This is a genomic window from Ciceribacter sp. L1K22, from assembly GCF_017599385.1.
In the GTDB taxonomy this organism is placed as follows: Bacteria; Pseudomonadota; Alphaproteobacteria; order Rhizobiales; family Rhizobiaceae; genus Allorhizobium.
Window position 1 is genome coordinate 685615 of record NZ_JAGFPK010000002.1, and the last position, 230686, is coordinate 916300.

At 61.4% G+C, this 230686-nt stretch carries 208 protein-coding genes and 2 tRNA genes (2 of these 210 running past the window's edge); 93 read left to right on the forward strand and 117 right to left on the reverse strand.

The features are described from left to right. From J5J09_RS21140 to J5J09_RS21185, 10 genes are all read right to left on the reverse strand, one after another. Positions 1 to 136, reverse strand: partial view of an alpha-hydroxy acid oxidase gene (locus tag J5J09_RS21140; protein ID WP_208554203.1) — the start only. It extends 1010 nt beyond the left edge of the window; 136 of the gene's 1146 nt are visible here — the first part of the coding sequence; its start codon is at positions 134 to 136; its stop codon lies off the left edge, out of view. 1 nt (position 137) lies between these two features. After that, positions 138 to 1430, reverse strand: coding sequence for a hypothetical protein (locus tag J5J09_RS21145; RefSeq protein ID WP_246746031.1), 1293 nt, complete (start codon positions 1428 to 1430; stop codon positions 138 to 140). Positions 1431 to 1473: 43 nt separating this feature from the next. Then, positions 1474 to 2205 carry a histidine utilization repressor gene (gene hutC, locus J5J09_RS21150; protein WP_208554204.1) on the reverse strand — a complete coding sequence of 244 codons (732 nt, stop codon included), beginning with the start codon at positions 2203 to 2205 and terminating at the stop codon, positions 1474 to 1476. A 60-nt stretch (positions 2206 to 2265) separates the two neighbouring features. Next, complete coding sequence (locus tag J5J09_RS21155; RefSeq protein WP_208554205.1) at positions 2266 to 3279, reverse strand: zinc-binding dehydrogenase; 1014 nt, start codon at positions 3277 to 3279, stop codon at positions 2266 to 2268. A gap of 3 nt (positions 3280 to 3282) precedes the next feature. Then, positions 3283 to 4611, reverse strand: coding sequence for a histidinol dehydrogenase (gene hisD, locus J5J09_RS21160; protein WP_208554206.1), 1329 nt, complete (start codon positions 4609 to 4611; stop codon positions 3283 to 3285). A gap of 39 nt (positions 4612 to 4650) precedes the next feature. Continuing rightward, a complete protein-coding gene (locus J5J09_RS21165; protein WP_208554207.1) occupies positions 4651 to 5451 on the reverse strand; it encodes an ABC transporter permease in 801 nt (266 codons plus the stop codon). Beyond that, positions 5448 to 6392, reverse strand: coding sequence for an ABC transporter permease (locus J5J09_RS21170; RefSeq protein WP_208554208.1), 945 nt, complete (start codon positions 6390 to 6392; stop codon positions 5448 to 5450). The genes J5J09_RS21165 and J5J09_RS21170 overlap by 4 nt, the downstream gene beginning before the upstream one ends. 121 nt (positions 6393 to 6513) lie before the next feature. Beyond that, positions 6514 to 7629: a PotD/PotF family extracellular solute-binding protein gene (locus tag J5J09_RS21175; protein WP_208554209.1), complete on the reverse strand. Its 1116-nt coding sequence runs from the start codon at positions 7627 to 7629 to the stop codon at positions 6514 to 6516. A gap of 34 nt (positions 7630 to 7663) precedes the next feature. Then, entirely contained in the window at positions 7664 to 8797 is a 1134-nt protein-coding gene (locus tag J5J09_RS21180; protein WP_208554210.1) for an ABC transporter ATP-binding protein, read from the reverse strand. A gap of 302 nt (positions 8798 to 9099) precedes the next feature. Beyond that, positions 9100 to 9867: a glucose 1-dehydrogenase gene (locus tag J5J09_RS21185; protein ID WP_208554211.1), complete on the reverse strand. Its 768-nt coding sequence runs from the start codon at positions 9865 to 9867 to the stop codon at positions 9100 to 9102. Positions 9868 to 9999: 132 nt separating this feature from the next. Between J5J09_RS21185 and J5J09_RS21190 the strand changes: the two genes are divergently transcribed. Continuing rightward, positions 10000 to 11112 (forward strand): histidinol-phosphate transaminase, encoded by a 1113-nt coding sequence (locus J5J09_RS21190; protein ID WP_208554212.1) that lies wholly within the window; start codon positions 10000 to 10002, stop codon positions 11110 to 11112. Positions 11113 to 11118: 6 nt separating this feature from the next. Here the strand turns inward: J5J09_RS21190 and hutC (J5J09_RS21195) are convergent, their stop codons facing one another. Both hutC (J5J09_RS21195) and J5J09_RS21200 read right to left on the reverse strand, forming a co-directional pair. Beyond that, positions 11119 to 11838 carry a histidine utilization repressor gene (hutC, locus tag J5J09_RS21195; protein WP_208554469.1) on the reverse strand — a complete coding sequence of 240 codons (720 nt, stop codon included), beginning with the start codon at positions 11836 to 11838 and terminating at the stop codon, positions 11119 to 11121. Positions 11839 to 11934: 96 nt separating this feature from the next. Continuing rightward, positions 11935 to 13281 carry a formimidoylglutamate deiminase gene (locus tag J5J09_RS21200; RefSeq protein ID WP_208554213.1) on the reverse strand — a complete coding sequence of 449 codons (1347 nt, stop codon included), beginning with the start codon at positions 13279 to 13281 and terminating at the stop codon, positions 11935 to 11937. Between the two features lie 121 nt (positions 13282 to 13402). Here J5J09_RS21200 and hutI point away from each other — a divergent pair, with 121 nt between their 5' ends. The 5 genes from hutI to J5J09_RS21225 are packed head-to-tail and all read left to right on the forward strand — an operon-like array spanning position 13403 to position 19282. Further along, entirely contained in the window at positions 13403 to 14665 is a 1263-nt protein-coding gene (gene hutI / locus J5J09_RS21205; protein WP_208554214.1) for an imidazolonepropionase, read from the forward strand. After that, entirely contained in the window at positions 14662 to 16197 is a 1536-nt protein-coding gene (hutH, locus tag J5J09_RS21210) for a histidine ammonia-lyase (protein WP_208554215.1), read from the forward strand. The genes hutI and hutH overlap by 4 nt, the downstream gene beginning before the upstream one ends. Position 16198: 1 nt before the next feature. Further along, positions 16199 to 17008 carry an N-formylglutamate deformylase gene (gene hutG / locus J5J09_RS21215; protein ID WP_208554216.1) on the forward strand — a complete coding sequence of 270 codons (810 nt, stop codon included), beginning with the start codon at positions 16199 to 16201 and terminating at the stop codon, positions 17006 to 17008. Position 17009: 1 nt separating this feature from the next. Further along, positions 17010 to 18695: a urocanate hydratase gene (gene hutU, locus J5J09_RS21220; protein WP_208554217.1), complete on the forward strand. Its 1686-nt coding sequence runs from the start codon at positions 17010 to 17012 to the stop codon at positions 18693 to 18695. Between the two features lie 8 nt (positions 18696 to 18703). Next, entirely contained in the window at positions 18704 to 19282 is a 579-nt protein-coding gene (locus tag J5J09_RS21225; RefSeq protein ID WP_208554218.1) for a HutD family protein, read from the forward strand. 52 nt (positions 19283 to 19334) lie between these two features. Here the strand turns inward: J5J09_RS21225 and J5J09_RS21230 are convergent, their stop codons facing one another. From J5J09_RS21230 to J5J09_RS21240, 3 genes are all read right to left on the reverse strand, one after another. Further along, positions 19335 to 20849: an aldehyde dehydrogenase (NADP(+)) gene (locus J5J09_RS21230; protein ID WP_208554219.1), complete on the reverse strand. Its 1515-nt coding sequence runs from the start codon at positions 20847 to 20849 to the stop codon at positions 19335 to 19337. Positions 20850 to 21074: 225 nt separating this feature from the next. Further along, positions 21075 to 22193 carry a mandelate racemase/muconate lactonizing enzyme family protein gene (locus J5J09_RS21235; protein WP_208554220.1) on the reverse strand — a complete coding sequence of 373 codons (1119 nt, stop codon included), beginning with the start codon at positions 22191 to 22193 and terminating at the stop codon, positions 21075 to 21077. A 91-nt stretch (positions 22194 to 22284) separates the two neighbouring features. Next, positions 22285 to 23277, reverse strand: a complete 993-nt coding sequence (locus tag J5J09_RS21240) for a GntR family transcriptional regulator (RefSeq protein WP_208554221.1) — start codon at positions 23275 to 23277, stop codon at positions 22285 to 22287. Between the two features lie 81 nt (positions 23278 to 23358). Between J5J09_RS21240 and J5J09_RS21245 the strand changes: the two genes are divergently transcribed. From J5J09_RS21245 to J5J09_RS21275, 7 genes are all read left to right on the forward strand, one after another. Then, positions 23359 to 24420 carry an Ldh family oxidoreductase gene (locus J5J09_RS21245; RefSeq protein ID WP_208554222.1) on the forward strand — a complete coding sequence of 354 codons (1062 nt, stop codon included), beginning with the start codon at positions 23359 to 23361 and terminating at the stop codon, positions 24418 to 24420. Positions 24421 to 24566: 146 nt separating this feature from the next. Continuing rightward, on the forward strand, positions 24567 to 25274 hold the full coding sequence (locus tag J5J09_RS21250) for a FadR/GntR family transcriptional regulator (protein WP_208554223.1): 708 nt from the start codon (positions 24567 to 24569) through the stop codon (positions 25272 to 25274). Between the two features lie 67 nt (positions 25275 to 25341). Beyond that, positions 25342 to 26316 (forward strand): sialic acid TRAP transporter substrate-binding protein SiaP, encoded by a 975-nt coding sequence (locus J5J09_RS21255; protein ID WP_208554224.1) that lies wholly within the window; start codon positions 25342 to 25344, stop codon positions 26314 to 26316. 66 nt (positions 26317 to 26382) lie between these two features. Next, positions 26383 to 26955, forward strand: coding sequence for a TRAP transporter small permease (locus J5J09_RS21260; protein WP_208554225.1), 573 nt, complete (start codon positions 26383 to 26385; stop codon positions 26953 to 26955). Between the two features lie 3 nt (positions 26956 to 26958). Continuing rightward, complete coding sequence (locus J5J09_RS21265) at positions 26959 to 28365, forward strand: TRAP transporter large permease (protein ID WP_208554226.1); 1407 nt, start codon at positions 26959 to 26961, stop codon at positions 28363 to 28365. 58 nt (positions 28366 to 28423) lie between these two features. Next, on the forward strand, positions 28424 to 29473 hold the full coding sequence (locus J5J09_RS21270) for an L-idonate 5-dehydrogenase (protein WP_208554470.1): 1050 nt from the start codon (positions 28424 to 28426) through the stop codon (positions 29471 to 29473). A gap of 64 nt (positions 29474 to 29537) precedes the next feature. Beyond that, a complete protein-coding gene (locus J5J09_RS21275) occupies positions 29538 to 30548 on the forward strand; it encodes a zinc-binding alcohol dehydrogenase family protein (protein WP_208554227.1) in 1011 nt (336 codons plus the stop codon). Between the two features lie 69 nt (positions 30549 to 30617). Here the strand turns inward: J5J09_RS21275 and J5J09_RS21280 are convergent, their stop codons facing one another. The 3 genes from J5J09_RS21280 to J5J09_RS21290 all read right to left on the reverse strand — a co-directional run bounded on the left by J5J09_RS21280 (position 30618) and on the right by J5J09_RS21290 (position 36016). Continuing rightward, positions 30618 to 33854, reverse strand: a complete 3237-nt coding sequence (locus J5J09_RS21280) for an efflux RND transporter permease subunit (RefSeq protein WP_208554228.1) — start codon at positions 33852 to 33854, stop codon at positions 30618 to 30620. 116 nt (positions 33855 to 33970) lie between these two features. Further along, positions 33971 to 35158, reverse strand: coding sequence for an efflux RND transporter periplasmic adaptor subunit (locus J5J09_RS21285; protein WP_208554229.1), 1188 nt, complete (start codon positions 35156 to 35158; stop codon positions 33971 to 33973). A gap of 60 nt (positions 35159 to 35218) precedes the next feature. Continuing rightward, positions 35219 to 36016 carry an alpha/beta hydrolase gene (locus tag J5J09_RS21290; RefSeq protein WP_208554230.1) on the reverse strand — a complete coding sequence of 266 codons (798 nt, stop codon included), beginning with the start codon at positions 36014 to 36016 and terminating at the stop codon, positions 35219 to 35221. 320 nt (positions 36017 to 36336) lie between these two features. Here J5J09_RS21290 and J5J09_RS21295 point away from each other — a divergent pair, with 320 nt between their 5' ends. Continuing rightward, on the forward strand, positions 36337 to 37245 hold the full coding sequence (locus J5J09_RS21295) for a LysR family transcriptional regulator (protein ID WP_208554231.1): 909 nt from the start codon (positions 36337 to 36339) through the stop codon (positions 37243 to 37245). Positions 37246 to 37282: 37 nt separating this feature from the next. On the opposite strand, the gene J5J09_RS21300 is transcribed toward J5J09_RS21295, so the two are convergent. Together J5J09_RS21300 and J5J09_RS21305 are read right to left on the reverse strand one after the other, a co-directional pair. Next, on the reverse strand, positions 37283 to 38371 hold the full coding sequence (locus J5J09_RS21300; protein WP_208554232.1) for a chemotaxis response regulator protein-glutamate methylesterase: 1089 nt from the start codon (positions 38369 to 38371) through the stop codon (positions 37283 to 37285). Next, complete coding sequence (locus tag J5J09_RS21305; RefSeq protein WP_246746061.1) at positions 38371 to 39162, reverse strand: protein-glutamate O-methyltransferase CheR; 792 nt, start codon at positions 39160 to 39162, stop codon at positions 38371 to 38373. The genes J5J09_RS21300 and J5J09_RS21305 overlap by 1 nt, the downstream gene beginning before the upstream one ends. A 366-nt stretch (positions 39163 to 39528) precedes the next feature. Between J5J09_RS21305 and J5J09_RS21310 the strand changes: the two genes are divergently transcribed. After that, positions 39529 to 41250: a type VII secretion target gene (locus J5J09_RS21310; RefSeq protein WP_246746062.1), complete on the forward strand. Its 1722-nt coding sequence runs from the start codon at positions 39529 to 39531 to the stop codon at positions 41248 to 41250. Positions 41251 to 41264: 14 nt separating this feature from the next. Here J5J09_RS21310 and J5J09_RS21315 read toward each other — a convergent pair whose 3' ends face one another. The 9 genes from J5J09_RS21315 to J5J09_RS21355 form a co-directional block, all read right to left on the reverse strand. Beyond that, positions 41265 to 41969 (reverse strand): ParA family protein, encoded by a 705-nt coding sequence (locus J5J09_RS21315; RefSeq protein WP_208554235.1) that lies wholly within the window; start codon positions 41967 to 41969, stop codon positions 41265 to 41267. Positions 41970 to 42082: 113 nt separating this feature from the next. Continuing rightward, positions 42083 to 42568: a chemotaxis protein CheW gene (locus J5J09_RS21320; protein WP_208554236.1), complete on the reverse strand. Its 486-nt coding sequence runs from the start codon at positions 42566 to 42568 to the stop codon at positions 42083 to 42085. 2 nt (positions 42569 to 42570) lie between these two features. Further along, a complete protein-coding gene (locus J5J09_RS21325; protein WP_208554237.1) occupies positions 42571 to 44376 on the reverse strand; it encodes a methyl-accepting chemotaxis protein in 1806 nt (601 codons plus the stop codon). A 280-nt stretch (positions 44377 to 44656) separates the two neighbouring features. Beyond that, positions 44657 to 46345 carry a methyl-accepting chemotaxis protein gene (locus tag J5J09_RS21330; protein ID WP_208554238.1) on the reverse strand — a complete coding sequence of 563 codons (1689 nt, stop codon included), beginning with the start codon at positions 46343 to 46345 and terminating at the stop codon, positions 44657 to 44659. 18 nt (positions 46346 to 46363) lie between these two features. Next, complete coding sequence (locus J5J09_RS21335; protein WP_208554239.1) at positions 46364 to 46882, reverse strand: chemotaxis protein CheW; 519 nt, start codon at positions 46880 to 46882, stop codon at positions 46364 to 46366. Further along, positions 46879 to 48897, reverse strand: a complete 2019-nt coding sequence (locus J5J09_RS21340) for a chemotaxis protein CheA (protein ID WP_208554240.1) — start codon at positions 48895 to 48897, stop codon at positions 46879 to 46881. Before J5J09_RS21340 ends, J5J09_RS21335 begins: the two co-directional genes overlap by 4 nt. After that, positions 48894 to 49262, reverse strand: coding sequence for a response regulator (locus J5J09_RS21345; protein ID WP_208554241.1), 369 nt, complete (start codon positions 49260 to 49262; stop codon positions 48894 to 48896). The genes J5J09_RS21340 and J5J09_RS21345 overlap by 4 nt, the downstream gene beginning before the upstream one ends. Continuing rightward, positions 49259 to 49594 (reverse strand): hypothetical protein, encoded by a 336-nt coding sequence (locus J5J09_RS21350; protein WP_208554242.1) that lies wholly within the window; start codon positions 49592 to 49594, stop codon positions 49259 to 49261. The genes J5J09_RS21345 and J5J09_RS21350 overlap by 4 nt, the downstream gene beginning before the upstream one ends. 38 nt (positions 49595 to 49632) lie before the next feature. After that, the gene (locus J5J09_RS21355) at positions 49633 to 50709 is read right to left on the reverse strand and encodes an HD domain-containing phosphohydrolase (protein ID WP_208554243.1); all 1077 of its coding nucleotides are present in this window, start codon (positions 50707 to 50709) and stop codon (positions 49633 to 49635) included. Between the two features lie 595 nt (positions 50710 to 51304). On the opposite strand from J5J09_RS21355, the gene J5J09_RS21360 reads away from it, so the two are divergent. From J5J09_RS21360 to J5J09_RS21390, 7 genes are all read left to right on the forward strand, one after another. After that, positions 51305 to 52027 (forward strand): FCD domain-containing protein, encoded by a 723-nt coding sequence (locus tag J5J09_RS21360; RefSeq protein WP_208554244.1) that lies wholly within the window; start codon positions 51305 to 51307, stop codon positions 52025 to 52027. After that, on the forward strand, positions 52024 to 53196 hold the full coding sequence (locus tag J5J09_RS21365) for a PLP-dependent transferase (protein ID WP_208554245.1): 1173 nt from the start codon (positions 52024 to 52026) through the stop codon (positions 53194 to 53196). The genes J5J09_RS21360 and J5J09_RS21365 overlap by 4 nt, the downstream gene beginning before the upstream one ends. 42 nt (positions 53197 to 53238) lie before the next feature. Further along, complete coding sequence (locus tag J5J09_RS21370; RefSeq protein WP_208554246.1) at positions 53239 to 54498, forward strand: sugar ABC transporter substrate-binding protein; 1260 nt, start codon at positions 53239 to 53241, stop codon at positions 54496 to 54498. A 72-nt stretch (positions 54499 to 54570) separates the two neighbouring features. Further along, on the forward strand, positions 54571 to 55494 hold the full coding sequence (locus J5J09_RS21375) for a sugar ABC transporter permease (protein WP_208554247.1): 924 nt from the start codon (positions 54571 to 54573) through the stop codon (positions 55492 to 55494). Between the two features lie 4 nt (positions 55495 to 55498). Then, a complete protein-coding gene (locus tag J5J09_RS21380; protein WP_208554248.1) occupies positions 55499 to 56332 on the forward strand; it encodes a carbohydrate ABC transporter permease in 834 nt (277 codons plus the stop codon). Positions 56333 to 56346: 14 nt separating this feature from the next. Next, complete coding sequence (gene ugpC, locus J5J09_RS21385; protein ID WP_208554249.1) at positions 56347 to 57414, forward strand: sn-glycerol-3-phosphate ABC transporter ATP-binding protein UgpC; 1068 nt, start codon at positions 56347 to 56349, stop codon at positions 57412 to 57414. A gap of 22 nt (positions 57415 to 57436) precedes the next feature. Continuing rightward, a complete protein-coding gene (locus tag J5J09_RS21390) occupies positions 57437 to 59800 on the forward strand; it encodes a transketolase (protein ID WP_208554250.1) in 2364 nt (787 codons plus the stop codon). Between the two features lie 51 nt (positions 59801 to 59851). On the opposite strand, the gene J5J09_RS21395 is transcribed toward J5J09_RS21390, so the two are convergent. Continuing rightward, a complete protein-coding gene (locus tag J5J09_RS21395) occupies positions 59852 to 65155 on the reverse strand; it encodes a hypothetical protein (RefSeq protein WP_208554251.1) in 5304 nt (1767 codons plus the stop codon). Positions 65156 to 65447: 292 nt separating this feature from the next. Between J5J09_RS21395 and J5J09_RS21400 the strand changes: the two genes are divergently transcribed. The 10 genes from J5J09_RS21400 to J5J09_RS21445 all read left to right on the forward strand — a co-directional run bounded on the left by J5J09_RS21400 (position 65448) and on the right by J5J09_RS21445 (position 77679). Further along, a complete protein-coding gene (locus J5J09_RS21400) occupies positions 65448 to 66074 on the forward strand; it encodes a sigma-70 family RNA polymerase sigma factor (RefSeq protein WP_348646502.1) in 627 nt (208 codons plus the stop codon). Positions 66075 to 66193: 119 nt separating this feature from the next. Then, entirely contained in the window at positions 66194 to 67204 is a 1011-nt protein-coding gene (locus tag J5J09_RS21405) for a FecR domain-containing protein (RefSeq protein WP_208554252.1), read from the forward strand. Positions 67205 to 67311: 107 nt separating this feature from the next. Continuing rightward, the gene (locus J5J09_RS21410; RefSeq protein ID WP_246746032.1) at positions 67312 to 69726 is read left to right on the forward strand and encodes a TonB-dependent siderophore receptor; all 2415 of its coding nucleotides are present in this window, start codon (positions 67312 to 67314) and stop codon (positions 69724 to 69726) included. 87 nt (positions 69727 to 69813) lie between these two features. Next, on the forward strand, positions 69814 to 70869 hold the full coding sequence (locus J5J09_RS21415; protein ID WP_208554253.1) for a DUF2218 domain-containing protein: 1056 nt from the start codon (positions 69814 to 69816) through the stop codon (positions 70867 to 70869). 220 nt (positions 70870 to 71089) lie between these two features. Beyond that, positions 71090 to 72277 (forward strand): Xaa-Pro peptidase family protein, encoded by a 1188-nt coding sequence (locus J5J09_RS21420; RefSeq protein ID WP_208554254.1) that lies wholly within the window; start codon positions 71090 to 71092, stop codon positions 72275 to 72277. A 124-nt stretch (positions 72278 to 72401) separates the two neighbouring features. Next, positions 72402 to 74006: an ABC transporter substrate-binding protein gene (locus tag J5J09_RS21425; RefSeq protein WP_208554255.1), complete on the forward strand. Its 1605-nt coding sequence runs from the start codon at positions 72402 to 72404 to the stop codon at positions 74004 to 74006. A gap of 71 nt (positions 74007 to 74077) precedes the next feature. Next, positions 74078 to 75085 (forward strand): ABC transporter permease subunit, encoded by a 1008-nt coding sequence (locus tag J5J09_RS21430; protein ID WP_208554256.1) that lies wholly within the window; start codon positions 74078 to 74080, stop codon positions 75083 to 75085. Continuing rightward, entirely contained in the window at positions 75082 to 75996 is a 915-nt protein-coding gene (locus J5J09_RS21435) for an ABC transporter permease subunit (protein WP_208554257.1), read from the forward strand. Before J5J09_RS21430 ends, J5J09_RS21435 begins: the two co-directional genes overlap by 4 nt. A gap of 4 nt (positions 75997 to 76000) precedes the next feature. Further along, a complete protein-coding gene (locus J5J09_RS21440) occupies positions 76001 to 76840 on the forward strand; it encodes an ABC transporter ATP-binding protein (protein WP_208554258.1) in 840 nt (279 codons plus the stop codon). Next, positions 76837 to 77679, forward strand: coding sequence for an ATP-binding cassette domain-containing protein (locus J5J09_RS21445; RefSeq protein WP_208554259.1), 843 nt, complete (start codon positions 76837 to 76839; stop codon positions 77677 to 77679). Before J5J09_RS21440 ends, J5J09_RS21445 begins: the two co-directional genes overlap by 4 nt. Positions 77680 to 77818: 139 nt before the next feature. Here the strand turns inward: J5J09_RS21445 and J5J09_RS21450 are convergent, their stop codons facing one another. The 9 genes from J5J09_RS21450 to J5J09_RS21490 all read right to left on the reverse strand — a co-directional run bounded on the left by J5J09_RS21450 (position 77819) and on the right by J5J09_RS21490 (position 89202). Continuing rightward, a complete protein-coding gene (locus tag J5J09_RS21450; RefSeq protein WP_208554260.1) occupies positions 77819 to 78130 on the reverse strand; it encodes a type II toxin-antitoxin system RelE/ParE family toxin in 312 nt (103 codons plus the stop codon). Continuing rightward, on the reverse strand, positions 78120 to 78398 hold the full coding sequence (locus J5J09_RS21455; protein WP_208554261.1) for a type II toxin-antitoxin system ParD family antitoxin: 279 nt from the start codon (positions 78396 to 78398) through the stop codon (positions 78120 to 78122). The genes J5J09_RS21450 and J5J09_RS21455 overlap by 11 nt, the downstream gene beginning before the upstream one ends. A 178-nt stretch (positions 78399 to 78576) precedes the next feature. Further along, positions 78577 to 81180, reverse strand: a complete 2604-nt coding sequence (clpB, locus tag J5J09_RS21460; protein WP_208554262.1) for an ATP-dependent chaperone ClpB — start codon at positions 81178 to 81180, stop codon at positions 78577 to 78579. A gap of 255 nt (positions 81181 to 81435) precedes the next feature. Then, positions 81436 to 82221 carry a DUF4167 domain-containing protein gene (locus J5J09_RS21465; RefSeq protein ID WP_208554263.1) on the reverse strand — a complete coding sequence of 262 codons (786 nt, stop codon included), beginning with the start codon at positions 82219 to 82221 and terminating at the stop codon, positions 81436 to 81438. Positions 82222 to 82579: 358 nt separating this feature from the next. Beyond that, entirely contained in the window at positions 82580 to 83446 is an 867-nt protein-coding gene (gene prmC / locus J5J09_RS21470) for a peptide chain release factor N(5)-glutamine methyltransferase (protein WP_208554264.1), read from the reverse strand. After that, positions 83443 to 84522 (reverse strand): peptide chain release factor 1, encoded by a 1080-nt coding sequence (gene prfA / locus J5J09_RS21475; RefSeq protein ID WP_208554265.1) that lies wholly within the window; start codon positions 84520 to 84522, stop codon positions 83443 to 83445. Before prfA ends, prmC begins: the two co-directional genes overlap by 4 nt. Before the next feature lie 22 nt (positions 84523 to 84544). Continuing rightward, positions 84545 to 86812: a phosphoenolpyruvate--protein phosphotransferase gene (gene ptsP, locus J5J09_RS21480; RefSeq protein WP_208554266.1), complete on the reverse strand. Its 2268-nt coding sequence runs from the start codon at positions 86810 to 86812 to the stop codon at positions 84545 to 84547. Positions 86813 to 86896: 84 nt separating this feature from the next. After that, on the reverse strand, positions 86897 to 88171 hold the full coding sequence (locus J5J09_RS21485) for an aspartate kinase (RefSeq protein WP_208554267.1): 1275 nt from the start codon (positions 88169 to 88171) through the stop codon (positions 86897 to 86899). 248 nt (positions 88172 to 88419) lie between these two features. Beyond that, positions 88420 to 89202, reverse strand: a complete 783-nt coding sequence (locus J5J09_RS21490; protein WP_208554268.1) for an SH3 domain-containing protein — start codon at positions 89200 to 89202, stop codon at positions 88420 to 88422. Between the two features lie 524 nt (positions 89203 to 89726). On the opposite strand from J5J09_RS21490, the gene J5J09_RS21495 reads away from it, so the two are divergent. From J5J09_RS21495 to J5J09_RS21515, 5 genes are all read left to right on the forward strand, one after another. Then, positions 89727 to 90203, forward strand: a complete 477-nt coding sequence (locus J5J09_RS21495; RefSeq protein ID WP_208554269.1) for a hypothetical protein — start codon at positions 89727 to 89729, stop codon at positions 90201 to 90203. A gap of 54 nt (positions 90204 to 90257) precedes the next feature. Then, a complete protein-coding gene (gene ubiG / locus J5J09_RS21500) occupies positions 90258 to 91007 on the forward strand; it encodes a bifunctional 2-polyprenyl-6-hydroxyphenol methylase/3-demethylubiquinol 3-O-methyltransferase UbiG (RefSeq protein WP_208554270.1) in 750 nt (249 codons plus the stop codon). A 38-nt stretch (positions 91008 to 91045) separates the two neighbouring features. Continuing rightward, positions 91046 to 91597 carry a DUF924 family protein gene (locus J5J09_RS21505; RefSeq protein WP_208554271.1) on the forward strand — a complete coding sequence of 184 codons (552 nt, stop codon included), beginning with the start codon at positions 91046 to 91048 and terminating at the stop codon, positions 91595 to 91597. An 89-nt stretch (positions 91598 to 91686) separates the two neighbouring features. Continuing rightward, positions 91687 to 91956, forward strand: a complete 270-nt coding sequence (locus J5J09_RS21510) for a type II toxin-antitoxin system ParD family antitoxin (RefSeq protein WP_208554272.1) — start codon at positions 91687 to 91689, stop codon at positions 91954 to 91956. Next, complete coding sequence (locus J5J09_RS21515) at positions 91953 to 92258, forward strand: type II toxin-antitoxin system RelE/ParE family toxin (RefSeq protein WP_208554273.1); 306 nt, start codon at positions 91953 to 91955, stop codon at positions 92256 to 92258. Before J5J09_RS21510 ends, J5J09_RS21515 begins: the two co-directional genes overlap by 4 nt. 30 nt (positions 92259 to 92288) lie before the next feature. Here the strand turns inward: J5J09_RS21515 and J5J09_RS21520 are convergent, their stop codons facing one another. Genes J5J09_RS21520 through J5J09_RS21540 form a run of 5 tightly spaced genes read right to left on the reverse strand, consistent with a single transcriptional unit; the run spans position 92289 to position 95213 of the window. Next, positions 92289 to 92873, reverse strand: a complete 585-nt coding sequence (locus J5J09_RS21520) for a DUF3291 domain-containing protein (protein ID WP_208554274.1) — start codon at positions 92871 to 92873, stop codon at positions 92289 to 92291. After that, entirely contained in the window at positions 92873 to 93310 is a 438-nt protein-coding gene (locus J5J09_RS21525; RefSeq protein WP_208554275.1) for a DUF1178 family protein, read from the reverse strand. The genes J5J09_RS21520 and J5J09_RS21525 overlap by 1 nt, the downstream gene beginning before the upstream one ends. Continuing rightward, a complete protein-coding gene (locus J5J09_RS21530) occupies positions 93307 to 94164 on the reverse strand; it encodes a carbon-nitrogen hydrolase family protein (RefSeq protein ID WP_208554276.1) in 858 nt (285 codons plus the stop codon). The genes J5J09_RS21525 and J5J09_RS21530 overlap by 4 nt, the downstream gene beginning before the upstream one ends. An 11-nt stretch (positions 94165 to 94175) precedes the next feature. Then, on the reverse strand, positions 94176 to 94433 hold the full coding sequence (gene grxC / locus J5J09_RS21535; RefSeq protein WP_208554277.1) for a glutaredoxin 3: 258 nt from the start codon (positions 94431 to 94433) through the stop codon (positions 94176 to 94178). A gap of 51 nt (positions 94434 to 94484) precedes the next feature. After that, positions 94485 to 95213 (reverse strand): ComF family protein, encoded by a 729-nt coding sequence (locus tag J5J09_RS21540; protein ID WP_246746063.1) that lies wholly within the window; start codon positions 95211 to 95213, stop codon positions 94485 to 94487. Positions 95214 to 95320: 107 nt separating this feature from the next. On the opposite strand from J5J09_RS21540, the gene J5J09_RS21545 reads away from it, so the two are divergent. Further along, on the forward strand, positions 95321 to 96205 hold the full coding sequence (locus J5J09_RS21545) for an SAM-dependent methyltransferase (protein ID WP_208554279.1): 885 nt from the start codon (positions 95321 to 95323) through the stop codon (positions 96203 to 96205). A gap of 20 nt (positions 96206 to 96225) precedes the next feature. On the opposite strand, the gene J5J09_RS21550 is transcribed toward J5J09_RS21545, so the two are convergent. From J5J09_RS21550 to J5J09_RS21575, 6 genes are all read right to left on the reverse strand, one after another. Further along, the gene (locus J5J09_RS21550) at positions 96226 to 96402 is read right to left on the reverse strand and encodes a Flp family type IVb pilin (protein ID WP_208554280.1); all 177 of its coding nucleotides are present in this window, start codon (positions 96400 to 96402) and stop codon (positions 96226 to 96228) included. Positions 96403 to 96440: 38 nt separating this feature from the next. Further along, the gene (locus J5J09_RS21555; RefSeq protein ID WP_208554281.1) at positions 96441 to 96761 is read right to left on the reverse strand and encodes a hypothetical protein; all 321 of its coding nucleotides are present in this window, start codon (positions 96759 to 96761) and stop codon (positions 96441 to 96443) included. A gap of 96 nt (positions 96762 to 96857) precedes the next feature. After that, entirely contained in the window at positions 96858 to 97265 is a 408-nt protein-coding gene (mutT, locus tag J5J09_RS21560) for an 8-oxo-dGTP diphosphatase MutT (protein ID WP_208554282.1), read from the reverse strand. Next, the gene (locus J5J09_RS21565; RefSeq protein WP_208554283.1) at positions 97262 to 98050 is read right to left on the reverse strand and encodes a GNAT family N-acetyltransferase; all 789 of its coding nucleotides are present in this window, start codon (positions 98048 to 98050) and stop codon (positions 97262 to 97264) included. Before J5J09_RS21565 ends, mutT begins: the two co-directional genes overlap by 4 nt. After that, complete coding sequence (gene argJ / locus J5J09_RS21570; RefSeq protein WP_208554284.1) at positions 98050 to 99291, reverse strand: bifunctional glutamate N-acetyltransferase/amino-acid acetyltransferase ArgJ; 1242 nt, start codon at positions 99289 to 99291, stop codon at positions 98050 to 98052. Before argJ ends, J5J09_RS21565 begins: the two co-directional genes overlap by 1 nt. Before the next feature lie 70 nt (positions 99292 to 99361). Then, on the reverse strand, positions 99362 to 100213 hold the full coding sequence (locus tag J5J09_RS21575; RefSeq protein ID WP_208554285.1) for a peptidylprolyl isomerase: 852 nt from the start codon (positions 100211 to 100213) through the stop codon (positions 99362 to 99364). Between the two features lie 244 nt (positions 100214 to 100457). On the opposite strand from J5J09_RS21575, the gene secA reads away from it, so the two are divergent. The 4 genes from secA (at position 100458) to J5J09_RS21595 (ending at position 108316) form a co-directional block, all read left to right on the forward strand. After that, the gene (secA, locus tag J5J09_RS21580; RefSeq protein ID WP_208554286.1) at positions 100458 to 103160 is read left to right on the forward strand and encodes a preprotein translocase subunit SecA; all 2703 of its coding nucleotides are present in this window, start codon (positions 100458 to 100460) and stop codon (positions 103158 to 103160) included. 211 nt (positions 103161 to 103371) lie between these two features. Further along, entirely contained in the window at positions 103372 to 105516 is a 2145-nt protein-coding gene (locus J5J09_RS21585; RefSeq protein ID WP_208554287.1) for a tetratricopeptide repeat protein, read from the forward strand. 98 nt (positions 105517 to 105614) lie between these two features. Continuing rightward, positions 105615 to 107036, forward strand: coding sequence for an oligosaccharide flippase family protein (locus J5J09_RS21590; RefSeq protein ID WP_208554288.1), 1422 nt, complete (start codon positions 105615 to 105617; stop codon positions 107034 to 107036). Positions 107037 to 107038: 2 nt separating this feature from the next. After that, positions 107039 to 108316, forward strand: a complete 1278-nt coding sequence (locus tag J5J09_RS21595; protein ID WP_208554473.1) for a GNAT family N-acetyltransferase — start codon at positions 107039 to 107041, stop codon at positions 108314 to 108316. On the opposite strand, the gene J5J09_RS21600 is transcribed toward J5J09_RS21595, so the two are convergent. Further along, the gene (locus tag J5J09_RS21600; protein WP_208554289.1) at positions 108317 to 109954 is read right to left on the reverse strand and encodes an AMP-binding protein; all 1638 of its coding nucleotides are present in this window, start codon (positions 109952 to 109954) and stop codon (positions 108317 to 108319) included. A 194-nt stretch (positions 109955 to 110148) separates the two neighbouring features. On the opposite strand from J5J09_RS21600, the gene J5J09_RS21605 reads away from it, so the two are divergent. Further along, a complete protein-coding gene (locus tag J5J09_RS21605) occupies positions 110149 to 110616 on the forward strand; it encodes a hypothetical protein (RefSeq protein WP_208554290.1) in 468 nt (155 codons plus the stop codon). A gap of 80 nt (positions 110617 to 110696) precedes the next feature. On the opposite strand, the gene J5J09_RS21610 is transcribed toward J5J09_RS21605, so the two are convergent. Continuing rightward, positions 110697 to 110781: transfer RNA gene (locus J5J09_RS21610), tRNA-Leu, on the reverse strand. Positions 110782 to 110971: 190 nt separating this feature from the next. Between J5J09_RS21610 and J5J09_RS21615 the strand changes: the two genes are divergently transcribed. After that, entirely contained in the window at positions 110972 to 111553 is a 582-nt protein-coding gene (locus tag J5J09_RS21615; RefSeq protein WP_208554291.1) for a YqaA family protein, read from the forward strand. Between the two features lie 13 nt (positions 111554 to 111566). After that, complete coding sequence (locus J5J09_RS21620) at positions 111567 to 112070, forward strand: disulfide bond formation protein B (RefSeq protein ID WP_208554292.1); 504 nt, start codon at positions 111567 to 111569, stop codon at positions 112068 to 112070. A gap of 4 nt (positions 112071 to 112074) precedes the next feature. On the opposite strand, the gene J5J09_RS21625 is transcribed toward J5J09_RS21620, so the two are convergent. Together J5J09_RS21625 and J5J09_RS21630 are read right to left on the reverse strand one after the other, a co-directional pair. Next, positions 112075 to 112632, reverse strand: coding sequence for an HNH endonuclease (locus J5J09_RS21625; RefSeq protein ID WP_208554293.1), 558 nt, complete (start codon positions 112630 to 112632; stop codon positions 112075 to 112077). A gap of 102 nt (positions 112633 to 112734) precedes the next feature. Beyond that, positions 112735 to 113382, reverse strand: coding sequence for a DNA-3-methyladenine glycosylase (locus J5J09_RS21630; protein WP_208554294.1), 648 nt, complete (start codon positions 113380 to 113382; stop codon positions 112735 to 112737). A gap of 55 nt (positions 113383 to 113437) precedes the next feature. Here J5J09_RS21630 and gluQRS point away from each other — a divergent pair, with 55 nt between their 5' ends. Continuing rightward, positions 113438 to 114331, forward strand: coding sequence for a tRNA glutamyl-Q(34) synthetase GluQRS (gluQRS, locus tag J5J09_RS21635; protein WP_246746033.1), 894 nt, complete (start codon positions 113438 to 113440; stop codon positions 114329 to 114331). Here the strand turns inward: gluQRS and J5J09_RS21640 are convergent. Further along, entirely contained in the window at positions 114293 to 115177 is an 885-nt protein-coding gene (locus tag J5J09_RS21640; protein WP_208554296.1) for a YihY/virulence factor BrkB family protein, read from the reverse strand. The genes gluQRS and J5J09_RS21640 overlap by 39 nt on opposite strands. An 80-nt stretch (positions 115178 to 115257) precedes the next feature. On the opposite strand from J5J09_RS21640, the gene J5J09_RS21645 reads away from it, so the two are divergent. From J5J09_RS21645 to J5J09_RS21695, 11 genes are all read left to right on the forward strand, one after another. Continuing rightward, the gene (locus J5J09_RS21645; RefSeq protein WP_208554297.1) at positions 115258 to 116091 is read left to right on the forward strand and encodes an SDR family oxidoreductase; all 834 of its coding nucleotides are present in this window, start codon (positions 115258 to 115260) and stop codon (positions 116089 to 116091) included. Between the two features lie 27 nt (positions 116092 to 116118). Next, positions 116119 to 116316 (forward strand): twin transmembrane helix small protein, encoded by a 198-nt coding sequence (locus J5J09_RS21650; protein ID WP_208554298.1) that lies wholly within the window; start codon positions 116119 to 116121, stop codon positions 116314 to 116316. A 10-nt stretch (positions 116317 to 116326) separates the two neighbouring features. Continuing rightward, the gene (locus J5J09_RS21655; RefSeq protein WP_208554299.1) at positions 116327 to 116905 is read left to right on the forward strand and encodes a cob(I)yrinic acid a,c-diamide adenosyltransferase; all 579 of its coding nucleotides are present in this window, start codon (positions 116327 to 116329) and stop codon (positions 116903 to 116905) included. 18 nt (positions 116906 to 116923) lie between these two features. Then, positions 116924 to 117718 (forward strand): rhomboid family intramembrane serine protease, encoded by a 795-nt coding sequence (locus J5J09_RS21660; protein WP_208554300.1) that lies wholly within the window; start codon positions 116924 to 116926, stop codon positions 117716 to 117718. Positions 117719 to 117884: 166 nt separating this feature from the next. After that, positions 117885 to 118634 carry an electron transfer flavoprotein subunit beta/FixA family protein gene (locus J5J09_RS21665; protein ID WP_208554301.1) on the forward strand — a complete coding sequence of 250 codons (750 nt, stop codon included), beginning with the start codon at positions 117885 to 117887 and terminating at the stop codon, positions 118632 to 118634. A gap of 25 nt (positions 118635 to 118659) precedes the next feature. Beyond that, a complete protein-coding gene (locus J5J09_RS21670; protein ID WP_208554302.1) occupies positions 118660 to 119589 on the forward strand; it encodes an electron transfer flavoprotein subunit alpha/FixB family protein in 930 nt (309 codons plus the stop codon). A gap of 128 nt (positions 119590 to 119717) precedes the next feature. Beyond that, positions 119718 to 120599: a 3-hydroxybutyryl-CoA dehydrogenase gene (locus J5J09_RS21675; RefSeq protein WP_208554303.1), complete on the forward strand. Its 882-nt coding sequence runs from the start codon at positions 119718 to 119720 to the stop codon at positions 120597 to 120599. A gap of 149 nt (positions 120600 to 120748) precedes the next feature. Beyond that, a complete protein-coding gene (gene cysP / locus J5J09_RS21680; RefSeq protein WP_208554304.1) occupies positions 120749 to 121732 on the forward strand; it encodes a thiosulfate ABC transporter substrate-binding protein CysP in 984 nt (327 codons plus the stop codon). A gap of 59 nt (positions 121733 to 121791) precedes the next feature. Further along, a complete protein-coding gene (gene cysT, locus J5J09_RS21685; protein ID WP_208554305.1) occupies positions 121792 to 122622 on the forward strand; it encodes a sulfate ABC transporter permease subunit CysT in 831 nt (276 codons plus the stop codon). Between the two features lie 5 nt (positions 122623 to 122627). Next, positions 122628 to 123521 carry a sulfate ABC transporter permease subunit CysW gene (gene cysW, locus J5J09_RS21690; RefSeq protein ID WP_208554306.1) on the forward strand — a complete coding sequence of 298 codons (894 nt, stop codon included), beginning with the start codon at positions 122628 to 122630 and terminating at the stop codon, positions 123519 to 123521. After that, positions 123518 to 124543 (forward strand): sulfate ABC transporter ATP-binding protein, encoded by a 1026-nt coding sequence (locus tag J5J09_RS21695; protein WP_208554307.1) that lies wholly within the window; start codon positions 123518 to 123520, stop codon positions 124541 to 124543. The genes cysW and J5J09_RS21695 overlap by 4 nt, the downstream gene beginning before the upstream one ends. 7 nt (positions 124544 to 124550) lie before the next feature. On the opposite strand, the gene J5J09_RS21700 is transcribed toward J5J09_RS21695, so the two are convergent. Then, positions 124551 to 125225 carry a TlpA disulfide reductase family protein gene (locus J5J09_RS21700; RefSeq protein ID WP_208554308.1) on the reverse strand — a complete coding sequence of 225 codons (675 nt, stop codon included), beginning with the start codon at positions 125223 to 125225 and terminating at the stop codon, positions 124551 to 124553. A 21-nt stretch (positions 125226 to 125246) separates the two neighbouring features. Between J5J09_RS21700 and argH the strand changes: the two genes are divergently transcribed. The 4 genes from argH to J5J09_RS21720 all read left to right on the forward strand — a co-directional run bounded on the left by argH (position 125247) and on the right by J5J09_RS21720 (position 130976). After that, complete coding sequence (gene argH, locus J5J09_RS21705) at positions 125247 to 126650, forward strand: argininosuccinate lyase (protein WP_208554309.1); 1404 nt, start codon at positions 125247 to 125249, stop codon at positions 126648 to 126650. A gap of 94 nt (positions 126651 to 126744) precedes the next feature. Continuing rightward, entirely contained in the window at positions 126745 to 126936 is a 192-nt protein-coding gene (locus J5J09_RS21710) for a lipoprotein (RefSeq protein WP_208554310.1), read from the forward strand. Between the two features lie 12 nt (positions 126937 to 126948). Then, positions 126949 to 128217 carry a diaminopimelate decarboxylase gene (gene lysA / locus J5J09_RS21715; RefSeq protein WP_208554311.1) on the forward strand — a complete coding sequence of 423 codons (1269 nt, stop codon included), beginning with the start codon at positions 126949 to 126951 and terminating at the stop codon, positions 128215 to 128217. A 152-nt stretch (positions 128218 to 128369) separates the two neighbouring features. Continuing rightward, positions 128370 to 130976, forward strand: coding sequence for a TIGR02302 family protein (locus J5J09_RS21720; protein ID WP_208554312.1), 2607 nt, complete (start codon positions 128370 to 128372; stop codon positions 130974 to 130976). 22 nt (positions 130977 to 130998) lie between these two features. Here the strand turns inward: J5J09_RS21720 and J5J09_RS21725 are convergent, their stop codons facing one another. The 3 genes from J5J09_RS21725 to J5J09_RS21735 all read right to left on the reverse strand — a co-directional run bounded on the left by J5J09_RS21725 (position 130999) and on the right by J5J09_RS21735 (position 132750). Beyond that, the gene (locus J5J09_RS21725) at positions 130999 to 131358 is read right to left on the reverse strand and encodes a response regulator (protein WP_208554313.1); all 360 of its coding nucleotides are present in this window, start codon (positions 131356 to 131358) and stop codon (positions 130999 to 131001) included. Between the two features lie 112 nt (positions 131359 to 131470). Continuing rightward, positions 131471 to 132025 (reverse strand): hypoxanthine phosphoribosyltransferase, encoded by a 555-nt coding sequence (hpt, locus tag J5J09_RS21730; protein ID WP_208554314.1) that lies wholly within the window; start codon positions 132023 to 132025, stop codon positions 131471 to 131473. A 65-nt stretch (positions 132026 to 132090) separates the two neighbouring features. Beyond that, the gene (locus J5J09_RS21735) at positions 132091 to 132750 is read right to left on the reverse strand and encodes a hypothetical protein (RefSeq protein ID WP_208554315.1); all 660 of its coding nucleotides are present in this window, start codon (positions 132748 to 132750) and stop codon (positions 132091 to 132093) included. Between the two features lie 198 nt (positions 132751 to 132948). Between J5J09_RS21735 and ftsE the strand changes: the two genes are divergently transcribed. The 4 genes from ftsE (at position 132949) to J5J09_RS21755 (ending at position 136275) form a co-directional block, all read left to right on the forward strand. Beyond that, positions 132949 to 133608, forward strand: coding sequence for a cell division ATP-binding protein FtsE (ftsE, locus tag J5J09_RS21740; protein WP_208554316.1), 660 nt, complete (start codon positions 132949 to 132951; stop codon positions 133606 to 133608). Continuing rightward, positions 133601 to 134614, forward strand: a complete 1014-nt coding sequence (locus tag J5J09_RS21745) for an ABC transporter permease (protein ID WP_208554317.1) — start codon at positions 133601 to 133603, stop codon at positions 134612 to 134614. The genes ftsE and J5J09_RS21745 overlap by 8 nt, the downstream gene beginning before the upstream one ends. Before the next feature lie 55 nt (positions 134615 to 134669). Further along, positions 134670 to 135389, forward strand: coding sequence for a YdcF family protein (locus tag J5J09_RS21750; RefSeq protein ID WP_246746034.1), 720 nt, complete (start codon positions 134670 to 134672; stop codon positions 135387 to 135389). A gap of 88 nt (positions 135390 to 135477) precedes the next feature. Further along, positions 135478 to 136275, forward strand: a complete 798-nt coding sequence (locus J5J09_RS21755) for a 1-acyl-sn-glycerol-3-phosphate acyltransferase (RefSeq protein WP_208554318.1) — start codon at positions 135478 to 135480, stop codon at positions 136273 to 136275. On the opposite strand, the gene J5J09_RS21760 is transcribed toward J5J09_RS21755, so the two are convergent. Next, the gene (locus tag J5J09_RS21760; protein WP_208554319.1) at positions 136262 to 136816 is read right to left on the reverse strand and encodes a gamma-glutamylcyclotransferase; all 555 of its coding nucleotides are present in this window, start codon (positions 136814 to 136816) and stop codon (positions 136262 to 136264) included. The two genes, J5J09_RS21755 and J5J09_RS21760, sit on opposite strands and share 14 nt — an antisense overlap. A gap of 35 nt (positions 136817 to 136851) precedes the next feature. Here J5J09_RS21760 and J5J09_RS21765 point away from each other — a divergent pair, with 35 nt between their 5' ends. Then, entirely contained in the window at positions 136852 to 137856 is a 1005-nt protein-coding gene (locus J5J09_RS21765; RefSeq protein WP_208554320.1) for a DUF2125 domain-containing protein, read from the forward strand. Positions 137857 to 137858: 2 nt separating this feature from the next. Here the strand turns inward: J5J09_RS21765 and J5J09_RS21770 are convergent, their stop codons facing one another. From J5J09_RS21770 to J5J09_RS21780, 3 genes are all read right to left on the reverse strand, one after another. After that, entirely contained in the window at positions 137859 to 138788 is a 930-nt protein-coding gene (locus tag J5J09_RS21770) for a prephenate/arogenate dehydrogenase family protein (protein ID WP_208554321.1), read from the reverse strand. Then, positions 138788 to 139894 (reverse strand): histidinol-phosphate transaminase, encoded by a 1107-nt coding sequence (gene hisC / locus J5J09_RS21775; protein WP_208554322.1) that lies wholly within the window; start codon positions 139892 to 139894, stop codon positions 138788 to 138790. Before hisC ends, J5J09_RS21770 begins: the two co-directional genes overlap by 1 nt. Positions 139895 to 139983: 89 nt before the next feature. Further along, on the reverse strand, positions 139984 to 140742 hold the full coding sequence (locus tag J5J09_RS21780) for a methyltransferase domain-containing protein (RefSeq protein ID WP_208554323.1): 759 nt from the start codon (positions 140740 to 140742) through the stop codon (positions 139984 to 139986). Between the two features lie 84 nt (positions 140743 to 140826). Here J5J09_RS21780 and gloB point away from each other — a divergent pair, with 84 nt between their 5' ends. Both gloB and J5J09_RS21790 read left to right on the forward strand, forming a co-directional pair. Continuing rightward, the gene (gene gloB, locus J5J09_RS21785) at positions 140827 to 141600 is read left to right on the forward strand and encodes a hydroxyacylglutathione hydrolase (RefSeq protein WP_208554324.1); all 774 of its coding nucleotides are present in this window, start codon (positions 140827 to 140829) and stop codon (positions 141598 to 141600) included. Beyond that, complete coding sequence (locus tag J5J09_RS21790; RefSeq protein WP_208554325.1) at positions 141597 to 142031, forward strand: cupin domain-containing protein; 435 nt, start codon at positions 141597 to 141599, stop codon at positions 142029 to 142031. Before gloB ends, J5J09_RS21790 begins: the two co-directional genes overlap by 4 nt. On the opposite strand, the gene J5J09_RS21795 is transcribed toward J5J09_RS21790, so the two are convergent. The 3 genes from J5J09_RS21795 to J5J09_RS21805 are packed head-to-tail and all read right to left on the reverse strand — an operon-like array spanning position 142014 to position 144362. Continuing rightward, positions 142014 to 142658 carry a lysoplasmalogenase gene (locus tag J5J09_RS21795; RefSeq protein WP_208554326.1) on the reverse strand — a complete coding sequence of 215 codons (645 nt, stop codon included), beginning with the start codon at positions 142656 to 142658 and terminating at the stop codon, positions 142014 to 142016. The genes J5J09_RS21790 and J5J09_RS21795 overlap by 18 nt on opposite strands. A gap of 9 nt (positions 142659 to 142667) precedes the next feature. Then, positions 142668 to 143552 carry an EamA family transporter gene (locus J5J09_RS21800; RefSeq protein ID WP_208554327.1) on the reverse strand — a complete coding sequence of 295 codons (885 nt, stop codon included), beginning with the start codon at positions 143550 to 143552 and terminating at the stop codon, positions 142668 to 142670. A 39-nt stretch (positions 143553 to 143591) separates the two neighbouring features. Beyond that, entirely contained in the window at positions 143592 to 144362 is a 771-nt protein-coding gene (locus J5J09_RS21805) for a DUF3108 domain-containing protein (RefSeq protein WP_208554328.1), read from the reverse strand. A gap of 235 nt (positions 144363 to 144597) precedes the next feature. Between J5J09_RS21805 and rpmB the strand changes: the two genes are divergently transcribed. Both rpmB and J5J09_RS21815 read left to right on the forward strand, forming a co-directional pair. Further along, on the forward strand, positions 144598 to 144888 hold the full coding sequence (gene rpmB / locus J5J09_RS21810) for a 50S ribosomal protein L28 (RefSeq protein ID WP_208554329.1): 291 nt from the start codon (positions 144598 to 144600) through the stop codon (positions 144886 to 144888). A gap of 111 nt (positions 144889 to 144999) precedes the next feature. Next, a complete protein-coding gene (locus tag J5J09_RS21815; protein WP_208554330.1) occupies positions 145000 to 145635 on the forward strand; it encodes a VUT family protein in 636 nt (211 codons plus the stop codon). Between the two features lie 51 nt (positions 145636 to 145686). Here the strand turns inward: J5J09_RS21815 and J5J09_RS21820 are convergent, their stop codons facing one another. Next, positions 145687 to 146604 carry an esterase-like activity of phytase family protein gene (locus J5J09_RS21820; RefSeq protein WP_246746064.1) on the reverse strand — a complete coding sequence of 306 codons (918 nt, stop codon included), beginning with the start codon at positions 146602 to 146604 and terminating at the stop codon, positions 145687 to 145689. Positions 146605 to 146833: 229 nt separating this feature from the next. Here J5J09_RS21820 and J5J09_RS21825 point away from each other — a divergent pair, with 229 nt between their 5' ends. Further along, positions 146834 to 147283, forward strand: a complete 450-nt coding sequence (locus J5J09_RS21825; protein ID WP_208554332.1) for a hypothetical protein — start codon at positions 146834 to 146836, stop codon at positions 147281 to 147283. On the opposite strand, the gene cobT is transcribed toward J5J09_RS21825, so the two are convergent. The 3 genes from cobT to J5J09_RS21840 all read right to left on the reverse strand — a co-directional run bounded on the left by cobT (position 147280) and on the right by J5J09_RS21840 (position 150850). Continuing rightward, positions 147280 to 149163, reverse strand: a complete 1884-nt coding sequence (cobT, locus tag J5J09_RS21830; RefSeq protein WP_208554333.1) for a cobaltochelatase subunit CobT — start codon at positions 149161 to 149163, stop codon at positions 147280 to 147282. The genes J5J09_RS21825 and cobT overlap by 4 nt on opposite strands. Positions 149164 to 149171: 8 nt before the next feature. Then, positions 149172 to 150164: a cobaltochelatase subunit CobS gene (gene cobS, locus J5J09_RS21835; protein ID WP_208554334.1), complete on the reverse strand. Its 993-nt coding sequence runs from the start codon at positions 150162 to 150164 to the stop codon at positions 149172 to 149174. Positions 150165 to 150226: 62 nt separating this feature from the next. Next, entirely contained in the window at positions 150227 to 150850 is a 624-nt protein-coding gene (locus tag J5J09_RS21840; RefSeq protein WP_208554335.1) for a J domain-containing protein, read from the reverse strand. A gap of 95 nt (positions 150851 to 150945) precedes the next feature. On the opposite strand from J5J09_RS21840, the gene J5J09_RS21845 reads away from it, so the two are divergent. Further along, on the forward strand, positions 150946 to 151227 hold the full coding sequence (locus J5J09_RS21845; protein ID WP_208554336.1) for a BolA family protein: 282 nt from the start codon (positions 150946 to 150948) through the stop codon (positions 151225 to 151227). Positions 151228 to 151236: 9 nt separating this feature from the next. Here the strand turns inward: J5J09_RS21845 and J5J09_RS21850 are convergent, their stop codons facing one another. The 3 genes from J5J09_RS21850 to J5J09_RS21860 are packed head-to-tail and all read right to left on the reverse strand — an operon-like array spanning position 151237 to position 154255. Next, positions 151237 to 152541, reverse strand: coding sequence for an HlyC/CorC family transporter (locus J5J09_RS21850; RefSeq protein ID WP_208554337.1), 1305 nt, complete (start codon positions 152539 to 152541; stop codon positions 151237 to 151239). Further along, positions 152538 to 153665: a 3-dehydroquinate synthase gene (gene aroB, locus J5J09_RS21855; protein WP_208554338.1), complete on the reverse strand. Its 1128-nt coding sequence runs from the start codon at positions 153663 to 153665 to the stop codon at positions 152538 to 152540. Before aroB ends, J5J09_RS21850 begins: the two co-directional genes overlap by 4 nt. Continuing rightward, on the reverse strand, positions 153662 to 154255 hold the full coding sequence (locus tag J5J09_RS21860; protein ID WP_208554339.1) for a shikimate kinase: 594 nt from the start codon (positions 154253 to 154255) through the stop codon (positions 153662 to 153664). Before J5J09_RS21860 ends, aroB begins: the two co-directional genes overlap by 4 nt. Here J5J09_RS21860 and J5J09_RS21865 point away from each other — a divergent pair. The 5 genes from J5J09_RS21865 (at position 154233) to J5J09_RS21885 (ending at position 158361) form a co-directional block, all read left to right on the forward strand. Further along, entirely contained in the window at positions 154233 to 154547 is a 315-nt protein-coding gene (locus J5J09_RS21865; RefSeq protein ID WP_208554484.1) for a hypothetical protein, read from the forward strand. The genes J5J09_RS21860 and J5J09_RS21865 overlap by 23 nt on opposite strands. A 25-nt stretch (positions 154548 to 154572) precedes the next feature. Next, positions 154573 to 155520, forward strand: a complete 948-nt coding sequence (xerD, locus tag J5J09_RS21870) for a site-specific tyrosine recombinase XerD (protein ID WP_208554340.1) — start codon at positions 154573 to 154575, stop codon at positions 155518 to 155520. 63 nt (positions 155521 to 155583) lie between these two features. Continuing rightward, on the forward strand, positions 155584 to 156537 hold the full coding sequence (locus J5J09_RS21875) for an acetyl-CoA carboxylase carboxyltransferase subunit alpha (protein WP_208554341.1): 954 nt from the start codon (positions 155584 to 155586) through the stop codon (positions 156535 to 156537). A gap of 178 nt (positions 156538 to 156715) precedes the next feature. Beyond that, positions 156716 to 158104 (forward strand): murein L,D-transpeptidase family protein, encoded by a 1389-nt coding sequence (locus J5J09_RS21880; protein WP_246746035.1) that lies wholly within the window; start codon positions 156716 to 156718, stop codon positions 158102 to 158104. Continuing rightward, a complete protein-coding gene (locus J5J09_RS21885) occupies positions 158101 to 158361 on the forward strand; it encodes a sulfurtransferase TusA family protein (RefSeq protein ID WP_208554342.1) in 261 nt (86 codons plus the stop codon). The genes J5J09_RS21880 and J5J09_RS21885 overlap by 4 nt, the downstream gene beginning before the upstream one ends. Here the strand turns inward: J5J09_RS21885 and J5J09_RS21890 are convergent. Together J5J09_RS21890 and J5J09_RS21895 are read right to left on the reverse strand one after the other, a co-directional pair. After that, positions 158351 to 159493, reverse strand: coding sequence for a GTP-binding protein (locus J5J09_RS21890; RefSeq protein WP_208554343.1), 1143 nt, complete (start codon positions 159491 to 159493; stop codon positions 158351 to 158353). The genes J5J09_RS21885 and J5J09_RS21890 overlap by 11 nt on opposite strands. Before the next feature lie 18 nt (positions 159494 to 159511). Further along, positions 159512 to 160591, reverse strand: a complete 1080-nt coding sequence (locus tag J5J09_RS21895; protein WP_348646508.1) for a D-alanyl-D-alanine carboxypeptidase family protein — start codon at positions 160589 to 160591, stop codon at positions 159512 to 159514. 181 nt (positions 160592 to 160772) lie between these two features. On the opposite strand from J5J09_RS21895, the gene J5J09_RS21900 reads away from it, so the two are divergent. The 3 genes from J5J09_RS21900 (at position 160773) to J5J09_RS21910 (ending at position 163244) form a co-directional block, all read left to right on the forward strand. Then, the gene (locus J5J09_RS21900) at positions 160773 to 161936 is read left to right on the forward strand and encodes a M20 aminoacylase family protein (protein WP_208554345.1); all 1164 of its coding nucleotides are present in this window, start codon (positions 160773 to 160775) and stop codon (positions 161934 to 161936) included. A 57-nt stretch (positions 161937 to 161993) separates the two neighbouring features. Beyond that, positions 161994 to 162070 (forward strand) — tRNA-Arg (locus J5J09_RS21905). A 124-nt stretch (positions 162071 to 162194) separates the two neighbouring features. Continuing rightward, positions 162195 to 163244: a DNA topoisomerase IB gene (locus J5J09_RS21910; RefSeq protein WP_208554475.1), complete on the forward strand. Its 1050-nt coding sequence runs from the start codon at positions 162195 to 162197 to the stop codon at positions 163242 to 163244. On the opposite strand, the gene J5J09_RS21915 is transcribed toward J5J09_RS21910, so the two are convergent. Continuing rightward, a complete protein-coding gene (locus tag J5J09_RS21915) occupies positions 163213 to 165075 on the reverse strand; it encodes a heavy metal translocating P-type ATPase (RefSeq protein ID WP_208554346.1) in 1863 nt (620 codons plus the stop codon). The genes J5J09_RS21910 and J5J09_RS21915 overlap by 32 nt on opposite strands. A gap of 142 nt (positions 165076 to 165217) precedes the next feature. On the opposite strand from J5J09_RS21915, the gene dxr reads away from it, so the two are divergent. Continuing rightward, the gene (gene dxr / locus J5J09_RS21920; protein ID WP_208554347.1) at positions 165218 to 166411 is read left to right on the forward strand and encodes a 1-deoxy-D-xylulose-5-phosphate reductoisomerase; all 1194 of its coding nucleotides are present in this window, start codon (positions 165218 to 165220) and stop codon (positions 166409 to 166411) included. A 37-nt stretch (positions 166412 to 166448) separates the two neighbouring features. Here the strand turns inward: dxr and hemA are convergent, their stop codons facing one another. The 4 genes from hemA to J5J09_RS21940 all read right to left on the reverse strand — a co-directional run bounded on the left by hemA (position 166449) and on the right by J5J09_RS21940 (position 171626). Then, positions 166449 to 167663: a 5-aminolevulinate synthase gene (hemA, locus tag J5J09_RS21925; RefSeq protein WP_208554348.1), complete on the reverse strand. Its 1215-nt coding sequence runs from the start codon at positions 167661 to 167663 to the stop codon at positions 166449 to 166451. A 217-nt stretch (positions 167664 to 167880) separates the two neighbouring features. Continuing rightward, positions 167881 to 168675 carry a xanthine dehydrogenase family protein subunit M gene (locus tag J5J09_RS21930; protein WP_208554349.1) on the reverse strand — a complete coding sequence of 265 codons (795 nt, stop codon included), beginning with the start codon at positions 168673 to 168675 and terminating at the stop codon, positions 167881 to 167883. Between the two features lie 15 nt (positions 168676 to 168690). Beyond that, on the reverse strand, positions 168691 to 171039 hold the full coding sequence (locus J5J09_RS21935; protein WP_208554350.1) for a xanthine dehydrogenase family protein molybdopterin-binding subunit: 2349 nt from the start codon (positions 171037 to 171039) through the stop codon (positions 168691 to 168693). Between the two features lie 98 nt (positions 171040 to 171137). Next, positions 171138 to 171626 carry a (2Fe-2S)-binding protein gene (locus J5J09_RS21940; protein WP_208554351.1) on the reverse strand — a complete coding sequence of 163 codons (489 nt, stop codon included), beginning with the start codon at positions 171624 to 171626 and terminating at the stop codon, positions 171138 to 171140. A gap of 295 nt (positions 171627 to 171921) precedes the next feature. Between J5J09_RS21940 and J5J09_RS21945 the strand changes: the two genes are divergently transcribed. The 3 genes from J5J09_RS21945 (at position 171922) to J5J09_RS21955 (ending at position 178434) form a co-directional block, all read left to right on the forward strand. Then, positions 171922 to 172185: a YMGG-like glycine zipper-containing protein gene (locus J5J09_RS21945; RefSeq protein WP_208554352.1), complete on the forward strand. Its 264-nt coding sequence runs from the start codon at positions 171922 to 171924 to the stop codon at positions 172183 to 172185. A gap of 140 nt (positions 172186 to 172325) precedes the next feature. Further along, positions 172326 to 174245, forward strand: a complete 1920-nt coding sequence (locus J5J09_RS21950; protein ID WP_208554353.1) for an autotransporter assembly complex family protein — start codon at positions 172326 to 172328, stop codon at positions 174243 to 174245. A gap of 25 nt (positions 174246 to 174270) precedes the next feature. After that, the gene (locus J5J09_RS21955) at positions 174271 to 178434 is read left to right on the forward strand and encodes a translocation/assembly module TamB domain-containing protein (protein ID WP_208554354.1); all 4164 of its coding nucleotides are present in this window, start codon (positions 174271 to 174273) and stop codon (positions 178432 to 178434) included. Between the two features lie 10 nt (positions 178435 to 178444). Here the strand turns inward: J5J09_RS21955 and J5J09_RS21960 are convergent, their stop codons facing one another. Beyond that, positions 178445 to 178882, reverse strand: coding sequence for an Lrp/AsnC family transcriptional regulator (locus J5J09_RS21960; protein ID WP_208554355.1), 438 nt, complete (start codon positions 178880 to 178882; stop codon positions 178445 to 178447). 118 nt (positions 178883 to 179000) lie between these two features. Here J5J09_RS21960 and rocF point away from each other — a divergent pair, with 118 nt between their 5' ends. From rocF to J5J09_RS21975, 3 genes are all read left to right on the forward strand, one after another. Continuing rightward, positions 179001 to 179936 (forward strand): arginase, encoded by a 936-nt coding sequence (gene rocF / locus J5J09_RS21965; protein ID WP_348646503.1) that lies wholly within the window; start codon positions 179001 to 179003, stop codon positions 179934 to 179936. A gap of 13 nt (positions 179937 to 179949) precedes the next feature. Then, on the forward strand, positions 179950 to 181155 hold the full coding sequence (gene rocD / locus J5J09_RS21970; protein ID WP_208554357.1) for an ornithine--oxo-acid transaminase: 1206 nt from the start codon (positions 179950 to 179952) through the stop codon (positions 181153 to 181155). Positions 181156 to 181356: 201 nt separating this feature from the next. Continuing rightward, positions 181357 to 181836 carry a chemotaxis protein CheW gene (locus J5J09_RS21975; protein ID WP_208554358.1) on the forward strand — a complete coding sequence of 160 codons (480 nt, stop codon included), beginning with the start codon at positions 181357 to 181359 and terminating at the stop codon, positions 181834 to 181836. A 76-nt stretch (positions 181837 to 181912) separates the two neighbouring features. On the opposite strand, the gene J5J09_RS21980 is transcribed toward J5J09_RS21975, so the two are convergent. The 11 genes from J5J09_RS21980 to J5J09_RS22030 form a co-directional block, all read right to left on the reverse strand. Next, entirely contained in the window at positions 181913 to 183565 is a 1653-nt protein-coding gene (locus tag J5J09_RS21980) for an OFA family MFS transporter (RefSeq protein ID WP_208554359.1), read from the reverse strand. Positions 183566 to 183827: 262 nt separating this feature from the next. Further along, positions 183828 to 185846 (reverse strand): cache domain-containing protein, encoded by a 2019-nt coding sequence (locus tag J5J09_RS21985; protein ID WP_208554360.1) that lies wholly within the window; start codon positions 185844 to 185846, stop codon positions 183828 to 183830. Then, positions 185839 to 187227: a sigma-54 dependent transcriptional regulator gene (locus tag J5J09_RS21990; protein WP_348646504.1), complete on the reverse strand. Its 1389-nt coding sequence runs from the start codon at positions 187225 to 187227 to the stop codon at positions 185839 to 185841. The genes J5J09_RS21985 and J5J09_RS21990 overlap by 8 nt, the downstream gene beginning before the upstream one ends. 81 nt (positions 187228 to 187308) lie before the next feature. Then, positions 187309 to 187542 carry a formate dehydrogenase subunit delta gene (locus J5J09_RS21995; protein WP_208554361.1) on the reverse strand — a complete coding sequence of 78 codons (234 nt, stop codon included), beginning with the start codon at positions 187540 to 187542 and terminating at the stop codon, positions 187309 to 187311. After that, complete coding sequence (gene fdhD, locus J5J09_RS22000; RefSeq protein ID WP_208554477.1) at positions 187532 to 188359, reverse strand: formate dehydrogenase accessory sulfurtransferase FdhD; 828 nt, start codon at positions 188357 to 188359, stop codon at positions 187532 to 187534. The genes J5J09_RS21995 and fdhD overlap by 11 nt, the downstream gene beginning before the upstream one ends. A 73-nt stretch (positions 188360 to 188432) precedes the next feature. Next, complete coding sequence (fdhF, locus tag J5J09_RS22005; protein WP_208554362.1) at positions 188433 to 191315, reverse strand: formate dehydrogenase subunit alpha; 2883 nt, start codon at positions 191313 to 191315, stop codon at positions 188433 to 188435. A 4-nt stretch (positions 191316 to 191319) separates the two neighbouring features. After that, a complete protein-coding gene (locus J5J09_RS22010) occupies positions 191320 to 192876 on the reverse strand; it encodes an NADH-quinone oxidoreductase subunit NuoF (protein WP_208554363.1) in 1557 nt (518 codons plus the stop codon). Beyond that, positions 192873 to 193352 (reverse strand): formate dehydrogenase subunit gamma, encoded by a 480-nt coding sequence (locus J5J09_RS22015; RefSeq protein WP_208554364.1) that lies wholly within the window; start codon positions 193350 to 193352, stop codon positions 192873 to 192875. The genes J5J09_RS22010 and J5J09_RS22015 overlap by 4 nt, the downstream gene beginning before the upstream one ends. Before the next feature lie 104 nt (positions 193353 to 193456). Beyond that, complete coding sequence (locus J5J09_RS22020; RefSeq protein ID WP_208554365.1) at positions 193457 to 194350, reverse strand: LysR family transcriptional regulator; 894 nt, start codon at positions 194348 to 194350, stop codon at positions 193457 to 193459. 77 nt (positions 194351 to 194427) lie between these two features. Continuing rightward, positions 194428 to 194781 (reverse strand): metalloregulator ArsR/SmtB family transcription factor, encoded by a 354-nt coding sequence (locus tag J5J09_RS22025; protein WP_208554366.1) that lies wholly within the window; start codon positions 194779 to 194781, stop codon positions 194428 to 194430. A gap of 119 nt (positions 194782 to 194900) precedes the next feature. Further along, positions 194901 to 195833, reverse strand: a complete 933-nt coding sequence (locus J5J09_RS22030) for an L-lactate dehydrogenase (protein WP_208554367.1) — start codon at positions 195831 to 195833, stop codon at positions 194901 to 194903. A gap of 200 nt (positions 195834 to 196033) precedes the next feature. On the opposite strand from J5J09_RS22030, the gene J5J09_RS22035 reads away from it, so the two are divergent. The 3 genes from J5J09_RS22035 to J5J09_RS22045 all read left to right on the forward strand — a co-directional run bounded on the left by J5J09_RS22035 (position 196034) and on the right by J5J09_RS22045 (position 199905). Continuing rightward, on the forward strand, positions 196034 to 196933 hold the full coding sequence (locus J5J09_RS22035) for a LysR substrate-binding domain-containing protein (protein WP_208554368.1): 900 nt from the start codon (positions 196034 to 196036) through the stop codon (positions 196931 to 196933). Positions 196934 to 197061: 128 nt separating this feature from the next. Continuing rightward, the gene (locus J5J09_RS22040; RefSeq protein WP_208554369.1) at positions 197062 to 198279 is read left to right on the forward strand and encodes a mandelate racemase/muconate lactonizing enzyme family protein; all 1218 of its coding nucleotides are present in this window, start codon (positions 197062 to 197064) and stop codon (positions 198277 to 198279) included. A 12-nt stretch (positions 198280 to 198291) separates the two neighbouring features. Beyond that, the gene (locus J5J09_RS22045; RefSeq protein WP_208554370.1) at positions 198292 to 199905 is read left to right on the forward strand and encodes a GMC family oxidoreductase N-terminal domain-containing protein; all 1614 of its coding nucleotides are present in this window, start codon (positions 198292 to 198294) and stop codon (positions 199903 to 199905) included. Positions 199906 to 199960: 55 nt separating this feature from the next. Here J5J09_RS22045 and J5J09_RS22050 read toward each other — a convergent pair whose 3' ends face one another. The 8 genes from J5J09_RS22050 to J5J09_RS22085 form a co-directional block, all read right to left on the reverse strand. After that, positions 199961 to 200368: a F0F1 ATP synthase subunit epsilon gene (locus J5J09_RS22050; RefSeq protein WP_208554371.1), complete on the reverse strand. Its 408-nt coding sequence runs from the start codon at positions 200366 to 200368 to the stop codon at positions 199961 to 199963. A gap of 62 nt (positions 200369 to 200430) precedes the next feature. Next, complete coding sequence (gene atpD, locus J5J09_RS22055; protein ID WP_208554372.1) at positions 200431 to 201894, reverse strand: F0F1 ATP synthase subunit beta; 1464 nt, start codon at positions 201892 to 201894, stop codon at positions 200431 to 200433. A gap of 25 nt (positions 201895 to 201919) precedes the next feature. After that, positions 201920 to 202804: a F0F1 ATP synthase subunit gamma gene (locus J5J09_RS22060; RefSeq protein WP_208554373.1), complete on the reverse strand. Its 885-nt coding sequence runs from the start codon at positions 202802 to 202804 to the stop codon at positions 201920 to 201922. 29 nt (positions 202805 to 202833) lie between these two features. Continuing rightward, on the reverse strand, positions 202834 to 204363 hold the full coding sequence (gene atpA / locus J5J09_RS22065; protein ID WP_208554374.1) for a F0F1 ATP synthase subunit alpha: 1530 nt from the start codon (positions 204361 to 204363) through the stop codon (positions 202834 to 202836). Further along, positions 204363 to 204929, reverse strand: coding sequence for a F0F1 ATP synthase subunit delta (locus J5J09_RS22070; RefSeq protein ID WP_208554375.1), 567 nt, complete (start codon positions 204927 to 204929; stop codon positions 204363 to 204365). The genes atpA and J5J09_RS22070 overlap by 1 nt, the downstream gene beginning before the upstream one ends. Before the next feature lie 262 nt (positions 204930 to 205191). Next, a complete protein-coding gene (locus J5J09_RS22075; protein ID WP_208554478.1) occupies positions 205192 to 205575 on the reverse strand; it encodes a DUF4345 family protein in 384 nt (127 codons plus the stop codon). Positions 205576 to 205673: 98 nt separating this feature from the next. After that, entirely contained in the window at positions 205674 to 207878 is a 2205-nt protein-coding gene (locus tag J5J09_RS22080) for a primosomal protein N' (protein WP_208554376.1), read from the reverse strand. A gap of 72 nt (positions 207879 to 207950) precedes the next feature. After that, positions 207951 to 208862 carry a 1-acyl-sn-glycerol-3-phosphate acyltransferase gene (locus J5J09_RS22085; protein WP_208554377.1) on the reverse strand — a complete coding sequence of 304 codons (912 nt, stop codon included), beginning with the start codon at positions 208860 to 208862 and terminating at the stop codon, positions 207951 to 207953. A 141-nt stretch (positions 208863 to 209003) separates the two neighbouring features. Here J5J09_RS22085 and J5J09_RS22090 point away from each other — a divergent pair, with 141 nt between their 5' ends. Continuing rightward, positions 209004 to 209939, forward strand: coding sequence for a tyrosine recombinase XerC (locus tag J5J09_RS22090; RefSeq protein WP_208554378.1), 936 nt, complete (start codon positions 209004 to 209006; stop codon positions 209937 to 209939). A 75-nt stretch (positions 209940 to 210014) separates the two neighbouring features. Beyond that, positions 210015 to 211097, forward strand: a complete 1083-nt coding sequence (locus J5J09_RS22095; protein ID WP_208554379.1) for a TraB/GumN family protein — start codon at positions 210015 to 210017, stop codon at positions 211095 to 211097. 18 nt (positions 211098 to 211115) lie between these two features. Here J5J09_RS22095 and J5J09_RS22100 read toward each other — a convergent pair whose 3' ends face one another. The 13 genes from J5J09_RS22100 to J5J09_RS22160 form a co-directional block, all read right to left on the reverse strand. Beyond that, positions 211116 to 211616, reverse strand: coding sequence for a cytochrome b/b6 domain-containing protein (locus J5J09_RS22100; protein ID WP_208554380.1), 501 nt, complete (start codon positions 211614 to 211616; stop codon positions 211116 to 211118). A gap of 109 nt (positions 211617 to 211725) precedes the next feature. After that, positions 211726 to 213132 carry a dihydrolipoyl dehydrogenase gene (gene lpdA / locus J5J09_RS22105; RefSeq protein ID WP_208554381.1) on the reverse strand — a complete coding sequence of 469 codons (1407 nt, stop codon included), beginning with the start codon at positions 213130 to 213132 and terminating at the stop codon, positions 211726 to 211728. A 38-nt stretch (positions 213133 to 213170) separates the two neighbouring features. Beyond that, positions 213171 to 213665: a hypothetical protein gene (locus J5J09_RS22110; protein ID WP_208554382.1), complete on the reverse strand. Its 495-nt coding sequence runs from the start codon at positions 213663 to 213665 to the stop codon at positions 213171 to 213173. A gap of 8 nt (positions 213666 to 213673) precedes the next feature. Then, entirely contained in the window at positions 213674 to 214087 is a 414-nt protein-coding gene (locus J5J09_RS22115; protein WP_208554383.1) for an MAPEG family protein, read from the reverse strand. 13 nt (positions 214088 to 214100) lie between these two features. Next, positions 214101 to 215321, reverse strand: a complete 1221-nt coding sequence (gene odhB, locus J5J09_RS22120) for a 2-oxoglutarate dehydrogenase complex dihydrolipoyllysine-residue succinyltransferase (RefSeq protein ID WP_208554384.1) — start codon at positions 215319 to 215321, stop codon at positions 214101 to 214103. A 55-nt stretch (positions 215322 to 215376) separates the two neighbouring features. Next, positions 215377 to 218361, reverse strand: coding sequence for a 2-oxoglutarate dehydrogenase E1 component (locus J5J09_RS22125; RefSeq protein WP_208554385.1), 2985 nt, complete (start codon positions 218359 to 218361; stop codon positions 215377 to 215379). A 159-nt stretch (positions 218362 to 218520) separates the two neighbouring features. Beyond that, a complete protein-coding gene (gene sucD / locus J5J09_RS22130; RefSeq protein ID WP_208554386.1) occupies positions 218521 to 219423 on the reverse strand; it encodes a succinate--CoA ligase subunit alpha in 903 nt (300 codons plus the stop codon). A gap of 17 nt (positions 219424 to 219440) precedes the next feature. Then, positions 219441 to 220634, reverse strand: coding sequence for an ADP-forming succinate--CoA ligase subunit beta (sucC, locus tag J5J09_RS22135; RefSeq protein ID WP_208554387.1), 1194 nt, complete (start codon positions 220632 to 220634; stop codon positions 219441 to 219443). A gap of 30 nt (positions 220635 to 220664) precedes the next feature. Further along, the gene (gene mdh / locus J5J09_RS22140; RefSeq protein WP_208554388.1) at positions 220665 to 221627 is read right to left on the reverse strand and encodes a malate dehydrogenase; all 963 of its coding nucleotides are present in this window, start codon (positions 221625 to 221627) and stop codon (positions 220665 to 220667) included. 171 nt (positions 221628 to 221798) lie between these two features. Then, the gene (zapE, locus tag J5J09_RS22145) at positions 221799 to 222956 is read right to left on the reverse strand and encodes a cell division protein ZapE (protein ID WP_208554389.1); all 1158 of its coding nucleotides are present in this window, start codon (positions 222954 to 222956) and stop codon (positions 221799 to 221801) included. Positions 222957 to 222994: 38 nt separating this feature from the next. Continuing rightward, complete coding sequence (locus J5J09_RS22150) at positions 222995 to 223516, reverse strand: protease inhibitor Inh/omp19 family protein (RefSeq protein ID WP_208554390.1); 522 nt, start codon at positions 223514 to 223516, stop codon at positions 222995 to 222997. Between the two features lie 177 nt (positions 223517 to 223693). After that, positions 223694 to 224473, reverse strand: coding sequence for a succinate dehydrogenase iron-sulfur subunit (locus J5J09_RS22155; protein WP_208554391.1), 780 nt, complete (start codon positions 224471 to 224473; stop codon positions 223694 to 223696). Between the two features lie 83 nt (positions 224474 to 224556). Continuing rightward, a complete protein-coding gene (locus J5J09_RS22160; RefSeq protein WP_208554392.1) occupies positions 224557 to 225726 on the reverse strand; it encodes a polysaccharide pyruvyl transferase family protein in 1170 nt (389 codons plus the stop codon). 53 nt (positions 225727 to 225779) lie between these two features. Here J5J09_RS22160 and J5J09_RS22165 point away from each other — a divergent pair, with 53 nt between their 5' ends. After that, positions 225780 to 226865, forward strand: a complete 1086-nt coding sequence (locus J5J09_RS22165) for an ELM1/GtrOC1 family putative glycosyltransferase (protein WP_208554393.1) — start codon at positions 225780 to 225782, stop codon at positions 226863 to 226865. Positions 226866 to 226931: 66 nt separating this feature from the next. Here the strand turns inward: J5J09_RS22165 and sdhA are convergent, their stop codons facing one another. The 4 genes from sdhA to J5J09_RS22185 form a co-directional block, all read right to left on the reverse strand. Next, positions 226932 to 228773, reverse strand: a complete 1842-nt coding sequence (gene sdhA, locus J5J09_RS22170) for a succinate dehydrogenase flavoprotein subunit (protein WP_208554394.1) — start codon at positions 228771 to 228773, stop codon at positions 226932 to 226934. Between the two features lie 6 nt (positions 228774 to 228779). Then, positions 228780 to 229160 carry a succinate dehydrogenase, hydrophobic membrane anchor protein gene (sdhD, locus tag J5J09_RS22175; protein ID WP_208554395.1) on the reverse strand — a complete coding sequence of 127 codons (381 nt, stop codon included), beginning with the start codon at positions 229158 to 229160 and terminating at the stop codon, positions 228780 to 228782. Positions 229161 to 229175: 15 nt separating this feature from the next. Beyond that, positions 229176 to 229568, reverse strand: coding sequence for a succinate dehydrogenase, cytochrome b556 subunit (gene sdhC / locus J5J09_RS22180; RefSeq protein ID WP_208554396.1), 393 nt, complete (start codon positions 229566 to 229568; stop codon positions 229176 to 229178). 650 nt (positions 229569 to 230218) lie between these two features. Then, positions 230219 to 230686: the 3' portion of a methyltransferase gene (locus J5J09_RS22185; protein WP_208554397.1), read on the reverse strand. It continues 177 nt past the right edge of the window; only the last 468 of its 645 coding nucleotides appear in the window; the start codon falls outside the window, past its right edge — the gene reads right to left on this strand; it ends in the stop codon at positions 230219 to 230221.

Sequence of the window (230686 nt, forward strand, 5' to 3'; positions counted from 1 at the left end):
CCAACGCCGCGAAATCCGCTCGGTTGGCGCGCATCGTCAGTTCGTCGAACGATCCGCCGTCAATATAGTCGAAGAAGATTTTCGGCAGGCGGCGGCGGGCGAGATCGCGGAAGTCGTGAACGTTGACCGGCGTCATGTCAGTCCCTGTCGGGATCGATCAGGTCGAAGAACCGGGACATGGCATCCTCGCCAGCCACCGGTTCGCTGCCGGCCATGACCGCGATCGAAAGACTAAGCAGCGAAGACACCGGGTTATGGCTCGTCACGCCTGCGCGCAGGTTCATCACCAGCGTCGGGCAGAGGAACAGCCCGAGCCGCACGACCGGCCGCCAGTCCACCGGAAGCATGTCCCGCGCCTTCAGTTGCGCAAGCAGCGGACGCCACAAGGCTTCGGCCTTCACGTCGAGAAGGGCTTTACGCACCGGACTTGGCTCGAAGTCAGTGGTGACGCGGAGGAGATCGCCATCACGCACGACACTGGCCTTGTACCGCTCTGCCGCCATAGCCGGGTCATAGAGCCACAACGGGTGGGCGAGAACGTTGTGGAACGTCGTCTTCACCTCGGCGAGCAGCGTCGGAATGTTCTCGCCGGCAAAGGCGGGGTCGAAGAAGGAGAGTTTTGCTGTGCCGTCCCGCTCTTCGTACCAGACATTGGCGTTGTGGGCGTCGCCATGCGCCGTTACCCCTCCGGCATCTGCCAGACGCTGCGGCGCCAGCCGGTCATGCGCTGCGTCGAACAGAACGCTGATGCTGTCGCGGTATTCGATGCCGTTCACCACGAAGCGGCAACGCGACAACGTATCCCAGTCGAGCGTCAGGTCTGGAAAGGCGAAGCTCTTGCCGACATAGAAGCTAGCCATCCGTCCGCCCGGGTATGTGCCGGTGAGCGGATCAATGAGCCGTTGGTGGAACAATCGATGCACCGGCTCTGCAGTCACCTGCTCGGCGGTTACCGGATGCAGCGTGTCGAGATAGACCTTCAGGACCGCCTCGCTCAGCCGGCGTTCCGCCTCTACGGCTCTTTGCCTTGCCGCAGGATCGTCCTCTAGGTCCAGTGCCCTCAGGACGTCGGAGAAACGGGGATCGGTCCGCCGGCGGTAAACAAGGATCTGTTCTCCCGGAAGCACTGACATCAGCAGCGGCTGATCGACCGGAAGACCGGCGCGGGCAAGAATATCGGCCCGGTAATACTCGCCGTTCATCGCTTCCTCACCCTCCTCCTGGTGAAATTTGAAGAAGAAGGCGCCGTCGGCAGTCTCGAAGAAGCCGTTGAGCGAGTTCAAGCTGTACTGGTCGTGGTTGATCGTGACGTTTTCAGGCTCGATCTGGAACAGGTCCCGCAGCAGCTCTGCCAGCAATCGTTCCGCCATGCCATCCCTGGCTTTGGCGATCTTCCTGATTTCCGCTGTGCGGCTCGTGGGCTGGCTCATGACATTCTTTCCGGATGGTCTTTCGATGTGCGGCGACAGGCGATCACTTGCCACCGTGCAGGTAGCGGCTGCCGAGCGAATAGCGGCTGCCGGCATAGGTCAGCGTGTTGACGGTGGCGATGACCGGCCCGGTCCAGGTCTTGCGATGGAGGACAAGGCAGCAGTCTGCGGGGCGGATGTGCAGCAACCGTGCCTGATCCTCCCCGGCCGGCAGGGCGCTGATAAGATGCTCCACTTCGGTCAACGGCGTGGCGTTTTGTAGGTAGTCATAGGTGGCGATGGTCGTAAAATCCTGCTCGACATAGCCGGAGACGAGGTCGGGATTGACGTAGCGCTCCTCGAGCTGAACCGGCAGGTCGTTCTCGAAATGGATGACGACCGAATGATCGACAGGCTTTACCGTCTCGAATTCGAAAGCGAGCAGCAATTCCGGATCGGGCCGTTCGATGCGTTCCAGCACGACCACCTCGGCCCGATGACGGCTGCCGCGCGCCTTTATCTCGGTGATGATGTTGCTGATCTCGATGAGCGTCGATTGCGGCTTCGGCGGCGCGACGAAAGTACCGACGCCCTGAATTCGCCGGAGATGGCCTTCGGAGGTCAACTCGCGGAGCGCCCGGTTGACGGTCATACGCGAAACGCCGAGGGCGGAGACCAGTTCGTTCTCCGACGGCAGCCGGCTGTTGCGGCCCCATTTGCCGCTGCCGATATTGCCGAGGACGAAATCCTTCACCTTCTCGTAGAGCGGCGAGGCGGAATCCGAGAGCGTATTCATGTTCACTGTCTCCACTGCCGCCCCGAAAGGCCGTCTCCGCGATGACGTGACGGACCAGATCTAGCCCGCCACCTCGATGATCGTCTTGAGCGCCTTGCTCTCGCCGCGCAGCAGGCGTTCATAAGCCTTAGGCACGTCGTCGAGCGAAGGAAGCACCTCGATGAAACGTTGCAGCGCGGGTGCGAGATCGGCCAGCAGGCCCACAGCTTCCGGCAATTCGTCTGCGAAGGCATGGCAGCCGACGAGCGAAATCTCGCGCTCGACCAAGACGTTCGGATCGAAGTCGAGCGTGCCGTGACTGATGCCCACCAGTGCCAGTGCTCCCCCGCCCGACAGGAGATCGAGTGCCCGTGCGATCGCCTGAATACTGCCGGTGGCATCCAGCGCATGGCAAAGCCGCCCGCCGGAAAGCGCCGTTTCAATCTCGGATTTCTCAAGACGGACAACCGTGCCGCAAGTCACGCTCGCCACCAGGCCAGCCTTCTCGGCATTGAGATCGGCAAGCAGCACCGGACCGTCATGCAGCCTCGACAGAAGCAGAGCGCTCAACCCACCAATCGTGCCGCAGCCGATGACGAGAACCGGCTCACCGGCAGGAGCGGCAAGTCGGCGGACCGCATGGAGGGCCACCGCCAGCGGCTCGGCCATTGCCGCGATATGCGGCGACAATTCCGGATCGTGACGCAGAACCAGCCGCGCCGGTAACTGCACTTCCTCGGCGAAACCGCCGTCACAAACCTCGCCGACGAATCCGAGCGCCTCGCAGACATTGCTTCGGCCGCTCGTGCAGGCCGGACAGGTGCCGCACCACATGCGCGAGTCGGCGGAAACGACATCTCCTACGACAAGATTGTTGACACCGTCGCCGACCGCTGTCACGCGACCGCAGAACTCATGCCCCGCGGTAGACGGGCGTCGCGAGATCCACTGGCCGGTGCGATAGTTGTGCAGGTCGGAGCCGCAGATGCCGGCGGCCCGGACCTCGATATTGACGAAGCCTGCCGGCGGAGTAGCCGGCGCGGCCACCTCCTCCACCCTCAGGTCCTTCGCATCGAAAAGCCGTACCGCCTTCATGGCTCAGCCACCCTTTTTCAAATAGGCGTCGCGCACCGGCGAGACTGCAAGCGCATGCGACGAGAAGCCTTCGTAGATCGCCAAATTATGCGAGTGTTTGGCGAATTCCGGATAAGCAGGCGCCGTGACATAACCAATCGAACTGCGCTTGACGAAATCCGTCACCGACAGCGGCCCGAAGGTGCGCGCCCAGCGGCTGGTCGGCAGCACCGCATTCGGACCGAGCGAGAAGTTGGCGATGCTGACAGGCGTATGGGTACCCATCAGGATTTCGGAAGCCTCGGTTATGTGACCGAGATGGATGAAAGGCTCTTCCGACAGAAGCTCCAGATGCTCGGGTGCGTAGGCGTTGACGAAGGCGTAGCTCTCGTCGATCGACGACGTGAGAACGATGCCACCGGTCTTGCCGGTCAGGACAGCGGTAGAGAAGGCGACGCGTTGTTCCGTCATCTTCGCCCAATGCTCGGGCAGAGCCGCCAATGCCTCCTCGGCAACCCGACGGCTATGGGTAACGAGATAGGCTGACGAGTCAGGTCCATGCTCCGCCTCGATCAGCAGGTCGAGCGCCGCGAGACCGCCGTGCACCGTATCGTCGGCAAGGATCATCACCTCGGAGGGACCTGCCGGAAGACCGGTGTCGATCACACCCGACAACGAGCGCTTGGCCGCGACCACCCAGGGACTTCCCGGACCGACGATCTTCAGCGCCGGCTTGACGGTTTCGGTACCGTAGGCAACGGCGGCCACAGCCTGCGCGCCACCCACCTTGTAGACGGTCTCGACACCAGCGAGACGAGCGGCGACGAGCGTCGCGGCATCGACCGAACCATCCGGCGCCGGCGGCGTCACGATGGAAAGATTGGGCACGCCGGCGACCACTGCCGGGACAGAAGTCATCATGGTTACCGAGGGGAACGAACCCTTGCCGCGAGGAACGTAAAGCGCGACCGACTGGATCGGCGTGAACCGATCGCCGGCAAAGGCACCGGGACGGATTTCCTTCAGCCACATCGCTTCGGGCTTCTGCTCTTCATGGAAGTGTCGAATATTGTCGATGCCGAACTGGATCGACTCAATGACGCTCTTGTCGACCAGCTTGAAGGCGGCATCGAACTCGGCCTCGGTGACCTTGAGATTGGCTTCGGTCACATCCGCCTTGTCGAGTTCGCGACCGAAACGGGCGAGCGCCTTGTCGCCCTCGGTGCGCACGGCTTCCAGGATAGGCGCGACCTTTTCGATGAAGCTCGAAATATCGGTCTCCGAGCGGCGCAGCAGGGCGACCTTCTCATCGGCACTAAGCTTGGAGTATTCGTAGAAAGACACATGGGTCATCGTCTTGTCCTTGGTATGGGGCCGGCAAGTGCCGAAGGCTCATTTCGATTTGAGGAAGATGTCGAGACCGACGAGGCGGTCAAGCAGCGCGATCGCCAGACCGGCGCAGGCGATGAAGACCACCGAGATAGCGGCGAGATCCGGCGTGATGATCGAGCGGATGGAATTGTAGATCTGCACCGGCAGCGTGACGCTGCGGGCATCCACCAGAAGCAGGCTCACCAGAAACTCGTTGAGCGCCAGGATGAACATCAGCAGCGATCCGGTGATCACGCCCGGCAGGACCGCCGGCAGGGTGATGTAGAGGAAGCGCTGCAGCGGCGGCGCCCCGCAATTGGCGGCCGCCAGTTCAAGGTCGGGCGAAAGGTTGCTGGCGCTCGCCGTCACCGCCCAGATCATGAAGGGCAGGTTGATGACGCAACAGGCGATACCGAGCGGCCACAGCCGGCCGACCACGCCCATCTCGCCGAAGACGAGCATCATCCCGATGCCGGAGCCGATCAGCGGGATGGTGAACGGGAGGAGCAGGTAAACCTGGATCGTATTCGCAAAGCGTACCCGGTATTTCGCCAGCGCGATGCCGGCGAGCGTGCCGACGGGAATGGCGATTGCGGTACATATTGTGGCAACGATGAGGGATCGCACGAAGGCCTGTCGCAGGTCGGCCGCCTGCGCGATCTTGCTGTACCATTGCAATGACAAGCCATCCGGCGGGAAGGTAATGATGTTGCCGGCCGTAAACGATGCTCCGAGCACGACGATGGTCGGCGCCGAGAGCATGACGAGCGCTGTAGCGACGAAGGCCCAAAGCGTGATGGTCTTGCTGCGGCTGCCGGTCATTTGCGCGTCTCCCCTAGAGCGAGCGTCCCGGCACCGAACAGGGTGAACACCACGCCGACCAGGATGGAGCCGACCGCCACAAGCAGCAGCGACAGCGTGGCGCCCAGTCCTTGGTCGGAGGTGCGGAAGAACTGGTCGTAAATCGCGTTGGCGATGAAATCTTGTGTCCCGCCGCCGAGAATGGCGGGAATGGCAAAATCGGTCAGCGACAGCGTCACGACAACGAGACCAGCACCGACCAGCCCAGGACGGGAAAGAGGGAGCACGACATGGCGGAAGGTGCGGACCCAACCGGCGCCAAGCGATGCGGCGGCCGATTCCAGCTCGCTGGGGATCGCCGTCAGCGCCGGCGCCAGCATCAGCACGGCGAATGGCAGCATGTACTGGACGAGACCGAAAAGCACCGCTGGGTAGTTGTAGAGGAGACGCATCGGCGGCACGCCGACAAGGCCAAGCGCTTCGTTGACCATGCCCTGGTTGCCGAGAATGATCAGCCAGCCGTAGGCCCGCACCACCTGGCCGATGAAGAACGGAAGAAACAGTGCAACGAGCAGAAACTTGCGCAGCGCGGAGGATGGTGTGCGCACCATCAGGTAGGCATAGGGAAAGGCGAACAGCAGCGTGATTGCCGTGACGATCACCGATCCCATCAGGCTGCGGCCGGCAACGGTCGCAAAAAAGCTCTCCGTCAACGCCCGTTGGTAATTGGCGATCGTATAGTTCTCCGACATCAGGAAGGTCGTTGTATCGAGCGTCCTCAAACTGGTGTCGCCGATCTGGAAAAGACCGAGCACAAGCAGACCCACCAGCACCACCGCAGGCAGCAGCATGAGGTATGGAAGGCCTCGTTGAAAGCTCGACGGCCAGATCATGGCCGCAAGGCGTTCAAGCACATCCATGACGCGCCACGTCAGGGGATATGCGGCACGGGGAGCGCGCATGTTACCGATCCTCAGGCAGGCCCAGAGAAAGCGCGAAGCGACTTTGCATACGGACCGCGTATCAATTCATCTTGCAAAGGGTGCCCGCCGCCAGAGGGGAAGCGGCGGGCAGGCAGGACCATCAGCCCTGCATGATTTCCTTGAACTTGGCGAACCACTGGCTCTCGTTCTCGACCTGAACCTTGGCGGAGATGCGGATCAGGTGTTTGAAGTCCTCTTCCGTCGTCGGATAGGAGGGGTCGCCAACGAGATCGGCCGGCGGAGTGATGCCGGGTATGACGCCGGGCAGACCAAGGCCGTCAAGCCATATCTGCTGGGCTTCCTTCGTCAGGGCATGATTGATGTATTGCTTGGCCCAGTAGAGTTCGTTTTCCGGCAACCCCTTCGGAATCCACAGACCGTCGGTATCGAACTTGGCGCCCTCCTCCGGGACGACCCAGGCGATGTCGATGCCGTTCTTCTTGGCTTCGCGCGCATTGGTCGAGATGGTGCAGGCGGCATCGATTTCGCCGTTCTGGAACCAGGTCGTGAAATCCGGATCCTCGCCGAGCAGAGGCTGCTGCTCCTTGATTTTCGCGATGAAGTCCCAGGCAGGCTGCATGTTGTCCGGGATATCTTCCAGTTTGCCACCACCGGCGACCTGAGCCGGGAAGTGGAAGCCGATGCCATCATTGTAGAGCGCGATGCGGCCCTTGAGCTTCGGATCGAGCAAATCCTTCCAGGACTTCGGCGGACCGTCCGGGAACGCCGACGGACGATAGGCGAGCACATAGACATAACCGTAAGTGTTGACGATCGGATAGCCGTCGAGGCCGACCGGCTTGGCGAGATCGGTGGCATCCTTGAGGTTCGGCAGGTCCGACAGGTCCTCGGTGACACCGCGCAGCGCCGACTTGGTGGCGTTGGTCGTCGTATCCCAGTTGATATGGATTGGCGGAACGCGACCCTGGGCGACCGCGGCCCAGACCTTCGGCTGGATTTCATTGTCTTCCGTCAGGTCGTGACGAACGGCAATGCCCGTCGCCTTGGTGAAGCTGTCGGAGACGCCGGCCTTCAGCGCGTCGACCCAGCTGCCACCCCAGGCGCGGACGATGATTTCGGCCGGCTTTTCCGGCTCCTGCGCGAACGCGCGGCTGACACCGAGGGTCGACAGGCCCGCCGAAGCACCGGCTGCGGCCATCGACGCCAGCAGCGTGCGGCGACGCATTTGCGCGGACAGGAATTTTTCATGCGACATGACTAGATTCTCCTCTGGCTGGACCTTCTCGGGGTCATTTTTGAAAGACATGCATATCCCTTGCATTCCAGCCGAGACGAACCTCGTCGCCAGGACCGAACTGCAAATGCGATTCCGGATCATGGTCGAAGACGCGCATCAGTGCGTCAGCCAGTCCCGGAACCCGGATTTCGTAAACCACGCGCTCACCCTCGAAGATGCAGTCGACGACCTGCCCGTCGACGACGATCTCGAGACCGTCGAGACGGCCGCCCTTCGGTGCGATACGGATTTGCTCGGCGCGCACCGCTCCGGCACACACGGCGCCGAGCACGAGCGCGGCATCGGCGACGACACCCGAAAGACGCATGCCGTTCGCCTCGAGTGAGACATTACGCTCTGCAAGATCGACAACCTTGCCTTCGATGAAATTGGTCACGCCGATGAAGTTTGCGACGAAGGCATTGCTTGGCGCGCGATAAGCGTCGATCGGCCGCGCCTTCTGCTGGATTTCGCCGCCGCTCATGACGATGATCTCGTCCGACACCACCAGCGCCTCGCGCTGGTCGTGGGTCACATTGATTGTCGTCACGCCGAGCTCCTTCTGGATGCGGCGGAACTCAAGCTGCATTTCCTCTCGCAGCTTGCGGTCGAGTGCCGCGAGCGGCTCGTCAAGGAGCAGCAGGTCCGGCTCGAACACGAGGGCGCGCGCGATCGCGACGCGCTGCTGCTGGCCGCCGGAGAGTTCGTTAATCCGCCGGCCGCCATAGCCGCCGAGGCGCACGAGATCGAGATAGCGCTCGACCTTTGCCGGAATTGTGCGCGCATCGTGGCGGCGCATCTTGAGCGGAAACGCAACGTTTTCGGCCGCCGTCATATGCGGAAAGAGCGCCAGCTTCTGGAACACCATGCCGATCGCCCGCTTGTGCGGCGGCACGGCACTCACCGGCTGGCCATTGATGAAGATCTCGCCCGATGTAGGCCTGTCGAAGCCGGCGATCATGCGCAGAAGCGTTGTCTTGCCCGAACCGGAAGGACCAAGGATCGTCAGGAACTTGCCCTTCGGCAGATCGAACGAGGCGCTGCGAACCGCATGCACGTCACCGAAAACCATGCCGACATTCTGAACAGAAACAGCAATCTGGCTGGCCGGCTGGACCGGATGAAGGCTGGCTGAAACGGCGCCCATGGCATTCCCTTGTCATGCTCCGTCAAACGGACAATGCCGCCGAGAAGCTCCCCTTACCCTGCCCGGCAGCGATTAATCCGCCAGGTCCTGCGTTAACTTGTCTATACATATTCATACAAGTACCGTCAACCGAACCTGCGTATTTTTTGCGCCGCAAACTTTGGTGCCTAATATTTGTGCAGTCGCGAAAAAGATAGACTGCGCCCGATCAGTCTCGCCGGCTGACAGTTGAAAAGCAAGCAAGCTGTGCGGGAGTTCCATGCCATATAAACTGCCGGTAGGGTGCGGGAGACGCCGCCTGATCAGATCGACGCCAGATAACCGCCGTCAACCGGGATACAATGGCCGGTGATGTAGGCCGCGGCGTCGCTGCAGAGGAAGACGGCGACGCCGCCTATGTCACTCTCCGTGCCGAAACGACGCTGGGGAATCTTCTCCAGCATCCGCGACTGCCATTCCTCGTTCTCGTAGAAGACCTCGGTCATCGCTGTCCGGAAATACCCGGGCGCAATGGCATTGACGCGTATATCATGCGCCGCCCATTCGGTCGCCAGCGCACGTGTCACGCCGAGCAATCCGGACTTCGAGGCGCCATAAGGCACCGCGGTCGGAATGCCGACATAGGACGTCAGCGAGCAAAGATTGACGATCGCGCCCCCGCCCGTGTCAGCCATGATGCGACCAGCTGCCTGAGCGCAGAAAAACGCACCCTTCAGATTGGTCGAGAGGATCTGCTCCCAAAGCGCTTCGTCCACGTCAAAGGATGGCCGGACATTCTCGAAGCCGGCGTTGTTGATCAGGATATCGAGGCCGCCCAGCGCCTCCGCCGCCGCCTTCGTAACGCTTGCGCAGGCCTCGACGTCGCGCACGTCCTGGGCAAGCGTCACGGCGCGCCTGCCGGCCTTTTCGATCAGCGTACGGGTCTCGGCCAATCCCTCAACCGTCCGCGCGGTGACCGCCACATCGGCACCGGCCTCGGCAAGGGCGCGCGCGATCGACTGGCCGATACCGCGACTGGCGCCTGTTACGAGGGCACGGCGGCCGGAAAGGTCAAAGATGGGACGGGACATGACGGCTCCTTGTTTCGAGTTCCCCGGCAGAAATCACAGCATTTTCGGAATGTCATGTCTATACATATATACAGAATGACAATCCCGGCCTATGATTACGACCTCGCAAATGCACCTCATGGAGACTGCAAAATGGCAAACCCTTCAAGCCCTGTCCGGGAGGAAATCCGCTCCATCGCCGCCTACAATGCCGGGCTGACGCTGGAAGAGGTGCGGGCAAAGTACAGGGTCGACGACATCGCCAAGCTCGGTTCGAACGAAAACCCGCTCGGTCCGTCGCCAAGGCTGCGCGGGCTCTTTCCCGACATCGGCGAACTGGCCCGGCTCTATCCGGATCCGCAGGGTCGCGCGCTACGGAACCGGCTTGCCACCGATTTCAGCGTCGATGATGGTCAGGTCATCCTGGGCAACGGCTCGGAAGATCTGATCGGCGTCATCTGCCGCTCGGTCGTTCGGCCCGGCGACACCGTGGCGACGCTTTATCCCTCCTTTCCCCTGCATGAAGATTATACGACCCTGATGGGCGGCAAGATCGAGCGGGTCACCGTTACCGAAGACCTCACAATCGACATGGACGCGCTCCTGGATGCCGTTTCCCGCAAGCCTCGGATGCTGATGTTCTCGAATCCGATGAACCCGGTTGGCTGCTGGCTGTCACCCGCGGAACTGTCTAGGGTCATCGCCGCCCTCGATCCGGAAACGCTCATGGTCGTCGACGAGGCCTATGCCGAGTATGCCGCCGGCGAGGACTATCCGGACGCGGTCGCCATGCTGAAGGATTGCGGTCGCAACTGGGTGGTGCTGCGAACCTTCTCAAAGGCTTTCGGGCTGGCCGGCCTACGCATCGGCTACGGCATTGTCAGTGACGCAAGCCTCTGCGACTTCTTCAACCGCGCCCGGACACCCTTCAACACAAATGCCATCGCACAGGCATCCGCCCTTGCCGTGCTCGACGATCACGAACATCTGCGACACTCACTCGAGCTTGCGCTGACGGAACGAGCGCGTGTCCGGGCTGCGGTGACGTCATTAGCTTATCGGATCGCACCGTCGAAATGCAACTTCCTGTTCATCGACATGCGGGCGGACGCTTCCCAGGTGGCAGAGGCCCTGCTCCGGCAAGGCGTCATCGTCAAGCCCTGGAAGCAACCGGGCTTCGAAAGCTTCATCCGGGTCAGCATCGGTTCGCGCAAGGAAAACGACCAGTTCCTCCAAGCATTGGCGGCGCTGGACGACCCGGCCTGAAGCTCGTCAACGCGAGGCGGGCGTGAATCGGGCGACGAGGGCATGCGTGTCGCCCGGATATGTCAGACGGACTTGCGTGATCGGCCCAAGCCCACTCCAGGTGCGCCGCTCGACGACAAGGCAGGCAGCTCCCTTGGTTATGCCGAGCATCGCGCCGATCTCGGTCGAGGCGGCAACGGCACGAATGCGGTGTTCGGCCGTGCTCCAGGGCACTTGTCGGACCAACCATTGTCCGGGGGGATGAGCCGTAAAATCGGCACTTTCCGCCTCGGGCACGTTGGCGAGGTTGATGAGCCGCTCCTCGATGCAGAACTGTCGCGTCCCGGCAAAGTGGATGCAGGTCATCGACAGCACCCGCGTCCCCGGCGAAACCTCCAGAAGCCGGACATCGGCGGCGTCCGCCTTTCGTATCCCGCTCCGTTTCAACACGAACGAATACGGAAGATTCAGCGACTTCACCTCCGCCTCGATATCGTTGATCTCAAGAACGGCGGACTGTGCCTGCGGCTGCGTCACGAAACTGCCGAGTTTCTTGCGACGCTCGATCAGCCCGGCCTTGGCGAGCTGCGTCATCACCTTGTTCACCGTCATCCGGGAACAGCCGTACTGCGCGGCCAGATCGACCTCAAACGGCAAGCGATGCCCCGGCGGCCAGTCGCCGGACACGATCTTGCCCTCGATATCGTTCAGGATGCGCTGATGCAGGGTCGAGTCCCGGCTGATGATGTCCACCACGTTTCGCCGCTTTCGCTTTGAGCCTCACGCTCCTGTAGCGCAGCATCGGCCTCGGCCGAAGGGAAATATTCACGTCACCTGCGGCCGTCAATCGGCGACCAGGTCGGCCATCGCTACACGGAACCGGTCGACGATCTCTTCTCGCCTCACATGCCGTCCGCCCTCGACCTGCTTGCGACCGCCAGCCCAGACGGCGTCCACCGCGATGCCGCCGGCAAAGATCCAGTGATCGAGCAGCCGGTCACCCTCGACATGCGGCGCCCCGGACGCATCGAGCGCAACGATGTCGGCATCGCCGCCGACCTTGAGACCGGTCGCGGACTGCAGCGCCGCATTGCCGCCAATTCGGGCCACATCGAAAAGCTTGCGCCCGGTCGATCCGCCGGGATCGACGATCACGTTACGGGCTCGGCGGGTCAGCCGCTGCGAATACTCCAGAACCCGCAACTCCTCGGGCAACGATATCAGGACATTGGAATCGGACCCGACGCCAAATCGTCCTCCTTCGCTCAGGAAGAGCGGCGCGTTGAACACCCCATCGCCGAGATTGGCTTCGGTGATCGGGCAGAGCCCCGCGACCGCGCCGCTTTGTGCCATCCGCCGCGTCTCGTCATCCGTCATATGGGTCGCATGGATAAGGCACCAGCGATCGTCGATAGGCATGTTGTCCAACAGCCACTGAACCGGTCGTGCACCTGAAAAAGCAAGGCTGTCCTCCACCTCCTTCACCTGTTCGGCCACATGGATATGCACGGGACCGGTTCCGGCAAGCGGCAGGAGTGCACGTAGTTCCTCCGCGGTCACAGCTCTCAGGCTGTGCGGTGCTATGCCGAGCACTCCGCCGGGAAGCTTGCCGATCAGCGCCGAACACCTTTCCATCAGCCGGCCGTAACTCTCCGGCGAATGAATGAAGCGCCGCTGCCCCTCGATCGGCGGCAACCCGCCAAATCCGGAATGGGCGTAGAAGACAGGCAGAAGTGTCAGTGCGATTCCGGTGTCGGCCGACGCTGCCGCGATACGGCCAGCCATTTCGGCGATGTCCGCGTAATGGCCTCCATCCCGGTCATTATGCAGATAATGAAACTCCCCGACCCGCGAATAGCCGGCCTCCAGCATTTCCATGTAGAGCTGGGCCGCCACCGCCTCGACATGATCGGGCGTCATGTTCAAGGCGAAACGATACATGGTGGTGCGCCAGCTCCAGAAGCTGTCGTCTGCCGGCCCCCGCGTTTCGGCAAGACCCGCCATCGCCCGCTGGAACGCATGGCTGTGGAGATTCGACAGGGCTGGCACGACGACCGCCCGGCGATCATCACCCGGCTCGGCATCGACATCCGTCACGATCGCCGCGATCCGCGCGCCATCGATGGCAATCCTTACATTGCCGGCCCAGCCGTCGGTCAAAAGTGCGGACTTCGCATGGATCGTGATCACGGGCATCCTCTCCGTTTCGCCAGCGCCACTATGCCTCGCGCATCACTGGCATCAAATTTCGTCTTGCCAAGTTTTCCGTTATGTATATACATGTTTTCAAGAAATGAAAGGGTCAAGACAAATGACCGGGAACGAATCTGCAATAGGACACGGTGCGCGGCCGGAGCGACAAACGCTCTGGTCCAATGCTCGCATCGCAACGCTGGATCCGTCGAAAGTAGGCCTCGGGATCATCGAGAGCGGAGCGATCCTGGCCCGTGGCGGACGAATTGAATGGGTCGGCGAGATGGCCGATGTCACGCAGGCCATGCAATCCGACTCCGTGTTGAATGATCTTGGCGGCCGCTGGGTCACCCCCGCGCTGATCGACTGCCACACCCACATCGTCCATGGCGGCAACCGCGCCCGCGAATTCGAGATGCGCCTCGCCGGCGCCACCTACGAGGAAATCGCGCGCGCCGGTGGCGGCATCGTTTCGTCCGTGAAGGCCACCAACGCGCTGTCCGTCGACGAACTCGTTTCCGAAAGCCTCCCACGTCTGGACACTCTGCTGGCCGAAGGCGTCTCCACGGTCGAGATCAAGTCAGGTTACGGCCTCAACATCGACGCCGAACTCCGAATGCTGCGCGCCGCGCGCCGCCTGCAGGAGCTTCGCCCCGTCCGCATCGTCACCTCATGGCTCGCCGCCCACGCGACACCGGTCGAGTATCGTGGCCGCAACGGCGACTATATCACGGATGTCGTCCTCCCCGGCCTTGATCTGGCCCACATGGAAGGCTTGGTCGATGCCGTCGACGGCTTCTGCGAGGGCATTGCATTCTCGCCGGAAGAAATCGCCCGCGTCTTCGATCACGCCAGGGCACTCGGCGTGCGCGTCAAGCTGCATGCCGAACAACTTTCCGATCTCGGCGGCGCGAAACTCGCGGCGAGCTATGGCGCGCTCTCCGCCGATCATCTCGAATATCTGGACGCCGACGGCGGCGCCGCCATGGCCGCATCAGGAACCGTCGCCGTCCTTCTGCCCGGCGCCTTCTACGCCATCCGCGAAACCCGCAAACCGCCGGTCGCCGCGCTGCGTCAGGCCGGAACCCGGATCGCTGTCGCCACCGACTGCAATCCCGGCACATCGCCGCTGACCTCACTGCTGCTCGCCATGAACATGGCGGCGACGCTCTTCGGCCTGACCGTCGAGGAATGCCTTGCCGGCACGACCCGCGAGGCTGCCCGTGCCCTCGGCCTCCTTGGCGAAACCGGCACGCTGGAAGTCGGCAAATCCGCGGATCTCGCCATCTGGAACATCGATAGCCCGGCCGAGCTTGTTTACCGCATCGGCTTCAATCCGCTCGCCGGCCGCATCTTCAAGGGAGAAGGCAAAAGCCTATGACGATCACCCTCAAGCCTGGTCAGGTAAGCCTGTCCGAACTCTCCGATATCTACTGGAATGGCACGAACGCCGTCCTCGACCGTTCGTTCGATGCCGGGATCGTCAAGGCTGCCGAACGCATTGCCGCGATCGCGGCCGGCAACGCCCCCGTTTACGGCATCAATACCGGCTTCGGCAAACTTGCCTCGATCAAGATCGATGCCGCCGACACCGCGACACTCCAGCGTAACCTGATCCTTTCTCATTGCTGCGGCGTCGGCGCACCCATGCCGGACAATGTCGTCCGCCTGATCATGGCGCTGAAGCTCGTCTCCCTCGGCCGTGGCGCATCCGGCGTGCGCCTGGAGCTCGTCCGCCTGATCGAAGGCATGCTGGGACGGGGCGTGACCCCGGTGATCCCGGAAAAGGGCTCCGTCGGCGCTTCCGGCGACCTCGCGCCGCTCGCCCACATGGCCGCGGTCATGATGGGCCATGGCGAGGCCTTCTTAGCCGGAGAACGCCTAGATGGTGCCACCGCGCTTAACCGCGCCGGCCTGACGCCCGTCGTGCTGGCCGCCAAGGAGGGACTGGCGCTGATCAACGGTACCCAGGCCTCGACCGCTCTTGCACTCGCCGGCCTGTTCCGTGCCCACCGGGCAGCGCAGGCGGCGCTCATCACCGGGGCCTTGTCGACGGACGCCGCCATGGGCTCGTCCGCTCCCTTCCATCCGGATATCCACACGCTGCGCGGCCACAAGGGCCAGATCGATGCCGGCGCAGCGTTGCGGCAGTTGCTTGAAGGCTCCGAAATCCGCAACAGCCACGTCGAGGGCGACGAGCGCGTGCAGGATCCCTATTGCATCCGCTGCCAGCCGCAGGTCGACGGCGCCTGCCTCGACCTCCTGCGTTCGGTGGCCCGCACGCTGGAAATAGAAGCCAACGCAGTCACCGACAATCCGCTGGTTCTCTCCGATGGTTCCGTTGTCTCGGGCGGCAACTTCCATGCCGAACCCGTCGCTTTCGCCGCAGACCAGACGGCGCTCGCCATATGCGAAATCGGCGCCATCGCCCAGCGGCGCATCGCTCTCCTCGTCGATCCGGCTCTCTCTTACGGTCTCCCGGCTTTCCTTGCGAAGAAGCCGGGCCTGAACTCCGGCCTGATGATCGCCGAGGTTACCTCAGCCGCGCTGATGAGCGAAAACAAGCAGATGTCGCACCCGGCATCGGTCGACTCGACGCCCACCTCCGCCAACCAGGAAGACCATGTCTCGATGGCCTGCCACGGCGCCCGCCGCCTGCTGCAGATGACCGACAACCTGTTTGCCATCATCGGCATCGAGGCGCTCACCGCCGCGCAAGGCGTGGAGTTCCGCGCGCCGCTCGCGACAAGCCCGGAACTCGTGAAGGTCATCGCCACGATCCGCTCCGCCATTCCGTCGCTGGAAGAGGATCGCTACATGGCGCCCGATCTGGTTGCCGCGTCCGAACTCGTCTCATCCGGCGCGCTCACCGCCGCTATCTCTTCCGGCTTGCTGCCGGTTCTGGAGACCTGACATGTCGGTTGTTGAAGTCATCCCCGGTACATCGCCCGTCATCCTCGCCTTCCCGCATACGGGAACGCACGTTCCCGACGCCATCTGGAAGCGCCTGAACGACAACGGCAAAATCCTTGCCGATACCGACTGGCATATCCACGACCTCTACGCAGGCCTCCTACCCGAGGCGACGACGGTCCGCGCCACCTTCCATCGCTACGTGATCGACGCCAACCGCGATCCTGAAGGCGTGAGCCTCTATCCCGGCCAGAACACCACGGGACTGGTCCCGGAAACGGACTTCGACGGACAGCCGATCTGGCGCGAGGGCGAGGAACCGGATCCAGACGACATCGCTGAACGCCTGCGCGATTTCCACGCGCCCTATCATGCGGCCCTGTCGGCCGAGATCGAGCGGATAAGGGCGATCCACGGCCTGGCCTTCCTTTATGACTGCCACTCGATCCGGTCACATATACCCTTCCTGTTCGAGGGCACCTTGCCGGACTTCAATATAGGCAGCAATTCCGGAGCTTCCTGCGCTCTGGAATTCGAGCGAGTCACGGCCGAAGTCGCGGGATATGCGCCCGGCTACACCAGTATCGTCAACGGTCGGTTCAAGGGTGGCTGGACGACGCGGCACTACGGCCGCCCAGGCGATGGCGTCCATGCTCTCCAGATGGAGCTCGCCCAGTCGACCCACCTCGCGACCGAGGAACCACCCTTCGACTACGATCCCGAAAAAGCGGAAAAGCTCCGCGTTCACCTGAAATCCATTCTCGGCCGCATCGAGGCCGTCGCTTACGAACTGAAAGCCATGGGGACCTGACATGACCAACCCGCGCCACAACATCAGGGAAGTCCGCGCACCGCGCGGCAACGAACTCAACGCGAAGAGCTGGATGACCGAAGCGCCTTTGCGCATGCTGATGAACAACCTCGACCCGGATGTCGCCGAAAACCCGCATGAACTCGTAGTCTATGGCGGCATCGGCCGCGCCGCCCGCACCTGGGCCGATTTCGACAAGATCGCGGAAACGCTGAAGACGCTGACGGAAGAAGAAACCCTTCTCGTTCAGTCCGGCAAGCCGGTGGGCGTGTTTCGCACCCACAAGGACGCCCCGCGTGTGCTGATCGCCAATTCCAACCTCGTGCCGCACTGGGCGACCTGGGATCATTTCAACGAGCTGGATAAGAAGGGACTGGCCATGTACGGCCAGATGACCGCCGGCTCATGGATCTATATCGGCACACAGGGCATCGTGCAGGGCACCTACGAAACCTTCGTCGAGGCCGGCCGCCAGCATTACAACGGCAATCTCAAGGGTAAGTGGATCCTGACAGGTGGTCTCGGCGGCATGGGTGGCGCCCAGCCGCTCGCAGCCGTCATGGCCGGCGCCTGCTGCCTTGCTGTCGAGAGCGACGAAACCCGCATCGATTTCCGCCTGCGCACTCGTTATGTCGATGCCAAGGCCAAGACGCTCGACGAAGCACTGGCCATGATCGATGAGTGGACCAAGGCCGGTGAAGCCAAATCCGTCGGCCTGCTTGGGAATGCCGCCGAAGTCTTCCCGGAACTGGTGGCCCGCATGAAGGCCGGCGGCCCGCGCCCCGACATCGTCACCGACCAGACCTCGGCCCATGACCCGCTGAACGGCTACCTGCCGGCCGGCTGGACCGTCGCCGAGCACAAGGCGAAACGCGAGACCGACCCGAAGGCCGTGGAGGCGGCGGCCCGCGCCTCGATGAAACGCCACGTCGAAGCCATGGTCGCCTTCTGGGACGCCGGCGTTCCGACCCTCGACTACGGCAACAACATCCGTCAAGTCGCGAAAGATGAAGGGCTGGAAAACGCCTTCGCCTTCCCCGGCTTCGTGCCGGCCTACATCCGCCCGCTCTTCTGCCGTGGCATCGGCCCGTTCCGCTGGGCGGCGCTGTCGGGCAATCCGGAAGACATCTACAAGACAGACGCCAAGGTGAAGGAACTGCTGCCCGACAACAAGCACCTGCACAACTGGCTGGACATGGCGCGGGAGCGCATCTCCTTCCAGGGCCTGCCGGCACGCATATGCTGGGTGGGTCTCGGCGACCGCCACAAGCTTGGCCTTGCCTTCAACGAGATGGTCAGGAACGGCGAACTCTCCGCCCCGATCGTCATCGGCCGCGACCACCTTGACAGCGGTTCCGTCGCCTCGCCGAACCGCGAGACCGAAGCGATGAAGGACGGCTCCGACGCTGTCTCCGACTGGCCGCTCCTCAACGCCCTGCTCAACACCGCATCCGGCGCCACCTGGGTGTCGCTGCACCACGGTGGCGGCGTCGGCATGGGCTTCTCCCAGCATTCCGGCATGGTCATCTGCTGCGACGGCTCGGAAGATGCCGACCGCCGCCTGGAGCGTGTGCTGTGGAACGATCCGGCCACCGGCGTCATGCGCCATGCGGATGCCGGCTACGACATCGCGCTCGACTGCGCGACGGAAAAAGGCCTCCGCCTGCCAGGCATACTCGGAAACTGAGCCACAGGATGCGCATCCAGCGTTCGGAAGACCACAAGGTCATGCCGTGGAAGAACGGCCTCGGCGTCACCCGCGAGGTGGCGCTGGCACCGTCTCCGCGTCCGGACGCGCCGTTTCTTTGGCGCCTGAGCCTCGCCACGATCAAGGGTTCCGGACCGTTTTCCCTCTTCCCCGGCATCGACCGGAGCATCGCGGCGCTGAGTGGCAAGCCCGTACGATTGGTGGTCGATGGTAAGGAAGAGGCGACGCTCGACGCTCTCGGGGAACCCTACAGCTTTTCCGGAGACGCGGTGGTCGAGGCGATCAGCGAGGGCGGCGAGACCACGGATCTCAACATCATGACCCTGCGCGGCTCCGCCACGCACCGGATGAGCCGCCTCGTCTGCTCGCAGTCATCAACCGTCACCGCCGAACACGACCTCAACATGATCGTGTTTACGAGCCGAGCCAAGATCACCGCGAGCGGCCATTCGGAAGAGGTCGATGCTTTCGATGTCATTCTCGACATCGCCCGTCACGAAAATCTGACCATCGAAGCCGTCACGCCGACAGCGGCCTACTTCATCGGCATAGACCTCGCTAACTGAAACGCAAAGGGCCGGATCATCGATCCGGCCCTTTGCTTTTCTAGGACTGTACTTACCGAAGATCGCCCGGAAGAATATCATCAGGGATGTTCTGGTAGGAGACCGGCCGCAGGAAGCGGCGGATCGACATCGTGCCGACCGAGGTGGCGCCGAAGTTGGTGGATGCCGGGTAAGGTCCACCGTGAACCATGGCCTCGGACACTTCCACGCCGGTCGGGAAGCCGTTGGCGAGCAGACGGCCCGCCTTGCGCTCCAGGATCGGCATCAGCTTCTTCGCGACGCCGGTGTCGCCGGCGTCCATGTGCAGCGTGCAGGTCAGCTGACCGTGCAGCGACCGCGCCATCTTCAGCATCTCCTCCTCGTCCTTGACCTTGACGATCAGGCCGAGCGGACCGAACACTTCCTCGCCCAGCACTTCGTTGTCCAGCCATTCCTTGCCGGAGGTCGCGAAAAGATAAGGCGTTGCATTGCGCAGGTCGCAGGTGCTGGTCAGCAGTTCCTGGACACCCTTGGTGCCGGCAATGCGGTCACGACCGGCGCGGTAAGCCGCCGCGATGCCGTCCGTCAGCATGGTCTGTGCACCGACCGGCTCGAGAGCCTTGGTCGCTGCTTCGATGAAGGCATCGGCATCGGGACCGTCGACCACAACGGCGATACCCGGATTGGTGCAGAACTGGCCGGCGCCCATGGTCAGAGACCCTGCCCAGCCCTGGGCAATCTGGCTTCCGCGTGCCTTGATCGCTTCCGGCAGGATAAACATCGGGTTCACCGAACCCAGTTCGCCGAAGAACGGGATCGGCTCAGGACGGGCGGCGCAAAGATCGAACAGGGCACGTCCGCCACCGAGCGAGCCGGTGAAGCCGACCGCCTTGATCAGCGGATGCTTGACGAGCGCCTCGCCCACGTCACGCGAATTGGCCTGGACCAGCGAGAACACGCCGGGATGCATGCCGCACTTCTTGATCGCGGCATGAATGGCCTCCGCGACGATCTCGCCGGTGCCTGGATGGGCCGAATGTCCCTTCACGACAACAGGGCAACCGGCTGCGAGCGCGGCAGCGGTATCGCCGCCCGCGGTCGAGAAGGCCAGCGGGAAGTTCGACGCGCCGAAGACCGCGACCGGGCCGATTGGCCGCTGGACCAACTTGATGTCCGGGCGCGGCAGCGGCTTGCGATCCGGCAGCGCCTCGTCGTGACGACGATCGAGATAGTCACCCTTGCGGATATGGCTTGCGAAGAGGCGCAACTGGCCGGTCGTGCGGCCGCGCTCGCCCTGAAGGCGCGCTTCCGGCAGGCCGGTTTCCTGGCTGCCGATCTCGGTGATGGCTTCGCCGCGCGCCTCGATCTCGTCGGCGATCGCCTCGAGAAAAGCGGCACGCTCCTCGCGTGTCGTGTAGCCGTAGGTCCAGAACGCTTCTTCGGCCGCCTTCACCGCTTGGTCGACGAGTGCCGGCGTGCCGCCCGAAAACTCGTGGGACGGTCCGTGGGCCGGGGAGGATTTGAAACGGACGTCTGAGCCGATCCACTCTCCTGCGATCAGGTTCTTGCCGTGCGGTGTAAAAGTCATCGAATATTCCTCTTCCGGTCGGTGGTCGGTTGGTTTCTTGCCCGACCTTCTGGCGCGCCAGGGATCGAGCGTCCAGCCCCTTGTCGCGAATTATCATACTTTTTCTGATTTTTCTCCAGACGCGGAGAATACAGGCCAAACATGACGGCCCCAAGATTGGCTCAGGACGCTTTATGTAAGCAGATTGGCAGGCGGAACAAGCCCCTTGTCGACCTCATAACCGTCTCACGCCAACGCCTTGCCGTAGCGATCGAAGCTGCTTTCCAGAACCGTCGTGCCTGCACCCGGGTGTTCCGGCCGCCTATAGACACCCTCGCGGACGTCGATCGGCTCCTCGAAATGGTCTTTGATCCACGGAATGTACTCAAGGATGGTGGACGCGGGATGCCAGTAGCTCAGGTGGACATGTACCTGGCTCATCTCGCCCGCATGCGGAACGACCGGAAGACGGTGGGCGAGTGCCAGATCCGCGACCTGTATATACTCCGTGATTCCGCCGAGACGGGTCACGTCCGGCTGAACATAGGAGACAGCACCCGCACTTATAAACGAGCGAAACGCATCGACCGTATAGAGCTGTTCACCGAGCGCGATGGGGATGGATGTGCCGCGGGCAAGAGACGCATGCCCCTCGACATCGTCATACCAGAGCGGTTCCTCGAACCAGTAGATGTCGAGGTCGCGCGCGGACGCGCAAAACCGCATGCATGTCGGCAAGTCCCATTTGCCGTTGCCATCGATGGCAATGCGCACCCCCGAGCCGACGCGTTCGCGCACGGCGGAAAGCCGGGCGATATCCACATTGGGATCGTCGTGCCCGACCTTGATCTTGAGCCGGCTGAACCCCTCCTCCTCAACCGCCCGGGCTGCTCCGGCCAGAAGGTCCGCAAGGCCGAAAGACAGCCAACCGATATCGGTATTGTAGGCCTCCACGCGATCCGTGCGGGCGCCGCCCAGATAGCTCCACAGAGGCTGGTCCGCCGCTTTTGCCTTAATATCCCAAAGCGCCACATCGATCGCGGCAAGGGCCAGATGCGTTATACCGGCACGACCGACCCACTGAAGCGCTGGATTGCGGGCCAGCTTTCGCCAGAGACGGGAATGGTCGGAGGCGTCCTCGCCGATCAGCAACGGCGCGTAGCAGTCGCGGATGCAGGCCGTGATGAGACGGTCTGACGCCAGATGGGCATGCGTCCCGGTAAAACCATAACCTGAGCGGCCATCCGAGGTGGTGATCTTCGCCCCGACCACGCCCCAGTGGGTGATGCTGTGCGTGGAGTCGGAAATGGAATCGGAAGTCAGCGGTAGATGCACGATGAAGGGTTCGACTTTGGTTATTTTCATATGTTTGTTCCTCCCGGTTTCCATCAGTCGTCCGACACGAACACGACATCGGACACAAAAGTCGGCAGGTCACGCTGCCTTCGATACGCATTCAGTCATCGAGCCTTTCGAGATAGGAAATGTCCGCCGGCGCGATGATCTTCGCCACCGCTTCGATCCTGTGGATTGCCCTCTCACGCGAAACCTTGAGATGATGGACCAGGAAACCCTGCGCCCTGGTCACCTCACCGGCAATGAGACTGTCGATGACATCCAGATGCTCCGGCAGGAACGGCTCCGTCACGAACATCTCCTCGGTCCAGCGGTAGAGAAAATGATGCGCCACCAGAAGCGCCTGCGGCAGCCTTATGGCCCGCATCAGGGATCCGTTGTCGCAATAACCGAGCAACTCTACATGCAGGTCCTGCTCCAGCGTATCCAGCATCCTGCCGTCGACATCCTCAGGCGAGGCGATCGCGGCCTCGATATTGGTCTTCAGTCTCGGCAACACGTCAGCAGGAAGGGCCGCAAATGCCTTTTCCAACGCCAGCGGCTCAAGCACCCAGCGCAACTCGTAGAGTTCATCGACTCTCTTCGCCGTCAGCGCCGGCGCATACCACCGGCCCTTGTCATCCTTCTGAACGACGCCGCGTTGCTGAAGGCGGGCGATGACATCGCGTGCCACCGTGCGGCTGACCCCGTAGTGCCTGGCCAGAACGGCCTCGTTGATTCGCCAGTTCGCCAGCGACGTGCGTGACACGATCTCGATCTCGATATCCGGATAGAGGATTTCCCAACTTGGCAGAAAGTGGATTCGGCTGTCTTCCGAGCCCACCGGGTCTCGGCCGGATCGGACGATGTCGGGCGCGCGGACTTCGTATCCCTTCGCCCCGTTCTTCCGGACAAGCCCCGAGCGTTCGAGCGCGAGCAGCGCCTGCCGCGCCGGCGCGCGGCTAACACCGAACCGCTCGGCGACACCCGTCTCCGTCAACCGGGCGCCGTCGGCGAACACCCCGCTTTCTATATCCGCGGCGAGGACGTCGAAGGTCCTCTGGTAAAGCTTCGGCGCCAGCGCGCCCTTGTTGTCGTGATTTGTATCCGTCATCGCCACGCTCCGGGGATTGCATGATCCCTAAGCCATGTATAGTGTACACACAATACAGAAAAGCGGGAGGAACCTATCTCCATGTTGCAGGCAAAGCCACGGAGCCACATCGCACTTGCCGCGATCGACCGGTTCTGCCGCGATATTCTCGCGGCGTGCGGAGCGAATTCGGCAACGGTGGACGCCGCGACACGGGGTATGATGCACGGAACCCGATACGGGATCGACAGCCATGGTGTCCGGCTGTTGCCCCACTACGTGAGGGGTTTAGAAGGCGGGCGCCTGAACAAGAGGCCTGCCCCGCAAACCGTCTCGGCCTTCGGCGCGGTGGAGACGCTCGATGCCGACAATGCACATGGCGCGCTCGCCGCCTATACCGCGATGGATCGGGCGACAGGGCTGGCGGACCGGTACGGCATCGGCGCGGTCGCCATCCGCAATACCTCCCATTTTGGCCCGGCCGGCGCTTATTCGATCCACGCGGCAAGGCAGGGCTTCATAGCCCTGACCTTCTGCAATTCGGACAGTTTCGTGCGACTGCATGAAGGTGCAATGCGATTTCATGGGACGAACCCGATCGCCGTCGGCGTGCCCGTGGAAAATGGCGATCCATGGCTGCTCGACATGGCGACTAGCGCAATCCCGTACAACCGCGTGCTTCTCTACCGCAGCCTGGATCAGGCGCTGCCGGAAGCTGTGGCATCCGATAAGGCGGGCATCGACACACCGGATCCCCGGTCTGTCGAAATGCTGGCGCCCCTGGGTGGCGATTTCGGCTTTAAGGGGGCGGCACTTGCCGGTCTCGCAGAAATCCTCAGCGCCGTGCTGACCGGCATGAAGCTCAGTTTCGATATCGACCCGATGCCGGGACCGGATTTCTCCAAGCCAAGAGGCATGGGGGCATTCGTAATGGCCGTGAAACCGGAAGCCTTTCTAGATCGGGAGACGTTCGTCGCTGGAATGAAACGATACCTCGAAACCCTGCGCTCCTCTCCAACGCGAGAAGGTGGCCACGTCATGGCTCCCGGGGACAGGGAATGGGCGGAGGCGGCCAGACGTGATGCCGAAGGCGTCGAACTCGACCCGCAGACACTCGAGTCTTTCGCGGTTCTGGCGAACCAATACCGGGTGGCGATGCCATGACGACAACGGGAAGCCTCCAGGCCATCGTATTGAGGAGCGGTGGAATTTTTCAGGGGACGGTTGACGCGACATCCGTATCGGCGTTTACTGACAATTGGTAAGGCCACCTTACCAGACCGGCTTGAGGAGGCCGTGGGGAGGACTGGATGTTTGTCGCGCTGGAACCGCGTCGCCTCTATCGGCAGGTCGCGGATCAGATCCGTAGCCTGATCGATGCTGGTGAACTCGCGCCCGGTGCCAGGCTGCCGGCCGAGCGTGACCTCGCGGAGCGTCTAGCTGTATCTCGCCCGACGATACGGGAAGCGCTCATCGTCCTGGAGGTGGAAGGCCTGGTGCAGATTCGCATGGGATCGGGCATCTATGTCTCGAGCAAGCCGACCGCTCCGCACGCCATCCAGCCTTTTCAGGACACGGACGGGCCATTCGAAATCCTGCAGGCCCGCTGCATCGTCGAAAGTGCGGTGGCAGAGGAGGCTGCGCGGCATGTGACACCAGAAGGTATAGCACGCCTCGATGAGATCCTGGAGCGCATGGAACAGGTCCTCGCCGACTCTTCGGAAGCCGTTGCCTCGGACTTCGCGTTTCACAGGGCCATCGCGACCATGATCGGCAACACGGCTCTCCAACACATGATGGGTATGCTGAGCCACAAGCGCACCTCGCCTTATTTCGAAAAACTCGCGAGCTACTTCGAAGGCCCCCACACCTGGAGGCTCGCTCTAGAGGAACACAGGGTCATTCGCGATGCGATCGCAGCGGCCGATCCGGCCGCCGCGCGCGAAGCGATGCGTCGCCACCTGACACTGGCGCAAAAGAGATTCTCGGAGAGCTTCGGGGAGGAGCAGCCGAGATAATGCCGGTCGCCGGACCATCAGCCCGGCCTTCGGAAACGCATATCTGGGATCATTTTTGGAGGATACGATGAAATTCAGATTGAAGACCTTGATGGGTGCAGCCGCTGTGATCATGGCGTCGACCCTCTCCGCCCATGCGGAAACGCTGCTCAAATGGGCACATGTCTACGAAACGTCGGAACCCTTCCACACGGAGTCCGTCTGGGCCGCCGAGGAAATCGCCAAGCGCACTGAAGGTCGCTACAAGATCGAGGTCTTTCCGGCCTCGCAGCTTGGCAAGGAGGCCGACATCAACCAGGGCCTGAAGCTCGGCACCGTCGACATCATCATCTCGGGGTCAAGCTTCGCAGCCCGCGACTACAAGCCGATCGGCGTGACCTACTATCCCTATATCTTCCGCGATCCGAGCCACCTGCTCGCCTATACGAAGAGCGACATCTTCAAGCGTCTGACGCAGGGTTACGAGGAGGCGACCGGAAACCATATCACGGCGGTCACCTACTACGGTACGCGCCACACGACCTCGAACCGCCCAATCGCAAGCTGCGCCGACATGCAGGGCCTCAAGATCCGCGTGCCCGACGTGCCGGCCTACCTGGCGATGCCGCGCGCCTGCGGCGCCAACACCACGCCGATTGCCTTCGCCGAAGTCTATCTGGCACTCCAGAACGGCACCGTCGAGGCCCAGGAAAATCCGCTGACGACCATCGAGGCCAAGAAGTTCTACGAGGTCCAGAAGAACATCATCCTGACCGGCCACATCGTCGACCACCTGAACACGGTCGTCTCGAAGAGCCGTTGGGAAAGCCTGTCTGACGAGGACAAGCAAATCTTCACCGAAGTGATGCAGGAGGCCGCTTCGCGCGCGACCAAGATCATCGAGGAGCGTGAAAACGGTCTTGTCGCCGATTTCAAGGCAAAGGGCATCAACGTCACCGAGGTCGATCGGGCTGACTTCGAGAACACCGTGCTCGAAAAGGTGACCTTCGAGGAGTTCGGATACAACAAGGCCGACTGGGAAGCCATCCGCTCGGTTCAGTAAACGTAGAGACCTGGCGCCGCGCCGAGCGGCGCCAGGTCTGCGGACCTCAGGGATGGAGTTTTACACATGTCGGATAAGGATCACCCGCCGATCAGCGTGGATGAAATGGCGCACGCTTTCGAGGAAGAGACCGGTCCGGTCGATCTCTCGCCCTACGCTGTCGAGGATTGGCTGACCATGCTGGTCTTCTGGGGCATGGCGTGCTGCGTGTTCCTGCAGTTCTTCACGCGCTACGCGCTCAACAACAGCTATGCATGGACGGAAGAGATCGCGGCCAATTGTCTGGTGATCGTCGTCTTCCTCGGATCGGTCATGTGTGTGCGCATGGTTCGGCACATCCAGGTTGACCTTCTGCATCGCCTTTTGCCGCATGGCGTATCGCGGGTGTTGCAGGTCATGGTCGACATCGTCGTCATCGGCGCCTTCGCCTATGTCACCTGGCTGATGTGGCGCTACATGGACATCGTCGGCAGCGAACGCATGGTCACGGTCGACCTGCCGCGCGGGATCGTCTTCTACACGGTTCTCGCCGCCTTCGTTCTGATGCTGCTGCGTTCGATACAGAATTTCATCAAGGACATGATTAGCCAGAAAACGGTTCGCGAGCAGGCTGATGAAGCCGGTCCGCAGGGAGTTTGAATAGTGCTGCTTCTTATTGGGTCATTTCTGCTTCTCCTCATCCTCGGCACGCCTGTCGCCGTCTCGATGATCGTCGCCTCGCTCAGCTATCTTCTCGTCTACGGCGTCGCCCCGGACATCATCACCGCGCAGCGCATGATTGCCGGTGTCGAAAGTTTTCCGCTGATCGCAGTCCCTTTTTTCATCCTGGTCGGCAACCTGATGAACATCGCCGGTGTCACCGGCCGTATCTACCACTTCGCTTTGTCGCTTGTGGGCTGGATGAAAGGCGGACTTGCGCAGGTCAACATCATCGGCTCGGTGGTCTTTTCGGGCATGTCAGGCACCGCCCTTGCCGATGCTGCCGGCATTGGCACGATCGAGATCAAGGCGATGAAGGACCACGGCTACCCCGTTGAGGCAGCGGTCGGCGTCACTGCGGCCTCCGCCACGCTCGGCCCCATATTTCCCCCTTCCCTTCCCTTCGTCATCTACGGAATGATGGCGAACGCATCGATCGGTGCGCTTTTCATGGCCGGCATCCTGCCCGGGATCGTGATGGCCGCATTGATGATGCTGACCGTCGTGTTCTTTGCCCACCGCAAGGGATGGGGTTCCGATACGCCTTTTGAACTCCGCCGTCTCGCCGGCGCTTCACTCGAAGTCTTAGTGGTTCTGTGTTTTCCAGCCGCCGTCTATATACTGATCCTTGCAGGACTGTCGGTGAACGTCGCGGTGTTGATAGCTCTCGCTGCCCTGATCGCTCTCGACTGGTTTTTCGATTTCTCGGCGGTGATGGCGCTGATGACGCCGGTGCTGCTGATCGGCGGCATGACCATGGGCTGGTTCACGCCGACCGAAGCGGCTGTCGCGGCCGTCATCTGGTCGCTCTTCCTTGGCCTTGTGCGCTACCGCACCATGACCTTCCGCGCCCTCGCCAAGGCATCCTTCGACACGATCGAGACCACCGCCTCGGTTCTCTTCATCGTCACCGCAGCCTCGATCTTCGCGTGGTTGCTGACGGTGAGCCAGGCGGCGCAGCTGTTCTCCGACTTCATGTTCTCGCTCACCGATAACTGGTGGACCTTCCTGATCATCGTCAATATCCTGCTTCTGATCGTCGGCGCCTTCCTCGACACGATCGCGGCGATCAGCATTCTGGTTCCGATCCTGATGCCCGTTGCTGCAAGATACGGCATCGATCCCGTTCATCTCGGCGTCGTCATCACGCTGAACCTGATGATCGGCCTCCTGACGCCGCCGGTCGGCATGGTGCTGTTCGTCCTGTCGAGGATTTCCAAGCTATCGGTCGAGCGAACGACGCTGGCGATCCTGCCATGGATGATACCGCTCTTCGCCGCCCTGCTGCTGATCACCTTCGTTCCGCAATTGACGTTGTGGCTGCCGACCCAGCTCGGCCTTATCCGCTGACCCGAGCCGGCCGTCCATCGGCCGGTTCCAGACCATACTGATGGAAAGAAACTTCGCCATGCTGACGCGGGTGGCACGCCTTTACGGAACGCGCGATCTGAGGGTCGAAACGCACGATAGTCCCGACCCCGGGCCTGGCGAAGTACGCCTGCGCATGGCGGCTGGCGGCATCTGCGGTTCTGACCTCCACTACTATCAGGACGGAGGCTTCGGACCGGTTCGCGTTCGCGAACCGATTATCGCCGGTCATGAGGCAAGCGGCATTGTCGAGACCGTCGGCAGCGGCGCTTCTCACCTCGCGCCCGGTATGCTGGTGGCCGTCAATCCCTCGCAGCCCTGCGGCCAGTGCCGCTTCTGCGACCTTGGCCAGACGATCCATTGCCTCTCGATGCGTTTCATGGGCAGCGCAATGCGCCTTCCCCACGAGCAGGGCATGTTCCGGGATCGTCTCACGGTTCCCGCCATCCAATGCCATCCGGTCGCCGAAGGCGTCACGCCGGCGGAAGCGGCGTGTTCCGAGCCGCTGGCCGTCTGCCTCCACGCAGTCGCCCAGGCCGGTGACCTCTCCGGCGCGAGCGTGCTCGTAACGGGTGCCGGCCCGATCGGCCTGTTGACGGTCGCAGCCGCGCGGCACGCAGGTGCTGGCCGGATCGTGGTAACCGATCTCAGCGACGCGGCGCTCGGCCGCGCTCCGGCGATGGGCGCCGACGAGACCATCAACGTCGCGCGGGATCCCGCAGGCTTGTCACCCTACGAAAAGGACAAGGGCCTCTTCGACGTCGTTTTCGAATGCTCCGCCGCCGCCCCTGCTCTCCGCGGTGTCTTCGCGGTCATTCGGCCGCGTGGCACACTGGTTCAGGTTGGCGTCACCGGTGACATGAGCTTCCCGCTCAACGCTCTTGTTGGCAAGGAAATCGTGTGGCGGGGCTCGCAGCGTTTTGACCGGGAATTCGCACTTGCGGTCGATCTCATCTCACGCCGCGCCATCGACGTGCGCCCGATCATCACGCACAGCCTTCCCCTTGCCAGTGCGGTCGAGGCTTTCGAACAGGCCGGCGACCGCTTGGTTGCCTGCAAGGTACAACTGACATTCGACGAAGCAGGATGACATCGATGCCTGCCGCCATGAACCGACCTCAAACATCAGCGAACAACCATGATCGGATGATCCGATGAAAGCCCTTCTCTGCAACGAACCCGGCAGCCTCTCCCTCGTCATGCGTCCCGAGCCGGTGAGGCGCGACGGCGAAGTTCTCGTCCGCATCCGCCACGTCGGCATCTGCGGCACCGACTTCCACATCTTCGCTGGAAAGCATCCCTTCCTCGAATATCCGCGTGTCATGGGCCACGAGCTATCCGGCACCGTCGAGGAAGCTCCCGCCGGTAGCCGGCTCAACAAGGGCGACCCGGTCTACATCGTACCCTATCTATCCTGCGGCCACTGCCAGGCGTGCCGACGCGGCCTGACCAATGCCTGCCGAAACATCAGCGTTCTCGGCGTCCACTGTGATGGCGGCATGGCAGAGTACCTTTCGGTGCCGGAACAGAATGTTGTTCCCACCGGTGGAATTCCATTGATCGACGCCGCCATGATCGAATTCCTTGCGATCGGAGCTCATGGCGTGAAGCGTGGCGGCATCGCCGCTTCGGATCGCGTACTCGTTACCGGTTCCGGTCCGATCGGAATGTCGGCGATCATCTTCGCCAAGGCCCGCGGCGCCCATGTCACCGTCATGGACACCCGCGAGGATCGCCTTGCGTTCGCCGTCGATGGGTTGGGCGCCGACGCAACGATCTTCGCCGACACCGGCGCTGAAGCGGAGGCCGCGCGCCAGACCGGCGACGAATGGTACGACGTCGTCATTGATGCCACCGGCAATGCGGTGCCTATGCAGCGCGGCTTCAACTTCCTGGCCCACGGTGCTCGCTACGTCCTGCTCTCTGTTGTCCGGCAGGACATCACCTTCTCCGATCCGGAATTCCACAAGCGGGAAGCGACGCTTATTGCGAGCCGCAACGCCCAGCCGGATGATTTTGCCGAAGTGGTCCGGCAGATGGAAGCCGGCCGCGTTCCGACACGGGCGCTCAATACCCATCAGGGCCGTCTTGATGACGGTATCAGGCTTTTCTCCGAATGGTCTCGTCCCGAAGCCGGCGTGATCAAGGCAATTCTGGAGGTCTGATCCGGACCGAAACGCAAAAGGACCCGCTCGTCATGAACGGGTCCTCTCGCTGCAGCGCCTGTTGGCGGATCAGGCGTACGTCTGGTGTTCCACCGCACGGAAGACGACATCGGCGCCTTCGTCGGTGTGCGTCTCCCCGATATGAACCGGTTCCGTCGTCTCGTGCTGCACCAGGGGCCGATTGCCGGCCAGCCGGCGGATCAACACGTAAAAGACAGGTGTCATGAAGATGCCGAAGAATGTCACGCCGATCATGCCGGAGAACACGGCGACGCCCATGGCGGCGCGCATTTCGGCCCCTGCCCCCGTCGACAGCACGAGCGGTACCACGCCCATGATGAACGCCATCGAGGTCATCAGGATCGGCCGTAGGCGCAATCGGCTGGCCTCGATCGCGGCTGCCACCGGCGTCCTGCCCTCGAATTCAAGCTCGCGGGCGAATTCCACGATCAGGATCGCGTTCTTCGCCGATAGTCCCACAAGGACGACGAGGCCGATCTGGGTGAAGATATTGTTGTCACCCCCGGTGAGCCAGACGCCGGTCAATGCCGCCAGCACGCTCATCGGCACGATCATGATGATCGCGATCGGCAGCGTGAGGCTTTCGTACTGGGCGGCGAGCACGAGATAGACCAGCAGCAGGGCCAGCGGGAAGACCACGACGCTCGAGTTACCCGCGAGGATCTGCTGGTAGGTCAGGTCCGTCCATTCGAACTCGATGCCGGGCGGCAGCGTATCCGCCGCGATCCGCTCGATGGCTGCCTGTGCCTGGCCCGACGAGAAGCCGGGCGCCGGTCCGCCGTTGATGTCGGCCGCCAGGAAGCCGTTGTAACGCGTGGTGCGTTCCGGCCCTGTCGTGCTGTCGACCGTCAGCAGGGCCGAAAGCGGGATCATCTCGCCCGACTGCGAACGCACCTCCAGCTTTCCGATATCCTCGGCCTTCGCACGATAGGCGGCGTCGGCCTGCACCCGGACGCTGTAGGTCCGTCCGAAAGCGTTGAAGTCGTTGACGTAGAGCGAACCGAGATAGATCTGCAGCGTCTCGAACACATCCGTCACCGCCACGCCGAGCTGCTGCGCCTTGGCGCGGTCTATATCGGCATAGAGCTGCGGCACGTTGATCTGGAAGCTGGAAAACAGCCCCGCAAGCTCCGGCGTCTGGTAGGCCTGGCCGAGGAACGCCTTGGTTGCCCCGTCCAGTGCCTCGTAGCCGAGACCTGCGCGATCCTCGATCTGCAGCTTGAAGCCACCCGTCGAACCAAGACCATTGACCGGCGGCGGCGGGAACATCGCGATAAAGGCGTCCTGGATGCCGGAGAACTTCTGGTTCAGCTGCATCGCGATCGCCCCGCCCGAAAGCTCCGGCGTCGTCCGCTCCTCGAAGTCGTCGAGCACAGCGAAAACGATGCCCGAGTTGGAACCGATCGTGAAGCCGTTGATCGACAGACCCGGAAACGCAATGGCATGGGCCACACCCGGCTGTTCGAGGGCAATCTCGCTCATCCGCTTGATCACCTCTTCCGTCCGGTCAAGCGTCGCACCGTCCGGAAGCTGGGCGAAGCCGATGAGATACTGCTTGTCCTGGGCCGGGACGAAACCGCCGGGAACGGTGGTGAACAGCGAATAGGTCGCGCCGAGCAATGCCAGATAGACGATCATGATCAAGGACTTGCGCGAGACGAGCCCGCCAACGCTGCGTCCATAGCCGTTCGATGCAGCACCGAACATCCGGTTGAAGCCCCGGAAGAACCAGCCGAGCAGGAAATCCATCCCGCGCGTCAGCCAATCCTTCGGCGCATGATGGCCCTTCAGCAGAAGCGCAGCCAGCGCCGGCGACAGCGTCAGCGAATTGATCGCCGAGATCACGGTGGAAATGGCGATCGTCAGCGCGAACTGCCGGTAGAACTGACCCGACAGCCCGCTGATGAAGGCGAGCGGCACGAACACCGCGACCAGAACGAGAGCGATGGCGATGATTGGCCCGGAGACCTCCCGCATCGCCTTGTATGTCGCCTCCCGCGGACTGAGACCATTCTCTATGTTGCGCTCGACGTTCTCGACAACAACGATCGCGTCGTCGACCACGATACCGATCGCCAGCACCAGGCCGAACAGCGTCAGCGCGTTGATCGAGAAGCCGAAGGCATACATCACCGCGAACGTACCGATAATCGAAACGGGAACGGCGATCAGCGGAATGATCGAGGCCCGCCAGGTCTGCAGGAAGATGATAACAACGAGCACCACGAGCGCCACGGCTTCCAGCAGCGTGTCGACCACCTTCTCGATCGACGACCGGACGAACTCGGTGGTGTCGTAGACGATCTCGTAGCGAACGCCTTCCGGCATCGCCAGTTGCAGCTGGTCCATGGTGGCATGCACATTGTCCGCGATCTCGATCGCGTTCGAGCCCGGAGCCTGCAGCACGGCGATGGCGACCGCCGGGTCGCCGTCAAGCAGCGAGCGCAGCGTGTAATCGGCCGCCCCCATCTCGACGCGCGCGACGTCCCTCAGGCGCGTGATCTGGCCTTCGTCGCCGGTCTTGACGATGATATTGCCAAATTCTTCCGGCGTGCGCAGGCGACCCTGGGCGTTGACGTTGAGCTGCAGGTCGACGCCGTCGAGATTGGGCGAGGCACCGATGATGCCCGCCGCCGCCTGGACGTTCTGCGAACGGATAGCGTTGGTGATGTCGCTCGCGGCAAGCCCGTTCTGGGCAGCCTTCTGGGGATCGATCCAAACGCGCATGGCATAGTCGCCGGCGCCGAAGACCTGGACCTGCCCCACGCCTTCGATGCGCGCCAGACGGTCACGGATGTTGAGCGTTGCATAGTTGCGCAGATAGGTTACGTCGTAGCGATCCGTCGTCGAGACGAGGTTGACCACCATGATGAAGTCAGGCGAGCTCTTCACCGTCGTCACCCCGAGCGCCCGTACCTCGGCCGGAAGCCGCGGTTCGGCCTGCGACACGCGGTTCTGCACCAGCTGCTGCGCCTTGTCGGGGTCGGTCCCGAGCTTGAAGGTGACCGTCACCGTCAAAACGCCGTCGGACGTCGCCTGGCTGTTCATGTACAGCATGTCCTCGACACCGTTGATCTGCTCTTCGAGCGGTGTCGCAACGGTTTCGGAGATGACCACCGGGTTCGCGCCAGGATAGGTGGCGCGCACCACGATCGATGGCGGCACGACCTCGGGATACTCCGAAATCGGCAGCGATCGCATGCCGATCAGGCCGGCGACCACGATGAGGATCGAAAGCACGGCCGCGAAGACCGGTCTGTCGACGAAGAAACGGGAGATATTCATGTCAGGTCCCTCTCCGGGATGAAATCTGGACAAACGAACCCGCATCGCCGGTCGAGGGACCGGCGATCGGTATCGGTATTGGGGAAATCAACGGGCAGCGGTGCTGCCCGCTCCACTCAGTTGACGGCGGCGACGCTTTCAGGCGCCTGCGGGTCGACCAATGCGCCGGGACGAATACGCTGCAGGCCGTTGACGACGATCCGGTCGCCATCGGCAAGCCCGCTTTCCACGACCCGCTCGCCGTCGATCAGCTTACCGAGCTCGACCGGGCGATAGCCGACCTTATTTTCGGCATCGACCACGAACACGAACTTCTTGTCCTGGTCGGTACCGATGGCCCGGTCGCTGACGAGGATCTTGCTCTCGGGAGCCGGTTCGCCCATGCGGATTCGCACGAACTGGCCGGGAATAAGCCTGCCGTCGGGATTGTCGAAGACGGCGCGCACGCCGATTGTCCCGGTCGCTGCGTCCACCTGGTTATCGACGAGTTGCAGCTTGCCCTGGATTGCCTTGCCGTCATCAGCCAGCGTCTCGATCTCGACCGGGATCATGCCAAGGTCCTGCACGCCGTTTTCCGCCGGAATCCGGGCAAGCGCCCGCGCCACGAACTGTTCGCTTGCGTTGAAGCTCGCATAGATCGGATCGACGGAGACGAGCGTCGTCAGCGCGGGGGAGGCTGAGCCGGCCGCGACGAGGTTGCCGACGGTGATCTCCACCCTGCCGACCTTGCCGGCGACGGGGGCCTTCACCTCGGTGTAGTCGAGCTCCAGCTGAGCCGATTGCAGGGCCGCCTCGGCGCTGCGCAGATTAGCCTGCGCATCGGTGAACGCGTTCTGCCGCTGATCGAGATCGCTCTGCGAAATCGTGCGGTTTTCCGAAAGTCGACGTCCGCGTTCCAATTCGAGCCGGGCAAGGTCAAGCCGCGCCTCGGCCGACGCAACCTGGCCCTGGGCCTGGGAAACGGCTGCCTGATAGGGCGCGGGATCGATCTTGAACAGCAGGTCCCCGGCCTTCACCAGGCCGCCCTCGCGAAACTCGACGGACTGGATGGCGCCAGCGACGCGAGAACGGATCTGTACCCGGTCCACGGCCTCCAGACGGCCGGAAAACTCTTCCCAGCTTCGGACGTTGCGGCCTTCTACCGTTGCAACCGTAACCGGGATCGCCGGCGCTTCAGCCGATGCCGTGGTGGCTTCCGCAGAGGCCTTGGTCGGCAGGTCGAAAAAGACGGTAGCAGCGGAAATGGACGCAGCAAGTCCCAGGCCGGTGCCCATAAGGGCCCAGCGTTTGCTCTTCGATGTCATGGCTTTCTTCTCCTTACGGACCGCAGAGGATCCGCTCGATTATCGAATTTTCAAATGTGATTACTGAATGGCGACTTCCTTCACGAAGCCGTTGAATTCGCACCTTACGTGTTCCTCCCAGACGGGAACCTGATTTGTCTTGCCGCCATAGATGGAGACCCAGCCGGTTCCCTCTGGCAGAATGTCTTTTCTCACCTTTACCCCCGCCGCCGCCAATTTTTGGCAGTAGCCGACTGACTCATCGAGCAGCGGATCGTCTTCCGCCGACATCACCAGCGCCGGCGCCATGCCGGACAGACGCGAGCACATGCTCGGCGCCGCATAAGGGTGGCACCGGCCGGCGCTGAGATAGTGGTTCCAGCCATCCGCCCAGCGCTCGCGCATGCCGATCGCATCCGCCTTCCTCATGGACTGCGAGCCCATGAACGGATCGAGAAGCGGCGAAAACAGCACCTGGCCGTCAAGCTCGTCGGCATAATAATCGCGCGCCTTCAAGGCCACCGCCGCTGCCACATTGCCGCCCGCCTCCTCGCCGCCGACCAGCAAAAGCGACTTGCGGTCGCCCAGCCCCGCCCGCTTCTTTGCCAAATAGCTGAACAGCGAAAATCCAACTTCGAGAGGCTTCGGAAACACACCCCCGAGAGGCGTGTTGTAGTCGGGCACGACCACGATAGCCCCGGTACTGGCGATGCAGGCCGCAACGGCACTGTCCCTCAGTCCAGCCTCCATGAACGATCCGCCATGGAAGTAGATCAGCACCGGCGGTCCCTTGCCGAACTCTCCGCCTTTGTAGATACGCGCCTGGACGGGGCCTGCGGCCACCTGGTCCAGCGTCATATCCATGATCTCGACACTCATCTGCTGCTCCTTCACACCCGGCCAAACGGCGCCGGATGGCGAGTATGGCGGCTTCTGCGGGGAAAGGCGACAAGCTCATTTCGGAGACCTTCTTCGGTTGCGAAACGCACCCTAGAACCTCAACAAAACTTCAGGTAAAGACCCCTCGGCAATTTTTTCGCCCGTGGCCACCCGCCGTCACCATTCCGCAGCACCGCCACGGTTGTTCTTGCTCGATAACAACTTATCTTGTCTTGGCGGTCGAACAAGCATATCAAATATGACCACACTGTTCCGATTTATGAATAATATCGCAATGCAAACTGCGAGAGGACGTTCCTATGGACCAGCTTTCGGCCATGAGGGCATTTCTACGGGTTGTCGAAACCGGCAACTTCACGCGCGCCGCGGAAGCCCTGCGCCTGCCGAAAGCCACGGTGACGAACCTGATCCAGGGCCTTGAGGCACACCTCCAGACCAAGCTTCTCAACCGCACGACGCGCCGCGTGATCGTCACGACGGACGGTGCGCTCTATTATGAACGCGCGGCCCAGATCATTACCGAGATCGACGAACTCGACGGCAGCCTGACGACCTCCCAGACCAATCCCGGCGGCCGCCTGCGCGTCGAGATGGCGGGCGTTCTGGCCGATATGGTCGTCATTCCGTCGCTCGTAGATTTCTACAAGAAGTACCCGGATATCCGCATCGATCTCGGCGTCGGCGATCGGACAGTCGATTATCTCGCCGAAAACGTGGACTGCGCCTTGCGTGGCGGCGTTCCCGCCGATCAGTCCCTGATCGCCCGCCGGGTGTCCGAGCTGAGCCTCGTCACTTGCGCATCGCGCCACTACCTCGAAAAATTCGGCATACCGAAGAGCCCGCACGAGATCGAGGAGAAGCATTACTGCGTCAATTATTTCATGGCGCAGACCGGCCGAACGATGAACTTCGAATTTCTGAAAGATGATGAAAAAGTCGAGGTGTCGGGAAAATACATCGTCGCCGTCAACGATGCACGCAGCTATGTCACCGCCGTTGAGCAGGGCCTGGGCATCGCCCAGGTCGCCCGCTTCATGATTGTGGACAAGCTGCAGTCAGGCGAACTTGTGGAAATCCTTCCCGACTGGAAGGCGGAGCCCATACCGCTCTACATCGTTTATCCGCCGAACCGACACCTGAGCAACAAGGTGCGGGTCTTCGTCGACTGGCTGGTCAAACTTCTGGCCGACGTCAAATGCGACGAATGATGCGGTCTTCCTGTCAGCCTTTTGGCCAACTATAACCCTAACGCCGCCGATCAGCCGCCAGAATTTCCCGCGGAATCTGGTCGAGCGATACGGTCTTCTCGACCCCACCGTGAGCGATTGCCTCCTTCGGCATGCCGAAGACAACCGAGCTTGCCTCGTCCTGCGCCACGGTGAAAGCGCCGACGTCGTGCATTTCCTTCATGCCGCGGGCACCATCATCGCCCATGCCGGTCATGATCACACCCATGGCATTGGCGCCGGCGGCCCTCGCCGCCGACCGAAACAGCACATCGACCGATGGCCTGTGCCGCGAGACCAGCGGCCCGTCCTTGACCGAGACGAGGTACCGCGCGCCCTGCCGTTCCAGCATCATGTGCTTGTCGCCGGGCGCGATCAGCACATGGCCGCGCAGCACCGGGTCGCCGTTCACGGCCTCCTTGATCTCTACGTCGCAGAGACTGTTCAGGCGTTTGGCAAAGGCCGCGGTGAATTTCTCCGGCATGTGCTGGACGATGACCATTCCGGGCGAGTTGGCCGGCATCTGCTCAAGCAGCACGCGCAGCGCCTCGGTACCCCCTGTGGAAGCCCCGATGCAGACGACCATCTCCGTGGTTTTCGCCATGGCGCGGCCGGTCGGAGGCGGCAGCACCGCATCGGCAGTCAGCTTCGCTGCTGGCGATCCCGTGGGAACGATTTGCCGTTTCCTGTCCAGGCGAGCGATCGCCGCCCCTTTCACCGCATGACGAATCCGCGAACCCGATTCCGCCAGGTGGTCGGCTGCGGCTATCTTCGGCTTGAGAATGACATCGACGGCCCCCGCCTCAAGCGCCTGCATCAACGTTTCCGACCCTGCCTCGGTCAGAGACGAGCACATCACGACAGGGATCGGCCGCTGTGACATCAGCTTGCGCAGGAAGGTGATACCATCCATCCGAGGCATCTCGACATCGAGCGTTATGACGTCGGGAATCTCCTCCTGGATCTTCTTGGCCGCCACAAAGGGATCGGCGGCGGTACCCATCACCTCGATCTCCGGATCTTCTTCCAGCACCTGCGTCAGCACCTGCCGGACGCTGGCGGAGTCATCGATGATCAGGACCCGGATTTTTCTGTTGAGTGTGGGCATCAGACTTTCTTGAACACCGTATTCGCAACTTGCTTCACCGGCAGTGGTATCCCGGTCACCGTCTCGGAGTGTCCGACGAACAGAAAACCGCCTTTGACGAGGCAGTCGCACAGCCGCGAAAGCACCCGCGCCTGCGTCGGCTTGTCGAAGTATATGAGCACATTGCGGCAGAAGATCATCTGCATCGGATCGCCCATGCGGTAGGCATCGTCCATCAGGTTCAGCCGTCCGAATCCGATCATCGAGCGAAGATGCGGATGAATCCGCACCTCGGCGCGAGACGGATCGCGGGAAACCATCAGATATTTGCGGCGCATCTCCGGCGGCACAGGTTGCACCATATCCGCCGAATAGATGCCACGCCGCGCCGCCTGAAGGACATCGGTGGAAAGATCGGTCGCATATATCTTGTAGTCGATCCCGCCCTGGCGCTCGGCGAAATCCTGCATCACCATCGCCATCGTGTAGGGCTCGGCACCAATCGAGCAGGCCGAACTCCAGAGCCGCAGACGTTTGTGTCCGGCTGCGACGAGCTCGGGCAGCGCCGTTTCCGTCATGTATTCGAAGTGTTTCGGCTCGCGGAAAAAATCGGTCTTGTTGGTCGTGACCGCGTCGATCAGGAAAATGCCTTCCTTTTCGATGCCGTCATGCTTGAACAGATAGTCGCAGTAATCGTTGAAGGTCGGTATGCCCGTGGCGCGAAGACGTCGCCGCAGCCGCCCTTCCAGCATCGTCATCTTCGAGGACGGCATCTTGATGCCGCTGTAGTCGTAAATAAAGCCGGACAGCATTTCGAAATTGCGATTGCTCAGCCGGTCTTCGGCCTCGCGAACTCTTGCTACTGCAGCCACGCCATTCCCCATCTTTTTTCTGGCCGCCTGCCGCCCTGTTCGGTAGCGTTTCTGCCGGCCGCCGCTCAAAATTGCTTCTTCAGAAATTCCCCCGAAAAATACTGGAGGGTTATGTTTAACAACCCGTGAATGCAGCGTCGCAAGGCGACCAGATCGGGGTCGAGATAGGTAGTCCTATAATCAATTATTCATCTTAAATGCAGGCAGTCGTCCGCGATGCGGGATTTAGGACGACAATTTTACCAAGCATTACCCTGTTGTTACTACGGTCGACCCATCGAATGCGAGGGACAGGGCGTGAAGAACATGGCGGCGGCATTGCGCGTGGAGCAGGTCTCCGGCGAGCAGGATCTTGTTGAGCGACTGGAAGGCGCGCGCGTCAGGATCGAACAGCGTTTTCTTGACGGCGGAGCTGTCCTTCTCGGCGTGCTCGATGTCCTCAACCGAATGGTTAGCTCTCTTGAACATCTGTCGGCCTCGATCGATGAAAAGACGGCCGAAGCGACCATCGGCAAACTGCTCGAAACCGTGGAGCAGCTAAAGGCCCTGCCTTCCATCGAAACCGATCGACAGCAGAAACTGGCGAGCGTCGTGACGACCGAAACCTCTCTCGGCTCCTACATCGCCGACATGCAGGAAACGCTGCGTTATTTGCGCACCTTCGCAACCACGGCCAAGATTACCGGCGCGGCGATACCCGACTTCCAGAGTTTCGTCGAGGAGATCCTTGAACGCATCCAGTTCGGGACCGACCAGGTGAACGGCCTGTCGGAGAAGATCAAGGCCCTTGACGCCATCACCGGCAAGGCCGCAAAGGGCGGAAACGAGGCGCTCGAGAGTTTCCGTCGCAGCATCCCGCCGATTGTTGACAACCTGTCCAGGAATGCCGGCGAGCTGACCACCCAGCGCCGCCGGCTGGCCGAACTGGCGCAGAAGGTTGCGGGGCTCGCACGACAGGTGCAGACCAAGGCCGCAACCACGCTTTCAGCCATGCAGATTGGCGACATAACCCGCCAGCGCATCGAACATTGCCAGTCCGCCTTCGAGTTCCTCGACGATCATCTCCGATCCGAGGAAGCAAGGTCCCTGACGGCGGAAAACCGCCAGACGCTGACCGCCTTCGTACAGCATCTCGTCCACGAGCAGCTCGCCGAGATCGCCCGCGACTTCGACCGGGAATGCATGACGATCGTTCGCACGATCGAGAGCTTCCGTGCCGATATCGACGGCCTTCTGTCCCTGCAGGGCGATATGGGTGGCGGCCAGTCGGCCGATCAGGCCATCCGCGTTCTGGAGACCGACATCGGATCCGCTCGCGCGCTGGTGCAGGATATCGAACAGGCGGCCGAAAAGGCGAACGGCCTGGGCCGCGGAACCATTGCGACAGTGCAGGAATTGCTGAAAGGTATCAGCACGATCCAGCTGGTCCGCACCGACATCCAGTACATGGCCCTGAACACCAATCTCCGCTGCAGCAAGCTCGGCGAGGAAGGCAAGGCCGTCAACGTCGTGACCGCGGAACTGCGCGTGTTCTCCGGCCGGCTTGATGAGGTGGCCGAACGCGTGATCGTTGCGCTGAACTCTTTGGAAGAAGACGCCGGCAAGCTCGGCGACACTGGCGGCACGACGGAGTTGAGCCTCGATGCTCGACTGGAGGAAGCCTTGGAAAGCATCAGAACGGCTGGCGATGCGATGGAAGAGGATATGGCGAGCCTTCGAGCCTGTGGCGCCGACGTCTCCGACACGGTGACGCGAAAGATTGCCGGGCTTGATTTCCGCGCCGAACTGGGCGACGTGCTGGCGGAGTGCTCCACCCGAGCGCAGGACCTGATCGTCGATGCAAACCCCGATGCCTCAGGCATCGCCGAGGCGCTTCAGTCGGTTGGAAACCGCATCTACCGAACCTACACGATGGCCTCCGAACGGGAGATCCACGCGCGCATATTCGGGACCGAGATCGAGGTGAGCGCTCCGGCGGCTTCGGCGCCGACGAGTGACGAAGACCTCTTCGACGAAGCCCTGTTCTGAGTCCCGGCTACAGCTCAGGCGGCGTCCCGTTTGCCGGATGTCCGGGGGGTTACCGACTGCCCCGGCAGCAAACGCAGCAGTTCGTCCGCGTAGCACTGCGCATTCTCAAGGGCGCGGGCGAGGTTGGTCACCCGCTCGGGGTCCATCGTGTGCAGCGGGCCGTTGTGGTCGAACATATCGCGGAAGGCAGCGCGTTCGATGATCGGCGTCGAAAACACATGCACACCGCGGCTGGCAAGCAATTCCTTCACCGCCTGTAGCGCCCGCGTCGTCACGATCGAATTGACGCGCGTCAGCAGTACCGAATGTGGAATCCTGATATTGGCCCGCTTGTCGAGATAGGCAAGCAGTTCCAGAACCTGGGCCCCGCCTTGAGCATCCATGGTGCACCCCTGCACCGGGATGATCACATGATCGGCGAACCCGAGCGCCGTTGCCAGAAGCGGGCTGCAGGCTCCGGGCAGGTCGAGGATGACGAAATCGCTCATCCGCTTGCCGGCCTCAACCTCCTCCTGGATGTTGCGCGCCGTGACATAGCTGACGATCTTCAGGCCGGCCACCCGCCCGCATTTTTCGGACCAGCGTGAAATCCAGCACTGCGGATCGCAATCGATGACGGTCACCGATTTCCCCCGTCTCAGGAGTTCGCTGGTCAGTAGGTGAACTGCCGTGGTTTTTCCGGCGCCGCCCTTGGTATTGGCGAAAGTGATGACCGGCATCGGCCCCTCCTGTAAAGTATGTCTCGGTGCGAAAGCGACCTCACAGGCCGCCGATTGCGTTCTTGCCAGTAAGCATTTGGAGGTGGCACGAAGCTTTCGCGCCACCGACCCGATCAAGCACTCTGCTTCAGCCTTGGCTGGCCGCCGATGACGCCGGCCTCGTCGCCGAAGAGCTGCGTCAGGTCGATCAGCACCACGAAGCCCGTCTCCCGCCGCACCACGCCGGCAATGTAGTCGGAATTCCAGCGTGTGCCGATGTCGGGCGCCTGCTCAAGCTGCTCGCATCGGAAGGGCGTCACCTCGAACACCTTGTCCGCGAGGAGGCCGAGCGACAGCGCCCGCCCTCCCGCCTGGACGTCGAGCACCAGCACGCGCGTGTGCTCCGTCTTCACCGTGCGCTCCATGCCGAGCTTCAGCCGAAGATCGATGATCGGAACGCCCTGACCCCGGACATCCCTGAGGCCGAGAAGATAGTCGGGACCGTGGGGAATCTTGAAGACATCCTCATGATCCAGAATCTCGCGCACCACTTCCACCGGCACGGCGAAGATTTCCTCGCCGAGACTGAACGTGACATATTGGGATTCCGAGCTTGCCATGGCTATGCGCTTTCCTTGAAGTTGGCGTCATCGCTGTCGGGTCCGCCCATCGACATGTCGAGGGAGAAACCCTTGGATCGCGATGACGAGGCCGACGTTGTTTTGACGGGGGCGGAGGACGCGCGTTTTGCCGGCGCCGCCATCTTGGCGGCCGTCGTCCGCAGTTTCTCAGCATGGTTAAGCTCTGCACGCGACCCGCTGTCCACCCGGAAGAAGGCGATGGAGGCCTGCAGTTCTTCAGCCTGCGCCGCCAGTTCTTCCGACGTCGCTGACATCTCTTCAGATGCGCCGGCGTTCTGCTGCGTCACCTTGTCGAGCTGCTGGATCGCCTCGTTGATCTGCGAGGCGCCGATGTCCTGCTCGCGGCAGGCCGCCGAGATTTCCGAGACGAGTTCTGCCGTCTTGCGGATATCTGGAACCAGTCGGTTCAGCATCTCGCCAGCTTCCGTCGCGACCGTCACCGTTTCGCCGGACAGAGCCGAGATTTCCGCTGCCGCAGCTTGGCTGCGTTCGGCGAGCTTGCGCACTTCGGAAGCAACGACCGCAAAGCCCTTGCCATGCTCGCCGGCGCGCGCTGCTTCCACGGCAGCGTTCAGGGCAAGCAGATCGGTCTGGCGGGCGATTTCCTGAACAATCGAGATTTTCTCGGCGATCGTCCGCATCGCACCGACGGCACGGCCCACGGCCTCGCCGCTCGCCTGGGCGTCCGTCGACGACTGGCGGGCGATCTTTTCCGTCTGGGCGGCATTGTCGGCGTTCTGCTTGATATTCGCCGCCATCTCTTCCATCGAGGCCGACGCCTCTTCGGCCGAGGACGCCTGCTCGGTGGCACCCTGCGACAGCTGCTCCGAGCTGGACGACAGTTCCTGGCTACCAGCCGACACGTTGGTTGCGGCCGCCATGGCATCCGCGACGACAGCGCGCAACCGTTCCACCATGATCTCCAAGGCCATGCCGAGCGTGTCCTTGTCCGACAGCGGCTTCGGCTTCACGGTCAGATCGCCTTCGGCGATCTGGTTGGCGAGGTGCGCCGTGTTACGCAGGTTACCGGTCATCACATTGATGGTGTTAACCAGATCCTTGATTTCATCATTGGTCTTGATTTCGATGTTCTGGTTGAGATCACCGATAGCGACGGCCTCCGCCACCGCCATGACCTTGCGAAGACCGGTGTTGATGCCGAGTGCGATCCAGACGGCTGCACCGAGCGCCAGGACCAGGGCCGCACCGGAAATTGTAAGGATGAGTGCTCTGGTCGTCGCATACTGCAGATTGGTCTGCTCGTCCGCCTCGACCATCTGCGCCTTCGCAGACTCGATCCGGATATTGATGACTTCCTCGATCTTGTCCATCACCGAGCGCGCTTCGGTGGTAGCAACTCTCACGGCCTCCGTGCCGTTACCGCTGCTCGCAAGATTGCGAACTCTGTCATCAAGACGGAAGAGTTGCTCCGCCTCTTTCTGCACGTCCTGCCAGGCCTGACGGCCAGCCTCCGTTGACGCTGCTCCGACCAGCCAGTCCAGCTTCTCGGAAAAGTTCTTGCGGTTGCGATCGCTTGCCTCAACATATTTTGCAACATCCGCACCGCTCGTCGCGGTGGCCATGTTCATTTGCGCCCGCGCGATGCGAAGCTGAAGATTGCCCAGGTTTTGTGCTGCCTCCAGGCGCGCGGCAGGACCCGCAATAAGATCACTAATCGCCTGATTGAGGGACGATAGGCTGGAAATCGCGTAAACAGAGGTTCCGGCCATCATCAAAATAATGATGCCGAATGCCACGGCAAGTTTGAGTTTTATGGTGAAGCGCATGTTCTTTGTCCCCGATACATCGCTAAATTATGACCAACGCAGCTCCCAGACCCGAGGCGCTGCAAAATTGAGGCGGTGACGATCGTCGCGATGATCATTCGCTTGTCCGATGCCGTCACAGGTCCACGATCACGGGTGCCGGCGTATACACTCGCCGGCCTCGACGCCCGGCACCCGTGACCGGCGCCTGGCGTATTTGCGATGAGCGAAGCCGTTGCTCCGCTCATCTGGATTGGCTTACGACAGCGACACCCTCACGAGCGGCCCCGTACGGTTTTCATCACGCGCTTTCGCGGAAGTCCGCGTCGTCGCTATCAGGTCCGCCCATCGACATATCGAGTGCAAAGCCCTTGCCCTTGGCGCCCTTGGCCGGAGCGGGCTTGCGGGTTGCGGTCGATGCCGGCTTCTTGGCGGGTTGTGCCATCTTCGCGGCGGTGGCCCTCAGCTTTTCGGCATGGTTCGGTTCGGCGCGCGCGGAGCTGTCGACGCGGAAGAAGGCGATGGAGGCCTGAAGTTCTTCCGCCTGCGCCGCCAGCTCTTCCGAGGTCGCCGACATCTCTTCCGAGGCACTGGCGTTTTGCTGCGTCACCTTGTCGAGCTGCTGGATCGCCTCGTTGATCTGCGAGGCGCCAATATCCTGCTCGCGGCAGGCCGCCGAGATTTCCGAGACAAGTTCTGCCGTCTTGCGGATATCGGGAACCAGACGGTTCAGCATCTCGCCAGCTTCCGTCGCGACCGTCACCGTTTCACCGGACAGAGCCGAGATTTCCGCTGCTGCCGCCTGGCTGCGCTCGGCGAGCTTGCGCACTTCGGAAGCAACGACCGCAAAGCCCTTGCCGTGTTCGCCGGCACGCGCCGCTTCGACAGCCGCGTTCAGGGCGAGCAGATCGGTCTGGCGGGCGATTTCCTGCACGATCGAGATCTTCTCGGCGATCGTCCGCATCGCACCGACGGCACGGCCCACGGCCTCGCCGCTCGCCTGCGCATCGGTCGACGACTGGCGGGCGATCTTTTCCGTCTGTGCGGCATTGTCGGCGTTCTGCTTGATGTTAGCAGCCATCTCTTCCATCGAGGCGGAAGCCTCTTCGGCAGAGGAGGCCTGCTCGGTGGCACCCTGCGACAGCGTTTCCGAGCTCGACGACAGCTCCTGGCTGCCCGACGAGACGTTGTCGGCAGCCGCAAGCGCATCGGCGACGACGCCGCGAAGGCGCTCGATCATGGTATTGACGTTACCCAGCAGTTCGCCGATCTCGTCCTTCGTGGTGATCTCGGCGAACTTGGTCAGGTCTCCATCCGCGACGTTCTGGACGACGCCGACGGCGCGGCTGAGGCCCCGGTTGATCGACAGCACGATCCAGATCGCGGCCGCTGCGGCAACGACAACCGCGATTGCCGAAGCGGTGATCATGATCGCCCGGGTATTGAGGTACTGCGCATCCGAAGCCTCGTCGGCCTCCTTGAGCCGCGATGCCTCAAGCTTGACCACCTCGTCGAGCAGCTGGTCGATTTCCGTGGTGACCGTGCGGGCATCGGTCGTCGATATCCGTGTTGCCCCTGCCATGTCGCCGGCAAGCGCCAGTGAGCGAATCTGATTGTCCGAACGCCGGAACTCGGCCGTCAGACCATCGAGCTTGTTCCAGAGAATCTTGCCCTGTTCGGTTGCCTTGCCGAGGATAACCTGGAAGGTCGCATCGAACTCCGTGCGGGCCTGGTCGCTGTTCGAGATATAGCGATTGGTTTCGGTCATGCTGGTCGAAGCCAGCATGTTCTTCTGCTGGCGGATCTGCTGGAGCTGCAGGATATTCAGTTCCTGCGCCAGCTTCAGCCGCTCTGCCGGTCCTTGAAGGACATTTTCCAGCGTGTCGTTCAGCGTGCCGAGACTGGTGATCCCGTAACCCGCCGTACCGACCAGCACGGCCAGCATGAAGCCGAAGGTTAGAAACAGCTTAAGTTTGATGGTGAACCGCATTTTCGTCTCTCCTGTCCCCTAGAGAGGGGTGACTGTCGAACCCGAACGATCCTGCTGCGACGAGAAAATCGCCTGAAGGTTCGGGACAATGATGAATTCGCCGCCGCGCTTGACGAGGCAGTTGATGTAATCGGCCCGCCAGCGCATGCCGACACTCGGCGGCGGTTCGCTGGCATGCTTGGTGAGCATCGTCACCTCGTTGACCTTGTCGGTCCGGATGCCGAACAGCGTCGGTTCGCCATTGAGCTCGAGCTCGATGACGATGATGCGGCTGTCGATGGTGATCTCCGTCGCGTCCATGCCGAAGGCGAGGCGGATGTCTGCAAGCGGGATGATCTTGCCGCGGAAGTTGATGACGCTCGCCACGAACGGCTTGCTGCCCGGCACATGCGTTTCCGGCAGCAGGTCGAGGATTTCCTGCACCACCGTCGCCTCGATGGCGAAGGTCTCGCCGTTGAGGTTGAAGGTCAGGACCGAGAGTTCCTCTTCGCCGTCCCAGATATTTTCATAATCGGGTTTTCGTGCCGCCTGGCTCATGATGCTGCCCGCAATTGCGCCTCCTGTTGCTGCCCGACGGCGACCAGGTGCGTGACATCGAGGATCAGGGCGACGCTGCCGTCGCCGAGGATCGTCGCGCCCGAGAATGTGACGACGTCGTTATGCAGTTTGGACATGGACTTGATGACCGTCTGGTGGTCGCCGATGATCTGGTCGACGACGAGGCCGACACGCTCCGATCCGGTCGAGATCACCACCACCTTCTGGTGCGGATCAGGCTGCGTGCCGGTGCGGAAGAGCTCACGGAGCCTCAGGAACGGCACGAGGCTGTCGCGCAGCGAGATGAAGCTTCGGCCGCGCGAGCGCAGGTCGTCCTCGAGCGACAGCTCCAGGCATTCCTCCACCGCCGAGAGCGGGATCACGTAACGGCCGCTGCCGACACGTACCAGCAGGCCGTCGATGATCGCGAGCGTCAACGGGATCCTGAGCGCCACCTCGGCGCCCACGCCCGTTTCACTCTTGATGTCGATGCCGCCGCGCAGCGCCTCGACCGTCTTCTTCACCACGTCCATCCCGACGCCGCGGCCGGAAAGGTTGGTGATCTGCTGCGCCGTCGAAAAGCCCGGCTGGAAGATCATCTGCAGCAGTTCCTGGTCAGTCAGTTGGGCACCAGGCTGCACGAGGCCGGACGCTTCCGCCTTGGCCCTGACCCGCTCGCGGTTGATCCCGCGCCCGTCGTCGCGGATGGTGATCACCACCTCCCCGCCGGTCTGGGTGGCCGCGAGGATAACCTTGCCGACCGGATCCTTGCCGGCCGCCACGCGTTCGTCCGGCGTTTCGAGTCCGTGATCGATCGAGTTGCGGACCAGATGCACCAGCGGATCGGCGAGCCGTTCCACCACGGTCTTGTCGACCTCGGTGGTCTCGCCTTCGGTGATCAGCTCGATCGATTTGCCCGTCTCGCGCGACAGGTCGTGCACCAGCCGGCGGAAACGACCGAAGATGCTGCCGATCGGCACCATTCTCAGCACCATCATCGTATCGCGCAATTCGCCCGACAGACGCTCCATGTCTTCCGACACGTCGCGCAGCTGGATGTCGGTGGTCGCATTGGCAAGCTGCGACAGACGTGACTGCGCGATCACCAGTTCGCCCACGCGATCCATCAGCTCGTCCAACCTTTCGGCTGGAACACGGACGTTTTCGACATGCTTCGCCTGCTTGCCGTCTCCGGTCGCAGGGGTTTCAGCCGCAGCTTTCCGGGTTTCCGGTTTGACGTCGGGTTCCGGGCGTGTCGGCATCGCTTCGACCGCAGCGACCGGCGCGGTGACTGCCGTGGCGACAGCCTCGCTGATCTCCAGCTCCATCTCGTCGATGACGAAGATGAACACGTCCTCGATGTCAGAACGTGGCCGGTCAGTGGTGAGCGTCACCGTCCAGCCGAGATAGAGCTCGGACGGCGTCATGTCGGCAAGCGCCGGCAGCTTGGAGCGATCGGCAACGATCTCGCACTCCCCAAGCTCGCGCAATTCGTCGAGCAGCCCGAGCGGGTTGGTACCGTTCGCCATCGAATTGGCCGGCAGGCGCATCTTGAGCGTGACGGTCCTCCGACCAGCTGGCTGTTCGGGTGCCGCTTTTGCCGGCGACGCGACAGCAGAGACTGCCGTGCTAGCGCTACCATCGGCCGAAACCGCGGCATGCAGTTTTGCCAGCAGTTCGCTGCTCTTTGCGTCATGGTCGCCGTTCGGTCGGTCAACCAGCGCCTTCATGTGGTCCTGCGCCTCGAGAACGACGGCGATCAGTTCACCCGTCGCCTGGACCTCACCCTTGCGCACCCGGTCGAACGCCGTTTCGCAATGGTGGGTGAAGGCGGCCAGCGCCTCGAAGCCGAACATCGCGCCCGAACCCTTCAGCGTATGAAGGCCGCGAAACACAGCGTCGATCTGGTCCTGGTCTGAGAGATTGTGGAGAAGATCGAGCAGGCCCGCCTCGATCTGCTCGAAGAGTTCCGCCGCTTCCGTCCGGAAGACGTCGATGGGGTCGAGTGAGGTCATTTACCGAGAACCTTCCGCGCGATTTTCACCAGGCTTTCCGGATCGAAAGGCTTGGTGATCCAGCCGGTCGCGCCGGCTGCCTTGGCGCGGCTCTTCATGTCCGCGTCGGATTCAGTGGTCAAAAAGATGATCGGCACGCCCATATGGGCCGGCGACTGGCGCAGCGCCTCGATCATCTGCAGCCCGTTCATGTTGGGCATGTTCAGGTCGGTGACGATGAGATCGTAGCTGTCGGCCTTCGCCTTGTTCAGGCCGTCGAGGCCATCGACAGCTTCCGTGACCCGGTAGCCGGCATTTGATAGCGCTATCTTCGTCGTCATGCGAACGGATGCGGAATCGTCGACTGTAAGGATGTGGGCGCTCACTGGTTATTCTCCTGATGGTACCAAAACCGGTTGAAGGCACCGCCGCCGCCGGCCGAAAGCCCGGCGCGGTCGAGCGTCCTTCGTGTGTTTTCATTGGCGGGTTGGGCAAGGCGCAGCAAACGCCCCTGTCTCTCGGCGTCAAGACGCGCGGCCTCGAGCAACTGGATGACGCACAGATCCGGGTCGGCCGCCGCGTCCAGTTCGATCACCGCGTCCGGACTGCCGGCGATCGCGCCTGCGATCAGCCCGTGAATCTCGTCGATGCAGCGTATCGACGGCACCGCCGGCAGCTTCACCGCAGCACCCGCGCCCTGGTCGGCTTTCTTTCGCATGATAGTGTCCCCTCGCATTCGGCCCACCCGGGCCCTGTTCAAACCGCCAAGCCGATCTCCCGGCGTTGGGCTTCATCCGCGTCGCTCGCCGACGGATTTCCCATGATTTTCACGATCTCGGACCAGCGACGCTCGAAAGCGTCGACGCAGGCCGGGTCGAACTGCTTGCCGCGACCGGCAATGATCTCGGCGCGCGCCTCGTCCAGCGGCCAGGCCCGTTTGTACGGACGCTCCGAACAGAGCGCCTCGAACACGTCGGCAACGGCGACGATGCGCGCTTCGATCGGAATGGCCTCGCCCGCGACCCCATGCGGATAGCCGGTGCCGTCCCACTTCTCGTGGTGGCCGGCTGTCACCAGGCAGGCGACCTTCACTAGATCGGAGGTACCGTTTTCGAGGATTTTCACCCCGATCTCTACGTGGCGGCGCATCTCGGAAATCTCTTCCGGGGTGAGCGCGCCGGGCTTCGACAGGATATTGTCGGCGATCCCGATCTTGCCGATGTCATGCAGCGGCGCGGCGAGATAGAGCATGTGGGCCCGCTGCGCGTCGAAACCGAGTTCGAGCGCGATAAGACGGGAAATCTCCGCGACACGCGAGATGTGGCTTCCCGTCTGGCCATCCCGATATTCGACCGCCAGCGCCAGCCGCCAGATGATTTCCTCCTCGCGGGCGACGACATCCCGCGCCGCCGCTTGGAAGTTCACCTCCAGCTCAGAGGCGCGTTCCTCGAGCCGCAGTTGCGCGTCACGCAGTTGCAGCAAGTTGCGCAGCCGCGCTGTGAGCTCCGTCGGATCGAAAGGCTTTAGCAGGAAGTCGGTAGCGCCGGCCTCGATCGCCCGGATCTTCACGTCCCGGTCCAGTGCCGACGTCAGCATCACGATCGGCACGTTGCGATAGCTGTCCAGGTTGCGTAGCGACCGGATCAGTTCGATGCCATCGAGCTCGGGCATCATGAAATCCACCAGGACCGCGTCGAAAGTAACCTCGCCGCAGACGTTCCGTGCCTGGATCGGAGATCTGAAAGATTCTAATATTAGATTCTTACTATCTTTAAAGATGCTTTCGATTTGTGCGAGGACAGAAATACTGTCATCGACGACCGCGACCTTCATTGATTTTTCGCCTGCCCCGGAGCCCAAATCTAAAATCCATTCCGATGGAAAAGTCTCAAAAAGGGTCGATTGACTCTACTGCCCCCGAATCAATTCAACCAAGATTAGAATGCCGGATGTATGGTCGCAGTGGGCGAACTTTTTGCACACGAAATATTGTCCAGTATAAGTTGTAGATTGGTGAAATTATCATCGACGAGAATTGAGAGGCCGATATTGGCGTGGCAACCGCACCTCGCGCCGAAAAATACGCATACGTCTCATTTTTCTAAAATAGTACGCAAGTTGTATCGGCCGGCCTGAAAATAATTTCGGTCGGCTATTCAAGTAGATCGACATGTTGTGCCGGCGACATCTGTTCCCCGACAAATAAAATTGACGTGCTCAGCCCATGCAGATGGGGTCCACGACCCTTGGAAAAACGCCCTTAACGCCGCCGGCACGCTTCGGCTGCAATGCGCATTCCTCTGGAGCGCACCCCTTGACAATCCTTACCGCTGATACGTCCCGCCGGCGTGTGGACACCTGAAAAGAGTGTTGACGGTCCGCCGAATTTTGGAAATGCTATGATGTCAGACCAATTTGGAGAGGCGACGTGTCAGGGATGCGGAACGACAGGCCGGCGATCGCGCCGCTACCGCCGATGGATCGGGCCCGTCAGGTCACAGAGACGCTGGCTGCCTATATCGATAGCGCGAGGCTCGCCGCCGGCGACAGGCTGCCGGCCGAGCGCGAGCTGATGGCGGCGCTGGGTGTCGGCCGCTCGACCATCCGAGAGGTGATCCGCCATTTCCAGGCGCTCGGCGTCATGGAAACCCGCAAGGGCAGTGGCACCTATCTTCTGAAGCCGATCACCTCGGCCACCATCCACATGCCGCTATCGGTCGATACGGCCAGCGTCCGCGACGCGCTGCTGCAAACGCTGGAAGTCCGGCGCGGCATAGAATGCGAGGCGGGCATGGTCGCCGCCCGCAAGCGCACCGCCGCCGACCTCGCCAACATCGAACGAAAGCTGGACGAGATGGAACGGGTGCACCTTGAGAAAGGCAGCTCCGGTCCGGAAGACCTGGCCTTCCACCTCGCCATCTACGATGCGACGCATAATCCGCTGTTTCGCCAGCTTCTGGAACAGATGCGCGAGGCCTTCGAGCGTTTCTGGGAAAAGCCCTTCGACCGTCCTGACTTCGCCCGCCGGTCCTTCCCCTATCATCGCACGCTATTCAACGCGATCGCAGCCCAGGACACCGAGGCGGCGCGTCGCGAGACACTGAAGATCCTCGACGTCGTCGAGGAAGACATCAAGGAAATGTCCAAATGATCAACGGCGCCGATCCGTTCGACCACGCCTCCCTTATCGTCGCCCACGACGAAACCAATGCCTTCGAGGCCGTGGTGCCGCCGATCGTCCAGACGTCTCTCTTCACCTTCGAGACCTATGATGAAATGGTCGCCACCTATCGCGGCGAGATCAACCGCCCCGTCTATTCCCGCGGCCTGAACCCCACTGTGCGCCATTTCGAGGAAATGCTGGCGAAGCTCGAAGGCGGCGAAGACGCGCTCGCCTTCGGCAGCGGCATGGCGTCGATCTCCTCCACCGTTCTGACCTTCGTCGAGCCCGGCGACCGCATCGTCGCGGTGAAGCACCTCTACCCCGACGCCTTCCGCCTCTTCGGCACGCTGTTGAAGCGCATGAAGGTTGAGGTCACCTATGTCGACGGCACTGACGAGGACGCCGTCGAAAAGGCCATGCCCGGCGCCAAGCTCTTCTACATGGAAAGCCCGACCAGCTGGATCATGGAAACCCATGACGTGAAGGCGCTGGCTGCCAAAGCCCGTCGCCATGGCGCCGTCTCGGTCATCGACAACAGCTGGGCGAGCCCGATCTTCCAGAAGCCGCTCTCGCTGGGTGTCGACCTCGTCCTGCACTCGGCGTCCAAATATCTCGGCGGCCACAGCGACGTCGTCGCCGGCGTCGTCACCGGCTCGAAGACCCTGATCGACCGCATCCGTGGCGAGGCTTTGCCTTACCTCGGCGGGAAGATGTCGCCCTTCGATGCCTGGCTGCTGATCCGCGGCCTGCGCACGTTGCCGATACGCATGAAGGCCCATGAAGCCTCCGGCCTCGACATCGCAAGGCGTCTGAAGGCGCTCGCCGTCGTCGAACAGGTCAACCATCCGGGCCTCGCCAATCAATTGCCGCCGGGCCTCACCGGCACGTCCGGCCTCTTCTCATTCGTCTTCCGCGAAGGCGTCGACATCCGCGTCTTCGCCGACACGCTCGATCTCTTCAAGCTCGGCGTCAGCTGGGGCGGACACGAAAGCCTGATCGTCCCGGGCGAAGTCGTGCTGCAACAGAAGGCCCAACCCAATTCCGCGCATGCCTTCGGCATGAATCCGCGGTCCGTTCGTCTCCATGTCGGCCTCGAGGGAACCGAGGCGCTGTGGAGTGACCTGGAGACGGCGATCGCCGCCGCCACCCAACCCTGAAGCTCCTGTCGAACCAACCAAAACAGTGGAGGAACTGCTAAAATGAAAACCCTTTTGACAGCTGCCCTGATGAGCGCCCTGATGGCGGGAACGGCTCTTGCCGATACCACGCTGAAGCTCGTTGAAGTTATCACCAGCCCCGAGCGCACAGAGACGCTGAAGTCTATCGTCTCGACCTTCGAGGCGGCCAATCCTGGCACCAAGGTCGAGATTATCTCTCTGCCGTGGGGCGAAGCTTTCCAGAAGTTCGCCACCATGGTCTCGGCCGGCGAAATTCCGGACGTGATGGAAATGCCCGATACCTGGCTCTCGCTGTACGCCAATAACGGCCTGGTCGAAAGCCTCGAGCCCTACCTGAAGGACTGGGACCAGACGGCCGACCTGTCTGACCGCGCTCTCGAACTCGGCCGCGATGTCAACGACACCGCCTACATGCTGCCCTACGGCTTCTACCTGCGCGCCATGTTCTACAACAAGAAGCTGCTCGCCGAGGCCGGCGTCTCCGAGCCGCCGAAGACCATGGACGAGTTCGCCGAAGCCTCGAAGAAGGTTTCCGCTCTTCCCGGAAAGTACGGCTACTGCCTGCGCGGCGGGCCGGGCGGCCTCAACGGCTGGGTCATGTTCGGCGCCTCCATGGCCGGCGACAATGCCTTCTTCACCGAGGACGGAACCTCCACCTTCAACTCCGAAGGCTGGGTCAAGGGCCTCACCTGGCTGATCGACCTTTACAAGAACGGCTATGCGCCGAAGGATTCGGTCAACTGGGGCTTCAACGAGATCGTCGCGGGTTTCTATAGCGGCACCTGCGCCTTCCTCGACCAGGACCCGGACGCCCTCATCGCCATTGCACAGCACATGGGCGAGGACGACTACGGCGTCATGACCATGCCGAAGGGCCCGGATGGCAAGACCTTCCCGACCATCGGCTATGCCGGCTGGTCGATGATGTCCGCCAGCGAGAACAAGGATCTCGCCTGGAAGCTGATCTCGACACTGGAAGGCAAGGAAGGCAACGTCGAATGGAACAAGCGCACCGGCGCGCTTCCGGCGCTGAAGTCGGCTGAAAGCGATCCGTTCTATTCGAGCCCGCAGTTCAAGGGCTGGTTCGAGGAACTGGCCGACAAGGATGCGGTTCCGACGGTCATGCCGACCCATCTGGAAGAGTTCGCCTTCTTCAAGGACTCGCTGGTCATCAAGACCTCGCAGCAGGCACTGCTCGGTGACATCACCCCGCAGGAACTGGCCGACCAGTGGGCCGCCTACCTGACCGAGGCCCAGAAGAAGCACCTCGCCAAGCAGTAATCTCTCCCGTGCGGGCGGAGCCAGCCGCTCCGCCCGCACCTGAAATCGATTGCCCGAACGGAAAGCCGACCGATGACCTCGACCGCCCGCGCCGATCACCGACGACCGCTTCTGAAGCGGCTCGCCGATGCCTCGGAACCCTATCTCTACAGCGCGCCGGCGCTGATCCTGATCGTCGCCGTCATGCTGGTGCCGCTGGTGCTCGGCATTTCCTATGCCTTCCGCGATATCCAGTTGCTCAACCCCTTCTCCGGCGGCTTCATCGGCCTCGACCATTTCCGAACGCTGAGCCAGGACCAGGATTTCTACCGGGCGCTCCGCAACACGCTGTGGTGGACCGGCGCGTCCGTCGCGCTGCAATTCGTCTTCGGCCTGATCCTCGCCCTTCTCCTCGACAAGCCATTCTACGGCCGCGGCCTCGCCCAGGCGCTGGTCTTCCTCCCATGGGCCGTCCCGAGCTTCCTCGCCGGCCTCAACTGGGCCTGGCTGTTCAACCCGGTCATCGGCCCTCTGCCGCACTGGCTCTTCGCCTTGGGCATTCTCGACGCGCCGAACAACATTCTCGCCGATCCCAACCTGGCCATGTGGGGGCCGATCGTCGCCAATGTCTGGTGGGGCATTCCCTTCTTCGCCATCACGCTCCTCGCCGCTCTCCAGGCGATCCCGCGCGACCTCTACGAAGCGGCCTCCATCGACGGCGCCGGTCCTGTGCAGCGTTTCATGTCGATCACCCTGCCGTTTCTCGCGCCAACCATCGCCATCACCGTGTTGCTGCGCACCGTCTGGATCTCGAACTTCGCCGATCTGATCATCGTCATGACCAATGGCGGCCCGGCCGACCGGACCCAGATCGTCGCCTCCTACATCTTCACCCAGGCCTTCAAGCGGCTGGATTTCGGCTATGCCTCGGCCATCGCGCTCGTGCTTTTGGTGCTGCTGCTCGCCTATTCCATGCTGATCGTGCTCCTGCGCCAGTCGCTGCTGAACAAGGATTGAGACCATGAGACCGTCAAAGATCCTCCTGACCGGCGCCCATCGCCTCGCGATCCTCGCCTATATCGCCGTCGCGCTTTTCCCGCTCTACTGGCTGCTCAAGGTCTCCGTCACCCCGAACCGCCTGCTCTACAGCGAGGGGGTCAGGATGTGGCCGTCGGAGATGACATTCGACCACTTCGCCTTCGTCATCGCCCACAGCGCCTTTCCGACCTTCTTCAAGAACAGCCTGATCGTGGCCGGATCGACGGCCGTCGTCGTCACCATCCTCGCTTCGCTCTCCGGCTATGCGCTGTCGCGCTTCTCCTTCCGCGCCAAGTACTGGATCGTGGCGCTTATGCTGCTCACCCAGATGTTCCCGCTTGTCATGCTGGTCGCGCCGATCTTCAAGATGCTGTCGCCGCTCGGGCTTACCAACAGCCTCACCGGCCTCGTCATCGTCTATTCGGCCTTCAACGTGCCCTTCGCCACCTTCCTGATGCAGTCCTTCTTCGACGGCATCCCGAAGGACCTGGAGGAAGCCGCGATGATCGACGGCGCCACGCAATTCGTCGCCTTCCGCCAGATCATCCTGCCGCTGACGCTGCCCGGCATCGCCGCCACCCTCGGCTTCGTCTTCACCGCCGCCTGGTCGGAACTGCTCTTCGCCCTGATGCTGATATCAGGCAATGACGCCGCTACCTTCCCGGTCGGGCTCTTGTCGTTCGTCTCCAAGTTCTCCGTCGACTTCGGGCAGATGATGGCTGCCGGCGTTCTCGCGCTCATCCCGGCCTGCCTCTTCTTCCTCCTCATCCAGCGCTACCTCGTGCAGGGCCTCACGGCCGGCGCGGTCAAAGGCTGAAAGGTCTAAATTTCATGGCTTCCATCGACATTTCCGCCATCCGCAAGAGCTACGGCACCTTCCCGGTCCTGCACGGCGTCGACCTCACCATCAAGGACGGCGAATTCATCGTCCTCGTCGGCCCCTCCGGCTGCGGCAAGTCCACGCTGCTGCGCATGATCGCGGGCCTCGAAGACGTGACGTCAGGCGAGATCCGCATCGAGGGCCGCCGCGTCAACGATCTCGCCCCGAAGGATCGCGACATCGCCATGGTGTTCCAGTCCTACGCGCTTTATCCGCACATGTCGGTCGCCGACAACATGAGCTACAGCCTGCGCCTCAGGAAGACCGCGAAGGAGAAGATCACCACCGTCGTCGCGGCCGCCGCCTCCAAGCTCGGCCTCGATCCGCTGCTCGCGCGTCGCCCGAAGGCGCTCTCCGGCGGCCAGCGCCAGCGCGTCGCCATGGGCCGCGCCATCGTCCGCCAGCCGAAGGCCTTCCTGTTCGACGAACCGCTCTCCAACCTCGACGCCCGCCTGCGCGAACAGATGCGCGCCGAGATCAAGAAGCTGCACGGCGAGCTCGGCGCCACATCCATCTACGTCACCCACGACCAGATCGAGGCGATGACGCTCGCCGACCGGATCGTCGCCATGCACGGCGGCGTCGTCCAGCAGGTCGGCTCGCCGCTCGACCTCTACGACCGGCCGGCCAACCTCTTCGTCGCCGGCTTTATCGGCTCGCCTGGCATGAATTTCCTCGAGGGACGTTACGTTGCCGAGAATGGCGCGACGGCCGTGGTCTTCGCGGATGGCACCACGGCGGATGTCGAGCCGCGCGCCGGCCTCGCCAGCGGCACGCCCGTCACCCTCGGCATCCGTCCCGAGCACGTCATGATCTCGACAACAGGAGCGATCGAGGCCGGCGTCGACCTGATCGAACCGACGGGCTTTGGCATCATTATGCATCTGTCGGTGCATGACCTGCCGTTCAAGGTGTTTACCCTCGATCGCGAGGTTCTGAAGTCTGGTTCGAAAGTACGCGTCGACTTCCCGAAAAAACACCTGCATATTTTTGACGGAGCGGGAAAACGGGTCGACTGAACCCTGATCGGGAGGACATGGCATGACGGACATGACGCGCCTGAAGGACCTCGAACGCCAGGCCCATTGGCTGGCGTCCTGGATGATCCACAACGCCAACCACCTGCGCGAAAAGGGCGAGGTCAAGGTGGGCGGCCACCAGGCCTCCTCCGCCTCCATGGTCTCGATCATGACGGCGCTCTATTTCCACGCGCTGCGCCCCGAGGACCGGGTGGCGGTCAAGCCGCATGCCTCACCGGTCTTCCACGCCATCCAGTATATCATGGGCAACCAGACCCGCGAGAAGCTTGAGAATTTCCGCGGTTTCGGCGGTGCCCAGTCCTACCCCAGCCGCACCAAGGATGTCGACGACGTCGATTTCTCCACCGGCTCCGTCGGCCTCGGCGTCGCGATCACCGCCTTCGCCTCCATCATGCAGGATTACATCCGATCGAAGCCCTGGGCTAAGGACCGGCCGGCCGGCCGCATGATCGCGCTGGTCGGCGATGCGGAGCTCGACGAAGGCAATGTCTACGAATGCCTGCAGGAAGGCTGGAAGCACGATATCCGCAACACATGGTGGATCATCGACTACAACCGCCAGAGCCTCGACGGCGTGGTCCGCGAGGGCCTGTGGCAGCGCATCGAAGCGATCTTCACCGCCTTCGGCTGGGATGTGCGCGTCCTGAAATACGGCGCCCTCCAGCAGGCCGCCTTCGCCGAGCCCGGCGGCGAGGCCCTGCGCCGCTGGATCGACAATTGCCCCAACCAGCTCTATTCGGCGCTGACCTTCCAGGGCGGCGCCGCCTGGCGCAAGCGCCTCCTCGACGAGATCGGCGACCAGGGCGAGGTGACGGCATTGATCGAGCGCCGCTCCGATGCCGAACTCGCAGAGCTGATGGCCAATCTCGGCGGACATTGCCTGGCCTCGCTGACCGGCGCCTTCGACGCGATCGACCACGATCGCCCCACCGTCTTCCTCGCCTATACCATCAAGGGCTGGGGAACGCCGCTCGCCGGCCACAAGGACAACCATGCCGGCCTGATGACCAAGGCCCAGATGGCCGAATTCCAGGCCGCGATGGGTGTCGCGGAAGGTACCGAATGGGAGCGCTTCTCGGCGATCCGCGATACCGACGGAATGGAAGAGTTTCTGAGGTCGGTCCCGTTCTTCAAAAATGGACGGCGTCGCTTTGGTGCCGAAAAGATCGTCTCGGACGGTCCAGTCCTGCTCGACGACCGGGAACTTTCGACTCAGGCCGGTTTCGGCAAGATCCTCGATGAAGTCGCACGGCGAGGGGGCAGTCTGGCGGACCACATTGTAACGACTGCCCCCGACGTGACCGTCTCGACCAACCTCGGCCCCTGGGTCAACCGCCGCGGCCTCTTTGCCTCGGACCACGAGGAAGATACCTTCCGCAAGGAACGCGTCCCTTCCACCCAGAAATGGGCCTTCTCGCCGGAAGGCCAGCACATCGAACTCGGCATCGCCGAGATGAACCTCTTCCTCTTGCTCGGCGCCGCCGGGCTCTCGCATTCGCTCTTCGGCGAACGCATCCTGCCGATCGGTACCGTCTACGATCCCTTCGTATCGCGCGGCCTCGATGCGCTGAACTACGCCTGCTACCAGGATGCCCGCTTCATGATCGTCGGCACGCCCTCCGGCGTCACGCTCGCGCCCGAAGGCGGCGCACACCAGTCGATCGGCACGCCGCTGATCGGCATGAGCCAGGACGGTCTCGCGAGCTTCGAGCCCGCCTTCCTCGATGAGCTCTCCGTTATCATGGACTGGGCCTTCGACTACATGCAGCGCGACGGCGAAGGTGACCCTGACGAACGGACCTGGCTTCGTGACGAAACCGGTGGCTCGGTCTATCTGCGCCTCTCTACCCGTCCGCTCGAACAGCCCGTACGCCGCGAGGATTCAGCGTTCCGGCAGGGCGTCATCGACGGCGCCTACTGGCTACGGAAACCCGGCCCCAACGCCACCGTCGTGCTCGCCTACCAGGGCTGCGTCGCCCCCGAGGTCATCCGCGCCGCCGGACTTCTGGGCGAGGACCGCCGCGACATCGGCGTGCTCGCCATCACCTCGGCCGACCGCCTGAACGCCGGCTGGACCGCGGCCCAGCGTGCCCGCCGGCGTGGCGTCTTCAATGCCAGCGGCCATGTCGAAACCCTGCTCGCCGGACTGCCGTCCCACTGCACGCTCGTGACAGTCACGGACGGGCATCCCGCCACGCTCGGCTGGCTCGGCGCCGTCCATGGCCACCGGACGATCCCGCTTGGCGTCGAGCATTTCGGCCAGACCGGCACAGTCGCCGATCTCTACCGGCATTTTGGCATCGACACCGACGCCATCCTCCGCACGGTCTCCGCCCTCACCCCCGGCCGGCGCGCCTACGGATAAGGGGACCGTCTCCGGTCCCCTTCACTCTTTTCGATCTGGTTGATTGGCCTCTCAGAAGTTCTGGTAGGAAGAGATCACCGCAGCCACCTGCTCCGGCTTCATCGCCTGCAGCTGTGTTGTGGTGATCGCCTGGATCTGGCTGCTGGACAGGCTGGTGATATCGCTGGTCGAAAGCCCCGCGAGCGCCGCCGTGCTGATCGCCGCGATGTCCTCCAGCGAGAAGGTTGCGAGATCTTCGGTCGCCAGCGCATCGATCTGCAGCGAACTCAGGCCCGCCACCTGCTGCGGCGTCAGCGCTTCGACCTGCTCCGGCGTCAGCGCCGCCACCTGCGCACTGGTCAGGCCGATCAGCGAGGCAGGGTTCAGTGCCATGATCTGCGCCGTCGTCAGGGCGGCAAGACTTGCGGTCCCGAGCGCCGCCAGCTGGATGGCGTTGAGCGCTCCCAATTGCTCTGAGGTAAAGCCCGCCACCTGCGCCGTTCCGAAGGAATTGATCTGGCGATAGCTGAGCGCCGCCATCTGCGCCGTGCTGAGCACCGCGATCTGGTCCGAGCTCAACCCGGCGATATTGCTCGTCGAAAGCCCCTGGATCGCCGCGGCACTGATCGCCTTGATGTCGTCGGTCGTGAACACGGCGAAGTCAGCCGTCGTCAACGCCGTCATCTGCAGCGATGTCAGCGCCCCGATCTGCGTCGAGGTCAGCGCGTCGAGCTGCGCCGAAGACAGAGCATCGACCTGGACCGTCGTCAGGCTCGCCACCGACTTCGTGCTGAGTGCCGCAACCTGTTCGGTCGTCAGTGCCGCGATGCCGCTGGTCGGCAGGCCGGAGATCGCGTTCGAGCCGAGCGCTGCGATCTGCGCGGTCGACAGGCTCGCGACTTGGCTCGTGGCAAGGGCGCTCAGCTGAGCGGAGGTCAGCGCACCCACCTGCGTCGTCGTCAGCGCCGCAAGCTGCAAAGTCGTCAACGCCGCCATCTTGGTCGCCGACAGCCCCGCTATGGCCGCCGTGCTGATCACCGCCAGTTCCGCGGTGGTGAACGCCGCAAGATCGGCCGTGCTCATGGCATCGATCTGCGCCGAGGTCAGGCTTGCGATCTGCGCCGAGGTCAGCGCTTCGGCCTGGGCGACCGACAGCGCATCGATCTGCCCGGTCGTCAGTGCCGCGATCGCCCGGGTGCTTAGGGCGGCGACCTGATCTGTCGAAAGGGCCGCGATCGCATCCGAAGACAAGCCCGCCACGCCGGCCGAACTCAGCGCTGCGATCTGCGCCGTCGTCAGCCCGGTAAGATCAGCCGTGCCGAGGCCCGCAACCTGCGTCGAGGTGAGTGCGCCGATCTGCGCCACCGAGAGCGCCTCGACCTGCGTCGCCGACAAGGCGTCGATCTGCGCCGAGGTCAGGCCCGGGATCGCCTTGGTGCTGAGTGCCGCGATCTGGTCGGTCGAGAAGGAGCTGATATCCGAAATCGACAGACCGGCAACGCCAGCCGAGCTCAGGGCCGCGATCTGCAGCGTGCTGAGGCTGGCGATCTGGGCGGAGCTCAGCGCATCGATCTGCGCCGAGGTCAGCGCCGCGATCTGTGCCGTCGTCAGCGCCGCCAGTTGCTCGGTCGTCAGCGCCGCCAGCCGGTCGCCGGCAAGACCGGAGAGAGCCGAGGTGGTGATCGCGGCAATGTCTGCGGTGGAGAAGGTCGCTATATCCTCGGATGACAGCGCGCCAACCTGGGTCGAGGTCATCGACGCCACAAGCGCCGGCGTCAGCGCCTCGACCTGAGCCGTGGTCAACGCGTTGATCTGGCTGGAGCTGAGCCCCGTCACCGCAAGGCTTGTCATGGCTGCGATCTGCTCGGTCGACAGCGAAGCGATCGCGCTGTTCGACAGGACCGCAAGCTGTGTCGAAGTGAGCGCTGCGATCTGGCTCGTGCTCAGCGCCGCAAGCTGCTGCGTCGTCAGCGCCACGATCTGGTCGGTGCTGAAGGCGGCGATTTGCGAATTTGAAAGACCGGCGAGCAGTTCCGTGTCGAGCTGAGCGATATTGGCCGCTGAAAGTCCGGAAATCCCCGCTGCGCTGATCGCGGCAATCTCCTCGGTGGTGAATGTCGCCAGATCAGACGTGCTGAGGGCGGCGATCTGCGAGGAGTTGAGGGCCGCGATCTGGCTTGCGGTCAGCGCCTCGATTTGCGCCGCGCTCAGTGCATCGACCTGACTGGAGCTCAGGCCGGTAACCGCGCGTGTGCTCAGCGCTGCGATCTGCTCGGTCGTGAAAGAGGCGAGATCGCTTTCCGACAGCGCCCCTATCTGAAGCGAGGAGAGCGCTGCGATCTGGGCCGTGTCGAAAGCGGCAAGCTGCAGCGTGGTCAGGGCGCTGATGTGGTCTGTGCGAAGCGCCGCGATCTGCGTGGCCTTCAACGCGGCAAGCTGATCCGTCGAAAGCGCCGCGATCTTGTCGGTCGACAGCCCTGTGATTGCCGCGGTGCCGATCACCGCAATCTCTTCCGGCGTGAAGCTCGCGAGATCCGAGCTGCTGAAACCGGCGATCTGCGTTGCCGTCAGTCCGGCGATCTGGGCCGACGTCAGGGCTTCGACCTGCGCATCGGAGAGCGCGTCGATCTGCGCCGAGCTCATGCCGGCGACGGTCTTGGCGGCAAGAGCCGCGACCTGCTCGGTCGAAAGCGCCGCGATCTTGTCAGTCGGCAGGCCGGAAATCGCGAGCGAATGCAGCGCCGCGATCTGCGTCGTGCTGAGAGCCGCGATCTGCTCGCTGGTGAGTGCCGCAACCTGGTTGGTCTTCAGCGCCGCGATCTGCAGCGTCTTCATCGCCTCGATCTGCTCCAGGCTGAGCGAGGCGAGTTTGTCGGTCGAAAGCCCGGCCAACGCGGCTGTACTGATGGCCGCGATGTCGGCTGTCGAGAAGGTCGCGAGATCGGCCGAGGAGAGGGCGGCGATCTGTGCCGACGTCATGGCACCGACAAGCGCCGGCGTCAGCGCTTCGGCCTGATCGGCCGTAAACGCCGCGATCTGGGTGGCGCTGAGACCGCCGACGGCCCGCGTGCTGATCGCGGCGATCTGGTCGGTGGTGAGTGCAGCCAGCGCGTCGCTCGAAAGCGCGCCGAGCTGTGCCGAGGTGAGTGCGGCGATCTGCGCGGTCGTCAGTGCCATCACCTGCTGGCTGGTGAGCGCGTTGACCTGATAGGTCTTCAGTGCCGCCAGTTGCACGGCTTTCAGGGCCGCGGCATGTTCATCGCTCAGGGCCGCTATCGTGTCGGTCGAGAGCCCGGCAAGGCCAGCGGTGCTGATCGCGGCAATCTCGTCGGTGGAGAAGGTCGCGAGATCCTCTGAGCTCAGCGCGGCAATCTGGGCGGAATTCATGCCGGCGATCTGCGATGCCTTGAGCGCCTCGACCTGATCGGTGGTCAGTGCCGCGATCTGCGTGGCCGAGAGACCGGCGATCGCCTTCGAGCTCAAGGCCGCGATCTGTTCGGTCGCGAGCGCCGCGATGTTGTCCGATGAGATCAACCTGAGCTGCGCCGAAGTGAAGGCTCCGATCTGCGCCGCGCTCAACGCCGACATCTGCTCGGTCGTCAGCGCCGGGATCTGGTTGGTCTTCAGCGCCGCGATGTGCGCCGTCTTCAGCGCCGCGATCTGGTCGTAGCTGAGCGCGGCAATGGCCGCCGTCGACAGCCCGCCGATCGCCGCCGTGGTCATTGCCGCGATCTCGGCGGTGGTGAACAGCTCGATATCGTCGGCGCCGAGCGCGCCGAGCTGCGAGGCGGTCATGTTTCCGATCTGCGATGCGCTGAGCGCTTCGACCTGCGCCGTGCTGAGAACCGCGACCTGGGCCGACGTCAGCCCCTTGACCGCCAGCTTGCTGAGCACGCCGATCTGCTCGGCGGTGAGCGCGGCGACGCTTGCGGTCGACAGCGCCGGGATCTGTACCGAGGTCAGCGCCGCGACCTGGGCCGTCGTCAGCGCCGCCAGCTGGTCGGTGGAGAGCGCGGCGATCTGGGTCGATCTGAGGGCGGCGATCTGCGCCGTCTTCATCGCCCCGATCTGCTCCGAGGTCAGTTCCGCCAGCTTGTCGGAAGAAAGACCGATTACGGCGGACGCGCTCAGGGCTGCCATGTCGTCAGTCGAGAAGGTCGCGATATCCTCGGCCGACAGGGCAGCGATCTGCGCCGATGACAGCGAGGCGACCTGCGAGGACGTCAGCGCCGCCACTTGCGCGGTCGAAAGGCCGGTCAACTGCGCCGAGGTCAGGCCGGGAATGGACTTGGCGTTGAGCGCCGCAATCTGGTCGGTCGTGAATGCGGCCAGCGTATCGGCCGACAGGCTCTTGACCTGCGCTGCGTTCAGTGCAGCGATCTGCGACGTGGTCAGCTGGGAGATCTGACCGGTCGAGAGTGCCGGAAGCTGGGTCGTCCGCAAGGCGGCGATCTGGCCTGTCTGCAGGGCGGCAAGCTGCGCGCTGGTCAGCGCGCCGATACTGTCCGCCGTCAGGCCGACAATTGCCCACGATTTGATCGCGGCGATATCGGACGTCGAGAAGACAGCGATATCCTGCGAAGTGAGCGCGGCGAGCTGTTGCGATGTCAGGGCTCCGGACTGCGTCGAGGAGAACGCCGCGATCTGCTCCGTCGATAGCAAGTCAATCTGCGCCGATGTCAGGCCGGGGATGGCGAGCGTGCTGAGGGCCGCCACCTGCGCCGTCGACAGCGTCTCTACGGAAGAAGAGGTCAGCGCCCGCACCTGGGTCGAGTTCAGCGCTGCGGTCTGCGCCGTTGAGAGCGCGGCCACCTGCGCCGTCGACAAGGCGGCGATCTGCGCGGTCTTCATCGCGGCGATCTGCGCGGTCGTCAGCGCTGCGATCTGCGCCGTCGTCAACACGGCGATGCGGTCGGTCGCAAGACGCGCCACCGAGCCGGTGCTCATCGCGGCAATATCCGCGGTCGAGAAGGTCGCCAGTTCATCGGCCGTCAGCGTCGCGATCTGCACCGAGCTCATCGCCGCAATCTGGGCCGAGGTCAGCGCCTCGACCTGCGCCGTATCGAGCGCGGCGACCTGGCGGGTATTGAGCGCGGCGACCTGCGTTGAGACGAGGCTTTCGATCTCATTGGTCGTCAGGATCGCGATCTGGTCGAGTGTCAATCCGGTGATCGACGTCGGTGCGATGGCGCGCAACTGGGTCGTCGAGAAGACCGCCAGGTCTTCCGTTTCCAGCGCACCGATCTGGGCCGAGGACAGAACCTTGATCTGCGTTGTCGAAAGCGCCGCAACGTCTTCCGTCGTCCAGGCTGCGATCTGCGCGGTCGACAGCGCGCGGATCTGGACGGTGGTCATCGAAGGTATTGTCGAAGTCATGAACGAAGCCCTTTGAGGTTATGCCATCGCTTTAAAAACCTGGCGTCCTGCCCCCGCAGACGAGAAATGCCACCCCATAATCCGGTTGCCTGCGTGGTGGCGAAGAGCTCTTCCGAACCCAAATCACCAATGCGGCAGGCGCCGAAAATCGGCATACCGGCATGTTCGCTGATGGTTTTGATGCAGCAGGCTTGTCCGAACCTGAACGAATGCCCGATCTCGGCGGCATAACATAAAACTTGACAATCCCAGACCATATTTTAATCGGTCGACGATCAGCCGGAACGGAAAGATGCGGATTGCCGATGAGCGGGCCGACACGCGGATGGATGAACGAGCGACGGACGCCGTCCTGCCGGCGCCAGCCCGTCCGCTTGACCCGCGCTTCGAGGACGGGCTGACCATGCACGGCGCCCTCAACGACACCTTCCTCTCGCTGCGCATGTCGCTGATCTTTAGCGTCATGCGGATCGTCCGCGACCGGCAGGCGGCCGAGGATCTGGCGCAGGAAACCTACTTGAGGGCCCGCAAGGCGATCGAGGCCGGACCGATCGAACACATCGAGGCCTTCCTCCACCAGACCGCCCGCAACCTGGCGATCGACCACCACCGCAGACAGGTGCTCGCTGGCAATGTCATCCGCCCCGACTGGTCGCCGGACGAGGTCGCCAATGTCGCCGCCGACCTGCCATCGCCCGAGGACAGCCTGATCCACCGCCAGCGGCTCGCTCTGCTCTACGAGGCGCTTTCGCGCTTGCCGGCACGCGCCCGGAGGGTCTGGGTGCTGAGCCGCATCGAAAAATGGCCGTATCCGAAGATTGCCGACCATCTCGGCGTCTCGCCGAACACGGTCTACAACGACCTGAAGATGGCGATAGGACATTGCCACGACGCTCTCGCGAAGATCGATCGGTCGTGAAACGAAGGCCGGAGGAGGGGACCATGCAGCATAGCGAAGCCACTTTTGTGAGATCCGCCGGCCGGGATCGTCATCATGACATGGCAAGCGCGTCACAGATCTGTCCCTGGGTTATGTAAGTGGAAAACGACAAGGCTCAGCGCCTCGACCCGACGACCGGCTATGTTCATCCCGATCCGGTGACGGATTCGGCTCTTGACTGGCTGTTGAAGCTCGACGCCCATCCGGCCGACGCGACGATCCGTGCCGGTTTCGACGCCTGGTGTCGCGAGGATCCGCGCCATGCCGCGGCCTTCGCTGGCCTAAAGCGCACTTGGACGCTTCCAGAGCTCGACCTGGCGACCCGCCGGCTTGCGGATTCTGCCCCTCCGGTTCCCATGGCTCACGCTCTGTCTCCCACGCCGCGAAAGCATCCGGTGACGCGCTGGATGAGCGCGATCGCCGCCACCCTCCTTCTCGCGGTGGCTCTCCAGCAATACCCTCGCCTCGCCCTCGACTGGGAGGCCGATTACCGCACCGAGACCGGCGCCACCCGCGAAATTACACTGCCCGACGGCTCCCGCATGACGCTCAACACGGACTCGGCGGTTGCGCTCGATTTCGGAAATGGTCGCCGCGCCGTCACCCTGCTGCAGGGGGAAGCGTTTTTCGACGTCGTCCCCGATACCACCCGCCCCTTCACCGTTGCCGGTCATTATTCAGAAGTGACGGTCATGGGCACCGGCTTCTCCGTCCGCACCGGCGACGACGAGGATCTGGTTGTGCTCGACCATGGCAAGGTTGAGGTCGCCCGCCTGCCCGGGCGAACCGAGACGGCCCTCCTCGATCCGGGCGAATCCGTGAAGGCGACGGCAACATCGCTGTCACCCGTCAATTCGGTCGATACTTCGGCCTCGCTGGCCTGGCTTGAAGGCCGCATCGTCTTCGACGGCCGGCCGCTTTCCGCCGTGCTCGACGATCTCCGCCGCTACTACCCCGCCCCGGTGATCGTCGCCGACGATACAGTCGGGCAAACCCTCGTCAGCGGCAACTACCGCCTCTCCGATCCGGAGGGCACGATCCGCTCCCTGGCGACCGCCGCCGGCGCCACGTTCACCCGGCTTCCAGGCGGAATTATAATCCTTCGCTAAATCATCAACTTTTTTTGTGAGATCCGTCTCCGCCATTCGTCAACTGTTGAAAGCGGCTGCCCGAGCGGCATCCGCATGTGGTGTCGAGTGTGCAAAGGGGGTTCCCGATGGGGCGTGAAAGTGGTGTGGTTCGAGACAGCAGAGCGCGGCGCGAACGCCAGGGCAGACAGGGTGGCAGGCTTCTGACGCGGCTCATCGCCAGCACGGTCCTGACAGGTGCGCTCACCCTGCCGGCGATGCCCGTTTTCGCCCAGCAGGCGGTGAGCTTCTCGATTCCCGCCCAGCCGCTCTCGTCGGCGATTGCCGCCTTCATCCGCGCCTCCGGCTGGGAGGTCGGCTATTCCTCGCCGATCGTCGCCGGCAAGACCTCGAACGCCGTTACCGGCGCGATGCCGCCGGCTGAGGCCCTCCAGACCCTGCTTGCCGGCACCGGCATCACGGTTCAGGTCACCGGCGCCACCAAGGCTGCCCTCGTCGATCCCACGGTCACCGCGGCCGCACCCGCTGCCGATGGCTCGACGGTTCTCGAAACAATCACCGTCGAGGGCGCTGGCGCAAACGCGATGATCGGGCCGGGCACCGGCATAATCGCCACCGGCTCACAGTCCGGCAGCAAGACCGGCACGCCGCTCGTCGACGTGCCCGCCTCCGTTTCGGTCGTCACCCAGGCCGAGATGACGACGCGCGGCGCCGCCAAGCTCGACGAGGTGCTGAACTACACCGCCGGCGTGTCGACCGACATCTACGGCTCCGACGACCGCTACGACTTCTATCTCATGCGCGGCTTCTACCAGGGCGGCACCGGCAACTATCGCGATGGCCTGCCGCTGCGCATCAACAGCTTCACCGGCAGCCGCATGGAGCCCTATGCCATGCAGCGCGTCGAGGTCCTGAAAGGCTCGACCTCCACCCTGTTCGGCATGAACAACCCGGGCGGCCTTGTGAATTCGATCACGAAGCGCCCACAGGACGAGAAGTTCGGCGAGGTCTACACAACCTTTGGCAAGGACCACATCGAGACCGGGACCGATTTCGGCGGCCCGATCGACGACGAGGGTGTCTGGACCTACCGCCTGACCGGTAAGTGGCAGGACGGCAGCAATGGCGTTGACTTCAGCGAGGACGACCGCGTCTTCATCGCCCCGGCGCTGACCTGGAGCCCCGACGACGCCACCTCGCTCACCATCATGGGCGACTACAACAAGCGCGACAGCAACACCTCCCACGGCGTGCCCTTCGGCTCCGGCATCGATTCCGAAACCTATCTCGGCGAACCCGATTTCGACAGCTTCGACACCGTCGAGAAGAACATCGGCTATGATTTCTCGCACGATTTCGGCAACGGCCTGCAGGTCCGCCAGACCGCCCGCTACACCGATCTCGATCTCACCTACGAATCCGTCTACGGCGGCACCACCAACCCGGCCGACAACCGTAACGCTCTCGCCGTCTACGGCGAATCCCAGCGGTTCGCCATCGACAACCAGCTGCAATACGATGCGAGCTTCGACCGCTTCGACAGCCGCACCCTGTTCGGCATCGACTACACCTGGGAAGACGCCACCGAAAGCCGCGCTGACGGCACTGCCACCGGCATCGATGCATCCGACCCGGTCTATTGCGGCCGCGCCTGCGTCTTCCTGCCCGCCCCGACGATCACCGACAGCACCATGAAGACCACCGGCATCTATGCGCAGGAGGAGCTGACCCTCGACAACCGCTGGATCCTCACCCTCGGCGGCCGCTACGATTTCGTCGAGCAGACCAGCGAAAGCGGCGGCTTCACCATGGAAAGCACCGATGAGGCCTTCACCGGTCGCGTCGGGGTCACCTTCAAGGCGACCGACCAGCTCTCGGTCTACGCCAGCTATTCGGAATCCTTCCAGCCGGTCGCCCCGATCTACGCGACCTACCTGACGAATCCCGAGCCGCAGGAAGGCACGCAATACGAGATCGGCGCCAAGTATCAGCCGGAAGGATTTGACGCGATCTTCTCGGTTGCCTACTTCGACCTGACACAGACCAATGTCGCCCAGTGGACCGGCCCGCTGCCGACACAGGTCGGCGAGGTCAACGTTCGCGGTCTCGAGCTGGAAGGCAAGGCGGCGCTGACCGACCAGGTCAACCTGACGCTCGCCTATTCCTACTGGAACGCCGAGATCACCGACGACAGCACCGCCACCAACATCGGCAACCGGCCCCAGCTCGTGCCCGAACACATCGCCTCGGCCTGGTTCGATTACACCATTCCGGGCAACGGCACCTTCGGCGATCTCACCCTCGGCCTCGGCGCCCGCTATGTCGGCAGCACCTATGCCGACAATGCCAACACGATCGATCTTTCGTCGCGCACTCTCGTCGACGCCGCGATCAGCTACAAGGTCACCGATAGCGCCACCCTCGCCATCAACGCGACGAACATCTTCGACAAGGAATACATCTCCCATGTCGATACGTTCAGCAACACGGCCTACTACGGCGACCGCCGCGCGGTGAAGGCGACGCTTCGCTACACGTGGTAACACCGGGTCGAAAAAGAACACAAAACGCTCCCCGAAATCCTTGGGGAGCGTTACCGCTTTCAGGCAACAAAGGCCCCGGTAAAGATCATGACGACCCTCGAAACCTTCACGATCACCGGCATCGCGATCCCGACCGATACCACCCACATGCTGGACGAGATCGCCGAACATTTCGTCGAGCACTCCGAGGTCGAGCGGGGCGAAACCACCGTCGTGTTGTCGAGCGAGTACGGCCGTGTCGAAACCCGTGCCGTCGACGGCCGGCTGCTGATCGAGATAACCTGCCCGACCGCACAGCTCCTCGAAGCCATCCGCACGGTCATGGCGGAACATCTCTTCATGTTCGCCGGAGACGAACCGCTGGAACTGACCTGGTCGGATTCCACCCAGAGGCAGGCGCTGCCGGACCTGCACGAAGTCACGGTTGTCTCGGTTTCGGATATCACACCGCGCATGCGCCGCGTCGTCTTTGAATGCGCCGATCCCGCCCCCTTCCTCGGCGGTGGCTTCCATGTCCGCCTGCTCATTCCGCCGAAGGATCGCACCCCCGTCTGGCCCACGCCGCGTCCCGATGGCCGCATCGCATGGCCGGAGGGTGAGGATGCGCTGGCCGTGCGCGTCTACACCATCCGCGCCGTCGATCCGGATCGCCGGCAGCTGACGGTCGACTTCCTGCAACATCACAACGGCGAGCACGACGCCCCCGGCGGCCGCTTTGCCCGCGACGCCCGTCCGGGCGACCGGCTTGCCCTCCTCGGCCCCGGCGGCGGTGGCCTACCTCCCGGGCGGCGCGTGCTGCTCGCTGGCGATGAAACCGCTCTTCCCGCCATCGCCCGCATCGCCGCCGAAGCCGCGCCCGAGACAACCATAACAGCGCTGGTCGAGATCGAGGACGACCGCGAACGGCAGGCCTTGCCCTCGCAAGCCCGCGTCGACCTGCGCTGGCTTGTCAGGGATGGCCGCCCCGCCGGTGCAGCCGGTCTGCTTCCCGAGGCAATTGCCAGGGAAATGGCCAGATTGGAAGAGGCAACCTACGTCTGGGTCGGCTGCGGCAAGAACGAAGCCCGGATCGTGCGCGAGAGCCTGAAGGCATGCGGTCACGATCGCCATGCCATGTCCGTCGCAGCGTACTGGCAGCCCTGAGACGGACCCCGGAAAGCGCCCCAAGACGTCACATTTTTTGCGCTGGTAGCGCTGCCAACGCAAAATGATGCTCTCGAATAACTTATGCACGAAAAACTCGCAGGATTCCCCATTGCGCGGGGCCTGCACAATGTCTATGCAATGGCTACGACAGAAACCGACGCCGACGGAACACTCCAGCGCTGACGCAGCAGGGGTTTTCGGACAGGCCAGAGACAACATGACCGATTATCAGAAAGCCCTCGGGCTTTTCCGGCCGGTGACGGCTGCGGCCATCGAAGACGCCGAACTGCGGGCCCGGATATCCGGCCTGCAGGAGAGGATGCTGCGCGACGGCGTCAAGGCCGTCTGGCTCGATGCCTCCTCCTCGCTGACCTATTACACGGGCCTGTCGCTCGGCCTGTCCGAGCGCATCCATGGCGCCATCGTGCCGGCGCAGGGCGAACTCGTTTATGTCAGCCCCGCCTTCGAGGAGCCCAAGCTCCGCACGATGCTGCGTATCGCCGGCAACGTTGCAGTCTGGGAGGAGGACGAAGATGCCTTCGCGCTGATCGCCTCGGCCATCGCCCGTCTCGATTGCCCCGGCGCAACTCTGGCGCTCGATCCCGCCACACCCTTCGTGTTCGCCTCCGCCCTGATGCAGCGCCATGACGGTCCGGTCGTCTCTGCCCAGCCGATGATCGTCGCCCAGCGCCAGATCAAGAGCGCCGCCGAAATCGCCATCATCCAGACGGCCATGGATGCGAGCTACCGTGTCCAGAAGGCGGTTTACGACGGCCTCCGCCCCGGCATGGCCACCACCGAGGTCGCGGATTTCGTGAATGCCGCCCATATCGCGCTCGGTCTGAAGCCGCTGTTCGTCGCCGTCCAGTTTGGCGAGGCGACCGCCTATCCGCATGGCGTCCCCTATCCGCAGACGCTCTCCGACGGAGACATGGCGCTTGTCGATCTCGGCGGCATCCTTCACGGCTACCGCTCGGACATCACCCGCACCTACGTTTTCGGCGCGCCGACCGAAAGGCAGCGCCAGCTCTGGAACCTGGAGCGCGACGCGCAGGCAGCCGCCTTCGCAGCCGCCCGTCCCGGCGCGCCTTGTACGGACGTCGATGCGGCAGCCCGCCGCGTGCTCGTCGAGGCAGGCTTCGGTCCCGGCCATCGCGTCCCTGGCCTGCCCCACCGTACCGGCCACGGCCTCGGACTCGACATTCACGAGGAACCCTATATCGTCGGCGGCAATGCCACGCCGCTGGAGCCCGGAATGTGCTTTTCCGTGGAGCCCATGCTGTGCCTTTACGGAGAATGCGGCGTGAGGCTGGAAGACATCGCCTACATGACGGCGGAAGGACCGAAATGGTTTTGCCCGCCGGAAACGAGCCTCGATCGGCTCTTCGCGCCAGGATCCTCGTGAGGAGCTGGTGGCCGATGACCGTCGAGCTCGTCATGAGCCGTCGGTCGGCGGCTGAAGGGACGAAGAAGGATGAGGTCCGGAAAAGGACCCGACAAAACTCAGTGAAGAGGGAAAGGACAATAACATGAAACTGCTGACCCGCAGCCTGCTCGCGGCCACCGCCATCATGATGGCTTCGGCCATGCCGACCATGGCGAAGACCTTCGTCTACTGCTCCGAGGCATCGCCCGAAGGCTTCGATCCGTCGCCGTACACCGCCGGCGGCACCTTCGACGCTTCCGCGCATCCGATCTACAACCGCCTGACCGAGTTCAAGAAGGGCACGACCGAAGCCGAACCGGGTCTGGCGGAAAGCTGGGACGTTTCGGAAGACGGCACCGAATACACCTTCCACCTGCGCAAGGGCGTAAAGTGGCATTCGAACGAGAAGTTCACCCCGACGCGTGATTTCAACGCCGACGACGTGATCTTCAGCTTCAGCCGCCAGGGCGACACCAGCAACCCGTGGCACGAATACATCGCCGGCATCACCTACGAGTACTACACCTCGATGGACATGCCGAAGCTGATCAAGTCGATCGAGAAGGTTGACGACTACACCGTCAAGTTCGTCCTGAACCAGCCGGAAGCGCCGTTCCTCGCCAACATCGCGATGCCGTTCGCCTCGATCGTCTCCAAGGAATATGCCGATACGCTCGAAGCTGCCGGAACCAAGGAAGACTTCAACAACCTGCCGATCGGTACCGGTCCGTTCAAGTTCGTCGCCTATCAGAAGGACGCGGTCATCCGCTACCAGAAGAACCCCGACTACTGGGGCACCGCGCCGCTCATCGACGACCTGGTCTTCGCAATCACCCCGGACGCAGCGGTTCGCCTGCAGAAGCTGAAGGCCGGCGAATGCCACCTGATGCCGTACCCGGCTCCGGCTGACATCGACGCGATAAAGGCCGATTCCACCCTGAAGCTCGACGAGCAGGCCGGCCTCAACGTCGGTTACCTCGCCTACAACACGACCGTCGCTCCGTTCGACAACGTCAAGGTCCGCAAGGCCCTCAACATGGCGATCAACAAGGAAGCCATCGTCGACGCCGTCTTCCAGGGCCACGCGGAAGCCGCCAAGAACCCGATCCCGCCGACCATGTGGTCGTACAACGAGTCCATCCAGGACGATCCCTACGATCCGGAAGCATCCAAGAAGATGCTCGAGGAAGCAGGCGTCAAGGATCTCTCGATGAAGATCTGGGCTATGCCGGTTCAGCGTCCGTACATGCCGAACGCCCGCCGTACCGCCGAACTGATGCAGGAAGACCTGTCGAAGGTGGGCGTCAAGGCCGAGATCGTCTCCTACGAGTGGGGTGAATACCTCGCCAAGTCGATGGAACCGGGCCGTGACGGCGCCGTCATCCTCGGCTGGACCGGCGACAACGGCGACCCGGACAACTTCCTCTCCGTTCTCCTGAGCTGCGCTTCGGCCGGCGAAGGCGGTGCGAACCGCGCCTTCTGGTGCAACGAGGAATTCTCGGACCTGCTGCAGAAGGCCAAGGTCACGTCCGATCCGGCCGAGCGTACCAAGCTCTACGAAGAAGCCCAGGTCATCTTCAAGGACCAGGCTCCGTGGCTTACCATTGCGCACTCGACCCAGTACGTGCCGATGCGCCAGAACGTCACGGGCTTCGTCATGAGCCCGCTCGGCGACTTCACCTTCGAAACCGTGGACATCACCGAATAAGTGATCGTCCTCTAGGGGCAACTTGGACACGCGGGGCTTGTGCCCCGCGTGTCTTTTAGGGAAAGAGGCGCATGATCCGTTTCATCCTCTCCAAGCTTTTGTATCTGGTGCCCACCTTCCTCGGGATCACCATCATCGCATTCTCCTTCGTGCGCATCCTGCCCGGCGATCCGGTGCTGCTGATGGCCGGGGAACGCGGCGTCACACCGGAACGCCACGCGGAACTCTCCGCCCAGCTCGGCTACGACCAGCCTGTGGTGTTGCAATATTTCGATTTCCTCGGGCGGCTGCTCCAGGGCGACCTCGGCAATTCGCTGGTCACCAAGAAGCCTGTCATGACCGAGTTCCTGGCCCTGTTCCCGGCAACGGTGGAACTTGGCCTCTGCGCCATCATCATCGCCACCCTGATCGGGGTGCCGGTCGGCGTCATCGCCGCCATCAAGCGGGGCAGCTGGTTCGACCAGATCTCGATGACGACAGCCCTTGTCGGCTTCTCGATGCCGATCTTCTGGTGGGGCCTGCTGCTCATCATCCTATTCTCCGGCATCCTGCAATGGACACCGGTCTCGGGCCGCATCTCGCTGATGTTCTTCTTCCCGCAGGTTACCGGCTTCATGCTGATCGACAGCCTGCTCTCCGGCCAGAAGGGTGCCTTCGCCTCGGCTGTCTCGCACCTCATCCTGCCGTCGATCGTGCTCGCCACCATCCCGCTTGCCGTCATCGCCCGCCAGACTCGTTCGGCCATGCTGGAAGTCATGGGCGAGGATTATGTCCGCACCGCCCGTGCCAAAGGCATGCCGCCAAGCCGCGTCATCGGCGTGCATGCGCTGCGTAACGCCATGATCCCGGTCGTCACCACGATCGGCCTGCAGATCGGCGTTTTGATGGCCGGCGCCATCCTGACGGAAACCATCTTCTCGTGGCCCGGCATCGGCAAGTGGATGATCGATTCCATCGCCCGCCGCGACTATCCGGTCGTGCAGTCCGGCCTGCTTCTGGTCGCCGCGCTGGTCATGATCGTCAACCTGCTGGTCGACCTCACCTATGGCCTCATCAATCCGAGGATCCGCAACAAATGAGCGACGTCACCAACACCCCGGCCGTGAGGCTGACAAACGCCGCGATCCGCCGCCGCATGATCAGCGAGTTCTGGTTCTACTTCCGCCAGAATCGTGGCGCCGTTCTCGGCCTCGCCGTCTTCATCCTTCTGGTGCTGACCGCCGTCTTCGCGCCGCTGATCGCCCCCTATGACCCGACGGTCCAGTATCGCGACGCGCTGCTCTTGCCGCCGTTTTGGCAGGATGGCGGCAGTTCCGCCTACCTGCTCGGAACCGACGCCGTCGGTCGCGACATGCTGTCCCGCCTGATCTACGGCGCCCAGTATTCGCTGTTCATCGGCATCGTCGTCGTCTCGATCGCCCTTGTCGGCGGCATTGTCATCGGCCTGATCGCCGGCTTCTTCGGCGGCTGGGTCGATACCGTCATCATGCGCGTGATGGACATCATCCTCGCGTTCCCGTCGCTGCTTCTGGCTCTCGTGCTGGTCGCCGTCCTCGGACCCGGCCTCACCAACGCGATGATCGCGATCGCCATCGTCTACCAGCCGCATTTCGCCCGCCTGACGCGCGCTGCGGTCATGAGCGAGCTGCGCCGCGAATACGTGACCGCCGCCCGCGTCGCAGGTGCCGGCAATCTCAGGCTCATGTTCAAGACCATCCTGCCGAACTGTCTGGCACCGCTGATCGTCCAGGCGACGCTCTCCTTCTCCTCGGCCGTGCTCGATTCCGCCGCCCTCGGCTTCCTCGGCATGGGCGCCCAGCCCCCGGCCTCCGAGTGGGGCACCATGCTCGCCGAAGCCCGCGAGTTCATCCTCCGCGCCTGGTGGGTCGTGACCTTCCCCGGTCTTGCGATCCTCGTCTCGGTTCTGGCGATCAACCTCATGGGTGACGGCCTGCGCGACGCGCTCGATCCCAAGCTGAAGCGGAGCTGACATCATGAGCCTGCTGAAAATCAGAAACCTCACCGTCAAGTTCGCCACCGCCGCCGGCGCCTTCACCGCCGTCGATGGCATCGACGTCTCGGTCGACAAGCATGAAGTGCTGGCGATCGTCGGCGAGTCCGGCTCGGGCAAATCCGTGTCGATGCTCGCCGTCATGGGCCTCCTGCCCGACACCGCCACGATCACCGCCGACGAGATGACCTTCGAGGGGCGCGATCTGCTCAACATGTCGGCCCCGGAACGGCGCAAGCTGATCGGTCGGGAGATCACCATGATCTTCCAGGAGCCGATCGCCTCGCTCAACCCATCGTTCACGGTCGGCTTCCAGATCGAGGAGGTGCTGCGCCTCAACCTTGGCATGTCCAAGAGCCAGGCGCGCGCCCGCGCCATCGAGCTCTTCAAGGCCGTCGGCATTCCCGAGCCCGAAACGAAGATCGACGCCTATCCGCACCAGATGTCGGGGGGTCAGTGCCAGCGGGTGATGATCGCCATCGCGATCGCCTCCAAGCCGCGCCTTCTGATCGCCGACGAGCCCACGACGGCTCTGGACGTGACGATCCAGAAGCAGATCCTCGATCTCTTGATGGATCTTCAGGAGGAATACGGCATGGGCCTGATCCTCATCACCCACGACATGGGCGTGGTCGCCGAGACAGCCGACCGCGTCGTCGTGCAGTACAAGGGCAAGAAGATGGAGGAAGCCGACGTGCTCGACCTCTTCGAAAACCCGAAGAACCCGTATACGCGGGCCCTCCTATCGGCCCTCCCCGAGAATGCCACCGGCGACCGCTTGCCAACCGTCTCGGACTTCATGGCTCAGGAGAATGCACAATGACAGCAGTCGTCGAAGGAAAGGCGATCACACGCGATTACCACGTGCCCGGCGGACTGTTCGGCGGCGCCAAAACCGTGCAGGCGCTGAAGGGCGTCGACTTCGCCGTCGAGCGCGGCAAGACGCTCGCGATCGTCGGCGAGTCGGGCTCGGGCAAGTCCACGCTCGCCCGCATCATCGCGCTCATCGACCCGGCCTCGTCAGGCGAGCTGAAGATCGACGGCCAGCCCGTCGATATCGCCCGCAAGCGGCCCGGACCCGACATGCGCTCCAAGGTGCAGATGGTCTTCCAGAACCCCTATGGCAGCTTGAACCCGCGCCAGAAGGTCGGCGACGTCCTGATGGAGCCGCTGGTCATCAACACCAGGATCCCGGCCGCCGAACGGCGCGAGCGGGCCGAAGCCATGCTGGTCAAGGTCGGTCTGGGTCCGGAGCACTTCAACCGCTATCCGCACATGTTCTCCGGCGGCCAGCGCCAGCGCATCGCGATCGCCCGCGCCCTGATGCTCAACCCGTCCCTGCTCGTGCTCGACGAGCCGGTCTCGGCCCTCGACCTCTCGGTCCAGGCCCAGGTCCTGAACCTGCTCGCCGACCTGCAGGAAGAGTTCGAACTCACCTACGTCTTCGTCAGCCACGACCTCTCGGTCGTCCGCTACATCGCCGATGACGTCATGGTGATCTCCAAGGGCGAGGCGGTGGAACAGGGAACCCGCGAGGAACTCTTCGCCGACCCGAAGCACCCCTACACCCGCCAGCTCTTCGCCGCGACGCCGGTCACCGACGTCGAGGCGATCCGCGCCCGCGTCGAACGCCGCAAGGCCGCCCGCGCCGCCATGGCCTGACATAAAAATCCGGTTGCCGGCAACGGCAACCGGCCTCTCCCTGCCCTGCGACCGCAAGTCTTCCAAAGGAAAGGCGGATAGGGGCATACTGGTTTGAAGTGAAGCGGGAGGATTGGGAAGCGGCTGAGAGATAGCCGGATCAGAACATCGCGGAGAGATCGCGCCGACCATCGACGACCCTAACGATCACGATCGTATCCACATGCCCATCATCGCTGTCGGGATTGATTTCGTAGAGGACGACGTAAGGCGCCTCTACCAGCATCCGGGCAGAACGAAAAATCTCTGGATGTCGTTCACCAAGGCGCGGATGATCCGCCAGCAGCCCGACCTTCTGGCGAATGCGCTCAAGATAACGCTCCGCGGCAGCCGGCTGCTCTTTGCTGATGTTGATATAAATCGACTTGACGTCGGCGCGAGCCCGAGGCGTCCAGAGAAGCCTAGTCCTCATCGCGGGCAGCCATCGACTCGGCGCGCGCTTCCGCATGCAACGCGTCGAAGTCCACCTCAGTGGCTGGTCCGCTGGCCTTGCCCTCTTCCCACAAGGTTTTCAGCGTGGCGATATCCGCCCGCCGTTGCATCCACTTAAGGGACCAGTCCCGAAGAGCCTCCCGAACAACCTCGCTGCCGCTGGCATAGGCACCGCTCTCCACCGCATCCCGCAGCAGTTCGGCATGCTGCAATGTCATCGAAACACTTACCTTCTCGACGTTGGCCATGTGTAGCTCCCGCAATTGGTAGCAATTTTTACTACCAATTCCCGCCCGCGACAAGGCGATCCGTCCTGTCGATGAAAACCACCACCGTCGCTTCACAAAAGAAATCCGCCACGGAGCCTCCTAAGCCCCGTGGCGGATCACCTTCATATCACGGACGCCCTCTCAACGGGCGCCACGCTTAGGCCGCCTGATCGACCGCGGTCTTTACGCGAAACAGCAGCCGGTCCGAACCCGCATCCACGGCGACGGTCGAACCGTCGGGAATGTGGCCGCCGAGGATCTGCTCGGCCAGCGGGTCCTGGACGAACTTCTGGATCACCCGCTTCAGCGGGCGAGCGCCGTAGACCGGATCGTAGCCCTTGTCGGCCAGCCATTGCCGGGCATCGCCGTTGAGTTCGAGCACGACCTTGCGATCGGCCAGAAGCGCCAGCAGACGCTGCATCTGGATATCGACGATTGCGCCCATTTCCGTCCGCTGCAGGCGGTGGAACAGGATGATCTCGTCGACGCGGTTCAGGAACTCCGGCCGGAACGACGCCTTGACCACATCCATCACCTGATCGCGCACCTGGTCGGTATCGGCCCCTTCGGGAAGGTTGGTCAGATACTCGGCCCCGAGGTTCGAGGTCATGATGACGATTGTGTTCTTGAAGTCGACCGTGCGGCCCTGGCCGTCCGTCAGCCGCCCGTCATCGAGCACCTGCAGGAGCACGTTGAACACATCGGGATGCGCCTTCTCGATCTCGTCGAACAGCACGACCTGGTAGGGCTTGCGGCGAACGGATTCCGTCAGCGCGCCGCCTTCCTCGTAGCCGACATAGCCGGGAGGCGCCCCGATCAGCCGGGCGACCGAATGCTTCTCCATGTATTCGGACATGTCGAGCCGCACCATCGCCGTTTCGTCGTCGAACAGGAAGCGCGCCAGCGACTTCGTGAGCTCCGTCTTGCCGACGCCCGTGGGGCCGAGGAAGATGAACGAGCCGATCGGCCGGTTCGGGTCCTGGAGCCCTGCGCGCGACCGGCGCACGGCGCGGGAAACCGCCTGCACGGCGTCACCCTGGCCGACCACCGTCTTCGCCAGTTCGTCTTCCATCCGGAGCAGCTTGTCGCGTTCGCCTTCCAGCATCTTGTCAACAGGAATGCCGGTCCAGCGGGAAACGACATGCGCGATCCCATCGGGTGTCACCACCTCCTGCACCATGTTGCCGGCGCCGGAGGCATCCTGTGCCTCGGCCTCGACCAACTCCTTCTCGAGCTTCGGGATCACGCCATAGGCCAGTTCGCCGGCCCGCTGGAACTCGCCCTGCCGCTGCGCGATCGCAAGATCGTTGCGCGCCTCGTCGAGCTGCTTCTTGAGGTCGGCGGCAAGGCCGAGCTTCTGCTTTTCCGCCTGCCAGCGTGCCGTCAGCGCATCGGCCTGCTCTTCCAGCGAGGTGAGCTCGCTCTCGAGACGGGCCAGCCGGTCGGCCGACGCCGCATCGGTTTCCTTTTTCAGCGCCTCGCGCTCGATCTTCAGCTGGATGATCCGGCGATCGAGTTCGTCGAGTTCCTCCGGCTTGGAATCCACCTGCATACGAAGCCGCGAAGCGGCCTCGTCCATCAGGTCGATCGCCTTGTCAGGCAGGAACCGGTCGGTGATGTAGCGGTTCGAAAGCGTCGCAGCGGCGACGATCGCGCTGTCGGCGATCCGCACCTTGTGGTGTTGCTCATACTTCTCCTTCAAGCCGCGCAGGATCGAGATCGTGTCCTCGACCGTCGGCTCGTCCACCATGACAGGCTGGAAGCGACGGGCAAGCGCCGCGTCCTTCTCCACATGCTTGCGGTATTCGTCGAGCGTGGTGGCACCAACGCAGTGCAGCTCGCCGCGGGCGAGAGCCGGCTTCAGCAGGTTCGACGCATCCATCGCGCCGTCAGCCTTGCCGGCGCCGACCAGCGTATGCATCTCGTCGATGAACAGGATCACCTCGCCGTTCTCGGCCTGCACCTCGTTGAGCACGGCCTTCAGCCGCTCCTCGAATTCGCCGCGATATTTCGCGCCGGCGATCAGCGCCCCCATGTCGAGCGCCATCAGCTTCTTGTCCTTCAGGCTCTCCGGCACGTCGCCGTTGACGATACGGAGCGCCAGGCCCTCGGCGATCGCCGTCTTGCCGACACCGGGTTCGCCGATCAGCACGGGATTGTTCTTGGTCCGGCGCGACAGCACCTGGATCGTCCGGCGGATTTCGTCGTCACGGCCGATGACAGGATCGAGCCGGCCTTCGCGGGCTTCGGTCGTCAGGTCGCGCGCGTACTTCTTCAGTGCGTCGAAGCCCTGTTCGGCATTGGCGTTGTCGGCAGTGCGGCCCTTGCGCACCTCGTTGATCACCTGGTTGAGCCCCTGCGCGGTCACGCCGGCCTTCTTCAGCGTCGCCGAAGTCGAGGCCGAGCTTTCGATCGCGAGTGCAAGCAGCAGGCGCTCGACGGTCACGAAGCTGTCGCCCGCCTTCTTGGCAGCGTCTTCGGCGGTGGAAAACACCTTGGCGAGCGGCTGTGCCAGATAGACCTGTCCGTTACCGCCGGAAACCTTCGGCAGCTTGGCAAGCGCGGCATCGTTGGCAAGCCGTGCCTCCTTCGGGTCACCGCCGGCGCGTGTGATCAGTGACGACGCCATGCCCTGGTCGTCGTCGAGCAGCACCTTCAGAACGTGCTCGGGCGTAAATTGCTGGTGACCCTCTGAAAGCGCATGGGTCTGCGCCGACTGCAGGAAGCCGCGCACGCGCTCGGAATATTTCTCGATGTTCATAGCCTGTCTCCATTTCCCTCTCGCCCTTCAGCGGCACGAGACGGCGCCTTGAGATGAGGCCCCCTCAAGAGGCGGGCCGGGGAGCGTTTCCCGCTCCGTTGAACTGGATATGGGAAGCGATTTGAGGGCTTTAAAGACCGCCCCGTTGCAAAAATGTCGCGGCCTTGCCAACCGCTTGACAATCGTCAGGACCAAAGAAAAACCCCGCCGTCCGATCGGACGACGGGGTTCGTCGAAAGTCCGCCTGGCGGATTTTTATTCGTTGTCGGCCGTGACGAGCGCCGGGGCATCGCCGCCGCGCGAACGCTTGGCCGCTGGCTTCTGCCCGCCTTCGGCAGCAGCGTCGGTCGGCGCCGCCGCTGCTTCGGCCCCTGCCTCCCCGCCCTCGGCGCCATCGCCCCGGCGGGGCTGGCGACGCGGACGCGGCTGGCGGCGCGGGCGCTTCTCGCCCTGTTCGCCACCATCACCCGCTTCGGCAACAGCGGCGACGACTTCAGCCGGCATGTCCTCGATGACGGGCTGCGGCCCGCTGCCGGCGATTTCCTGCTGGACCGGGGCCGGACGCTCGTGGCGGTCCTGTCGCTCCTGCCTGTCACGGCGCGGCTGCTGGTGTTGGCGGTTCTGCTGGTCGTGGCGCGGCTGCTGGTGCTGGCGTTCGCTCACCATCGGCTGATCGTCGCCGTTTTCCATGTCGTCGTCGCGATCGACATCGCCTTCGCCCATCTCGCCGCGATCGTCGCGCTGGAAGCGCTCCTGCATCTGGGCCTGCGCGGCCGCGATGATTCGGTTGTAGTGTTCGGCGTGCTGCAGGTAGTTTTCGGCCATCACGCGGTCGCCGGAGCTCTGCGCGTCGCGGGCAAGCGCGCCGTATTTTTCGGCGATGTGCTGGGCCGTGCCACGGATCTTCACGTCGGGACCGGAGCTGTCATAGGTGCGGGTCAGCGGATTGACGCCCTTGCGGTTGAAGTTTCCACCGCCGCCGCCACCGCCGCCGCCGTTATTTCCACGCCCTCGACGCTTGTTCTGCTGTCCTGGCCTCATCTATCGCTCACCTGAATGTCTGTTTTGCTGATTTTGAACACGACGCGATAAAGCTCGGTCAGTTTGTACCGAGGGTCCGCGTGCTGCGGGCATACTGCGCCATTGCTTTTGCTGCCGCCGATGAAGTTAAATTAACTGATCACGCATCGGGTTTGCTTTCGCCCCGCGAAACCCTCCAAAGAGGGCCGAAATCGAAGTCGAGACAGTCTCGAACAATCCTAAAAGGTCATCCCCGCTGCCCGATGCGTGCCCGCAAACTATTACGCTTCCTTACGAAAACCAAGCCTTTTCTTTGCACTCACGAAATAACTTGTGCGGATGCAGCAATTTCGGCGATCCGCCCTGCGGCCTCTTGTCGTCAAACCCCTGGCGCCAGGATCAAAACCCTGTCCCTGCCGCCAAAGTCCTTCGCCGCCTCGATCAAGCCGAAGCCTTCGCTTGCAAACAGCGCCGTCACCGCCTCGTTCTGGTCATAGCCGATTTCAAGCCCGACAAACCCGTCTTCCGCAAGATGAGAGAGTGCGCCTGCCGCAATTGCGCGATAAGCGTCGAGTCCGTCGGCCCCGCCATCGAGCGCCGCCATCGGATCGTAATTCCGAACTTCCGGATCCAGCGTTCCGATCACCTCCCGCACGATATAGGGCGGGTTTGACACGATGATGTCGAAGGAACCGGAAACTGCCCCGAACCAGTCGCTCCTCACAAAGCGGGTGCGGTCGGCTATCCCGTTGATATGGGCATTCTCTTCCGCGGTTGAAAGGGCCTCGGCGGAAATATCCGTCAGAACCACCTCCGCCGCAGGCGAGGCCTTGGCCAGCGAAAGCCCGATCGCCCCGGTCCCCGTGCCGAGATCGAGGATGCGCACGCGCCCCCTTTGCTCCACCAGGGCCCGCATGTGGTGCAGCACCCGGTCGACCAGAACCTCGGTATCCGGACGCGGATCGAGCGTTGCCGCCGAGATTTTGAGATCGAGCCCGTGGAAGGCGCGATGCCCGAGAATGCGATAGACCGGTTCGTGCGCGAGCCGTCGGAAAATCCCCTCGCGCACGCGCTCCGCGTCGTCCGGCGCCACCGCCCTGTCATCGGCCAGCACCATTTCCGTCGTTGAAAGGTCGAGCAGACCGCTGACCAGGATCCGTGCTTCCAACGCCGGATCGTCGAGATCGGCCGCTTGGAACTCCCGCCGCGCCAGCCGCAGCAGATCGCCGACGGTCTCCCCGCTCATGCCTGCTCGCCGAGCAGTGCCAGTTGCCCCGCCTGGTAGTCGGCGATCAGCGCGTCGACCAGTTCGTCGATCTCGCCCTCCATCACCTTGTCCAACTTGTAGAGCGTCAGGTTGATGCGGTGGTCGGTCACCCGGCCCTGCGGAAAATTATAGGTGCGGATGCGCTCGGACCGGTCGCCCGAACCCACCTGGCTCTTGCGGTCGGCCGAGCGTTCGCTGTCGGCCTTCTGCCGCTCGAGGTCGTAGAGCCGCGAGCGCAAAACCTGCATCGCCTTGGCGCGGTTCTGGTGTTGCGATTTCTCGGCGCTGACGACGATGATGCCGGTCGGCAGGTGGGTGATGCGCACGGCGGAGTCGGTCGTGTTGACGTGCTGCCCGCCGGCACCCGAGGCGCGCATGGTATCGATGCGGATGTCCTCGGGCTTGATGTCGATATCGATCTCCTCCGCCTCCGGCAGCACCGCCACCGTCGCCGCGGAGGTGTGGATGCGCCCCTGCGTTTCCGTGTCGGGCACGCGCTGGACCCGGTGCACGCCGGACTCGAACTTCAGCTTCGAGAACACCCCTCGCCCGCTGACAGTCGCGATGATTTCCTTGTAGCCGCCGGCCTCGCCCTCGCTGGCCGAAAGAACCTCGACCTTCCAGCCACGGCCGCTCGCATAGCGGTCATACATGCGAAACAGGTCGCCGGCGAACAACGCTGCCTCGTTGCCGCCGGTGCCGGCGCGGATTTCCAGGATCGCACTCTTTTCGTCGGCCGCATCCTTCGGCAGGAGCAGCACCTGCATGTCCTTTTCGAGCGCCTCGATCTTCGCCTCGACCTCGGGCAGTTCCATATCGGCAAGGTCGCGCATCTCGCGGTCCGTCGCCTTGTCGGCGAGCAGCGCCCTGAGATCCGCCTGCTCGGCCAGCGCCTTCTCGTAGTCGCGGATCGTCTTCACCACCGGCTGCAGCTCGGAATACTCCGAGGCCAGTTTGACATAGACGTCCGCCGCCGGACCGGCCGACATGCGAGCCTCGATCTCGCCGAAACGACGTTCGAGCTCGCGCATCTTTTCGACAGGAAGCTTCGCCACCCTATACTCCGCAATACTGTAATTAAACCGGGATCTCGTGATCGTTCGCGAACTGCACCAGCAGATCGCGCGGGCTCACGAGTCCCGCATCGTCGTCGAGCGCCGCGTTGAGACCGGCGGCGAGCCTGTCGACGTCGAGCGCCAGAAGCATCGCCTTGATCGGTCCGATCGCCGTCGGCGACATGGAAATCGACCGGAAGCCGATGCCCATCAACGCCATGGCCGAGAGCGGCCTGCCGGCAATCTCGCCGCAGAGCGTCACCGGGGTATTATTCCGCTCGCCGGCGCGCACGATGTCGCGCAGGATGCGCAGGAACGGCTTGCCGAGCACGTCGAACCGGTCCGCCACCCGCGCATTGCCGCGATCGACCGCCATCGTGAACTGGAAAAGATCGTTGGAACCGACAGAGACGAAGTCCACCTCGTTCATCAGGGCGTCGAGCTGCCAGAGCAGCGCCGGCACTTCCAGCATCGCGCCGAACTGCAATTTCTTCGGCAACTGGTGGCCGAATTTCGAGAGATGCTGCACTTCCTTCTGCATCAGCTCGCGCACCGCCCGGATCTCCAACACCTCGGTGACCATCGGCAGCATCATCTTCAGTTCCGCCCCGGCGGCAGCCTTCAGCAGCGCCCTCAACTGTGTCCGCAAAAGCCCGGGACGGTCGAGCGACAGGCGGATCGCCCGCCAGCCGAGTGCCGGGTTTTCTTCCTCGTGTCCGCGGAAATAGGGCAGCACCTTGTCGCCGCCTATGTCGAGCGTCCGGAAGGTCACGGGCCGCCCTTCAGCCTGCTTCAGCACGCTGCGGTAAAAGTTTTCCTGCTCGTCGGCCTTCGGCATGGTCGAGGAGATCATGAACTGGAGTTCCGTGCGGAACAGGCCGATTCCTTCGGCTCCAGATTCCGACAGCTGCGGCAGATCGACCAGCAGGCCCGCATTCATCTGCAGCTTGATCCGCTTGCCGTCCCTCGTCACAGGCTCGACGTCGCGTAGCGCGCGGAACTGCTCCTGCCGGCGGGCGCGCAGGCGCACCTTTTCTTCGTAGGCCTTCACCAGATCGGCGACGGGGCGCACATGCACCTTGCCGTCATCGCCGTCGATGATCGCCGTGTCGCCGTTTTCCGCAAGCGCCACGGCACCTGCCGCCTGGCCGACGACGGCAATGCCCATCGCCTTGGCGACGATGACGATATGGCTCGTCACCGCCCCGTCCTCGAGCACCAAGCCACGCACATTGCCGCGCGGATAGTCGAGCAGTTCTGCCGCCCCCATGGCGCGCGCGAAGATGATCGCGTCTGTCGGCAGGCCTTCCGCCATGCTCTGCGATGAAAAGCCGGTCAGCTGCCGCAGCAGCCGGTTGGCCAGATCGTCGAAATCATGCATCCGCTCGCGCAGATAGGGGTCGGTCAGGCGCATCATCCGCGCCTTGGTATCGCTCTGCACCTTCTCGACCGCGGCTTCCGCCGTCAGGCCGTTGCGGATCGCCTCTTCCATGCGCCGCACCCAGCCCTGGTCGTGGGCGAACATGCGGTAGGTCTCCAGCACCTCGCGGTGCTCGCCCTCCATGGAAATCTCGCGCCTGGACAGCATGTCGTCGATCGAGAGCCTGAGCGACCCGATCGCTTCCACCAGCTTGCGGATTTCCTTGTCGGCATCCTCGTTCAGCAGGTTGGTGACGACGATGCGCGGCTCGTGCAGCACCACATGGCCGAGCCCGATGCCTTCGGAATAGCTGTCGCCCTCGATCGACACCGGCCGTGTCAGGTCGAGCTCCAGCCCCGGTCGGGTGAGTTTCTTCAGTTCGCCGGTGGCGATCATCTCGGCCAGCACCATGGCGGTCGTTTCAAGCGCCTCGACCTCGTCTTCGCGATAGTTGCGTTGCGCTTTGTTCTGGACGACGAGAACGCCCAAACTGCGGCCGGCCCGCAAGATGGGCACGCCGAGGAAGGAATGGTAGATCTCTTCCCCCGTTTCCGGCAGGTAGCGGAAGGCGGGGTGCGCCTGGGCATCGGAGAGGTTGAGCGGCTGGGCGGACGCCGCGATCGTGCCGACGAGACCCTGGCCCATTTTCAGCTGGGCAAGGTGGACGGCGTCCTTGTTGAGACCCTCGGTAGCGTAGAGTTCGAGCACCCCGTCCGAGCGCAGCACGTAGCAGGAGCAGACCTCCGCCACCATATTGTTGGCGATCTGCCGCACGATGCGATCAAGACGCTCCTGCGGCTCCAGCGGCTCGGCCATGAGCTCGCGAAGCCGTTTCAAAAGGACGCGTGGACCCGCTGAAAGGTCTCTCATCGCCACCATGCTCCGGTATGCAAGAGTTGCGGGAGCGGGCTCGCCGCCCGCCCGGAGGCCGGTTGGCAAGCCCGCTTTATGGAATCAATTCTTATCGAGGCCGTAGCAGGAATGCAAAGTCCGAACCGCGAGCTCCGCGTACGGTCCGTCGATCAGGATCGAGATCTTGATTTCGGACGTCGTGATCGCCTTGATGTTGATGCCCTTGTCGGCGAGCGCCTTGAAGGCGGTCGCCGCGACGCCGGCATGGCTGCGCATGCCGATACCGATGACGGAGACCTTCACCAGGCCCTTCTCGCTCTGCACCACGTCGAAGCCGATCTTGTCCTTGTTGTCCGACAGAACCATGAGCGCCTTGTCGACATCACCGGAGGGAACCGTGAACGTCATGTCGGTCTTCGATCCGTCCTCGGAAATGTTCTGGACGATCATATCGACATTGATGTGGGATTCGGCGAGCGGCCCGAAGATCGCGGCCGACACGCCCGGCCGGTCGGCCAGACGGCGCAGCGAAATCTGGGCTTCATCCTTGGCGTAGGCAATACCGGTGACGACTTCCTGTTCCACGATCTCTTCCTCGTCGCAAATCAATGTACCGGGCGGGTTCAGGAGATCGCCCATGCCCGGCGCATCGGGATCTTCGAAACTGGAGCGCACGAAGGTGCGCACCTTGTGCACCATCGCCAGCTCGACGGAGCGGACCTGCAGCACCTTCGCGCCGAGCGAGGCCATCTCGAGCATTTCCTCGAACGCGATCTTCTTCAGCCGCCGCGCCTTCGGCTCGATGCGCGGGTCGGTCGTGTAGACGCCGTCGACGTCGGTATAGATGTCGCAACGGTCCGCCTTGACAGCCGCCGCGATCGCTACCGCGGAGGTATCCGAACCGCCGCGCCCGAGCGTCGCGATCCGGTTGTCAGGCCCGATGCCCTGGAAGCCGGCGACCACGGCCACCTGTCCCTCGCCCATGCGGCGGATGATGTCGGAGCCGTCGATCTCCTGGATTCGTGCTGCGCCATGCGCGTTGTCGGTCTTGATCGGGATCTGCCAGCCCTGCCAGGAGCGGGCATTGATGCCGATCGACTGCAGCGCGATTGCCAGAAGACCCGACGTCACCTGCTCGCCCGACGCGACGATCGTGTCGTATTCGCGCGCATCGTAGAACGGCGAATTGGCCCCAGCCACCTTGGGCATGGTCTGGACCCAGTCCACGAGTTCGTTCGTCTTCCCCGACATGGCTGAGACGACCACGGCCACTTCATGCCCGGCATCGACTTCGCGTTTGACGTGACGGGCTACGTTGTGGATGCGTTCGAGATTGGCGACCGAGGTGCCGCCGAATTTCATCACGATGCGTGCCATGGGGCCTTACCGATAAACTGTCCGGCGCCCGTCGACGCCGCGAGGAAAACTGCAGGCCGGCGGATAGCCGGTTGGGATGAGAGCAGCGGTCTCATAGCCAAAACGACCGGCAAGTTCAATGGGTGTGGGGGAATAGCGACACAAGCGAAGGACAACAGGCCTTACTGTCGCAATGCGGCACGCTGACGCCGACGTGAAAAAGGCGCCTCACGAGGAGACGCCTTTCTTCAAGTGATTGAGATCCGCCGTTATCGGCGCTGTAGGCAGGCAAAGTCACCCGGCTCGCAAACAGGAACGCGACGTTCATTCGCGTTGGAGCCGTTGCGACCGCCGTTGTTGCGGTCTGCGCCAAGCTCCCGAATGGGATTGCGATTCCGATCGCTGTTTTCACGGGTCTGCTGGCGGCGGTTCTCGCGGGTTTCCTGGCGACGCTCCTGCTCGCGGGCGTTGTCGCGACGCTCCTCCCGGCGCTCTTCGCGCGCGTCCGGCCGGTTGTCGCGGCGCTCCTCGCGGGCGTCACGGCGATCGTCCCTGCGTTCCTCACGCCAGTCCCGACGGTCATCCCTACGGTCTTCCCGACGCTCCTCGCGCCAATCGCGCCGCTCTTCCCGGCGTTCCTGGCGCCATTCGCCGCGGTCGTCCCAGCGGTCGCGGTTGCGGTAAAAATCACGGCCACGATAGTGGCGATCCCAATAGTTGCCCACCGAGAAGGTCACCGTCGGGATGCCGAGCGGGCGATAGTATTCCGGTGCGACATAAACTCGGCGCTGCTGGTAACCAGCCTGCAGGTAGCTGCCGGAGACCCAGCCGCGAATACCGCGAAAGCCGACATCGCACCAGTTGGCGGTGTTGAGGCAACCATAGATGTCGACGCCTGCGCCGGCTGGAATCACTGTCACGGCGGGATAGTTCGTGCTTGGCCCCGCGCGAAGATTCACATTGGCTGTTGCATAACCGTTGGCAGCCTGCGCAAGCGCCGGGAGGCTGACGGCGATCGCCAGTCCTGCTGCAAGAATTCCAAGCCTCTTCATGGCGTTATCTCCTGGTGTGTTTCCTCTGGTGCCGTTCTATCGGCCTCTGTCTGAATGCCGCTTGAACGCGCCGTTCATCGTCCTTGTTCCTTCGCGAAATTTTTTTAACGGCGCCGCGTCCCCCAAAATCCCCGCCGTGAGACACTGCTTTCCGTCCCGCCGCGGATACACCGGAAAGCGTTGCCGGCGAGGTGGGGCCGATGCCATGGTTCGCCGCTGAAACGCGGGCGGAGGACCTTGGGCTGCCCGAACGCGATCCCCCTCCCTGAAAAGGGGCGTGCCTGCGTGGCACAGAGGACCTTCCCCGGAAGGTCGTAGAGGGAAAGGAAAAAGGCGGCAAAAATCGTCGAAACGGGGTGCCTGGCGTACCTTTGTTTTGTTTTCGTCCGGTGCGCCGGGCGCCCCGGCCGCTTCGGCGGCCACCGAGAATGCCGCAGAACACGGGTCCGTCAGGACCGCGTGGGTGCGGAGCCGTGCCCACACACAAGCGAAGAAATCCATCGGATGAGGAAGGGGAGACGGAAATGAATAATGATGCGACGCCCGAAAAGATCGTGGTAACCGAGGAAGAGCTGAGACGCATCGACGAATTTCTCTATCGAAGCGCGATGGACATGTTCTTCCTGTTCAAGCGCCAGCACGCCGACATCCCGCTCTGCCGTGTCCGCGAGTGCCGGCGACGGCGCCTGTGCTCGGGACCGATGCTGCGGTGCGACCGTCCGTTCCTCTCGGTACTGGCGCTGATGTCGGAGGGCGGTTCCCGCCGCGCGGTGACCGAGCTCCCGCTGTGCCTCGCCCTCGGTTCGGACGAACTGGACGACCTTGTGCGCGACCTGGTCCCGGAATTGGTCGATGCATACGGAGATAACATCATCTTCATCGTCAGGTCCGACATCCGCCTGCGCCGCAACCGGCGCACCCGCCGCCGGCATGGGCTCGACCTCTTCGCCCGCAGGCGACCCGACGCCGCACCGCCTCACGATCCCGGCACCGATCCTTGACTTTGCGGCCCGATCGGCCGACTTGAAGGCATGTCATCTTGAGGGAGCTTTCCGATGAGCGAACAGGCTCGCACGACAATCGATCAGGCCGAGGTCGACCGCTTCTCCGCCATGGCGGCCGAGTGGTGGGATCCGACCGGCAAGTTCAAGCCGCTGCACAAGATCAATCCGGTGCGCCTCGAATACATCCGCGACATGGCGTCCGCCCATTTCGGCCGCGAGGCGCTGTCGCACCAGCCGCTCTCCGGTCTCAGGGTCCTCGACATCGGCTGTGGCGGCGGCCTGCTGTCGGAGCCGATCGCCCGCATGGGTGCAGATGTGCTCGGCGCCGACGCCTCGGAGAAGAACATCGGCATCGCCTCTACCCATGCCGCCCAGACCGGCGTCAAGGTCGACTACCGCGCGATGACCGCCGAACAGCTCGCCGCCGCCGGCGAGACCTTCGACATTGTGCTCGCCATGGAGATCGTCGAACACGTGTCCGACGTCGATTTCTTCGTCACCACCTGCGCTTCCATGGTGCGCCCCGGTGGCCTTCTCCTGATGTCCACCATCAACCGCACGCTGAAGGCCGCGGCTCTGGCCATCGTCGGCGCCGAATATGTCCTGCGCTGGCTGCCGCGCGGCACCCACCAGTACGAGAAGCTGGTGCGACCGGAAGAAATCGAGGCGCCGCTGTCGCGCGACGGCCTGACGGTGGTCGAGCGCAAGGGCGTGTTCTTCAACCCGCTGCAGAACCGCTGGAACCTCTCGGCGGACATAGACGTCAACTACATGATCCTCGCCCGGAGGCCGAAAGACTGACGGACGCCAAAAGACCAACATACGAAGGAGTAGACACCATGGGTACACCCGAAGCCGTTCTCGAATGCTGGATGCGTCACGGCCCGGATGCCTGGTTCTCCCGCGACGCAGCGCTTGATGCCGAAATCGCCGACAACTACGCCGACCTGCATCTCGCCGCCTCGTGCTGCGAGCTGTCTTCTTGGGAAGAAAAGCCCGAAAGCACGCTGGCGCTTCTCCTGCTGCTCGACCAGTTCCCGCGCAACCTCTTCCGCGGCAGCGGCCACTCCTACGCCACCGACGGCCTCGCCCGTGCGACAGCCCGCCGAGCGCTGGAAAAAGGCTTCGACCAGCGTGTCGAACCGATCCTGCGCCCGTTCTTCTACCTGCCCTTCGAACATTCGGAGGATATGGAAGACCAGAAGCTCAGCGTCTCCCTGTTCCAGAAGCACCGGGACGAGACCGGCGACGAGGAAACGCTCAAATGGGCCGTCATCCATCTCGAGATCATCGAACGCTTCGGCCGCTTCCCCCACCGCAACGCAGCGCTGGGCCGCGACACCACGCCGGAGGAACAGGCCTATCTGGACGAGGATGGCTTCAAGGGGTGAGGAACGAACCTCGGATAGTGTCGGGGTCAATGCCGTTTCACCGCCCGTCAAACAATGGTAGAATAGCGTGAAACTAGAAGGGATAGACGATGGCCAAACAGAGAGAAGTTGTCGTCAGCCTCGAACCGGGACTTGAGGAATACGTCCGGGAACAGGCAAGGCAGGGAGACTTCGGCTCGCCCTCCGATTTCATAGCATCCGTTCTAAGAGAGCGCTTTGACGATCAGAAGGCCTACAAGGAGCTCGAGAAACAGCTTCAACGAGGTCTTGACGACCTCGACGCGGGAAGGGTGAGGTCAATCGACGACGCTTTCGATGCCGTCTATGTGGAACTCGCTCTCAAACATCGGGCCGGATGAAGGTTGATTTCACAGACGCGGCGACGGAAGACCTAGCGGAAATCGGCCGCTACATCGTCGAACATAATCCATCTCGCGCCCTGTCGTATCTCGAAGAGCTGAGGCAAGCCTGTCTTGAAATAGCCGAAATGCCGGAAGCGTTTGTAATGCTGTCTTCCGTGCGCAGTCGTCGTTTGAGAAAACGGGTATTCGGACGATATCTCATCTTCTACACAACGGAAAACCGTCTCGTTACGATCGTACGGATCATGTCGGGATTACGAGACTACGAACGCATCCTTGAAAAAGGCTCAAGGACGTGAAGGATACGTCATGAGATTGCGGCGCCCGTGTCACGGCGCCATAAGCTTCGCCTGCGCCAGGAGGTCCGCCTGCCCCTCGGCATTGCCCGCCACCAGCGCCTTCAGCCTTCCCCTGTCGATAACGTAAGGCTGACCAGACGGATCGAACGGCTGCTTGAAGGTGAAGGCAAAAGGCGATGCCCCGTGATCGGCGAGATGCTCGAACCGCTCGACGGCCTCAAACCATTCCGGACGCCTGCCGGCCTCGACCCAGAAGAGCACCAGCGGCGGCCAGGCCTGCTCGACGTTCCAGCGGCGCGCATGCTTCAGCGCCTCGGCATGGATGCCAGCATAGGAAAACGCCATCAGGCTCTCAATATCCTGCCAGAGCGACAGCGATGACGGTCCGGCCTCGCGCCCGCTGCCCTTGAGAAATCGCGGAAAGACCTGCTTGCCCCAGCTCTCCGGACCCGGCTCGCCGACATAGCCGGAACGGCCGATAAAGCCGGACGCCCGTGTCGCCGCCTCGAAGTTCAGCGGCTCGCGCTTGAAGAAACCCTCGATGGCAGGATCGCCGTAATCGGCGACATGAATGCCGAAATTGTGGATTGCGAGATGAAAGCCGGTCGACGCCATCAGTTGACGTCGTCGGGCAGCACCGGCAGCGGCGCGATCTCGATACCCTCGTCGATCAGCGACCGCACGTCGTCGGCTGACGCCTGACCGATGATGCCGCGCGCATCTGTCTCGCCGTAGTGGATCTTCCGCGCCTCCTCGGGAAAGCGCTCACCGACATCCTCGCTATTGGCGCGGATCGCGGCAACGGCTTCCTTGATCTTGGCAAAGGCTTCGCGCTGCGCGGCATTCACCGTCAACGCATGCTGCGCGGCCTGCGCTTCCTTCTTCCGCGCTGTCGACACCGAAGGCGCCATCAGCGTCTTGGAGACGTGAAGCGACGAGCAGACCGGACAGGTCAAAAAGCCCGATTCCTTCTGGCGGTCGAAATCGGCACTCTCCGAGAACCAGCCTTCGAATTCGTGACCGTTGTCGCAGATCAATCCATAGCGGATCAAACCGTTACCCCTCCCTTGGCCAGTTCGGGAACGATGTCGAGCGCGAAGTCGCGGCCGTTCTTCAGGTTCGGGATCTTGGCGCGAATCGCCGCCGACATGCCAACGTCGATGTCTGCCACGACAACCGCCTCGCCGGTGCCGCCAGCAGCGGCCAGCACCTTGCCCCAGGGATCGACGATCATCGAATGGCCATAGGTGACCCGACCGTCCTCATGTTGTCCCGCCTGGGCGGCGGCGATGAGGAAGGCGCCGTTCTCGATGGCACGGGCTCGCAGCAGCACCTCCCAGTGGGCCTCACCCGTCTGCTTGGTGAAGGCCGCTGGAACGGTGAGGATCTGCGCCCCGGCCATGGCCTCGGTACGGAAGAGATGCGGGAAGCGTACGTCGTAGCAGATCGCGAAACCAAGCTTGCCGAACGGAAGGTCGGCCACTCGCGCCTCTGCTCCAGGACGATAGGTCGCGCTCTCGCGCCAGCTCTCGCCATTGTCGAGGTCGACGTCGAACATATGGATCTTGTCGTAGCGACAGATCATCTTGCCATCCGGTCCGAACAGGAAACCGCGATTGGCGATCTTCCCGTCGCCGGCGGCGATCGCCGTCGAACCGATATGGACGAAGATCGAGAGGGACCTGGAGAGCTCGGCCGCCTTGCGGACGATGATGTCGTTCTCCTCGTCGCGCAGGTTGGCAAGCAGTGTCGCCCGGTCACGCTGGAGCGCTCCGGTCATTTCGGGCGTCTGGATATAGAGAGCGCCGCGCGCCGCCGCATCGCGCACGAGGCGCTCCATGGTCTCGGCATTGCGCCGCGGGTCGGTGCCCGAACACATCTGGATGGCGGCAACCCTGGTCGTCATCGCGTCAATCCTCAGTTCGCCAGCATCGGGTCGAGGCGCCCGGCATGCTCGAGCGCATAAAGATCGTCGCAGCCGCCGACATGTGTCTCGCCGATGAAGATCTGCGGAAAGGTCGAGCGGCCATTGGCCTTCTGGATCATCTCCTGCCGGAGCTCCGCATTGCCCGTCGCGTCATGCTCGACATAGGCCACACCCTTCTGCTCCAGAAGAGACTTGGCCCGGGCGCAATAGCCGCAGAACTGCCGTGTGTAGATTGTCACCGGCTTCATCGTGATCTCCGTGATAACCGCTGGAAAGTCTAGGAACTTCAAGTCTATGGCTCATATAAGCCCGGAAAGCGCCCTTGCAAAGGTCAAAACCGTCACATCCGCGGCACCGGCCCGCTTCAAGACTCGCGCCGCCGCGCTGACGGTTGCGCCCGTGGTGTAGACATCATCGACCAGCACAAGCCGCCGTCCGAGCACCGTCTCGGCCATGCCCTCGGGCACGCGGAAAGCGCCGCGCACATTCGTCTCGCGCGCCGTGGCCGACAGGCCGACCTGCCGCTGGGTCCGCTTGCTTCGCACCAGCGTGGCGGCAAGGAACGGCCTGTCCGCCAGCCGCGCGACATGGCGGGCAAGTTCGGCCGACTGATTGAACCGGCGGCTGAGGAGCCGGGTCCGGTGCAGCGGCACCGCGATCACGGCATCGCAGGCCGCCAGTTCGGTGGCAGCCGACCGGACCATCCACCTCGCCATCATCGGAGCGAGATCGGTGCGGTCGCGATATTTCAGCTGATGCACCAGTTGGCGCGCCGGTCCATCGTGCAGCGCTACCGAGCGCAGGCGGTCGAAAACGGGCGGTTCGGCCATTGCCTCCGGCGACACGGCCCCCTCTCCTTCCTCATAGGCAAACGGCGTCCCGAGCACTTCGCAATAAGGCCGCTCGATGAACCGCATGCCGGTCCAGCAGGAAGGACAGAGGCCGCCATGCCCGGCGATCGACACACCACAATGGCAGCAGGCTGGAGGATAAAGCAGATCGCGCGCGGTTTCGGCGATCAGTGCCATTCCCCCACCCCAAATGCGCCCTATGATGATCTCGCCGATGACCGTCATGGCTTGACTTTACGAGCCGCAGCGGTCCTTTGCCATCGTGGATTTGTCAGGATAGCAGCATGGAAAAGCTCTTCGATCTCGACCTCGCCGCCGCCAACCGGCGCCGCGCCTTCAGGGCAGGCGATACCAACGCCGCCTTCCTGCTCGACATCGCGGCCCGCGAGCTGGCCGAGCGGCTGTCGCTGGTCGAACGACACTTCGACATTGCCGTCGAGGTCAACGGCGTCACCGGCGCTGCCGCGCGCGAGTGTCTGGCGACCGGCAAGATCGGCCGCATGGTCAGGGTCGAGACCGACGAGCTCTTTGCGGCACCGGGCGAGGAGTTCCTTGCCGCCCCGCTCGAAACCCTGCCGCTCGAGCCGCAATCGGTAAACCTCGTCCTGGCGCCGATGAACCTGCATCTGACCAACGACACGCCCGGCATGCTGATCCAGATGAAGCGGGCGCTGGCAGCCGACGGACTGCTGCTGGCTGCAATCCCGGCCGCGGGAACGCTCGCCGAACTGCGCGACGCGCTGCTTTCCGCCGAAGTCGAGCTCACCGGTGGCGCAAGCCCGAGGGTCATCCCCTTCGCCGACATCCGCGACATCGGCGCCCTGCTGCAGCGCGCCGGGCTGGCGCTGCCCGTCGTCGATGCGCAGGACTACACAGTCCGCTATGATTCGATCTTCCCGTTGATGCGCGACCTCAAGGCCATGGGCATGGCGAACCCGCTCGTCGGTCGCTCGCGCAAACCGGCGAGCCGCGCCCTGTTTGTCCGGGCAGCGGAAATCTACGCCGAGCGCTATTCCGATCCGGACGGCCGGATCAGGGCGACATTCTCGGTGGTCTACGTCTCGGGATGGGCGCCGCATGAAAGCCAGCAGAAACCACTGAAGCCGGGATCGGCGAAAATGCGGCTCGCCGACGCGCTCAATCCGGAAAAAGAGTTGCCCAAGGGCTAAAGCGGGAGGCGAGCGGAAGCTTATTCGCTGGTGGCATCGCTATAGGTCGTGCTGATTGTCGCCCAGGTGTTTTCCACGCCATCGGCCATGGAACTGTACCCACCGACAAGGGCAAGCGAGAGCAGGGCGGCGAGCACGCCGTATTCGACGGCGGTCGCGCCCGACGAGTCGGACAGCAGCTTGATCAGGCGACGCATTCCAGTTTCCCCTCGTTGATGCGTCGTCGCAAGCGCCGTCAACGGCAGCCCGCGCCGCCGTTGTAGCTGTCGACGATGCAGACCGAGCCCGGCGTCTCCTGCAGGATGCTCCTGCGGATCGTGTACCGCTTGGCGCCGTCGGAATTGCCGATCGATCCGGTGGTGATGTTGTCGAAATCATCCGCGGTATAGGCAAGGCTCTTGTTGCCGCCGCCTCCGGCGAGCATCGGCGTCAGGATGAGCGAAAGCGCGATGGCCGCCGTCCCGAACAGCAAAGCCATGTTGAGCACACCGGTCCTGTTGGATTTGGGTTCCTTCCGCTCTGCGGAGCGAACGGTGTCCCAGAAATCCTTGTCCATGTTCAAAGCCTCACGCGGGAGTTACGCACCCGTGGAAGGACCTTGCCCAAAGATGATAAACTTTTTCTTAAGATCGGTGCCCGATTTTAGCCTGTCCTAAAGGAGATCCTGGAGAAACGGGATCAAAGGCTCGTCGGCCGGCGGCATGGGGTAGTCGCGAAGCGCGTTGGCCCGCACCCACTTCACCGCCTGCCCCTCGCGCCCGTGGGGAATACCCTCGTAGCGGCGGCAGATATAGAGCGGCATCAGCAGGTGAAAGTCGTCATAGGTATGGCTGGCGAAGGTCAGCGGCGCAAGGCACGGGACCTTCGTCTGGATGCCGAGTTCCTCGTCGAGCTCGCGCACCAGCGTCTCCTCGGGCGTCTCGCCTGGCTCGACCTTGCCGCCGGGAAACTCCCAGAGACCGGCGAGCGCCTTGCCCTCGGGGCGCTGCGACAGCAGGATGCGGCCGTCGCTGTCGACGAGCGCGCAGGCGGCGACGAGCAGGATCTTGCGTTCGCTCATCCCGCTCTCCCCGGCCGCCAGTAGTGATAACGATAGGCTTCCTTGAAGCCGAACTTGGCATAGAGCGCCAGCGCCGCCGCATTCTCCGCCTCGACCTGCAGCCAGGCGGTACGGGCGCCGCGCAGCCGCGCCCAGCGCAGTGCCGTCGACAAGATCTCGGTTCCAAGGCCCTGCCTGCGGGCGGACGAAGCGACACAGAGCGCGAGAATCCCGGCGAGGTCGTTGTCCTGCACGCAAAGCGCTGTCGCGACCGGACCGGTCTCGGCATCGCCGACCATGAACAGTCCGCTCGGCGGCTTGATCGCCGTCAGCACCTCGGCGAGCCCCGGCTTGGCAGACGGGCTTTCGCCCGACAGCGAGAGATAGGCATCGACGAAGCGGCCGATGTCATGACTTGGCAGATGGTCCATGGTATCGGGCAATTCGCTGGCGGCGAGATCGGTGGTCATGACGACGACGCTCTCGAACCGTTCCCAGCCCTCATGCACGATGTGATCGAGCACCGCCACCGGCGTCAGCGGCGTCTCACGCAGCAGGAGCGGACGGCCATGGGACGCGAAGCGACGGGCGGCCTTGCCGAGACGCTGGGCGATATCGCGGCTGTCGGAGGGATCGAGCGGGACGACGCAGTTCAGCCGCTTGGAGCCATAACCGCCATTCAGGCGTACCTGCCAGCTGCCGTCATACTGGACGGCCGCCGCAGGCCAGGCGCGGAAGCCGACGGCCTCGAGCCGCCGCACCAGGGGCAGGTTCGCCCCGCGCCCCATGTCGGATGCCGGCACCATCAGCTGCGATAATCCCCGTTGATCGCCACGTATTCCTTGGTGAGGTCGCAGGTCCAGACCGTCGCCTTGCCATTGCCGAGACCGATCTCGACCTTGAGCGGAATGTCTTCCTGCTTCATCACGGCGGTTGCCGCAGCTTCCGAATAGTCCGGATCGCGCTCGCCATCGACGGCGACGCGGACGTCGCCGAACCAGATCGCCAGACGGTCGCGGTCGGCCATTTCGCCGGACTTGCCGACCGCCATGACGACGCGGCCCCAGTTGGCGTCCTCGCCGGCGAGGGCGGTCTTGACCAGCGGCGAATTGGCGATCGAAAGCCCGATCCGCTTGGCGGCGGCATCGCTCTCGGCACCGGTGACAGTGATCTCCAGCATCTTGCGGGCGCCCTCGCCGTCCCGAACAACCTGCAAGGCAAGGTCCTTCAGCAGATCGGCAAGTGCCATGCGAAACGAACCGAGCGCCGGATCGTCGGCCGTCTCGATCCGTGCCTGTCCGTCGGTCGAAGCGGCCCCGGTGGCAAACAGCATCAGCGTGTCGGAGGTCGAGGTGTCGCTGTCGACGGTGATGGAATTGAATGTCGCCTCGACCGAACCGGACAGCAGCGCCTGCAGCGCGACCGGCGCGATGTCGGCATCGGTGACCACGAAGGAGAGCATCGTGGCCATGTCGGGGGCGATCATGCCGGCACCCTTGGCGATGCCGTTGATCGTGACCTTGACGCCGCCGATCTCGGCAGAGCGCGTCGCGACCTTGGGATAGGTGTCCGTGGTCATGATCGCCTTGGCGGCTTCGAGCCAAAAATCGCCCGTGGCCGACTTTGCCATGTCGCCCAGCACGCCGGAGAACTTCGTCGCATCGAGCGGCTCGCCGATCACGCCGGTCGAGGCCAGATAGATCTCGTTCTCGCCGCAGCCGAGCGCCTGCGCCGCCGACTTCGCCGTCAGCGCCGTCGACTCGCGGCCCTTCTTGCCAGTGAAGGCATTGGCATTGCCGGAATTGACGACGACGCCCCGGGCCACGCCATGCGGAAGATTGGCGCGGCAGAAGTCGACCGGCGCCGACGGACACTTCGACTTCGTGAACACCCCGGCGACCGAGGCCGGGCGGTCGAACACCATCATCAGCACGTCGGTGCGGTTCTTGTACTTGATGCCGGCGGAGGCCGTTGACATCGATACGCCGCGAACGGCCGGCATGTCGGGATAGGACTTGGGAGCGAGGGGAGATACGGTCGCGGACATGGCTCTGGAACCTGAATGAGAAAGGACCCGCGAAACGCGGGTCCGGCAGAGTTTCGGAATGAAGCCGAAATCAGGGCTTCTTGTTGACGTCCTCGTAGCCCTTGCGGAGTGCCTCGTCGACGATCTCGATCTTGGCCTCGGCCTTGGCCTTCTCGATCAGCTCGAGATACTTGTCGCGCATCACAAGCTGACGAACCTGCTGGCCGACCTCTTCGAGGCTCGGCGGAGCGGCGGTGCGCTTGTCCTCGAGCTTGATGACGTGGAAGCCGAACTGCGACTGCACCGGCGTCTTGGTGTAGGCGCCCTTCTCGAGCGCGAAGGCTGCTTCCTCGAATTCGGGAACCATGCGGCCCCTGGTGAAATAGCCGAGATCGCCGCCTTCCGACTTGTTCGGGTCGGTCGACTTCTCCTTGGCGATCTCGATGAAATCCTTGCCGGCGTCGAGATCGGCGATAATCGCCTTGGCCTCTTCCTCGGTCTTCACGAGGATGTGGCGGGCGCGGACCTCTTCCTGCTGCGGCAGGGCGGCAACTTCCTTGTCGTAGCGCGCCTTCACGTCGGCGTCGGTGACGGCATCGATGACGTGCTTCTTGAAGTAGGCGTTGTGCAGCTCGCGCTCGGCGATGAACTGCATGCGGCGCTGGAAATCGGCGTCATCGCGCATGCCTTCCTTGTCGGCATTGCCGGCAAGCAGCTTGACATCGATGGCACCGGAAAGCGCAGCGACCTTCTTCTGTTCTTCCGGAAGCTGGGCAAGCTGCGGGTCGAGATTGGCAACGGCGAGGTCGAGCTCGGACTGGCGGATTTCCATGTCGCCCACCTTTGCGACGACCGCATCCGCGGCGTCTTCGGCAATGGCGATAACAGGAGCGCCGACGACGGCGAGGCAGGCGGTCAGGGCAAGGATATGTTGGCGCAACATTCAAACTACCTTTCGGATGAAACCATGATTTCGAACCGATCTCGTCCGGTTCAATAGTGTCAAAAGCACGACGGGACGCCACTTTCACGCCGAGTTGTGCCGTTGACATCATTCGACCCCCCTCTTATCTGTCACGCAACCTCGCGTCCAGAGAGTTTCAGGCCGCGGTATGCCCATTTGCCGGGGGCCGGACCCGTCGGACCCGACCGGAACAGACTGTACGGAAGTCAGAAAGGACCACTTGATGGTCAGCCTTGGTGGTATCGCCCGCAAAATCTTCGGCTCGTCCAACGACCGCCGTATCCGGTCGTACGGCTCCCGCGTCGCGGCGATCAATGCGCTGGAACCCGAAATGAAGGCCCTCGACGACGCGGCGCTCGCCGCCAAGACCGTCGAGTTCCGCAAGCAGCTCGCCGACGGGGCCAAGCTCGACGACCTGCTTGTACCGGCTTTCGCCGTTGCCCGTGAAGGCGCCCGCCGCGCGCTCGGCCTCCGGCCTTTCGACGTGCAGCTGATGGGCGGCATGATCCTGCACGAGAACTCGATCGCCGAAATGAAGACCGGCGAAGGCAAGACGCTTGTGGCGACGCTCGCCGTCTACCTCAACGCTCTCGCCGGCAAGGGCGTCCATGTCGTGACGGTCAATGACTACCTCGCCACCCGCGACTCCACCACCATGGGCAAGCTCTACGGCTTCCTCGGGCTGACCACGGGTGTCATCGTCCACGGCCTGACCGACGAGCAGCGCCGCGACGCCTATGCCTGCGACATCACCTACGCGACGAACAACGAACTCGGCTTCGACTATCTGCGCGACAACATGAAATACGAACGCGGCCAGATGGTTCAGCGCGGCCACAACTATGCGATCGTCGACGAAGTGGACTCGATCCTGGTCGATGAGGCACGCACGCCGCTGATCATTTCCGGTCCGCTGGACGATCGCTCGGACCTCTATAACACGATCGATGCCTTCATCCCGATGCTGACGGAGGAAGATTACGAGATCGACGAAAAGCAGCGTTCGGCAAACTTCTCCGAAGTCGGCACCGAAAAGCTCGAAAACCTGCTGCGCCAGGCCGGGCTGCTGAAGGGCGAGAGCCTCTACGACGTCGAGAACGTCGCGATCGTTCACCACATCAACAACGCGCTGAAGGCCCACAAGCTGTTCTCGCGCGACAAGGACTACATCGTCCGCAACGGCGAGATCGTCATCATCGACGAATTCACCGGCCGCATGATGCCGGGCCGCCGCTATTCCGAAGGCCAGCACCAGGCTCTCGAAGCCAAGGAAAAGGTGCAGATCCAGCCGGAAAACCAGACGCTCGCCTCGATCACCTTCCAGAACTATTTCCGCATGTACGACAAGCTGGCGGGCATGACCGGCACGGCGGCGACGGAAGCGGAGGAATTTGCCAACATCTACGGCCTCGACGTGGTCGAAGTACCGACCAACCTGCCGATCAAGCGCGTCGACGAGGACGACGAGGTCTACCGGACCGCCGAGGAGAAGTTCAAGGCGATCATCGAGGAAATCAAGGACGCCCACAGCCGAGGCCAGCCGGTTCTGGTCGGCACGACCTCGATCGAGAAGTCCGAACTGCTCGCCGCCATGCTGAAGCAGACCGGTTTCGACAAGTTCCAGGTGCTGAACGCCCGCTATCACGAACAGGAAGCCTATATCGTGTCGCAGGCCGGCGTGCCGGGTGCCGTCACGATCGCCACCAATATGGCCGGCCGTGGTACCGACATCCAGCTCGGCGGCAATATCGACATGCGCCTTGAGCGCGAACTGGAAGGCATGGAGCCTGGACCAGAGCGCGATGCCAAGGTCGAGGCGATCCGCGAAGAGATCAAGAAGCTGAAGGAACAGGCGCTCGCCGCCGGCGGTCTCTACGTGATCGCCACCGAGCGCCACGAAAGCCGCCGCATCGACAACCAGTTGCGTGGTCGTTCCGGCCGCCAGGGCGACCCGGGCCGCTCGAAGTTCTACCTGTCGCTCCAGGACGACCTGATGCGCATCTTCGGCTCCGACCGCATGGATGGCATGCTGCAGAAGCTTGGTCTGAAAGAAGGCGAGTCGATCATCCATCCGTGGATCAACAAGGCGCTCGAGCGCGCCCAGAAGAAGGTCGAGGCCCGCAACTTCGACATCCGCAAGAACCTGCTCAAGTATGACGACGTCATCAACGACCAGCGCAAGGTGATCTTCGAGCAGCGCGTCGAACTGATGGACATGCAGGATGTCGATACCGTCGTCACCGACATGCGCCATGAGGTCATCGAGAAGATGGTGAGCCTCCACATCCCCGAGCGCGCCTATGCCGAGCAGTGGGATGTCGATGCGCTGAAGAACGCCGTCGCCACGACACTGAACCTCGACCTGCCGATCAAGGAATGGGCCGCGGAAGACGGAATCGACGAGGCGGAGCTGACGACCCGCATCCGCGATGCCGCCGACAAGTACGTGGCCGAAAAGGCAGAGCGCTTCGGCCCCGACATCATGACCTATGTGGAGCGCTCGGTCGTTCTCCAGACGATCGACAATCTCTGGCGCGAGCACATCGTCAATCTCGATCACCTGCGCTCGGTCGTCGGTTTCCGCGGCTATGCCCAGCGCGATCCCCTGCAGGAATACAAGGCGGAGGCCTTCGAGCTCTTCCAGGCCCTGCTGGCCAACCTGCGCGAGGCCGTGACCACGCAGATGATGCGGGTGGAGATCGTTCGCGAACAGCCGGCTCCCACCCCGCCGCCGATGGAGGGCCACCACATTGATGCCACCACCGGCGAGGACGATTTCGGCGAGGGCGCTCCGGAACAGCAGCCTGCCGTCGAGCGCGACGGCGCCAATCCCGAAAGCTGGGGCCGCGTCGGCCGCAACGAGCCCTGCCCCTGCGGCTCGGGCAAGAAATACAAGCACTGCCACGGCGCCTTCGAACAGGAATAGGCCAAAGCACGAGATGCAAAGAAAGAAGCGGGCGTCGAAAGGCGCCCGCTTCTTTCGTTCATGCTGCTGACCTTCGAGTGGCTTCGCCGTTCCCATTCTCCAACACAGCGCAAGCGTCGCGAAGGCTTATCGGGCTAGCTGCTGGGGTTGAGGTAAAATGTGGGTGGCCCCGGCGCTTTCGTCGGGCTGCGAGAGGCGTCGGAGCTGGAATATGGCGAAGCCGAATGTCGATCAGATCCTGTTCAAGGCGAACGCCCATGCGAAGAAGGGCGAAACGGGACCCGCACGGCAGCTCTACGAGGCCGTGCTCAGGATGGCACCAGCCAACAAACTCGCGAGACAGGGCCTCGAACGCCTGGGCGCAGCACCCGCACCCTCGATCGAGGTGACGCTGACGGCGGAACTGGCCAAGCTCTACAAGCTCGGCGCGTTCGGAGTCCTGCGGCCGAGATTGACCAAGGCGCTCCAGGCATTTCCAAACAACAGGATGCTATGGATATTGACTGCCAACGTCGAACGGGCCGAAGGCCGTTTCGACAGGGCGATTGACGCCTTCCGGCGGGTGACTGAAATCGATCCGGGTTATCCGGACGGTCACAATGATCTCGGCATCTATCTCAAGGCCGAAGGCCTTCTTGACGAGGCTGAGGTATCGATCCGGCGCGCCATCGCGCTGCGGCCGGATTACCCGGAAGCCCACAACAATCTCGGCAACGTGCTGAGGGCGCTTGGGCGGCTGGACGAGGCGCTTGAATGCTACAAACAGGCGCTTGGCCTGCGACCGGATTACATCGAAGCACACAACAACATGGGCAACCTGTTGCAGGATCAGGGCCGGGCCGGCGCCGAGGACAGCTATCGCAGGGCGCTCGAACTCAACCCGGATTTCGGCGAGGCCCACTACAATTACGGCTCGGCGCTTGAAGACCAGGGCCGGCTCGATGAGGCGATGGAAAGCTATCGCCGGGCGCTGGAACTGAAGCCCGACTTCGACTTCGTGAAGGGCCAGCTTCTCCATCTGCGGCAGATGACCTGCGACTGGAGCGTCTGGCCGGAGATCGACGCTGCCCTGCCGACCCTCGGTATCGTCGGCGACCGCGTTCCGCCCTTCGTGACCCTGGCGATGGAGGATAATCCGGAGCGGCAGTTGCAACGCTCGATCCACTGGCGCGAGAAGAGCTATTCGGTAACGCCGACAGTGTCCGCCCTTCCCGCCGCGAAAAGCGGCAAGATCCGTATCGGCTATTTCAGCGCCGACTTTTACGACCACGCCACCCTCTACCTGATGGCGGGTCTGCTCAGGCTGCACGACCGCACCCGGTTCGAGATCTACACCTACGGCTATGGACGAACCCAGCACGGCATCTGGCGCGACCAGATGATCGCCGAGGTCGATGCCTACACTGAGCTGCGCGGTGTGTCGGACGAGCAGGCGGCCGACCTGGTGCGCCACCATCGGCTCGACATCGCCATTGACCTCAAGGGCTATACCAAGCACACCCGAAGCGAACTCTTCGCAAGGCGCCTGGCGCCGCTGCAGATCAACTACCTCGGCTATCCCGGCAGCATGGGCGCCGATTTCATCGATTATCTCGTTGCCGACCATATCGTGGTTCCGCCGCAGGAACGCCGGCATTACTCGGAAAATGTGATCTTCCTGCCTGGCTCCTACCAGCCGAACGACGACCATCGCAGGATCGCCGACAGCCCGACAACCCGCTCGATGTTCGGTCTGCCCGACGATGCGTTCGTCTTCTGTAGCTTCAACAACAGCTACAAGATCGGCCCGCGCGAGTTCGACATCTGGATGCGCGTGCTGAAGGCCGTCGACGGCAGCGTACTTTGGCTCCTGCGCGCCAATCGCTGGGTCGAGGCGAACCTGCGGCGCGAGGCGGCCGCGCGAGGCGTCGATCCAGCGCGGCTCATCTTTGCCGCCAACACGCCGCATGCCGAACACCTGTCTCGCCACAAGCACGCGGACCTGTTCCTCGACAGCTTTGCCGTGAACGCGCACACGACGGCGAGCGACGCGCTTTGGGCCGGACTGCCGGTGGTGACGCGCAAGGGGCGCCAGTTTGCCGCCCGGGTCGCTGCGAGCCTGCTGCACGCCGTCGATCTCGGCGATCTCGTGACCGACAGCGACGAAGCCTACGAGGCGCTGGTCCTTGATCTCGCCCACGATCCGGAACGTCTGGAAGATGTCAGGACACGGCTCGGCAAAGGTCGCACCCGCGCGGGCTCGCTCTTCGATACCGCGACCTACACACGGCATTTCGAGTCGGCACTCGCCGAGGCCCATCGCCGTCGCCTGGAAGGGCTACCGCCCGCAGATTTTACCATCGGAGCCGACGCCTGACAGCGACACTCGCCCAATCCTGGCGAGCGAAAAGAACTGTTTCTTAACCCTGATCTGACAACACTCGCCTTTGTTTCCCAGGTTCGAGTGAGCAGTGCGTGTCGATCATGGCGGTTGTCCAGACAGCGGAAAAGATGCTGCCGGCAGGCTTGCGCCAGCTGCTCGCGCCGGTGATGCTGCGGCTGGCGGGAACCTTCCTTGCCACCGACGAAACCGCCCGCGCCCAGCGCATGGCCCTGATCGCCTTCGTCATCCGCGTCGTCAGCGCCGGCATCGCCTTCTTCTCGCAGATCATCCAGGCCCGCCTGATGGGCGAGTTCGAATACGGCATCTTCGTCTTCGTCTGGGTGCTGGTGGTCCTGTTCGGCAACCTCTCCTGCCTCGGCTTCCACACCGCAGTCATCCGCTTCCTGCCGCAATATGACGACGAGACCGAGCGCAGCGAAATCCGTGGCCTCACCGTTACGGCACGCCTGTTCGCGATGTTTTCCGCCACCATGCTGGCGCTTGTCGGCTTCGCAGCGATGCATCTTCTCGGCGACCGGATCGAAGCCTACTACATGGTGCCGCTGTTCCTCGGCCTCATCGCCCTGCCGATGATTGCGCTCGGCGACGTGCTTGACGGCACGGCGCGCGCCAACAGCTGGCCTGTCGCCGCTCTGAGCCCCACCTACATCATCCGCCCCACGCTGATCCTCGTCTTTATGCTGATCGCCGTGCTGTTCGGCGCGCCGCGCACCGCAACGACGGCAATGCAGGCAGCCCTTGCCGCAACCTATGTGACGACGCTCGTGCAGTTCATCTCGATCAACCTGCGCCTGCGCCGTCGCTTCGAGCGCGGGCCGCTGAAGATCGACTTCCTCGCCTGGTTCCGGGTGGCTTTGCCGATCTTCCTGATCGAGGGCTTCGGCTTCCTGCTCACCAATTCCGACGTCGTCGTCGTCGGCCTCTACCTTGAGCCGGACCAGGTCGCGATCTACTTTGCCGCGGCGAAGACCATGGCGCTGGTGCAGTTCGTCTATTTCGCGGTGAAAGCAGCCGCCGCACCCCGCTTTTCGGCGATGATGGCCGACGGTGACATGATGGCGCTCGCCACATTCGCCGGCACCACCAGCCGCTGGAGCTTCTGGCCGTCGCTGGGGATGGGTCTTGTCGTCCTGGCACTCGGCACTTTTCTGCTGTCGCTGTTCGGCCCGGCCTTCGGCGCCGGCTACTATCTGATGGCGATCCTGTTCGCCGGCAGCCTCGCCAAGGCTCTCGTCGGCCCAGGCGAGGTGCTGCTGACCATGGCCGGGAGGCAGATGCTCTGCGTCGTGCTCTATGTCGCGGCACTCACCGTCAACATTGGCCTCAATGTAACACTCATTCCCCTCTACGGTCTGGCCGGCGCCGCGATCGCCACCGCCGCCGCCACCATGACCGAAGCGCTGCTGCTGCATATCGCGGTCAGACGTTCCCTGGGCATCGTGCTCTTCGCCTTTGCCGATCCGACCTCGCTGATGAAGAAAAGGGCGCAATGACCATGCCCAACCCACCGATCTACGACGAAAGCGTCAACAGCAACGCCAACCGCATGGTCGGCGCGCTGGCGAGCGTGCCGCGCGAGCGGCCCGTCGCCGACATCGAGCTCGAGATCGGGCGGCCCGGCCGCCGGCTGTTCCTGTATCCGGCCCGGATGGGCTACGATCTGCAGGAGGAACTGCAGTTCCTGACGAACCGGGCGATGGAACCGAACATCTTCTTCGCCGCCGGATTCCTGGCGCCGGCCATGCCTCGGCTCGAGGACCGGCAGGTGCGGCTGGCCCTGATCCGCGACGACCGGAACAATCGCAGCCGCATGCGCATGCTGATGCCGTTCTCCGTCGAGAAACCCGGCTTTTCCGTCGGTCCGTCGATCATTCGCGCCTGGTCGAACCCGTTCGGCCCGCTCGGCACGCCGCTGATCGACGCCGAGGAGGCGGCCGAAACGATCGAGAACATGCTGGAGGCCTATGCGCTACCGGCATCGAAGCTGCCGGGCGTGCTGGTGCTGCCGGATCTGAGGCTGAATGGGATCGTCGCCCAGATGATCAGGGCCCTGGCGATCAGCCGTGACCTGCCGCTAACGCTGACCAATACCTATCAGCGTCCGATGCTGAATAGCGACGAGGACGGCGAAACCTATCTCGCCGGCTCGCTTTCGAAACACCATCTGCGCGAGATGCGCCGCCAGTGGCGCCTGCTCGCCAAAGACGGCGGGCTCTCCTACAACGTCGCCCGCCAGCCGGAGGACATTCGGGTGCGTATGGAGGAATTCCTGGCGCTCGAGGCAAGCGGCTGGAAGGGCAAGAAGCGCTCGGCCATGGTGATGGACCGCTACCGAGCCGCCTTTGCGCGCGAGGCGATCACCAATCTCGCCGATATCGACGCTGTGCGTATCCATACGCTCGACCTGAATGGCCAGGCGATCGCCTCCATGGTGGTGTTCATCATGGGCGGCGAGGCTTATACTTGGAAGACCGCCTATGACGAGAGTTACGCACGCTTCTCACCGGGCAAGCTTTTGATGGTCGAGTTGACGAAATGGCATCTCGACGATGCCAATATCGAACGAACAGATTCCTGCGCCGTGCCGGACCATCCGATCATGAGCCGCTTCTGGCGTGAGCGGGAGGAAATGGGCACTTTGGTGATCGGCCTGGCCCGCAACAGCGACCGGGACGTGCGACAGGCGGCCAACCAACTGCACCTCTACCGCAATACCCGCAACATGGCCCGCATCCTGCGCGACAAGATCCTCGCACGCCGCAACGACGACTGACTATTCCGCCGCAGCCGCGTGCTCCCCGTCGCGCAACAGCCGGCGGATCACCTTGCCGCTCGTCGTCATCGGCAGGGCGTCGACGAAAGCCACTTCGCGCGGATATTCGTGCATGGAAAGCCGCTGCTTGACCCAGTCGGAAATCGCGCGGGCGAGCGCTTCGCCCGGCTCATGGCCCGGCGACAAAACGACGAAGGCCTTGACGATTTCGGTTCGAACTGGATCGGGCTTTCCGATGACGGCGGCGAGTTTCACCGCTGGATGGCTGAGAAGACAGTCCTCGACCTCCGTCGGACCGATCCGGTAACCGGCAGAGGTGATCACGTCGTCATCGCGGCCAATGAATTCGACGAAGCCATCGGAATCCTGCCGGCCGAGATCGCCGGTCTTCATCCAGTCCCCGACGAATTTTCGTTCCGTCGCGGCCTCGTCCTGCCAATAGCCGAGGAACATCACCGGATCCGGTCGGGCGATCGCCACCTGACCGGTAACGCCCGGCGGAACGGCACGCCCTTCGTCATCGATAATGGCGACACGATGACCCGGCACGGAGCGGCCGATCTTGCCGCCCTTGCTGACGCCGAGATGGGCGGCCGACGAGAGCACGAAATTGCATTCGGTCTGGCCGTAGAATTCGTTGGGCACAAGCCCGAGCGCCGACCTTACCCACTCGTAGGTCTCGCGGCCAAGCGATTCTCCGGCAGACCCGATGCTGCGCAGGGAAAGATCGTAGTGGCGGCGGGGATTATCGATGGACCGCAAAAGCCTCAACGCCGTCGGCGGGATGAAAGCGTTGCGCACGCCCATCTCCGCCATGATGCGGAAGGCAATGTGCGGATCGAACTTCTGCGCCGGCGAGGAGACCACCGGAACGCCAAGCAGCAGGGAGGGCAGGAGGGCATTCAGAAGCCCGCCGGCCCAGGCCCAGTCGGACGGCGTCCACATCCGGTCGCCATCGCGCGGGATGAAGTCGTGCGCCATCTGGAAGCCGGGAATATGGCCGGGCAGGACCCGGTGTCCATGCAGCGCGCCCTTCGGCGGACCCGTCGTACCTGAGGTGAATATCATCAGCGCCGGATCGTCGGGGCCGCTGTCGATAACTTCGAACACCGAGGCCTGTGCTTCGATGAGATCGTGGAACGAGAGAGCGCCAGGCGTCTCACCGTCGACCGAGATCACGTGCCGCAGCCCCTCGGGACGCGGGCTGACTTGGGCAAGGCGTGACAGGCCAAAGGCATTTGTGACCAGAACCGAAGCGCCCGCGGCACGCAGCCGGTAGTCCAGCGCCTCCGCGCCGAACAGAAGAGCCAGCGGCAGGGCGATGGCCCCGAGCTTGTAGATGGCGACATGGGCGATCACGGTCTCGAAGCACTGAGGCAGCAGGAGCGCAACCCGATCGCCGGGATTCACGCCAAGGGCAACAAGCGCATTGGCAAACTGCGACGATCGGGCGGAAAGCTGCCCATAGGTCATCGACAGATGCTTTCCGTCGGCACTGAAGTGCTGAAGGCAGACCCGGTTGGGCTCGTTGCGGGCCCAGGCGTCGGAGACGGCCTCACCAATGTTGAATTTTGACGGAATCTGCCACGAAAAATCGCGATAAAGCGCCTCGTAGCTGTCCCGAACGGGCAAGAACATGCCGAAATTCCCGAAAAACTCGATAGTTTCCTAGCTATCACTCCTTTCGCACCTGCACAATGGAGCGGTATTCGGTGGGTTGCCATGCTCCGCTGGACAGCGTTTCGACGTCCGTGTAGCGTCCCGCCACCGAAACCGAGACCCGGCGGTCGTGGCGATCACGACCGCTAACCGGATAAGACCGAGTGACAAGAATGAACGACAACACCTCCGATTCCGACGGAAAACGCCCGAAGACCGGCATGCTGCGCTCTGGCCAGGCTGTCAGCCTGGTGAGCGTCGACAAGACGCTGCTGCCGAAGACCCGCCGCAAGGCCAAGGGTAACGAGGACGCAGGCACGATTGCCAATGTGAAGATCGTCTCCCCGGTCGGCGCCCGCGGCGTCGCAGCACGGCAGCAGATCCAGCAGAAGGTACTGCGATCGGCGAGTGCCAGGATTGGTGGTGCCATAGAACAGGGCACGCTGTCGGCCAAGGGTGCGAAACAGTTGCTCGTCGCGCGCATGACCAAGGCGCTGGGCTCGACTGACGCGGCCGAAACCTGGTATCGCAGCCATCGCCTGGAAGCGCTCGGCGGCCGCACTCCGGCCCAGATGGTCCGCGCCGGCGAGGTGAAGGCGTTGATGGAGCATCTTCAGGCGAGCGGGGCGCAGAAGGCCTGAGGCTTTCCGAGATTTGAAGTCTTCCAAAGGAGAATGCCGCAGGGCCTCAGCACGGACACTGCGGTGCCGCCGGGATGAATTGGTGCCCCATGCCGGAATCGAACCAGCACTCCTTTCGGAACTCGATTTTGAGTCGAGCGCGTCTACCAGTTCCGCCAATGGGGCAATCCATGCGTTCCAGTCGGGTAGAACAGCGCCGGACTATACGAATGGGTATGTGCGGGTCAACTGGTATCGGACACAAAGAGACGATCTTGCGGTGATTTTCGAAAAGCTTTCGCACTGCGGCATGGATGGCATTTACTCCGGTCGAGGGCTCCAATAAAACGGCTGCCAACGTCAACGGGGTCTTCCGATGCTGCGCCGCCTGTACGACTGGACCATGTCGCTTGCCCGAACCCGCCATGCCGAAAAGGCGCTGTTCGGCGTTTCCTTCATCGAAAGCTCCTTCTTTCCCATACCGCCGGACGTGGTCCTCATCCCCATGGTGATCGCCAAGCCGATGAACTGGCTCCGGATCGCCCTGATCTGCACGGTCGCGTCTGTGCTGGGCGCGTTCCTCGGCTACGCGATCGGCATGTTCCTGTATGAGACCGTCGGCCAGCCGATCCTCGCCTTCTACGGCAAGGAAGATGCCTTTACCGAGATCGCCGATTGGTACAACACCTGGGGTGGCTGGGGCGTGCTGTTTGCCGCCGTCACACCGTTTCCCTACAAGGTGCTGACGATCTTCTCCGGTGCGACGGGACTGAACATCTTCATATTCACTCTTGTCAGCATCGTCGGCCGAGCTGCCCGTTTCCTCCTCGTCTCTTGGCTGTTGAAGCTTTACGGCGAACCGATCCGGCTGTTCATCGAAAAGTATCTCGGCCTTCTTTTCACCCTCTTCATGGTGCTGCTGATCGGCGGCTTCTACCTCGTCAAGTTCATCTTCTGAAAGGCACGCGCCCATGGCCGCGATCACCAAAACCACAATGGCAGCCGTCGCGGCGACGATCGGCATGGCAATCGTCGTCGGCTCAGCGCTCGGCTTCGAGCATATCGGCGGCTATATTCCCTGCGCGCTCTGCCTGATGCAGCGCAATCCCTATTATATCGGCATCCCGCTCGGCATTCTCGCGATCGTCGCGTCTATGCTGCGGCTGCCGGTCTGGATCACGAAGACGCTTCTCGTCGCCATCGGCCTGCTGATGGTCGTCGGCGCCGGTATGGGCGTCTATCATTCAGGCGTGGAATGGCAGTTCTGGGAAGGCCCGGCGAGCTGCAGCATTACCGCCGCCGGCGCAGGCGCCACCGGCGGCGACATCCTGGCGCAGCTGAACGAGGTCAAGGGCCCGTCGTGCACCGAGGCGACGCTCCGGGTGCTCGGTCTTTCCTTCGCAGGGTGGAACGTCCTGACGAGTATCGCACTCGCCGCGATCGCCTTCTGGGGCGCGACCCGCAAGACTGCCTGAACGATCAGGGCTGCAGTTCGCTGTCCCAGTAGAGATAGTCAATCCAGCTTTCGTGCAGATAGTTCGGCGGGAACAGCCTACCATTGTTGTGCAGGTCCTGCACCGTCGGTCGATAGGGCTTCTGTGCCGGGAACATCTGCGCCTGCCGCGGCAGCTTGCTTCCCTTGCGCAGATTGCATGGAGAACAGGCGGCAACCACGTTTTCCCAGGTCGTCTCGCCGCCATGGGCGCGCGGAATGACGTGGTCGAAGGTGAGATCCTCTGTGGAGCCGCAATACTGGCACTGGAATTTGTCGCGCAGGAAGACGTTGAAACGGGTGAAGGCCGGATTGCGGGTCGGTTGCACATAGGTTTTCAGGCTGACAACGCTCGGCACTCTCATCGAGAATGTCGGCGAGCAGACCGAGTGCTCGTATTCAGCGATGATGTTCACCCGATCGAGAAACACGGCCTTGATCGCATCCTGCCATGACCACAGCGACAGAGGGTAATAGCTGAGCGGCCTGTAATCGGCATTCAGCACGAGCGCCGGCAGGGAATTAGGAGAAACAGCAATCGTCAAGGGCATTCTCCTGATCGATTCGGCATCCACACTTTCTATATTAGGTCCGTTGTTACAGGATTGTGAAGTCCAATAAATCCAGTTGCTTCGAGTCCGCTGTCGTCATGCGGCAGGCGCGGCCTCGCGCCCGAGCCGCGTTGCATAAAAAGCCCAGAAAAGCCGGGCGGCGACCGAGCGCCAGGGGCTCCACGGCGCGGAGATTTGCCGCACCCTCGTGATGTCCGGCCGTTCCGGCAACTCGAACGCCCAGCCGACAGCCGCCCTCAGCGCAACGTCTCCGGCCGGAAACACATCGGGATGGCCGCCGCAGAACATCAGATACACCTCCGCTGTCCAAGGTCCGATTCCAGGAAGCCGCGTCAGGTCCGCCATAGCCTCGTCAAGGGGAGCACTGGCGACGGCGTCGAGATCGATCGTGCCTGACACAACCGCCTCGGCGAGGCCTTTTAGCGTGCGCGCCTTGGCACCCGAAAGACCGAACCCGGCGATCGGCCCTTCGGAAATCGCCAGATAGCGCTCGGCCGAGAGCCCTTCGCCAGCGGCGAGCAGGATACGGCCCCAGATTGCCTCGGCGCTGGCGCGCGACACCATTTGCGAGACGACGATGTGGGCGAGACCCGCAAACCCCGGCTCGGCCAGACGCAACGGCAAGGGACCAGCCCGCTCCGCGATTTTCGCGAGCCGCGGGTCGATACGAAGCAATGCGGCGAGACCGGTTTCGATGTCCTCGATCGATCTGATGGGGTTCATGCGCGGTCTTCGAATGCCTCTTGGAGCCGATTGCGGTTTCATGTCAGAAGGAAGCATGCACGCCGTCGACCCTCAAAGTCCACCCGTTTTCCGCTTCGCGCCAAGCCCCAACGGGCCGCTGCATCTTGGCCATGCACTGTCGGCGATGCTCAATCACGACATGGCGAAGGCGGCGAACGGGCGTTTCCTGCTGCGCATTGAGGATATCGACATTACCCGCTGCACGCCGGAATTCGAGCAAGCCGTATACGAGGACCTTGACTGGCTGGGCCTCAATTGGGAGAAGCCGGTGCGGCGGCAATCCGAGCACATAGCGCACTATCGGTCGGCGCTGGACAGGTTGATTGACATGGGCCTTGCCTACCCTGCCTTCATGACGCGCGGCGAGGTGAAGGCGGTCGTAACGAAGGCCGAAGCGCATGGAACCGCTTGGCCGCGCGACCCGGACGGAGCGCCGCTTTATCCGGCAGATGACCGCTACGTTTCAGAGGATGAGCGACAGACGCGGATTACTTCCGGCGCGCGCCACGCCTGGCGGCTGGACATGGCGAAAGCCGTCTCCATAGCCGGCGATGGTTTGAGCCGGAACGAGGAGGGTGATGGCGAAAAGGGTGTGATCGCAGCCGATGCTGCGGCGTGGGGCGACGTGGTGCTATGGCGTTCGGACGCGCCGTCGAGCTATCACCTTTCAGTGGTGCTGGACGATGCGCTGCAGGGAGTTACGCATGTGGTGCGGGGCCTGGACCTCTTCCAGTCGACCGCCGTGCACCGTTTGCTGCAACGGCTGCTCGGCCTGCCGGAGCCGCGCTATCATCACCATCGGCTGATACTCGGCGCGGACGGGCGCAAACTGTCGAAGAGCGAGGGATCGACTGGTCTGGCGACGCTTCGAGCAGAGGGAGCCTCGCCCTCAGATATCCGCCGCCTGGTCGGGATTGGCGCCGGGTGACACATCGACCCGCATGGCGGCAAACTTCATCAGCGCGGCATTGAATTCCGCGCCGATCAGGAAGATCACGCCGACCATGTAGAGGAAGACGATCACGATCATGATCGAGGCGAGGCCGGCATAGGTGGCGGCGTAGTTGGCGAACGTGCCGAGATAATAGGTGAAGATCAATGCGCCGATCATCCACAAAAGCAGCGTCAGCACCACGCCGGGTAGCACGTCGATCAACCGCCGACGCCCGGCCGGCAGGCCGAGATGAGAGAGCAGCAGACCGACGACCAGCAACGCCACGGTGCCGATGATGCGCCAGTTGGCGATCGTCGCCAGCCACTCCTGCATCCACGGAAACCATGTCTCGGCAAAGGCATCGGCAACGGGAACGACGACGAGCAAAGCGCTGACAAGGGCGAAGACGATAACGGCGCTGAGCACGAAACCCAGACTGATCAGGCGCGTGATGTACCACGGCCGGGTTTCCGTGACGCGATAGGCGCGGTTCAGTCCGGCCCGGAGCGCCTCCACGCCGTTCGACGCGAAATAGGCGGCCGCCAGCACGGAGATCGTCAACAACCCCCCGCGCGGGATCGTCAGGACGTTCACCAGTTCATCCGACAAGGGCTTCGCAATCACTTCGGGCCAGGTGTCGAAGATCAGATGGATGGCGGTTTCGGAAAACTGGTCGGCGCCCAGGAAACCGGCGAGCGCGGTTCCGAAGATCAGGAAGGGAAAGACGGCCAGCAGCGCCGAAAGCGCGACATGGCTTGCCATCGCCCAGCCGTCGTCCTCGCTGAAGTGGTACACCGCATCGAACGACACCCTGTAGAGCCTGCGCAGGTATGTCGTCATGAAGTCTCCCTTGTGGCCAAGCGATTGTATCCCGCGGGGGAATATGGGAAACCCGGTCCGATTTGTACAGGATCGAGACCATGACCGACACCCGCAGCATCATCGTGACCGGCTGCTCCTCCGGCATAGGAGCCTATTGCGCGCGGGCGCTGAAGGCCGAGGGCTGGAGGGTTTTCGCCTCCGTCAGAAAACGTGAGGATCTGGCCGCGCTGGAGGCGGACGGGCTGGAGGCGCTGGTCATGGACTATACCGACGAGGAAAGCATCGCGACGCTCGTCGATACCGTAGCCGAGCGCACAGGCGGGCGAATCGATGCCCTGTTCAACAACGGGGCCTATGGCCAGCCTGGTGCCGTCGAGGATCTGTCGACGGACGTCCTGCGCCGCCAGTTCGAGACGAATTTCTTCGGCTGGCACGAGCTGACCCGTCGCGTGATCCCGATGATGCGTCGGCAAGGCCATGGCCGCATCGTACAGTGCTCCTCGATCCTCGGTCTCGTGGCCTATCGCTATCGCGGCGCCTACACGGCATCGAAGTTCGCACTCGAGGGTCTCAGCGTGACGTTGCGGATGGAGCTGGAGGGCAGCGGCATCCATGTGAGCCTGATCGAGCCGGGGCCGATCGAAAGTCGCTTTACCGTCAATGCGCTGGCGCAGATTCGCGAGAACATCGATCTTGTGAACTCGGCCCATGCGCGCGAATACAAGCGTCAGCTTGCGCGTCTCGACGGCAGCGGACCGATCAATCGTCACAAGCTCGGTCCCGAAGCGGTCCATGAAGTCCTCAGACATGCCTTGACCGCGACACGCCCGCGCCCACATTATCTCGTGACAACTCCAGCCAAGCAGGGCGCCATGCTGAAAAGACTGCTGCCCGCCGGCCTTTTCTACAGGCTGATGCGGTCGCTGGACTGACCTCAAGCAAAAGGGCAATCCGAAATCATGTCCACATTCACATCGGTCCTGGCTTTCATCGTCATGGGACTGGTCGTCGTCGTTCTCGTGCGCGGCCTGTTCAACATGATGAAGGGTGGCGACGGCAACCTTTCCAACAAGCTGATGCAGATGCGTATTCTGCTGCAGGCAATCGCCGTGGCGCTGATCATGCTGACGCTGTGGCTGACGGGCGGCGGACGATAGGATCGGGACCATGGTCAAGCTCAACAAGATCTATACCCGCACCGGGGACGACGGAACGACGGCGCTGGTCACCGGTCCCCGCCGTCTCAAGCATGATCTGCGGGTGGACGCCTATGGTACCATCGACGAGACCAATTCCGCGATCGGCGTGGCCCGTCTGCACACGAACGCCTTGACGGACCTCGACGCCATGCTGCTGCGGGTCCAGAACGATCTCTTCGACCTTGGCGCCGATCTCGCCGCGCCCGATACCGGCGAGCCGCTTTCCTATGAGCCTCTACGCATCATCGAGGCCCAGGTGGACCGGTTGGAGAAGGAAATCGACCAGCTGAACAGCGAACTCGATCCGCTGAAATCCTTCATCCTGCCCGGCGGTTCGCCCGCAGCCGCCTATCTCCATCTCGCCCGTACCATCTCACGGCGGGCCGAGCGGGTGATGGTGGAGCTGTCGCGGATCGACGGGGAAAACGTGCACGAACCGTGCCTGAAATATGTAAACCGACTGTCGGACTTTCTGTTCGTCGCGGCGCGATACGCCAACGACAAAGGCAAGGCCGACATATTGTGGGTACCTGGAAAAAACCGCTGACGAGAAAGGTCGGGCGTCTTGTTCATACCGCTGCACGACAGGAACGCCCTCAAACACATTCGGCGACAATACGTCACGCTTGGCCTGATCATCCTCAATGTCGTCGGTTATGTCCTTACGGTGCTGTCAATGCCGGAAGAGATAGCGACCGCCGCAATCTTCAGCTTCGGCTTCATTCCGGCTGTCGTATTTGACTATGCCGCTCTCGATCCTTCGCTGGCACTTGTGCCGCCCGACGCCACGGTGCTCACCTATTCTTTCCTGCACGCCGACCTCATGCATCTCGGCACCAACATGCTGTTTCTCTGGGTGTTCGGCGACAATGTAGAGGATGCGCTGGGACACGTCCGCTTCCTGATCTTCTATCTGCTCTGCGCCGCGGCGGGCGCCTATGTCCATGGTCTTGTCGGTCCGCAGTCACAGGTGCCGCTGATCGGTGCTTCGGGCGCCGTCTCCGGCGTGATCGCGGCCTACCTTCTGCTCCACCCGAAGGTGCGGGTATGGGTACTGGTACTCTTCCGTTTTCCTCTTCCTCTTCCAGCGGCCATTCCGCTGGTCTTCTGGATCGGCCAGCAGTTCGTGATGCTGGCCACCGACTTCGGCTCCAATGTCTCGTGGGGCGCGCATGTCGGTGGCATACTCGCCGGCGGTCTTCTGGTTCTGGTCATGCGCCGCCGCGGCGTGCCCTTGTTCGACCGCACGATCGTCACGCCCCGTTCGGTCAAACATCAGGAGGCGTCGCCGCCCGCGCCATCCATGATTGGCCGCTCCGAGCCGGCGCGCGACGCCGTTCGCTGGGGTCGATCGGCATAGCAAGAAATTTTACGTGTACGTAAACGTAATATAATCGTTTAAACGACATTATGCCGCCGGGCGGGCCGTTGTGTTTGCGAAAAAAATGCGTATCCATGTCGCCGACTGACTATCGGAGGACCGTCCGAAAGCGCATTTTCAGGGCGGGCAATGAAGGAAGGAACTCATGAAGGTACTTGTCACCGTTAAGCGGGTCGTCGACTACAATGTGAAGATCCGCGTGAAGCCGGACGGTTCGGGCGTCGAACTCGCCAACGTCAAGATGTCGATGAACCCCTTCGACGAAATCTCCGTCGAGGAAGCGTTGCGGCTGAAGGAAGCGGGCAAGGCCGAGGAAGTCGTCGTCGTCTCGATCGGCCCGGCCAAGGCAGAGGAAACGCTGCGCACCGCTCTCGCAATGGGTGCCGACCGCGCGATCCTGGTCGAGACCGAGGATGCAGTCGAGCCGCTCGCCGTCGCCAAGATCCTGAAGGGTGTAGTCGAGGCCGAACAACCGGGTCTCGTGATCACCGGCAAGCAGGCGATCGACGACGATTCGAACCAGACCGGCCAGATGCTCGCCGCCCTGCTCGGTTGGGGCCAGGCAACCTTCGCCTCCAAGCTAGAGATCAAGGACGGCTCCGCCGACGTGACCCGTGAAGTCGATGGCGGCCTGCAAACCATCAACGTCAAGCTCCCGGCCCTCGTCACGACGGACCTGCGTCTCAATGAGCCGCGTTACGCCTCGCTGCCGAACATCATGAAGGCAAAGAAGAAGCCGCTCGACAAGAAGAGCCCGGCCGATTTCGGCGTTGACACGGCTGCCCGCCTAAAGGTGATCAAGACCGAGGAGCCCGGTGGCCGCAAGGCTGGCGTCAAGGTCAAGACCGTCGCCGAACTGGTCGACAAGCTCAAGACCGAAGCCGGCGTGCTCTAATCGGAACGGATAGGGAGATAAAGACATGGCCATTCTTCTTCTGGCAGAACACGACAACACCACCGTATCCGACCAGACCGCCAAGGCGCTGACGGCCGCGACGCAGATCGGCGGCGATATTCACATCCTCGTCGCCGGCTCCGGCGCCAAGGCAGCAGCCGAATCCGCAGCCAAGCTGTCAGGCGTTACCAAGGTTCTGCTCGCCGACGACGCCTCGCTCGCCAACAACCTTGCCGAGCCGCTGGCCGCGACGATCGTCGCGCTCGCCGGCAGTTACGACGCGATCATCGCTCCGGCGACATCGGTCGGCAAGAACGTCATGCCGCGCGTCGCAGCGCTGCTCGACGTCATGCAGGTCTCGGAAATCATCGAGGTCGTATCCGCAGACACCTTCAAGCGTCCGATCTATGCCGGCAACGCCATCCAGACCGTGCAGTCGACCGATGCCAAGAAAGTGATCACCGTCCGCACTGCTTCATTCGCCGCTGCCGGTGAAGGCGGTTCGGCGTCCGTCGAGACCATCTCGGCCGGCGCCAACCCGGGCGTATCGAGCCACGTGGCAGACGCACTGTCGTCCTCGGATCGTCCGGAACTGACCTCCGCCAAGATCATCATCTCCGGCGGCCGCGCGCTCGGCTCCTCGGAGAAGTTCAAGGAAGTCATCCTGCCTGTTGCCGACAAGCTCGGTGCTGCCGTCGGCGCCTCGCGCGCGGCGGTCGATGCGGGCTACGCCCCCAACGACTGGCAGGTCGGCCAGACCGGCAAGGTGGTCGCCCCGCAGCTCTACATCGCCTGCGGCATCTCCGGCGCGATCCAGCACCTCGCTGGCATGAAGGACTCCAAGGTGATCGTCGCGATCAACAAGGACGAGGAGGCGCCGATCTTCCAGGTCGCCGACTACGGTCTCGTCGGTGATCTCTTCGAAATCCTGCCGGAACTCGAGAAGTCGCTTTAAACCTCGCTCTTTCGCACCTGCGAAAAGACTGGAAAAACGACTAAAGCGAGTCTATCAATCTTGCCGGGCCCTCAAAAATGGGGGTCCGGCATTTCTTTGCCAAAAACAGACTGCGTGGGGAGAGCGCGATGGACACGACGATCAGCAACGTAGGAATCATTGGCGCTGGTCAGATGGGATGCGGCATCGCTCAGGTTTGCGCGCTCGCCGGCTACAAGGTGACCCTCTACGACCTCTCCAAGGATAGAACTGAAGCAGGTCTCGCCACGATCAACGGAAACCTTGCCCGGCAGGTGAGCAACGGCAAGCTCTACGAGGAGGACCGCAAGGCGGCAGTCGCGAAAATCTCCGGCAGCGCCGACATCAACGACCTCGCGCCGATGGATCTGGTGATCGAGGCGGCGACAGAGGACGAGAGCGTCAAGCGCAAGATCTTTGCGCAGGTTTGCCCGGTCCTGAAGCCGGAAGCGCTGCTTGCCACCAATACATCGTCGCTGTCGATCACCCGCCTTGCCGCATCAACCGACCGTCCCGAGCGTTTCATGGGCATTCACTTCATGAACCCGGTACCGGTGATGAAGCTGGTCGAACTCGTACGTGGCATCGCCACCGAGGAACTGACCTTCGCGACCGCCAAGACTTTCGTTGCCTCGCTCGACAAGACCATCACGGTCGCGGAAGATTTCCCCGCCTTCATCGTCAACCGCATCCTGCTGCCGATGATCAACGAGGCGATCTACACGCTCTATGAGGGCGTTGGCTCGGTCGAGGCGATCGACACCGCCATGAAGCTCGGTGCCAACCATCCGATGGGCCCGCTGCAGCTCGCCGATTTCATCGGTCTCGATACCTGTCTCTCGATCATGCAGGTGTTGCATGACGGCCTGTCCGACTCGAAGTATCGCCCCTGTCCGCTGCTGGTAAAGTATGTCGAGGCCGGCTGGCTTGGCCGCAAGTCCGGCCGCGGCTTCTACGACTATCGCGGCGAAGTGCCCGTCCCCACCCGCTGAGCGGACCCGCGCGCATTCCGGACAAACCTCTTACCGCGCAAAGATTTTTGCTGCGTTCATGGATCATTGGTCTGTCATTCCTCGGAAGCGCACGGATGACGCTCTAGTTTGCAGGCTCGATACTGGCCCCCGCATTCCGGAGCATCCGCATGAAACGCCTCCTCCTCGTCACCGCAGCACTTGCCGCCTTTACCGTTCCGCTGCAGGCCGCTGCCGCCGACAAGCTTCTGAACGCCTCCTACGACATCGCCCGCGAGCTGTTCGAGGCGGAGAACGAAGCGTTCATCAAGGTCAATCCGGGCATCACCATCGACCAGTCGCATGGCGGCACCTCCAAGCAGGCCCGCGCGATCGTCGAGGGTCTCGAGGCTGATGTCGTGACCTTCAACCAGGTCACCGACATCGAATTCCTGGTGAAGAACGGCTTCGTTTCCGAAGACTGGCAGAGCGAATTCCCGAACAATGCCTCGCCCTTCTATTCCTTCCCGTCCTTCCTCGTGCGCGCCGGCAACCCGAAGGGCATCGAGGACTGGGACGATCTTGCCCGTGATGACGTGAAGGTGATCTTCCCGAACCCGAAGACATCAGGCAATGCCCGCTATACCTATCTCGCGGCCACAGCCTACGCGAAGGAGAAGTTCGGCGGCGACGAGGCCAAGGTTACGGAATTCGTCGACAAGATCTTCGACAACGTTCCCGTTTTCGACACCGGCGGTCGCGCCGCGACGACGACCTTTGTCGAGCGCGAGATCGGTGACGTCATCATCACCTTTGAAGCCGAGACCAAGTCGATCGCCAAGCAATACGGCGAGGATAATTACGAGCAGGTGGTCCCCTCCGTCAGCCTTCTGGCCGAATTCCCGGTCGCCATCGTCGACAAGGTCGCCGAGAAGAAGGGCAGTCAGGACCTGGCGAAGACATATCTCGACTTCCTCTACACGCCGGAAGGCCAGACCGTCGCCGCCGAATTCGGACATCGCGTTCATGACGAGGCGGTCGCCGCCAAGTACAAGGACGAGTTCCCGGACGTGCGTCTCGTGACGGTCGAGGACGTGTTCGGCGGCTGGAGCAAGGTCTCCCAGGAGCATTTTGCCGAAGGTGGGATTCTCGACGGCATCTACGGCAGCCGCTAAGGGCAGCTGTGAAAAGGCTGACGGACCGGCGGACGTTCCGCCGGTTTTCTCATGAAAGGATGACGACGTTGACACGGCGCGTATTGCCAGGCTTCCGGCTGTCCCTCGGGATCACGCTGGTCTATGCCGCGATCATCATCATGCTGCCGCTCGCCGCGCTGATCTTCAAGGCGGCCAGCCTCGGACCGGTCGACTACTGGCGCATCGTCTCCTCCGAGCGGGCCGTCGCGAGCTACATGGTGACGGTCGGCTCCGCCTTGGTGGCGACGCTCTTCAATCTCGTTTTCGGGCTCGCGCTCGCATGGGTTCTGGTGCGTTACCGTTTCCCCGGCCGCCGGATCATTGATGCGCTTGTCGACCTGCCCTTCGCGCTGCCAACAGCAGTGGCCGGGATCTCCCTGACGACGCTGTTCGCAACCAACGGGTGGTTCGGCTCGGTCCTGTCGCAGATCGGCGTGAAGGTTGCCTATACCCCGCTCGGCATCATGGTCGCCATGGCGTTCACCAGCCTGCCCTTTATCGTTCGCACCGTGCAGCCGGTACTCGAAGAGCTTGATCCCGCGCTCGAGGAAGCGGGCCAGACGCTGAGCGCCGGCGACTGGTCAATCTTCCGCCGGGTCATTCTGCCGCTGCTGGCGCCCGCGCTCTTGGCCGGCACCTCGCTCGCATTCGCCCGCAGCCTCGGGGAATTCGGCGCGATCATCTTCATCGCCGGCAACCAGCCGTTCGAGACCGAGATCACCGCCCTCCTCGCCTTCATCCGGCTGGAGGAATACGACTATCCGGCCGCCGCCGCGATCGCCTCGGTCATGCTGATCGCCGCCTTCGTGATGCTGGCCGTGACCAATATTCTGCAGGCACGCGCCCTGCGCTACACGGTGAAAGGCTGACGCCCATGAGCCAATCGAGCCACCGCCGTCCGCCCCGCGTCGGAGACGCGCCCATCTTCAAGTACTCGCTGCTTGCCATCGTACTTTTGCTCGTCGCCTTTGTCGTCATTGCGCCGATGGTGGTGATCGGCGCCGAGGCTTTCTCGCGCGGCATTCCTTACTTCCTGGAGAGCATCAGCGAACCGGACACACGTCATGCCGTGATGCTGACTGTGATCACGGCGGCAATTGCCGTGCCCGTGAACACCCTCTTCGGGGTCGCTGCCGCCTGGGCGATCACCAAGCATGACTTTCCCGGCAAGCGGCTTCTGACCATCGTTATCGAGATCCCCTTCTCGGTATCGCCGGTTGTCGCCGGCGTCTGCTACCTCTTCGTCTATGGCCTTCAAGGCCTGTTCGGACCGACGCTCGATTCCATTGAATTGAAGATCATGTTTGCCCTTCCAGGAATCGTGCTCGCCAGCATGTTCGTCACCGCACCGTTCGTGGCGCGCGAGTTGATCCCGCTAATGCAGGCGCAGGGCCGTGATCTGGAAGAGGCTGCCACCTCGCTGGGCGCGAGTGGCTTTCGTACCTTCATGTCGGTTACGCTGCCCAATATCAAATGGGCTCTGCTGTATGGCGTGGTGCTGTGCAACGCCCGTGTGATGGGCGAGTTCGGCGCCGTGTCGATCGTCTCCGGCAATATTCGTGGCCAGACCAATACGCTGCCGTTGCATATCGAACTGCTCTACCAGGATTACAATGCCGTCGGCGCCTTTGCCGCCGCTTCGATCCTTGCTTTGCTCGCCCTCGTCACGCTCGTCGCCAAGGTCCTGCTCGAACGCCAGGGCGCAGGCCGCCGCAGCCGGCCGACGACACTGGCCGGCACACCGACTACTTCGGAGGTCCATTCGTGAAAATCAAGCTCGACTCGGTCGTCAAGACCTTCGATACGTTCCGCGCCGTGCATGGCGTATCGCTAGATATCGAGAGCGGCGAACTGGTGGCGCTCCTCGGCCCGTCCGGCTCCGGCAAGACGACCATCCTGCGCATGGTCGCGGGTCTCGAATTCGCCGATGGCGGACATATCTATTTTGGAGACGAGGATGCGACGAACATTCCGGTCCGTGATCGCGGCGTGGGTTTCGTCTTCCAGCACTATGCGCTGTTCCCGCATATGACGGTCGCCGAGAACATCGCTTTCGGCATGAAGGTTTCCAAGCGCAAGCGCTCGCCGGCCGAAATCGACCGGCGGGTCGACGAACTCTTGGCCCTGGTGCAGTTGTCCGGACTGGGCGAACGCTTTCCGGCGCAGATATCGGGAGGCCAGCGCCAGCGCGTCGCGCTCGCCCGCGCGCTGGCCGTCGATCCGAAGGTGCTGCTGCTCGACGAACCCTTCGGCGCGCTCGACGCCAATGTCCGCCGCGACCTGCGCCGCTGGCTCCGCACGATCCACGACGAACTCGGCATCACTACGCTTTTCGTCACCCACGACCAGGAGGAAGCGCTCGATCTCGCCGACCGTGTCGTGATCCTTGACAAGGGTAAGATCGTTCAACAGGGTACGCCGGAAGCGGTCTGCCGCTCGCCCGACAATGCCTTCGTGATGCGCTTCCTGGGCGATGCCAACAGCCTGAAGGCGCAGGTTCGCTCAGGCAAGGCCGAGGTCGAGGGCTTCGCCTATGAGGCTCCCGGACTTTCCGACGGTCCGGCGGAAGTACTGTTCCGCCCGACCGATGTGCGCTGGACAGACGAGAGAGGCAGCGGCATCTCCGCCCGCATCCTCCGCGTTCTTGACCGCCCCGGCTCGCGCCGCGTCATCGCGACGACGGAAGGCGGTCAAATGGTGGAGTTCGACGCGTCGGCGCAGTTTCCGCACCGTCGCGAGGAGCGCGGATTCCTCGTGGTCGATCAGCCACGCATCTACGCCGCCGGCTGAGAGAGCATCAGGTAGTCGGCGGCGACACCGCGGCCGTCACCAGCGCCTTGGCGTCGTCGCTATCCCAGGCGGCCGGGCCGTTCATCGAACCGAGCAGACAACCCTTCTCATCGACGAGAACGGTCACCGGCAGGCCGAAAGCCAGGCCTTCCTTCTTCATGGAGTTGAAGACGCCCATACTGGAGTCCCGGTAGAGGCCGAGGCTGTCGACACCAATTTCCTCCAGGAAAGCTTTCGGCTTGTCGCCGGCATTGGGCGTATCGATGTTGATCGCCAGAACCTGGAAATCCTCCCCGCCCATCGCCTTCTGCAGATTATTGAGCGCCGGCATTTCCTCCCGGCATGGCACGCACCAGGTCGCCCAGAGATTGATCAGGAGCGGTTTGCCGGCGAAAGCGGCAAGGGAGGTATCGGCGCCTGATGCGTCCTTGAAGGCCAGGTTGGCGATCTTTCGCGGCTCGTCGACAGGCACGAGTGCGGCAACCTCACCGCGGATGGCGGGCGACAGTGCTTGCGCCCGTTCGACAGAGCCCGCGCAAGCGGCGGCATCAGCGGACGCGACGGCATTGCCAGACCCCGCCTGCTTCACGTATACCGCAACCCCGCCGGCCAGGATGCCGGCAACCGCTGCAATCGCAACCAGTCTGGCCGAAGGAAGTCCGAAGGGTCTCTTTTGGGTCATTCAAGTCTCCAGGGGCATCACATGGCTGACGGAACCAAGGACGGAAAATCCTCAAACCAGATGTGGGGCGGCCGCTTCGCGTCGGGGCCGTCCGCGATCATGGAGGAGATAAATGCCTCCATCGGTTTCGACAAGAAGCTTTACGCCCAAGACATCCGCGGCTCGATGGCGCATGCGACCATGCTGGCGCACCAAGGCATCATCTCGGGCGAAGATAAAGACAAGATCCTTCACGGCCTGAACACGATCCTGTCAGAGATCGAGGGCGGCACGTTTCAGTTCTCGCGCAAGCTCGAGGATATCCACATGAACGTCGAGGCGCGTCTGGCCGACCTGATCGGCCCCGCCGCCGGCCGCCTGCACACCGCCCGCTCGCGCAACGACCAGGTTGCGCTCGATTTCCGCCTTTGGGTGAAGGAAGAACTGCAGAAGACAGAAGTTGCTCTCACTGGCCTGATCGCCGCTTTTCTTGACCGTGCGGAAGAACATGCCGAAACCGTTATGCCTGGCTTTACCCATCTCCAGACCGCCCAGCCGGTGACCTTCGGTCATCATTGCATGGCCTATGTCGAGATGTTCGGCCGCGACCGGCAGCGCGTGCGCCATGCAATCGAGCATTTGGACGAGAGCCCGATCGGCGCTGCGGCACTCGCCGGCACCGGCTTCCCGATCGACCGCCATATGACGGCCGCCGCACTCGGCTTCCGCGAGCCGACCCGCAACTCGATCGATACCGTCTCCGACCGCGACTTCGCGCTGGAATTCCTGTCGATCGCCTCGATTTGCGCCACGCACCTGTCGCGCCTCGCCGAAGAAATCGTCATCTGGTCGACCCCACAATTCGGCTTCATCCGCCTCTCCGATGCGTTTTCGACCGGCTCATCGATCATGCCGCAGAAGAAGAATCCTGATGCCGCCGAGCTGGTGCGCGCCAAGACGGGCCGCATCAACGGTTCGCTGATTGCGCTTCTGACGGTGATGAAGGGCCTGCCGCTCGCCTATTCCAAGGACATGCAGGAAGACAAGGAGCAGGTCTTCGACGCGGCCGAAAGCCTCGAGCTGGCAATCGCGGCGATGACCGGCATGGTCACCGACATGACGATCCGCACAGACAAGATGAAGGCCGCAGCCGGGTCCGGTTATTCGACCGCCACTGACCTTGCTGACTGGCTGGTACGCGAGGCAGGACTGCCGTTCCGTGACGCTCACCATGCAACCGGCCATGCCGTGGCGCTGGCCGAGAAGAAGGGTTGCGATCTTGCCGAACTGTCGCTCGAAGAACTGCAGCAAATCAATCCCGCGATCACGGCAGGAATCTTCGACGTCCTGACGGTGGAGGCCTCGGTCGCCAGCCGCAAGAGTTTCGGCGGCACCGCGCCGAGCGAGGTGAGGAAACAGATCGCCTGGTGGCGTGCGCGCAATTGATCACTTCGACGGCCTGTTCCATCACGCGAATTGGGGTGCACAAGGCACCGGTTTTCCGCTACAGGCTAGACATCGAATTCCTTTGGGCTGGATCATGACGAAGACCTTCCGACGCATGTTCGTGGTGACACTCGTTCTCACCGCCGCTCCCTTGGTGCTGGCAGGATGCGGACGCAAGGGCGACCTGGATCCGCCGAGCATGCCGGTGGAACAGCAGAACAAGCTGTCAACGCCCAGCAAGCAACAGGTACCCGACGACCCGTTCGTCCTCGATCCGCTTCTCTGACAGGCCACTCACGTGAACCATTTCGAATATCGCGACGGCATCCTCTACGCGGAGGGCGTTGCCGTGCCCCAGATTGCCAAGGCGGTCGGGACACCCTTCTACGTCTACTCGACGGCGACGCTCGAACGACACTACAAGGTTTTTTCCAGGGCCTTCGACGGCGTCGATGCCATGGTCTGCTATGCGATGAAGGCCAATTCCAACCAGGCGGTGCTGAAAACGCTCGCGCGCCTCGGCGCCGGTGTCGACGTTGTCTCCGAAGGCGAGCTTCGCCGGGCGCTGGCGGCCGGCATTCCGGCCAGCCGCATCATGTTCTCCGGCGTCGGCAAGACGGTTCGGGAAATGGATGTCGCGCTGGATGCCGGCATCTACTGTTTCAACGTCGAGTCCGAGCCCGAGCTTGAAGTTCTGAGCACACGAGCCCAGAAACTTGGCAAGGAAGCGCACGTCTCCTTCCGTATCAATCCGGACGTCGACGCTAAGACGCACGCGAAAATCTCGACAGGCAAGAAGGAAAACAAGTTCGGCATTTCCTACGAGCGCGCCCGCGCCGTCTACGCTCGTGCCGCCACCCTGCCCGGCATCAAGGTCACCGGCATCGACATGCATATCGGCAGCCAGATCACCGAGCTTCAGCCGTTCGAGGATGCCTTCCGCTTGTTGCGCGAACTCGTCGAGACCTTGCGCGCCGATGGTCACGGCATTGACCATGTCGATGTCGGCGGGGGCCTTGGCATCCCCTACAAGGACGACAACAACCCGCCGCCGGAACCGGATGCCTACGCAACGATCGTCAAGGACCAGCTTGCCAGTCTGAATTGCCGTATCGTGACCGAGCCCGGCCGGCTGATCGTCGGCAATGCCGGTATCCTGGTGACGGAAGTCATCTACGTGAAGGACGGCGGAGAGAAGACCTTCGTCATCGTCGACGCGGCGATGAACGATTTGATCCGCCCCACCCTCTACGAGGCCCATCACGAAATCCGCCCCGTGGTCATCTCGGCGGCCAGCGCACCGCGCATCCGTGCCGATGTGGTCGGACCCGTCTGCGAGACCGGCGACTATCTGGCGCTCGACCGCGAGATGGCCATGCCGAAGCCAGGCGACCTTCTGGCGGTAGGTTCAGCGGGCGCCTACGGCGCGGTACAGGCCGGCACCTACAATACGCGCCTGCTGATCCCGGAAGTTCTTGTGAAGGAAAACGAATTCCATGTGGTTCGTCCTCGGCAGAGCTATGATGACCTGATCGCGCTCGATTCCGTGCCCGACTGGCTCGGCTGAACAAGCCAATCACTTTTCGGCGAAATGGTCGGAAAAGCGCGCACGCTCCTGTTGGCACCCTCGTCTTCGCCACAAAGAATGTTATCTTCTACACCAGTAGAGGAACGCTCGCGCCCTGATTCCCGCGACACCACGCCTCGACGGGAGACCTGATGATGAATGCACCAGGCCGTTCTGCCAGCAGAAAAGGCGCTTTCCGCAACGACGCACGGCTTGCGCGCCGCGTGGCCGTGAAACGCTCGTTCGCCCGGCTCGTTCTCTTCACCGAACGCCTTCTGCCGCTGATCCTCTTGCCTGCGGGCCTTGCCGCCGTCTTCGTGTCGCTGGCGTGGTTCGGCGTGTTCCGCATGTTGCCGGACGTGTTCCGCTTTGCGCTGCTGTTCCTGCTGGTCTTCGGCTTCATCGCATCGCTGCTGCCATTCGCGCGACTTCGCTGGCCGGATGCCGAAGACGCGGACCGCCTTTTGGAAGAACGCAACCTCCTGCCGCACCAGCCGGTCGCGGTGCAGGAGGATGAACCGGCATTCGAAACGCCATTTGCCAGAGCGCTCTGGGAAGAACATCAGCGCCGAATGGCCGAGCGGATCGCGGCACTCGACGCCGGACTACCGCAGCCGGATATCGCCCGCTTTGACAGGTTCGCGCTCCGGACCATCCCCGCGCTCCTGATTGTGACCGCCTTTGCCTATTCCGGTTCAAACGGAGCGGGCTCCGTCCGCGACGCCTTCCGCCTCGACGGCACCGTCAGCGAGATTCCAGCGACCCGCATTGATGCCTGGATCACGCCACCGTCCTACACGAACCGCGCGCCCGTCTTCCTGACAGGTCAGAATTCCGCCGAAGCAGCCCTTGGCAGCGTTCCGCAGTTCTCGCAGGTCACCGTCCGAATCAGCGGCGGCAATGGCGAGGAACAGGTGCGCTTCCTCGGCGATGGAGCGGAACCGATCGATATTTCCGCAGAAGGAGCAGATGCGGCTCAGGAAGCGGGATCAGCACCTGTTCCCCCGACACCTGCTCCGGCCGCGGCGACCCAGGCGGCCCGCACCTTTAATTACAAGATCGAAACGGGCGGCGTCCTGCAGGCTGCCGACCGTCAGTGGCAGATCGGGGTCGTCCCCGACAAGGCGCCTGAAATCGCTTTCGACGGTATGCCGCGCCGTGCCGTCAACGGCGCACTGGAGATCGCCTTCATCGCCCGCGACGATTACGGGCTGCAACAGGCACACGCGATCATTGAGCCGGCGGGCGACGTCGACGCGGAAGCAACTCCGCTCTACCCGCCACCGGAATACAAGCTCGACCTGCCGCGCCATAATGCGCGCGAGAGCAAGGGTGTCTCGAGCCGGAACCTGACAGAGCATCCGATGGCCGGCAAACGCGTGCGTATCACGCTCGTCGCCCGAGACGGCGCCGGACAGGAGGGTCGCAGCCAGCCACACGAAATGGTTCTGCCAAGCCGAAACTTTAGCCAGCTGCTGGCTGCCGCCGTCGCGGAACAGCGGCAGGTCTTTGCTCTCGACACACGCAAGATGCCTGAGGCGATCGCGCTGAATGAGGCACTCACAATCCGTGCCGACGAAACCATTCCAAATCTCTCCCACTATCTCTTGATCGAATCGGCCCGCTTTCGGATGAAGCAGGCCCAGTCCCCGGAGGCGATGAGGGAGACCGCGGACTACCTCTGGGAGATCGCGCTCGGCATAGAGGACGGCAACCTGTCGCTGGCCGAACGCCGCCTGCGCGATGCGCAACAGGCGCTCGCCGACGCACTGGACCGCAATGCCCCCGACGAGGAGATCAAGCGGTTGATGGACGAGCTTCGCGCCGCGATGCAGGAGTTCATGCAGGCCCTTGCGCAGCAGCAACAGGGCAACATGGCCGACAACCAGCAGCAGCCGCAAAACATGTTGCGGGCCCAGGACTTGAACAACTTGCTAGACCAGATCGAGAACCTCGCGAGGTCAGGCAACCGGGATGCAGCCCAGCAGATGCTGTCGGAACTGCAGCGCATGATGAACAATCTCCAGGCCGGTCGCCCGCAGCAGGGTAACCAGCAGGAAAACAGCCAGATGCGCCAGCAGATCGACAAGCTAGGCGAACTGATGCAACAACAGCAGCGACTGATGGACCAGACCTTTCAGCTGGACCAGGCCCTGCGAGACCGCATGCAGCGCGGCGATCCGGAAACGGGCGAAAACGGACAATCCCCCGACCAGCAACAGTCAACTGACCAGATGACTGCAGAACAGTTGCGCGAGGCTCTCAAAAACCTGCAGCAACAGCAGCAGGCACTTGGCGAACAGTTGCAGGAATTGCAAGAGGGCCTCAAGGGCATGGGAATTCAGCCGGGCAACAACTTCGCCGAGGCGGAAAGCCAGATGCGCGGCGCCGGCGACGCGCTGGGCAGGAGCCAGGGCGAACGCGCGGTCGAGGGACAGGGCAAGGCGCTGGAGGCGCTACGCCAGGGCGCCCGCGACATGATGAACCAGATGATGCAGGCCATGCGCGGACAGCAGGGACAAGGACAGGGCCAGCAGCAGGGCATGACCGGACAGGGCAACCAGAATGGCCGCGATCCGCTCGGCCGCCCCCGTGCCACCTCCGGGCCGGACTTCGGCGAGAATGTCAGGGTTCCAGACGAGATCGACGTCCAGCGCGCGCGCGAAATCCTCGAGGCGATCCGTCGCAAGCTCGAGGAAAACAGCGGCCGTGTCGAGGAACGGCGCTACCTGGAACGCCTGCTCGATATTCAGCAATAAGGAGCTGCTGAACAATGGTCCGTCAGGACGACAGTGCCTGTGCCACGGCTTTGCGGATATCAGGCAGCGCAAAGGGTTTGGAGACGACGTCGACCACTTTCGTCATCAGATCCTCGGCCCGCTCCCTTTGCTCGGCATAGCCGGTCATCAGCAGGATTTTCATATCCGGGTAATCCGCCGCAGCGCGATGCGCGAGCTCGATACCATCCATCACCGGCATCCGGATATCGGACAGAAGGAGGTCGAAAGACCCTTCCCCGAGTTTTTCCAGACCGGCGGCACCGTCGGCCGCTTCGTGGGTTTCGTGACCATCCATGCGCAGCGCGCGGGCAACGAACATGCGAAGGGAATCTTCGTCTTCGGTGATGAGAATCCTGGCCATCCGATGCACTCCCGTCTGTTCTTATGATGGGAGCAAATCACCAGACTTTCCTTGTCGAGAAGTAAATTTCGACTTGGAGGTATCGGCAATGGTTAACAGGATGTGTCGGATTTTACGTATCTGCCGACGAATCGCCCGTAACCACGCCGACGAACGGCAGCTCGCGGAACGCATAAGCCACATCCATGCCATAACCCACGACGAAGTAGTCCGGGCATTCGAAGCCGACGAAGTCAGCCTCGAGGTTTTCCTTGCGCTTCACGCGCTTGTCGAGCAGCACGGCAATGGAAACATCGGAGGCACCGCGTTCGTAGAGAAGCTCCTTGGCGAACTTCAGTGTGCGGCCAGATTCAAGGATATCATCAATCAGCAGGACACTGCGTCCCTTCACGTCGCTGTCGATATCCTTGACGATCCTCACCCCTTGCGAAACCGTTCCCGTGCCATAGGAGGATAGCGTGATGAATTCGACCTCCGGAGCCAGGCCGACATCGTGGAGCGCGCGGATCAGGTCAGCCGCGAAAATGAACGAGCCCTTGAGGATCGCGATGACCAGGAGGTCCTTGTTCGGCTGCTTGGCAATCTCCGCCGCCATCTGGTGATTGCGCTCGTCGATCTGCCGCGCGGTGTAAAGCGGCTCGATGATCTTTCCTCGGACAGTGGGCATACGGCATTCCCTGCTGGTTGGCGGGCCACGGCTGGCCACGGCGTCGGTGACCGCGACTATCACACTCAGAAGGCGGCGACAGCCTCGTCCATGAAAGAAAGCTGTAATTGCGGCGTTTTTCCACCGGGATGCTGCAGCTTGGCCTCCAATCCCCTGCTGTGTCCGCCGGGGAGACTTGTCACGGGCGGATGGATCACGACGCTCGAAACGATGCTGCCGTCGAGCACGAGGTCGGCACGAACCGGCGGGACCGCTTGCATTTCGTCCGCGCGGTTTTCGATAATCGCATTGACCTGCAACAGCCGCATGCCGTCGGCGTCCCTGGGCGTCAGGGAGACGTGGGTGAGATCAAGAGATACGGGCTGTGGAGCCGGACCCAATGAGCCGGTAGCCAGCATGCCGGCGAGTATGAAGACGAAGAGAAAGATGGCGCCGACCAGCGTGGCGAAGTCGCGCGGCGTCAGCCGTGCGAGAAACCGCTCCACCGAAGCAAGGCTGCCAACCGGACCGGCGCCCGCTGTCTCGGGCTTTGCGCTCCGGCGATTGTCGTTGAACCGTCTCGCGTCGAAGGACCGTCTCGGAGCCTCAACGACGGTGATGAATTCCGCGTCCACGATGTCGGAAGCCGTCGGGAAGCGACGGGAAGGATAGGACGGCCTGCGCTCCGGCGGCAGCAGGTCCGCGTCCGATTCTTCTATCGTCTGTCGAAAGCGGAACGCGCTCATGATGCACCTGTCCCCTCGCGGACCGCCGGGTCTCACGAAAACTTGGCATTGAATCGAATCCTTCCCAGTCGTAAATTTAAATGGTTAATGCTTCGCAAAGAGGTGCTTCGGGAGCCCTCTCGGATCCGGTGTTTACCGTCCGTTAACCGGCATCGTTAACAAGTCGCCTCGTCCCCGCTCTTTCACTGGATACCCGTGTTGATCCATTTCGAAAACGTCGGCCTGCGCTACGGAATGGGACCGGAAATTCTCCGGGATCTGACATTCGACATTCCGAACAGGTCCTTCCAGTTTCTGACGGGACCGTCCGGAGCGGGAAAGACGACGTTGCTGCGCCTACTCTTCATGTCGCTGAAACCGACGCGCGGGTTGATCCGCAGCTTCGGCCGAGACATCGCTAAGATTCCGCGTGATGAATTGCCGATGCTGCGTCGCCGGATCGGCATCGTCTTTCAGGATTTCCAGCTTCTCGAGCACCTCACCACTTATGAGAACGTTGCGCTGCCGCTACGGGTTCGTGGGAAGGAGGAAACCAGCTACAAGCAGGATGTGATCGAGCTCCTGAAATGGGTCGGCCTTGGCGAGCGGATCAACGTGCTTCCCCCGGTACTCTCCGGCGGCGAAAAGCAGCGTGTGGCGATCGCCAGAGCCCTGATCGACCGACCCGAAATCCTTCTCGCCGACGAGCCGACCGGGAATGTAGACCCGCCGATGGCCAGACGCCTTCTAAGCCTGTTTCTCGAGCTCAACCGTCTCGGTACAGCCGTGGTGATCGCCACCCATGATCTGGGGCTTATGGACCAGGTGGATGCGCGCCGGATGATTCTCTCCGAAGGGCGGCTAGACATCTATGATTAAAGCGGCCTCCAAGCGTCAGCAGCAGCCCGCCACCGCGCCTGCGCGTCGACCGGAGATGCGCCTGCGGCCGACCGCGCCTATCCTTCCGCCCACGAACATCCAGGGCAATGCCCTGATGGTGGTCATCGCCATCATGGCCTTCCTTGCCTGCCTGACATTCGGCGCAGTCTCCATGGTGCGCGCCACCGCCGCCGGCTGGCAGAGCCAGATCGCGCGCGAGATCACGATCCAGATCAAGCCGGAAGATGGCCTGGACATGAACCGGGCTCTCGTGCGGGCCAAAGATCTGGCTCTGAGCTTCGTCGGCACTCGTGACGGCCGCATCATGGACGATGACGCGACGGCTCGACTTCTCGAACCATGGCTGGGTACCGGACTGAATCTGGAAGACCTGCCGGTTCCGAGGCTCGTCATCATCACGATCGACGAATCGAATCCTCCGGACTTCGAGGCCATGCGCGCCCTGTTACGCAACGAGGTGCCGCAAGCCTTCCTCGACGACCACCGGACATGGGTCAATCGCCTCGTCGCCATGGCCCGAACGACGGTGCTGATCGGCTTCGGTGTTCTGATCCTGGTCTTTACCGCAATGGTGCTGACGGTCGTTTTCGCGACCAGGGGCGCGATGTCAGGCAACCGGCACATCGTGGAGGTGCTGCATTTCGTCGGCGCCGAAAGCCGGTTCGTGGCGCGCGAATTCCAGCGGCACTTCCTGAAAATCAGCCTGAAAGGTGCAGCCGCCGGCGGATTTGCGGCGGCATGTGTCTTCGCGGCTGCCGGCTTCTGGCAGAGCCGGAGCCTCGCCACTCCGCAGAGCGATCAGGCGACGGCGCTGTTCGGCACGTTTAGCATCGGCCTTCTCGGCTATGCAGGTATCTTCGCGACGATGATCATCATCGCGCTGCTGACGACCTTGACCGTGCGGTTGACGGTGCTACGGACGATCGACGAAATCGACCTCATCAGGTCGGATCCGGCCAGGACCGATCCTCTTGCTGGCGACTGACGGGGGAGCTGTGATTCGCCTTAAAGCCGCCTGTTCGGCGCAATAAAAGGCCGCTATGCACGTGATCATGACCATGGGCCGGACGAGCAAGACAGACGATTCGCGATCGCCGGGATATCACCGTCTCGGCGACTATTTTAACGGCCGCAGAAGCCCGGTGCGCCGTGCGCTGCGTTATGCCGGCTACGTGTGCCTGCTCATGGTCGCTGCAGGCTTTGGCGGCTTTCTCTATTTCGTCGACTCGGTCACGACTCTGATCCCGCCGGAAAATCCACGAGCGGAGGCCATCGTGGTACTGACCGGCGGCTACCAGCGGATCGACCAGGCGGTGGACCTCCTCAAACACGGATCTGGTAAGCGACTACTGATTTCCGGCGTCAATCCGTCGACCACCAGCACGCAGATCCGGCGGATGACGCAGAGTTCTGCCGGACTGTTCGAATGCTGCGTCGACATGGGTTACGAAGCCCAGGACACGATCGGCAATGCCAGCGAGACGACCCGGTGGATTCACGACAAGGGCTACCGCTCGGTGCTGCTGGTGACAAGCAACTATCACATGCCGCGCAGCCTCTACGAGCTTCGCCGCATCAATCGAGATACCGACTTCATCCCCTATCCGGTCGTCAACACGGACCTTAAGCAGGCCAACTGGTATTCAGATCCCGATGCGTTGCGCACCTTGGTCTACGAATACGGAAAGATGGTCGCCGCCTATGCTCGGGACATCACCGGCTGGACGATTGACGGCAAGGGTCCTGCCTCGCAGCCCTGACGGGAAACGCGGTCGGCATCACTGACGCCTTTCTATCGCGGATTTTATCGTGTAGTCACACAGCCATCCGACAGAGGCTGCCCGTTCCATGATCGTCCTGCGTTCCATACTCTTCAATACTGCGTTCTACGCCAATCTGATCATCCGCATGATCGTCCTGTCGCCATATTATTTCGCGGTGTCGCGCAAGCAGGCGTTTCGCATTCCAAAGGCATGGGCCAAATCCTGCCATTGGCTGATGGAAAAGATCGTGGGAACCACCTTCGAGATCGAGGGCCTGGAGAATATCCCGAAGGGCGGCTACATCCTTGCCCCAAAACATCAGTCATTCTGGGACACCTACGCGTTGCTGCCTTGGCTGGACGATCCCGTCTATATTCTGAAGCGTGAACTGATGTGGATCCCGCTGTTCGGATGGTATGCCGCCAAGCAGCGGATGATCCCGGTTAACCGCGGCGCCCGCGGCAAGGTGATGGCAGCCGTCATGGAGCGCGCCAAGCAGGAGATGGCGAACGGTCGCCAGTTGATCATCTATCCCGAAGGTACGCGCCGGCCGCCCGGAGCAGAGCCGATCTACAAATACGGCATTGCCCGCATCTACCGTGATCTCGACGTGCCGGTGGTGCCGGTTGCCATGCACCCGGGACTGTTCTGGCCACGCCGCAAGTTCATACGCTACCCCGGCCACTTCAAGGTTCGTATTCTCCCGCCGATCGCTCCCGGAAAGGATCCCGATGCCTTTTTCGAGGAACTGGTTGCTACACTGGAAAAGGCCAGTGACGACCTGCTGATCGAAACAGCCCGCGACAACCCGGAGCTGCCACTGCAGCCGGCCGCGGCGGCACGCATCGCGGAGCTGCAACACGTTGCCACTAAGGCGCGGTAACCCCCGACGACACGGCGGCGACACGACTCGCCACCTCTTCCAGCCAGTGATCCCGTATGCCCATCTCGCGCAGGTGAGCGACGGTGTTTTCGACATAAACGTGGTTGGGGCCAGAGCGACCGATCGCGTCTCGGACTACGTCGGCCGCCTCCGTCACGGTGATCGCACCTGCATATTGCCTGTGGCTGCGATCGACGACGTAAGTCAGCGCACGAACGGTGGAACCGCCGGACAGCCGGATGGGAACAAAACGCTCGACGTAGACTTTCGTCACCAGTTCACGTTCCCGCAGATAGTCCACGGTAGATAACCAATGTTCCGGTGAAATCCGAAAGGCGACGCCGTGGCAGGATCCCCCACGATCAAGCCCGAGCACCAGCCCCGGTTTCTGTTCGGTACCACGATGAACCCAAGAGCGAACACAGAGCGACCGACGAAACCCGAAAGCACGCGCCTGACTGCGGACCTCGTAGTCGAAACCCGGATTCCACATCAGCGAGCCGTAGCCAAAGACCCAAAATTCGTCCATATCCCGCATCACTAAAGACGGCCCTGCCGACAGTTCCGGAGCACTTGATGGCCCCTTCGACTCCTTCCACCACCCCGCCCAGCCGCAAGATACTGCGTCTCGGCCTGGCCGTCGTGGCGGTCTGCATCGTCTATACCGGAGGCTGGCATCTGGCTGCAACCACGCTGGAACAGCGCATAGAAACCATCTTCGAAAAGCAGAATCCGCTGGGGGCCGTGGTTGAGTGTCAGAACCGCGAGCTGCGGGGCTTCCCGTTCCGAATTGGCCTGTTCTGCGAAAAGCTCGCCTTCGACGACCATCGTAACGGTATTTCCGCCTCCTTCGGCGATTTCCGCTCGGCCGCCCAGATCTACGCGCCGGGGCACATCGTGTCCGAGCTTGACGGGCCCGGCGAAATCCGTTCGACCAATGGAACGAGGGTTTCGCTGCAATGGGACATGCTGCGCTCCAGCGTGGTGACCAGTACCGCGTATCTGGAGCGAAGTTCGGCCGAATCGCAGGGGCTTCGGGCCATTGTTGTGACGCCCGACGTTCCGGTTTTTGATGTCGCGATAGCGTCGTCCGAAATGCACATCCGCCGCAACGGCGAAGACCTTGATTACGCGGCCATCGGCCGTGACATTCGTATCGCGGTCCGCGACAGCCAACTGACCCTTCCCCCGTTTTCCGCAAGTATTGACCTTACCGTCGCCGATCGCGCCGATCTGATGGATTACGACAAATCCGGCGGCGCCATTTATGGCACAAAGGGGCAGTTGCGGCGGGTAACTTTCGACTTTGGTGAAGGACGCGTCGTGATGTTGAGCGGACCGCTTGAAGTCGGCGAAGACGGCCGTCTCGACGGGAAGCTGCGGGTGGAGCTCGAAGGTATTTCGGGGCTCGCCGAGACGCTGAAGGCGGTGATGCCGGATGCGGCAAGCGAGATCGACACGGCTTCGAACCTGCTAACCGCTCTCTTCGGTGGCAATCAGAACGGCGCGACCGACATCCGCATCCGCAACGGCGTGGTTACCCTTGGCCTTTTCCCGATAGGAGAGATTCCGCCCCTCTGACCTCAGGTCTTGGTATCGAGCGCGTGGCGACCGAAGTCCGGCGCGTCGACATCCTGTCCGGCCTGAATGATCGAACGGCGAACGTCGCGGGTGCGCGTAAACAGATCGAACAGCTTGTCGCCTTCGCCCCAGCGGATCGCCCTTTGAAGATAGGCAAGATCCTCTGAAAAGCGCGCCAGCATTTCGAGAATCGCGTCCTTGTTGTGCAGGCAGACGTCGCGCCACATGGTGGGATCGGAGGCCGCGAGACGGGTGAAGTCGCGAAAACCCGAGGCCGAATACTTGATCACCTCGGACTGGGTGACCGCCTCCAGATCATCCGCCGTACCGACGATGTTGTAGGCGATGATATGCGGAAGGTGCGAGACGATCGCCAGCACCTTGTCGTGATGCTGCGGGTCCATCTCGTCGATACGCGACCCCAGCGCCTCCCAGAACGCCTTCAGCCGCGACAGAGCCGCCGGATCGGTATCGGGCAATGGCGTGAAGATGCACCAGCGGCCACGGAACAGGCCGGCAAAGCCCGCATCCGGGCCGGACTTCTCGGTACCGGCCAGCGGGTGGCCGGGAATGAAGTGCACGTTCGACGGCATGTGCGGCTGCATCTGGGCGATGACGGAAGCCTTGGTCGAGCCGACATCGGTGACGATGGCGCCGGGCTTCAGATGCGGCGCCATCTGCTTCGCCACGTCCTCGGACGCACCGACGGGCACCGACACGATCACCAGGTCCGCATCCCGAACCGAGTCTGCGGGCGAGGATACGTAGGAGGTGCCGAGGGCGAGTTCCTCCGCCCGGCGCAACGTCTCGGCGCTGCGGGTCGATATCACCACATCTTTCGCCAGTCCCAGCCCCTTCACGTCCCGGGCAATGGAGGAGCCGATCAGGCCGATGCCGATCAGTGCAATCCGGTCGAAATGTACATCCGCCATCAGGCGCGCCCCATGAATTCACCGAGCGTCTCGATCACGCCGCGATTGGCCTCCTCGGACCCGATGGTCATGCGGAGCGAGTTGGCGAAGCCGTAACCCTTCACCGCGCGGAGGATATAGCCGCGACTCGTCAGGAACGCATCGGCATCATCGGCCCGCTTGCCGTCGACATCAGGGAAATGGATCAGCAGGAAATTCGTGACCGAGGGCGTCACCTTCAGCCCGATCGTCTTGAACGCGTGGGTAAGTTTGTCGAGCCAGAGGCTATTGTATTGGATGGCGGTGGCGACGAAATCCTGGTCGCGGATCGCCGCGGCGCCGGCGGCGATCGCCGGGGCGTTGAGGTTGAACGGTCCCCGCACCCGGTTCACAGCATCGACGATCTCCAGCGGCGCGTACATCCAGCCAATACGAAGTGCAGCGAGACCATGGATTTTTGAGAACGTCCGAGTCATGACGACATTGCGATTGCCCGAAACGAGTTCGATCCCTGCCTCATAATCGCTCGCCGAAACATATTCGGCATAGGCGGCATCCAGTACGAGGACGACGTCCTTCGGCAGTCCGGCGTGCAGCCGGCGGATGTCGCTGACGGGAACGTAGGTACCGGTCGGGTTGCCGGGGTTGGCTATGAAGACGATCTTCGTCTTCTCCGTCACGGCCGCCAGGATGGCGTCAACATCGACGCGGCAGTCCTTCTCCTTGACCACGACAGGGGTTGCGCCGCAGCCCATGATCTGGATCTTGTAGACGAGAAAGCCGTGCTCGGTGATGATGCCCTCGTCACCGGGGCCGAGATAGACGTGGCAAAGCAGGCCGAGCAATTCGTCCGAACCGTTGCCGCAAAGGATGTTGGCGCTGTTGAGGCCATGCACGCCGGCGATCGCCTCGCGCAGGGCGACGGCCTGGCCATCCGGATAGAGTTCGAGATGTCCGGCGCTCTGACGGAACGCCTCCAGAGCCTTCGGACTGGCGCCGAGCGGAGTCTCGTTGGAAGACAGCTTGAAGACGCGGGCGACTCCCGGCGCGTGCTCCTTGCCAGGCACATAGGCCGCGATATCGAGGATGCCCTTGCGTGGAACCGGCTTCAAAACGTCGCTGCTCATCGAACTCACTTCCCTGAAAAAAGGCCGGGAATGTCCCGGCGGCAACGGTCCTGTCGATTAGACCGGAACGCCCTTTTTGTCGAGTGAGATCAAGTCGCGCCCGGTTCGGGAAGACGACGCGTGGAAGGAACGCCCTGCGGCGCCAGCACAGGCGCGAAGACGCGCCGAGAGGATCGGACGGCGACCGGAAGCCCCTGATAGAGCCGTTTTTGCGCCTCGACGACGATAACACCGGAAAAAACCGGCCAAAACATGCGCCCCATCCGCTCGAAGCCGCGACGCAACTTGAGAACGGCCTTGATCTTTGAGGGTGGGAAGAACAGCGCCTCCGCCGTGGCCGACGGCGTGAAGTTCGTCTCCCGCAGGAGCGCCGTCAACTGGCCCCGAGAATAGGGACGACCGGAACCGAAGGGCGTGTACTCCATGCGCGCCCAGACGCCGCGGCGGTTCGGCACGACGATCACCACGCGACCGCCGGGTGCCAGCACCCGCCATATCTCTTTCAGCGTCTCCCGCGGATTTTCGGCAAACTCCAGCGAGTGCACCATGAGCACCCGATCGACGGCGGAATCGGGAAGGGGCAGCTCCTCGTCGAAGACGAGCGCGGTCGCGGAAGCCTCCGCCGGCGGCCAGTTCACCGCACCCTGCCCCGCCGGCATGAAAGCAAAGGTCCGCTCGGTATCGGCGCGGAAGCGATCGAGGTAGGGAACCGCATATCCGAGGCCAACGAGACGCTCCTCGGGCAGGCGGGCCCAGAGTGAGGACAACGCCATCGCGATCGACTGCTCCGCCACCCGCCCGAGAAGCGAATGATAGAACTGCCGGAGCTCAACGATATCAACATGCATGGCGCAATTGATAACAGGAGGCGGGTGGACTTCAAGTCCGCAGCCATTACATTTGGCCTCTAACGGCAAGAGGAAAGGACTATCATGCAGAACCTCGAGATCGAAGTCTTCCTGTGCCGGAGCGACAACTTCGGTGTTCTCGTCCACTGTCCGGAAACAAAACTGACCGCCTCCATCGATGCGCCCGAGACCGGACCGATCATCGCTGCCGCCGAACGGCGCGGCTGGAAGATCACCCACATTCTGACGACACACCACCATACGGATCATGTCGAAGCGAACCTCGAACTTAAGGAGCGCTACGGCTGCGAGATCATCGGGCCGGTACATGAGGCGGTCGCCATTCCCGGTCTCGACAATGCCGTTGGCGACGGCGACAGTTTCGACTTCGGCGACCGCCGGGTCGATGTCATCGAGACGCCGGGCCATACGGCGGGGCATATCTGCTACCATTTCGCCGACAGCAAGCTGCTGTTTGCCGCCGACACCTTGTTCGCGCTCGGCTGTGGCCGACTGTTCGAACGGCCAGCTGCCGACATGTGGCACTCGCTTCAGAAGCTCGCCGCCCTTCCGGACGAGACAGCGGTCTATTTCGGCCACGAATACACGCTTTCCAATGCGCGTTTTGCGGTAGCGATCGACCCGGACAATGCCCGCCTGCGCGCCAGGGCGGAGGAAATCGAGGCCGCGAGACGTGAAGGCCGCTTCACGATCCCGACGATGATGGGACTGGAGAAGGAAACCAATCCCTTCCTGCGCGTCTCCGATCCCGCCATCCGCCGAAACCTCCTGATGGAGGGCAAGACGGACGAGGAAGTTTTCGCGGAAATCCGCCGACGGAAGGACAATTTCCGATGACGCCTGAGGAGATCGTGACGGCGCTTGGTATGCAGCCTCACCCAGAGGGCGGCTGGTATGCCGAGACCTTCCGCGACAAGAATGGCGGGCGTCGGGGCCACTCCACCGCGATCTACTACCTGTTGAAGCGCGGCGAACGTTCCCACTGGCACAAGGTGAAGGACGCCGCCGAGGTGTGGCACTTCTATTCCGGCTCGCCGCTGGCGCTCTATCGCTCCGACGATGGAAAGCAGGTCGAGACCATCGTTCTCGGCATCGACCTCCTGCGCGGAGAACGCCCGCAGGCGGTCATTCCGGCGGGCAGCTGGCAGGCGGCGGAACCGCTGGGTGACTACACCCTGGTCGGCTGCACCGTGGCGCCCGGCTTCGATTTCGCTGCCTTCGAGATGGCACCACCCGGTTGGGCGCCGGGCTCAGAAGGTGGCATCTAGCAGAGCGAGCGTCAGCGTGAACTGGGCCAGGAAATAGCTGACCCAGACATAGATGCCGAACGGCTTCTGCAGGGGATGCCCGCGCGGAAGTACGAACGTGCGGATAGCGAGTGTCGTGTCGGACGAGACGAATATGACCGCCGCGAGGAAAACGAGCGGCGAGGGAATGGCAAGCGACAGTGCGGTCATGCCGAAGATGGCAAGGCAGTAAAATGCGACGGCCGGCGCCAGCGATCCCGCCGGCCTCCACAGAAAACCGAGGATGATCCCGCCCGCCGCGACCGTGGCGGCAAGAGCGACCAACCGCCATGCATCATCAGGAATCTGGGTCGGCACACCGAGGATAGCGAAGAGCCCACCATAGGCCATGTGAGCCAACAGGAAGGACACAAGTCCCGCGATGAACCGCCGCTCTCCAGGTCCCGCAAGAAAGGCATCGCCGAGAGCACTAAGAAAAAGTGCAAGGGTCAGAAGGATAGGTCCGGCGGACCGCCAGGCGAACAGGGCCAACAGCAGCACCGGCAAGGTTTTGAGAAGGGTGCGCACCGGTGAAGCGGCGCGCTCGACGAGCGGCAGGTAGAGGATACCGAAGGCGATCGCGGCATAGAGCAGGATCCCTTCCCCCATCCCGCTACCTCATTCAGCCTGTTGCGTGGCTGGCTTGCGCCGAACCATGTCACGGGCTGCCAGCACTGCGCCACCGGTGATCAGAAGACAGGCCAAAGCAAGAGTGAGCGTGGTTTGCGCGAACCCGAAAATCACGAGGATGAGCGTCGACAACAGCGGTGCCGCATAGCTGCCAGCGCCGAGAATCTGGATATCGCCGTTCTTGACGCCGTAATCCCAGGCATAGAAGGCGGCACCGACAGGGAAGAGCCCGAGCCCGACCACGGCAAGCCACTCCGTAGCCGCAACCGGCCAGACCGTCGTTTCCAGAAGCAGATGGCAGAAGAGCGACAAGACGGATGTCGCGAGGCAGAAACCCGTGACCACGTCCGTGGATACTGCTTCGTGACGACGCGTCAGCAGCGAATAGCCCGACCAGGTGAAGGCGCACAGGAAGGCCATGGCATAACCAAAGGCATATCGCGGATCGAAGGCAAAGCCGTTCTTGCCGATGATGAGCATCGTACCACAGAGGCCAGCGATCGCTCCGGCCACGTGATACCAGCGCAGCCGCTCGCCCGGAAGAAGAGCCGAACCGACGACGATAAGCAATGGCCATAGATAGGCGATGAGGCCGGCTTCTGCCGCCGGCGCATTGCGCAACGCCGTGAAATACAGAAAATGGTAGCCGAAAAGACCGGCGACCCCGATAAACCAGACCGACACGGACTGCTTCAGCAAGCGCAGCCGCTGCGGTCGGAAGGCGAAGGTTACGAGCCCCGGAAGACTGCCGATCGCGAAACAGACAGCGGACAACTGGAAAGGTGGCATCCTACCCGAAGCGGCGGTGAAGAGCGCCAGAAATGACCACATGAGGATCGCCGAAAAACCGATCAACGTCGCCTGGATACGCACGCCCTGCCCCCGATATAGCGGAAGAGTTGCCTCTTCCCTCTAGCTGCCGAACCGTACCGCTGTGACGTCCACCGGCCCGTATTGGGTCGGAATGCGGGCACGGACAGGGGCATATAAAGGGAGCGTGCCGGCCTTTGCAAACCAGATTTCCATGCCCTTGACGTTCGAAAGATACTCGATGTCCTTGCGGCCCTTTCGAAAGCCTGCGCGTGGAATGTAACGAACGCCACAGACCACCGCGTCGGCTTTCACCTCACCCTGCGAATACTCCCTGACACCCTTGGCGCTAAGCACCAGATCTAGCCGGCTTTCACCGTCGAACACCGGTAGGGTCCGAGGGCAGACATCCTCCCCTTCCGCGATGATCAGGCTGCTCAACGGATCGAGAACCGCTTTGAGATGGGCTTCCGTAACTGGAACCCAGGACTTCGGCCGCGCCTTTGGCTTCGGCGTTATCTCGGACGACACAACGTCGCCGTCGTTGAAGCGGACGTTGTAGGTCTCGGTTTTTTTGCCCTTGCGATAGACAAGCCTGTAGGAGGTCGCTTGCAGGTTCTCATTCCTGACAACGCCAGAGACGCTGGTCTCGGCCGAGATGTCGGTAACGAGGTTGACGATGCCGTAGGATCTGAAGCTGCCGGAGATCGTGTAGCCGCGGGCCGCAAGCAACGTCAGGAAAGAAGCCTTGGCAATCGGAATACCGGCCAGCGAGATATTGTATTCGGTGCGTGACTGCACCTCTTCCGCCTGCACGAAGGCAGGCGACAGCCCCGCCATTGCCAAAGTGAGAGTAAGTGCGATCCGCAGCATGATGTACCGAGTGGCGGAAACGAACCGCTTCCGCTTTGCCTTTCCGACCTCTATCTTCCGCCAGACTTTGGCAAGAAAATAGCATGAATCGCAGGATCGCGCGGGAAAGGTCCTGGAATGGCTTGACTGGCCCGGCCAGTCTGACTATAGAACCGCAACTTTCCAATAGACGAGTTGGATTGCGGAACCGGCTTTGCCCGGCGTGACGATCCAAGACAAGAAGAATAGGTGCATCATGTCCCGCAGTTGCGAATTGACCGGCAAGGGCGTCCAGACGGGCAACAATGTCAGCCACGCCAACAACAAGACCAAGCGCAGGTTCCTGCCGAACCTCTGCGACGTCACCCTGATTTCCGACGTTCTCGGCCAGCGCTTCCGCCTGCGCGTTTCTGCTGCTGCCCTGCGTTCGGTTGAACATCGCGGTGGCCTCGACGCATTCCTCCTGAAGGCTTCGGAAAACGAACTCAGCATGCGCGCCCGCCTGCTGCGTCGCCAGATCGCCAAGAAGACGGCCGAAGCCGCCTGATACCGGCATTACAGTCTGCTCTTTGTAAAAAGGCTTGACGGACGCGGGTCCGACAAGCCTTTTGCTTTGAGCTCCATCCCTCCAACTGGTGGCATCACCCAGGATAAAAAAATGCAGATGATCCGCTATTTTATCGCCTACAGCATCCTGATGACGGCCGTCGTGGTCGCCTCGAACGTCCTCGTCCAGTATCCGGTCGACGCAATGTTTGCCGGCATCAACCTGGCCGACCTGCTGACCTACGGCGCCTTCACCTATCCGATTGCCTTCCTCGTGACCGACCTGACCAATCGCCAGTTCGGCCCCTCGATCGCAAGACGCGTGGTGTTCGTCGGCTTCCTCGTCGGGGTTACGTTGTCCTTCGCAACCTCCTCGCCACGGATCGCGATTGCATCAGGAACGGCCTATCTTGCCGGACAGCTGCTCGACGTTTCAGTCTTCAACAGGCTTCGGCAACTGAGCTGGTGGAAGGCGCCGCTTCTCGGTTCCGTCTTTGGTTCCATCCTCGATACGGTGATCTTCTTCTCGCTGTCGTTTGCGCCCGCCTTCGTCATGCTCGGCGCTAATGACGACTTTGCGATCGAATGGGCCCCTATCCTCGGCGTGTTCGCAACCGAGGCACCGCGCTGGATGTCATGGGCGCTCGGTGACTTCGCCGTCAAGATGATCGTCGGACTGGTGATGTTGCTGCCCTATGGGGCGCTGATGAACTCGCTGAAGCCGATGCCGTCGAGCCAGGCGGCCTGACCTTTCGACGATAGCGATGAGATTTGGAAAAGGCCCGCCTCGGGCCTTTTCTCATTCGAGCAGTCGGAACTCGAGCATGAGATTACGCTGCAGGATCGAATGGTTGTCATCGGATACCAGGATGATGCGGATCGAACCGTCAGCGTCCTTAACGACATCGATACCTTCCATGTTGTCGATCTCGTCGCGAAGATCGGCTTCCAGCAGAATCTCGCCATCGACCAGGGCTCCCGGCCTGATCGTTCTCCCGTCGATAAGGCGAATACGCATGCCGACACCGGTTGCGAGCGAAAAGCGGCGCTCAAGCAACAGGAGGTCGCCATTCGGAAGGAAAGCACCGTCGGTAACATCGAACTCGTCGCGGCGAACGACCTTGAACACACCCTTCATCGGACCGTCAACGATGCCGGCGAAGAGATGCCCATCATCGTCGACGCTGCGTTCGGCGACAGCAACCAGGGCGCCAGCCAGAGGACTGCTCTTCGGGGCGACCGCCAACGTCTCCAGCCCGCCATTACCCCTCAACTCGCGAATGGAGAAGGGAAGCTGCAGCGACCGCAAGGGGCGGCTCGATACAGGATTGTCGGCCGGATAGACGTCGATCCGGTGCCGTTGTTCGAAGCCGACCAGAACCTGCGCCTTTCGAAGCGCCAGGCTTTCGGCGTCCATGTTGGCTTTGCCGGGATTGCTGCGCCCTGCAGCGTCCGTCATGGGCGAAATTTCGGCATTTTCTATTCCGGAGATGCGCCCGTCTGAGTCACGGACGACCGTCCCGGTGAACCAGTGGCCGGTATCCAGCACTCCAATATAACTATTCCCTTCTACAAATCGGATCGAGGACCAGGCTCCGAACAACGGCTCCGCTGAAGAAAGTTCCATACCACCGACGAATTCCAGCGCACCGAGACGATTGTCGGGTACACCGGATCTAAACACGGTGATCGGAGTTGCATGTACCTGAACCGGCAAAGCCTGGGCGACACTTGCGGAGGAGAGCAAAAACGCCGAGGCGAACAACTGAAGTCTGCGTGCGAAGCAAGGCAAAGGGGCAATCCGGCTGAGAAGACAAGCGTGTGTCATACGGCAACTCGATGGGCGCGGCAACGCGTGGTCAAGCCCCATGGCGACGCCCAGCCACGGACAAGGCAGAAGGGGCAGATTCGCAGACAGCGATCAAAACGCAACAGGACAACACGTCATGACCAGCATCAACGCGGTGGGCAACGCCGCCATCTCTCCCACCTTCAAGCCTGCAACCGCAAACGATTTCGACACCTGGTTCCAGGATGTCCTGCAGGGATATGCGAAGAACGGCGGAGCTCCAGACAGCAATCTAATCTATGACGAATCGTCTGAGGGTGGGCTTTACGGCGATACGGCTGACCCGCTCGTGCAAGACCGGCGCGATCAGTTCGCCGAGTGGGTGAACATGTCGCTCGCCGAAAAGCTCAGGGCTCAATATCTCGAAGCGAACGGTCTGACCGAAGAGAGCCTGGAGGCAATGCCGCCGGAGGAGCGGAAGGCCATCGAGGATGCGATTACGGAATACATCGAGGAAGAAATGAAGCGACAGGCAGGGGCCGACGGAAGAAGACCCGACACCGACCCGGTCGCGGATTTTGTCGCGACAAACGCCACCGACGTTTAACGCGACCGGCGGCCGGCGCCGGCCTTGTCCTCGAACAGGGCAGCGAGTTGCTCTGTCATCGCGCCAGCAAGTTCGTCGGCATCGACGATGGTCACAGCGCGGCTGTAGTAGCGCGTCACATCATGGCCGATACCGATTGCCAGAAGTTCGACCGGGGAACGGGTTTCAATTTGGTCGATCACGGCACGCAGATGCCGTTCCAAATAATTCCCCGGATTGACGGACAGCGTCGAGTCATCCACCGGCGCGCCATCGGAGATCATCATCAGGATCTTGCGCTGCTCGCGACGGGCAATCAGTCTGTTATGCGCCCACATCAGCGCCTCGCCGTCGATATTCTCCTTGAGCAGACCCTCTCGCATCATCAGGCCGAGATTGCGGCGCGAGCGGCGCCACGGGGTGTCGGCCGATTTGTAGATGATGTGACGCAGGTCGTTGAGGCGGCCCGGCGTGGCTGGCTTGCCGCCGGCCAGCCACTTCTCGCGGCTCTGTCCGCCCTTCCATGCTTTTGTGGTAAATCCGAGGATTTCCACCTTCACCCCGCAGCGCTCCAGCGTCCGCGCCAGGATGTCCGCGCAGGTCGCGGCGACCGTGATCGGCCGGCCGCGCATGGAGCCTGAATTGTCGATCACGAGCGTGACGACGGTGTCGCGGAACTGCGTGTCGCGCTCCATCTTGAACGACAGCGGCTGCATCGGATCGATGACCATGCGTACGAGCCGCGCGCTGTCCAGATAACCTTCTTCCAGATCGAAGTCCCAGGACCGGTTCTGCTGCGCCATCAGGCGGCGCTGCAGACGGTTGGCGAGGCGCCCGACGGCGCCCTGAAGGTGAGCGAGCTGCTTGTCGAGGAAGGCGCGCAGGCGGTCGAGTTCTGCCTCGTCGCAAAGCTCTTCCGCGGTGATGATTTCGTCGAACTCGGTTGTGAAAACCTTGTAATCGACCTTCTCGTTGAAATCGTCGAACGGGCTGGCAGGGCGACGCATCTCGCCGGGTGTCTCGGATTCCTCGTCGCCCTCATCGGAAAGATCGTCGTCGGAAATCTCCGCGCCGTCCATCTCCCCATCTTCCATCTGCTCTTGCGAGGCCTCGCTGTCCTCCGCGGGCGCCTGCTCGGAACCGGCTTCCTCTTCCGCCGAGTTTTGGTCCTCCTCGTTGGAGCGGGGTTGCTCCTCGTCGGTGGTTTCCTCTTCCTGGCTTTCCTCGGTATCATCGCCGAGGTCTTCGGCCATTTCCATCGCGCTCAGCATGTGGCGGATCGCCTTGGCGAACGCCTGCTGGTCCTCCATGGCACCGCGAAGAGACGACAGGTCGCCGCCGCCCTTTTCCTCGATGTAGGGACGCCAGAGATCAAGGACCTGACCCGCGCTTGCCGGCGCCTTCTCGCCCGTCAGCGTCTCGCGCACCAGCATGGCAACGGCTTCGGCGAGCGGAGCGTCTTCCTGCCGAGAGATGCCTGCGAAATTCGCCTTGGCATACTTTTCGGAGTTCATGGCCGACATATTGGCGGCCATGCCGCTCATCCGCAGCGCACCGATCGACTCGACCCGGGCCTGCTCCACCGCATCGAAGACGGCGCGTGCATCAGCGCCTTGCGGAGCAAGAGCCGCATGGACCTTCTGGTCGTGGCAGGCAAGGCGCAGCGCCATGGAATCGCCGAGGCCGCGCGTGATCGCCAGTTCCTGCGCTGTCGGCCGCTTGGAGAGTTCCGGCAGCCGCACGCGTTCACCCGCAAGACCCGGACGTTCGTTGGCGAACACAACCTCGACCTCGGCATCACCCGCGATTGACCGGACGCAGCCGGTAACGGCGCGCCGGAATGGCTCTGTATCCACCATTGTACCGGGCTTCGCCCGTGTATTGTCACCGCGGCCTGCCATGCTTGAGATTACGCTCCCAGAACGATGTTGGCAGCGCTTTCCTTGAGCTCCGTGCCGAAGACGCGCTGGTACTGCTCGGCCACCAGCGTCCGCTCGAGTTCGTCGCACTTGTTGAGGAAGGTGATCCGGAAGGCAAACGACACGTCGCCGAAGATCTCGGCATTTTCCGCCCAGGTGATCACGGTACGCGGGCTCATGACCGTCGACAGGTCGCCATTCATGAATGCGGAGCGCGTGAGATCGGCAAGGCGAACCATCTTCGAGACCGTGTCGCGGCCGCCCTCATTTGCCGCGAAGCTCTTCACTTTCGCCAGGATGATATCGACTTCGTGCTCATGCGGCAGGTAGTTCAGCGTCGTCACGATAGACCAGCGGTCCATCTGTGCCTGGTTGATCTGCTGCGTGCCGTGATAGAGACCCGTTGTGTCGCCAAGTCCGATCGTGTTGGCTGTCGCAAAGAGACGGAACGCCGGGTGCGGACGGATGACGCGGCTCTGGTCGAGCAGCGTCAGGCGGCCGGACGATTCCAGCACGCGCTGGATGACGAACATCACGTCCGGACGACCGGCGTCATATTCGTCGAAAACCAGCGCGACATTGTGCTGGTATGCCCAGGGCAGGATGCCGTCCTTGAACTCGGTAATCTGCTTGCCATCCTTCAGGACAATCGCGTCCTTGCCGACGAGGTCGATACGGCTGACATGGCTGTCGAGGTTGACGCGCACGCAAGGCCAGTTCAGCCGGGCAGCGACCTGCTCGATATGCGTCGACTTTCCGGTGCCGTGATAGCCGGTCACCATGACGCGGCGATTGTGGGCAAACCCGGCGAGGATGGCGAGCGTGGTCTCGCGGTCGAACAAATAATCGGGATCGAGATCCGGCACATAGGCGTCGCCCTGGGAATAGGCCGGCACGCGGATGTCGCTGTCGATTCCGAAGACTTCCCGCACCGAAACCGTCGTGTCGGGAAGATTGGTGATATCAAGGTCAATTTTGCTCATCGTCACTCCACGCCGGTCGGTCCGATCGGCCGCCTGCAAAGTCCAATTCCTAGCTTTTTCGCTTAACAGAAACCAGCCTGCTTTAACAATTGATACGCCTGAATGACAGCGCGAAAACGCTCTTCCGAGCCACGATCTCCGCCATTTGCGTCAGGATGGTGTTTTTTTACCAACTCCTTGTAACGGCTCTTGATCTCGGTCGCTGTGGCGCTGCCGGCAAGCCCAAGAGTATCGAAGGCCTTCGCCTCGAGCGTCTTCAGCTTGCGCGCCTGCGGAAAACGCGGCGATGTGCCGCGACCCTGGCCGACGAAGCCGAAGGGGTCCTTAACGCGGGCGTTTGACGCGGCTGATCCGGAGCGCAGCGTAGAGTGCAACGGAGAAGATTTGGCGGACTTATTCACTCCGATCGTCCACGTTGGGCGATGACCCGTGATCGCCTCCTTCTGATAACGCGCGATCTCGGTATCGGACAGGCCGGAAAAATAGTTGTAGCCTTTGTTGTATTCCTTCACGTGCTCGAAGCAGAACAGAAAGAACTGCCCCTCGGCGTGCCGGCCGACGGGAGCACGGTGGACGCCCGGCCGATCGCATCCGTCCCATTGGCACGTGGGTTCGACAGGCTCCTGTTCGCGCTCAATCTTGCGGCGCGTGCGGATTCTGTCGAAATATTTCGAGTCGAGTTTCATCTGACAATTATGGTGCTTTGCCGAAAGGCCGACAAGAATTGACAAATCGGATTTATGTCGGCTTGGTGGGACGTTTGTGAGGTAGGTTGAAACGGATGTCGGTCAAGAACGCCATCGAAACAAAATTGTCTACGGGACTGGCTCCCGACCGGCTTGTCGTGATCGATGAAAGCGGTCTTCACGCAGGTCACGGTCCACGGATGGACGGTACCGGGGAGACGCATATGCGTATCCGTATCGTATCCCCCGCCTTTGCCGGGCTTACGCGCGTCGCGCGTCACCGCGCGGTGACTGATTTGCTGAAAGCGGAATTCGATGCGGGGCTGCACGCGCTCGCCATCGAGGCGTCGGCTCCCGGGGAGCCGACGCGCTGGTAACGTCCTGCGTCAGGCGGTCGCTTGGTCTTCAAGAGGACGGATCCGAATTCTGGTGATCCGGTTCCTTTCGCGTTTCATAACGATGAAGCGCTTCCCATGGAACGTGAAAGCCTGACGCTCGTCGGGAATAAGCTTTGATTCGTGGATCACCAGACCGGCGATGGTAGTTGCCTCATCGTCCGGAAGCTGCCAGTCCAGCGCCCGATTGAGGTCTCGGATCGGCACGGAACCGTCAACTACGATGGAACCGTCCGCCTCCTGGCGGACACCCTGAATCTCGATGTCGTGTTCGTCGGAAATATCACCAACGATTTCTTCGAGAATGTCTTCAAGCGTGACGATACCCTGGACTTCGCCATACTCGTCGACAACCACCGCGAAGTGTACCTTGCGCCTCAGAAAGGCGTTCAGCTGGTCCTTGAGGTTCGTCGTATCGGGAACAAACCATGGTCTTTGGGCAATCTTGACGATATCGAGGTTTTGAGGTTCCACCCCGGGCTCGGCCAGAGCGCGCAGCAAATCCTTGGCATGAACCACACCGATGATGTTGTCGGTCGAACCGCGCCAAAGCGGCATGCGCGTGTAGGGACTTTCGAGCACGGCACGAACAGCCGTCTCCGGCGAATCATCAGCGTTGACGGCGCGCATCGAGGTCCGGTGGATCATGACGTCGGAGACTTCCAACTCGCCGAGATCGAGAACACCGCCGAGGCGGTCGCGATCGGCCTTCACGACGGAACCCTCGCGATGAAGAAGATCCACCGCACCGCGCAGTTCTTCATGTGCGGTCAGCATGGATGTTTCGCGCGAGAGCGTATGACCGAACAGCGCCAGGATCGCACGAACAATGTAGTTCACCGCTGAAGACAACGGCCCGACCACGATCACGAACATGCGAACAACAGGCGCCACGAAGAGAGCAAACCGCTCCGGCGCGGAAATCGCCCAGCTCTTCGGAAGGACCTCTGAGAAGATCACGAGCAGCACGGTCATCACGATCGTTGCGATGGCAACGCCAGAGTCGCCGAACAGGCCGAGGAACAGGCTGGTCGTCAGCGAGGATGCGAGAATGTTGACCAGATTGTTGCCGATCAACAGGGCTCCAATCAGTCGGTCGCGCCGTTCGATCAGGGCATTGACGACACCGGCTCTCACGTCGCCATTGCTCTCGATCGTGTGCATCCGCGCGCGCGACGTCGCCGTCAGAGCGGTCTCGGATCCGGAGAAAAAGCCCGAAGCAACGATCAGCGCCAGGATGGCGACGACAATGAGCCAGTATTCGGCGACGAGCGACAAGAACCAGTCAGCTGTCATTGCGGATGTTTTTCCTCCAGGAACGTAACGACTTCGGAAGACGGAACGTCGTTGGCGACGAACGATTGACCAACGCCACGCGTCAGGATGAAAGTGAGCTTGCCGCCGGTGACCTTCTTGTCCTGAGCGATCGCACGCATCAGCACATCCGGCGGCGGCAGTTCGCCTGGAATATCGGACAGGCGAGTCGGCAGGCCAACGGTCTTCAGGTGCGATTCGACACGCTCGGCGTCGTCAGGGCTCGCGAGATTGAGGCGTGCCGAGAACTGATGCGCCAGCACCATACCGATCGCGACGCCCTCGCCATGCACGAGGCGACTGCTATCGTACTCGGTCGCTGCTTCCAGCGCATGCCCAAAGGTGTGCCCCAGATTGAGGAGCGCACGACGGCCCGTCTCGCGCTCGTCAGCGACCACGACCTCCGCCTTTGCCCGGCAACTTGTCGCGATCGCCTCAATCCGAGCCGCCCCGCCGGCGAACACGTCACGCCAGTTGCGTTCCAGCCAGGCGAAGAAGTCGGGCTTGTCGATCAGGCCGTATTTGGCGACTTCGGCGTACCCGGCGCGAAACTCGCGATCGCTGAGCGTCTGCAGCACGTCCGTGTCAGCCAGCACCAGATCCGGCTGGTTGAAGACGCCAATAAGGTTTTTGCCATGCCGCGTGTTTATTCCCGTCTTGCCACCAACAGATGAATCGACCTGCGACAACAGAGAGGTCGGCATCTGCACGAAGCGCACGCCACGCCGCACGATTCCGGCGGCAAAACCGGCAAGATCGCCGATCACGCCGCCGCCGAGGGCGATGACAGTGTCGTTGCGTTCGATCCTTGCCTCCAGAAGAGCATCGCAGACGCGGGTCAGATGCTCGAAGCTTTTGGTCTTCTCACCGGCAGGCAGAATGAGTGAGGTCGCGTCGATGCCGTCGGCTTCAAGGCCGTCCATAAGCGCTTCGAGATAATGATTGGCGACATTCTCGTCAGTGACGATCGCAGCCTTGCGACCCTTGATCCGCGTCGAGATCTCTCCGCCGGCGCGGCCGATCAGACCGGGACCGATCAGGATGTCATAGGCACGGTCGCCCAGCGGCACATGGACCAGGCGCTCGGAAGTCTCGCTGCTTTTCATGTCGTCTTCATACTTTCCTTCTTGAACGCCGCCACGGCCTCGAGAACCTCGTTCACGATGATCTCCTTGCGGACATCGCGGGACTGGATCGTGATGTCCGCGAGCCCATAGACCGGATACCGCTGGTTCATAAGGTTCTCCAGCGTCTGCTTAGGGTTCTCCGTTTTCAGCAGAGGCCGATGATCGCGCTTGTTGACGCGCTCCCACAGCACATCCAGATCCGCGCGAAGCCAAAGCGAGATGCCACCCTTCTCGATCTGACGCCGCGTGTTTTCGTTGATGAACGCGCCCCCGCCCGTTGAAATGACGCGAGGCCCCGACTTTAGCAAGCGTTGAATGACCCGGGTTTCAAGCGCACGAAACTCCTGTTCCCCGTAGGCCGCGAAGAGTTCACTGATCGTCATCCGCGACACGCGTTCTATTTCGGTATCGGTGTCAATGAACGGCAGCCCCATCTGGGTTGCCACCATGCGTCCGATCACGGACTTGCCAGCCCCCATAAGGCCAACGAAAACCAGGTTTCGCCGCCCGAGGGCATTCCGGGCCCTATCCCCGAGAGACAGGGCTATGGTCGAGGTCATGTCCGTCATCTGGCGTCTTTACGTCTCCACCCGAACGGTATTGTTGTTTCCGTCCATGCCGTCAAGCCGAGGCGGTGAAAAGAGCGCGCGCCTTGCACTCGCGCACGAGGTTCTTCATATACTCCAGCACGTCCAAAAGGTGAGCCGGATGCCCACACTGTTCCGCTTTCTGTTTTTCTGTGTCACCGCGGCGGCCGCGGTCTACGGGCTGATGTTTGCGCTCGTGGTCTTTGTCGAACCACGCGAGCGTGACGTGGTCGTGCGCATACCGTCTGAGCGGGTGAATCCGCAAAACCCCTGAGCCTCAAACTTCGGAAGGATGCGACTTGAAGGATCTCGGCGGAGCGCATATCGAGTCGTTTCTCGAAATGATGAGCGCGGAACGCGGGGCTGCCGGAAATACGCTCGCAGCTTATGAGCGCGACCTGGATGATCTCAGGGACTTCCTTACATCACGACAAGCCTCAGTGACCACCGCGAGCGCTCCGGACTTGTCTGCCTATCTCGGCGATCTTGAAGGTCGCGGCTTCGAGCCGACATCGCAGGCCCGGCGTCTTTCGTCCATGCGACAGTTCTACAAGTTTCTCTACGCGGAGGGTCTCCGGGAGGACGATCCGACGGCCACACTCGACGCCCCTCGGAAACGCAGACCTCTGCCCAAGACCCTCTCTATGGAACAGGTGGATCGGTTGCTTGCCCTGGCTGCTGAAGAGGCCCGCCAGCCGGGAAAGGGTCAGTTGCAGCGACTGCGTCTGCTGGCCTTGCTCGAACTCCTCTATGCGACCGGCATGCGTGTTAGCGAGTTGGTGGCGCTTCCAGCGACCGTATTGTCCCGCACGGAAGGCTTTCTGTTGATCAAGGGCAAGGGTAACAAGGAGCGTCTGGTGCCGCTCTCGCGTCCTGCAAAGGAGTCCCTTGCAACGTACGGTCATGCCCTGACAGAAGAAGATCCCGATCTCGCGGCGGAAAGCCCCTGGTTGTTTCCTGCCGCCAGCAAGGAAGGCTACCTACCGAGACAGGTGTTCGCGCGCGATCTCAAGGACCTCGCTGCACGCTCTGGCCTACCATCGGCCGCCGTGTCGCCGCACGTCCTGCGCCACGCCTTCGCGAGCCACCTGCTGCAGAATGGCGCTGATCTGCGCGTCGTGCAGGAACTACTGGGTCACAGCGACATTTCGACGACACAAATCTATACGCATGTACTGGAAGAAAGGCTACGGCAGGTGGTTGAAACCCATCACCCTCTTGCCAAACAGGCCAAAAAGCAGGATTAGGACCGCCAACAGCCGGTACCACGCTCCCCGTGCAGACGGGCCAAACGATCGGAAACGGATTTAATGCACAATTATCTCGACTTCGAAAAACCCATCTCCGACCTCGAGGGGAAAATCCGCGAACTGAAAAAGCTCGCGAGCGAAGACGAAAGCATCGACACCTCCGAAGAAATCACGCGTCTCGAAACCCGTGTGCGCGAGGCGACCGAGGAAATCTATTCCAAGCTGAACGCCTGGCAGAAGACGCAGGTCGCGCGTCACCCGCAGCGCCCGCACTTCATCGACTATTCAACGCGACTCTTCACGGAATTCACACCGATTGCGGGCGACCGGAAGTTTGCCGAGGACGCCGCCATCCAGGCGGGACTTGCGCGTTTCAACGGACAGCCGGTGGTGTTGATCGGCCAGGAGAAGGGCTCCGACACGAAGACCCGCCTGAAGCACAATTTCGGCAGTCCACGTCCGGAAGGCTACCGCAAGGCCATTCGCGTCATGGAAATGGCCGATCGTTTCGGCTTGCCTGTGATCACGCTTGTCGATACGGCCGGCGCCTATCCAGGTGTTGGCGCGGAAGAGCGCGGCCAGGCGGAAGCGATCGCCCGCTCGACAGAGATGTGCCTCAGCCTGCGTGTTCCGATCATTTCCGTCGTCATCGGCGAAGGCGGCTCCGGGGGAGCGATCGCGATTGCGACCGGCAACCGCGTCTACATGCTGGAGCATGCGATCTACTCGGTCATCTCACCAGAGGGTGCGGCATCGATCCTGTGGCGCGATTCAACACGTGCACGTGAGGCAGCCACGAACATGAAGATCACCTCAGAGGACCTGAAGTCGATGAACGTCATCGACGGCATCATCCCGGAGCCGATTGGCGGTGCGCACCGCGATCCGGAAGCGGTCATCGACCGGACCGGCGAGGTCATCGCAGGTGCTCTTAAGGAGCTCTCCGCAATTGACGGAATGAAACTGCGAAATGACCGCCGGCAGAAGTTCCTGGACATTGGACGGAACCTCTGATCGACAAGCTCAAGGTCGCCACATTCCTGCTCATTTCACGGGATAGTTGACGCAAATGTGTCCGAAGCTGGGCTGCCTTGGTTAATGATTTCTGCAGAAACCGCTCCTAATGTAGCGACAAGACACTTTGGAATGCCACTGAAGTTTGCGTAACACTGCCTGAACCGAGCATTTCTTCATGCGCTGGAAAACCTCCGCAATCCTATTGACAGCAGCCCTGGCGCTTGCCGCGTGCAATGCGAGCGAAACGCTAGAGAGCGTCGACGTGAGCAAGGTGCAGGACAAGGACGATCATCCGCTGTCGCCTGCAATCCTTGCCGACATTCGCGCACGGGGTATGGACCGCAATTCGCCGATCATGATCCGGATTCTCAAGGAAGAAGGCGTTCTTGAGATATGGAAGGCGAGACGCGATAACCGGTTTGAGAAGCTGAAGGAATACCAGATATGCGCCTGGTCGGGCCGCCTTGGGCCGAAGGTCAAGGAAGGCGACAGACAGGCACCGGAAGGCTTCTACTCACTGTCGCCGTATCACCTTAATCCGCGGTCCAGCTATTACCTTGCGATCAATACCGGCTTCCCGAACCGGTTCGATGCAGCAAATCGTCGAACGGGATCGAACCTGATGATCCATGGCGCGTGTTCGTCGTCGGGTTGTTATTCGATGACGGATGCACAGATCCTCGAGATCTATGCTTTCGCCCGTGACGCTTTCAAGGGCGGGCAACAGACGATTCAGCTTCAGGCTTTGCCCTTCCGCATGACAGCCGAAAACATGGCCCGTCACCGGCTGAGCGAACATAACGAATTCTGGAAGATGCTGAAGGTCGGATACGACCAGTTCGAGATTACGAAGCGCCCGCCGGAGGTAAATGTCTGCGAGAAGAAATACGTCTTCAATCAGCAGCCGGAAGGCAACGCCAAGTTCAACCCCACAGGCGCCTGTCCGCCGATGAGCACGCCTCCGGCACTTGCCTCGGCGATGAAGTCCTACGAACTCGCCTATGCCAAGGATTACGGCAAGGCAATGAAGAAGTATGACGGGAAGATCTGGTATGACCCGACCGAAGCCGAACGCAAGGCGTTGGTGGCAAAGCAGCGGAAAGCCAATGATCTGGCTTATGCCCCCACCGGTTCGGCGCTCAAGGCCGGCAAGCTGCTGAGCATAGAGGAATTCGAAAAGGCTGCGATGGCGAAGGCGGAAGCAGCCAAGGCCGCCGAAGAAGCACGGCAAGCGGCGGCCGTGCAGCCGAGCGCCGCGCAAGCCGCTTCGGTTCCCGTGCCTACTCCCAATCCTGTCAAATCCGAGACAGCCGCCGCGCCACAGCCGCCGAAGAAATCATTCTGGAACATCTTCGGAAGCGGTCGCCAGCAGGCTGCGGAACCTGCCCCTCAGCCTGCGGCTCCTGCGTCCGCCGCGCAGGCCTCGCCGCAATCCCGGCAACAGGATCAAACGCCCCAGGCGGTATCCGGCGTAGCAGTACCACAGCCAAATCCGACAACAACTCCCGAGAACCTTCAGACTGCGGCGAAGAAACCGTTCTGGAAGTTCTGGGTGACCCAATGACGGACGGAACCACCACGGTCTATGATCTTAGAGGCCTGAAGTGCCCTCTTCCGGTCCTGAAGACCAAACGCCGCCTTGCCCGGATGGCGGACGGTGAACTTCTGACAGTGGAAACGTCCGACCCGCTGGCGGTAATAGACATTCCCCATTTCTGTCGGGAACATGGACACTCACTGGTACAAAAAATTACGACCGAGGGTGGCCATCGCTTCACCATCCGGCGGGGGATGAACCCGCATCAAGAAATCAGAACTTGAAACCGGCTACGGCGAGCGGATTGTCTTCCAACGCCGCACGGTCAGGACGGTCGATGACCGGTTTGCCGACAAACGCATCAAAGAGATCCCGGACGTAGGCCTCTTCCAGACCATCGGTGATGAGGACCAGGCGTGTCCGTCGATCGGCCGGGTCAGGCCAAGCGTCGAGACGCTCCGGCCTGTGAAACACGGATTGAACGCCGTGCAGCACCAGCGGTCTTTCCGGATTGTCCGACAGCGCCACGACCGCCTTCATGCGCAGGATCTTCTCCCCATGCGTCGAGCGGAGCAGGTCTATGAACATCTCCAACGCTTTCGGATCGATCGGCCTATCATGCATCAGCGAATAGGACCGGATCGTATCACCATGGCGATTGATATCGTGATCGTGATCATGCTCGTGATGACCGTGGTCATGATCATGATGGTGATGCCCACGATGGCCGTGATCATGAGCCGCTTCATCCTTCAGCCAGCGTCCGACATCTGCCGTCTTGGTCGCGGGATCGTAGAGACCATTCTCGAAAAGGTCGACTCGACCGGCAGCCTCACCGTCGGCATCGACGAGCAATGCCTTGGGATTGAGCGCCTTGAGGCGAGTGCGAAGTGCGTCGACAGACGCTCCATCTGACATCGACAGTTTCGACAACACAATCTTGTCCGCCACAGCGACCTGTTTCAGCGCTTCGGGATAGCGCTCGATCGTGGCCAGACCGTTGACGCCGTCAACGACGGTGACCACGCCTTCAAGCTCGAAGCTTTCCGCAATGACTGGGTGTCCCATGACCGACTGCATGACGGGGGCCGGATCGGCAAGCCCCGTTGTTTCGACCACTACGCGTGACAGCGTCCGCATGCCGCCGGTCTGGATCGTGTCCATGATCATCGCCAGCGTATCGACAAGCGTCCCACGGATCGTGCAGCAGAGGCAGCCGTCGGAGAGTTCGATAATGCTGTCATCGGACGCCGTGACCAAAAGATGATCGATGCCGACCTCACCAAACTCGTTGATGATGATCGCGGCATCGTTCATCGCTGGATCCTTCAGCACCCGGTTGAGCAGCGTCGATTTTCCGGCCCCCAGGAAACCCGTTATGATCGACACCGCCAGTCGGTCGCGTCTTGGAGCCATCGTAGAAGTCCTTTTGGATCAGAATGAGGGGCGCGGGATCGGGATCGGGATATTCGCCAGTTCCGGCGCCCCACCGGATTTTCCGCCCTTCGTATCCACCACTTCCGTGCCCGGCAAGAGGCCGGCAAACACGTAATTGGGCTCGCGGGCCATCTCGCGAATATAGGGTGAGAACATCTTCATTCGCCCCGCTTCATCGCGGCCTTCGCTACGAACCTGACGCGCCTGTGGATTGCAGATTTGCGCGCTGACATCGGCGACGGTTTCACGCCCCTCGCCATAGGGTGCCAGCGCGTCAATACGAACGCCTGTCGATGGCGCGGTGGTGAGGCCCTTTTGCAGGAGATCGGCCGATCGGTCCGCTCGAGCGCCGAGACTGTCGGCCCCAAGCACGATCGAAACAACCGTTCGGCCATTGCGCGTTGCCGAGGATATCTGATTGAAACCGGAAGCGCAGATATATCCCGTTTTCATGCCGTCGGCACCATCAAAACGGCCGATCAGCAGATTGTAGTTCGGGTAGCTCTTCTTTCCGGTCGTGATGCCCTCAAGCGAGAAGTAGCCCGCATATTCCGGAAATTCACGCCGAAGTGCCAGCGTCAGCACAGCCAGATCCCGGGCCGTGGTATACTGGCCCTTGCCTGGCAATCCATGAGGATTGATAAACCGCGACGACGACATGCCGAGCCTGGCCGCCTCGGCGTTCATCCGCGCCACGAACCCGTCCAACGAGCCGCCGACGGCTTCGGCAACGGCGACCGAGACATCGTTCGCCGACTTGACCATCATGATCTTCAGGGCGCTGTCGAGCGTCATCTTCGCGCCGGGCTTGAAATACATCTTGCTTGCCGGTTCCGCTGCCGCGCGCTGGCTCATGGTCACGATCGTGTCGGTCGAGACTTCACCGGCCCGTATCGCACGGAAGACCGTGTATACCGACATGAGCTTGGTGAGCGACGCCGGATACCATTTGCGGAAAGCTTCCTCGTGTTCCAGCACACGGCCGGAGCCGACATCCACCAGCATCACCGGATTGGCATTTGCGTGTGCGGCGGTCCCCGCGACGAGCGCAGGCAAAAGGGCGATTATGATGCCGATTCTCTTGAGATCGGCCAACAGCCCGTTGTTCGGCCTCTGCACGATTAACCCTCCGTCGTCTGGATATGCCTCGTAATGTCGGATTATTTGTCCTAGATAGTCAACCTATCGCAAAGCAGGTCGAATGCGTCAAATATGCGGCTGGTTCAAACCCGGTCCGCCATAAAACAGGATTGTGATCATGCCGATACTGAATCGCGCCGCGGAATTGCAACGGGAAGTCACGGAGTGGCGCCGGCACCTGCACGCGAATCCGGAAATTCTCTACGAGGTCGAGCAAACGGCAGCCTTCGTCGCCCAGAAACTAAAAGAATTCGGCGTAGACGAGGTAGTCACCGGTCTCGGCCGCACGGGTGTTGTCGGGGTCATCAAGGGACGTGGAGAAAGCAATCGCGCCATTGGGCTGCGGGCTGACATGGACGCGCTTCCATTGGAGGAAATCAGTGGCAAACCATGGGCGTCGCAATCGCCCGGAAAGATGCACGCCTGCGGTCATGACGGCCACACGGCTATGCTGCTGGGTGCTACGAAATACCTCTGCGAAACACGCAACTTCAACGGCTCGGTGGTCGTCATCTTCCAACCGGCAGAGGAGGGTGGTCGCGGCGCGCTGGCCATGGTCGAGGATGGCCTGATGGATCGCTTCGGCATTCAGGAAGTCTATGGCATGCACAACATGCCTGGAAAGAATCTCGGAAGCTTCGCGATCCGCAAGGGCGGGATCATGGCGGCGCCCGACAAATTCTCCATTACCATCACGGGTCGCGGCGGACACGCGGCCGAACCGCACAATACGGCCGACACGATCGTGATCGGCGCGCAGATCGTCAACGCGCTTCAGGTGATCGCCGCACGCAATGCCAATCCACTGCGTTCGGTTGTTGTCTCCGTCACCCAGTTCCATGCCGGGACGACGCACAACATCATCCCTGAAGAGGCCATAATCACAGGTACGGTCAGGTCGCTCGACGAAGGCGTTCGTGATCTCGCCGAGCGCCGAATCCGCGAAATCGCCGAAGGCATCGCTGCCGCGCACGACGCGAGGATCGCCTATGACTACGAACGGGCGTGCCCGGTCACCGTCAACCACGCGGCCGAGACCGAGCATGCAGCGCGGGCCGCGATTGATATTGCGGGCACAGCCAGCGTCGACACCGACGTGGACGCCTCAATGGCCGGCGAGGACTTCGCCTTCATGTTGCAGTCGCGACCCGGCGCCTACATCATGATTGGCAATGGCGATACACCCGGCCTTCACAATCCAGCTTATGATTTCAACGACGAGGTCATCCCGTACGGCATCTCATACTGGGTTCGCCTCGCCGAACAGCGTCTCACGGACTGACCATGCCGCTTTTTCGCTTGGCGAGTCGATTTCGCTTTTGTATGGGTGAAGCCGAGTGGTCCCGTAGCTCAGCAGGATAGAGCACCAGATTCCTAATCTGGGGGTCGCGCGTTCGAATCGCGCCGGGATCACCATAGAACCTGTACCCCCATCCACAACCTCACCAAGACGACCTTGGGAACCCGAACCTTGCCGGGACGTTGCTGCCGTTCCAGCATTCACCGGAATGAACGGGTCATGGACAGCAAACCAGGCGGAATTTCACAACCTCGGGCTTTGGCCCGGATCGGGCTCGTTTATGTCAGCGACGAAATGCCGGGCATCTCGAGGCAGCGGAAGGGCCGCGGTTTCTGCTATCGGCTGCCCGACGGCAGCCTATTGAGGGAGGAAACGCATCTCGAGCGCATCAGGAAACTGGGCCTACCGCCGGCCTATAAGAAGGTCTGGATTTGTCTAGACGAGAATGGTCACCTGCAGGCCACGGGTTTCGATGACGCGGGGCGGAAGCAATACCGCTATCATCCGGATTGGTCGGAGTGGCGAAGTCGACAGAAATACGCAGATCTGCTGGCTTTTTCACGCGCACTGCCTCGCATCAGGCGGACAATACAACGTGATCTGGAAGCCAACTCAGGGGATGCGCGATTTCTACTCGCGGCGCTCGTCGCACTCTTGGACGTTACACACCTTCGGGTGGGGAACCGGTCCTACACGCTGCAAAACGGCTCTTATGGAGCGACCACGCTGCTCAAGCGGCATTTCACCTTCACCGATGACGGCATACGCCTGAGCTTTCGAGCCAAAGGCGGCAAGCGGGTGCAACGAACACTCCGGCATCCCAAACTGCAACGTATCCTGGAAGCGATCGCCGATCTGCCCGGACGCGAGTTCTTCGCGTGGAAGGACGATGATGGCGTTGCTCATCGTGTGGATTCCGGGCGCCTCAACGCCTATCTCACCGAAACGGCGGACTTGGATATCTCGGCGAAAACCTTCCGGACTTGGGGCGGGACGCTCGCGGCGCTCGATGCGGCCTGCGCGGCAATACGACAGGGACGGAAACCCACGATACGGGAGATGTGCCAGGCGGCGTCAACGGAACTCTGCAACACAGCGACGATTTGCCGAAAGAGCTATGTCCATCCCGCAGTACTCGAACTCGCCGCAGCGGATCCGGGCGACGATATGCCTTGGTGGAACGGGGATGGTGCCACACCCGGCCTGCGGGTCAGCGAGCGGCGCCTAGCCGCCCTTCTCGCGTCAAAGGATGATGCGTCTAGGAGTGGCGGCCGTTCGAAGCAGGCGTGAGCACCCGCAGCGCATTCAGGATCACGGTGACATCGATAAGCTCCTGCAGCAAGGCTCCTTGCACTGGTGGCAGAAAGCCGATTGCGGCAGCCACCATCGCTATCAACGAAAGCCCGATCCCGACCCACACGCTTTGCAGCGCGATCCGGCGGGTTCGTCGCGCGATACTGATAGTGTCGGCGAGCCGATTGAGATCGTCAACCAGCAGAACGACGTCCGCGACTTCAGCGGACGCCGCGACACCTCCGGCTCCGACGGCGACGCCGACATCGGCAGCCGACAGCGCCGGGGCGTCGTTGACGCCATCGCCAACCATCAACACCGGCCCATAGCGCTTTTCGTCCTGGACAATCGCGACCTTCTGGAGTGGCAAGACCTCACCGTGCGAAGCTTCGACGCCAAGCGTGCTGCCTATTGTGGCCACAATGCCGCGTTGATCGCCTGACGCCATCACCAAGCGCTGAATCCCAGAACCGCGCAGTGCCGCCAAAAGATCCTTCGCGTCGGCTCGCAACTGATCTGAGAGAAGGATGATTCCTGCGACCAGCCCATCGACCGCGACGGCAACCACGGCGGCACCCGGCGGAATATCCCGCCCCAGTTCGTGGGGATCGCCTTCCAACAAGCGTGACCTGACGAAGTCACTGCCACCGACCACGACGCGACGGCCGTCGACAAGACCTTCGAGCCCGCTTCCCGACGTTTCCATGACATCCGATGGTGAGGAAAGGGTCAGTCCCGCCAAATGCGCGGCCGCCACCAGGCTGCGAGCACTTGCATGCCCGGACGCCTGATCCAGCGAGGCGGCCAGACGAAGAACCTCTCTGTCTTCGAACCCGGTCACGGCGCGCACCTCCATCACGCCCGCCGATCCGGTGGTCATGGTGCCTGTCTTGTCGAGCACCGCGACTTTCACGCGTGCCAGCATTTCCAGCGCGGCACCGCTCTTGATCAGCACGCCCTCGGAGGCCGCGCGCGATAGCCCGGATATCAACGCGACGGGCACGGCCAGGATAAGAGGGCATGGCGTAGCAACAACGAGGACGGCAAGCGCGCGCTGCCGGTCACCGGATAGCCACCACGCCAAAGCCGCCGTAAGCAGGGTTGCACCCAGGAAAAACAGCGCGTACCGATCCGCGAGATGGACCAGTGGCGCGCGGCTCGCTTGCGCCTGTTCAACGAGGCGAACGATACCGGCATACGTACTTTCCGCCGCAGGCCGCAATACGATGAGGTCGAATGCCGCTCCGAGTGAAACGCAACCGCTCGGAACCTCCTCCCCCGGTAGACGCCGCACACTGGTAGATTCGCCTGTCAGAGCGGACATGTCCAAATCCGCAGACCCCTCTGCAAGACGACCGTCTACAGGGATAACCTCGCCGCAGCGAACGAGAATTCGCTCCCCGGGAACCAGACCATCGAGCGACACCTCGGAGAGTTCGCCATCTTGATAGCGGAGTGCCGTGCGCGGAACCCGTCCGAGAAGGGCCGTCATCTCGCGCCGCGCCCGGCCCTCCGCGAAGCTCTCCAGCAACCGACCTCCCGCATACATCAGGGCCACGATCGCAGCTGCCAGGGATTCGTCGAAAGCGATGGCTGCGCTGATCGATAGCGCGGCGATAATGTCGACCCCCGCCTGGCCACGCGACAGCGACCGCAGTATATCCGCGACCATGACGGCAAGGACCGGCAATGCACCCAGAAGCCATGCAGTGACAGACAACGCGGGATGACCTAAGGCGTGGGCTGCGGCGCCGGCGATCAGCGCGACGAGAGCCCACGCCGCAATGATTGGCCACGGATAGTCAACTATTCTACGCGCAGCTGGCATCTGTTTCATCTCCCTCGGCCGCCATCGCCCCTCGACGGTGCAAGCTTCTAACGGCCCAAAATGGCTTCACCGGTGGAGCCTTGCTGACCGCTGCTTTCCCTTGTAGAGCCTTACGGGAGCGAAGTATCAGCCGGATTTTCGAATGTTCAAGGAAGAAACCGCCCCGCATCGCCTTACGGTTCTGGGCTCGACGGGATCGATCGGCGTCAACACGCTGGATGTGATCCGGCATCTGGGCGGCCGCGATCGTTTCGAGATCATGGCGCTGACGGGAAATGGCAATATTACGCTTTTGGCGGAGCAGGCAAGAGCGACCGGCGCCCGCATGGCAGTAACCGCGGACGAAAGCCAGTATGTTGCCTTGAAAGACGCGCTGGACGGCACCGGAACCGTGGTGGCTGCGGGCCGGTCGGGTCTTATTGAGGCGGCAACTATGAATGCCGAATGGGTCATGGCTGCCATCGTCGGCACCGCCGGACTCGCTCCGACGCTGGCTGCAGCAGCGCGCGGGGCAACGATCGCGCTCGCCAACAAGGAGTGCCTCGTCTCCGCCGGCGAACTCTTCGTCCAGGCCGTTAAAAATGGCGGCGGTCGACTGATACCGGTCGATAGTGAGCACAGCGCGATCTTCCAGTGTCTCGAAAAAGATCAGCGACCTAGCCTTGAGCGGATAATATTGACCGCTTCGGGTGGTCCGTTCCGCACGCACAGCCGGGAGCAGATGGCGGAAGTCACGGTACAAGCGGCGCGGACGCATCCGAACTGGTCGATGGGTCTGAAAATTTCCGTCGGCAGCGCCTCGATGTTCAACAAAGCGCTGGAGATGATCGAGGCAAAGCATCTCTTCGATGTCGGGCCCGAACAGATTGAGGTCATCGTTCACCCGCAATCCATTATCCATTCCATGGTTGGCTATTCAGATGGCTCGGTCATCGCGCAGCTCGGCGTCCCCGACATGCGCACTGCCATTGGCTATGCCCTCACCTTCCCGGCGAGGCCTCAGCTTCCCGTCGATCGACTCGATTTCGCCCGGATTGCCCGCCTGGATTTTGAAGCGCCCGACGAAACCCGCTTTCCCGCCCTCCGCCTTGCCCGCACTGCCCTGCAGCGTGGCGGCGTGCAGGGCGCGGTGATGAATGCAGCTGAAGAAACCGCGTTCGAGGCTTTCGTGGACGAACGAATCGGGTTTCTCGACATGGCCGATATTGCCGAGACGGTCATGGAGGAAATGATCGCATTTGGTGGAGCGACGTCTATCAACGATGTGTTTGAGGCTGATGCAGAAGCAAGGCGCCGCGCAGTCGACGCGATCGCCCGAAAAGAAAAAGCCGCCTGAGTTCAGACGGCTTCGTTACTGCTTTGCTCAGTGTCGCTTAGGCTACCGCACGCGCGAGCGCGCAACGAGACCACAACTGGTGAAGCGCGCCGACCAAGTGTTCGATGTCAGCATCGGTGTGCAGCGGCGTCGGGGTGATGCGAAGACGCTCGGTCTTTTTCGGCACCGTCGGATAGTTGATCGGCTGGACGTAGATGTTGAAGTTGTCGAGCAGGATATCGGAAATCCACTTGCACTTGGCTGCGTCACCCACCATCACGGGAACGATGTGGCTTGGGTTGGGCATGTGCGGGATACCGCGCGCATCGAGCAACGACCGAACGCGACGAACGCGCTCCTGATGGGCGAAACGTTCGATCTGGTTGGACTTGAGATGACGAATGGAGGCAACGGCGCCGGCTGCAAGCGCAGGGGGCAAGGCGGTCGTAAAAATGAAGCCTGACGCGAAGGACCGGATGAAATCGCAGAGCGCCGCCGATGCGGCGATATAGCCGCCCATCACACCGAATGCCTTGCCGAGGGTTCCCTCGATAATGGTCAGACGATGCATCAGGCCTTCGCGTTCCGCGACACCTCCGCCACGAGGACCATACATCCCGACCGCGTGGACTTCGTCGAGATAAGTCATGGCGCCGTATCTGTCGGCCAGATCGCATATTTCCTTGATTGGCGAGATGTCGCCATCCATCGAATAGACGGACTCGAAAGCGATCAGCTTGGGCGCCTTTGGATCGGCGGCCGCGAGTTTGGCTTCCAGATCCTTGAGGTCGTTATGCTTCCAGATGACCCGCTCGCACTTTCCATGCTTGATGCCTTCGATCATGGAGGCATGGTTCAAGGCGTCGGAAAAGATGATCAATCCCGGAATCTTATGGCCAAGCGTGCCAAGCGTCGCCCAGTTGGAAATATAGCCGGATGTGAAGATCAGCGCCGACTCCTTGCCATGAAGGTCGGCGAGTTCGTTTTCCAGCAGCACGTGATAGTGGTTGGTGCCCGAGATGTTTCGGGTGCCTCCCGCACCCGCGCCACAGTTATCGATCGCGGTTTTCATCGCCTCGGTGACGAGCGGGTTCTGGCCCATGCCGAGATAGTCGTTCGAGCACCAGACCGTAACATCCTGGGTTCCGTTTTCGGTGTAACGCGTTGCGCGCGGAAAGTTGCCTCTCTGGCGTTCAAGATCGGCGAACACCCGGTAACGGCCTTCTTCGTGAAGACCATCCAACTCGCTCTTGAAAAACGCGTCGAAATCCATTTCCAAACTCCAGCTTCTGCGTCTCTTTTGGTTCCGAGCGCGCCGTCGGTCAACCCTACTTTTCTGGTTTCATTCTAAACTGCGACAAATCGCGCTGTTTTTTTGAATCCTTCCAGAAAATTGCTAACCGATCGTCTCAGTCGGAAATTTGATCTGCGTCAAGCATGCGGAAAAAAGGGCGCCCGAAGCCGCCCTTCCATTTTAGCTGTCAATAACATCACGCCTGGGCCACAGCGCGCTTGGCCATGACCCTGATGAGATTGGCCCTGTAGACGGCTGTGCAATGCAGGTCCTCCATCAGGTTCGATGGATCGATAGCCACCTCTGACAGAGCTTCCGGGGACCAACGGTCCGTCAGGGCCTGTTCGAGACCGGCATGGCGAAAGACGCCATCCGCGCCCGCTCCAGTCACCGCAACCCTGACCCGGCCACCCTTGTTTGCGACGAATACGCCCGTCATCGCATAGCGCGACGCGGGGTTCGCGAATTTGGCGTATCCCGCTTTTTCAGGCGCGTCGAAGACAAACGCGGTGATGATCTCGCCTTCCATCAGAGCCGTATCGAATAGCCCTTCAAAGAAGTCATCCGCCCCGATCTCGCGCTGATTCGTCACGACCGTCGCGCCGAGGGCCAGGATCGCGGCGGGATAGTCGGCAGCCGGGTCATTGTTGGCCACCGATCCTCCAATCGTGCCGATATGGCGGACATGCGGATCCCCGATCATGCCGGCGAGATTGCAGATAGCCGGACAGACGGATCTCAGTTCGGCCGAACCCGCGACCTCAGCGTGGGTCACGCCGGCGCCAATCCGCACCCTGCGCCCGCTGACGGATATTCCTTTCATCGCCTGGATATGCCGCAGGTCAACCAGATCCGAAGGCTGAGCAAGCCGCTGCTTCATTGTTGCGATAAGGGTTTGACCGCCGGCAACGAATTTGCCGTCCTCGGCCGCAGAGAGAAGTTTTACCGCCTCTTCGACGGAGGAGGCACGGTGATAGCTGACTGAATGCATGATCCTCTCCCTCTCTCAGTGCGCTGCCTGGATGGCATTCCATACCGCAAGCGGCGTGGCGGGCATGTTGAGGCTGTTGTGGCCGATGGCATCGGTGATCGCATTGATGAGCGCCGGCGGAGAGCCGATGGCACCCGCCTCCCCGCATCCCTTGATGCCCAGCGGATTGCCGGGGCAAGGAGTGCACTGGTGCGAAACGGTGAACGACGGCAGGTCGTCAGCGCGTGGCATGGCGTAATCCATGAAGCTTGCCGTCAGAAGCTGGCCAGTTGACGAGTCGTAACGCACACCTTCCAGCAAGGCCTGCCCGATACCCTGGGCCAAACCGCCATGTACTTGTCCTTCGACAATCATCGGGTTGATGATATTGCCGAAGTCGTCAGCCGCCACGAACTGGATGATGTCGGTCTTGCCTGTTTCAGGGTCGACTTCCACCTCGCAGATGTAACAACCGGCAGGGAATGTGAAGTTGGTGGGATCATAGAACGCACCTTCCTTCAAGCCCGGCTCCATGCCAGCTGGAAGATTGTGCGCGGTATAAGCGGCGAGCGCCACCTGGAACCAGGGAAGCGCCTTGTCGGTCCCGGCAATCTTGAGCTCACCGTTCTCGATCACCACGTCGCTCTCATCCGCCTCCATCAGGTGGGCGGCAATCTTTTTCGCCTTGGCTTCGACCTTGTCCAGCGCCTTGACGATTGCCGACATACCAACCGCACCGGAGCGCGATCCGTAGGTGCCCATACCCATCTGCACCTTGTCGGTATCACCGTGGACGATCGAGATATTGTCGATCGGCAGTCCGAAGCGCTCGGCAACCAACTGCGCAAATGTGGTTTCGTGACCCTGTCCGTGACTGTGTGATCCTGTCAGAACCTCCACGGTCCCAACCGCGTTCACCCTCACCTCGGCCGACTCCCACAAACCGACACCTGCACCGAGCGATCCCACGGCTTGCGATGGAGCAATGCCGCAGGCCTCAATGTAGCAGCTCATGCCGATGCCGCGCTTCTTTCCGCGTGCTTCGGCCTCCGACCGCCGTCCCGCGAAACCGTTCCAGTCGGCTGCCGTCATCGCGGCATTCAGCGATGCCTCGTAGTCCCCAGCGTCGTAACACATGATGACCGGGGTCTGGTACGGGAAAGACCTGATGAAGTTCTGCCGGCGAAGTTCTGCAGGCGAGACGCCGAGTTCGCGCGCAGCAGTCTCCATAGTCCGTTCAAGAAGATAGGTCGCCTCCGGGCGTCCAGCGCCGCGATAGGCGTCGACCGGGACCGTATTGGTGTAGACCGTGCGTACATTGCAGTGGATCGCCGGGATAACGTACTGGCCCGACAACAGTGTCGCATAGAGATAGGTCGGCACCGAGGACGAGAACAGCGACATGTAGGCGCCCAGATTGGCAACAGTATCGACCTTCAGCGCGGTGATCCTGTTGTCGCTGTCGAAGGCCATCTTCACCTTCGACACATGGTCGCGGCCATGCGCATCCGTCAGGAAAGCCTCCGTCCTGTCCGCCGTCCATTTCACCGGAACACCCGTCTTCCTCGAAGCCCAGAGACAGACGATCTCCTCCGGATAAATGTAGATTTTAGATCCGAAGCCTCCGCCGACATCGGGGGCGATGACCCGCAGCTTGTTTTCCGGCGCCACGTTGTAAAACGCACTCATGACGAGGCGCGCCACATGCGGGTTCTGGCTCGTCGTGTAGCAGGTGTAGTGATCCTCGGCCGAATCATAGATGCCGAGCGCTGCGCGCGGCTCCATCGGGTTCGGCGAAAGCCGATTGTTGTGGATCACGATTTCGGTAACGTGTGCGGCTGCGGCGATCGCCTTATCCGCCGCGCCGGCGTCGCCGATCTCCCAGTCGTAGATCAGATTGCCAGGCGCTTCGGGGTGCAATTGCGGAGCACCGGACTGCAGTGCCTCTGTTGCATCGGTGACCACCGGCAGCTCTTCGTAATCCACTTCGACCGCCTCGGCGGCATCCCTCGCCTCACCGACACTGTCGGCAATGACGACCGCAACCGCGTCCCCGACGTAGCGAACCGTGTCGTGCGCAATTGGCCGCCAGGCGCCCATCTTCATGGGAGTGCCGTCCTTGGAATGGATCATCCAACCGCAGATCAGGTTGCCTATCCCGTCCGCCAAAAGCTGCTTGCCGTCCAGAACGTCGATAACACCGGGCATCGCCTTGGCTGCGGAAACATCGAGACTTTTGATGCGTGCATGCGCATGGGGCGAGCGCACGAAATAAGCGAACTTCATGCCCGGCACGACCATGTCGTCCGTATACCGGCCCTTTCCGGTCAGAAAGCGTTTGTCTTCCTTGCGCGCAACGCGCGCGCCAATTCCTTCAACACCCATCTTCACTCCTCCAACGAGCAGGGGTCTAAAGTTTCGGCGTCAGGCGACGGCGGCCGGCATGAAAACAATCACGAGGCCGGCAGCCGCCCGCCGCCAGGTCACTCGGCAGCTTGGCGGCCGGAAGTCATCTCAGTATTGGCGGCAAGAACGGCTTTGACGATATTGTGGTAGCCCGTGCAACGACAGATATTGCCCTCCAGCTCATGCCGTACCGTCGCCTCATCCAGGTGTCCGCCATGGCGGTTGATCATGTCCACCGCCGTCATCACCATCCCAGGCGTGCAAAAGCCGCATTGCAAACCATGATGTTCCCTGAACGCCGCCTGCACGGGGTGCAATTCGCCATTCGCTGCCAGTCCTTCGATCGTCGTGATCGACGAACCGCTGGCCTGTACCGCGAGAATCGAACAGCTCTTGATTGACTTGCCGTCCATATGAACGACGCAGGCACCGCACTGGTTGGTGTCGCACCCGACATGCGTTCCCGTGAGTCCGAGATTTTCGCGTATGAAACTGACAAGCAGCGTGCGCTCCTCGCACTCGCCGCTCACTGTACGGCCATTCACCGTCAGCGTTACTTTCGTCATCTTGTTCCTCCTCGTGCTTCTCCCGAGCACGCATGCATCATTTGCCTTTTTCTTCAGACGATCAACATATACCGACGCGCCAGACAGATTTTTCGTTTCCGCGCCGCAACATGGAATTATCCCCTGTGACCGGACTCACACAGGCACCTGGGATAGGTGGTTGATGGACAGGTCACGCGTGGACTTTCGCGTTTTCAACGATATGCTTAAGTCACAGCGCGATCTGGCGGAAAGCAGGCGCCGCTGCGAGCAGGGAGGCTCGGACGGGCTTTCCATAAAAAGGTGGAGAAGACAGATGAAGAAAATTCTGGCTCTGGTCCTGGTCGGCCTTTCGGTCGCAGGCTGCACGCAAACGGAGAAGGGCGCGGCGATCGGCGCGACCTCCGGTGCAATCATCGGCGGTATTGCGACGGGCAACGTTCGCGGCGCTGCTGTCGGCGCGGCGATCGGCGGTGTTGCAGGAGCAGTGATCGGACGCGTGTCCGAACAGCCCGGTCAGTGCTACTATCGTGATCGTTACGGCCGTCGCTACGTTGACTCCTGCCCCAGCGGCTACTGAGGCATGAAAACGGGGTAGCCTCGGCAGCGCAGTTCGAGGCTTCCCCATTTTTGTATTCGGACCAGTGCGGAACCCGGGAATGATGGCGGCGTTGCCGCTTCCTCAGGGGCCTGAGCCGATCGGTGAGAGAAAAGCTGCGCATGAAGCGTGATTTGTCAGCACTAAGAACAAGCTCGGCATGTGGAAGAAGCGGTATCGTGCTGACCGTTGCCGCAAGCTTGCTGGCACTGAGCCCGATGCCGGCAGTCGCATTCGAGATTTTCGGCATCAAGCTCTTTGAAGGTAAGGACGAACGTCTGGAAGTGATCAACCCGGTCGACTATTCGATCGATCTGGATATCGATAGCGGCGATGCGGCTCTGGACGATGACTTGCGGCGCAGCTCGCTCCTTCTGCAAAATGAAGGCGAGCCTGTTTCGGGTGACCTGGGACTCGTGATCAGAGCCCGCGACGACCGCGACCGTCTTGTGGCGACTCTCTACGAAAATTCGCGCTACGGCGGCGTTGTCACAGTCCGGGTGGACGGGACACGGCTGGAAGAGCTGCCACCAAACCCGACATTCCGGAAGGAAGGACCTATCCCGGTGACGATTAGCGTCGATCCCGGCCCCTCCTTTGTGCTGGGCAAGTTCACTCTGGGGGGCGATGCGGCGCGGCTCGACCCGTCGGACTATGATCTCGAGCCAGGCGACGCGGCTGGGTCGGACAAAATTCTCGCGGCCGCAGAGAGGGTGGTGATCGACCTGAAGGCGGAAGGACGTCCGCTCGCCCGGCTCACCGCGCGCGACGTGATTGCGGACCACGAAAGACGTACCGTCGACGTAACCATCGCAGCTGACGGCGGACCGAAAGCGCCGATTGGCGATGTCAGCGTCTCCGGCACGAAAAGCGTCGAGGCGGATTTTGTCGCCCGCTACTCCCGGGTACGCCCCGGGCAGCCATACTTTCCGGAGCAACTTGACGCCGCGGCCAAGCGCCTGCGCGAACTGGGTGTATTCTCCAGTGTGACGATGAAGGAAGCTGATACACTGGCCGCAGATGGATCGCTGCCGATTGAAATCGAAGTCTCAGAAGGGAAGCACCGCTATTTCGGTCTTGGCGCGACTGTTTCAAGCATCGATGGTTTTGGGTTGCAGGGCTACTGGGGCCACCGCAACCTTTTCGGCCAAGCCGAGCAACTTCGGATAGAGGGCTCGATCGGGCGACTTGGCGACACCCAAGAGCTCGGCAATCTCGACTATGCGACCGGCATCTCCTTCACCAAACCTGGGGCATTTTTTCCGGCAGCGACCCTGAGTGCCAGCATACTAGGCGCTACCCGCGAAACGACCTCCTATGACATCAATACGGTTACGGCGCAGACTAGCCTCGCGTACGAAATGACGGATAGGGATACGATCTCAGGCGGTGTAGCGGTCGAATGGGCGAATGTTGATGATGCCTTCGGCGAAAACGAGTATCTGACCGTCTATACCCCGTTCGAATATGTCCGCGACGCCCGGGACGATACGCTAAACCCTACCGAGGGCTACCGCGCCTCCTTCGCCGCTTCGCCGAGTTATGAGACATTCGGCAGCACCCCCTTCATTTCTTTACAGGGAAGCGTCACCGGCTATCTGGGTCTCGGTGAGGAAGATCGTATTGTCCTCGCGGGAAAAATTGCCGGCGGGTCTGTTTTCGGGTCGGGCTCTCTGTCGGACATACCGACGAATCGCCGTTTCTTCGCCGGAGGCGGCGGATCGGTGAGGGGTTATGCCTTCGAGGAAATATCCCCATACAACGCCGATGACGATCCCACCGGTGGACGTTCGTTTGCCACGGCGTCATTTGAAGCGCGCATCAAGATCACCGAAGCGATCGGCGTTGTGCCTTTCATCGATGTCGGTACGGTCTCGGCCTCGAATTTTCCGGATTTCTCAGATATCCGTGCAGGTGCGGGTATAGGTCTCCGCTACGCGACACCATTCGGACCGATCAGGCTCGATGTCGCCATGCCTCTGGACCGCTATGATGGCGGCAGCGACTACGGAATTTATGCCGGGATCGGCCAGAGCTTCTGAAGCCTGGAGAAGGAAAACACTGACCATGGCCTTTCTGAAGCGCCTCGCATTATGGTCCATAAGGCTTCTCGGCCTGACTGCCGGCATCGCAATCCTGCTGGGCCTTATTTTGATTGTGGCCGTCGGATTCACGTCCAGCGGGAGCCAGTTCATCGCATCTTTCGTCAGTGGGCTGATTTCCTCTCCCGGTCAAAACATCACGATCAGCAACCTGGGCTCCATCCTAACAGGGAAGCTTCGCATCGAGTCCGTCACGCTCGCTGACAGGCGCGGCACCTACGGCAGCATCAGCGGCATCGAAATCGACTGGACGCCTTCCGCTCTTCTCGGGGCAAACTTCAGAGCCGAAAGGGTGTCGGCCTCGTCTATGACGATAGAGCGACTGCCTGAGACAGGCGAACAGGAAGCAACCACCTCTAGAAGCGGATTCCAGCTACCGGTAAAACTGGACATCGACACGATTTCGCTTCCTTCGGTTAGGTTTGGCGAGGAGGTTGCCGGACTGCCACTGGCCTTTTCCGCAAGCGGGTCATTGACGGCAGATGGCAACTCGATAGCGGCGTCGCTCGATGCCCAACGCCTGGACACCCCGGAAACATCTCTCGAAGCCCGCCTCGTCTACGCACCTGCCGACAACACCCTGATCCTTGACGGCAAGTACGCCGAACCCCGGGAGGGACTATTCGGCACCTTGCTCCGCATCCCGGGAGAGCCCACGCTGACGGTGCGCGTCAATGGTCAAGGTCCTCTGTCCGACTGGGTCGCCGAACTGAGCGCCGATCTGAACGGTGAAACCGTTCTTGCCGTAGAAGCTGGGCACCGGCTCCAGCAGGACGGCGATCGTCAGATTCGGGTCACGGGTGGAGGCGAATTTGCGAGCCTGATGCCGCCATTGCTACGCGAGACTTTCTCCGGCGAGACATCCGTTGATCTTTTCGCGTCTCTCAACGGAACCGACCGACTGAGCATAGAGACGGCCCGTCTCTCCACCGGCAATCTTCTTCTTACCGCGTCAGGGACACTGGATCGTAGCGGGGAGAATAACCTGCAGGCCAATCTGGTGAGTGTCGGTGGACCGATGGATATCCGTTGGCCGCTGCAGAACGGCGATGTAGTTGCTGCCATCGAGCGGATCGACCTGACGGCTGTTGGTCCTGCGCAGTCGGCGACGATCTCAGCTGGCGCGTCTCTGGCGCGGCTCAAGGTCCCAACCGCAGAGCTGGATAACGTTCGCTTCGACGCCCGGTCACGCAATTTCAATCTGGCAGCGCTCTCCGGCGACTTGGATGTCAACCTCGCAGTGGGCGGAGGCGATTTTCAAAACGCCAACTTTGACCGCGCGATCCGTACACCCCTGACAATCAAGGCACCCCTCACCGTCACCGATGAAAGCGTGGCATCGGACAACATCAGCATCGAAAGCCCCGCGGTCAACGGCACGATCGCGGCTCGATATGTGTTGGCCGACGGATCGGCTGCTGGCGCCGTAAACGTGCGAATATCGCCAACCGCGCTACCGGAGACAGTCGCGGAACGGTTCGACGGCGATCTCACGATAAGCGGCGACGTCGCCTACGGGATCGATGGGACGGTGGATATCGATCAGCTCGCCGTCGACTCCAGCCTCGGCACTATCGAGGGCAACGTCACCGTTGGACAAGGCGATCTCGCAAGCGAACTCAGCGGCACGATCACCAATCTCGGAAACCTGCTTACAAATGTTGAGGGGCAGGCATCGTTTACCGCAAATCTGTCTGGGTCCGTTGCAACGCCGCACGCAAGCGTAACGATGTCGATCGCCGACGCCATTTTCGCCGGACGCGAATTGAGCGACTTCACGCTTTCGGCGGCGGGACTTGTTGATCCGCAGGCGCCAGCCGGCACAGTCCAGGCCGAGGGTTCGATAGACGGCCAACAGATATCCATGCGGTCCTCCGTCAAGACAAGCGATGGATTGATACGCGTGCCCACAGTGACCGTGAACGTCGGCTCCAACGAACTCAGGGGATCGCTTGCATTTAACCGTGAGCGCGTTCCGTCGGGCGAACTGACGTTTGACTTTCCGCAGATAGATTTGATCGCGGCTTTCGTCGGCCAGCAGCTTTCGGGCGACCTGTCTGGTAATGTTCGCCTATCCGCCGATGTCACGGATGTGTCGGTCAATATTGAAGCGACGGGGTCGTCCCTCGCCCGGGACGGAACGACAGTGGTCGAGCCCCGGTTTGACGTCACGATCGACGATGTTGCGGACCTACAGATGAACGGAAGCATCAGCGCACAGTCCGTCGGTATCGGCGCAAACTCCTTAATGTCCCCAACGGTCACCTTCACCGGCAACTCTGACCACACAGTGGTTGAGATCACCGCACGCTACGACAACGCGCCGGTCAGGGCGACCGCTACCCTCTCGCGTTCCTCGCAGGGAATTGACATTGCTATGCGGGAGTTCGCCGCAGCACCGCGCGGCATCGACATTCGCCTCGCAGATCCCGCAACGATCAATATTGCGAACGGCACTGTGCGCACCGACGACCTGACGCTTGAAGTAGGAAGTGGTACAGTTGCGGTTCAGGGGTCTATCGGAACAATGCTGAACGCCAACGCGACGATCAGCGGAATGCCTGCAAGCCTCGTGAACAGCGTCGCGCCATCGCTTTCAGCTTCCGGGACAGTTGCGGGAACTGTGGAGGCGCGAGGCAGCCTCAGCGAGCCTATGGTGACCTATCGGCTGAACTGGAGCGAAGCCGCTGTTGCCCAGACCCGAAGTGCCGGTGTTCCTCCCTTAAACGTCGAGGCCAACGGTAACATTGCCGGTAAAAACCTGACGATTGAGACGAGCATCACCGGCGGCGCGGGAGTATCGATCAACGCCAGCGGTACAGTCACTATCGAGGGCAACACGCCTCTCTCGCTGCGGCTCTCCGGAAATATACCTCTCGGCCTGTTTGCCGCTCAACTGTCGGCGCAAGGACTGGTCGCCGAAGGAACCGCGACCGTCAACGCAACCATCTCGGGGCCGGCCTCGACTCCGTCGATCACAGGCAGTGCATCATTGAACGGCGGCACTCTCGTCGATGTCCGTCGCAATCTGACCATCGAGGCACTTTCGGCCAATGTCGCATTGAACGGCAATCAGGCGCAGATATCGGCTCTTTCGGGGCGCCTCTCCGGCGGCGGAAGCATCAGTGGCAACGGGACCGTCGGACTCTCTGGCAGCCTGCCCGCCGACATCACTCTCAACCTGTCAGAGGCTGCCTATGTCGACGGCACACTTGTTTCAACGTCGGCAAGCGGCGATCTTACTCTGCGCGGTCCTCTTCTCGCAGGCCCTACTCTTTCAGGTAATCTGGCGCTCGGGGAAACGGCCATCACCATACCGGAACGTCTTCCCGCGACACTCAGCGAACTGGACATCACCCACCGCAACGCGCCTGCCGATGTCCAGAGGCAGGTCGCAGCATTGTCCCGGCAGGGCGGAAACGGGACGTCAAGCGGAATCAATCTCGACCTGGGCATTACGACTCCTGGAAAGATATTCGTGCGTGGTCGTGGTATCGATGCGGAACTGGGTGGTTCGCTCACCGTTCGCGGAACGAGCACGACACCGGCAGTGTCCGGCGCCTTCACGCTGACACGTGGACGGCTTTCGATCCTGACGCGTCGCCTGACATTCACCAGCGGCACGATTACTTTCGGCGGCAACTTGATACCCCTCCTCAATCTGGAAGCCTCGAGCACCGCCGGAAGCACGACGATCACGGTAAGAATATCGGGGCTTGCAAATGATCCCGCCGTCTCCTTCTCCTCGTCGCCGGCCCTTCCCGAAGATGAAATCCTGGCACAGCTGATTTTCGGCCAGTCGCTGTCCAGACTTTCGGCGGTGCAGATCGCCCAACTCGCGGACGCTGCCAGCCAACTCGCCGGCGGCCGGTCTTCCTCGCTTTTCGAAACGCTTCGCGCCGGTCTCGGTGTCGACAATCTCGACATCACGACCGACTCGGAAGGAAATGCCGCGATCAGCGCCGGGCGCTATCTGAACGATCGCACCTATCTGGAGCTCCAGCAATCGGGCAACGGTGGCGGCAAGGCGGTGATCAACCTTGACATCGGGCGCGGCGTCAAGTTGCGCGGCGAAGCTGGTGGAGACGGCTCGTCGGGAGCGGGCATCTTTTACGAGCGGGAATACTAGCGAGGCGAGGTCAAAGACCCATCTTGCTCGTCTTCAGCAGGATGCTGGATTCCGTCGAGTTTATTCCCTCCACGAGCCTGATCCTTCGAAGAGTTTCATCGAAACGGGCCAGATCTTTCGTTTCGAGTTCGGCGATAAGGTCCCACCGGCCATTCGTGCTGTGAAGCGCCTTTATCTCGGGCATACCACGAAGATTCTGGGTCACCCTGTCCGCATACTTTCCGACGACTTCAATCATGACGACCGCCCGGACGCCCGTCTGCGCCAGTTCATCTCCGGTGCGTATCGTAAAGCCAGTGATCGTGCCGTTATCGACCATCCGCTGAATACGCATCGTGATAGTGGCGCGGGCAGCCCCGGTCGATGCGGCCAGCGAAGCGACAGGCAACCGCGCATTTTGCCGAAGCGCGGATAGGATGCTCCGATCCAGATCGTCAATGTTCGACATATTGAAAGGTTGTACCTACCATAACGAGAATTACATGCCGAATTCTGACACTTTTCCGTCTTTTTGCAACGCCTCCAATGCCTCAAGATCAGTGAGACAGGACGGGAGATTGAAAACGGTGACGGAAAACACGAACAAGCTGGCGCTGATTGGAGTGCCCCTTGAGGAAGGTTCAGGTCGCGGTGGCTGCGCAATGGGTCCGGCCGCACTAAGAATAGCAGGCATCGCCGATACGATGACGGAACTTGGATTCGACGTCGCGGACTTGGGAGACCTCCGACCGGTTCCGGCAGACCGCCTCACGTCTTCCGAAAAAGCCCGCCGCTTGCCTGAAGTTGCGGCGATGGCACGCGCACTTGAACAGGCGACATACGATGCGGCGACGAATGGAGCCATCCCGATCATACTGGGTGGCGACCACAGCCTCTCAATGGGAAGCGTTTCGGGTATGGCACGACGGGCGAACAATATTGGTCGGCCGCTTTTCGTTTTGTGGCTCGATGCCCACGCCGACTTCAACTCGCCCGAAACATCTCCATCCGGCAACATCCATGGAATGCCCGTGGCGTTTTTCTGCGGCAAGGCGGAATTCGCGCCAATCCTGCCGGCAGACCGGCCGTTGGTCGACCCGCGGCGCGTGTTCCAGGTTGGCATCCGCTCGGTCGATCCGATCGAGAGGCAGCTGATCGCCAAACACGGCGTCAACGTCTATGACATGCGCGCAATCGACGAAAAGGGAATGGCGGCGATTGTTCGCGAAATCATTGCTGCTGTGCGAGCCGAGCACGGTCTTCTCCACATCAGTCTCGACGTCGATTTTCTCGATCCGGACGTGGCACCGGGCGTCGGAACCACGGTGCCGGGTGGCGCCACCTTCCGCGAAGCACACCTCATCATGGAGATGATGCACGACAGTGGTCTCGTATCCTCGCTGGACCTCGTTGAATTGAACCCGTTCCTTGATGATAGGGGTAAGAGCGCCCGCGTCATGGTCGAACTGGCCGCAAGTCTTTTCGGTCGCCGTATACTCGACCGCCCCACCCGAGCCGCCTGATCGAGAGGTAACAATGTCTAACGCCGCACAACTCATCGCCACAGAACAACGCCTCGGCGCCCACAACTACAAGCCCCTCGATGTCGTACTTTCTCGAGGCCAGGGTGTACACGTTTGGGATACCGACGGGAAACGCTACCTCGATTGCCTTTCCGCCTATTCGGCCGTCAACCAAGGTCACTGCCATCCGAAAATCCTCTCGGCGCTGACCGAACAGGCCTCTAAGCTTACGCTTACCTCGCGCGCATTCAGGAACGACCAACTGGCGCTCTTCTACGAGGAGGTCGCCGCCCTTACTGGTTCGCACAAGGTCCTGCCCATGAATTCCGGCGCGGAAGCGGTCGAGACCGCGATCAAGGCAGTGCGCAAGTGGGGTTACGAGACCAAGGGCGTTCTGGAAAACAATGCCGAGATCATCGTATGCGGCGGCAATTTCCACGGTCGCACCCTCTCGGTGATCTCATTCTCAACCGATCCAGATGCGCGCCAGGGTTTTGGACCGTTTACACCTGGCTTCCGTGTCGTGCCGTTCGGCGACGCCGAAGCCTTTGCTATGGCCATTGGCGCTAACACCGTTGCCGCCCTCATTGAGCCAATTCAAGGCGAAGCCGGTGTTATCATTCCACCTGTGGGGTACTTTGAGCGGGTTCGCGAACTATGCACGGCCCACAACATCACACTCATTCTCGATGAAATCCAGACCGGCCTCGGGCGTACGGGGAAGCTGCTCGCGGAAGAACATGAAGGCATAGAGGCAGATGTTACACTGGTCGGCAAGGCATTGTCCGGCGGCTTCTATCCCGTTTCCGCGGTGCTTTCGAACTCGGAAGTGCTGGGCGTTCTCAAACCTGGCCAGCATGGCTCGACCTTCGGCGGAAATCCGTTGGCCTGCGCGGTCGCTCGCGCGGCACTTAAGGTGCTTGTCGAGGAAGACATGATCGGCAATGCGGAACGCATGGGTGCTTACTTCCTAGAAGGCCTTCGCCAGATCCGGTCCAACGTTGTCAAGGACGTCCGTGGACGTGGCCTGATGCTGGCGGTTGAACTGGTTCCGGAAGCAGGCGGCGCGCGCTCCTATTGCTACGCACTCAAGGATCGCGGCCTGCTGGCGAAGGACACACATGAGAACACCATTCGTCTAGCGCCACCATTGGTCATTGAGAAAGACCAGATCGACTGGGCCCTGCAGCAAATCGAGTCAGTACTCGTCGCGGCCTAGGCAAAACATTTATTTTAGAAATCGTGAATTTCCGGAACGAGATTTAGATTTAAGCAACACTCTTTCGCCATAGTGTCTGGAGTTCGATCGGAAGTCCGCTTGGCCGCACGGCCCAGATCGCCGGCTCGAAGCATTTTCGCCGATGTAGTCCGCGACGGAAGGTCCGGTCAGCAGGGCGCAGCAAAGTTGGGAAGAAGTTTTATGGCGACGACGATCAACTCGACCAATTTCGGTGGCGATTCTCTCGAGATCATTGCATTCCGGCTGCACGATCAGGAATTCTGCGTGAAGACCACGACCATCCGAGAAATTCGCGGATGGGCCCCGAGCACCCCGCTCCCGCACGCACCAAAGGACGTGATCGGTGTTATGAACCTTCGCGGCTCGGTCATTCCGATCATCGACCTTGCCTTCAAGCTCGGCATGAAGAGCACAGTCGCGAACGAGCGCTCTGCGATCGTAGTCGCCGAAGTCCACAATATGGTTATCGGCATGCTGGTCGATCGGGTGTCGGATATTCTGACCATCCCCGCCTCCCAGGTTCAGCCTGTTCCGGAAGTCTCCGCCTCCTTCGACAAATCCTTCTCCGAAGGCATTATCGCCAACGAGAACGGCATGATCTGCTTCCTGAATCTCTCCAAGATGTTCAAGGGTACCGAGATCGAGGAAATGGCGGCCTGATACCGTCGGAACCAATAGAGAATAAGTGAGAAAAGCGGCCTTGCGGCCGCTTTTCTGCTTTCACATCACTTCGGTTTCACCCGAACAGCACCAAGCTGCTCTTCAGCGTCACCCATACACCCCACAGCAAAGGAACTCCGACGACCGCCCACGCGAGCAGGGCCGGTCCTGTGAGACCACCCTTGCCGATACCGAAGGAGCCTGTAGGCCCGGCATTGGCTGCGGCTGTCTTCGCCTGCAAGGCCGCGACTTCCTCTTCCGACATGAACCATTTTTGCGAAAGCGGACGGATAAACGCGTTGGCGACGAGGCCGAGGGCGAGCATACCGGCGAGGATATACATCGTACCGGTGTAGAGTTCAGGCCCCGGAGCGACACCGGCAGAGATTTGAGCCTCGCGGATGTAGTTCACGACGACCGGACCGACAATACCCGCCGTTGCCCATGCCGTCAGCAGGCGGCCATGGATAGCCCCGACGAACTGCGTTCCGAAGATATCTGCCAGATAGGCGGGGATGGTCGCAAAACCGCCGCCGTACATGGACAGAATGATGCCGAAGGCCAGCACGAACATCGCCTTCGAACCGAGATCAGCAAGTGTCGGAGCCGCTGCATAGAGCACGATCCCGAGAATGAAGAACGTGTAATAGGTGTTCTTTCGCCCGATCTTATCGGAAAGCGAAGCCCAGAAGAATCGCCCACCGATGTTGAAAAGCGAAAGCAAGCCTGTGAACCCGGCTGCAATCGCCGCGATCTGACCTTTCTGCGCCGTATCGAGCTGCGAGAAAGACAGGTCTGGGAGACCGATCAGCGAACCCGCAAAAATCTCCTGCAGCATCGGCGAGGCCATGCCGATGACGCCGATGCCAGCTGAGACGTTAAGGCACAACACAGCCCATATAAGCCAGAACTGGGGTGTCTTGTGCGCGTCGCGCAGATGGACGTGACCATGGGTGATCATGGAAGACGCCTGAACCTTTGGGGTCCAGCCCTCCGGGCGCCAGCCAGCCGGCGGAATGCGGTAACCGAACGCTCCGCCCATCATGAAAATAAAGTAGATGATAGCCATCACGACAAAGGTCTGCCACACGCCAACAGTGAGGTCCGTGCGGAAATATCCCATGAGGATGTTGGCGAGCGGTGCTCCAATCATCGCGCCACCACCGAAGCCCATAATGGCCATGCCGGTGGCCATGCCGCGGCGGTCTGGGAACCACTTGATCAGCGTGGATACCGGCGAGATGTAGCCGAGACCGAGGCCCACACCGCCAATGACGCCAGCACCGAGCCACATCAGCCACAACTGATGTGTCATGACGCCGATCGCCGCGACGAGAATGCCGCCACACCAGCAGCAGGCGGCCACGAAGCCGGCCTTGCGCGGACCGGCACGCTCAAGCCAGCCACCCCAGATAGCAGCCGAGCAACCCAGAAGAACGAAGAACAGGGTATAGATCCAGCCGAGATCGGCCACGCGCCAGTTGCAGTCTGTCGTAAAAAGCGCTCCTGCCAGTGTGAGGCTGGCGCAGCTTTCGGGTGCACTCGGCAGCGCCTTCGACAAGGGCAGCCAGAAAACGGAGAACCCATAGGCCATGCCGATGCAGAGATGGATGGCCAAAGCCGCTGGTGGCACGAGCCACCGGTTGAAACCGGGTTTCGCAATAATGCGTTCCCGGTCGAGGAGGCCGCCACTATAGCCGCCCGCCAAAGTTTCCGTGGTAACCGTCATGTACACTCTCCTTGGATACATCGCTTTGCGATGATCTTCTCCCTCTCCCGTCCCGTCACAATCTTCCCCTGATCGCAGGACGAGGCCCGCTCGGAACGGCCCCTAGAAAACAAGGTCACCGCACCCCGTGAGCGGGTGAACAGTTAAATGCAACCCATGTGCCAGTAGCGAACTAAAACTTTTTCAATAACTTAGGGGAAGCAGATCAGCTACATCGGACAAGATGTCCGGAATTTCAGGACAAATTGTCCTTTGTCAAAAGCTAAGAAGCTTCCGGAAGCCAGATGGTAAAGACTGTACCCTTACCCGGCGAACTGACGACGGATAGGGAACCTCCCTGACGGTTCACCAGTGTCTGGCTGATTGAGAGACCAAGACCGGTTCCGTCCCGGCGTTTGGTTGTAAAGAAAGGATCAAAGATTTTCCCGATCACATCGTTCGGAATGCCGACACCGTCATCGACGACATCAATCGCTATTCCCCACCGTCCGGCACGTTCCTCATCTCGACTAACAAGGCGAAGCGTGCCGCCATTCGGCATCGCATGCAGGGCATTCACGATGAGATTGACCAGAACCTGCTGCAGTTCCGTTCTGTTCATCAGAATGAGTCGCGTCGCTTGATCATCACGGACGATGGTTATCTCCGCACGATTGAGGAGGTGGTGAACGAGCGGCAGGCAATCTGTAATAACCTCGGCAACCGTATGCCTTTCGACATAGCCGGCGTACTCCTCCGGTTTTGCGAATTGCAGGAGTTTCATGACGATCTGGCTGACACGATGGATCTGCTCGTCAATCAGGCGCAGTTCCGTCGCGACATCATTCGCCGCTTCGCCGATAACGCTGCGCACCACTTCCAGGTTGCCCTGCATCACCGCGATCGGATTGTTGATTTCGTGGGCGACACCCGCCGTGATCTCGCCGATGGCGGCAAGCTTTTCGGACATAATCAGTTGTTTGGTTGTCGCCTCAAGCTGCCGGTTAGCAAGCTCGAGATCCCTTGTCCGCTCCGAAACCCGGTTGTTGAGTTCGTCGTTCCAGGCCCTGAGTTCCGCATCGCGCTGCTGGAGTTGATCGAGCAGGTGGTCAAGATGGGCGGCGACGATACCTATTTCATCCCGTGCCCTTCCAAGACCGGTCCTGGCGCCAAGATCGCCAGCCTCCACTTTTTCGATCGTGGCCGTCATACGTTCGAGTGGCTTAAAGATCGCTCGTGCCCAGCGCAGGAAGATGGGAACCGTCACAATGGTCACCACAAGAAACGCGACGAGGATGCCGAGAAGCGTCTCGGTCTTTGCCCTGGTGAACGGCGCCTCCAGGAAGCCGACATACAGCATGCCGACGCGCCGCCCATGGCTGTCGCTGATTGGCTCGTAAGCGGAGACATACCAGTCGTTCACGACAAATGCGCTGTCGAGCCAGGTTTGGCCCTTACCAAGAACGGCATTGCGCACCACCTCCGACACACGGGTGCCGAGAGCGCGCGTGTCTTCAAACAATCTCACATTGGTGCTGACCCGCACGTCATCGAGAAACAGGGTCGCAGTGCCGCGGCTGTCTTCGGGAAGGCTGGCTTCGCGATAGACAAGATCATTGATGGTATCGATGAAAACGAGATTCCGGTTGAGCAGGATGCCACCGACGAGAATGCTTTCTCCCATATCGGGGAGATACACCGGACTGGCGGAATGCACGATCATTCCCCGGTTTTCGACAGTTCTATCGGTAGGGGCTGCGTTTGGTGTTGGGACAAGAGAAACCTGGGCGCGGTCCGCAAGGTCTGCGGAAATCGCTTCCAACTCGTGGGGGCCCATGACATCGATGGCTGTGCTGGCCTTACCCGAGAACGCCGAAATCCTGACGGGCCAGTCGGTACTGACGGTCGGCCTGCCGGTCGTCAATGAAGTGCCGATCACCCGACCCTGTCTATCGATGACAAGCAGGAAATCCAGGCCCAATCGCTGCTGACTGTCGGCGAGGAAACGGGAGAGCGTGCCATTGTCAGAATTAGCTGCTTCGAGAAACGCGACCGATCCGGCCAATGACTGGAGATGCTCTCCGGTGTTCTCCAGAATTCGGGAGAGATACTGGTGGGCGATTGTTAGGTCGCCATTGACCTTTGATGTGAGGAGTGCATCAAACTTGTCTTCCCAGCGCGCGATGGTCACTACCAAGAGGATCGGCAGGACCACGAACATCGGAAGCAGGGCGATCGCGAGCAGCCGGACACGAATTGACCCGGGACCAGACCCGCCCGTTTTCGCTTCGATCTCAGCCATTCCAAGCCGTGAGCTTTCGGTCTATGGTCTTGCGCGAAATCCCCAAAGCCTGCGCGGCGGCTTCCCGATTTCCGGCATGGCTCCGCAGGACCGAAAGAATATGCTGGCGCTCGATGTCATCGAGTGTTCCCATTGTGCGAGGCACAGGGATCGTGTCGCGTCCGAAATCATCGGGAAACCGCCCGAGAATGAGCGACCGTTCAATCAGGTTGCGGAGCTCTCTCACATTTCCCGGCCACGAATATGCCGCAAGACCGGCTTCCACCTCCGCCGTGATGGGCACGATCGGCATTCCGAGCTGCCGTGAAAGCTTTGCCATGAACAGTTGAGCAAGCTCGATCACGTCATTGCCCCGCTCACGCAGCGGTGGCAGCGGCAACTGCATCACGTTGATGCGATAGAAGAGGTCTGCTCTGAATCTACCATCCTGGACCAATTGCTCAAGCTTGGCATTGGTCGCAAAGACAAAACGCAGATCGACAGGGACCTCGCGCTCCGCGCCAACCGGCCGAACGCGGCGATCCTCGATGACACGCAGCAGCTTCGACTGCGTTGCCAGCGGCATTTCACCGATCTCGTCAAGAAACAACGTCCCTCCTTGCGCATGGAGGAACAGCCCGTCGCGGCGGGCCTCCGCACCGGTGAAGGCGCCGCGCACATGACCGAACAGCTCTGACTCGATGACATCAGGCGGAATGGCAGCGCAATTGACGGGTACGAAAGGCTTGGATGCTCGGTCTGACAGCGCGTGCAGAGATCGCGCAGCGACCTCTTTTCCGGTACCGGACTCACCCGTGATGAGTACAGTGGTCGGCAAGGGAGCGACCCGGGCGATCGTCTGCCGTACGTCCTGAATGCTCGCCGACCCGCCAATCAGCTTGTCGCGCAACAGGATATGATCGGCCGCAGCCCTGAGCTCATAGCGAAGAACAAAATTCTCGCGTTGCAGCCGGACCCTGTCCAGGCAACGCGCAACCGCGTTGAGCATCTGGTTCGACCTGAACGGCTTGAGCACGAAATCCACTGCACCGGCCCTCAAGGCCTGGATGGCTGTTTCCAGGTCCGCATAAGCGGTCATCAGGATTGCGTCGGCGAAGAAGCCGATGGAACGCTGCTCGTTCAACCAATCGACGCCGTTCTTGCCAGACATGATATTGTCGAGGATGACGACGTCGAAATGCCGCTGGTCTAGCTTGCGGGTCGCCTCCTCGGTATCTGCGGCCTCGTCGAGATGCTTGCAGCGGGGGCCGAGAGTGCGCAAGAGGAAGTTGCGCATGCCAGGTTCGTCGTCAACCACCAGAATGCTAGCCTGGGCGAGCCATGGCCCGAATTCCGGATCATGATCTGCATTCAGCTCGGCTCTTGAGGTTTCCGCCCTCACCTCGACATCCGCTCCTCGATATCCATTTTTTGTTATCAATAGCAGAGACGGCGGCGAAAGCCACCATTAGCGGTTCCGCTCTCAAGCGTCGATGGGACGCTTAATCAGCCTGGCTGCATCGAGCACGAGCGGCCTCAGGCCTTCGCCACCCGCATCGATATGTTCGAAGAGATGGCGCCGCATCCGTGGTTCCCAGAACTTATTGATATGTGTCGCAACTCCATCGGCCCGTACCGCTTCCGGTTGGGACTCGAAGAAGGTGGCGATCTGGTTCGCCATACGGATCAGTTTCTCATGTGTCTGGTCATGCGACATGAGCGGATGCTCCCTCGGAAATGCGGTCGGCTCTGGTGAAAATCTCGAACTCTTCGCCCCGCACTATGCCAACCAGGGTTATGCCGGCGGTTTCCGCCGTTTCGATTGCAAGCGCGGTCGGCGCGGAGATGGCGAGCAGGATGGGCGAACCAAGTGCGGCGGTTTTCTGGACCATCTCGACCGAAAGCCGACTGGTAACAACGACGGCACCATCGTGCCCGGAACGTCCCTGCCTGAGCACCGCACCGCTAAGCTTGTCGAGTGCGTTGTGCCGTCCGACGTCTTCCCGAACCGCGACCAACCCGTCACCCGGAATATAGAATGCGGCCCCGTGAACCGCGCGGGTCTGACGGTTCAGCACCTGCAGATCACTGAGCATTTGCACGGCTTCGGCAACTTGGCGAGGTGAAAGGATCAACGATGGTGAGCCGATGGGCTCAACTGAACGGGTCGCCTGCTCAATCGATTCGATGCCGCAGAGCCCACAACCCACTGGACCCGCCATCCGGCGACGGCGCGCAGTCAAAGCGTCCGCGTTGGCATCACGTAACTCGACCTGAACATCAATACCGCCGCCAGCTTCGTGCGGTTCGACCGCCAGGATATCGCCGGCTTCACGTATAATCCCTTCGGCAAGCGAGAACCCATAGGCAAAGTCCTCGATATCAGCGGGGCTCGCCATCATCACTGCATGTGTCGTTCCGCCATAGGAAAATGCAATCGGCACCTCTTCCGGCACCATCCGACTGGCCGAACCAAAGAAGCCGGTCCGTTTCTGTACTGTCTGAACAGAACGGCTGGTGCGCTTGTCGCTGATCACGTCTCGAACCCTAGCCTCTTCGCTTTATTCCATCACCCTGCACAAAGAGGGAGAACTTGCCAATGCAGCACTATTCCGCAGCCTCCAGCTTTCCGACAATCCGACGCGACCGGCGTGCGAGATCGTCATAATCCTGCTGCCATTCAGTCGGACCGTTGGACGGCGACACCTGGACTGCGGTCACCTTGTATTCTGGACAGTTGGTGGCCCAGTCGGAATAATCCGTCGTGATTACGTTGGCCTGCGTATCGGGATGATGGAACGTCGTATAAACGACTCCCGTTGCCACCCGGTCCGTGATGAGTGCCCTCAATGTCGTCTCGCCCGAACGACTCGCCAACTTGATCCAGTCACCGTCCTTGATGCCACGTTGTTCGGCATCATGCGGGTGGATTTCCAGTCGGTCCTCGGAGTGCCAGACAACGTTCTCGGTCCGTCGGGTCTGGGCGCCGACATTGTACTGAGACAGGATGCGGCCGGTCGTCAGCAGAAGCGGGAAACGCGGCCCCGTACGCTCGTCGGTCGCCACATATTCCGTGCGGATGAACTTGCCCTTGCCGCGCACGAAACCGTTGACGTGCATGATCGGGGAACCTTCTGGGAACTTCTCATTGCACGGCCACTGAACGGACCCCATTTTCTCAAGATAGTCATAGGATACACTGGCGAAGCTCGGCGTCGTCGCGGCGATTTCATCCATGATCTGCGACGGATGGGTATATGCCCAGTCAAGTCCCAGCGCCTGTGCCAGCTTCTGGGTCACCTCCCAGTCTGCATAGCCGTTTTTCGGACTCATCACCTTGCGGACCCGGTTTATGCGACGTTCCGCGTTTGTGAAGGTGCCGTCCTTCTCCAGGAAGGTCGACCCTGGAAGGAAGACGTGCGCATAGTTCGCTGTCTCGTTCAGGAAGAGATCGTGAACCACGACACATTCCATCGCAGCAAGACCGGCGGACACGTGTTTCGTATCAGGATCGGACTGAAGGATATCCTCGCCCTGAATGTAAATGCCCTTAAACGTGCCTTCGACGGCGGCATCCAGCATGTTCGGAATGCGCAGTCCCGGCTCGTTGTTGAGCTTAACGCCCCACAGCTTCTCGAAGATGTCGCGCGTCGCATCATCAGAGATATGGCGGTAGCCAGGCAGTTCGTGGGGGAACGACCCCATGTCGCAGGAACCCTGCACATTGTTCTGGCCACGCAACGGATTTACGCCGACACCGGGGCGGCCGATATTGCCAGTCGCCATCGCCAGGTTCGCGATTGCCATGACAGTCGTCGAGCCCTGGCTGTGCTCGGTAACGCCAAGCCCATAGTAGATCGCGCCGTTGCCCCCAGTCGCGTAGAGACGCGCGGCACCCCGAACGAGATCTGCCGGGACACCCGTGAAGCTCTCCGTAGTTTCCGGGCTATGCTGCGGATCGGCCACGAAGGCTGCCCAGTCCTCGAACTCCGACCAGTCGCAACGCTCCCGAATAAAGGCTTCGGCAAAGAGACCCTCGGTCACGATGACATGCGCCAGTGCCGTCATGACCGCGACGTTAGTACCGGGTTTCAGAGGTAGGTGATACGCGGCTTCGATATGCGGACTGCGGACAATGTCCGTGCGGCGCGGATCGATGACGATCAGCTTCGCACCCTGGCGCAACCGTTTCTTGAGGCGCGAGCCAAAGACGGGATGACCGTCGGTGGGATTGGCACCGATGACGACAACCACATCCGCGTGTTCGACGGAATCGAAATCCTGCGTGCCTGCCGACGTACCGAAAGCCTGTCCGAGACCATAACCGGTCGGGGAGTGACAGACGCGGGCGCAGGTGTCCACGTTGTTGTTGCCGAAGCCGGCACGGATCAATTTTTGGACGAGGAAAGTTTCCTCATTGGTGCAGCGTGATGAGGTAATACCGCCAACAGACTCGCGGCCATACTGGTACTGGATGCGCTTGAACTCCGACGCGACGTGCGCAAACGCTTCGTCCCAAGTCACCTCACGCCACGGATCGGATATCTTCTCGCGGATCATCGGATTGAGAATCCGCTCCTTGTGGCTGGCATAGCCATAGGCGAACCGCCCCTTGACGCAGGAGTGCCCACGATTGGCCTTGCCATCCTTGTACGGCACCATGCGGACGAGTTCCTCGCCACGCATTTCCGCCTTGAACGAACAGCCGACACCGCAATAGGCGCATGTTGTAACGACTGAGTGCTCCGGCTGCCCGATCCGGATCACCGACTTTTCCGTGAGGGTCGCGGTGGGGCAGGCTTGAACGCAGGCACCGCAGGACACGCACTCCGATTCGAGGAAATGCTCGTGCATGCCTGGCGACACGCGGCTGTCGAAACCTCGACCCTCGATCGTCAGCGCGAACGTGCCCTGCACCTCTTCGCAGGCACGTACGCACCGGGAGCACACGATGCATTTGGAAGGGTCATAGGTGAAATACGGGTTCGACTCGTCCTTTGGCATCCAGCGAGCGTTGATCTCGCCAACACCGTCCCGCGCTTTCACATGATTGTCGCCCTCGTAACCAAAGCGCACATCGCGCAAGCCGACCGCTCCTGCCATGTCCTGAAGTTCACAGTCGCCATTGGCGGCACAGGTCAGACAGTCAAGCGGGTGATCGGATATATAGAGTTCCATCACGCCCTTGCGGATCTGCTTCAGCCGTTCCGTTTGCGTGTGGACAACCAGGCCGTTCGCGACCGGTGTGGTACAGGAGGCCGGAGTGCCGTTGCGCCCCTCGACCTCGACCAGACAGAGGCGGCAGGATCCGAAGGCATCGACCATGTCGGTGGCGCAAAGCTTGGGCACCTGGATGCCGGCCTCCATCGAGGCGCGCATGATCGAGGTGCCTGCGGGCACGGAAACCTGCCGGCCGTCGATCGTCAGTGTTACAGTCTCTGAAGACTTCGAGGCAGGGGTGCCGTAATCAATTTCAGGAACGAGAGCCATTGTCTTACTCCGCCGCTTCAATGAGGGGGGTTGGGGCAAAATCTTCCGCAAAATGCGTCATCGCGCTCATCACCGGATAGGGTGTAAAGCCGCCCAACGCGCAAAGCGATCCAAACTTCATCGTATTGCAGAGATCGGCAAGCAGCGCCCTGTTTCGCTCCGGCTCGATACCCGCTGCGATCCGGTCGACGGTCTCGACGCCACGCGTCGAGCCGATACGACAGGGCGTGCACTTGCCACAACTTTCGACGGCGCAGAACTCCATGGCAAAACGCGCCTGTTTCAGCATATCCGCGGTGTCGTCGAAAACAACGATACCTGCATGTCCAATCAGGCCGTCCTTCGCGGCAAAGGCCTCGTAGTCGAACACGGTGTCGAAGAGGGAGGGCGGAAAATAGGCTCCGAGTGGCCCACCCACCTGAACGGCCTTAACCGCGCGGCCGGACAGCGTCCCGCCGCCAATGTCGTAGATCAGTTCGCGGAGGGTCAAACCGAAGGCCGTCTCGTAAAGTCCCCCATGCTTGATATTGCCCGCAAGTTGGATCGGTATCGTGCCGTGCGACCGGCCAACGCCGTAATCACGATAGAACTGCGCGCCACGGTCCATGATGACAGGCACGGACGCAAGCGAGATGACGTTGTTGACCACGGTCGGGCGACCGAAGAGGCCCTGAAGCGCGGGCAGCGGCGGTTTGGCCCGGACTATCCCACGCTTGCCCTCAAGGCTGTTCAGCAGCGAGGTTTCCTCACCACACACATACGCACCGGCACCCATGCGAACTTCGATATCGAAGGAGTAGGTCGAACCGAGGACCGATGGCCCGAGGATATGCTCGCGGCGGGCGATATCGATTGCAGTCTGCATGGTTCGTATGGCGTGCGGATATTCCGAACGGGTGTAGATGTAGCCTTTGGTCGCCCCGGTCGCGATGCCGGCGATCGCCATTCCCTCGATCAGAACGAAGGGATCGCCTTCCATGATCATCCGGTCGGAGAACGTACCACTGTCACCCTCGTCCGCATTGCAGACGATGTATTTCTGAGGCCCAGCGGCATCGGCGACCGTCTTCCACTTGATGCCGGTTGGAAAGCCAGCACCACCGCGTCCGCGCAGACCACTATCGGTCACTTGCTTGACGATATCGGCAGGCGTCATCGCCACAGCCTTCTCCAAGCCCTTGAGGCCCTGATAATGGCGATAGTCCGAAAGCGAGAGCGGATCTGTCACTCCACAACGGGAGAAGGTCAAACGGGTCTGTCGCGCCAGGAAAGGAATATCCTTAGTCTGGCCGCAGGACAGTACATGCTCGGCACCATCGAGGAACCCCGCTTCGAAAAGACCGGCCACGTCGGACACTTTGACAGGACCATAGGCAAGCCGCTGATGATCGGTTCTAACTTCCACCAACGGCTCAAGCCATAACATGCCACGCGAACCGTTGCGCACGATGGTGACGTCGAGACCGCGAGCCACTGCCTCTTGCTCGATCGCTTTCGCGACCTTGTCGGCGCCGACGGCGATTGCTGCAGCATCACCCGGAACAAAAACGACCACGCTCATCGGCGTACCTCGCCGGCTATGTCGGTAAGACAGTCTTCGTCAAGCCGCGCGATCGGCTGACCGTCGAGCATGCAGGCCGGCGCCATGGCGCACAAGCCGAGACAGTAGACTGGTTCTACCGTCAAGGCATTGTCGGGGGTTGTTCCATGCCAGTCGACACCAAGTCTAGCCAGAAGTGTTGCGGCAAGTTGTTCGCCACCCATCGCCTGACACGCCTCGGCCCGACAGAGCTTGAGCACATGTCTACCGGTCGGCTGAGCGCGAAAGTCGTGATAGAAAGTGATCACACCGTGCACTTCGGCTCGCGAAAGGTTCAACTCGTCCGCAATAATAGGCTTCGCTTCTTCGGGAATATACCCAAATGCGTCTTGAATGGCATGAAGGATTGGCAGAAGCGGGCCTTCGAGGTGGCGAAGATCATCGATGATCGCACGTATCTGCGAGGAAAGACTTCCCGCCGTCGTCCTGATATTCATGTCCAGCCCTCCCAAACCGACATGCGACAAGCATGGATTTAAGAAGACATCGCCGGAGGTCGCTGGTCAATAATGCTGTATCGTCAATTGATAGACAAAATCTATCAAAAGACTTCCCGCTCCGCCACTCTGCGCGCCTCATGCAACAACGCGGAAACGAGGGGGGTATAAGGTTCCCGATGCGTCGCGACGACACCAACCGTATGTTCAGCGTCGGGTTCGACAATCGGAATCATCTGTATTTGGGATGGAAAACCAAAAGCTTCCGCTACATTTCGTGGCATTATCGATGCCCATCGCCCCGTCCTTATGTGCGAGAACAGAACGATCATGGAGTTCGATTCGAGTGTGGGCTTGGGTATCACCCCGGCTTCCGCCATATGCTGGTTGATAATGCGACGGTTCTGCATATCGGCGGTCAATAGACAAAGCCGAAGGTCGGACACCTCCCGCCATGTCACCGATTGTCGATCAGCCAATGGTGCGCCGGCGGCGGTTATGAGGTGATAACGTTCAGAGTAAAGGGGTACCGACGTCACGCGGCCGAGGGGTTCATTGTCTAGGTAGGTGATACCGGCATCTATCTCGAGATTTTCCAGAAGACTCAGCACCTGAAGTGACGTGCGCGAAATGACTGAAAAAGTCACCTCGGGATGCTTATCCTGAAAGGGCTCCGTCAGTCGTGGCACCATGGCAAGCGCGGTGGGAATAACCGCGAGACGAATATGCCCGGCGAGACCGGTTCGCGCCGCCCGCATCTCCTCCCGCATCGTACGGGCGTCGCCGACAATTCGTCGCGCCCATTCCAGCACACGCTGACCTTCGGGCGTAAGTCCCTGGAACCGCGACCCGCGTTGCACCAGAATCACGCCTAGCTGGTCTTCGAGTTGGCGGATCGCGGCCGACAGCGTGGGCTGCGTGATCCCGCAGTCCTCGGCCGCACGCCCGAAATGCTTCTCCCTGGCAAGGGCAATGAAAAACTCAAGCTTGTCGATCATCCGCCTGCCCCGTTACTAAACGAATCGGTCGCAAGCGCACTCGGCAGACCTTCTCCAATCGAGGGGCAGGCTGGACGTCATTGGCCGTCATCACCCGCATCGGGGGCACAGTAAATCCGGTAAAGGACGGAAACTACCTCCGTCACATTGGGATTTGCGATGGAATAGTATATCGAGCGGCCATCTCGTCGCGTCTTGACGAGTTGCTCAAGGCGAAGACGGGCAAGCTGCTGCGAAACGACAGCCTGCTGCAAGCCGAGAATCGATTCAATCTCGCTTACGGTCTTCTCTCCCTGACTGAGGATGCAGAGAATGAGGAGTCGTGTCTCGTGTGATAGCGCTTTCAGCAATTCGCTGGCGACACGCGCTTTTGACATGAAGCCGTCTATCTGTTCAGGCATCTGCGCCAAGTCGGGCTTTGCTGGGCTCATGAGATATCCGCGCTATACATAACCATTTCCCTATGTTTACCGGATTTCTGCACTATTGTCCAATACCGCCAGTACCGGCAAGTCGATCCCGAGACAAGACGATTGACGAGAAGTGATCGCTAAAGAGGTACAGCGTCGGCACGCTCTTTCAATAACTCCGCACTTCGCCGCAGCGCCTGCCGTTCATCGGCGGTCATGTCCGGGACCAGATCCGACAGGACGCCCTGCGCTCCAACAATGCGCGGGATCGACAGGGCAACATCTCGCACGCCTGCAACCTCCCGCGTTACGATGGAAACGGATAACACATCGCGTTGATCCTGCGCGATTGCTTTGACGATCCGCGCGAGGCCGGAGCCGATACCGTAGTAGGTCGATCCTTTGCCGCTTATTATCTTGTAGGCGGCGTTTCGCACACCATCGTCAATCTGGTTGCGGATATCGTCGGTCAGAGGCCGGCCAACCTGCGACGCGAAAGACAGCAGCGAAACCGATCCGGCGCGTGCGCTTGACCAGCCCAACACCTCGCTATCTCCATGCTCCCCGAGGACATAGGCATGAACCGATTGGGGTGAAATGCCGAGATGGCGGCCGACGAGGCTTCGAAATCTGGCCGTGTCCAATATCGTACCCGAGCCGATGACGCGGCTGGCGTCGATACCCGAAAGACGAGTAGCAACCTGTGTCATGACGTCCACCGGATTGGTAGCAATAAGCAGGATGCAGCCGGGCGCAACATCAAGAACCTTGCCAACCACCTGCCGAAACACCGCCGCATTGCGGCCCAGCAATTCAAGCCGGGTCTCACCGGGTTTCTGGCTGACGCCGGCAGCCAGGATCACCACGCCCGCACCGTCGAGGTCTGCATATTGACCCGCCCGAACCACCGTCGCCGAGACAAAAGGCACAGCGTGCGAAATATCCTCGGCTTGCGCTATCGCCAAGGCATCATTCATATCGACCAGAACGATCTCATGCACAATGCCCAGCATAGCAAGGGCATATCCGGCAGCGCTGCCGACCATACCAGCACCTACGATTCCGACTTTCATCATTCGCTCCTTCGAGAAGAATCGCACCAAAACGGGCGTCGGCCGGATCCTACGACTTGAATGTGTAAGTGTGTTCATCCCACAAGGCTACCTTGGAAACCAAGTGGCGGTTAGTGGAGTGCTCTGTTTTAATAACGCACAAGAGACTTCGGGCGAGGCAATCTGAAATGACAACGAGGAGACTTCCGGCACTTTCCGCCATGAAAGTGTTCGAGGTGGTGGGGCAGACCAGAAGCTTCACCAAGGCTGCGGAGCGTTTGAACCTGACACAGAGCGCCGTCAGCCGTCAGGTACGCAACCTGGAGGATCAACTCGGCGAGGCCTTGCTGATAAGGCGACATCATCACCTCGAACTAACACCTTCGGGTCTGGAGTTGCTTGCCGCGCTGCAGCAAGCTTTCCACGATGTCGAAAGGACGGTTCGAAACATCACCGAGAAAAGGAATCGCAACAGACTTCGCATCAACGTTCCCCCCACATTTGCAAAGCGATGGTTAATGCCGAGGCTCGGCAAACTGCGCGCCTTCTTGCCGGACCTAGAAATCAGCATAACGACCGACCTGCAGGACAGCCTAACTGACCGCAGCGTCCTCGACTGCGCCATCCGCTTCGGCGACGGGGAATGGCCGACCCTCAATTCAGAACTTCTGATAACCGAGCGACACATTGCGGTCTGCGCTCCCTCTCTACTTACCGATCTCTCCGCGGAGACATTGCCAGACTTTTCGAGGCTCACGTTCCTTCATGTTCTGGCGGCAACGGATCAGCGTTACCTAACGTGGCAGCGCTGGCTGGACGCCGCGGGTATGGCAAACACGGACACCGGAGGCGGCTTCGAGTTTGACCTGCTCGACATGGCAATTGAGGCTGCCTGCAATGGGCTGGGGGTCACCGTCGCTGACCGCCACATGGTAGCACCTCTGATGAATGAGGGTCGACTGGTACGCGTGATGGATGTCGAGATTGAAGGGCACGAGTCCTATTGGCTCGTAACTCGCGCGGGTCAACGGGATCCGCAAAATGTCGCCGCTTTCCGGAGATGGCTTGCTTCGGAGATAAAAAGCGAACCAACGGCGGTCGAACCCTTGGCCGCACCCTGAAGCATTCGCTTTTTGAATGATCACCCTGAGAATATCTCACTTGCGCTCAAGGCAGGCCTTGTTTCCATAATCGTGGAGTCGATGCCGCGGGAGGGCGCATCGGGATCATGCAATGCCGGGAGATACCGATGAAGATCGCTTCGCTTGACACGCACGTTGTCGCCGTGCCACCGCCCTACATCGGCGGAATGTACTGGATATTCGTCGAACTGGAGACCGCTTGCGGGATCAGGGGTGTCGGCGAGATCTATTCGACCGCCTTCCATCCGACGGGACTGGTCCCGCTGATCGAAGACGTATTCACGCGTTATCTGGAGGGGCATGATCCCCACCGCATCGAGCGGTTCTGGCGAGCAGCCTATTCGAGCGGTTTTACCCAGCGGCCGGACCCAACCATGATGGGGATCGTATCCGGGCTGGAAATCGCATGCTGGGACATCATCGGCAAGTCAGCCGGGCGCCCGGTGGCGGATCTTCTGGGTGGCGTCGTTCACGAGAAGCTGCGAGCATACACTTATCTCTATCCGAAAAACTCCGCAGGGGACTACGACTACAACGACCCGGACCTCGCCGCCGAAGAGGCCGTGCGTATGGTCGAGAAGGGTTTCACGGCACTGAAGTTCGACCCCGCAGGCCCATACACCAACTATTCGGGACACCAGCTTTCCCTCGGCGTGATGGACCGATGCGAGGAATTCTGCCGCAAAATTCGTGCGGCGATCGGAAATCACGCGGATATCCTCTTTGGCACCCACGGACAGATGGTCCCCTCGTCTGCAATCCGGCTCGCCAAGCGGCTTGAGAAATATGACCCGCTCTGGTTCGAGGAGCCGGTTCCCCCGGGCCAGGAGGCGGCGATGGCGGAGGTCGCCCGCGCAACATCCATACCCGTGTCCACCGGCGAGCGGCTGACGACGAAGTACGAGTTTCACCGCGTTCTGCAGGAGGGCGCGGCTTCCATCCTTCAAATGAACGTCGCCCGCGTCGGCGGACTTCTGGAGGCCAAGAAGATCGCGGGCATGGCGGAGGCCTTCTACGCGCAAGTCGCGCCGCATCTCTACAACGGCCCGATCGGGGCGGCGGCCAGCATCCAACTGTCAGCGGCGACACCCAATTTCTTGATTCATGAAGCAATAAAGGACTTCGGCGATTTTCATGGGAAGGTGCTGAAGACCAAATTGCATTTCGACGACGGTTACCTCATCCCGTCGAGGGAGCCCGGTCTAGGCGTGGAACTCGACCACGAGGTCTTACGGCAGCATACGCCCTATAGAGGAGAACGGCTGCACCTGCAGATGGCCGTAGAGCCGGCGGACGTCAAAACCTTCATCGCGGCGAAGGGCTAAGCGGCGGCGGAAATGATCTCTGACTTCATCATAGTGGGGGCCGGCTCCGCAGGCTGTATCCTGGCAAACCGCCTTTCGGAGAACGGCAGATACAGTGTTGTCCTGCTCGAGGCTGGAGGGAGAGACAATTCTTTTTGGTTCAAAATCCCGGTCGGCTACGCCAAGAGTTATTACAATCCATCGGTCAACTGGATGTATTGGACCGAGCCGGAGCCGGAGCTGGATAATCGCCGTATCTACGTCCCGCGCGGCAAGGTACAGGGCGGTTCGGGATCAATAAACGCCATGGTTTTCGTCCGCGGTGCGGTAACGGATTTCAACGATTGGGCCGCAGCGGGAAATCCGGGTTGGGACTACGACAGTATCCTGCCGTACTTCAAGAGATTGGAGACGCATGCCGAAGGTGGTTCCGAATGGCACGGTGCAAACGGACCCATTCATGTAACGCCGATGCGCGGCAGCACGCACGCAGTTAGTGATGCCTTTCTCGCAGGCTGTAAGGAACTTGGGCTGCCGCTCAACGAAGATTTCAATGGGGCGACCATCGAGGGCGCAGGCGTTTACGACATCAACACGCGTCGAGGGCAAAGATCACACTCCAGCGCCGAATATCTTCGCCCGGCGCTGAGGCGCTCTAACCTCACCATCGAGCATCATGCACACGCCCGCAGACTGCTCGTCGACAATCAGGGAAAAGTGGAGGGCGTTGAGGTGTCGCAGAGGGGCGAAGCACGCACCTTCAAGGCCCGGCGCGAGGTTATTCTCGCCACTGGTGCAGTCGGCACCCCGCAGCTTCTGCAGCTTTCAGGCTTCGGTGATGGAGTCCTTCTGTCGCGCCACGGTATCGAGGTGCGTCGAGAACTGCCCGCCGTCGGCCGAAACCTCCAGGATCATCTCTGTGCCAGCTTCTATTACCGCGCCAACTGCCCGACCCTGAATGCAAGTTTCGCAAGTCTCTTCGGCCAAGCCACATTCGCTCTGCAATATCTGCTGACGGGACGGGGCCCCTTCGCAATGAGCGTAAATCAGGCCGGAGGTTTCTTTCGCGGTAAGGCAACAGCGGCACGGCCGAACATCCAGCTCTATTTCAATCCGCTGTCATATCGCATCCCGAACAATCCGAAGGCGGGGCTTAAGCCAGAGCCCTATCCCGGCTTTCTCATTGCCTTCAATTCGTGCCGCCCCACAAGCCGCGGTGAGATCTACATCACATCGCCGGATGCGACGGTGGCGCCGGCAATAAGGCCGGACTATCTTTCGACGGATCACGATATCGACGAGGTGCTGCAAGGCAGCCATCTGGTACGAAAGATCGCAGGGACCACGGCCCTGGGTGCCGTAACAGAGGAAGAGGTCTCTCCGTCACCGGCAGTCGATACCGACGAAAAACTTGTCGACTACTTCAGGGCCAACAGTGGTTCTATCTATCACCTGTGCGGAACCTGCGCGATGGGTCCTGATCCGCAAGGATTTGTCGTGGATTCAAGACTGCGTGTTCACGGCGTGCCAGGTCTTCGGATCATCGATGCCTCCATCTTCCCCAATGTCACGGCGGGCAACATAAATGCGCCGACAATGATGGTCGCCGAAAAGGGCGCTGAAATGATCCTTCAGGATTGGCGCTGACAAAGAAAAAGCCGGACCAACGGCCCGGCTCATATTCACCAGCGACAAGCCTGTATCAAGCCGGAATGATGACGCCGTTGAGGTGCGTCAGTTCCGCCAGATATTGCTCAAGGCGGGTCTTATGCTCGTGATTGTCCGCCTGGTCGATCTCGGCCCTGGCGGCCTCGATCCGCTTCATCAACGTCTCGCGATTGATCTCGCTGAGCGGAACGGCAGATTCCGCAAGAAGGGTACAACCGGTCGGCAGGATGTCCGCAAAGCCGCCAAAAACGACATACTTTTGGACTTGGCCGGATGCAAGCTTCACCGACACAACGCCCGGCTTGATGGTCGTCATGGTTGGGGCATGATTGGCCATGACGGTCATTTCGCCTTCCGTAGCCGGAATTACGACTTCGCTCACCTTTTCGGAAAGCAGCAAGCGCTCGGGCGAAACGAGTTCAAAATTGAAATGGTCGGCCATGACTCTTCACTTTTTTAAAGGAGAAGGAGAGGCGCGCGTACAACGCGCGCCAAGCCTGTATATTAGGCGGCTTCTGCTGCCAGCTTCTTGGCCTTCTCGATAGCCTCGTCGATAGAGCCCACCATGTAGAAGGCCGCTTCCGGCAGATGGTCGTACTCGCCGTTAACAAGTCCCTTGAAGCCCTTGATCGTGTCTTCAAGTGCAACCAGCTTGCCCGGCGAACCGGTAAAGACTTCGGCGACGAAGAACGGCTGCGACAGGAAGCGCTCGATCTTGCGGGCGCGGGCAACGGTCATCTTGTCCTCTTCGGACAGTTCGTCCATGCCAAGGATGGCGATGATGTCCTGGAGCGACTTGTAGCGCTGCAGCGTCGTCTGAACCTTACGGGCCACTTCGTAGTGCTCTTCACCGACAACCATCGGGTCGAGCATGCGCGACGTGGAGTCGAGCGGGTCAACGGCCGGGTAGATACCCTTTTCTGCGATCGAGCGCGACAGAACGGTCGTAGCGTCCAGGTGCGCGAACGAGGTCGCAGGAGCCGGGTCGGTCAAGTCGTCGGCCGGAACGTAGATGGCCTGAACCGAGGTGATCGAGCCCTTGGTCGTGGTTGTGATGCGTTCCTGCATCTGACCCATGTCGGTTGCCAGCGTCGGCTGATAACCCACGGCGGACGGGATCCGGCCGAGCAGAGCGGACACTTCCGAGCCTGCCTGGGTGAAGCGGAAGATGTTGTCGACGAAGAACAGAACGTCCTGGCCCTGGTCGCGGAAGTCTTCAGCGATCGTCAGACCTGTCAGAGCCACGCGAGCACGAGCACCCGGCGGTTCGTTCATCTGGCCGTAAACGAGAGCGGCCTTGGAGCCTTCGCCACCGCCGTGCTTGTTGACGCCCGACTCGATCATTTCGTGGTAAAGGTCGTTGCCTTCGCGGGTACGTTCACCCACGCCGGCGAAGACCGAGTAACCACCGTGCGCCTTTGCGACGTTGTTGATCAGTTCCATGATCAGAACCGTCTTGCCGACGCCGGCGCCGCCGAACAGGCCGATCTTACCGCCCTTGGCATAGGGAGCCAGCAGGTCGACGACCTTGATGCCGGTGACGAGAATCTGAGCTTCCGTGGACTGCTCTACGTAGGCCGGAGCATCCTGGTGGATCGCACGCTTGCCAGCGGTCTCGATCGGGCCGGCTTCGTCGACGGGCTCGCCGATGACGTTCATGATTCGGCCGAGAGTTTCCTTGCCGACCGGAACGGAGATCGGAGCGCCGGTGTCGGCCACTTCCTGACCACGCACCAGACCCTCGGTCGAGTCCATAGCAATGGTGCGAACCTGGTTTTCGCCAAGGTGCTGAGCAACTTCGAGCACCAGACGGCTGCCCTGGTTGTCGGTTTCCAGTGCGTTGAGGATCGGGGGTAGTTCGCCTTCGAACGCCACGTCCACGACAGCGCCGATGACCTGTGTCACCTTGCCGAGAGCACCGGTTGCGGTCTTTGCCGCCTTTGATTTTGGGGTAGCTGCCTTAGCCATGTATCTTACCCTCTTTTCCTTAACCTCAGAGCGCTTCCGCGCCCGAAATGATTTCGATCAGTTCCTTGGTGATCTGCGCCTGACGCTGGCGGTTGTAGTTCAGCGTCAGCTTGTGGATCATCTCACCGGCGTTGCGCGTGGCGTTGTCCATCGCACTCATCTTGGCGCCCATTTCGCCAGCGACATTCTCGAGCAAAGCCCGGAAAATCTGCACGGAAATGTTTCGCGGAATGAGGTCCTCGAGAATTGCACCGGCGTCCGGTTCGTATTCGTAGATGGCCGCAGCGGATCCCTGAGCTTCGGCAGCAACTGGCCCGGCCGTCGCTGGGATCAACTGCTGTGCCGTCGGGATTTGGCTGATGACCGACTTGAACTCCGAATAGAAGAGCGTGCAGACGTCGAACTCGCCCTTCTCGAACATGGCGATGACCTTGCGAGCGATCGCGTCGGCGTTTTCAAAGCCGACCTTCTTCACATCACGCAACTCAACCCGTTCGATAATAAGCGGTCCGAATTCGCGGCGAAGGACATCGTAACCCTTCTTGCCAACGCAGAAGATCTTCACCGTCTTGCCGGCAGCCAGAAGCTTGCGGGCATGATCGCGCGCAAACCGAGAAATCGACGAGTTGAAACCGCCGCAGAGACCGCGCTCGGCGGTGCAGACAACGAGCAGATGCACGTCGTCCTTCCCGGTACCGGTCATCAGCTTCGGAGCACTGTCGTCGCCGCCCACCGCCTGAGCGATGTTGGCGAGCACGGCACCCATCCGCTGCGAGTAAGGCCTGGCGGCCTCGGCCGCCTCCTGCGCACGACGCAGTTTCGCCGCGGCAACCATCTTCATCGCCTTGGTGATCTTCTGCGTCGCCTTGACGGAGGCGATCCGGTTTTTCAGATCCTTAAGTGAAGGCATCCGTTATCCGTCCCTGGCTTGAGCCTCGTTTACGAGAACGACTTGGAGAAAGCGTCGAGAGCCGCCTTCAGCTTGCCCTTCGTGTCGTCGCTGATCGCCTTGTCGGTTCGGATTGCGTCCAGAACTGCCTTGCCTTCCGAACGAAGGTACGTCAGCAGACCCTGTTCGAACTTACCGACATCGCTGACAGGCAGCTTGTCGAGATAGCCGTTCACACCGGCGAAGATAACCGCAACCTGCTCTTCAGTCTTGAGCGGAGAGAACTGCGGCTGCTTCAGGAGTTCCGTCAAGCGGGCACCACGGTTCAGCAAACGCTGGGTCGAGGCATCAAGGTCAGAGCCGAACTGGGCGAAGGCAGCCATTTCGCGATACTGAGCCAGTTCGCCCTTGATCGAACCTGCAACCTGCTTCATCGCCTTGATCTGGGCGGACGAGCCGACGCGCGAAACGGACAGACCGACGTTAACCGCCGGGCGGATACCCTGGTAGAACAAATCGGTTTCGAGGAAGATCTGACCGTCGGTGATTGAGATAACGTTGGTCGGAATGAACGCCGACACGTCGTTACCCTGGGTCTCAATGACCGGAAGAGCCGTCAGCGAACCGGCGCCACGCTCGTCGGAGAGCTTCGCGGCGCGCTCCAGCAGACGCGAGTGCAGGTAGAAAACGTCGCCCGGATAGGCTTCGCGGCCCGGCGGGCGGCGCAGCAGCAGCGACATCTGGCGGTAGGCCACGGCCTGCTTGGAAAGGTCGTCGTAACCGATCAGCGCGTGCTGGCCGTTGTCGCGGAAGTACTCGCCCATTGCGCAACCCGCGAACGGAGCAAGATACTGCATCGGAGCTGGATCGGAAGCGGTCGCCGCAACAACGATGGAATACTTCAGGGCGCCGCGCTCTTCGAGAACCTTCACGAACTGTGCAACAGTCGAACGCTTCTGACCGATTGCCACGTAGACGCAAAACAGCTTGTCCTGGTCGGGACCGTTGTCGTGGATCGGCTTCTGGTTCAGGAACGTGTCGAGGATGATCGCGGTCTTGCCGGTCTGGCGGTCGCCGATGACGAGCTCGCGCTGACCACGACCGACCGGGATGAGCGCGTCGATGGCCTTGAGGCCGGTCGACATCGGCTCATGGACCGACTTGCGCGGAATGATGCCCGGAGCCTTTACGTCGACGCGTGCGCGCTGCTTGGCATTGATCGGGCCCTTGCCGTCGATCGGATTACCGAGCGCGTCGACAACGCGGCCAAGCAGTTCCGGACCGACAGGAACGTCCACGATGGCACCAGTCCGCTTGACGGTGTCACCTTCCTTGATGTCGCGGTCAGAACCGAAGATAACGACGCCGACATTGTCGGTTTCGAGGTTCAGCGCCATGCCGCGGATACCGCCCGGGAACTCAACCATTTCGCCAGCCTGAACATTGTCCAGACCGTAGACGCGGGCAATACCGTCACCGACGGAAAGCACCTGGCCGACTTCGGACACTTCGGCTTCCTTGCCGAAGTTCTTGATTTGATCTTTCAGAATTGCGGAAATTTCCGCGGCGCGGATATCCATCAGCCAACCTCTTTCAGTGCAAGCTTAAGGGTGGAAAGTTTCGTGCGAAGAGACGTGTCGATCTGGCGCGAACCGACCTTTACGATCAGCCCACCCAGGATCGATGGATCGACTGTGACAGACACTGCCACGTCCTTGCCGGTCACGCCCTTCAGCGCGTCCTTCAATTCTTTTTCCTGCTCCGCAGTGAGCGAATGAGCAGACGTTACTTCAGCGGTGACCTCGCCCCGGTGACGCGCAGCAATCTGCCGATAGGCGGAGATCATACCGGAAACGGCAAACAAGCGGCGATTACCAGCGACCACCTTCAGGAAGTTGGCAACCATCGCGCCAAGACCAGCCTTTTCCGCCAAGGCGGAAATCGCGTTCAGTTGATCCTCGGCGGAAAACACGGGACTCAAAACGAGACGCTTCAGATCGTCGCTGGACTGGATCATAGCCTCAAAGCGACCGAGATCGGCGCCGACAGCATCGACGGCATTGGCTTCAAGCGCGAGCTCGAAAAGCGACGAAGCGTAGCGCTCGGCAACACCGGAAATGAGCTGGGATGTGTCTGCCACGGGCAAAAATTTCCCTGTTTATGATCCAAGATTTCAAGTCGCCCCGCATGGACGACTTATGAACTTGAAATCGTTTGTTTTTCCCCCAGAAGCGCAGAGGTCGCCCTCTTGCGTTTTCCGAATTTCGCGGTCCGTCTAGCATAGGAAGTCTGGACTCGCAACACGCGTAACACCGGAATAAGCCTTTAGGAGAAGGCTTATGACGCAAAATGCGGCGGTGCGACATCTGATCGCGTCAGCACTGCTGAAAAGGGTCGGCGAGGCTCAGTCAAAACAGCTGGAAAACATAACTCAACGGCAGGAAAGCCAAGGCGATCTGCACAACCAGAAGAAGGTAGTTTCGCATCTCGTTTGCTCCGTCCGACATCAGCGACAGAATGCGCGCAAAAGCGGAAAATGCAAAGGCAGCTCCCAGCGTTAGATAGATCCAGTCCTGCGCCAGCAGGATAGCGGACAGACCGCAGCCGACGTAAAAGCCACCGGTCGATCGGACTTCGCTGAATCCCTGATTTCGCGGTTCGCGCGGCTGCAGGCCGAGGAACGACATCGCCAAGCCAGGTGCGAGCATGATGAGGAGGCCAAAGACGATAGTGCCGGCCGCGCCAATAAAAGCAAGCCGTTCCCCCAGTTCCGTTGGAAAATAGAATTCCACTTCAATCCCCGACAATTTGAATGTTCTGGCGAGCAGGCAGCCATGGACTCGCACGCAACTTCGCATCGCCATTAGGGACTTGCGCTCCGTCCTGTCAACTAAAGGAAGCTCTGGGGGTCTATGTCCAGTTGAACGTGGATGGATCGCCTTTCTTTCGGCCCTCGTTCCAGCATCGCGCGAAGAAATGACTGGATGTCACTGTTGCGGCGCCCGTGGACAAGCAATCTGAAACGGTACCGCCCTCTGATAAGTGCGAGGGGTGCTTCGGCCGGCCCGAGAACGGAGATGCCGGCCTCGACAGGAGCCGCCTGGCGCAACTGTCGAGCATGCGTTTCAGCATCGGCACGATTGTCCGCCGACACAATGATAGACGCCAGCCGGCCGAACGGCGGCAACGCGGCGCGCTCGCGTTCCTGAACCTCCCGGTCATAAAAAGCTTCGGCGTCTCCCTCGACCAGGGCCTGCATCACGGGATGCTGCGGCTGGTAGGTTTGCAGAAGACCATGGCTTTTCCGCCCTGTGCGTCCGGCCCGCCCGGTCACCTGGGAGAGAAGCTGGTATGTCCTTTCCGCCGCACGGGGATCACCATTGGCAAGACCGATATCGGCATCGACGATCCCCACGAGCGTCATGAGCGGAAAATTGTGGCCTTTCGCAACCAGCTGGGTTCCGATGACGATATCGGCCTCGCCTTTCGCTACCGCTTCGAACTCCAGTCGCATCCGTTTCACACCGCCGATATCGGAGGAGAGCACAAGGGTGCGTGCATCGGGGAAATGTTTCTCGACCTCCTCGGCGATGCGCTCGACCCCAGGGCCACAGGCTACGAGGTGGTCGAGTGTGCCGCATTCAGGGCACGCGTTCGGCGTCGGTTCCGCATACCCGCACTGATGACACTGAATCTGACCGCGAAACCTGTGTTCCACCAGCCAGCTGGAGCACTGAGGACATTGGAACCGGTGACCGCAAACCCGACAGAGCGTGAGCGGTGCATAACCTCGACGATTGAGAAAGAGGAGCGATTGTTCCTTCTTCTCCAACGTCCGGCCGACGGCGCGTAGCAGGATCGGCGAGAGAAAACCGCCGCGTTCCGGCGGATGACGCCGCATGTCTATGAGGTGGAGATCCGGCAGAGCTGCTGCGGCGTAACGGGTCGGCAGGTGAATACGGGTATAACGTCCCTGCAGGCAATTGACCTGGCTCTCGACCGATGGCGTCGCCGAGACGAGCAGGATCGGAAAACCGCCGATCCGGGCACGAACGACCGCCATGTCGCGCGCATTATAGAAGACACGGTCTTCCTGTTTGAATGCGGGATCATGCTCCTCGTCGACGACGATAAGCCCTAGATCATGAAAGGGAAGAAACAGCGCGGAGCGGGCTCCGGCTACCACTCGGACATCGCCTGTCGCCGTCTGGCGCCAGACCTTTTCGCGCGTTCGCGCCGCAAGCTCCGAATGCCACTCCGCAGGCTTTGAGCCGAACCTGTCCTGGAACCGTTCCAGGAAATCCGCCGTAAGCGCGATCTCAGGCAGAAGAATCAGGACCTGCTTCCCACGCCTCAATGTCTCGGCAATAGCCTCGAAATAGACCTCGGTCTTGCCGGATCCCGTTACGCCATCAATCAGAGTGACAGAAAAGCCATCGGCTATGGCGTCCTCGAGTATGGCATCCGCGGCGTCCTTCTGCTCTCCATCGAGACGCGATGCCGCGTAGTCCGGATCGGGTTCAGCGACAATCGGCGGAGGCGGCAGAAAGACCGTCTCGAAAACCCCCTGTCCCACGAGCCCATCGATAACGCTCAGAGAAACACCGGCCGCATGCGCGAGCCCGCTCCGCGTCCAACTCAGGCCATCGCCCGCCAGTTCCAGTACCTTTTTACGCGCCGGTGTTATCTTCTCCGGCTCGACGCCGGAGAAGCGCAGCCCCTCAAGCATTGGCTCGGGATCGAACGCGTTGGGGACGCGCAATGCCATGCGCGCAACAAGACCGGGAGGCGAGAGGGTGTAAGCCGAAACCCAATCGAGAAACGCACGCATTTTCTCATCAAGCGGCGGGCAATCGAACAAACGCTCGATCGGTTTCAGTTTCTTTTCATCGACGGGTTTCCCGCCATGGTCGTCCCAGACGACGCCAATGACCTGCCGAGCGCCCAACGGCACCTGCACGATAGTCCCGGGGCGAACCTTTGCACCGTCCGGGACACGATAGCTGTAAGGCACCGGCGCAGGCATGGGTACAAGCACCGGCACGGACAGCGGTGTTTTATCGGCGGGGAATAGCTCGGGAGAATCGTCCTTCATCAGGCGAGCAACTTGCCTTCACCCTTCGAGAAAGGAAATGAAAATCGTCACCTCGAAGCATGGTGGCGAAAGTCAGCTTCCGTTGAGGGGCCGGAAAACGCTATCACCATCGTGCGCCAAGGCATGAACCGTATGGCTCTCCAGCGCCTTGGTAACGTCGGCAAGGTCGCCTTCCAGCGCCATCGGTTCGATCATCTGGCCGACTGTGAACTCGAAAAGGTCACCCTTCTTGTTTAGCAGTTCGTAGAAAACCGTCATATCCCGCAATTCGGTCGACCACTTCGCGAACCAGTAGAAGAGCCCGGAATTGCGAGCCTTCATATGGACGGGCAGAATCGGCAATCCATACTTGCGAGCCATACCGACGGCGGATGTTTTCCAAGGTCTTTCGTTGAGCCTGCCATCGGCCCAATACGCAATACGGCCCGAGGGGAAAAGGATTGTGGCCTTCTGCTCCTCGATCGCGCGGTTGGTGACTTGCAAGGTCTCACGCGCTTTCAGCTTGCTCTTCAGTTCCTCTCGCCACTCGACAGGAATGACGATTTCGACGAGCCTCGGATTGACGCGGATGGCATCCCGGTTGGCAAAGAACATCATGTCGGGCCGACGCTCCTTGAGCAGGTCGAAGACCGCCACTCCGTCGGCAATACCGGTCGGGTGGTTGCTGACCATGATGAAGCCGCCCGAAGCCGGAATGCGGTTTACATTGCGAACCTGGATGTCGAGCCGCAGAACATCGCTCAAGTACTCGAATACCTGAAATCCCGACTTGTTGGAGACAGCGTCCGCGAACTCGATCGCCTTGCCGTAGCGCAGCAGACTGTAAAGGAAGGGACGCATCACCGGCCATAGCGGATGCCGGACGATCTTCTGGCCACGCTCGGCGATCAGCTCATCGACGATATGGCCTGGCTGCCCTTGAGAGACGAGGGAAATTGTTTCGGCAAACTGCCCGAACATTGTCGTCGTGTCGCGACGAGCCATGGAAAACCCCGATGGTGTGTGTTCAGACTCTATCTCAAGTCAATATGATCCGACGATGACGACGCCGGCGGATATTAGCATTTATCTAACGGTCGTGGCGCACAGTGGCCCAGCCCTAAGTCGATGTAAAGAGAGGAAGACTTGGACGAATTGGTGACCCTTGCGAGTGACGATCTGCGCCTTGAGAGGCAGCAGTGGCTTCAGAGCCTTGCGGGCGAGAGGCGACTGGCGCGATTGACGCTAGATGCGTACGAGCGCGACACCCGGCAGTTTCTCCAGTTTCTGGGGCTGCATCTGGGAGGCCCTCCGGCGCTGGAGGATATTCGTCAACTGCGCCCCGCAGATCTGCGAGCATTTCTGGCGTCGCGCCGGAAAGGTGGTGCTGGTGCCCGTTCGCTGGCGCGTCACATGGCGGGTATACGATCACTGCTGCGGCACCTGGAAAAGAAGGGTCTTGTCAACGCGGCCGGGGCAAGTGCGATCCGGTCGCCGCGACAGCCAAAATCACTCCCCAAGCCTCTAACCGACGCGCAAGCCATCGCCGTCGTGGAAAGTCATGTGCAACCTCATGAGGAGCCCTGGATCGCGGCCCGCGACGCTGCCGTTCTGACGCTTCTCTATGCTTGCGGACTGCGCATATCCGAGGCACTCGGCCTGAGACCCTCGGATATTCCTGACGGAACAAGCACTCTTAGGATCGTGGGAAAAGGCGGCAAGACGCGCGTCGTGCCGGTGCTTCCCATCGTCAACACGGCTATCGCCGAGTATCGGAGACTGTGTCCCTATCACCTGCCGGACAATGCCCATCTCTTTCGCGGAGCGAAGGGTGGGCCGCTTCACGCGGCGATCGTCCAGAAGGGGATGCAGGTCCTCCGCGGCGCGCTCGGTCTGCCGGACAACGCCACGCCTCATGCTTTGCGTCACTCTTTCGCCACGCATCTCTTGGCGGGCGGCGGCGACCTTCGAACGATCCAGGAATTGCTCGGACACGCAAGCCTCTCGACAACCCAGGTCTACACGGGCGTCGATTCGAACAGGCTGCTCGAGGTCTATCGCCTCGCGCATCCGCGTGCCTAGAGGAGTTAACCAATCCCGTTAAGACAACATGAGCGCCATGGGATGTAGTTTGCTACATCGCAAAGGGATTACTGCATGATCGTCAGCACAATCGAGCAAGCGTTGAACCAAGGGACGCGAAGAGCAGCCGACGTCATTTTATGGCTCATGGCTGCGCTCCACGTCGCAATGGTCGCTAGCCTGCTGGTCGTCCTCACCTTCGCCGGTTCTGCGCGCGCCGACGACCAGACCTGTCGCGGCAGGAATCTTCTTCGGCAGCTGGAAACTGAAAACAAGGCGGCCTTTGACTCCCTGGTTGACGAAGCTGCGGAAGTCCCGAACGGGAAAGGTCTTTTCTGGCAAGTAGAGAAGCCCGGCACGCCGCCTTCCTGGCTCTTCGGGACAATGCATGTAACAGATCCACGAGTTCTCGCCATGCCCAACGCCGCGCGTGATGCCCTTATGAAGGCTTCAACAGTGGCGATAGAGTCAGACGAGATTCTCGACGAGAAAAAGGCCATGGCGGCCATGCTTATGAAGCCCGAACTGTCGATGTTCACAGACGGATCGACAATCGTCGATCATCTCGACGACACCGATGCGAAGATACTTGAGGAAGGTTTGCGAGACCGGGGCCTGTCTCTTGCGGCAGTCTCGCGGATGAAGCCTTGGATTCTGGCGGGCTTCGTTGCCCTTCCCGCTTGCGAACTTGCCCGCAAGGCGTCGGGTGCCTCGTTCCTGGACAAGAAGATCGCCGAGGATGCGGTCGCGGCAGGAAAGACGGTCAAGGGATTGGAAACCCTTGAGGAACAACTGGCGGCCATGGACGAACTTCCGCTTTCCTTCCATATCGAAGCATTGCTGGAGACACTCGCGCTCGGCGACCGTATGCAGGATGTCATGTCGACAATGACGGATCTATACGTCAGCGGAGACATCGGCATGACCATGCCGATGTTAAAAGCGGTGACGGATTCCCACTCCGGTTCCGACGGTTCCTACGCTGCGTTTGAACAGCGCATCGTGACCGACCGCAACCATGTTATGGCGAACCGGAGCATGCCGATCCTGAAGGAAGGAAATGCGTTCATCGCAGTTGGAGCACTGCATCTGCCTGGCGAAGAAGGCCTGGTCGAACTCCTACGAAAGCAGGGATTCACCGTCAGTCTGGTAAACTGAAGCGAGCTTCTCTGTGCCTTAGCCCTTGATCATCCTCTGGGCAACCGGCGTTTTCCAAACGAACTGATGAACGAGCACCGCGCCGATGTGAGCGATGATCAGCAGCCACATCAGTAGCTTAATTGGACCGCCATGCAGCCCTCCCGCTGTTTCAATCCCACCATAGTAAGCCAGCGCACCGCTGATCGGCATGACGAAGAAAAGCGCATAGAAGGTGCCGTGAGCGACCTTGGCGGCAAGTTTGCCGAGGGGCGGCTCCTCGGCAGGCGCATCGGGAGCACCGTGCGTGAACCGCAGGAGAAGACGCACCACCGCGAGGCACAGCACCGCGATGCCGACATAGGCGTGAATATTCGCCGATGCCATCACGTCTGGCGATGGGGACTGTCCCTCCTCAAGCATCTCCATCAACTCCTCCATCGCGTCGGCGAACAGAAGATTGAAGATGATGAGGGCAGCCATCAACCAGTGGATCAAACGCTGGGGAACGGAATAAGACGTTACGAGAGAGAACGCCATTTTCTTGCCTTTTGTCAGCTATCTGGGGCAACTACGTCCACATAATAAAAGCCGCAGCTTATGAAGCAAGCTGCGGCTTTTATTCTAGAAGAAATAGACTTCAGAAGGATTACATATGAATTGGCTTAAAGAAGGTCGCAAGAGCGGCCTCCTTCACAGCCTCAGACATCGTCGGATGTGCGTGGCACGTACGCCCAAGGTCCTCGGACGAGCCGCCGAATTCCATCAGCACGGCGATCTCGTGAATCATCTCGCCAGCGCCAAGACCGACAATGTGCCCACCAAGAACCCGGTCGGTATCCTTGTCCGCAAGAATCTTGACGAAGCCATCGGTTGCGAGCATGGCGCGAGCGCGGCCGTTGGCGGTGAACGGGAACTTTCCGACTTTGTAGGAGATGCCCGCAGCCTTGAGTTCTTCCTCGGTTTTGCCGACGGAGGCGACTTCAGGCTGGGTGTAGACGACGCCCGGAATGACGTCGTAGTTTACATGACCGTGCTGGCCGGCGAGGATTTCCGCGAGCGCAACGCCTTCGTCCTCGGCCTTGTGCGCGAGCATGGGGCCTTTCACGACATCACCGATCGCGTAAATACCAGCGACATTGGTCTTGAAGTGACCGTCGATTTCGACACGGCCGCGGTTGTCGAGCGCAACGCCAACAGCCTCGAGGCCCAGACCTTCGGTATAGGGCTTGCGACCCGTGGCAATCAGAACCACATCGGCGTCGAGCACCGTCGCATCTCCACCCTTTACAGGCTCAAACGTTACTTTCGCTCCGGACCCGGCCTTCGCAACCGCCGTGACCTTGGCACCCAGATGGAATTCCATGCCCTGCTTTGCAAGCATGCGCTGGAACTGCTTCGACACCTCCCCGTCCATGCCGCCAAGGATGTTGTCCAGGTATTCGACGACCGTCACCTTCGCGCCCAGTCGCTGCCAGACGGAACCAAGCTCAAGGCCTATCACGCCACCGCCTACGACGACCATCTTGCCGGGAACCTTGTCGAGGGAAATTCCGCCGGTAGAGGAAACGATAATCTTTTCGTCGATGTCTACCTTGACGCCCGGGATACCGGCCACATCCGAACCGGTGGCGATGACGATGTTCTTCGCTTCCAGTTCCTGAACCTTGCCATCGTCGCCGGTTATGGACACCTTGCCGGCGGCAGCGATTTTGCCCGTGCCGATAAACCCGTCGATCTTGTTCTTCTTGAACAGGAAGGCAACACCTTCGACGTTCGATTTGATCGTCGCCTCCTTGTGCGCCATCATCTTTTCGAGGTTCAGTTTCGGCGCCGCGACTTCGACGCCCAGCGCTTCCATCCCATGCGCAGCCTGATGGAACATCTCCGATGCATGAAGCAGGGCCTTTGACGGAATGCACCCGACATTGAGGCAGGTTCCGCCGTAGGTAGCCCGCTTCTCCACGACAGCGACTTTCAAGCCAAGCTGAGCGGCCTTGACCGCACAGACATAACCGCCGGGGCCGGAGCCAATTACCACTACGTCATAAGCCATGGTTCGTTCCTTTACGTGTTCTTGCATCCGCCGCGAGGCTACGATGCACAGCGTTTGAATTCGAAGACATCCCAAGGGGCAGTGTCGCGACCGGCCTCTACACGGGAGGCCATCACAGCCGGTCCGAAACCTGGCAGCAGGATCGCATCAGGCGCGTCAGCGCCCTCCGGCGGAATGAGATCGACGCGGCCAGTCGCTTGGTCGATTCCGTAGGGAATACCCTTCCAGACCGTACAAGCGTCAAGGTCCGCTCCGGTGACATCTCCTTCGGGACAGTTGTTCATCAACATACCGACCTGACGCTCTATCTCGGGATCGAACATCACATGCCCCTCAAGCTTCGCGTCACCAACGGTGCTGTTGAAGCCGTGCGTGACGGGGGTATTCTCACCGCTTGCCGCGAAGAACGTCAGCTCGATGCCGGTCTCCGCTTCGCCATAGATCGCCCTTTCAATCTTGCAATCGGCCGACTGGGCGGCAACAGGAAAGGCGAGAGCGCAGATAACAACCGACACAGCCGACGAACCCGCCATCACCCACCTCAGGATACGAGTTCCAGGAACATCAATCCCAACCCCGCCATTGAAGCGAGCCAGACGATCGAGCGGATATAGGGTACGCCCGCTAGATAAAGCGGATAATACCCAAGGCGGGCCACAAACCAGACCACAGCGCCAGTCAATCCCAGACCGTCGACCTGATCAGTGAACAGCAGTCCGGCCGCGAGGGCCACGAAAGCCGGATACGTTTCCTGAAAGTTCGCCGACGCCCGAGAGGCTCGCCCCGCGAGCTTTCCGGAGGGCTGTCTCTCGTCATCGCGGGGGCCGGCGTTCCATGCCGTTCCAAGCTCCTTGGTCGCCAGAACGCCCTGGAGCAGAATGTGCGCCAACAGAAGGACGACGCTCCACGCGAGCAGCAGAACGAGAGGTGAATCGGCAACGGAAGCCGGCTCCATCGGGGTGTCTCCCTCAGAGATCCAGAACCAGACGCTCCGGATCCTCAAGGCTTTCCTTCACGCGCACCAGGAATGTCACCGCTTCCTTGCCGTCGACGATGCGGTGATCGTAGGAGAGCGCGAGATACATCATCGGACGGATGACGATCTGGCCGCCGACGACGACCGGACGCTCCTGGATCTTGTGCATGCCGAGGATACCCGACTGCGGTGCGTTCAGAATCGGCGAAGACATCAGCGAACCGTAAACACCACCATTGGAGATGGTGAAGGTGCCACCCTGCATGTCGGCCATGGAGAGCTGACCGTCACGGGCAGCCTTGCCAAGGCGACCGATTTCCTTCTCGATCTCGGCGATCGACATCTGGTCGGCATCGCGGACGACCGGAACGACGAGTCCCTTGTCCGTGCCGACAGCAACGCCGACATGGCAGTAGTTCTTATAGATGATGTCGGTGCCGTCGATTTCGGCGTTGACGGCCGGCAGTTCCTTCAGCGCATGCGTGACGGACTTGGTGAAGAAGCCCATGAAGCCGAGCTTTACGCCATGCTTCTTCTCGAAGATGTCCTTGTAGCGATTGCGCAGGTCCATGACGGCCTTCATGTCCACCTCGTTGTAGGTGGTGAGCATGGCAGCCGTGTTCTGGGCGTCCTTGAGGCGCTTGGCGATCGTCTGGCGCAGGCGGGTCATCTTCACGCGCTCTTCGCGCGAGGCGTCGTCGGCCGAAGAGGCAGGGCGCGGTGCGGAAGCGACCGGTGCCGGCGCGGACGATCCCTTTGCGATCGCCGCGAGGACGTCGCCCTTAAGAACCTGGCCACGCTTTCCGGAGCCATCGATGTCCGCGGTCGAAATATTATTGTCTGCAGCGACCTTGGCCGCGGCTGGAGCAGCCGGCATAGCGGACGCGACGGGCGCGGGGGCCGCCGCGGCCGGTGCAGCAGCCGGAGCCGGAGCCGCTGGAGTGGCGGCAGACGGAGCGGCAGCCGAAGCGCCGGCCCCTTCGGCGATCTGGCCGAGAAGCGCGCCAAGACCGACGGTCTCGCCATTCTGTGCAACAATCTCGGTAAGGACGCCCGAAGCAGGTGCGGGCACCTCGACGGTTACCTTGTCGGTTTCGAGCTCGACAATGGGTTCATCTGCCTTGATGGTATCGCCAACCTTCTTGAACCAGGTACCGACGGTCGCTTCGCTTACGGATTCGCCCAGGGTTGGGACGCGGATTTCAGTGGCCATTTGTCAATTCCATTGATCAGGTCAGTTGTCGATAATGATCGTGTCGGGAGGCTCCTCAGCCTCCCAGCGCGTCCTCGAGGAAAGCTTCCAGCTGGGCGATATGCTTGGACATGAGGCCCGTTGCCGGAGATGCGGCAGCCGGGCGGCCGGTATAACGGACCCGCTGATACTTCGCGTCGATGTGTGCAAGCACCCATTCCAGGTACGGATCGATAAATGACCAGGCGCCCATGTTCTTCGGCTCCTCCTGGCACCAGACCATTTCCGCATTGCGGAAACGGCAGAGCTCGTTGATCAACGCCTTGGCCGGGAACGGATAGAGCTGTTCGATGCGAAGCAAGTAGACGTCATCGATACCGCGCTTTTCGCGCTCTTCGAGAAGATCGTAGTACACCTTGCCGGAGCACATGACCACGCGCCGAATCTTCGAATCCTTCTGCAGCTTGATCGGGCCATCCTTGATGACCTCGGCGTCATCCCACAGCAGACGGTGGAAGGAGCTTTCGCCGGCAAGCTCCGAGAGGCTTGACGTCGCACGCTTATGACGCAGAAGCGACTTCGGCGTCATCAAGATGAGCGGCTTGCGGAAGTCGCGCTTCATCTGGCGGCGCAGGATGTGGAAGTAGTTGGACGGCGTGGTGCAATACGCCACCTGCATATTGTCTTCAGCGCACATCTGGAGCCAGCGCTCAAGGCGTGCCGACGAGTGTTCGGGGCCCTGACCTTCGTAGCCATGCGGAAGCAGGCAGACGAGACCCGACATGCGGAGCCACTTGCGTTCACCGGATGAAATAAACTGGTCGAAGACCACCTGCGCACCGTTCGCGAAGTCGCCAAACTGGGCTTCCCAGAGTGTCAGTGCATTAGGACGCGCGAGCGAATAGCCGTATTCGAAGCCGAGCACGGCCTCTTCCGAAAGCATCGAGTTGATGACTTCGTAACGGGCCTGATTCGGCGCGAGATTGGCGAGCGGGATGTAGCGCTCTTCGGTTTCCTGATCGTAGAGAACGGAATGACGTTGGGAGAACGTACCACGTTCGCAATCCTGACCGGAGAGGCGGATTTTGTGACCGTCTACGGCAAGCGACCCGAAAGCGAGTGCTTCGGCCATCGCCCAGTCCAGACCTTCACCGGTCTCGATCATTTGGGCACGGTTTTCCATGAAACGTTGAATGGTTCGGTGCGCCTTGAATCCATCGGGAATGGTCGCGAGCTTGCGGCCGATCTCCTTCAACTGCTTCATGGGAACAGCGGTCTTGCCGCGGCGCTGCTCGTCGGCGTTGTCAGCGGTGCGCAGGCCCGACCAAACGCCGTCGAGCCAGTCGGCCTTGTTCGGCTTGTAGCTCTGTCCCGCCTCGAACTCCTGTTCGAGATGCGCGCGCCAATCAGCTTTCATCTTCTCGAATTCGCCGTCGGTGATCAGACCTTCGGCAATCAGTCGTTCGGCGTAGAGCTGGACGACTGTCTTGTGTTGGCGAATAGCCTTGTACATCTTCGGCTGGGTGAACGCGGGCTCATCGCCTTCGTTGTGACCGAAGCGACGGTAGCAGAACATATCCACGACAACCGGCTTGTGGAACTTCATCCGGTATTCGGTGGCAACCTTGGCCGCATAGACGACGGCTTCCGGATCATCACCGTTCACGTGGAAGATCGGAGCCTCGATCATCTTGGCGACATCGGACGGATAGGGCGACGAACGCGAGAACGCGGGATTTGTCGTAAAGCCGATCTGGTTGTTGATGATAAAGTGCATCGTACCGGCGACTCGATGACCGCGCAGTCCGGAGAGACCCAGAATTTCAGCCACAACGCCCTGCCCCGCAAAGGCTGCGTCACCGTGTAGCAGCAGCGGCAGAACCTTTGCGCGCTCCTTGAGCGGTATGATGTCGCCGTCCCAGACCTTTGCAAGCTGGTCCTGCTTGGCACGTGCCTTGCCCATGACGACAGGATTGACGATCTCCAGATGCGAAGGGTTCGCCGTCAGAGAAAGGTGAACCTTGTTTCCGTCGAATTCGCGGTCGGACGAGGCACCAAGATGGTACTTCACGTCCCCCGAGCCCTCCACTTCGTCCGGTTTGAAGGAACCACCCTTGAATTCGTGGAACACGGCGCGGTGCGGCTTGCCCATCACGTTTGTCAGAACGTTGAGACGGCCGCGGTGTGCCATGCCAAGAACAATCTCTTCCAGTCCGTCCTGACCGCCGCGCTTTATGATCTGCTCGAGCGCTGGGATGAGCGATTCACCACCATCGAGACCGAAACGCTTGGTGCCTTTGTACTTCACGTCAATGAACTGCTCAAAGCCCTCGGCTTCGATAAGCTTCGCAAGGATCGCCTTCTTGCCGTTAGGCGTGAAATCGACACCCTTGTCAGGTCCTTCAATGCGCTCCTGGATCCAATGCTTCTCATCCGGATTGGAGATGTGCATGAACTCGACCCCGATGGTCGAGCAATAGGTACGCTTCAAGATGTCAAGCATCTCCGGGATGGTCGCGTATTCCAGCCCGAGGACGTTATCGATGAAGATTTTTCGCGCGTAATCAGCCTCGGTGAAGCCGTAGGCCGCCGGCGAAAGTTCGTTGTAGTCGTCCACCGGCGCTGCGAGACCAAGAGGATCGAGGTTCGCGTGCAAATGGCCGCGCATACGATAAGCGCGGATCATCATGATTGCCCGGACGGAATCGCGGGTCGCCTGGAGAACCTCGGCTTCCGATACCGGCGCGCCGGCGGCCTCGGCCTTGGCTTTCACCTTCTTTTCGACGACCTTTTCGACTTCCGCCCAATTTCCATCGAGCGCCGAAACCAGTTCTCCCTGCGCAGGGATCGGCCAGTTCTTACGTTGCCAAGAGGGACCACTCGCGGATTTCTTGACGTCGACGGGGCTGTCGGCGAGGGCACGGAAGAAGGTCTGCCATTCCGGGGAAACCGACGAAGGATCCTCCTCGTAGCGCGCATAGAGCTGCTCGATGTAAGCCGCGTTCGATCCGTCGAGGAACGACGTGATCAGGAACTGCTCGTTGGCTTCTTGCCTACCCATGATTTTTTCGCGAACCTTCGTTCGCCTCCCGACTTGAGATGAAGGCCGCTCTTCGGCCTGCCGCCTATCCCGCCACTCGCGGGGCATCATATTCAGTGCCAAAATCAGGCAAGGCGATTGTGAACCAACCTCCCTTGCCTGACGCTTTCCTTATATAGGTCAGCCCTTGAGGACTTCGACCAAGGTCTTGCCCAGGCGTGCCGGCGAAGGCGAAACCTTGATACCGGCAGCTTCCATGGCGGCGATCTTCGATTCCGCATCGCCCTTGCCACCTGAAACGACTGCACCGGCATGGCCCATGGTGCGGCCCTTCGGTGCGGTACGGCCTGCGATGAAACCGGCCATCGGCTTCTTGCGGCCCTTCTTGGCTTCGTCGATGAGGAACTGCGCCGCATCTTCTTCAGCCGAACCGCCGATTTCGCCGATCATGATGATCGAGGTGGTTTCCGGGTCTGCCAGGAACATCTCGAGTACGTCGATGAATTCGGTTCCCTTGACCGGGTCGCCGCCGATGCCGACTGCAGTGGTCTGGCCGAGGCCTTCGTTCGAGGTCTGGAACACGGCTTCATATGTAAGCGTGCCGGAGCGCGATACAATGCCGACCGAACCCTTGCGGAAGATCGAACCCGGCATGATGCCGATCTTGCACTCTTCCGGCGTCAGGATGCCCGGGCAGTTCGGTCCGAGGAGGCGCGACTTGGACTTGTCGAGCTTGGCCTTGACCCGCACCATGTCCATGACCGGGATACCCTCGGTGATGCAGGTGATAAACGGGATCTCGGCGTCGATGGCTTCGATGATCGCGTCGGCTGCACCGGCCGGCGGAACGTAGATCACGGATGCATCTGCACCGGTCTTTTCCTTGGCTTCGGCAACGGTCGCGAAGATCGGCAGGGTTTCGCCCTTGGAGCCGGTCCAGCTTTCGCCCCCCTTCTTCGGATGGATGCCGCCGACCATCTGCGTGCCGTAATAGGCGAGCGCCTGTTCGGTGTGGAAGGTACCGGTCTTGCCGGTCAGGCCCTGAACGAGGACCTTGGTGTTCTTGTTTACAAGAATGGACATCGAATAGGTTCCTCAGATTAGCCGTTGATCGCCGCGACGATCTTCTTGGCAGCGTCGTCCAGATCATCCGCTGCGGTGATCGCGAGACCGGATTCGTTCAGGATTTTCTTGCCAAGTTCGACATTGGTGCCTTCGAGGCGCACGACGAGCGGAACCTTCAGGCCAACTTCCTGCACGGCAGCGACAACGCCTTCGGCGATGACATCGCACTTCATGATGCCGCCGAAGATGTTGACGAGGATGCCCTCGACCTTCGGGTCGGCCGTGATGATCTTGAAGGCAGCTGCGACCTTCTCCTTGCCCGCGCCACCACCGACGTCGCAGAAGTTTGCCGGCTCCTTGCCGTAAAGCTTGATGATGTCCATGGTCGCCATGGCGAGACCGGCACCATTCACCATGCAGCCGATATTGCCGTCGAGGGCAACATAAGCGAGGTCCCACTTCGAGGCTTCGATTTCCTTGGAGTCTTCTTCCGTCTCATCACGCAGGGCCCGCACGTCGTCGTGGCGGAAGAGCGCATTGCCGTCGAAGGACACCTTGGCGTCGAGAACACGCAGGTGCCCGTCTTGCATGACAATGAGCGGGTTGATCTCGAGGAGTGCCATGTCCTTTTCAGAGAAGGCCTTGTAGAGGATCGGGAAGAGCGACTTGGCGTCTTCCGCGGCAGCACCGGTCAGTTCCAGCGCAGCCGAGATTTTGGCAACGTCGGCTGTCGTGACACCGGCCTGCGGGTCGATCGCAATCGTATGAATCTTCTCGGGCGTGTCATGGGCTACAGCCTCGATGTCCATGCCGCCTTCGGTCGAAACGACGAAGGCAACCTGGCCAACGGAGCGGTCGACCAGCAGCGAGCAGTAGAGTTCGCGGGCGATGTCAGCACCGTCTTCGATGTAGAGGCGGTTGACCTGCTTCCCGGCTTCGCCGGTCTGGGCCGTCACCAGCGTGTTGCCGAGCATGTCCTTGGCGTGCGCCACGACTTCCTCGATCGACTTTGCCAGACGAACGCCGCCCTTGGCGTCAGGGCCGAGTTCCTTGAACTTGCCCTTGCCGCGGCCGCCAGCATGGATCTGGCTCTTCACCACGTAAAGTGGACCGGGAAGCTGCTTGGCCGCAGCTTCGGCTTCTTCGACCTTAAGGATCGCTACACCTTTTGCGACCGGCGCACCGAAATCCTTCAGGAGCGCCTTGGCTTGGTATTCATGAATATTCATCGTCGTGTCCCTATCCTGGGCCTATGGCACTTACTTGAGAGCCGGGGCGATATTGATGCAGGCTTCGCAGAGGCCAGCGACAGCACCGACAGACTTCTGGAAGGCTTCTTCCTCGGCCTTGTTCAGGTCGATCTCGATGATGCGCTCGACGCCCCCGGAGCCGATCACGACCGGGACGCCGACATACATGTCCTTCACGCCGTACTGGCCAGAAAGGAAGGCGGCGCAGGGCAGGACGCGCTTCTTGTCCTTGAGATAGGATTCCGCCATCTCGATCGCGGACGCTGCAGGCGCGTAGTAAGCCGAGCCGGTCTTGAGCAGGCCGACAATCTCGGCGCCACCATCACGGGTGCGCTGGATGATCTCTTCCAGGCGCTCCTTGGTGCACCAGCCCATCTTCACAAGATCAGTCAGCGGAATGCCGGCGATGGTCGAATAGCGGGCGAGCGGCACCATGGTGTCGCCATGACCACCGAGCACGAACGCCGTGACGTCCTGGACCGACACGTTGAACTCTTCCGACAGGAAAAGACGGAAACGAGCGGAGTCGAGAACGCCGGCCATGCCGACAACCTTGTTTGCCGGCAGACCGGAAAACTTCTGCAACGCCCAGACCATCGCGTCGAGTGGATTGGTAATGCAGATTACGAATGCGTTCGGGGCATACTTCTTGATGCCCGCTCCGACCTGCTCCATGACCTTGAGGTTGATGCCGAGAAGATCATCACGGCTCATGCCCGGCTTGCGGGCAACACCTGCGGTGACGATGCACACATCCGCACCTTCGATGGCAGCATAGTCACTCGCGCCAGTAAGCTTGGCATTGAAGCCTTCAACTGGCGACGACTGGGCGATATCAAGTCCCTTGCCCTGCGGGATACCGTCGGCGATGTCGAACAGGACGATATCGCCCAGTTCCTTCAGACCGGCCAGATGCGCCAGCGTGCCACCAATCATTCCCGAACCGATAAGTGCGATCTTTTTGCGCGCCATTGAAGTGCTTCCTCTTGGATCAAAACTCAGGCTGACAGGAGATTTGTGCCGACCTTTGTGGCAATTCGCTTACCGCTAAAGCAAGAAAATGGCAACCGATAATTTGAAAAGCTTATTTTTCAATCGGTTAGAATAAAAAATTCTTACGTAAACGTAAATTATTACGCTGGCTTATGCGACTTTGGCGGGATGCTTTGAAAGATAGTCAGCACTTCTCATCTCAAAAAGGCGCGAGATAGTCCGATCGAATTCGAACCCCTCGACCCCCTTCCTTTGTGGAAGAAGCTGCTCTGGCATAGCCTCCGCAGAAGCATAAAGACGCACGCCCTTGTCATAGAGTGAATCGATTAAGATAATAAAACGCTTCGTCTGATTTCTCTTCTCAGGTCCGAGGACCGGAATCCCCTCCAGGAATATCGTGTCGTAGCGATCGGAGATCTGAAGAAAGTCGGGTGCCCCAAGAGGCCTGTCGCAAAGTTCGTCAAACGAAAACCACGCCATGCGTCCCACGACACGACGGACCGGGATCGCCCTGCCCTTGATCGGAATTTGCTCCGACCTCTCAGCCTGGCCCCCAGAGAGGGCAATCCAAGCTTCATTCATTGATGCGCGCGTGCTCTCGTTGAGAGGCATCATGTAGACGGGCTGCCGATCCAACTTCTCCAAACGGTAATCCGTCGGCGAATCGAGCGAGACGACATCGACGTAGTTCTGCAACAAAGCAATGAAGGGCAGAAAAAGTCCGCGATTAAGGCCGTCGCTATACAGGTTGTCTGGTTTCACGTTAGAGGTGGCCACCAGAGTGCACCCGCGCGCAAACAATTCCGTGAAGAGCCGCCCGAGGATCATCGCATCGGCGATGTCCGTGACCGTGAACTCGTCGAAGCAGAGCAGGGTCGATTCAGAGAGGATAGAGGCAGCGACCGGCGGAACGGGATCAGCTTCACGCGTCTCTCCGTTCTTCAGTTTCTGCCGATGAGCATGAATTCTGCCATGCACGTCAGCCATGAATTCATGAAAATGCGCCCGACGTTTCTTCTCGGTCGGAGCCATCCTGAAGAACATGTCCATGAGCATGGTCTTGCCTCGACCAACGCTACCGTGGATGTAAAGTCCCCTGATCGGGGTGTCTGGCTTGCGACGCTTAGCAAACATCCAGCCGAGAGCACTGGACTTCGTCGCGGGACGTCTCTCCTTGAGGGCGAGCAGGACCTTGTCCAATCGGCGGGCGACATCCATCTGTGCCGCATCCGCCCGCAACGTTCCATCCTGATTAAGACCGTTCAACTGCTCTCCGACGCTCGTCGCATAGTCGGGAACTGGCTGCATTCGACACTCCGGATCGTCGTTGCTGAAGATACCGCTGGCTATCGGCTCAGGCTGACCGGTTGTCCATCATTCGTCGTACCGTCAAACCGAGCATCCGCTGTCTTGTACAGACGACCGATGACATTGCCGCCTCGGTCCTTGAGAACCACTTGTTTGCTGGCGACCTCCCAAGACCCCATGGAGGTTAGGACGCCAGCACAGCCACGTGTACCGCCACGTGAACCCGAACCAAGGTTGGTCAACGTCAGGAACATGTCGCATGAAGCACCGGCATTGGTCACACGCCAGTTCCCGACCATTTGCTCCTTAGTCACGTCCAGTGCCGTAGCCGGCGCGACGTCTGTAGCACCGGGAGTTGCCGACGCCGGTGCAGCCGGGAACTGGCTTGGATCGGCAGGCGCGCCTGGGGGCGGCAATTGCCCCGACTGTACGCTCGGCACTGGTTGCGCCTGGAGTGGTGGAAGTGAATCCGATGGACTGAGACCACTATAAGAGGTGCGCTGGCATCCAGCGAGGACAACCATAATCGCCACACCTGTTGCCACATAGCTGAACTTCATCGTTACACTCCCGCTTTTCCGCATCGCCAACCCCTCTCGGACAAACACGGCGAAATTTCGCCATGCTCAGCAAATCGGTAGGGTTCAAGGATAATGGGCCAGCCGTCAGCTTCAAGCCCAAGATCAAGAAATAACGCCGCCCGCCTCTGCAGGTTGCATAAGTTCTTTCGAGGTGGATCAGACGCGCCGCTCGACCATCATCTTCTTGATCTCAGCAATCGCCTTGGCGGGGTTGAGCCCTTTCGGGCAGGTCTGAGCACAGTTCATGATCGTGTGGCAACGATAGAGGCGGAAAGGATCTTCTAGATTGTCGAGTCTCTCTCCTGTGGCTTCATCGCGGCTATCGATCAGCCAGCGATACGCCTGCAGCAAAACCGCCGGACCCAGATAGCGGTCTCCGTTCCACCAATAGCTCGGACAGGATGTCGAGCAGCAGGCACAAAGGATGCACTCGTAGAGTCCATCCAACTTGAGCCGGTCATCATGGCTTTGCCGCCATTCTTTCGCAGGCGTCGGCGAAACAGTCTTGAGCCAAGGCTCGATCGAGCGGTGCTGGGCGTAGAAGTTGGTGAGATCAGGTACCAGGTCCTTGACCACCGGCATGTGGGGTAGCGGGTATACCTTTACGGTCCCGTTTATGTCGTCCATGCCCTTGGTGCAGGCGAGAGTGTTTGTTCCGTCGATGTTCATCGCGCAGGAACCGCAAATGCCTTCGCGACAGGAACGCCGCAGTGTCAGCGTCGGGTCGACCTTGTTCTTGATGTAGAGGAGCCCGTCGAGGACCATCGGTCCGCAGTCGTCGACGTCAATATAGTAGGTGTCGATCCGCGGATTGGCGCCATCGTCGGGGTTCCAGCGATAGATGCGGTACTCCCGGACATTCTTCGCACCCTCCGGCTTGGGCCATACCTTGCCCTCGGTCATCTGTGAGTTCTTGGGAAGTGCAAGTTCAACCATGTTAGTCTTTCCTCGCGTATGAGTCGAATTCAGATGTCAGCCGGTCGGTCCGGCGGTGAATGTCCGCGTGCTTCGCCACCAGTTCATGAGATTTGAACATGAACCTCTCCATTTTCAGCGTCACGGAGTGGGCTACAAGGCAAGCTTCTCCGCCCTTCTAGGTAGGCAGAGGTAAGACGAAGGGTATCCTGACGAGCGATTAAAGCGTCAGCGATCTGCGTCTCTCCTAAAGCGCTCAGGCTGACGGCATAGTGCTTAATTCGAGCATCCTTGACAAACGATGCGACCTTGTTTCTGTCCGTGACCGGATAGAGCAGACTTCCCGACAGGACCGACAATATGACTCCGTGCAGCCGATTGGTGACCACCAACTGGGAAGCCTTAACTTCAGAAACAAAGCCCTGCCAGGTCGACGGAGCCCAATAGCCGACACCGAGTTCTCGTCTCAGTCGTTCCAGATTTTCTTTGTCCTCGATCTCGCAAGTTGTGATTGCCTCAACCTTGTAGCCGGCTGATTTCAGCGTCGAGGCAGCAGCTGCGATATTCGCATAGTTTCCCGTAACAGCGAGAAGAACACGGCTTGCATCACGTCCCTCCGCAGGCGGGATTTTGGAAACTTCTGTTTCCAGCGCGAATACGCTGTCAGCACCGACCGCGGACGCTACGCCAAATTTCGCCAGGAAATCGGCGGAAGTGACGTCACGAACAACCAGCGGCTCACTTAGCAAGGAGAAGAGCTCCTTGATCTGCTGTGGCGAATAGAGTTTCGAAAGTTTCGGCTTTATGGAGAACGGAAAACAATAGACGGGAACGCCAAGCCCACGCAAAGCCTTCAGCGAAGCAAACATCAGGGCCCCGAGTCCGCGACCGTTCCATTGCTCGCCACCGGCCACATAGACGGCGCTGTATTTTGAGAAGCTGCGGAAATCCTTGGTCCACTTTTCTGCGGATGCACGGATGACGGCTGCCAATCCACCGGGAAGCACGCCCAGTTTCAAAGCCATCATTGTAAGCTTCCCTGGCTTCGAACCGTAGGACGGACCACAATATTCGTACGTCGGAGCAGCAAGACGGAAAGCTTCCATCCGCTTCGCATCGTCACGTCTCATGGGATGAGAGTAGACGTGAATGGAGGTGCCGGGGTTCTTATTCCCCAAACCAAGAAGCATGGCGTGGAGAATCGCGAAGTCGCCAAGGTTGCCCTTCATGTTTGCAAAGATAACGGCAATGGGCTGCTTGGATGTTTCGTCCATTTCCGTCATATCCGTTTATTCACCAAAGACGTTCGAACAGCGCAGGTCAGTTGATGCGTATCTGGATTGTTGAAACGGGCCTTCAAGGCGTTACTAACCAATGCATGGGTCTCGCGCGGGCTATCGCGACCCGCATTCCCTCCGAGATCGTCATCGTTCGAAAGACGATAAGGAGCAAGCGTATCCGCCCGTTGATCAACTGGGCACTGAACCACGGCTTCATCGGCTCGTCTCGGAACGATCTTCTGTCCCGCATTCTTGAATATCTGCTTTACAGAGGAACAACACTCAGGCTCGAAAAGCCGGATGTCGTCATAACTGCCCTTGCGCGTTCCGAATATACGGCTGCGCTCTTCGGCGGACAGCAAGGTGCCTTTACGATCCACATTGGCTGGCCGCTCAATCTCCCGGCATCCCGTTTTGACTTTCTCGCGCTGATCGCCGAAGAGAACGTCGATACAGGCTGCACGCCGCACGTCAAACTGCCCATCTACCCGACACCCGTCTTGCGTCGCGACATCGACAGCATGTCCACTAAGAACCTTGCCGACCAAAAGCGACGATGGGCGGTATTGATCGGTGGAGATGGAGCAGGATACCGATATACCAAGACGGACTGGGACCAAATAGCGAGCGGTCTGACGCAATTGGCAACGCGCCTTGACGCACGCCTTCTCGTCACGACGTCGCGTCGAACGGGCAACGACACTGAAAGGCGATTGTCCTCGGCTTTTCCGGCGTCGGTTTTCGAACAAGCTGTTTGGTATGGCAGCAACCCTGAAGCGGTTATTTCCACCTATCTTGCAAAATGCGAACTTGTCTTTTGCACGGCTGACAGCCGTTCCATGGTCGCTGACGCCATCGCCGCGGGCCGCCCCGTCTACGCGATCGATCATCCCGACGCAGCAAAGGACGCGATCCACCAAAAGTTCCTTGCCATCCATGAACAAACTCAACGCCTTCGCGCCATAGATGTTGGTCGCCTGGGGCAGATTGACGTTGATGCAGACCTTCTTCACCACTTCAAACCCCTGCCAAGCTGCTGGTCGGAAGAGTTTCTCGAGGCTCTCTTCAAAACCGACTTCCCTCGACGATTCCTCACAGACAGCACGTCCTATCGCGTCGACCAGCGGCATTGAGACGAGACGGCGCAAATGTTTGGCAGCCAGTCTGCATTTGCTTCCAGCCTTTGCGCAGCAACTCCATCAGTACACACGAGCCTTGGGCTCAATCTTCTTCGGATCGATGCCATCAGCGATCAAGTCGGTGTGAACCGGTCGATAATCTAGCTTGACGTCGCCCGCTTCCGAAACCCACGCCAGCGTATGCTTGCGCCAGTTCACATCGTCGCGGCCACCCAACGGGCCGGTCGCGTAATCCTCACGGGCGTGCGAGCCGCGGCTTTCCTTGCGGGCTTCAGCGCCATAGACCGTGGTAATGGCGTTCGCCATAAGGTTATGCAGTTCCAGCGTTTCGACGAGATCCGAGTTCCAGATCATCGAACGGTCGGTCACCTTTACGTCCGGCAGCTCCTTCCAGATCGCCGAAAGGCGCTTGCAACCCGATTCCAGCGACTCTTGCGTGCGGAAGACCGCGGCATCCTCCTGCATGGCCCGCTGCATCTTGTCCCGCAGCACGGCGGTAGGGGTAGAACCGCTGGCGTGCCGCAGACCGTCGAAACGCTCCATGATTTTGTCGCACGCTGTGGTGTTGAGAGCGGGAATCGGCTCCGACTTGTCAATGATCTGACCGGCGCGAATTGCAGCTGCGCGGCCGAACACGACCAAGTCGATGAGCGAGTTGGAGCCCAGTCGGTTTGCACCATGAACGGATGCACAGCCCGCCTCACCGACAGCCATCAGACCGGGAGCAATACGCTCGGGATTGGCGCTGTCGGCGTTCAACACCTCGCCCCAATAGTTCGTCGGAATGCCGCCCATGTTGTAGTGAACCGTCGGCAGGACTGGGATCGGCTCGCGCGTCACGTCGACACCCGCAAAAATTTTGGCCGATTCGGAAATTCCCGGCAGACGCTCGTGCAAAACGGCCGGATCCAGGTGGTCGAGATGCAGGAAGATGTGGTCCTTGTTCTTGCCGACGCCGCGGCCTTCACGGATTTCCATCGTCATGCAACGCGAAACCACGTCACGCGAGGCGAGGTCCTTCGCGGAGGGCGCATAACGCTCCATAAAGCGCTCGCCCTCGGAATTGACGAGGTAACCGCCTTCGCCGCGCGCACCCTCGGTAATCAGACAGCCAGCGCCATAGATGCCCGTCGGATGGAACTGGACGAATTCCATGTCCTGTAGCGGAAGGCCGGCGCGCGCGATCATGCCGCCGCCGTCGCCGGTGCAGGTGTGAGCCGAAGTCGCCGAGAAATAGGCGCGGCCATAGCCACCGGTCGCCAGCACCACCATCTTGGCCGCGAAACGATGGATCGTGCCATCGTCAAGGTTCCAGGCGACGACGCCTGTGCAGCGACCGTCATCCGACATGATCAGATCGAGTGCGAAATACTCGATGAAGAATTCGGCATTGTTGCGCAGCGATTGGCCATAAAGCGTGTGCAGGATGGCGTGGCCAGTACGGTCGGCAGCGGCGCAGGTACGCTGTACCGGAGGGCCGTCGCCATAGTTCTGCATGTGGCCGCCGAACGGGCGCTGATAGATCTTGCCTTCCTCATTACGGGAGAAAGGAACGCCGTAATGCTCCAACTCATAGACAGCCTTCGGCGCTTCCATGGCCAAATACTGCATGGCGTCAACGTCACCAAGCCAGTCGGAACCCTTGACAGTGTCGTACAGATGCCACTGCCAGCAATCCGGCGTCATGTTGTTGAGCGATGCTGCGATGCCGCCCTGCGCCGCGACGGTATGGGAGCGGGTCGGGAAGACCTTGGTGATGCAAGCCGTCTTGAAGCCCTGTTCGGCCATGCCGAGCGTCGCGCGGAGTCCTGCGCCACCGGCACCAACCACAATAACGTCATAGGAATGATCAACGTAGGTGTACGCCTTGCCGTTGACAGCGGGAGAAGATGAGCTTGCCATGATGAATTATCCTACGAACGCGATCTTCAGGATGGCGAAAAGACAGAGGCCGCCAACCAGAAGCGCGAAGAAAGTGTTCAGCATCAAAAGCAGAACCTTGATGCCTTCAGCGTGGATATAGTCCTCGATGATAACCTGCATACCGAGCTTCATATGAATTAGACCGGAAATCAGCACGAAGGCCATGAGCACGGCCACGATCGGATTAGCGAGAGAAGCGACGACATCCTGGTAGGGTGCGCCGACATGCACGAGCAGGAAGAGGACGAAGAAGATAATGAGCGGGACATTGGCAACCGCTGTCAGTCTCTGTCGCCAGAAATGTTCCGTTCCGTCCTTTGCGGAACCGAGCCCGCGGACTTTTGAAAGGGGAGTACGCATTTCCATGAAGAACGGCCCTTTTTAGCGGATGAGATAGCCAATGACCCAGATCAAGATCGTCAGAACGACAGAACCGGCGAGTGTTGCCTTGGCAAGCCGGGTTGAGAATTCCTTTTCGAATCCGTAGCCCAGATCCCACATAAAGTGGCGAATACCGCCCAGCATGTGATGGACAAGCGCCCAAGTATACCCGAACAACACCAATCGGCCGAGGATCGTACCAAACGCCCAGTTGACCCATTCGAAATAGCTTGCTCCCGTGGAGGCAGCGATAAGCCACCAGGCAACCAGAATGGTACCAAAATACAGCGCCCCGCCTGTGATGCGATGCATTATCGACATCACCATCGTGGGGATAGGCTTGTAAATTTGAAGATGCGGCGACAGGGGCCGGTTTTTTGTCACATTCGCCATCTAAACCTCGCGGCGTCTCGATGCGGTCCGAGATTTCGGACATTTCGGTAGCAAGTCACCAAGCTTTTGGTGCATCGCATCAGGGGGACGTTTAATCCCCGATCCCCTCGACGACAAGCACATTCGCCTGACGATTTCAATTTAATCGATTCGAGTGAATAGAACTTTAGCCTCACACTCCACCGACCTAGTCTTTACGAAAAAACCCAGCAAGTGGATGACTTTAGCAACCATATCCTGCATGGTGGCTTAACATTTTGTTAACCCTCAGTTAGAGGTCAGACCCATGCGCCTATCTTACTTTGCCGTTCTGTCGCTGGCCGTCATGTGTTTCTTGACAGCACCAATGACCGCAATGGCTACTGAGCGGCATGGACACCTTCACCGCGACGTGGCGGGCGGCAACGGTCTGCCGTCCGTCATCAAAGGTCTCGGCACATTCTCAGGTGCTATTTCTGCGACACGGATTAAGGGCAACGGTATCTATTTCTCTGTCCAGGCCTCGCCGCCGGCGATACCGCCCGCATACCGCGCTCCAAAGGCACGAATTATCGAGGTGTCCGCAGAGGAAGGCGAAGCGGCCTGTTCATTCGAAGCCGGCGTATGCGTCATTCGTCCGGCAAACTGAACGCTCAAGACGTATTAGCAGCCTAACTGAAGCGCCATACTGTTGTCTTCTTAACCTCACTATCCTCAAGCACGCGACTGACCGGTACCTCGTATACCGCAACGGCGGCGAGTCTGGTCTTCGGTAGATAGGTACGTCCCGGATCGCCCACCAGAATCTCGACACCTTTCGCTGCGAGGTATTCGAACCATGAGACTATCCGGCCTGCCAGCGCAGCGTCGTAGAAAACATCACCGGCTAGAACAACGTCGAAATCAACATCTTTTCCCAGCAAGTCATCGCTCGAAAAGGTAACGGAAACATCGTTCAGAGAACAGTTCAGTTTTGTCGCCGATCGCGACCAAGGATCAATATCCGACGCCGTTACGTCGGAGGCGCCCGCAACTGCGGCCGCAATGGCCACAAGACCGGACCCGCTTGCAAAATCGAGTACTTTCTTTCCTCGAACCTTCTCCGGATGATCAAGAAGGTAGCGGGCCAAACCCTGGCC

Bases quoted from the DNA above. Each gene is read 5' to 3' on its own strand.
- J5J09_RS21145 (WP_246746031.1), bottom strand. From the start codon at position 1,430: ATGAGCCAGCCCACGAGCCGCACAGCGGAAATCAGGAAGATCGCCAAA.
- hutC (WP_208554204.1), bottom strand. From the start codon at position 2,205: ATGAATACGCTCTCGGATTCCGCCTCGCCGCTCTACGAGAAGGTGAAG.
- J5J09_RS21155 (WP_208554205.1), bottom strand. From the start codon at position 3,279: ATGAAGGCGGTACGGCTTTTCGATGCGAAGGACCTGAGGGTGGAGGAG.
- hisD (WP_208554206.1), bottom strand. From the start codon at position 4,611: ATGACCCATGTGTCTTTCTACGAATACTCCAAGCTTAGTGCCGATGAG.
- J5J09_RS21165 (WP_208554207.1), bottom strand. From the start codon at position 5,451: ATGACCGGCAGCCGCAGCAAGACCATCACGCTTTGGGCCTTCGTCGCT.
- J5J09_RS21170 (WP_208554208.1), bottom strand. From the start codon at position 6,392: ATGCGCGCTCCCCGTGCCGCATATCCCCTGACGTGGCGCGTCATGGAT.
- J5J09_RS21175 (WP_208554209.1), bottom strand. From the start codon at position 7,629: ATGTCGCATGAAAAATTCCTGTCCGCGCAAATGCGTCGCCGCACGCTG.
- J5J09_RS21180 (WP_208554210.1), bottom strand. From the start codon at position 8,797: ATGGGCGCCGTTTCAGCCAGCCTTCATCCGGTCCAGCCGGCCAGCCAG.
- J5J09_RS21185 (WP_208554211.1), bottom strand. From the start codon at position 9,867: ATGTCCCGTCCCATCTTTGACCTTTCCGGCCGCCGTGCCCTCGTAACA.
- J5J09_RS21190 (WP_208554212.1), top strand. From the start codon at position 10,000: ATGGCAAACCCTTCAAGCCCTGTCCGGGAGGAAATCCGCTCCATCGCC.
- hutI (WP_208554214.1), top strand. From the start codon at position 13,403: ATGACCGGGAACGAATCTGCAATAGGACACGGTGCGCGGCCGGAGCGA.
- hutH (WP_208554215.1), top strand. From the start codon at position 14,662: ATGACGATCACCCTCAAGCCTGGTCAGGTAAGCCTGTCCGAACTCTCC.
- hutG (WP_208554216.1), top strand. From the start codon at position 16,199: ATGTCGGTTGTTGAAGTCATCCCCGGTACATCGCCCGTCATCCTCGCC.
- hutU (WP_208554217.1), top strand. From the start codon at position 17,010: ATGACCAACCCGCGCCACAACATCAGGGAAGTCCGCGCACCGCGCGGC.
- J5J09_RS21225 (WP_208554218.1), top strand. From the start codon at position 18,704: ATGCGCATCCAGCGTTCGGAAGACCACAAGGTCATGCCGTGGAAGAAC.
- J5J09_RS21230 (WP_208554219.1), bottom strand. From the start codon at position 20,849: ATGACTTTTACACCGCACGGCAAGAACCTGATCGCAGGAGAGTGGATC.
- J5J09_RS21235 (WP_208554220.1), bottom strand. From the start codon at position 22,193: ATGAAAATAACCAAAGTCGAACCCTTCATCGTGCATCTACCGCTGACT.
- J5J09_RS21240 (WP_208554221.1), bottom strand. From the start codon at position 23,277: ATGACGGATACAAATCACGACAACAAGGGCGCGCTGGCGCCGAAGCTT.
- J5J09_RS21245 (WP_208554222.1), top strand. From the start codon at position 23,359: ATGTTGCAGGCAAAGCCACGGAGCCACATCGCACTTGCCGCGATCGAC.
- J5J09_RS21250 (WP_208554223.1), top strand. From the start codon at position 24,567: ATGTTTGTCGCGCTGGAACCGCGTCGCCTCTATCGGCAGGTCGCGGAT.
- J5J09_RS21255 (WP_208554224.1), top strand. From the start codon at position 25,342: ATGAAATTCAGATTGAAGACCTTGATGGGTGCAGCCGCTGTGATCATG.
- J5J09_RS21260 (WP_208554225.1), top strand. From the start codon at position 26,383: ATGTCGGATAAGGATCACCCGCCGATCAGCGTGGATGAAATGGCGCAC.
- J5J09_RS21270 (WP_208554470.1), top strand. From the start codon at position 28,424: ATGCTGACGCGGGTGGCACGCCTTTACGGAACGCGCGATCTGAGGGTC.
- J5J09_RS21275 (WP_208554227.1), top strand. From the start codon at position 29,538: ATGAAAGCCCTTCTCTGCAACGAACCCGGCAGCCTCTCCCTCGTCATG.
- J5J09_RS21280 (WP_208554228.1), bottom strand. From the start codon at position 33,854: ATGAATATCTCCCGTTTCTTCGTCGACAGACCGGTCTTCGCGGCCGTG.
- J5J09_RS21285 (WP_208554229.1), bottom strand. From the start codon at position 35,158: ATGACATCGAAGAGCAAACGCTGGGCCCTTATGGGCACCGGCCTGGGA.
- J5J09_RS21290 (WP_208554230.1), bottom strand. From the start codon at position 36,016: ATGAGTGTCGAGATCATGGATATGACGCTGGACCAGGTGGCCGCAGGC.
- J5J09_RS21295 (WP_208554231.1), top strand. From the start codon at position 36,337: ATGGACCAGCTTTCGGCCATGAGGGCATTTCTACGGGTTGTCGAAACC.
- J5J09_RS21300 (WP_208554232.1), bottom strand. From the start codon at position 38,371: ATGCCCACACTCAACAGAAAAATCCGGGTCCTGATCATCGATGACTCC.
- J5J09_RS21305 (WP_246746061.1), bottom strand. From the start codon at position 39,162: ATGCTGTCCGGCTTTATTTACGACTACAGCGGCATCAAGATGCCGTCC.
- J5J09_RS21310 (WP_246746062.1), top strand. From the start codon at position 39,529: ATGGCGGCGGCATTGCGCGTGGAGCAGGTCTCCGGCGAGCAGGATCTT.
- J5J09_RS21315 (WP_208554235.1), bottom strand. From the start codon at position 41,969: ATGCCGGTCATCACTTTCGCCAATACCAAGGGCGGCGCCGGAAAAACC.
- J5J09_RS21320 (WP_208554236.1), bottom strand. From the start codon at position 42,568: ATGGCAAGCTCGGAATCCCAATATGTCACGTTCAGTCTCGGCGAGGAA.
- J5J09_RS21325 (WP_208554237.1), bottom strand. From the start codon at position 44,376: ATGCGCTTCACCATAAAACTCAAACTTGCCGTGGCATTCGGCATCATT.
- J5J09_RS21330 (WP_208554238.1), bottom strand. From the start codon at position 46,345: ATGCGGTTCACCATCAAACTTAAGCTGTTTCTAACCTTCGGCTTCATG.
- J5J09_RS21335 (WP_208554239.1), bottom strand. From the start codon at position 46,882: ATGAGCCAGGCGGCACGAAAACCCGATTATGAAAATATCTGGGACGGC.
- J5J09_RS21340 (WP_208554240.1), bottom strand. From the start codon at position 48,897: ATGACCTCACTCGACCCCATCGACGTCTTCCGGACGGAAGCGGCGGAA.
- J5J09_RS21350 (WP_208554242.1), bottom strand. From the start codon at position 49,594: ATGCGAAAGAAAGCCGACCAGGGCGCGGGTGCTGCGGTGAAGCTGCCG.
- J5J09_RS21355 (WP_208554243.1), bottom strand. From the start codon at position 50,709: ATGAAGGTCGCGGTCGTCGATGACAGTATTTCTGTCCTCGCACAAATC.
- J5J09_RS21365 (WP_208554245.1), top strand. From the start codon at position 52,024: ATGATCAACGGCGCCGATCCGTTCGACCACGCCTCCCTTATCGTCGCC.
- J5J09_RS21370 (WP_208554246.1), top strand. From the start codon at position 53,239: ATGAAAACCCTTTTGACAGCTGCCCTGATGAGCGCCCTGATGGCGGGA.
- J5J09_RS21375 (WP_208554247.1), top strand. From the start codon at position 54,571: ATGACCTCGACCGCCCGCGCCGATCACCGACGACCGCTTCTGAAGCGG.
- J5J09_RS21380 (WP_208554248.1), top strand. From the start codon at position 55,499: ATGAGACCGTCAAAGATCCTCCTGACCGGCGCCCATCGCCTCGCGATC.
- ugpC (WP_208554249.1), top strand. From the start codon at position 56,347: ATGGCTTCCATCGACATTTCCGCCATCCGCAAGAGCTACGGCACCTTC.
- J5J09_RS21390 (WP_208554250.1), top strand. From the start codon at position 57,437: ATGACGGACATGACGCGCCTGAAGGACCTCGAACGCCAGGCCCATTGG.
- J5J09_RS21395 (WP_208554251.1), bottom strand. From the start codon at position 65,155: ATGACTTCGACAATACCTTCGATGACCACCGTCCAGATCCGCGCGCTG.
- J5J09_RS21400 (WP_348646502.1), top strand. From the start codon at position 65,448: ATGCGGATTGCCGATGAGCGGGCCGACACGCGGATGGATGAACGAGCG.
- J5J09_RS21410 (WP_246746032.1), top strand. From the start codon at position 67,312: ATGGGGCGTGAAAGTGGTGTGGTTCGAGACAGCAGAGCGCGGCGCGAA.
- J5J09_RS21415 (WP_208554253.1), top strand. From the start codon at position 69,814: ATGACGACCCTCGAAACCTTCACGATCACCGGCATCGCGATCCCGACC.
- J5J09_RS21420 (WP_208554254.1), top strand. From the start codon at position 71,090: ATGACCGATTATCAGAAAGCCCTCGGGCTTTTCCGGCCGGTGACGGCT.
- J5J09_RS21425 (WP_208554255.1), top strand. From the start codon at position 72,402: ATGAAACTGCTGACCCGCAGCCTGCTCGCGGCCACCGCCATCATGATG.
- J5J09_RS21430 (WP_208554256.1), top strand. From the start codon at position 74,078: ATGATCCGTTTCATCCTCTCCAAGCTTTTGTATCTGGTGCCCACCTTC.
- J5J09_RS21435 (WP_208554257.1), top strand. From the start codon at position 75,082: ATGAGCGACGTCACCAACACCCCGGCCGTGAGGCTGACAAACGCCGCG.
- J5J09_RS21440 (WP_208554258.1), top strand. From the start codon at position 76,001: ATGAGCCTGCTGAAAATCAGAAACCTCACCGTCAAGTTCGCCACCGCC.
- J5J09_RS21445 (WP_208554259.1), top strand. From the start codon at position 76,837: ATGACAGCAGTCGTCGAAGGAAAGGCGATCACACGCGATTACCACGTG.
- J5J09_RS21450 (WP_208554260.1), bottom strand. From the start codon at position 78,130: ATGAGGACTAGGCTTCTCTGGACGCCTCGGGCTCGCGCCGACGTCAAG.
- J5J09_RS21455 (WP_208554261.1), bottom strand. From the start codon at position 78,398: ATGGCCAACGTCGAGAAGGTAAGTGTTTCGATGACATTGCAGCATGCC.
- clpB (WP_208554262.1), bottom strand. From the start codon at position 81,180: ATGAACATCGAGAAATATTCCGAGCGCGTGCGCGGCTTCCTGCAGTCG.
- J5J09_RS21465 (WP_208554263.1), bottom strand. From the start codon at position 82,221: ATGAGGCCAGGACAGCAGAACAAGCGTCGAGGGCGTGGAAATAACGGC.
- prmC (WP_208554264.1), bottom strand. From the start codon at position 83,446: ATGAGCGGGGAGACCGTCGGCGATCTGCTGCGGCTGGCGCGGCGGGAG.
- ptsP (WP_208554266.1), bottom strand. From the start codon at position 86,812: ATGAGAGACCTTTCAGCGGGTCCACGCGTCCTTTTGAAACGGCTTCGC.
- J5J09_RS21485 (WP_208554267.1), bottom strand. From the start codon at position 88,171: ATGGCACGCATCGTGATGAAATTCGGCGGCACCTCGGTCGCCAATCTC.
- J5J09_RS21490 (WP_208554268.1), bottom strand. From the start codon at position 89,202: ATGAAGAGGCTTGGAATTCTTGCAGCAGGACTGGCGATCGCCGTCAGC.
- J5J09_RS21495 (WP_208554269.1), top strand. From the start codon at position 89,727: ATGAATAATGATGCGACGCCCGAAAAGATCGTGGTAACCGAGGAAGAG.
- ubiG (WP_208554270.1), top strand. From the start codon at position 90,258: ATGAGCGAACAGGCTCGCACGACAATCGATCAGGCCGAGGTCGACCGC.
- J5J09_RS21505 (WP_208554271.1), top strand. From the start codon at position 91,046: ATGGGTACACCCGAAGCCGTTCTCGAATGCTGGATGCGTCACGGCCCG.
- J5J09_RS21510 (WP_208554272.1), top strand. From the start codon at position 91,687: ATGGCCAAACAGAGAGAAGTTGTCGTCAGCCTCGAACCGGGACTTGAG.
- J5J09_RS21515 (WP_208554273.1), top strand. From the start codon at position 91,953: ATGAAGGTTGATTTCACAGACGCGGCGACGGAAGACCTAGCGGAAATC.
- J5J09_RS21520 (WP_208554274.1), bottom strand. From the start codon at position 92,873: ATGGCGTCGACCGGCTTTCATCTCGCAATCCACAATTTCGGCATTCAT.
- J5J09_RS21530 (WP_208554276.1), bottom strand. From the start codon at position 94,164: ATGACGACCAGGGTTGCCGCCATCCAGATGTGTTCGGGCACCGACCCG.
- grxC (WP_208554277.1), bottom strand. From the start codon at position 94,433: ATGAAGCCGGTGACAATCTACACACGGCAGTTCTGCGGCTATTGCGCC.
- J5J09_RS21540 (WP_246746063.1), bottom strand. From the start codon at position 95,213: ATGGCACTGATCGCCGAAACCGCGCGCGATCTGCTTTATCCTCCAGCC.
- J5J09_RS21545 (WP_208554279.1), top strand. From the start codon at position 95,321: ATGGAAAAGCTCTTCGATCTCGACCTCGCCGCCGCCAACCGGCGCCGC.
- J5J09_RS21550 (WP_208554280.1), bottom strand. From the start codon at position 96,402: ATGCGTCGCCTGATCAAGCTGCTGTCCGACTCGTCGGGCGCGACCGCC.
- J5J09_RS21555 (WP_208554281.1), bottom strand. From the start codon at position 96,761: ATGGACAAGGATTTCTGGGACACCGTTCGCTCCGCAGAGCGGAAGGAA.
- mutT (WP_208554282.1), bottom strand. From the start codon at position 97,265: ATGAGCGAACGCAAGATCCTGCTCGTCGCCGCCTGCGCGCTCGTCGAC.
- J5J09_RS21565 (WP_208554283.1), bottom strand. From the start codon at position 98,050: ATGGTGCCGGCATCCGACATGGGGCGCGGGGCGAACCTGCCCCTGGTG.
- argJ (WP_208554284.1), bottom strand. From the start codon at position 99,291: ATGTCCGCGACCGTATCTCCCCTCGCTCCCAAGTCCTATCCCGACATG.
- J5J09_RS21575 (WP_208554285.1), bottom strand. From the start codon at position 100,213: ATGTTGCGCCAACATATCCTTGCCCTGACCGCCTGCCTCGCCGTCGTC.
- secA (WP_208554286.1), top strand. From the start codon at position 100,458: ATGGTCAGCCTTGGTGGTATCGCCCGCAAAATCTTCGGCTCGTCCAAC.
- J5J09_RS21585 (WP_208554287.1), top strand. From the start codon at position 103,372: ATGGCGAAGCCGAATGTCGATCAGATCCTGTTCAAGGCGAACGCCCAT.
- J5J09_RS21595 (WP_208554473.1), top strand. From the start codon at position 107,039: ATGCCCAACCCACCGATCTACGACGAAAGCGTCAACAGCAACGCCAAC.
- J5J09_RS21600 (WP_208554289.1), bottom strand. From the start codon at position 109,954: ATGTTCTTGCCCGTTCGGGACAGCTACGAGGCGCTTTATCGCGATTTT.
- J5J09_RS21605 (WP_208554290.1), top strand. From the start codon at position 110,149: ATGAACGACAACACCTCCGATTCCGACGGAAAACGCCCGAAGACCGGC.
- J5J09_RS21615 (WP_208554291.1), top strand. From the start codon at position 110,972: ATGCTGCGCCGCCTGTACGACTGGACCATGTCGCTTGCCCGAACCCGC.
- J5J09_RS21620 (WP_208554292.1), top strand. From the start codon at position 111,567: ATGGCCGCGATCACCAAAACCACAATGGCAGCCGTCGCGGCGACGATC.
- J5J09_RS21630 (WP_208554294.1), bottom strand. From the start codon at position 113,382: ATGAACCCCATCAGATCGATCGAGGACATCGAAACCGGTCTCGCCGCA.
- gluQRS (WP_246746033.1), top strand. From the start codon at position 113,438: ATGCACGCCGTCGACCCTCAAAGTCCACCCGTTTTCCGCTTCGCGCCA.
- J5J09_RS21640 (WP_208554296.1), bottom strand. From the start codon at position 115,177: ATGACGACATACCTGCGCAGGCTCTACAGGGTGTCGTTCGATGCGGTG.
- J5J09_RS21645 (WP_208554297.1), top strand. From the start codon at position 115,258: ATGACCGACACCCGCAGCATCATCGTGACCGGCTGCTCCTCCGGCATA.
- J5J09_RS21650 (WP_208554298.1), top strand. From the start codon at position 116,119: ATGTCCACATTCACATCGGTCCTGGCTTTCATCGTCATGGGACTGGTC.
- J5J09_RS21655 (WP_208554299.1), top strand. From the start codon at position 116,327: ATGGTCAAGCTCAACAAGATCTATACCCGCACCGGGGACGACGGAACG.
- J5J09_RS21665 (WP_208554301.1), top strand. From the start codon at position 117,885: ATGAAGGTACTTGTCACCGTTAAGCGGGTCGTCGACTACAATGTGAAG.
- J5J09_RS21670 (WP_208554302.1), top strand. From the start codon at position 118,660: ATGGCCATTCTTCTTCTGGCAGAACACGACAACACCACCGTATCCGAC.
- J5J09_RS21675 (WP_208554303.1), top strand. From the start codon at position 119,718: ATGGACACGACGATCAGCAACGTAGGAATCATTGGCGCTGGTCAGATG.
- cysP (WP_208554304.1), top strand. From the start codon at position 120,749: ATGAAACGCCTCCTCCTCGTCACCGCAGCACTTGCCGCCTTTACCGTT.
- cysT (WP_208554305.1), top strand. From the start codon at position 121,792: ATGACGACGTTGACACGGCGCGTATTGCCAGGCTTCCGGCTGTCCCTC.
- cysW (WP_208554306.1), top strand. From the start codon at position 122,628: ATGAGCCAATCGAGCCACCGCCGTCCGCCCCGCGTCGGAGACGCGCCC.
- J5J09_RS21700 (WP_208554308.1), bottom strand. From the start codon at position 125,225: ATGACCCAAAAGAGACCCTTCGGACTTCCTTCGGCCAGACTGGTTGCG.
- argH (WP_208554309.1), top strand. From the start codon at position 125,247: ATGGCTGACGGAACCAAGGACGGAAAATCCTCAAACCAGATGTGGGGC.
- J5J09_RS21710 (WP_208554310.1), top strand. From the start codon at position 126,745: ATGACGAAGACCTTCCGACGCATGTTCGTGGTGACACTCGTTCTCACC.
- J5J09_RS21720 (WP_208554312.1), top strand. From the start codon at position 128,370: ATGATGAATGCACCAGGCCGTTCTGCCAGCAGAAAAGGCGCTTTCCGC.
- J5J09_RS21725 (WP_208554313.1), bottom strand. From the start codon at position 131,358: ATGGCCAGGATTCTCATCACCGAAGACGAAGATTCCCTTCGCATGTTC.
- hpt (WP_208554314.1), bottom strand. From the start codon at position 132,025: ATGCCCACTGTCCGAGGAAAGATCATCGAGCCGCTTTACACCGCGCGG.
- J5J09_RS21735 (WP_208554315.1), bottom strand. From the start codon at position 132,750: ATGAGCGCGTTCCGCTTTCGACAGACGATAGAAGAATCGGACGCGGAC.
- J5J09_RS21745 (WP_208554317.1), top strand. From the start codon at position 133,601: ATGATTAAAGCGGCCTCCAAGCGTCAGCAGCAGCCCGCCACCGCGCCT.
- J5J09_RS21750 (WP_246746034.1), top strand. From the start codon at position 134,670: ATGCACGTGATCATGACCATGGGCCGGACGAGCAAGACAGACGATTCG.
- J5J09_RS21755 (WP_208554318.1), top strand. From the start codon at position 135,478: ATGATCGTCCTGCGTTCCATACTCTTCAATACTGCGTTCTACGCCAAT.
- J5J09_RS21765 (WP_208554320.1), top strand. From the start codon at position 136,852: ATGGCCCCTTCGACTCCTTCCACCACCCCGCCCAGCCGCAAGATACTG.
- J5J09_RS21770 (WP_208554321.1), bottom strand. From the start codon at position 138,788: ATGGCGGATGTACATTTCGACCGGATTGCACTGATCGGCATCGGCCTG.
- hisC (WP_208554322.1), bottom strand. From the start codon at position 139,894: ATGAGCAGCGACGTTTTGAAGCCGGTTCCACGCAAGGGCATCCTCGAT.
- J5J09_RS21780 (WP_208554323.1), bottom strand. From the start codon at position 140,742: ATGCATGTTGATATCGTTGAGCTCCGGCAGTTCTATCATTCGCTTCTC.
- gloB (WP_208554324.1), top strand. From the start codon at position 140,827: ATGCAGAACCTCGAGATCGAAGTCTTCCTGTGCCGGAGCGACAACTTC.
- J5J09_RS21790 (WP_208554325.1), top strand. From the start codon at position 141,597: ATGACGCCTGAGGAGATCGTGACGGCGCTTGGTATGCAGCCTCACCCA.
- J5J09_RS21795 (WP_208554326.1), bottom strand. From the start codon at position 142,658: ATGGGGGAAGGGATCCTGCTCTATGCCGCGATCGCCTTCGGTATCCTC.
- J5J09_RS21805 (WP_208554328.1), bottom strand. From the start codon at position 144,362: ATGCTGCGGATCGCACTTACTCTCACTTTGGCAATGGCGGGGCTGTCG.
- rpmB (WP_208554329.1), top strand. From the start codon at position 144,598: ATGTCCCGCAGTTGCGAATTGACCGGCAAGGGCGTCCAGACGGGCAAC.
- J5J09_RS21815 (WP_208554330.1), top strand. From the start codon at position 145,000: ATGCAGATGATCCGCTATTTTATCGCCTACAGCATCCTGATGACGGCC.
- J5J09_RS21825 (WP_208554332.1), top strand. From the start codon at position 146,834: ATGACCAGCATCAACGCGGTGGGCAACGCCGCCATCTCTCCCACCTTC.
- cobT (WP_208554333.1), bottom strand. From the start codon at position 149,163: ATGGCAGGCCGCGGTGACAATACACGGGCGAAGCCCGGTACAATGGTG.
- cobS (WP_208554334.1), bottom strand. From the start codon at position 150,164: ATGAGCAAAATTGACCTTGATATCACCAATCTTCCCGACACGACGGTT.
- J5J09_RS21840 (WP_208554335.1), bottom strand. From the start codon at position 150,850: ATGAAACTCGACTCGAAATATTTCGACAGAATCCGCACGCGCCGCAAG.
- J5J09_RS21845 (WP_208554336.1), top strand. From the start codon at position 150,946: ATGTCGGTCAAGAACGCCATCGAAACAAAATTGTCTACGGGACTGGCT.
- J5J09_RS21850 (WP_208554337.1), bottom strand. From the start codon at position 152,541: ATGACAGCTGACTGGTTCTTGTCGCTCGTCGCCGAATACTGGCTCATT.
- aroB (WP_208554338.1), bottom strand. From the start codon at position 153,665: ATGAAAAGCAGCGAGACTTCCGAGCGCCTGGTCCATGTGCCGCTGGGC.
- J5J09_RS21865 (WP_208554484.1), top strand. From the start codon at position 154,233: ATGGTCGAGGTCATGTCCGTCATCTGGCGTCTTTACGTCTCCACCCGA.
- J5J09_RS21860 (WP_208554339.1), bottom strand. From the start codon at position 154,255: ATGACGGACATGACCTCGACCATAGCCCTGTCTCTCGGGGATAGGGCC.
- J5J09_RS21875 (WP_208554341.1), top strand. From the start codon at position 155,584: ATGCACAATTATCTCGACTTCGAAAAACCCATCTCCGACCTCGAGGGG.
- J5J09_RS21880 (WP_246746035.1), top strand. From the start codon at position 156,716: ATGCGCTGGAAAACCTCCGCAATCCTATTGACAGCAGCCCTGGCGCTT.
- J5J09_RS21885 (WP_208554342.1), top strand. From the start codon at position 158,101: ATGACGGACGGAACCACCACGGTCTATGATCTTAGAGGCCTGAAGTGC.
- J5J09_RS21890 (WP_208554343.1), bottom strand. From the start codon at position 159,493: ATGGCTCCAAGACGCGACCGACTGGCGGTGTCGATCATAACGGGTTTC.
- J5J09_RS21900 (WP_208554345.1), top strand. From the start codon at position 160,773: ATGCCGATACTGAATCGCGCCGCGGAATTGCAACGGGAAGTCACGGAG.
- J5J09_RS21915 (WP_208554346.1), bottom strand. From the start codon at position 165,075: ATGCCAGCTGCGCGTAGAATAGTTGACTATCCGTGGCCAATCATTGCG.
- dxr (WP_208554347.1), top strand. From the start codon at position 165,218: ATGTTCAAGGAAGAAACCGCCCCGCATCGCCTTACGGTTCTGGGCTCG.
- hemA (WP_208554348.1), bottom strand. From the start codon at position 167,663: ATGGATTTCGACGCGTTTTTCAAGAGCGAGTTGGATGGTCTTCACGAA.
- J5J09_RS21930 (WP_208554349.1), bottom strand. From the start codon at position 168,675: ATGCATTCAGTCAGCTATCACCGTGCCTCCTCCGTCGAAGAGGCGGTA.
- J5J09_RS21935 (WP_208554350.1), bottom strand. From the start codon at position 171,039: ATGGGTGTTGAAGGAATTGGCGCGCGCGTTGCGCGCAAGGAAGACAAA.
- J5J09_RS21940 (WP_208554351.1), bottom strand. From the start codon at position 171,626: ATGACGAAAGTAACGCTGACGGTGAATGGCCGTACAGTGAGCGGCGAG.
- J5J09_RS21945 (WP_208554352.1), top strand. From the start codon at position 171,922: ATGAAGAAAATTCTGGCTCTGGTCCTGGTCGGCCTTTCGGTCGCAGGC.
- J5J09_RS21950 (WP_208554353.1), top strand. From the start codon at position 172,326: ATGAAGCGTGATTTGTCAGCACTAAGAACAAGCTCGGCATGTGGAAGA.
- J5J09_RS21955 (WP_208554354.1), top strand. From the start codon at position 174,271: ATGGCCTTTCTGAAGCGCCTCGCATTATGGTCCATAAGGCTTCTCGGC.
- J5J09_RS21960 (WP_208554355.1), bottom strand. From the start codon at position 178,882: ATGTCGAACATTGACGATCTGGATCGGAGCATCCTATCCGCGCTTCGG.
- rocD (WP_208554357.1), top strand. From the start codon at position 179,950: ATGTCTAACGCCGCACAACTCATCGCCACAGAACAACGCCTCGGCGCC.
- J5J09_RS21975 (WP_208554358.1), top strand. From the start codon at position 181,357: ATGGCGACGACGATCAACTCGACCAATTTCGGTGGCGATTCTCTCGAG.
- J5J09_RS21980 (WP_208554359.1), bottom strand. From the start codon at position 183,565: ATGACGGTTACCACGGAAACTTTGGCGGGCGGCTATAGTGGCGGCCTC.
- J5J09_RS21985 (WP_208554360.1), bottom strand. From the start codon at position 185,846: ATGGCTGAGATCGAAGCGAAAACGGGCGGGTCTGGTCCCGGGTCAATT.
- J5J09_RS21995 (WP_208554361.1), bottom strand. From the start codon at position 187,542: ATGTCGCATGACCAGACACATGAGAAACTGATCCGTATGGCGAACCAG.
- fdhF (WP_208554362.1), bottom strand. From the start codon at position 191,315: ATGGCTCTCGTTCCTGAAATTGATTACGGCACCCCTGCCTCGAAGTCT.
- J5J09_RS22010 (WP_208554363.1), bottom strand. From the start codon at position 192,876: ATGAGCGTGGTCGTTTTTGTTCCGGGTGATGCTGCAGCAATCGCCGTC.
- J5J09_RS22015 (WP_208554364.1), bottom strand. From the start codon at position 193,352: ATGAATATCAGGACGACGGCGGGAAGTCTTTCCTCGCAGATACGTGCG.
- J5J09_RS22020 (WP_208554365.1), bottom strand. From the start codon at position 194,350: ATGATCGACAAGCTTGAGTTTTTCATTGCCCTTGCCAGGGAGAAGCAT.
- J5J09_RS22025 (WP_208554366.1), bottom strand. From the start codon at position 194,781: ATGAGCCCAGCAAAGCCCGACTTGGCGCAGATGCCTGAACAGATAGAC.
- J5J09_RS22030 (WP_208554367.1), bottom strand. From the start codon at position 195,833: ATGAAAGTCGGAATCGTAGGTGCTGGTATGGTCGGCAGCGCTGCCGGA.
- J5J09_RS22035 (WP_208554368.1), top strand. From the start codon at position 196,034: ATGAAAGTGTTCGAGGTGGTGGGGCAGACCAGAAGCTTCACCAAGGCT.
- J5J09_RS22040 (WP_208554369.1), top strand. From the start codon at position 197,062: ATGAAGATCGCTTCGCTTGACACGCACGTTGTCGCCGTGCCACCGCCC.
- J5J09_RS22045 (WP_208554370.1), top strand. From the start codon at position 198,292: ATGATCTCTGACTTCATCATAGTGGGGGCCGGCTCCGCAGGCTGTATC.
- J5J09_RS22050 (WP_208554371.1), bottom strand. From the start codon at position 200,368: ATGGCCGACCATTTCAATTTTGAACTCGTTTCGCCCGAGCGCTTGCTG.
- atpD (WP_208554372.1), bottom strand. From the start codon at position 201,894: ATGGCTAAGGCAGCTACCCCAAAATCAAAGGCGGCAAAGACCGCAACC.
- J5J09_RS22060 (WP_208554373.1), bottom strand. From the start codon at position 202,804: ATGCCTTCACTTAAGGATCTGAAAAACCGGATCGCCTCCGTCAAGGCG.
- atpA (WP_208554374.1), bottom strand. From the start codon at position 204,363: ATGGATATCCGCGCCGCGGAAATTTCCGCAATTCTGAAAGATCAAATC.
- J5J09_RS22080 (WP_208554376.1), bottom strand. From the start codon at position 207,878: ATGAAGGACGATTCTCCCGAGCTATTCCCCGCCGATAAAACACCGCTG.
- J5J09_RS22085 (WP_208554377.1), bottom strand. From the start codon at position 208,862: ATGGCTCGTCGCGACACGACGACAATGTTCGGGCAGTTTGCCGAAACA.
- J5J09_RS22095 (WP_208554379.1), top strand. From the start codon at position 210,015: ATGATCGTCAGCACAATCGAGCAAGCGTTGAACCAAGGGACGCGAAGA.
- J5J09_RS22100 (WP_208554380.1), bottom strand. From the start codon at position 211,616: ATGGCGTTCTCTCTCGTAACGTCTTATTCCGTTCCCCAGCGTTTGATC.
- lpdA (WP_208554381.1), bottom strand. From the start codon at position 213,132: ATGGCTTATGACGTAGTGGTAATTGGCTCCGGCCCCGGCGGTTATGTC.
- J5J09_RS22110 (WP_208554382.1), bottom strand. From the start codon at position 213,665: ATGGCGGGTTCGTCGGCTGTGTCGGTTGTTATCTGCGCTCTCGCCTTT.
- J5J09_RS22115 (WP_208554383.1), bottom strand. From the start codon at position 214,087: ATGGAGCCGGCTTCCGTTGCCGATTCACCTCTCGTTCTGCTGCTCGCG.
- odhB (WP_208554384.1), bottom strand. From the start codon at position 215,321: ATGGCCACTGAAATCCGCGTCCCAACCCTGGGCGAATCCGTAAGCGAA.
- J5J09_RS22125 (WP_208554385.1), bottom strand. From the start codon at position 218,361: ATGGGTAGGCAAGAAGCCAACGAGCAGTTCCTGATCACGTCGTTCCTC.
- sucD (WP_208554386.1), bottom strand. From the start codon at position 219,423: ATGTCCATTCTTGTAAACAAGAACACCAAGGTCCTCGTTCAGGGCCTG.
- sucC (WP_208554387.1), bottom strand. From the start codon at position 220,634: ATGAATATTCATGAATACCAAGCCAAGGCGCTCCTGAAGGATTTCGGT.
- mdh (WP_208554388.1), bottom strand. From the start codon at position 221,627: ATGGCGCGCAAAAAGATCGCACTTATCGGTTCGGGAATGATTGGTGGC.
- zapE (WP_208554389.1), bottom strand. From the start codon at position 222,956: ATGCAGCCAGTTCCCGACTATGCGACGAGCGTCGGAGAGCAGTTGAAC.
- J5J09_RS22150 (WP_208554390.1), bottom strand. From the start codon at position 223,516: ATGAAGTTCAGCTATGTGGCAACAGGTGTGGCGATTATGGTTGTCCTC.
- J5J09_RS22155 (WP_208554391.1), bottom strand. From the start codon at position 224,473: ATGGTTGAACTTGCACTTCCCAAGAACTCACAGATGACCGAGGGCAAG.
- J5J09_RS22160 (WP_208554392.1), bottom strand. From the start codon at position 225,726: ATGGACGAAACATCCAAGCAGCCCATTGCCGTTATCTTTGCAAACATG.
- J5J09_RS22165 (WP_208554393.1), top strand. From the start codon at position 225,780: ATGCGTATCTGGATTGTTGAAACGGGCCTTCAAGGCGTTACTAACCAA.
- sdhA (WP_208554394.1), bottom strand. From the start codon at position 228,773: ATGGCAAGCTCATCTTCTCCCGCTGTCAACGGCAAGGCGTACACCTAC.
- sdhD (WP_208554395.1), bottom strand. From the start codon at position 229,160: ATGGAAATGCGTACTCCCCTTTCAAAAGTCCGCGGGCTCGGTTCCGCA.
- sdhC (WP_208554396.1), bottom strand. From the start codon at position 229,568: ATGGCGAATGTGACAAAAAACCGGCCCCTGTCGCCGCATCTTCAAATT.